Source organism: Microbacterium trichothecenolyticum, assembly GCF_000956465.1.
Classification (GTDB): Bacteria; Actinomycetota; Actinomycetes; order Actinomycetales; family Microbacteriaceae; genus Microbacterium; species Microbacterium trichothecenolyticum.
Genome location: NZ_JYJA01000041.1, coordinates 112,974 through 341,526, shown reverse-complemented (window position 1 = coordinate 341,526; position 228,553 = coordinate 112,974). Strand labels below are relative to the sequence as shown.

Sequence of the window (228,553 nt, the reverse complement as noted above, 5' to 3'; positions counted from 1 at the left end):
TGGTGCATCGACACAGTGCGTCGCGCCTTCGACGACTTCGGGTGCGCGAGCACCGGCCCGCCACCGCCCGACTTCTTCCACGCCTGCACGACGCGCACCGTCGGCGTCGCCGCCCACAGGTTCACGTCCCGCCAGTGCAGCGCCGTCGCCTCGCCCCACCGGAGGCCGGTGCCGGCGAGGAACAGCACGAACGGCTTGTAGTAGTCCCGGATGAAGTGGAGCAGGGTGCGGAACTCGGCGGGGGAGAGGAACACCGCCTCGCGCTTCACGCCCTGGCTGAGCCGCATCTTGAAAGCCGGGTTGTCGTCGCGGAGCTTCTGCGCGACGGCGGCCTTCAGGATAGACGACAGCAGGCCGTGGTAGTTCTTCACGGTCTTGGCCGACACCTTGCCGGTCGAGCTGCGCGTCGACGGCTGCTCTTCCTGCCACGCGAGCCACCGGCCCACGTCCTGCCGGTCGATCGCGTCGATCGGGAGCGCGCCGAGGATGCGCAGGAACGACAGCTCGGCCGCGCGCTCGTAGCCCTTGCGCGTGCCGTCCTCAATGCCGGTGAGGATGCCCGACTTCTTGTCGAGATACGTCGCCGTGAACTCGCGCAGGGTCGGCGTCGCCTCGAGCGATGCGCGCCGGCGTTCGAGCACCATCCGCGCGGCCTCGCCGCCGATCTGGTCGACCAGGTCGCCGAACTCGTATGCGCCGACGGGATCTTCGAATGTCTCCTGCTTCATCGCTCCGCGGACGCGGAACTGCACACGGTAGGAGACGGCTCCTGTCCGCTCCGAAATGCGCTCGGTAACACTCGCCATTGGTCACTCACTTTCCGCCCTATGACTGGGCTGACGGTGCGTGATCTATGCGGTGCAGAACCTTCCGATGTAGGCGAGATGTAGGCAAAGAGCTTTCAGAGCCGGAATCACCCTTGATTTTTCAAGGATATACATGGGGTGAGTAACGGGACTTGAACCCGCGACCCCCTGGACCACAACCAGGTGCTCTACCAACTGAGCTATACCCACCATGTCTCCCGCTCGCGCGGGCAACCAGACGATTCTCTCACACCTCCGGAGCAAACGACGACACGACGGCAGCAGCCGCCGCGCGCGCGCCGTCGCTCGTCGGACCGGGCTCCGGAACGAACACCGCCTGGCGGTAGTAGGCGAGCTCGCGGATCGACTCGAGGATGTCGGCCAAGGCGCGGTGACCGCCGTCCTTCGCGGGTGCGTGGATGTACGCGCGCGGGTACCAGCGGCGCGAAAGCTCCTTGATGCTCGACACGTCGACGTTGCGGTAGTGCAGCCAGCGGTCCACCCGCGGCATGTACTTTGCGAGGAACATGCGGTCGGTGCCGATCGTGTTCCCGGCGAGAGGTGCCTTCCCCTCGAGCGGGACGAATCGCTGGATGTACTCGAGGACCTGGAACTCCGCGTCCGCCAGGCTGACGCCCTGCGGGATCTCGTCGAGCAACCCGGAACTGCGGTGCATATTGGTGACGAACTCGTTCATGTTCGCCAGCGCCGAGTCGTCGGGTCTGATCACGACGGAGAAGCCTGGATCGAGCGTGCGCAGCTCGAAATCGGTGATGACCACAGCGATCTCCACCAGTTCGTCCACGCCCAGGTCGAGCCCGGTCATCTCGCAGTCGATCCACACCAGACGGTCGTTCTCGGATGCACCCACCATGTGCTCCATCCTTGTCGCAAGTCCAGACATCCCACGGGCCTGGACTCGGGTGCCGACTCCCACGCCAGCCCCGTTCGCCCCTCCGGGAGGATTCGAACCCCCGACCTGGCGGGTAGAAACCGCTCGCTCTGTCCCCTGAGCTACGGAGGGATGGGTCTTCCACACTACCGGGTCGCACCACGCCGTCGCGGACGCTGGCGCATCACGTTCTCTCGGCGTAGCGTCAGGACCGGACGCATCGAAAGGAGTTCACCGATGAGCACCACGGAGACGCACCACCCGCTCTGGGTCGCCTACGGAGCATCCGGCGTCGCCGGAAGCATCCGCAAGGACGACGGCGGCTACACGGTCACCATGGCCGGCGCAAGCGAAGCGACGGGCACATACCCGACGATGGAGATCGCGAAGAGCGCACTTCACTCGCACATGACGCCTGGCAGCGACTGGCCCATGTTCCGCGAGCACTGATGCGCACGGCGCACGCGATCGTCTGAGCGCCGTGGGCTGACGCGCGTCACGCCGAGTGCTCGGCGGCGACGCGCGTCGGCTTTCTGCGTGTGTCGAGCAGGGGCAGTGCGACGTGCACCAGCGGCCCGATGAGGACGGCGAAGAGCACCGTGCCGATGCCGATCGTGCCGCCCAGCAGCCATCCAACGATGAGCACCGAGACCTCGACGAGTGCGCGGCACAGCCAGATCGGCCAGCCGAGGCGGGCGTTCATGCCCGTCATGAGGCCGTCCCGGGGTCCAGGGCCGAAGTGTGCGCCGATGTAGAGGCCCGACGCGACCGCGACCACGACGATCCCGCCGAGCAGTGTCGCGAGCTGGGCGGCGAAGCCCGATACCGGCGGAACGACCCCGAGGACGACCTGCATGCTGGTGCCGACCAGGAGGATGTTGGCGATCGTCCCGACGCCCGGCTTCTGCCTGAGCGGAATCCACAACAGCAGCACGAAGAAGCCGACGATGTTGGTGATCCAGCCGATGCCGATCCCCGTGCGGACGGAGAGCCCCTGGGCGAACACCGTCCAGGGGTCGACCCCGAGGCCGGCTTCGACGGTCAGGGCGCAGCCCGCTCCGTAGAGGAAGAGGCCGACGAGCAGCTGGGCGATTCGGCGTGGCATGCGTCCATCCAATCGTAGAATTGGATCGACGCATGCAGTCCAATATGAGTACCCTGGCCTCATGGACTCCCGCATCTCCGCGCGCGCCCTGGCGGCCGCCCTGGGCGGCTGGCGCACTCGCGAGCCCGCGTACGAAGCACTGGCCGACGGCATCCGCCTGCTCTGTCTGGACAACCGCCTCGCCCCTCGCACCGCGCTGCCCGCCGAGCGCGAGTTGGCGGCCGCCCTTCACCTGAGCCGCAGCACAGTCGCGGCGGCCTATCGAAGCCTGCGGGAGACCGCCCACATCGCGAGCCTGCGCGGGTCGGGCAGCGTCACGCTGCCTCTCGGGCGCAGGGAGCCCGGGCGCGCCGACGCCGCTGAGGGGATGATCGATCTCCAGCAGGCCAGCCCGCCCGCATGGCCGGGCCTGGCCGGGATCATGGCCGAGACGGCAGGCGCCGCGTCCGCCCTGGTGTCGCGCGTGGGTTACGACGTCCTCGGGCGCATCGAGCTGCGTGAGGCCATCGCCGACCGCTACACCGCACGCGGGGTGCCGACGCGACCTGACGAGGTGCTCGTCACGACGGGCGCCCAGAGCGCGATACATCTCGTGTCGTCGGTGCTCATCGGCCGGGGCGACCGCGTGCTGGTCGAGACGCCGACCTATCCGCACGCTGCCGACGCTCTCCGCCGGGCCGGCGCCCGGCTCGTGGGCGTGCCCGTGACCACCGAAGCGGGCTGGGACCTCGATCGAGCCGAGCAGGCCTTTGCACGTACCCTCCCCGTGATGGCGTACCTGATGCCCGACTTCCAGAACCCCACGGGCCGGAGCATGAGCGTCGGCGAGCGTGAGGCGATGCTCGCGGCGGGGGAGCGGTCGGGATCGGTGCTCGTCCTCGATGAGACCACCGCGGATCTGGACATCGACCGCGGATCCCTCGCGGCAGGCTTCGCGGCGTCGGAGCCCGGGACGGTCGTGCGCATCGGCTCTCTGGGCAAGACGGTGTGGGGTGGGCTGCGGCTCGGGTGGGTGCGCGCCGACGGCGATCTGATCCGCAGACTCGTCGCGGCGCGGCCCGCACATGACCTCGGCACGCCCGAGTTCGAGCAGGCGATCGCGACCCGGCTGCTCTCGCAGTTCGAGGACGTCGTCGTGCAACGCTCAGAGCTGCTGCGATCGGGGCGGGACGCGCTCGTGCGGGCGCTGAAACAGCGCCTGCCCTCGTGGGACCTGCCCGAAGTGCATGGCGGCGTCTCGCTCTGGATCGAACTGGGCGCCCCGCTCAGTTCCGCGCTGGTCATCGAGGCGCGGGCACGCGGGGTGCTGTTGAGCGCCGGGCCGCGCTTCTCCGTTGAGGGCGGGCACGAGCGACACCTCCGCGTGCCTTTCACTGCGCCGCCCGAGGAGATGGTGCGCGCCGCAGACGTGCTCGCCGACGCCTGGTCGTCGGTGCGCGCCGGTGCGCCGTCGACGCTGGTGGAGCAGGTCGGCGCGGTCATCTGAACACGCGGGCCTGCGCCCCACCCCACCCCACCCCGGCTCGCGGTCTCAGCGGGCGAACACCAGACACTCGACCGCGTCGTCGGCGCTCCAGAAATCGCCCAGATCGCGGAAGGCGTGCGCTGCGGGGCTGTAGCGTCGCGCGCGGAAGCGGATGGCGCCCGCCTGCGCGACCTCTTGGAGATGGCCGATCACGCGCCCGTCCGGTTCCACGACCCGCCAGAGGGACGGCGACGCGGCGATGAGACGCAAGCGGGTCCGCGTCTGGAGCGTCGGCGGGCCCGATGTGCGGGTTTCAACGAGAGCTGGCATGGTGTACCTCCTCTGCGTTCGAACATAGCTACGACCGCCGACATTCCTGGCGGGAGGGCTTCTCCGGCGTTTCCTCCCCAGCGACGCGAACCAAGTCGCTGTCCACAGATCGCCGGCCCGCCTCACTCCGAGCGCTTGCGCGCGGGGAGGCTGAGTGCACTGCCGGCGTCCTCGGGCACGGGGCGCCGGCAGGACCGAGGAGGGTCCTCGGGAGACAGAGAGGATGAGCGATGAGCGACAGAGGCGACACCATCACGATCACCGGCAATGTGGCGACACCTCCGGAGTTGAAACGCACGCCGGCCGGGGTGCCGATCGCCACCTTCCGGGTGGCGAGCGGCCAGCGACGCTACGACCGCGCAGCGGAAGCGTGGACCGACGCCGGGACGAACTGGTACACCGTCTCGGTGTTCCGCTCGCTGGCCGACCACGCGTATCGGTCGTTGCAGAAGGGAGATCGGGTGATCCTCACCGGCCGCCTGCGGCTGCGCGAATGGGACAACGGCACCCGCCGTGGCACGGCGATCGAGATCGACGCCGAGGCGATCGGGCACGACCTGCTCTGGGGGACGACGACGTTCGTGAAGGATGCCAACGGCGCGACGATCGATGCCGCCGGGGCCCGGCCGGCTCCGGTCGGCGACGACGCGTGGGCGACCCCCGGGGTCGACGGCGCGTCCGCAGGTGAAGAGATCGAAGGGGCCGCGAGGCCGATGCTCGCCGCCGTCGCGACGGGCGCTGACTCGTCGACGGGCGGCACGGACGCGCCCTTCTGAGGCGTTCAGCTTGCGCGGGGCCGGCGGCCCCTAAACTCTCCCCGTGGCCCGAGACCTCCCGCCCCGCGCTCGCTTCGACGTCCGTTCACTGCGCGCCATGCGGGTGATCGCCGCACTCGCGCTCGTCGGCGCGCTCACCGCGTGCAGCCCTGGTGAGCCGGAGCCCGAGCCGGAGCCGACCACGACGACGACCGACGGCGCCCCGAGCCCGAGCGCCTCGCCGACGACGCCGCCGGAGCCCACGCTCGTGCCGGAGGGGACGGCTGACGACAACCTCCCGCTGTTCTCGTCGGTCACCGCGGCGGTGTGGGCGACGGACGCCCGGGTGACGGGCCGGGCGTATATCGATGCGCTCACCGCGGCGGGGTTCGACAAGGCCGCGATGCAGGTGACGCAGGACCTTTCGACGGTGGGCAATCCCGCCGAGAGCATCCAGTTCTCTGTGCGGTGGAACGACCAGTGCCTCGTCGGCCAGGTCGGCCCGGCGACGGGAGATCCCGTCACCGTCGTGGTCCCGGTGCTCGCCGAGGGGAACTGCCTCGTCGGGCAGACGCGGCCCATCGACTGGTGAGGCCCGACCGCCACCCGCACCGGCTCGGACGCGGGTCGGCTCACGCCGCTCGTCGCGTCGCCCGGTAGGCTGGGACGCTGACGTCTGAAGTCCAAAGAGAGCAGAAACCCGCATGGCTGAGTACATCTACTCGATGGTCCGCGCCCGTAAGGCCGTCGGCGACAAGCTGATCCTCGACGACGTCACGATGGCGTTCCTCCCCGGCGCGAAGATCGGCATGGTCGGTCCCAACGGCGCGGGAAAGTCGACGATCCTGAAGATCATGGCCGGGCTCGACACGCCGTCGAACGGTGAGGCAAAGCTCAGCCCGGGTTTCACGGTCGGCATCCTGATGCAGGAGCCCGAGCTCGACGAGACCAAGACGGTCCTCGAGAACATCCAGGACGGCATCGCGATCAAGGCGAAGGTCGACCGGTTCAACGAGATCTCCGGCCTCATGGCCGACCCCGACGCCGACTTCGACGCCCTGCTCGCCGAGATGGGCGTGCTCCAGGAGGAGATCGACGCCGCTGACGCCTGGGACCTCGACTCCCAGCTCGAACAGGCGATGGACGCGCTGCGCACCCCGCCGGCCGACGCCGAGATCGGCCCGCTCTCGGGTGGTGAGAAGCGGCGCGTCGCCCTGACCAAGCTCCTGCTGCAGAAGCCCGATCTGCTCCTGCTCGACGAGCCCACGAACCACCTCGACGCAGAGAGCGTGCTCTGGCTCGAGCAGCACCTTCAGAAGTACCCCGGCGCCGTGATCGCGATCACCCACGACCGGTACTTCCTCGACAACGTCGCGGAGTGGATCGCCGAGGTCGACCGCGGGCGTCTGATCGGCTACGAGGGGAACTACTCGACCTACCTGGAGAAGAAGTCGGAGCGCCTCGCCATCCAGGGCAAGAAGGACGCCAAGCTCGCCAAGCGCCTCGCCGAGGAGCTCGAATGGGTGCGCTCGAACCAGAAGGGGCGCCAGGCCAAGTCGAAGGCGCGTCTCGCGCGCTACGAGGAGATGGCGGCCGAGGCCGACCGCACCCGCAAGCTCGACTTCGAGGAGATCACGATTCCGCCCGGACCGCGCCTGGGCAGCGTCGTGATCGAGGCGAAGAAGCTGCAGAAGGGCTTCGACGGCCGCTCGCTCATCGACGGGCTGAGCTTCACGCTCCCGCCGAACGGCATCGTCGGCGTCATCGGCCCGAACGGTGTGGGAAAGACGACGCTTTTCAAGACCATCGTGGGTCTCGAACCCCTCGACGGCGGCGACCTCAAGGTCGGCGAGACGGTCAAGATCAGCTACGTCGACCAGTCGCGTGCCAGCATCGATCCGAACAAGACACTGTGGGAGGTCGTGTCGGACGGGCTCGACATCATCACGGTCGGCAAGACCGAGATCCCGTCGCGCGCCTATGTGTCGAAGTTCGGGTTCAAGGGTCCCGACCAGCAGAAGAAGGCGGGAGTGCTCTCCGGCGGTGAGCGCAACCGCCTCAACCTCGCGCTCACGCTCAAGGAGGGCGGCAACCTGCTGCTCCTCGACGAGCCGACCAACGACCTCGACGTCGAGACGCTGCAGTCGCTTGAGAACGCCCTGCTCGAGTTCCCCGGGTGTGCCGTGGTCATCACGCACGACCGGTGGTTCCTCGACCGCATCGCGACCCACATCCTCGCGTACGAAGGCACCGACGAAGACCCCGACAAGTGGTACTGGTTCGAGGGGAACTTCGAGGCGTACGAGGCCAACAAGGTCGAACGCCTGGGCGTGGAGGCGGCACGTCCGCACCGCACCGCGTACCGCAAGCTCACACGTGACTGAGATGGGCGACGCGGCGGTCGCAGCCATGGCCGGCGACCGCCGCCTGCACATCCCCATCCACCTGCGATGGGGAGACCTCGACGCGTTCAACCACGTCAACAACACGTCGATGCTGAAGCTGCTCGAAGAAGCGCGCGTGCGGGCGTTCTGGCTTCCCGAACCGGGCGAGGACGCACCGCCGACGGCGGTGCTGGATTCGAGCATCTTCAGCGGGATGCTCACGCTCATCGCCCGGCAGGAGATCGAGTACCTCGCACCGGTGCCGTATCAGCGACATCCGCTCGACGTGCAGATGTGGTTCGGCAAGCTGGGCGGGTCGAGCATCGAGGTCTGCTACGAGGTCTACAGCCCGGTCGAGTCCGGTGCCGGCGGGCGAACGCTGTACGCACGCGCCACCACCGTCATCGTGAAGGTGGATGCCGAGACCGGGCGCCCGCTCCGACTCACGAGCGAGGAGCGCGCCGCGTGGGGGCCTTACGTCGGCGAGCCGATCCACTACACCCACCGGCGCTGACCCGGCCGACCGTCGCCGGCTCAGCGGGTGTCGCCGTCGCTCCCGGGAACGCGGATCATGATCTCCTGCGCCACGCTGGCCAGCAGGGTGCCGTCGGCGGCGTAGATCCGTCCTGACGCGAGGCCCCGGCCACCGCGGGCGCTCGGGGATTCCTGGACGTACAGCATCCATTCGTCCACGCGGCCGAACCGATGCCACCACATGGCGTGGTCGAGGCTCGCGACCTTCAGACCCGGCGTCGCCCACGAGACGCCGTGTGCCCGGAGGATCGACTCCTGGATCGTCAGATCGCTGAGGTACGCGAGCGCGGCGCGATGGATCGCAGGGTCATCGGGGATAGGCCGGCGCACGCGCATCCAGACCGCCTGCCGCGGCGCCTTCTCGGTGTCCGCCGCGACGTAGATCGGCACCGGGATGTGCCGCAGATCAACCGGCCGATCGGTGAAGAGCCGCTTCGACATCGGATGCAGGCCGCCCAGGTGCGACTCGATGTCGGGGAGATCCTCCGGCGCGGGCACGCCCTCCGGCATCGGCTCCTGGTGCTCGAGGCCGGGGTCCTCGTCCTGGAAGGACGCGATCATCGAGAAGATCGGGACACCCTCCTGGAACGCCTGCGTGCGCCGCGTCGAGAACGAGCGTCCGTCGTGGATGCGGTCGACCGAGAACGTGATGCCCTTCGCCGAGTCTCCGGGGCGGAGGAAATACCCGTGCATCGAGTGCACGATCCGCTCCTCGGGGATCGTGCGCGACGCGGCGACGATGGACTGCGCGAGCACCTGGCCGCCGTAGACGCGCCCGAGCGGCATCGACTGCGATGCGCCGGTGAAGATGTCCTCCGTGGTGCGCGCGTCGGACGCGCTCAGATCGATGACCGACAGCATCGACGCGACCGGATCCTTGTCCGGCACCGTCTCGGCGTTCGGCTCGGCATCCACGGGTGCTCCTCTCCGGGGCGGCGGCCGCCCGCAGGTCCGCTTGGTAGCTTAGGGGGCGATGTCACCGCGCCTCTTGCTCGCCGATCCCGAGTCCGCCGCCGACGCCCTCACCTTCGCGGGTCGGGCAGCGCGCTTCACGGTCGAAGGCGTGCGCCTGCAGGCTTCCGGTGGCGTCCTGGCGATGACCGCCGCGCCTCTGGCGCCGCGCGGCTTCGGGGATCCGACGCCGACCGTCCTGGCTCTGCGATCGCTGAACGCGGACCCCGAGCTCGTGTGCGACCTCGTGGTCGAGGCATCCGCCCTGTCTGCGACCGTCGACGATCCTCGTGCCCTCTCGCTTCCCGAGACCGCTCTGTCGCCCGCGTGGGCGGGCATCACCCCGCCGCGCAGCGGCTGGGACGCGCAGCCCGGCATCGAGGCATCGACGCTCGCGGCCAAGGCCCAAGGGGGGATCGCCCGCGTCGCCGACACGGTGCCGACGGATGCCGGCGAAGACGTGGTGCGCACCGTCCGCGCCGCCGTGTGGGGCGCGCCCGACGAGGAGCTGGGCGGTCTGCCGCTCGGGGTCGCGTTCGCAGCCCTGAGCCTCGGCTTCATCAGCGGCGGCGAGACCGCTCGGGTGTTCGCGAGCGGACCGTGGACGCGAGTGAGCCTCAGCCGCGGTCACGTGCTCGTTCGCGGACCGGTGGCGACCGGCCTCACGCCGGTGCGCCGCACCGGCTCCTCGGCGAACTGACGCGGGCTCCTCGTCACACGGCCGCTGCGGCGGCGCGCCCGGCGACCCGCCCCGAGAAGAGGCATCCGCCGACGAAGGTGCCCTCGAGGGCGCGATAGCCGTGGATGCCGCCGCCGCCGAATCCGCTCGCCTCGCCTGCGGCGTACAGGCCGGGGACGGGCTCGCCGCCGGCACCGAGCGCGCGGCCCGACAGATCGGTCTCGATGCCGCCGAGGGACTTGCGGGTGAGCACGTGCAGCTTCACCGCGATGAGCGGCCCGGACTTGGGGCCGAGGATGCGGTGGGGGCTTGCAGTGCGGATGAGGCGGTCGCCGCGGAACGCGCGCGCCGAGCGCAGCATCGCGATCTGGGCGTCCTTGGTGAAATCGTTGTCGATCTCGCGGTCGCGAGCCTCGACTTCGAACCGCACGCGGTCGGCGTCGAGCGCATCGCCGCCGGGGAGCGACTGCATGCCCGCGATGAGGTCGTCGAGGTTGTCGCGCACGACGAAGTCGGCGCCGTGATCCATGAACGCCTGCACGGGACCGGCGGCGCCCTTGCCGAGGCGGGATTTCGCGAGGAGCTTGACGTCCTTGCCGGTGAGGTCGGGATTCTGCTCGCTGCCGGAGAGCGTGAACTCCTTCTCGATGATCTTCTGCGACAGCACGAACCATGAGTGGTCGTGCCCGGTGGCGCGGAGGTGCGCGAGGGTTCCCAGCGTGTCGAAGCCGGGGAAGAGCGGCACGGGCAGGCGATTGCCCGTCGCGTCGAGCCATACGGACGAGGGCCCGGGAAGGATGCGGATGCCGTGATCCGGCCAGATCGGATCCCAGTTCTGGATGCCCTCGACGTAGTGCCACATGCGGTCGCCGTTGATGAGGCGCGCGCCCGCGGCCTCCGACACGGGCTGCATCGAGCCGTCGACGTACGCCGGGACGCCGGTGACCATCGTCGCGGGGGGAGTGCCGAGGCGCTCGGGCCACCATTGGCGCACGAGGTCGTGGTTTCCCCCGATGCCTCCGGACGAGACGATCGTCGCGTCCGCCGTGATCTCGAAGGCGTCGACGACCTCGCGCGAACTCGCGACGCCGCGTGCGGCGCCGGACGGAGCCAGCACCGCACCGGCTGCGCCCGTGACGACGCCGCCGGCGACGGTGAGCGACGTGACCCGGTGGCGGGGGAGGATGGTCACGCGTCCGTCGGCCTCGCCGGCTTCGACAGCCGCCTGGAACGGCGCCACGATCCCGGGCCCCGTGCCCCACGTGATGTGGAAGCGCGGCACCGAGTTGCCCGGCCCGGTCGCGGTGTACCCGCCCCGCTCTGCCCAGCCGACGATCGGGAAGAAGCCGACGCCCTTCTCGCGCAGCCACGCGCGCTTCTCCTCGTGCGCGAACTGCAGGTAGGCCTCGGCCCACCTGCGGGGCCAGAGATCCTCCTCGCGGTCGAACCCGGCGTTGCCGAACCAGTCCTGTCGCGCGAGCTCGAGCGAGTCGTGGATGCCCAGCCGGCGCTGTTCGGGCGAGTCGATGAAGAAGAGGCCCCCGAAGGACCACCACGCCTGACCGCCGAGATTCGACCGCGGCTCCTGGTCGACGATCGTCACGCGCTTGCCCGCCGCGACCGCCTCCGCGGTGGCGACGAGACCGGCGAGTCCCCATCCGATGACGAGGATGTCGGTGTGGTGGGAGGGCATGTCGACTCCTTCGTCGGCGAGGGGATGTAGCCGAGTCGCTGACTCAGCGAGCGGGGTCGGCGTCTGCCGGGGGTGCCGCAATGACAGGGAAGGATGCCGCAGCCCGGGGTCCTGCGGCGGGTCCGATGCCCGAGGGCTCGAAGGTATTCACCATGGCATATGCGGCGCGCTGGAGGTAATCCCAGAGGGTGGCCTCGTGGAGGGGCGGGAGCTGGAGTTCGTCCACCGCGACGCGCATGTGCGCGAGCCAGCGGTCGCGCGCGTGGGGATCCACGTGGAACGCCGCGTGACGCATGCGCAGCCGGGGGTGGCCGCGCTCCTGGCTGTACGTGGTCGGACCGCCCCAGTACTGCTCGAGGAACAGCGTGAGCCGCTCCTTCGCCGGGCCGAGGTCCTCCTCGGGATACATGGGGCGCAGGACCTCGTCCTCCGCGACCCCGCGGTAGAACGCGTCGACGAGCCGAGCGAACGTGTCGTGGCCGCCGACCTCGTCGTAGAAGCTCAGCGGGGTGGCCGAGTCCGTCATGCGGTTCCTCCGGTGGTCGTGCCGGATTCATCACCCGCGGGCGGTGTCGACGGCTTCTTGGGGGTTCGCTTCGGCTTCCACACCGGGCGCTCCGGCGTGGAAGCGACCGGCGTGGGCTTGGTCTTGGGCGGGTTGGCGCCGCGCACACGCTGAGCGCCCTCGAGCCCGCTCGGCATGACCGCGGTGAGGGCGGGCAGCGTGATGCCCATCTCGTCGATCGTGTGCTTCAGGCGCATGCGCAGCTCGCGCGCGACGTCGTCCTTCGCATTCGCGCGGGTCTTCATGACGAGGCGGATGACGAGCGCGTCGCCCGAGATCGACTCGAGGCCCCACACCTCGGGCTGCTCGAGGATCCGCGTGCGCCACTTCGGGTCCTTCGCGAGCTCCTTGGCGGTGTCGAGCATCGCCTTCTCGACCTCGCCGATGTCGGAGTCGGTGGCCACCGAGAGATCGAGGATCACCCGCGACCAGCCCTGCGAGAGGTTGCCGATGCGCAGGATCTCACCGTTGCGCACGTACCAGAGGGTGCCGTTGACGTCGCGCACGTGCGTGACGCGGACGCTCACGTACTCGACGATGCCCGTCGCAAGTCCGAGGTCGACCACGTCGCCGATCCCCACCTGATCCTCGGCCACGATGAAGATGCCGTTGAGCACGTCCTTGACGATGTTCTGCGCGCCGAAGCCGAGACCGGCGCCGATGGCGGCGGTGAGCAGTGTGAGCGATCCGAGAGCGGTCGGTGCCAGGACGTTGATGACCAGCAGCAGCGCGATGATCACGACCGTCACATTGACGATGTTGCCGAGGATCGAGCCGAGCGTCCGCGTGCGCTGGACGAGCCGCACCGACGCGAGCGGCGACCGCTCGAGGGCCTGGGTGTCGTCGACGTTCGCCTTGTTCTTGGCGCCGTTGACGATGCGACCGACGACCCGGTGGATCACGAAGTGGAGGATCCAGACGACGAGCACGGCGCCGACGATGATGCCGGCGACGGCGAGCAGGTTCCAGCCGGCCTGGACGAAGAACTCGCCGACGCCCCGCCATAGCTCTGCGTCCGTAAGATCGGGGGCTTCCGCGGGCGGGGTGGATTGGAGGGGTACGCGGCTCATCGTCACGATCCTAACGAGCGGAGGTTGCGCTCAGCCTGGGCGGCGCTCAGGTTGTGGACCGCTCATCGCTGCGCGGCGCGGACGCGTCGACGAGCCGATGCCGGTGAGCGAGGATCACGGCGTGCACACGGTCGCGCGCCCCGATCTTGGCCAGCACGCGGCCGACGTGCGTCTTGACCGTGGACTCGCTCAGGAACAGGTGGCCCGCGATCTCGGTGTTGTTCATCCCGCGCGCGATCGCGGTGAACACCTCCCGTTCACGGTGCGTCAGCTCCGTCGTCGGGTCGCCGACCGGGCTCGTGTGCTCCGTCACGGGCGGCGCCGCATGGAGCCGGTCGATGAGCCGCCGTGTGACCGACGGCGCCAGCACGGCGTCGCCCCGATGCACGGCGCGGATCGCCGCGGTGAGCTCCGAGCGGTGCGCATCCTTGAGGAGGAATCCGCTCGCGCCCGCATCGAGCGCCCCCACCGCGTACTCGTCGAGGTCGAACGTGGTGAGCACGAGAACGCGTGTCGACGGGTGCGCGGCGACGATCGACCGGGTGGCCGCGATGCCGTCGGTGCGCGGCATCCGTATGTCCATCAGCACGACATCGGGTGCATGCGCGGCCACCGCACGCAGCGCCTGGTCTCCGTCGGCCGCCTCACCGACCACCTCGACGTCCGGTTCGGCCTCGAGCACCAGGCGGAAGCCGAGTCGGATGAGCTCCTGGTCGTCGACCAGGATGACGCGGATGGGTGTGGTCATGGTGCGTTATCCTCCAGCGCGCCCTCAGCGCCTGCCGGCGCAGGCAGCGGCAGCGGCAGCGAGGCGCGCACGGCCCACCGCCTTCCGTCGGCAGGTCCGGCCTGCAGCGTGCCGCTCACGTGCGCCGCGCGCTCGCGGAGCCCCGGGAGCCCGAACCCCGGGCCGCCTTGCGATTGCGCGGCCTCGGTGCGCGGGCGAACCCCGTCGTTCACGATGTCGAGATCGACGCCGTCCGCCCGCACGGAGATCCGCGCGTCGATCGTGGTGGCGAGGGGAGCGTGCCGCATCGCGTTGGTGAGGGATTCCTGCACGATGCGCGCCACCGCGAAGCGCAGCTCCGCCGGCACGTCGTCGAGCCGCCCCTCCACGTGAAGCACGACGGGGAACCCGGCGCGCTGCGCGGACTCGACCGCATCCGCGACCGACGCCGCGTCGAGCGGCGCGAGGGGCGCGTCTGGGGATAGTTCGGGGTCTCGCAGCACGCCGAGCATGGCCCGCATCTCGGTCAGGGCGCCGCGGGCCGTGTCGGCGATCTGCTCGGTGGCCGCGCGGGCGCGGGCCGGCTCGCCCGTCGCGGTCGCCCCCTCGGCGAGGGCGACGATGACTGTCAGGTTGTGCGAGACGATGTCGTGCATCTCGCGGGCGATCCGCGTGCGCTCGGCGGCGGCACCCAGACGCGCCTGCTGGTCGCGTTCGACGAGCAGCTGGCGGGATCGGTCGATGAGCGCCTCGAGATACCGCCGGCGGTTGCCGACATTGATCCCGATCAGCGCGCCGATGAGGAGGGCGATCGTTCCCGACACCAGCGAGGTGATGAGGTAGCTCCACGTCGCGGGAGCCGCGAGGCCGGCGGTGACCGTGTAGACCACCATCAGGGCGGTCGCCGTCGCGAAGGCGATCCAGCAGGACCGGACCGACCGGTAGACCGCGACCGCGTAGATGGCGAAGGCGGGGAGGACATGGGATGCCGGGACGAGGCTCGGCGGCAGGATCACCAGCGGCAGCGCCGCCGCGGCGAAGACGAGGACGGGCCGCGAACGGCGGAATACCAAGGCGACGCAGGCGCCGACGACCACGACGATCGCGAACACCGTCTGTGTCATGGTCGGAAGGACCGGGTATTCGGAGCGGAGCGCGGCAGTGGGTGCTGACAGGAGGAACGCGACCACCGCGACGATCACATCGGCGGATCGCGGATGCCGTGCCCAGAAGCGGCGGAAGACGCCTGGGGGCCGTGGCAGCAGGAGGCCGTCGTCGGCGCCGGAAGCGGCGCCGACGACGGCCTGACTGGCGGTTCGCGGCATTCGGACGACTCTACGCGTCGCGGCCGCGCAGCACCGCCCAGCCGCCCGCCAGCGGCACGAGGCCCCATGCGGCCAGCGTGGCGAGCGGGACGGCCAGGTCCTCCGCGCCCGGGGCGGTCACCGCGGATGCGGCGGTCATCGGGAGGTACTCCGCGAGGTCGGCGATCCAGCTCCAGCTCTCACCGAACATGGCGAACAGGCTGAACACGATGGGAAGCACGAACAGCACGCCGACGGTCACGGCGATGGCACCGGCGCCGTTGCGCAGGATGAACCCGAACCCGAGGCCGATGAGGGTGAAGACCACCATCGAGAGCACGCCCAGCGCGAGCGGCACGATCGACTGCGCAGGCTCCGACCAGTCGAGCCCCTCGGCGAGGAACGGGGCGGTGGCCGCGATCGCGACGGCGTAGGTCACCACGGTCGTCAGCGCGATGAGCACGCTCACCACGACGGCCTTCGCCACGACGACCGCGCCGCGGCGCGGCTCGGCGGTGAGGGTCGAGCGGATCATGCCGGTCGAGTATTCGCCGGTGATGACGATCGCACCGAGGATGCCGGCGACGAGCATGGTGAACTGCGTCGGCGAGAGGATCGCGCTGACAGCGGGGAATCCGCCGCCGAACTGGGCGGACGCCGACGCGATCATCATCGAGATGCCGATCGACAGCACGGCCGTGATCCCGAGCGACCACCACGTCGAGCGGAGCGTCGTGATCTTGATCCACTCGCTGCGCAGCAGGTTCGCGAACGTCAGTCGGTGCGGCGAGGCGGCGCGAGCTCCGGCGTCGGCACGCGTGGCGGGGGCGAGGGCGGTCATGCGATCTCCTTGGAGGTGTACTCGACGGCGTCGCCGGTGAGGGCGAGGTAGGCGTCTTCCAGCGATCCGGTGCGGGAGGTGAGTTCGTGGACGGGAATACCGAGCGACGCGGCGAGGTCGCCGATCGACGCGGCGGTGACGCCCGAGATCTCGGCGACCCCGGGGGACGACGCCGTCACGGTGACGTCGGGGCCTGCGAGGGCGGCGACGAGCTCCGACAGGCGCGGCGACCGCACGACGACGTCGTTGGTGGTCCACGCCCGCACGAGCTCCGACAGCTCGGCATCGGCGAGCACCTGCCCGCGGCCGAGCACGATGACGTGGTCGGCGGTCTGCGCCATCTCGCTCATGAGGTGGCTGGAGAGCAGGACGGTGCGCCCCTCGGCGGCGAGGTGCCGCACGAACTGGCGCACCCACCGCACGCCCTCGGGGTCGAGGCCGTTCACCGGTTCGTCGAGGATGAGTGTGCGCGGATCGCCGAGCAGCGCCGCGGCGATGCCGAGCCGCTGGCCCATGCCGAGCGAGAACTTGCCCGCCCGCTTACCGGCGACCGACTGGATGCCGGTGAGCTCGATCACCTCGTCGACGCGCGAACGTCCGATTCCGTGGGTGGCGGCCATCGCGCGCAGATGGTTGCGTGCCGAGCGGCCCGTGTGCACGGCCTTCGCGTCGAGCAGGACGCCTACCTCGGTCAGCGGTGAGCGCAGGTGCGCGTAGTTCTGGCCGGCTACGGTCACCGTGCCGGATGTGGGCCGGTCGAGGCCGACGATCATCCGCATGGTGGTCGACTTGCCGGCGCCGTTCGGGCCGAGGAACCCGGTGACCTTCCCCGGCTGCACGGTGAACGACACGTTCGACACCGCGGTCTTGTCTCCGAAGCGCTTCGTGAGCTGCTCTGCAACGATCATGCCCGCCACGCTATAAGTCCGCTGTGCCCGCGTGCGTCAGCCTCCGGGATGAACAATCGGCGACGGCGTGGTACCACGGTGCCGAAGACACCGGATGCCTCGACCCACGCGGGGTCGAGGCATCCGGTGGATCGCGACGGCGCTACTGGGCGTCGCGGTCCTGCACGGACAGTGCGCGTTCGACGCCGGCGAGGTTCTCGGCGACGAGGCGTCGCAGGGCGGGAGCGGCGTCGCGGTTCGCTTCGAGCCACGCGCGCGTGGCGTCGCGAAGTGCGACGTCGGCGAGCGGTGCGGGGTAGAGACCCACGATGAGGTACTGGGCGATCTGGTAGGTCCGGGAGTTCCAGATCGGCAGCAGCGCGTCGAAGTAGCGTGCGACGAAGTCGGCGAGCAGTCCGCGTCCGGCCGGGTGCACGAAGCCGAGCGCGGCCGAGCGGACGATCGTGTTGGGCTGGTCGTCGCTGTCGACGAGCGAGGACCACGCCGCTGCCTTCGCCTGCGCCGACGGGAGCGCCGCCTTGGCCTGCGCGGCGAACTCGCCGCCCTTGGCGGTGTTGTCGGCGGCGAGGGCGTCGTCGATGTCGGCGGCCGTCACGACCCCGCCGGCGGCGAGGGACACGAGCAGCTGCCAGGAGAGGTCGGTGTCGATGTCGAGGCCGTCGAACGTCGCCTCGCCGTCGCGCAGCTGACGGACCTTGTCCCACTGGCCGGCGGTGGCCGCGGCGGACGCGAACGCGGTCACGAACTGCAGCTGGCTGTCGCCGCCGGCCTCGGCCGAGCCGGCCAGCGCCCACAGCGCGTCGGCGACCTTCGCGCGGGTGATGTCGCGCTTCTCGGGCGAGACGTACGAGTTGGCGGCGAGCTGCAGCTGCGCGAGCGTGGTGCGGACGGTGGTCGACTCGGTCTCGGCGCCGATGTTGCGCAGCACCAGGTCGACGTAGTCGGAAGCGGATGCCTCGGCATCGCGGGTCTGGTCCCACGCGGCACCCCACACCAGCGAGCGGGCGAGCGGGTCGCTGATCTTGCCGAGGTGGTCGATCGCGGTCTCAAGCGACTGGTCGTCGAGGCGGATCTTCGCGTAGGCGAGGTCCTCGTCGTTCAGCAGCACCAGCGCCGGGCGCTTGTGTCCCTTGAGCTCGGGCACCTCGGTGAGGTCGCCGTCCACGTCGAGCTCGACGTGGTGCACACGCACCAGCGCCTCGCCCCGCAGCTCGTAGAAGCCGACGCCGAGGCGATGCGGGCGGATCGTCGGATAGTCCGCGGGAGCGGTCTGCACGATCGCGAAGCGCGTGATGGTGCCGTCGACATCCGTCACGATCTCGGGCGAGAGCGTGTTCACGCCCGCCGTCTCCAGCCACTTCTTCGACCACGTCGACAGTTCACGGCCGCTGGTGACCTCGAGCTCGGCGAGCAGGTCGCCCACCTCGGTGTTGGACCACTCGTGCTTCTTGAAGTACGCGGCGACACCGGCGAAGAACGCCTCGATGCCCACCCACGCGGCCAGCTGCTTGAGCACCGAGCCGCCCTTGGCATACGTGATGCCGTCGAAGTTGACCTGCACGTCCTCGAGGTCGTTGATCTGCGCGACCACCGGGTGCGTCGAGGGGAGCTGGTCCTGCCGGTACGCCCAGGTCTTCTCCATCGCGTTGAACGTGGTCCACGCCTCGGTCCACTCGGTCGCCTCGGCGGTGGCGATCGTCGACGCCCACTCCGCGAACGACTCGTTCAGCCACAGGTCGTTCCACCACTTCATGGTGACCAGGTCACCGAACCACATGTGCGCGAGCTCGTGCAGGATCGTGACGACGCGACGCTCCTTGACCGCATCCGTCACCTTCGAGCGGAACACGTACGTCTCGGTGAACGTGACCGCGCCCGCGTTCTCCATCGCCCCGGCGTTGAACTCGGGCACGAACAGCTGGTCGTACTTCGCGAACGGGTAGGCGTAGTCGAACTTCTCCTCGAAGTACGCGAAGCCCTGACGCGTCTTGTCGAAGATGTAATCCGCGTCCAGGAACTGCCACAGGCTCTTGCGGCCGTACACGCCGAGCGGGATGACCCGGCCCGACGAACTGGTCAGCTCGGAGAACGTCGCCTCGTACGGGCCCGCGATCAGCGCCGTGATGTACGACGAGATGCGGGGAGTCGGCTCGAAGCGCCACGTCGCCGTGCCGTCGCCGTGCTTCTTCGGCTCGGGGGTGGGGGAGTTCGAGACGACCTTCCACGGCTCCGGCGCGGTGACCGTGAACGCGAACGTGGCCTTGAGGTCGGGCTGCTCGAACACCGCGAACACGCGGCGGGAGTCGGGCACCTCGAACTGCGAGTACAGGTAGACCTCGCCGTCGACGGGGTCGACGAAGCGGTGCAGGCCCTCACCCGTGTTCGTGTACAGGCAGTCCGCGTCGATCACGAGCTCGTTCTCGGCGGCGAGGTCGTCGAGCGCGATGCGCGAGTCCGCGAACGCGGTCGCCGGGTCGATGGACCGGCCGTTGAGCGTGATCTCGCGGACCTCGCGGGCGATCAGGTCGATGAACGTCGAAGCACCGGGCGTGGCGGTGAAGCGGACGACAGTGCGCGATCCGAAGACCTCCGCGCCCTTCGTCAGCTCCAGCGCGATCTCGTACGACTGCGTGTCGACGATCGCGCGGCGCTCCTGCGCCTCGATGCGGGTGAGGTTCTCTCCAGGCACTGCTTGGCTCCCATGGGTGAGGATGGCTGAGGATGTCGATAGGCCCGTTGCGCGGACACTCGATCCGGCGGCCGCCACCAGCGCTGCTGGCACCGATGACAACCGTCCCAGCCTATGCCAGCAGCACGGGAAACCACCGATCCCGTGGACGAAAGCACCCGCGGGCGGTGTCAGGATGGAGGGGTGACTTCTCCCGAGCAGCACGTCGTCCCGTTCGCCTCCCCGGCCGCTGCGTCGGGATCCCCGTATGTGGAGCAGCCGGTCGCATACGACGCGATCCTGCTCGCGGGCTTCGGCGGTCCCGAGGGTCAGGACGACGTCATCCCGTTCCTCCGCAACGTCACCCGGGGGCGCGGCATCCCCGACGAGCGCCTCGAAGAGGTCGCGCACCACTACCGCCACTTCGGCGGCGTCAGCCCGATCAACGCGCAGAACCGCGCCCTCAAGGCCGCCCTCGAGGCCGAGCTCTCGCGTCGCGGTCTCGACCTGCCGGTGTACTGGGGCAACCGCAACTGGGCGCCTTACCTGGGCGAGGCGGTGACGGATGCCGCCGCCGCCGGCGACACGCGCCTCCTGGGTCTCGCGACGAGTGCCTACTCGTCGTTCTCGAGCTGCCGTCAGTACCGCGAGGACTTCGCCCGCGTCCTCACCGAGACGGGTCTCGGCGACACGGTGACGATCGACAAGGTGAGGCAGTTCTTCGACCACCCGGGCTTCGTGCAGCCGTTCGTGGACGGCGTGCGCGATGCCGTCGCGGCATTCCTCGCCGACGGCATCGCCCCCGAGGCGGTTCGCGTGCTCTTCTCGACCCACAGCATTCCGACGGCGGATGCCGAGCGCTCCGGCCCGCGCGAGGGCGACGAGCAGCATCGCGACCTGGGCGAGGGCGGCGCGTACGCCGCGCAGCATCTCGCCGTCGCCGAGGTGGTCATGGCGGCGGTCGCCGCCGAGGTGCCCGGCGCCGACCGGGTCGCGTGGGACCTCGTCTACCAGTCCCGCTCCGGCCCGCCCACCCAGCCGTGGCTCGAGCCCGACGTCAACGACGTCATCGCCGAGCTCCCTGCGGGCGGCGTGGAGGCCGTCGCGATCGTGCCGCTCGGCTTCATGAGCGACCATATGGAGGTGCTGTGGGACCTCGACACCGAGGCGATGGATGCCGCGGCCGAGGCGGGCATCCGCGCGGTGCGCACGCCGACGCCCGGCGTCGACCCGGTTTTCGTGTCGGGTCTGGTCGACCTCCTCGAGGAGCGCCTGCACGGCACCCCCGCGGGGGAGCGGCCACATGCGACCGACCTCGGACCCTGGTTCGACGTCTGCCGTCCCGCCTGCTGCGAGAACGTGCGCGCGGGCTTCAAGCCGGCCGCCGCCGGCATCGCCCCCTGAGCCGGCGACCCGCCTGAGCGGACCGCTCGCCGCGGGCGCGGCATCCGTCGTCCTCCGCCGTCCCCCCCTCTCTAGGATTGAGCCCATGCGCATCCACATCGCGACCGATCACGCCGGCCTCGAGTTCTCGACGCAGCTGCAGCATCACCTCGCGGCGGCCGGTCACGAGGTCGTCGACCACGGCCCGATCGAGTACGACCCGCTCGACGACTACCCCGCGTTCTGCATCCGCGCCGCGCAGGCTGTCGTGCGCGACCAGACCGCCGGCATCGATGCACTCGGCGTCGTCTTCGGCGGCTCCGGCAACGGCGAGCAGATCGCCGCCAACAAGGTCGTGGGCGTCCGCGCCGCCCTCGCGTGGAGCATCGCCACGGCTGAGCTCGCCCGCGAGCACAACGACGCGAACGTCATCGCGATCGGCGCACGCCAGCACACGTTCGAGGAGGCCGCGACCTTCATCGACCGCTTCATCGCGACGCCGTTCTCGGGCGAGGAGCGCCACGCCCGCCGCATCGCGCAGCTCGCCGCGTATGAGGAGGACGGCACGCTCGAGCCCGATCCGCGTGCGGTCTCCGGGCAGCCGGACGTCCTGGCCGCCGACGACAGCTCGTTCGACCCCGAAGCCGGCTGAGTCGTGCCCGAGGGGCATTCCGTCCATCGCATCGCCCGACAGTTCGACCGCAACTTCGTGGGCCGCCCCGTGGCGGCGTCGAGCCCCCAGGGGCGCTTCGTCGAGGGCGCGGGGATCCTGAGCGGACGCACCGCGACGTCGGTGCGGGCCGTTGGCAAGCAGATGTTCCTCGAGTTCGACGACGACATCTGGCTGCGCGTGCACCTGGGCATGTACGGCGCGTGGGACTTCGCGGGCGACATCCTGGTCGATCCGACGATCGCCTCAGCCAACGGCCGGATGGGTCAGACGAACCAGCGAGGCACCGACCTCGACGACCCGATCTTCGACGGGGCCGGCGAGAACTCGCTGACCTCGATCGGGGCGCCCCGGCGCACCCGCGTGCACGTGCGCATGTCAGAGCAGACCACGGGGCTCGCCGACGAGGGCGACGAGTGGCCCCCGCCGGTCGTGGGTCAAGTTCGCCTGCGCCTGCTCACCGTCCCCTCGCCCTCTCCACTCGCTGCCGGCGCGTCGATCGGAGCCTCAGGGCGCGTGGGCCCAGTGACCTGCGCCGACCTGCGCGGTCCGACAGCGTGCGAGCTGCAGACGCCCGACGAGGTCGCAGCGACGATCGCCAAGCTCGGGCCCGACCCGCTCGTCGACGACGTCGCGGAGGGCGAGGAGCGCTTCACCTCCGTCGTGCGCCGCAAGCCGACATCGATCGGGCTCCTGCTCATGGACCAGAACGTCGTCAGCGGCATCGGCAACGTGTACCGCGCCGAATTGCTGTTCCGGGCACGGCAGAATCCTCACACGCCGGGGCGGGACGTCCCGGAGGAGGTCGTCCGCGAGCTCTGGCGGGACTGGGTGCGGCTGCTCGCGATCGGCGTCGAGACGGGCCAGATGATGACGATGGACGATCTCGACCCCGAGGCCTACCGCGCCGCGATGGCGAGTCGCGACGACCGTCACTGGGTCTACCATCGCGCTGGACTCCCGTGCCGGGTGTGCGGCACCGCGATCGTGGTCGAGGAGGCCGCCGGTCGGAAGCTCTACTGGTGCCCGAGCTGCCAGGCATGACCGCGCGGCCGGGTGGCGCGGCCCGCGAATAGGCTGGGCGCATGCGTCAGAACCCGAGCTTCGCGATGTCGGATGTCGGCGAGATCCGCCGGCTCATCGAGCAGAACCCGTGGGTGACGATCGTCTCGTCGACCGAGAACGGGCTCGTCGCCTCGCACTACGCCGTGCTGCTCGACGCGGATCGCGACGACCTCACGATCGTGGGCCACGTCGGCAAGCCGGACGATCTCGTCCACGGCCTCGGCGAGCGTGAGCTGCTCGTGGTCGTGCAGGGTCCGCACGGATACATCTCGCCCGGCTGGTACGGCGACGTGCAGAGCGTCCCCACCTGGAACTTCGTGTCGGCGCACCTCAGCGGCGTCCCGGAGCTGCTGACGCCGGAGGAGAACCTCCAGGTGCTCGAGCGCCTCGTCGCTCGGTTCGAGGGCGGCCTGCCGCAGCCGCGCCTGATGTGGGAGCCGCCGAACGATCCCGAGTACGTGCGACGGCTCGAAAGGGGCACCGTGGGCTTCCGTCTCACGCCGACGAAGGTCGTCGCCAAGCGCAAGCTGAGTCAGAACAAGCCCGACGAGACCGTCGAGACGGTGATCACGGAGCTCGAGGCCGGCGAGAGCCCCTACGCCGACCCACGGCTCCCCGCGGAGATGCGCCGCGATCTCGAGACCCGGAAGGCCGCTCGGTGACGGCGGCGCGCGGCGAGACCGTCGACGTCATCGCGAACGCGCGTCTCACCGGCTCCGACCGCACCGATCCGTTCGGCGCCGACCCGGTCGACGTGCACCTGGCCGAGGGCCTCGTCGTCGACATCGCGCCCGCCGGGGCGCTCCCGCGCCGCGGGCACGTGCTCGACGTCGACGGCGGCTGGGTGGTCCCGGGGCTCTGGGACCACCATGTCCACACCGTGCAGTGGGCGCTCTCGGCCCAGCGGATGGCTCTCGGCGAGGCGTCGTCCGCCGCGCAGGCGGCGAGGCTCATGGGCGCCGCCGATCCGCTTCCCGACGGACGCCGCGTCGGCAGCGGCTTCCGCGATGCGTTCTGGGCCGACACCCCCGACCTCGCCGTGCTCGATGCCGCGACGGGCGAGATTCCGACGTACCTCATCAACGCCGACGTGCACAGCGTGTGGCTCAACTCGGCGGCGCTGCGCCGTGAGGGCTTCGAACCCGACGGCTACGGCATCCTCCGTGAGGAGCCGGCGTTCGAGATCTCGCGCCGGCTCAACGCCGTCGACGCGTCCGTGTCCGACCCGCTCGTCGCGCGCATGGCGCAGGATGCCGCTGCCCGCGGTGTCGTGGGAGTCGTCGACCTCGACATGTCGTGGAACGAGGACGCGTGGGTCAGGCGCCTCGCCGCGGGGTTCGACGCGCTGCGGATCTCGTTCGGGATCTACCCCCAGTTCCTCGACCGCGCGATCGCCGACGGACTCCGGACAGGAGACGTCGCCCGGGGCGCAGCATCCGATCTCGTCCATGTCGGCCCGCTCAAGGTGATCACCGACGGATCGCTCGGCACCCGAACGGCGGCGTGCTCGCACGCCTACCCCGATGATCCGCACAACCACGGCCTGCTCACCGTGGATGTCGCGACGCTCGTCGACCTCATGACCCGAGCGACCGCTGCCGGTCTCGCGTCAGCGATCCACGCCATCGGCGACGTCGCGAACTCGCACGCGCTCGACGCCTTCGCCGCGACCGGGGCGTGGGGCACGATCGAGCACGCGCAGCTCGTCGCGCACGCCGACATCCCGCGGTTCGCGCGGCTGGGCGTCGGCGCGAGCGTCCAGCCCGAGCATGCGCTCGACGACCGCGACCTGACCGACGCGGTGTGGGCGGGCCAGACGGCGCAGCCGTATCCGCTGCGGGCTCTCGCCGACTCCGGGGCGAACCTGCTGTTCGGCTCCGACGCGCCCGTCGCGCCGCTCGATCCCTGGGCAGCCATGGCGGCCGCGGTGTTCCGCACCCGCGGGAGCCGCGATCCGTGGCAGCCGGCACAGCGCGTCGACGCGTCGACGGCGCTGGCGGCTTCGACGCGCGGCGGCTCCGCCGAGCCTGCACGCATCGGTCCCGGAGACGTCGCCGACCTCGCGATCTGCGAGCACGACCCCCTCGCTGCCGACGAGCCGAGGCTGCGCGGCATGCGTGTCGCCGCGACGCTGCTGGCGGGACGACTCACCCACTTGGCGTGATCCATCGCAGGTACGGGGGGTCAGCCCCCCTACCTGTTCGGGAGGGCATCGGATGCCCCGGCACCGGGGCCGTCGCGAAGCTGGGAGCATGAGTTCCGAGGGAGACACCGATGACCGCCGCCACCACTGAACCGGCTCCGCTCCAGCCCGTCGCGTCCGGCCCCGCCACCGGGTTCTGGGCATCTTACGGACGATCCTGGGTCCGCACACCGGGCAGCGCGCTGTACCTGCTGGCGGTGTTCGTGCTCGCCATGGTCTCGGTGAGCGTCCTCGCCTCCCTGTTCTGGACTGGCGTCGGGCTGCTGATCCTCGTGATCGGCCTGCCGCTCATCGTGCTGACGCTGCTGATCGCGCGAGGGTTCGGCGTCGCCGACAGGTTCCTGCTGCTGCTGACCGGGCAGCCCGTGATCGCCGAGCCGGAGTGGAATCGCGACACGCCGCAGGCGACCGGCTTCTGGATGACTCTCACCCGCCCGATCCGCAACACGCACTACTGGCTGTACCTCGTGCACGGCATGATCGTGAACCCGATCATCAGCACCATCTCCTTCACCCTCACCGTGGTGTGGCTGAGCGTGGGCCTCGGCGGCCTCACGTACTGGTTCTGGGGACTGTTCCTGCCCCGGAGCTGGAACGGCGACGGCGAATGGGGGCACTACGTCGCCGACTTCATGCCGTGGCTGTTCGGCGGCTGGTCGAGCTGGGCCGTCGAGGTCACGCTCTACCTCATCGCCGGCATCGTCTTCACTTTCACGATGCCGTGGGTGCTCGGCGGCCTCGCGCGCGGTCACCACGCGATCGCGATGGGCATGCTCGGCCGGTGGGAATCGGACGAGCTCGCTGCCGAGGTCCGCGCCGAAGCGGCTGCTCGCGGTGCCGCGGTGCACGCAGAGGACGTCGCTCTGCGCCGCCTCGAGCGCGACATCCACGACGGTCCGCAGCAGCGCCTGGTGCGCCTGCAGATGGATCTCGCCGCCTTGGAGCGCCGCGCGGAGACCGGCGACACGGATGCCGCCGCCGAGCTCGCGCGGGAAGCACGTGGTCACGCGAAGGCGGCGCTGGACGAGCTGCGAGCGCTGTCGAGCGGCGTCGCTCCGCCGCTGCTGCAGGACCGCGGGCTCGCGGCAGCGCTGGACGCGGTCGCGACAGCATCGCCGCTGTGGGTGCAGGTCGAGATCGACCCCGCGGTCGACCGCGCCGTCAGCCAGGAAGTGGCCCGTACCGTCTACTTCATCGTCGCGGAGCTCATGACGAACGCGGTCAAGCACTCCGGCGCCACCGGGGTCACGCTGCGTGCCTCGCTGCGACGCACGGCGGCCGGCGCGCCCACGCACCTCGACGTCTGGGTCGTGGACAACGGCCGCGGTGGGGCCGTCATCACCTCCGGTCACGGGCTCGAGGGCCTGCGCGAGCGCGTCGCGGGTCTTCGCGGCGTGCTGGTCGTCACCAGCCCGGTCGGCGGGCCGACCTCGGTCGGCGCGCACATCCCGCTCACGGCCCTGCCATGACCGATCCCTATCCTGAGGGAATGGCCTCTTCGCCCCACTCCGCACCGCTCCGTGTCGTCCTGTTCGAGGATTCCGTCCTGCTGCGCGAGGGCCTCGTCCGGCTCTTCGACGAGGCGGGATACGTCACCGCCGGTGCCTGGGGCGACGCCGACGATGTGGTGGCCCGCGTGCGCGACGCGCGTGCGGACGTGGCGATCCTCGACGTCCGACTGCCTCCGGGTTTCCGTGACGAGGGCATCCGCGCGGCGCTGGCCGTGCGGGCCGCGCTGCCGGCGGTCGGCATCCTCGTTCTCAGCCAGTATGTCGAGGGGGTCTACGCGAAGGAGCTCCTCGCCGGAGGTGAGGGCGGCGTCGGCTATCTGCTGAAGGACCGTGTCACATCCCTGGACGAGTTCACCGACGCCGTCCGCCGCGTCCGCGAGCGAGGGACGGTGCTCGATCCGCTCGTCGTGCAGGGCCTGCTCTCCGCGCGGCCGGATCCGCTCTCCACGCTGACGCCGCGCGAGCGCGATGTGCTGACGCTCATGGCCGAGGGGCGCAGCAACGCGAGCATCGCGGAGCGGCTGTTCATCGGCGTGGGAGCGGTGGAGAAGAACATCAGCGCGATCTTCGCGAAGCTCGGGCTCGAGGAGTCGGGCACCGAGCACCGCCGGGTCCTCGCGGTCCTCGCCTTCCTGCAGCATCCGTGACATGACGAAGGCCCCCGGGAATCCCGGGGGCCTTCGTCACGAGGTGGCGATCACTCGGCGAGGTGCGCGAAGAGGAACCAGCGGTCCTTCTCGAGCGACTCCTTGATGCCGATCGCGATGTCCTGGCTCGTGAGGTCGAACTCGTCGAGTCCCTCGATCGCGGCCTGCGTGTCGGCGATGACGGTGTCCATGTCGGAGATCACGTTGCGGATGAGCGCGTCCCACTGCGTGAAGCCGGCGGGCACCGCACTCGACGTCTTCTGGGCGACCGTTCCGACGCGGGCGTCGATGGGGAGTCCCAATGCCACGATGCGCTCGGCCGCCTGGTCGGCGCCGGCCTGCGCGTTGGCCACCACGGAGTCCAGCAGCTCGTGGATCGCGATGAAGTTCGCACCGCGCACGTTCCAGTGCGCCTGCTTTCCGTTCACGGCCAGTGCCTGCAGGCCCAAGACGACGGGGGTGAGGAACTGCGCCGTCGCGGCGGCGACGTCGGGGTTCGCCGCGGTTGCGGGGGTGGTCTGGGTGTTCGTCATGTCGCTCGTCTCCATTTTTCGTCCTCCAGTGAGTGCAACGCTACTCACGGGGAGTCATTCCGCAAGCAAGAGAAGGCTGGGCTAAACCGGGGAATCCGCGCCGTCGGTGCGGGCCGACGGCGCGACAGCGGCTAACGTCGATTCGTGCCTTCCGCCGATCACGACCTCGGACCGCAGCATCTGAGCGTTCCCGCCAAGACCGTGACCCGCGAGCCCCGCGACCGCTCGCCCGAACACGCCGAGCCCTCGCGCTTCATCCCGCACGTGCAGGGCCTGCGTGCGATCGCCGTGCTCTGCGTCGTGCTCTACCACTTCTGGCCGGGCCGGCTCACAGGCGGCTACATCGGCGTCGACATCTTCTTCGTGATCTCGGGCTTCCTCATCACCGCGCACCTCATGCGCGAGCTGACCGCGACGGGCACGGTGAAGCTGGGCCAGTTCTGGGCGCGCCGCGCACGACGTCTGCTCCCGGCATCGCTTCTGGTCCTGCTCTTCTGCGCGGTCGTCGTGATGTCGCCGTACCTCATGCCGACGTCGGCGCTGCCGAACGAGGTGCGCGAGATCCTCGCGTCGACGTTCTACGTCGAGAACTGGTACCTGGCGCTCAACTCGGCCGACTACCTCAACCACTCGGGCTCGCCCACCACGGTGCAGCACTACTGGTCGCTCTCGCTCGAAGAGCAGTTCTATGTGATGTGGCCGCTCATCATGCTGCTGGCCGCATGGATCGGCGTGAAGTTCTTCCGCGGTGCGCGACGCCGTGTCATCATCACGGCGCTCGGCATCGTGACCGTCGTCTCCTTCGCGTTCTGCGTCGTCTTCACGATCACGAACCCTGCGCCTGCGTACTTCGTCACGTTCGGCCGCATGTGGCAGTTCGGCGTGGGCGCCCTCATCGCGCTCGTCCCGATGCTGAGGGTCCGGGGCGCGGTCGGCAGTTTCGTCCTCGGCTGGGGCGGCATCCTTCTCCTGCTCTATGTCGCCTTCACGTTCGACGGTCAGACGCCGTTCCCCGGGTACATGGCGGCGTTGCCGACCCTCGGCGCAGCCGCCGTCATCGCAGCCGCGAACACCGAGCGCTGGTGGTACCCCACCCGCATCCTCGCGATCCGTCCGGCTCAGTTCGTCGGAGACATCTCGTATTCGCTGTATCTGTGGCACTGGCCGCTGATCGTCATCGCACCGTCGGTCCCGTTCTGGGGCCTGACGATCTACCACCGCGTCGCGCTGCTGGTGCTGTGCTTCGTGCTCGCGTGGCTCACGAAGCGGTTCGTCGAGGATCCCGCGCGCGGCTGGAAGGTGCTCACCTCGCGCCCCGCCCGAGTGACCCTGTGGTCCTCGCTCGCGGCGATGATCGTCGTCGGCCTGGTGGCCGCCTCCGCATGGTTCGTCAACGCGCCGTTGTACGGCCAGGGCACCCGCGACATCGCCGAGCTGCAGCAGAACCCGCCGGACTGCTTCGGGGCGGCATCGGTCCTCGACTCCTCCTGCGCGGACGCCGACTTCGGCGACACGATCCTGCCCGCTCCCGGTTTCGCGGGCATCGATCGGCCGGAGAACCCGGACTGCTTCGTGCAGCTCACCGACTCGCGACCCGTCTCGTGCACGTTCGGCTCGGATGATCCCGACGCCCCGCGTGTCGCGCTCATCGGCGACAGCCACGCCTACCAGCTGCTCTCGACGTTCCAGCGCATGGCAGACGAGAACGGCTGGCAGCTCGTGACCTGGTTCAAGGGCGCGTGTCCGTGGAACGCGACGCCGCTGTCGACGCCGGGGGCGTTCGGCGCAGCGTGCACCGAATGGCGCGAGCGCGTGCAGAATGCCATCGACGACGCCGATCTCGACGCCGTGTTCACCGCGGCGATCGCGACCACTCCGTACTCGGCGGCCGGCTACGACTCCTCGTACGACGCGGCCGTCGCCGGCTATCGCGACGCGTGGAGCACGGTCACCGAGCGCGGCATCCCCGTCATCACGGTCGTCGACAACCCGGTGTGGGAGACAGACCCGAACAAGTGCCTGCGCACGCACGACATGTCCGAGTGCGACGGCCCCCGATCGGACCTGCTGGTGGAGAACGATCCGCTTCGGGGTGCAGCATCCGGTCTCGACTCCGTCACGCTGCTCGACTTCACCGACGTGTTCTGCGGGGCCGACACATGCGCACCCGTCGTCGGCGGGGCGAACATCTACCGCGACCAGGACCACCTGACGGTCACCTTCGCCGATACGCTCGCCCCGTGGTACACCGAAGCCATCCAGACGGCCCTGGCGAATAGGGTCGCATCATGACGGTCGCACCCGGAGCATCGGTCCTCGTCGCAGCGGGCAGGACGCCCTCGCTCGATCCCACGTCGTTCATCGCCGCCGGTGCACGCGTCGTCGGGGGAGTGACCCTCGGCCCCGGCGCGAGCGTCTGGTACAACGCGGTGCTCCGCGCCGATGGCGACACCATCACGGTCGGCGCGAACAGCAACCTCCAGGACAACGTCTCGGTCCACGTCGACGCCGGAAAGCCCGTCGTGATCGGCGAGAACGTCTCGGTCGGCCACAACGCCGTCGTCCACGGGTGCACGATCGGCGACGGGTCGCTCATCGGCATGGGCGCGGTGGTGCTCAACGGCGCGAAGATCGGATCCGGATGCCTCGTGGCCGGTGGCGCGGTCGTGCTCGAGGGCTCGGAGATCCCCGACGGATCCCTCGTCGCCGGTGTGCCCGCGAAGGTGCGCCGAGAGCTCACCGCGGAGGAACGGGAGGGTCTGCTCCGCAACGCCGAGCACTACCTGGCGCACATCGACGAGCATCGCGACGCGACGCCCCTCGTCTGAGGCGGCGACGCGTCAGCCGCGCGGCTGGGCGGGCGGGTGGTGCTTGCCGCGGTGCACCTCGTAGAGGCGCACATGGCCGGGCCACGCCGGGTCGTTCTCGATCGGCAGGTCGTCCATGAAATGACGGATCACATGGGCCAGCTGCCCAGGATGACTGAAGTTGATCGCGTGGGCGGCCCCCTCGAGCATCACGACGAGCACATGGCTGTCGGTCTGACTGGCGATCTCGTCGACGCGGTGCGCGTGGGGCAGGAGCGGGTCGCGCTGGCCCAGCACGACCAGAGTGGGGATGCGCATCTCGAGCAGCCGCTGCAGTGACGGGTACTGCGTGAGCGAGCGGAACATCTTCATCGTGCTCGGCACGCCGAAGCGCACGTAGTCGGGCACGGCGACACGCGCCATCTTCACCGGCTCACGCGGCGCATCCTGCGAGAGCTGCTTGATCGCCCGACGCAGCGGCTGGTTGAACAGTCCGCCCGCGGGGGAGACCAGCACCGCGCGGTCGATGCGCTCGGGGTAGCGGTGCGCGAACTCGATGATGACCGGGCAGCCCATCGAGTTGCCGACGAGCGTCGCCTTCTCAACCCCGCGGTCGTCGAAGAAGTCGACCGCGGCACGCGCGAGGTCGGGGATGTCGAGCATGTCCCTGCGCTTGCCGCTGCGTCCGAACCCGGGAAGGTCGGGGACATAGGTGTGGAACTCGTCGGCGAGCCGCTCGGCCGTCGGCAGCAGGTATCGGCCGGAAAGCCCGAACCCGTGCACGTGCGCCATGACGCGCTCGTCCTTGGTCGGATTCGGCGACTCCCGGTAGAAGACGTCGACGCCGTCGATGCGGGTCCACTTCTCGGCGAGTTCCGACGCAGGGCGCCGCGGGAGCTTGCGCTCGCCCGGCTCGGGAATCGGCTTACGGCTGCTCATCGCGGCTCCTGGAGGGCATGGAACAGTTCCACACTCAGTCTGCCGCGAGTGGGCGACCCGGGAACAGTAGGGCACGCGGGAGGGATCGCGCGATGTGAATGAAATACGCCCCTCCGCGGCGGCGCTCGGCCGGCCTCGGAAGGGCATTCGGAGGGGATGACGGGAATCGAACCCGCACCATCAGTTTGGAAGACTGAGGCTCTACCATTGAGCTACATCCCCGAGCGCCCGCGGACGGGCACCGACCAATCGTATTACATCGCGGAGGTCATCCCGTTCCGACCCGCGAGGGGGAACCTCCCGGGCGCGTCGGCTAGACTTCTCGGGGCCGAAAGGCGCACGCACGCGTGCGAACCCGCCCGGGGCGTAGCTCAGCTTGGTAGAGCGCCCGCTTTGGGAGCGGGAGGCCGCAGGTTCAAATCCTGTCGCCCCGACATCACGGCCATCGGAATTCCGAACCCAGACCTTCAACCGCCGCGGCCTCGCGCGGTCCGATAGAGGAGAAGTACAGGCATGGTGAACAGCACCGTCGAGAAGCTCAGCCCGACCCGGGTCAAGCTGCACATCACGGTCAGCCCCGACGAGCTCAAGCCGTCGATCAAGCACGCGTACGAGCACATCGCGCAGGACGTGCAGATCCCCGGCTTCCGCAAGGGCAAGGTGCCCGCGCCGATCATCGACCAGCGCATCGGCCGTGTCGCGGTGCTCGAGCACGCCGTCAGCGAGGGGCTCGACACCTTCTACCGCGAGGCCGCCGCGGCCCACGAGCTGCGCGTGCTCGGCCGCCCGTCGGCCGAGGTCACCGAGTGGCCGAACGAGAAGGACTTCTCGGGCGACCTCGAGGTCACCGTCGAGGTCGACGTGCGTCCCGAGTTCGACCTGCCGTCCTTCGAGGGCACGACCGTCGAGGTCGAGGCCGTCGAAGTCGACGAGGCCGCGATCGACGAGGAGCTGGACCGCCTCCGTGGCCGCTTCGGCACGCTCGTCACGGTCGACCGTCCCGCCGCCACGGGCGACTTCGTCGAGCTGGACCTCGTCGCCGCGATCGACGGCAACGAGATCGATCGCGCCGAGGGCGTCTCCTACGAGGTCGGCTCGGGCGAGCTCCTCGAGGGCATCGACGAGGCCATCGACTCGCTCACCGCCGGTGAGGACACCACCTTCCGCTCGAAGCTCGTCGGTGGCGACCACGCGGGCGAGGAGGCTGAGGTCTCGGTGACCGTCAAGGCGGTCAAGGAGCGTGAGCTTCCCGAGGCCGACGACGACTTCGCCCAGATCGCGAGCGAGTTCGACACCATCGCCGAACTGCGTGACAGCCTCAAGGAGCGCGTCGGCCAGCAGGGCGCCTTCACGCAGGGCTCCGCCGCGCGCGACAAGCTGATCGAGACGCTCCTCGAGCAGGTCGAGATCCCCGTCCCGCCGCAGCTCATCGAGGACGAGGTGCACAACCACCTCGAGGGCGAGGGCCGGCTCGAGGACGACGTCCACCGCGCCGAGGTCGCCGAGGCCAGCGAGAAGCAGTTCAAGACGCAGATGCTGCTCGACAAGATCGCCGAGTCCGTCGACGTGCAGGTCTCGCAGGACGAGCTCACGCAGTACCTCGTGCAGTCGGCCGCCCAGTACGGCATGGCTCCGCAGGACTTCGTGAACGCGCTGCAGGAGGGCAACCAGCTTCCCGCCATCATCGGCGAGGTCGCGCGCAACAAGGCTCTCGCCGTCGCACTGGGCAAGGTGAACGTCGTCGACACGAACGGCAAGCCCGTCGACCTCAGCGGCTTCGTCGCCACCGAGGACGAGGAAGAGGTCGTCGAGGAGGCGGAGGAGATCGCGGATGCCGCAGCCGACGCCGAAGCCGTGATCGAGGCGGAAGAGGCCGAGGCGGCCGACAAGCCCGCCAAGAAGGCCCCCGCGCGCAAGCCCGCCGCGAAGAAGGCGGCCGCTGAGGACGACGCGTCCGCCGAGAAGGCTCCCGCCAAGAAGCCGGCCGCCAAGAAGCCGGCCGCGAAGAAGGCCCCGGCCAAGAAGGCGGCCGACGCCGAGTGACACTCGTCTCGGTCGGTTGACCGATTGACGGAAGAGGACGGATGCCGCAGCATCCGTCCTCTTCTGTCATGTGTGCGCTCTGCCCAGGGCGAACACGGGCGGGTCGTTCGCAAGGCGCCGGTAGATTCGATGGCGACCCAAGGAAACAGGAGTACACATGGCCGAACCACTTGTCGCGACCAGCGTCTTCGACCGGCTGTTGAAGGACCGCATCATCTGGCTGGGCTCGGAGGTGCGTGACGACAACGCCAACGAGATCTGCGCGAAGATCCTGCTTCTCGCCGCTGAGGACTCCGAGAAGGACATCTACCTCTACATCAACTCGCCCGGCGGCTCGATCACGGCCGGCATGGCGATCTACGACACGATGCAGTTCGTGCCCAACGACATCGTCACGGTCGGCATCGGCATGGCCGCCTCGATGGGCCAGCTCCTGCTCACGGCGGGCACCAAGGGCAAGCGCTACATCACGCCGAACGCCCGCGTCCTCCTGCACCAGCCGCACGGCGGCTTCGGCGGCACCGCGAGCGACATCCAGACGCAGGCGCAGCTCATCCTCGACATGAAGAAGCGCCTCGCCGAGATCACTGCCAAGCAGACGGGCAAGTCGGTCGAGCAGATCAACGCCGACGGTGACCGCGACCGCTGGTTCGGCGCCGAGGAGGCACTGGAGTACGGGTTCGTCGACCACATCCGCGAATCCGCGAGCGACGTCATCGGCGGCGGCGGCACCGCCGGCTCCTCGAACTGAACGACCCGAAGGCGAAAGAGAGAGAACCCGGAATGCAGACCCCCACCTTCGGCGGAGCGCCGATGGCGCCCCAGGGCCTCCAGATGCCCGGCAGCCGCTACATCCTGCCGCAGTTCGAGGAGCGCACCGCCTACGGCTACAAGCGTCAGGACCCGTACAACAAGCTGTTCGAGGACCGCGTCATCTTCCTGGGCGTCCAGGTCGACGATGCCTCGGCCGATGACGTCATGGCCCAGCTGCTCGTGCTCGAGTCGCAGGACCCCGACCGCGACATCATCATGTACATCAACTCGCCCGGCGGCTCGTTCACGGCGATGACCGCGATCTACGACACGATGCAGTACGTGTCGCCGCAGATCCAGACCGTCGTCCTCGGCCAGGCAGCATCCGCTGCGGCCGTGCTGCTCGCCGCCGGCGCACCCGGCAAGCGCCTGGCGCTGCCGAACGCGCGCATCCTGATCCACCAGCCCGCCGTCGGCGAGGCCGGCCATGGTCAGGCGTCGGACATCGAGATCCAGGCGGCCGAGATCCTGCGCATGCGCACCTGGCTCGAGGAGACGCTCGCGAAGCACTCGAACAAGACGCAGGCCGAGGTCAACAAGGACATCGATCGCGACAAGATCCTCTCCGCGGAGGAAGCGGTCACCTATGGCCTCGTCGACCAGGTGCTCACCACGCGCAAGCGCGGCCAGCAGGCCCTGACGAAGTAGTCGCTCCGCGTCGATCCACGCAGAGCTCACGCCCCGCCGCCCGGATGACCGGGCGGCGGGGCGCTCGCGTGGGCGGCCCTGGGTTCTCTCTCCGCGAACCCGGGTCGTCCACAACGTGCGTCGCAATGCCGCCGCATGTCGGCCTCAGCTATTAGGCTCGGAGAACAGCTGGGGGGCTTGCCCCCGACGTACGAGGAGGAGCGCATGGCACGCATCGGTGAGAGCGCCGACCTGTTCAAGTGCTCCTTCTGCGGCAAGAGCCAGAAGCAGGTCCAGCAGTTGATCGCCGGCCCCGGCGTCTACATCTGCGACGAGTGCGTCGAATTGTGCAACGAGATCATCGAAGAGCGTATGGCCGAGTCGTCGTCCGGTGTCGTCGCCGACTTCGACCTGCCGAAGCCCCGCGAGATCTTCGCGTTCCTCGAGGAGTACGTCGTCGGGCAGACCGACGCCAAGCGTGCCCTCTCGGTCGCCGTTTACAACCACTACAAGCGTGTGCGCGCGCACGGCACGATCCAGTCGGCCGAGCAGCGCGCCGACGAGATCGAGATCGCCAAGAGCAACATCCTGCTCCTCGGCCCCACCGGCTGCGGCAAGACCTATCTCGCGCAGACTCTCGCGAAGCGCCTCAACGTGCCGTTCGCCGTCGCTGATGCCACCGCGCTGACCGAGGCCGGCTACGTCGGCGAAGACGTCGAGAACATCCTCCTCAAGCTGCTGCAGGCCGCTGACTTCGACACGAAGCGCGCCGAGACCGGCATCATCTACATCGACGAGGTCGACAAGATCGCGCGCAAGGCCGAGAACCCCTCGATCACCCGCGACGTCTCGGGAGAGGGCGTGCAGCAGGCGCTGCTCAAGATCCTCGAGGGCACCGTGGCATCGGTTCCGCCACAGGGCGGCCGCAAGCATCCCCACCAGGAGTTCATCCAGATCGACACGACGAACGTGCTGTTCATCGTGGCCGGCGCGTTCGCGGGGCTGGAAGACATCATCTCCTCCCGCGTCGGCAAGCACGGCGTCGGCTTCGGCGCCTCGCTGCACCGCAAGGACGAAGACCTCAATCTCTTCGGCGACGTGCAGCCGGAGGACCTGCACAAGTTCGGCCTGATCCCCGAGTTCATCGGCCGGCTCCCCGTCGTCGCATCGGTTTCGTCGCTCGACCGCGAGGCCCTCATGGAGATCCTCACCGAGCCGAAGAATGCGCTCGTGAAGCAGTACCACCGCATGTTCGAACTCGACGGGGTCACCCTGGAGTTCGATCGCGAGGCCCTCGAAGCGATCGCCGACCTCGCGGTGGCGCGCAAGACCGGCGCGCGCGGACTTCGCGCGATCCTCGAGGACGTTCTCGGACCGATCATGTTCGAGATCCCGTCGACCGACGACGTCGACAAGGTCATCGTGACCCGTGCCGCCGTCGACGAGGGCGCGGCGCCGACTCTCGTGCTGCGGGAGAAGCGCAAGAGCGCCTGACCGGGGTTCCACGACCCCGGGAGTGCCGTACATGGCCGACGTCGTACCGGATCTCGAGGGCTTCTGCGGCGTCATCAGTGCGCGTCGCGGCCACGACGACGTGCTGGGCGAGTGGGCTGTCGGGCTCGCCGACCGGACCGCGGGTGCGCCGAACACACCCACGACGCGGTTCGGACTCGCGAGCGGTACGAAGACCTTCACCGCCCTCACCACGCTCTCGTTGATCGGCGACGGTCTGCTGCGTCAGGACACCCCCGCCCGTGAGATCCTCGAGGACGACCTGCCGCTCATCGCCGACGACGTGACCATCGAGCACCTGCTGAGCCACACGTCCGGCATCGGTGACTATCTCGATGAAGAGGTCGATGCGCTGGCGCCCCTGAGCCTGCCGGTGCAGCGTCTCGATTCCACGCCCGCCTACCTGCCGATGCTCGACGGCTTCCCGACGAAGTTCCGCGCAGGCGAACGGTTCTCCTACTGCAACGGCGGCTACGTCGTGCTCGCGATCATCGCCGAGCGCGTCTCGCGCACCCCTTTCGCGGACCTCGTGCGCACCCGCGTCTTCGACCCCGCCGGGATGACATCGACCGGCTTTCCGCGCTCCGATCTGCTCCCGCCAGGCACCGCCACGGGCTACAAGGACGACGGTCGCACCAACGTGTTCGAACTGCCGGTCGTCGGATCGGGCGATGGGGGAGCGCACTCCACCGTAGGCGATCTCCACCGGTTCTGGCTGGCGCTCCTGGCGGGGCGCATCGTCGATCCCTCGCTCGTGGCGCTCTTCACCGAGCGGGTCACCGCCGACGCCGGCGACGGGCTCGGCTACGGCCGCGGGGTGTGGCTCGATGGCGAGGATCTCGTCATCGTGGGCGGGGATCACGGCGTGGTGGCGGTGAGCCGGCACCACCCGCCGACGGGCACCACCGTCACCGGCCTCGCGAACGTGGAGGTGCCGACCTTCGTCCGTGTGCGCGAGTTGATGGGCGCGATCCGGGCGGCCGGTGTCGGAAGGGCCGACTAGCGTCGGGCCATGCCCACCGTTCGTCCCTTCTCGATCCACGTGCCCGACCCCGCACTCGCCGATCTGCAGGGGCGCCTCGATCGGTTCCGGCCTCTTCCGGAATCACCCCGGCGACCGCCGTCGGGGATGAACGCCGACTATCTCGCCACCCTCGTCCAGGCATGGCGCGACTGGGACTGGCGAGCACGCGAGGCGTGGCTGAACGGGCACGCTCAGTTCCTCGCCGACATCGGCGACGCCACGATCCACTTCGCGCATCTGCGCTCCGCACGCGACGACGCGCCCGCGCTGCTGGTGATGCACGGCTGGCCGCACACGTTCGCGCTCCAGCTCGACTTCGCGGATCTGCTGCCCGACTTCCATGTCGTGGTGCCGAGCTTCCCCGGTTTCGCGTACTCGTCCGCGTACGCCGAGGGCCCGATGACGGAGACCCGGCTCGCCGCGACGATGCACGGCCTCATGACGGAGGCGCTCGGCTACGAGACTTACCTGACTTACGGCGAGGACGTGTCCGCGAACGTCAACGACTTGATCGCGGGATCGTACCCGGAGGCGGTGACCGGTGTCGTCGTCACCCACTCGCACTTCCCGTCGATGGCCGAGCGCTCGCTGCTCACCGCCCCTGACGAGGTCGCCTTCTTCACACGCCTCGGGCAATGGGGCGGAACCAACGGCGCCTACGGGCATGTGCAGGCGACCCGGCCCGACACGCTTGCGGCCGCCCTCAACGATTCACCCGCGGGTCTGCTCGCCTGGCTGACAGAGAAGCTCGTCGAGTGGAGCGACACCCCGGCCGCAGACCCGCGCGCGGTCGAGCGGCGGATCTCACGCGACCGCATCCTCACCGAGGCGATGATCTACTGGACCACCCAGACCATCGGCACGTCGTTCCGCCCCTACTACGAGGGCGCCGACCAGCCTGACGAGATGCCGCCGGTCGTGGTTCCGGCATCCGTCCACATCCAACGCCACGAGGGGGACTACCCCGAATCGCTGGCGCGGCGCTTCTACCGCGACCTGCGCACCTTCGAGCGGCTCGACGAGGGCGGGCACTTCGCGATCGCCGAGGTGCCCGCCGTGATGGCCGAGCGGGTGCGCGCTTTCGCCCGCGAGCTCGACCTGCTGTGAACCTGGGTCAGCCCGCCAGTCCGCGGCGCTCGAGCAGCGGCTGGATCTCGGCATCGCGCCCGCGGAAGTCGCGGTAGGCCTCGAGCGGGTCCTTCGACCCGCCCACCCCGAGCAGCCGGCCGCGGAAGCGATCACCGTTCTCGCGACGGAGGCCGCCGTTCTCGCGGAACCACTCCACCGTGTCGGCGTCGAGCACCTCGCTCCAGATGTACGAGTAGTATCCGGCGCTGTAGCCGCCCGAGAACACGTGGGCGAAGTAGGTCGACGAGTAGCGGGTCGGCACGACCGCGTTGTCGAGCCCGATGTCGGACAGTGCGGCCGCCTCGAAGTCCGCGACGTCGATGTCCGCCGCGGCGCCGTCGACCGACAGCGAGTGCCACGCCTGGTCGAGCCATGCCGCCGCGAGATATTCGCTGGTCGCGAAGCCCTGGTTGAACGCCTCCGACGCGTGCAGCTTCTCCACGACCTCGGCGGGCAGCGGCTCGTCGGTGTCGATGTGGCGCGCATACGAGGCGAGGATCTCGGGCCAGTAGATCCACATCTCGTTGACCTGGCTCGGGAACTCGACGAAGTCGCGGTAGACGTTGGTCCCGGCGAAGTGCGGGTACGTCACGGTTGCGAACAGTCCGTGCAGGGCGTGTCCGAACTCGTGGAACAGCGTGGTCACCTCGTCGAGGCTGAGCAGCGTCGGCCGCCCTTCGGCGGGCTTCGGCACGTTCAGGTTGTTGACCACGATCGGCTGCGTGCCGCGCAGCCGCGACTGCAGCACGATCGAGTTCATCCATGCGCCGCCGCGCTTGGTGTCACGCGTGTAGAGGTCGAGGATGTACAGACCGAGCGGCGATCCGTCGGCGTTGTGGATCTCGAACACGCGGGTGTCGGGGTGATAGCCGCCGAGGTCTGCCCGCTCGGCGAACGTGACGCCGTACAGATCGGTGGCTGCCCGGAACACGCCGTCCTGGAGGACGCGCTCCGCCTCGAACCACGGACGCAGCGCGGCGCGGTCGAGGTCGTACTCGGCCGCGCGCACCTTCTCGGTGTAGAACGCCCAGTCGTGCGCCTCCAGAGCGAAGGGCTCCGGCTCGGCGTCGATGAGGGCCTGCAACTTGGCCTGCTCCCGCCGGGCGTTGCGGGCCGCGGGCGCGGCGAGCCGGCGCAGCAGGTCGTGGACCGCCGCGGGGGAGCCGGCGGTCTCGTCCGACGTGATGTACGCGGCGTGCGAGTCGTAGCCGAGAAGCGCCGCGCGCTCGGCGCGGAGGCGAACGATCTCGAGGAGGGTGGCACGGTTGTCGTGCTCGTTGCCGCGCGAGCCTCGGGAGCGGGATGCCGCGAGCAGGCGCGCCCGCGATCCGCGGTCCGTCAGGCTCGACAGATAGGGGTGCCCCGTGAAGAGGGTCAGTGTCACCACCCACTTGCCCTCGAGTCCGCGGTCCGCCGCGGCCTGCGCCGCTGCCGACAGTTCGCCCTCGGAGAGCCCGTCGAGCTCGGACGCGTCGTCGAAAACGATCGCGAGGTCATTGGTGTCGGCGAGGAGGTTCTTCTCGAACTGCGTGGTGAGGGTCGAAAGCCGCTGGTTCAGCTCTGTGAGGCGCTGCTTCGCAGGGTCGTCCAGTCCCGCCCCTGCGTGCGCCATCTCGGTGTGGTGGCGCACCACGAGATACCGCTGCTCGGGCGTCAGGTCGAGCTCGACGAGCTGTTCGTGGATCGTCCTGATGCGCCAGAAGAGGTCCGAGTCGAGCTGGATCGAGTCCTGGTGCGCCGACATGAGGGGTGCGAGCTGCTCCTCGATCTCCTGGATCTCCGCCGTCGCGTCCGCCGAAGACACGGTGTAGAACGTGCGGGCGACGTCACCGAGAAGGCGGCCGCTCTCCTCCAGTGGCACCAGCGTGTTCTCGAACGTCGGCATCGAGCGCACACGGGTGATCGCCGCCACCTCCCGGGTGTGATCCGCGAACGCCTGCTCGAAAGCCGGAAGGTAGTGCTCGGGACGGATGGCTGCGTATTCGGGCAGACCGTACGGCAGCGTGCTGGGGGACAGGAGCGGGTTCTCGTTCGGCATGGCGTCCAGCCTAGTCACGCGGACCAGCTATGCCGAGACTCTTTTGCAAAGCTCCCCTTGCAAACGATCAGTTGCAAAGAGATGGTTGCAAAGAACTCTTTGCATCGCTAATCTGGGGTCATGGCAGAGAACGAGACACCTGAGACCGCGGATGCCGCCGCCCGCACCGAGGAGCGACACAACCAGGATCGTGTCCTCGACTCGGGGGCGCTCAGGGCCCTGGCGCACCCGTTGCGCGTGAAGATCTACGACATCCTCAGCCAGTACGGCCCGCAGACGGCGAGCTCGCTGGCGGAGCGGCTGGGGGAGTCCAGCGGTTCGACGAGCTACCACCTGCGCGCTCTCGCCAAGCAGGACCTCATCCGCGAGGCCGAAGACCGCGGCACCGGCCGCGAGCGGTGGTGGGAGCGTCCCGTCGGGGGCGTGTCGTTCGCCAACCCGGATGCGATGGCGACGCCCGCCGGTCGTGCGGCGACGCAGGTCGTGATGAACGAGTTCCTGCGCAACCGCAATGACCAACTGCTCGACTTCGTCAACCGCGGGATCGGCGGCGAGGACCAGATGTGGCAGGACGGCACGCTGATCTCGACCGCGACCGCACGCCTCACCCCCGAGCAGAGCAAAGACCTGGCGCTCAAGATCATGGCGCTCATCGACGAGACCGTCGACAACTACCGCAATCAGACAGGCGAGAACGTCCGCCCCGTCACCATCCGGGCCGATCTGTTCCCGCTCCCGCAAATAGGAGGACAGTCATGACCGCCATCACGGCAGACGAACTCGCGGCACGTGGGTTCCGGGCATCCGCCACCCGATTCGACCGCGCGCTGCTGCGCGCAGCATCCGCTCTCGACGCGTACGTCGTCGCACGCGTCGAGAAGCGAGACGACGCCGAGGAGCGTCGCGCACGGACCGCACAGGCCGCCGCGATCGGGGCTCGGCGCGAAGCCGAGGCGCGTGCAGCGATGGGACTGCTGCCGCGATGAGCGACAGCGTCGACACGGCCGAGCGGACCGGATCGCCGGCCGGGCGGGCACGCAGGGTCCCGCTCGGCCGCGATTTCGGAAAGCTGTGGACCGCGGCTGCGTTCAGCAACCTCGCGGACGGCCTCGGGCGCGTGGCGGTCCCGCTCATCGCCACCACCCTCACGCGTGATCCGCTCGCGATCTCGGCGATCTCCGCGCTGGCGTTCCTCCCATGGCTCGTCTTCGGCCTGCCGGCCGGCATGCTCGTCGATCGCTTCGACCGCCGGTGGATCATGGCGATCGCCAACGGGATCCGCGGTCTCGCCGCGGTCGGGCTTGCCCTGCTCACCGTCTCAGGCGCGCTCGACATCTGGTGGCTGTTCGCCGGCGTGCTCGTCTTCGGTCTCGGCGAGACGCTGTTCGACAACGCGACGAACGCGATCGTGCCGGCCGTCGTCAAACGGCCGGCACTGGATCGTGCCAACGGCTGGATGCAGGCCGCGCAGATCACGATCGACAGCTTCATCTCCTCGCCGATCGGCGGCGTGCTGTTCACGATCTCGCTCGCGCTCCCGCTATGGGTGGGAGCTGCGGGCTACCTCATCCCGATCGTGCTCGCGGTGATGCTCCCGCTGTCCGCCGCTCGTCCACTGCACGATGCTCGCGCCACCGCGGTGCTGGCCGAGGCTGCGGTCGCAGCCGGCGACCCGCTGGCGGCCTCCGACGAGGCTGCCCAGACGGATGCTGCCGCCACCGCCCCTCCCAACGTCTCGGCTCGGGACGCCCTCGTGTACCTCTGGAACCACAGGTTCCTCCGTTCGATGGTGATCTTCACCTCGATCGTCGGTTCGGCGTTCGCCTTCGCACAGGCACCGGTGTACCTGTACTTCCTCGACGTGCAGCACGTCCCGGCGGCCGCGATCGGCGTGGTCACCGCCGGGATCGGGCTCGGCGGACTCGCGGGTTCGCTGGTGGCCTCGTCGCTCGTCGCGAAGTTCGGCCGCGGCCCGGTGATGCTCGGCGCGAACATCGTCGCGGCTGTCAGCCTCGCGGCGGTGTGGGCGGCCCCCGAGGCGATCACGGGAACCATCGCGTACGGGCTCATGGCCGCGGCCGTCTCCGTGTGGAACGTGCCGTGGGGCGCGCTGCGTCAGACGATCGTGCCAGGCCGCATCTTCGGTCGCGTGCTCGGAATCACGCGCACCTTCACGTGGGGCATCTTCCCGTTCGCGACGCTTCTCGGCGGCTGGGTGGCTCGCATCGATCTGCGGCTGCCGTTCCTCATCGCCGCGGGCGTCACGCTCGTCGCGACCCTGTTCGCCATCCGGCTGCTCCTCTCGGCGTCGCATCACGACGCACCGGAGGAGTGAGCCCGAGGCTCAGGCGAAGCCGTCGTCCGGATCGTGCCGGACGACGGCTTCGCCGTCGGCGTCCAGCGACACGATCACGCCCGTGTCGAGCTCCGCGATCGGCTTGCCCTCCAGCCACGTGAGCGTCCAGCGCGGACGCGGCTGACCGAGCTGGTCGGCGGGGATCGTCTCATCGACGGAGCGGATGCCGCGCACCAGCGCGTCCGGGACGGCCTTCGGCGGTTCGTCGCCGGAGGTCCAGCGTGTTCCGAGCTGCATGTCACGCCTCCTGAGGAGCGAGTTCGACGCCCTCGATGACGAGCTCTTCCGAGCCGTCGAGCAGTTCCAGCGTCTCGATGCGTCCCACGGCCCGCAGGTCGCCCTCCGCGAGTCGCAGGTTCGCGATCGTGAGGTCGTCGGCGCGAAGCGTGAGCGAAGCCACGGCGGTCTTCTGCGAGGCCTTCGCCTCCGTCTTCGCGCGCCGGATGCCGATCAGCGCCGCGCTGACCGCCGTGAGCACGGCGGGGTCGCCCCACTCCTCTTCGGGCGCCACCGGCCAGTCGGCCGTGTGCACCGAGCCGTCGTTGAACCACGACCAGGCCTCTTCGGTCGCGAACGCCAGCACCGGGGCCAGCAGGCGCAGAAGCGCCGACATCGCGGTCCGCAGCGCGAGCGCGGCGGATGCCTGCCCGGCGTCGGTCTGGTTGTACGCGCGCTCCTTGACGAGCTCGAGGTAGTCGTCGCAGAACGTCCAGAAGAAGGACTCCGTGAGCTCGAGCGCGCGAGCGTGGTCGTAGTTGTCGAGCGCCTTCGTCGCGTCGCGCACCACGCCGTGAAGGGTGGCGAGCATCGACGCGTCGAGCGCATGAGTGACCTCGGCGCCCTCGGGCACGGGGAACGACAGCACGAACTTCGCCGCGTTGAGCACCTTGATCGCGAGGCGACGGCCGATCTTCACCTGCGTCGGGTTCTGAGGGTCGAACGCCGCGTCGGTGCCGAGGCGGCTCGACGCCGCCCAGTACCGCACGGCGTCCGAGCCGTGCTGCGACAGGATGTCGGCGGGCGTCACGACATTGCCCTTCGACTTCGACATCTTCTTGCGGTCGGGGTCGACGATGAAGCCCGAGATCGCGGCATCCGTCCACGGCGCGCGGTCGTCCTCGAGGGCGCTGCGCAGCATCGTCGAGAACAGCCAGGTGCGGATGATGTCCTGACCCTGCGGGCGCATGTCGAACGGGGCCACGAGGCTCCAGAGCTGCGGATCACGATCCCAGCCGCCGGCGAGCTGCGGGGTGAGCGAGGAGGTCGCCCACGTGTCGAAGATGTCGTTCTCGCCCTCGAAGCCGCCGGGGACGCCGCGCTGGTCGGCGGTGTAGCCGGCGGGCACATCGGTCGACGGGTCGATCGGGAGCGACGCGTGGTCGGGGGTGAGCACGCGGTCGTAGTCCCGCTCGCCGTTCTCGTCGAGCGCGTACCAGACGGGGATCGGCACGCCGAAGAAGCGCTGGCGCGACACCAGCCAGTCGCCCGTGAGGCCGTTGGTCCAGTTCTCGTACCGCACCCGCATGAAGTCGGGGTGCCACGACATTTCCTTGCCGAGCGCGATGAGCCTGTCACGCAGCGACTCGTCGCGAGCGCCGTTGCGGATGTACCACTGACGCGTCGAGACGATCTCCATCGGGCGATCGCCCTTCTCGTAGAACTTCACGACGTGGGTGAACGGCTTCGGGTCGCCGATCAGCTCGCCGGACTCCTGCAGCAGCTCGACGATGCGCTTCTTGGCGCTGAACACCGTCTTGCCTGCGAGCTCCGCGTACGCCGCCTGTCCGGCATCCGTCGCGATCGCCTCGGGCGCCTCCGACACGACACGGCCGTCGAGGCCGAGGATGGTGCGGTTCGGCAGATCCAGCTCGCGCCACCAGATGATGTCGGTCACGTCGCCGAAGGTGCAGATCATGGCGATGCCCGAGCCCTTGTCGGGCTGAGCGAGCGGGTGCGCGAGCACAGGCACCTCGACGTCGAACAGGGGCGTGCGCACGGTCGAGCCGAAGAGAGGCTGGTAGCGCTCGTCGTCGGGGTGTGCGACCAGCGCGACGCACGCGGGCAGCAGCTCGGGGCGAGTGGTCTCGATGTGGACGTCTCCGGCGCCGTCGGTGCGGTGGAAAGCGACGCGGTGGAAGGCGGCGGGCTGCTCACGCTCTTCGAGCTCGGCCTGCGCGATGGCGGTGCGGAAGTCGATGTCCCACATGGTGGGGGCGAGATCCTGGTAGGCCTCCCCGCGCTCGAGGTTGCGCAGGAACGCGCGCTGGCTGGTGCGGATCGTGTCGTCGGAGATCGTGCGATACGTCTGGGTCCAGTCGACGCTGAGGCCGAGCTGGCGGAAGAGCGCCTCGAAGTGCTTCTCGTCCTCGACGGTGAGCTTCTCGCACAGCTCGATGAAGTTGCGGCGGCTGACAGGCACCTGGTCGGCGGCGCGACTGGACTTGTTGTCGCCGCCTTCGAACGGCGGCGTGAAGTCCGCGTCGTAGGGCAGCGACGGGTCGCAGCGCACCCCGTAGTAGTTCTGCACACGGCGTTCGGTGGGAAGTCCGTTGTCGTCCCAGCCCATCGGGTAGAACACGGTCTTGCCGCGCATACGCTCGTAGCGCACCTTGAGGTCGGTGTGCGTGAACGAGAACACGTGCCCGATGTGCAGGCTCCCGGACGCCGTCGGCGGGGGAGTGTCGACCGAGTACACGCCGGCGCGGCCGACCTGCGCGGCACGGGCGCGGTCGAACAGGTAAGTGCCCTGCCCGGACCACGCGGCATCCCACTTCTCTTCGAGTCCCTCGAGCGCGGGCTTGTCCGGGATCTGACCCTGTGCGGGGCGGGCGTCGGTCATGGCGTCTCCTCGAGCGATATGTGCGGCACCGTGTGTGCGTGCCTGAGTGTGGGATGTCGCTCGATTCTACCCGGGTGTGGATCCACCGGGAAAAGCGAGCGGATGCCGGGGGTCCCGGCATCCGCTCGCGGTCAGGCGTCTGCGCTCAGGCGCCGGTCGTCACGGTCTCCGGGGCACTCGCGAACTCGGGCTCGACGGTGCGGCGGGAAGCGAACCACGCGGACACGAGGGTGATGACCGACATGATCGCGAGGATCACACCCGGGTGCCACCACGCGAAGCCCGTCGCCACACCGAGCTCGAACGTGAGGTAGGGCACGAAACCGCTGATCGTCGCCGCCAGGGCGTACGCGAACGACAGCGCCGAGTACCGGAATCGATCGGGGAAGAGGTCGTTCATGAGACCCCCGAGCGCCGCCCAGGCCATCGTCGGCAGGATGCCGCCGACCAGCATCGTCGCGATGAGGATCGGGAAGGTCGCGAACTGGAGCAGGAAGTACATCGGGAACGTGATGAGGAGTGTGCCCAGGGCGCCCCACACCACGACGTTGGCCGATCCCACGCGGCTCGCCCACACGCCGAACAGCGGGATGGTGACCAGCTGCAGCAGGCCGCCGATCGTGGTCGCGATGAGGAGGTCCTGGAAGCTGAAGCCCAGCTGCTCCACGCCGTAGTTGACCGTGTACGTGTTCATCAGCGAGTACGACCCGATGCCGAGCAGGGCGGCGCCGATGGCGATGGCCATGGCACCGGGGCGCTTCGCGAACATCGTGAGGAAGGGGACGCGGTCGCGGCGTCCCTCGGCGACGACGCGCTCGAACACCGGCGTCTCGGTGATCGACCACCGCAGGTACAGCGACACCAGCAGCAGCGGGATCGCGAGCAGGAACGGGATGCGCCAGCCCCATTCGGCGATCTGGTCCGCCGGGAGGATCGCGGTCAGCACGATGAACACCGTGGCGGACAGGATCGAGCCCACGGGGGATCCGAGCTGGGGGACCGCGGCGTAGAAGGCGCGCTTGAGCGGACCCGAGTTCTCGGTGGCGATGAGGATCGAGCCGCCCCACTCGCCGCCGAGCGAGAGACCCTGCGCGATGCGGAGGAGGATCAGCAGGATCGCACCGAGCCACCCCGCCTGTGCGTAGGTGGGGAGGACGCCGATCAGGCCGGTCGCGACGCCCATGATGGCGACGGTCCACAAGAGGGTCGCACGGCGCCCGAGCCGGTCGCCCATGTAGCCGAAGATCACCGCGCCGATCGGGCGCACGACGAACGCGAGGGCGATGGTGAGGAACGCCGCACTGGTCGCACCGAACTCGCCCAGCGGGTCGAAGAACAGCGGGCCGACGAAGAACGCCGAGAAGTAGGCGAACAGGTAGAAGTCGAAGGACTCGAGGGAGGTGCCCACCATCGACGCCCATGCGACGCGTCGCGTCGGGGCGGTCTCGAGGGCGAGTGCGGGTTCGGGTGCTGCTGCGGTCACGGGCGTCAATCTTGGCACGAGTCCAGAAACCCCGGCAGCGGTCGTCGCATTCCCTCTTGCACAGCCACGGTAGACTCGTCGGACCAGCGCGGATCCGGCCATCACCGGGGAGCTCTCGGAAGAACAGGACCCCACGCACGTGGCGCCCCCATTAGAACCGAGCGGGTCAGGCCCGTCACAGCCGCAGTGAGAGAGGGCGTCTCGGTCCCTGAGCCTGTCGAAGGGCCCGAGCGCCAATGCAGGGTGGTACCGCGGTACGTCTGGTCAGGGATCCAGACAGTGTCGTCCCCGCAGGAAGCACACGAGCGAGCACCTGCGAGAGAAGATGACCTACCCCCGCCCCTCCGCCTTCGGGCCCGCGGCCGACGCCGCGCCGGCCACTGTCGTTCCGAGCCCCCGCTTCCCCGAGATCGAGCAGGAGACGCTCGCGTTCTGGGAGGCCGACCGCACCTTCCGCGCGTCCATCGACCAGCGCGACGCCGCCGAGGAGTGGGTCTTCTACGACGGCCCGCCCTTCGCCAACGGGCTGCCGCATTACGGCCACCTCCTGACCGGGTACGCGAAGGACGTCTTCCCGCGCTTCCAGACGATGAGAGGCAAGAAGGTCGATCGCGTCTTCGGCTGGGACACCCATGGCCTCCCGGCCGAGCTCGAGGCGATGAAGCAGCTCGGGATCACCGAGAAGAGCGAGATCGAGGCGATGGGAATCGCCACGTTCAACGCGAAGTCGCGGGAGTCGGTCCTGGCGTACACGCGGGAGTGGGAGGACTACGTCACCCGCCAGGCGCGCTGGGTCGACTTCGAGCGCGGATACAAGACGCTCGACCTCACGTACATGGAATCCGTGCTGTGGGCGTTCAAGACGATCTACGACAAGGGCCTCGCCTACGAGGGGCACCGCGTGCTGCCGTACTGCTGGCGCGACGAGACGCCGCTGTCGGCCCACGAGCTGCGCATGGACGACGACGTCTACAAGATGCGCCAGGACCCGTCGGTGACGATCACGTTCCCGCTCACGGGCGTGAAGGCCGAGGCGCTCGGGCTGACCGGCGTGCGCGCTCTCGCGTGGACGACGACCCCGTGGACCCTGCCCACGAACCTCGCCCTCGCCGTGGGCCCCGACATCCGCTACGCCGTCGTTCCCGGCGGTCCCCTCGGCGCGGCGGACGTGCCGGCGGGCGACGACCCCGAGGGCGCGACCGCACACCGATACCTCCTCGCGGAGGATCTGCTCGCGGGCTACGCGAAGGACCTCGGGTACGACTCCGCCGAGGCCGCACGCGACGCCGTCGAGCAGACGGTGCGGGGCGCCGATCTCGAGAACGTCACGTACGACCGCCTTTTCGACTACTACGCGGATGCCTCGATCTGGGGCACGAAGCACGCCTGGCGCATCCTCGTCGACGACTACGTCACCACCGGCGACGGCACCGGCATCGTCCACCAGGCCCCGGCCTTCGGTGAGGATGACCAGCGGATCACCGAGGCCGCCGGCATCCCGCTCATCATGAGCCTCGACGACGGCGGACGATTCCTCCCGCAGGTGACGGATGTCGCCGGCGAGCTGTGGATGGACGCCAACCGTCCGCTCATCCGCCTGCTCCGGCAGGAGGGGCGCCTGCTGCGCGAGGCGAGCTACGAGCACTCGTACCCGCACTGCTGGCGCTGCCGGAACCCCCTGATCTACCGCGCAGTGTCGAGCTGGTTCGTGCGCGTCACCGACATCAAGGACCGCATGCTCGCGGGCAACGAGCAGATCACCTGGGTGCCGGAGAACGTCAAGCACGGCCAGTTCGGCAAGTGGCTCGACGGTGCGCGGGACTGGTCGATCAGCCGCAACCGCTACTGGGGCTCGCCGATCCCGGTGTGGAAGAGCGATGACCCTGAGCACCCGCGCGTCGACGTCTACGGGTCGCTGGAGGAACTCGAACGGGACTTCGGGCGCCTCCCGACGAATGCCGACGGCGAGGTCGACCTGCACCGCCCGTACATCGACGACCTGACGCGCCCGAACCCGGACGACCCGACCGGCAAGAGCACCATGCGCCGCATCGAGGATGTGTTCGACGTCTGGTTCGACTCGGGTTCGATGCCCTACGCGCAGGTGCACTACCCGTTCGAGAACCAGCAGTGGTTCGACGAGCACTCGCCGGCCGACTTCATCGTCGAATACATCGGGCAGACGCGCGGCTGGTTCTACGTGATGCACGTGCTCTCGACGGCCCTGTTCGACCGCCCGGCGTTCACCGGGGTGTCGTGTCACGGCATCGTGCTGGGCAGCGACGGGCTCAAGATGTCGAAGTCGCTGCGCAACTACCCCGACGTCAGCGAGGTGTTCGACCGCGACGGCTCCGACGCGATGCGCTGGTTCCTGATGTCGAGCTCCGTGCTGCGCGGCGGCAACCTCATCGTGACCGAGGAGGGCATCCGGGCAGGCGTGCGCGAGTTCCTGCTGCCGCTGTGGAACGCGTGGTACTTCTTCGCGACCTACGCCAACGCCGCGGGCGGCGCCGGCGGCGAGGGCTACCAGGCGTCGTGGCGCACCGATTCGACGAATGTGCTCGACCGCTACATCCTGGCGCTGACGGGCGACCTGGTGCGCGATGTCGCCGCCGACCTCGAGGTGCTCGATTCGACGCTGGCTGCGGCGAAGGTCCGTGACTTCGCGGAGGCGCTCACCAACTGGTACATCCGCCGCTCGCGGGACCGGTTCTGGGTCGGCGTCTCCGACGATCCGTCGAGCCGCGAAGCGTTCGACACGCTCTACACGGTCCTCGAGACGCTCACACGCGTCGCGGCACCGCTCATCCCGCTCGTCTCCGAGAAGATCTGGCAGGGCCTCACCGGCGGGCGCAGCGTCCATCTGCAGGACTGGCCCGACGCCGGCGCCTTCCCCGCGGCGGACGACATCCGCACCGCCATGGACGCCGTCCGCGAGGCATCCAGCGTGGCCAACGCGCTGCGCAAGAAGGAGGGCCGTCGGGTGCGCCTGCCGCTTCCCACCCTGACGGTGGCGGTTCCGGATGCCGCGTCCCTCGCGCAGTTCGACGGCATTCTGCGCGATGAGCTCAACGTGAAGTCGGTCGAGCTCATCGAGCTCGGTGACGACGTCTCGGAGCGCTACGGCATCAGCAAGCGACTCAGCGTGAACGCGCGCGCCGCGGGTCCACGCCTGGGCAAGCAGGTCCAGCACGTGATCTCGGGTGCGAAGGCGGGCGTGTGGGAGGAGCGCGACGGTGTCGTGGTCGTCGACGGCATCGCCCTCGAGCCGGGGGAGTACGACCTCACCCTCGAGGCGGGTGGCGTCGCCGACGGCACGGCCATCGCGCTTCTGGCGGGCGACGGCTTCGTGCTGCTCGACACGACGACGACGCCCGAGCTCGAGGCGGAGGGCCTGGCCCGCGACGTGATCCGCGCCGTCCAGGACACCCGCAAGGCGGCAGGCTTCGACGTGAGCGATCGCATCCGTCTCGGTCTCGTGTTCGACGACGACGCCGACGGCGAGGCCGTCGCGACGGCGTTCGACGTCGCAGATGTGGCAGGCGAGACGCTCGCGCTCGCGCACACCGTGCGGACGCGCACGGCAGAGCTCGCAGCATCCGGCGATTCCGCGGCACCCATCGAGTTCGAGGCCGTGGTCGACGCAGGAACCTACGCCAACCGCGGCGCGTTCACCGTCTCGGTCGGCCGGACGGAGGCCACGGCATGAGTGATCGCGACCGTAAGCGCGCCGACGCCGTCTACGAGGCGCTCCTGCAGCGCCAGGGGGAGCGGTGGGTGCAGCCGCGCGTGGAGCGCACTCGCCGGGTGCTCGAGCTGCTCGACGACCCGCAGAAGACGTACCGCGTCGTGCACGTCACCGGCACCAACGGAAAGACGTCGACCAGCCGCATGATCGAGACCCTCGTGCGCGCGCACGGCCTGCGCACGGGCCTGTTCACCAGTCCTCACCTCGAGCGGTTCACCGAGCGGATCATGGTCGACGGTGAGCCGATCGACGACGCGGCGGTCGCCGACGCGTGGGACGAGATCCTGCCGTTCGTCGACCTGGTCGATGCCGAGCTCGCCGCGAGCGGCGACGCGGCCCTCACGTTCTTCGAGCTGCTCACGGTCCTCGCCTTCGTCGCCTTCGCCGACGCGCCGATCGACGTCCTCGTGCTCGAGGTGGGCATGGGCGGGTCGTGGGACTCCACCAACACCGCCGACGGCGACGTCGCGGTGTTCGCGCCCATCGATCTCGACCACGCGGACCGGCTCGGCGACACCATCGCCGAGATCGCCGCCGTCAAGGCAGGAATCATCAAGGACGGCGCCGCGGTCGTGTCGGCACGACAGGATGCCGCCGCCGAGGCGGTGCTGCGCGAAGCCGCGGCCGCACACGGCGCCTCGATCGCCTTCGAGGGCTCCGAGTTCGCACTCGCGCGGCAGCGACTCGCCGTCGGCGGGCAGCAGATCAGCGTGCGCGGCCTCGCCGGCACCTACGAGGACGAGTACCTGCCGCTGTACGGCGCCCACCAGGGCTTCAACGCGGCGCTCGCGATCGCGGCCGTCGAGTCGCTCGTCGGCGGCGCGTCGCAGCCGATCGCCGGGGACGTGCTGGCGGAGGGCCTCGGCGGAGTGACCTCGCCCGGACGCCTCCAGCTCGTCGGCGCCGCCCCGACCGTGCTGGTCGACGCGGCACACAATCCGCACGGCGCCCGCGCCCTCGTCACGGCGCTGCGCGAGGCGTTCGACTTCGACGAATGGGGCGTGGTGCTCGGTGTGCTCTCCGACAAGGATGCTGCCGGAATCGTGTCCGAGATCGCACCCGTCGCCGCCCACGTGTTCGCCACCGCCCCCGACTCCGAGCGGGCGGAGGACGCGGATTCCATCGCCGACCTCGCGGAGGCGCACGATCTGCGCGTCTCCGTTCACCGTGACCTCGCCGATGCCGCAGCGGCGGCACGCGCGTGGGCTGCGGCATCCGACCGACGTGCTGTCGTGATCGCCGGATCAGTGGTGCTCGCGGGAGAGGCCCTCGCCCTCGCGGCGGAGGAGGACTGGAAGTCCGGGTGGAGCGAGTGACCGGCGAGAAGCAGCCGAAACCCCGTCGCCCGCGCGGTGCGGCCGAGTCGCTGGCCACGATCGTGCTCGGCTTCGAGTCGATCGTCGTCTTCCTCGGCGGCCTGGTCGTCTACGGTCTGAAGGCGCTTCCCGCGTCGATCGAACCGTGGTGGGGCATCGTCGCCGGCGCCGGACTGGCAGTGCTGATGATCCTCACGACGCGGGTCGTGCGCTACCGCTGGGGCATCGTGCTCGGCTGGGCGCTGCAGGCGGTCGTCCTGCTCGGCGCCTTCCTCGTGCCGGCGCTCGCGATCGTCGCGCTCATTTTCGGCGGCATGTACGGGTATGCGACGATCAAGGGGGCCGCTCTCGACCGGCGCAACGCGCGCCTTGCGGCGGATCCTCCTCCCCACGCCTGATCAGCAACGAAAGGTCCCGCATGCCCATCGAAGAGACCCTCGTCCTCGTCAAGCCCGACGGCGTCGCTCGCGGCCTCACCGGCGCGATCCTCGCCCGCATCGAGGCGAAGGGGTACGCCCTCGTCGACATCCGCCTCGTCGAGCCCGACCGCGAGACGCTGGAGCGCCACTATGCCGAGCACGAGGGCAAGCCGTTCTACGAGCCGCTGCTCGAGTTCATGATGTCGGGGCCGTCGGTCGCGATCCGCCTCGCCGGCAACCGCGTGATCGAGGGCTTCCGCTCGCTCGCGGGCACGACCGACCCCACGACGGCCGCGCCCGGCACGGTCCGCGGCGACTTCGGCCGCGATTGGGGCCTGAAGGTGCAGCAGAACCTGGTGCACGGCTCCGACAGCCCGGAGTCCGCCGCGCGCGAGCTCGAGATCTGGTTCGGCTGATCGCACGTCGGCTGACCCCCGGGCGCGACTCCGGGGTCAGCCGAACAGCGTCTGCCAGATGTTGACGACGGCGTTCATCTCGAGCTGCGCCAGCAGCAGGATGATCGCGTAGCTCACGATCGCCGCCAGCGGCACCCACACCATCAGCCGGTCGGCGACATCGCGGACCCGGTCGGATGCCGCAACGATGCCGGCGCGGAGCATGTGCAGCGTCACCGCGTAGAACGTGGGGATGGTGACCGACCAGGTCACCATGCACCACGGGCACAGCGTGTGCAGGTTGGGCGCGTAGATGCTCTGGCCGATGAGCCAGATCACGAAGCCGAACGCGAACGCGATGCCGGCCCAGAAGCACCACCAGAACCACCGAGCGAACCGGGCCCGCGCGAGGATCGCCATGCCGACGACGATCGGTGCGACCCAGCCGGTGAGCCCGAGGACCGGGTTCGGGAACCCGAACGCGCTGCCCTGCCACGACTCGAGGTTCGCGCTGCACTGCACGAGCACGCTCAGGTCGCAGGACGCGATCGCGTCGGGATTCGCGAGCTTCTCGAACTTCTCCACCGTCAGCGAGAACGCCGCCCACCACCCGATCACACCCGCGATCACGAGCCATATGGCGAGACCGGTCGGACGGGTGTGGGTCTGCTGCTCGGGCATGCCTCGGATTATGACATCGAGTTCTGCGCGGATGCCGCACCCTCGCGCCGTGGCAAATCGCCGATCCGCGGCGTGGGGAAGGCGCGGTTGCCGGGCGAATGGGCATTCTGGCGGGGGAAGTGCGATAATGGGGGCGATGACCCACGGCCGCGCCGTGACGATCATCACCAGAAGACTTCAGGGCGACGAATGCCCTTGGCAGCGCGAGCATCCGCCTAGCGCCGGACGACCGCTGCAGACCGAGTGAGTTCGCGGCACCGCCCCGTCCAGAGGGCATGGGCGGCGCTGCACGAGATTTCGCCGGGCGACGCGCGGTGTCGCCCCGCAAGGAGTACGCCAGTGATGGCTGATGGAACCGATGCAGAATTCACCCCTCAGACCGAACCGGACGCGCCGCTGACGACAGCGGCAGACGCGGACTCGCCGGTAGAGGAGCCTCAGGAGACCGTCGAGGTCTCCGAGCAGGCCGAGGAGAGCCCGGCCGAGGCGACCGGAGCGGTGCCCGAGTCGGCGGCGGAGGCCGAACCCGCGGCAGACGCGGAGACCGCGCCCGAGCCCGTGGCTGACGCCGCGACTCAGGACGAGCCCACGGCTGAGGCACCGGCCGAGATCGATGCTGAAGCCCCGCCGGAGCCCGAGGCACCGGCCCAGGCTGAAGCGCCTGCCGAGCCGGAGCCCGAGGCACCGGCCCAGGCTGAAGCGCCTGCCGAGCCGGAGCCCGAGGCACCGGCCCAGGCTGAAGCGCCAGCCGAGCCCAAGGCGGTGACCGCGGTGACCCTGGGGCTGCTCCCCGAGGTGTTCGTGTCGGCCGTGTCGACGCAGCTCATGTTCTACGCGCCGGAGATCACGCCGCTTCCGGCGCGTCCGGGCCGCCAGCAGCCCGAGCCGGAGCCCGAGACCGGGGCATCGTCGAGCACCTCGCGCCGCCGCAGCCGCCGTCGCGGCGAGGGCCGGGACGAGGCCTCCGCGCCTTCCGAGCCGTCGCAGCCGCGTCAGCGCGCTGTCGAGCTCATCACTGAGCCGCAGCGCATCAAGGGCTCGACGCGTCTCGAAGCCAAGAAGCAGCGCCGCCGCGACGGCCGCGAGGCGGGCCGCCGCCGTGCGGTCGTGACCGAGGCGGAGTTCCTCGCCCGCCGTGAGGCCGTCGACCGCGACATGATCGTGCGCTCGCGCAACGGGCGCATCCAGATCGCCGTGCTGGAGGACAACGTGCTCGTGGAGCACTACGTCGCCCGCAACCAGGACGCGTCGCTCATCGGCAACGTGTACCTGGGCCGCGTCCAGAACGTCCTGCCGAGCATGGAGGCCGCGTTCGTCGACATCGGACGCGGTCGCAACGCGGTGCTGTACTCCGGCGAGGTCGACTGGGACGCCGTCGAGACCGGCAACCAGCCGCGCCGGATCGAGCTCGCGCTCAAGACCGGCGACCGTGTGCTCGTCCAGGTCACGAAGGATCCGGTCGGGCACAAGGGCGCCCGCCTCACGAGTCAGATCTCGCTCCCCGGCCGGTACCTCGTGTACGTGCCGGGCGGCAACATGAACGGCATCTCGCGCAAGCTCCCCGACACCGAGCGGGCGCGCCTCAAGAAGATCCTCAAGGAGGTGCTGCCCGAGTCGTCCGGCGTCATCGTGCGCACCGCGGCCGAAGGCGCCACCGAGGACCAGCTGACGCGCGATGTGCAGCGCCTCACGAACCAGTGGGAGCACATCTCGAAGCAGATCGAGACGATCCAGGCGCCGGCGCTGCTGCACTCGGAGCCCGACCTCCTCGTCAAGATCGTCCGCGACGTCTTCAACGAGGACTTCTCGAAGATGCTCATCCAGGGCGACGATGCGCACCACACGATCTCGAAGTACCTCGAGTCCGTGGCGCCCGACCTTCTGGAGCGCGTGGAGCGCTACGAGGGGGAGCACGACCCGTTCGACGTCTTCCGCGTGACCGAGCAGATCGAGAAGGCCCTCGACCGCAAGGTGTGGCTGCCTTCCGGCGGCTCGCTGGTCATCGACCGCACCGAGGCGATGACCGTGGTCGACGTCAACACGGGCAAGTTCGTCGGCTCGGGCGGAAACCTCGAAGAGACGGTCACCAAGAACAACCTCGAAGCCGCCGAGGAGATCGTCCGCCAGCTGCGCCTGCGTGACATCGGCGGGATCATCGTCGTCGACTTCATCGACATGGTGCTCGAGTCCAACCGCGATCTCGTGCTGCGGCGTCTCGTCGAGTGCCTGAGCCGCGACCGGACGAAGCACCAGGTCGCCGAGGTCACCTCGCTCGGACTCGTGCAGATGACGCGCAAGAAGCTCGGCCTCGGCCTCCTCGAGACGTTCAGCGAGGCGTGCGAGGTCTGCGCGGGGCGCGGCCTGATCGTGCACCACGACCCGGTCGTGAAGCACCGCGTGCCCGCAGCGAGCGGTGCGCCGTCGTCCGGCCGTCGCCCGCGTGGCGGCGCACCGGCTCCCGCGACCAGCGGCGGCTCGAACGGCACCCACGTGATCACCGAGGGCGTGAAGTCGGCGCTCGCACAGATCGCGGCATCCACGATCCATCACAGCGAGGAGGCCCCGCCCGTCGAGGCGGCCCCCGTCGTCGAGCAGGCCCCGGCCGAGCGCCCGAAGAAGCCGCGCAAGAAGCGTCAGGATTCCGGCGCGAAGAAGGAGAACCGCACCGAGAAGGATCTCCTCCTCGACTCGGTGCTCAACGCCCTTCCGGAGCCCAAGGCTCCGGGCCAGGGTCGCGCGCGCCGCCGCGTGACGACCGCGGCCCTCACGGGCACCCCGGTGCCCCACACGCCGTCGGAGGACTGAGCATCTCGCGCCGTCCCGGCCCAGGCCGGGACGGCGCCCCCCCCAGGATCGAAGTGCACGAGTGGATGCCGCACGACGAGCTCTTCCCTGAGGCCTCGCTCGTGGTCGGTCATGGCGGACACGGCACCACTCTCGCCGCGTTGGCCCACGGCATCCCGGTGCGCACGCTCCCTCTCGAGCCGACCTCCGACCAGCCGCGCATCGGGCGCGCGGTGGCCCGCGCGGGTGTCGGAGCGACGATGTCGCGGCGGACGGAACCCGCCGCGATCCGTCGCGCGATCCGGCGGACGCTGGCCGATGATCGCACCGGCGGACGGGCCCAGCGGCTCGGCGTCGCGATCCGTGCCTTCGACGGCCCCCGGCGCGCGGCCGACGTGCTCGAACTGTACGCGGTCGCGCCGCGGTGAGTCAGCGGCGGTCGCGCCCCCGCACGCGAAGTCCGGACGCGATGAGGCGTCGCACCAGCTCGTGCCCGCTCACGTGCTGGGCGCCGGCCGCGACCAGACGCGCGTGCGCCTCTTCGGGCACGTCATAGTGATCGAGGTCGAATCCACGCGCGGGGATGCCGTTCGCCGCAGCGAACGCGTGGAGCTCCGCGAGGTCCGTGTCGGTCACCAGATGCGCCCACAGCCGGCCGTGCGCCGGCCACAGAGGATCGTCGATCAGGATCGCCACGTGCAGATCCTACGCACCGCACGCCGCGACACGGCGGCGGCGTGCTTTCGCGGACTGTTCCGCCATCTGATAAAGTAGACCCTTGGTGCGTCGAGATATCCGCACCAAGTCTTCGTTGACGTCCCCGAGTGCGTGCGCGCGCTCCCAGAAGAAACAGGTGTGAAGTGGTTTACGCAGTTGTGCGCGCCGGCGGCCGGCAGGAGAAGGTCGAGGTCGGCACGATCGTCGTTCTCGACCGTCAGGCCGCGAAGATCGGCGACAAGATCGAGCTCCCCGCGGTGCTCTTCGTCGACGGTGACACCGTCACGACCGACGCCGACAAGCTCGCGAAGGTCACCGTGACCGCCGAGGTGCTCGGTGAGGAGCGCGGCCCGAAGATCGTGATCCAGAAGTTCAAGAACAAGACCGGCTACAAGAAGCGCCAGGGGCACCGTCAGGACCTCACGCGCGTCAAGGTCACCGGCATCAAGTAAGCCACAGGAGACGCAGAGATGGCACACAAAAAGGGCGCAAGCTCCACCCGCAACGGTCGTGACTCCAACGCTCAGCGCCTCGGCGTGAAGCGTTTCGGCGGCCAGGCCGTCAACGCCGGCGAGATCCTCGTCCGCCAGCGTGGCACGCACTTCCACCCCGGCGCCAACGTCGGCCGCGGTGGCGACGACACGCTGTTCGCGCTTGCTGCGGGCTCGGTCGAGTTCGGCCAGAAGGGCGGCCGCAAGGTCGTCAACATCGTGGCGGTCGCTGAGTAATCCAGCGAGTCGCACGGTTTACCGGAAGGGGCGGGCTTCGGCTCGCCCTTTCCCTTTATCCCTTCCCGGACACCGGGGAGCACCAGACCTCAGGGGGGACCGCATGGTCACGTTCGTCGATCGGGTGACGCTGCACCTGCGCGCCGGCAAGGGCGGCAACGGCTGCGTGTCGGTCAAGCGCGAGAAGTTCAAGCCGCTCGCCGGCCCCGACGGCGGCAACGGCGGCCACGGCGGTGACGTCGTGCTCGTCGCCGACCCGCAGGTCACGACGCTGCTGTCGTACCACCACTCGCCGCACCGCTCCAGCGGCAACGGCGGCTTCGGCATGGGCGACCACCGATCGGGTGCCGCGGGCGAGCCGCTCGAGCTGGCCGTCCCTGTCGGCACCGTCGTGAAGGACCCCTCGGGCGAGGTGATCGTCGACATGATCGAGCCGGGCATGCGCTTCGTCGCCGCCCCCGGCGGTCTCGGCGGTCTGGGCAACGCCGCCCTCGCCAACCCCAAGCGAAAGGCGCCGGGCTTCGCGCTGCTCGGCACGCCCGGCTGGGAGGGCGATGTCCTCCTCGAGCTCAAGACCGTCGCCGACGTCGCGCTCGTCGGCTTCCCGTCCGCGGGCAAGTCGAGCCTCATCGCCGCGATCTCAGCCGCACGGCCCAAGATCGCCGAGTACCCGTTCACCACGCTTCACCCCAACCTCGGGGTCGTTCAGGCGGGGGAGCAGCGCTTCACCGTCGCCGACGTGCCCGGTCTCATCGAGGGCGCGAGCGAGGGCAAGGGACTCGGTCTCGAGTTCCTCCGCCATGTCGAGCGCTGCACGGCGCTCGTCCACGTCCTCGACTGCGCGACGCTCGAGCCTGGCCGCGACCCGCTCAGCGACCTCGATGTCATTCTCGCCGAGCTCGCCGCCTACCCCGTTCCCGACGGGCAGCTGCCGCTGCTCGAGCGCCCGCAGCTGGTGGCGCTCAACAAGGTCGACGTCCCCGAGGCGAAGGACCTCGCGGACCTGGTCCGCCCCGACCTGGAGGCGCGCGGCTTCCGCGTGTTCGAGATCTCGACCGTGAGCCACGAAGGACTGCGTCAGCTCACCTTCGCGCTGGGCGACATCGTCGCGAAGCACCGCGCCGAGCAGGCGGCGGCTCCCGCGCCCGAGCGCATCGTCATCCGGCCGAAGGGTTCGCAGAAGGACTTCTCGGTCCGCGTCGAAGGCGGCACCTACGGCAACATCTACCGCATCCTCGGCGACAAGCCGCTCAAGTGGGTGCAGCAGACCGACTTCCAGAACGAGGAGGCGGTCGGCTACCTCGGCGACCGCCTCGAGAAGCTCGGTGTCGAGGACGAGCTGTTCCGCGCAGGCGCAACCCCGGGTGCGACCGTGGTGATCGGCGAGGGCGACGGCATCGTGTTCGACTGGGAGCCCTCGATCTCGTCGAACGCCGAGCTCATGACGGCACCGCGCGGCACCGACCCGCGACTGCTGCGCGACAACCGCCGCACGACGTCGGAGCGCCGCGAGCGGTACCACGACATGATGGACGCGAAGGCGGAGGCGCGCGCGGAGCTCGAGGCCGAGCGGATCGCCCAGCGCTACCGCGACCAGGAGGACGAGGAGTGAGCGCGCGGGAGCGCAGCGACCTCCCGCTCGCCCGCCGCGTCGTCGTCAAAGTCGGGTCCTCCTCCATCAGCGGCGACAACGCCCACAAGATCAAGCCGATCGTCGACGCCCTGGCGGCCGCCCACGGCCGCGGCACGGAGGTCGTGCTCGTCTCGTCCGGCGCCATCGCGACAGGGATGCCCTACCTGCTCCTCGATGAGCGTCCGAGCGACCTCGCCACCCAGCAGGCGGCGGCCGCGGTGGGCCAGAACGTGCTCATCTACCGCTACCAGGAGTCGCTGCGGCCGTTCCGCATCGTCGCCGGGCAGGTGCTCCTCACCGCGGGCGACCTCGAGAACGCGACGCACCGCTCCAACGCGCGCCGCGCCATGGAGCGGCTCCTGGGCCTGCGCATCCTCCCGATCGTCAACGAGAACGACACCGTCGCGACACACGAGATCCGCTTCGGCGACAACGACCGACTGGCCGCGCTGGTCGCGCAGCTGATCGGCGCTGACGCGCTGGTGCTCCTGAGCGACATCGAGTGCCTGTACACGCGTCCGCCGGACGAGCCAGGCGCTCGGCCGATCCCGCACGTCTCGTACGGCGACGACCTGCACGGCTTCGAGTTCGGCTCCGTCGTCGTCAACAGCGTCGGCACCGGGGGAGCGGCGACCAAGGTGTCCGCCGCGCGTCTGGCTGCGGCATCCGGGATCGGCGTCCTCGTCACGAGCGCGGACCTCGTCGGCGAAGCGCTGTCGGGCGACGAGATCGGCACGTGGTTCCAGCCGAATCCCGAGCCCACCGCGCCCGCCGCGACCGGTCCGGTGCGGACGGCGCTCGATAGACTGGGCGGATGACCACCACCGCCACGACGGCACGCGAACGGATGCTGCTCGCCAAGGATGCCGCGCGCAGCATCGGCCTCCTCGGTGACGAAGCGAAGCGCGATGCGCTCCTCGCGATCGCCGACGCGATCGAGGCTTCGGCGCCGGATATCGTGGCGGCCAACCAGGACGACCTCCGCCGAGGGACGGAGAGCGGACTGTCGACGGCTCTGCAGGACCGTCTGCGTCTCGACGAGCCGCGCGTCGCCTCTCTCGCTGCGGCGGTGCGCGAGATCGCCGCGCTGCCCGACCCGGTCGGTCGGATCCTCGACGAGCGCGCCCTGGCGAACGGCGTCTCGCTCACCAAGGTCGCGGTGCCGTTCGGGGTGGTGGGCTCGATCTACGAGGCCCGGCCCAACGTCACGGTCGACATCGCGGCCCTCGCCCTGCGCTCCGGCAACGCGGTCGTGCTCCGAGGCGGCACCGCGGCGGAGCACACGAACGCCGCGCTCGTGCGCGCGATGCGCGGCGCACTGGCAGACCGCGGGATCGACCCCGAGGCCATCCAGACGGTGGACGAGTTCGGCCGTGAGGGAGCCCGTGAGCTGATGCACGCCCGCGGCATCGTCGATGTGCTCGTGCCGCGCGGCAGTGCGCAGCTGATCGAGACGGTCGTGACCGAGTCCTCGGTCCCGGTCATCGAGACCGGCGCAGGAGTCGTGCACATCGTCCTCGACGAGACGGCGCCCCTCGACTGGGCGCGCGACATCGTGGTGAACGCCAAGACCCAGCGGCCGAGCGTGTGCAACTCTGTCGAGACCGTCCTCGTGCATCGGAGCGCCGCGGACCGCCTCGTCGGCCCCGTCGTCGAGGCCCTGCAGCAGAGCGGCGTCACCGTCCACGGCGACGAGACCGTCGAGCGTCTGGCTTCGGGCGTCACACCCGCGACCGACGAGGACTGGGCGACCGAATACCTCAGCCTCGATCTGGCGATGCGCGTCGTGGACGACCTCGACGACGCGCTCGCGCACATCCGCCGCTACTCGACCCACCACACGGAGTCGATCGTGACGCAGGATGCCGCCAACGAGGCGCGCTTCCTCGCCGAGGTCGACTCGGCGGTGGTGATGGCCAACACCTCGACCCGGTTCACCGACGGCGGCGAGTTCGGCTTCGGTGCCGAGGTCGGCATCTCGACTCAGAAGCTGCACGCGCGCGGACCGATGGGCCTCGCCGAACTCACGAGCTCGAAGTGGCTCGCGCGGGGTGCCGGGCAGGTCCGCGCATAACGGAATAGACTTGTCCAGTCCCGCGCCCCAGAGGCGAACCCGAACGGAGCCCGAATGACACTCGCCACGATCCTCGCCTTTGCCGCTGAAGAGTCGGAGCACCACGGCAACGTCGCCCTCGAGACCGTCGGGTACGGCATCACCGCGATCGTTGTCTTCGCCGCGCTGGCGATCGTGACGCTGTCGTACCGCAACGTGGCGAACCGCCACGCGCACAAGGCCGAGGCGTACGCCAAGGCCCACGCGAACGACGTGCAGCGAGCGGGGCACGGCCACTGAGGCTGCTGTATGTCCTTGGCGACAGCCCCGAGGATCGGGGTCATGGGCGGCACGTTCGACCCCATCCATCATGGGCACCTGGTCGCCGCCAGTGAGGTGGCGCAGTGGTTCGACCTCGACGAGGTCGTCTTCGTGCCGACGGGCGAGCCCTGGCAGAAGGCCGACGTCTCGCCGAGCGAGCATCGCTATCTCATGACCGTCATCGCCACGGCATCCAATCCCCGATTCACGGTCAGCCGCGTCGACATCGACCGTGACGGCCCCACCTACACCATAGACACGCTCCGCGATCTGAAGGCCCAGCGCCCGGACGCGGAGCTGTTCTTCATCACCGGGGCCGATGCCATAGCGCAAATTCTCAGTTGGAGGGACCATGATGAGTTGTGGGACCTCGCCCACTTCGTCGCGGTGTCCAGGCCTGGACACGTACTGAACACGGATGGCCTGCCCAGCGACGACGTCAGCCAGCTCGAGATCCCCGCCCTCGCGATCTCATCGACGGACTGCCGTGATCGAGTTCAGCGAGGGCACCCGGTGTGGTACCTCGTACCCGACGGGGTCGTCCAATACATTGCGAAGCACCATCTCTACCGGAGCAAGGAATGAGTACACCCGAGCACCCGGCGACGCCAGCCCTCACACGTAAGCAGATCCGCGAACTGCGCAACACGGGGTCCACCCCCGTGATCACGCCGACCCCGAGCGACGACGAGGCCATCGAGACCCCGGCCGCGCCCGTCGTGGCGCCCCCTGTCGACGCCGCGCTGTCGACCCCGCCTCCCACACCCGTCGCCGCCGCACCGTTCCCGCGCCCATCTGAGCCTGCCGCCGTGGCGCCCGCGCCCGTTCCCGACTCCGCCGTGGACCTCGGCGTGTCTCCGCTCACCCGCCGCCAGGCGCGTCAGCAGGAGCGCATCCGCACCGCGTCGGTGCCCGTGATCACGCCGGAGGTGGTCGCCGCCCACGCCGCCGCCACCGGCGGCACCGCCCCGACGTTCGCGTTCCCCGTCGCCCCGCCACCCGTGGCGCCGTTCGACGAGCCCACGCCGTCGCTCTTCGCCCCCGCCCCTGACGAGTCCCCGGTATCGACCGACAGCGGCGTGCATGCACTGTTCGGCATCCCGCGCGAGGCGGAGCCCGCTCCGGTGCCGGCCCCCGCGCCGAGCTGGCAGCAGGCCGCGCCCGTCGCCCCGGTCCCGGTTCCCGCCTTCGCGGAGCAGACCCCGGAGCCCGAGATCGAGGACCGCTCACTCGACAGCGTGTTCGGCGCCTCCGCCGACGACGAGGCCGAAGCGACGCCTGCACCGCCGAAGGCCGTCAGCCCGCTCCTCGGTGCCAGCCTTCTCGACGCCGGACCCGACGCCGGCCAGCCCGCCGCCGTCGAGTTCCCGCCGTCGTTCGACCAGCTGCTCACGCGCACGACCGGCGCCATCGCGATCCCCAACGCGCTGATCGTGTCGCAGGCGCCCGAGATCGCGCCGCTCGTGGCGCCCGTCACCGCGACCGGCGAGGTGATCGTCACCGGCACGTTCAACCTGCCGGAGGGCCTCGGGTCCACCGGCCACGCCAAGGGCACCGCCGACGGCAAGGAGATCGACGCCACGCTGGTCGACGGCGAGCTCCCGTCGCACTCCTCGCCGACGCCGATCGCCGCAAGCTCCGCGGTGAGCACGGTGAAGGCGCCCGGCGACGTCATCAAGCCCCCGGTGCCCGAGAAGGGCGGCAAGCTCATGATGTCGCTCGCGATCACCGCGGGCGTGCTGGCCCTCGCCCTCGTCGGCGTTCTGATCCTCGCCTTCGTGACGGGAGTGTTCTGATGGTGGCGAGCGCGCAGTCGCACGACATGCTCCAGATCGCGGCGGCCGCGGCGGACGCGAAGGGCGGCGAGGATCTCGTCGCTCTCGACGTGTCCGAGCCCCTACCGCTCGTCGACATCTTCCTGCTCGTCACCGGGCGCAGCGAGCGCAACGTGGCGGCGATCGCCGACGAGATCGAGGACAAGCTGCTCGAAGCCGGCCACAAGCGGCTGCGTCGTGAGGGCCGTGAGGAGTCGAGGTGGATCCTCATCGACTTCGGCGACCTGGTGGTGCACGTGTTCCACGAGCAGGAGCGCGTCTACTACGGCCTCGAGCGGCTGTGGAAGGACTGCCCCGTGGTACCCATCACCCTTCCCGCTCGGGCGACCGCCGAAGAGTGATGCTGGTACGGAGCACCCTTCGGAGTGTTGTAAGCTAGACGAGTTGCCCCGCGAGAGCGGGGACAGCGTCCGGGCCTGTGGCGCAGCTGGTAGCGCACCTGCATGGCATGCAGGGGGTCAGGGGTTCGAGTCCCCTCAGGTCCACCGAGAAGGCCGCCCGATCAGGGCGGCCTTTCGCTTTGACCGGGCGTCGCGGCACGCGGCGTCACCCGTGTATGCGCGGGTCCTGGGTCGGATCGGCGTAGGGCGTCGGGCAACCGCGATCGATCGCTTCGGGGCGCAGCTCGAAATGCCAGGATTCGTTCCCGTACGTCTGGCAGAGCCCGTAGCCGGCGCCATGCGCTGTCAGCCAGTCCACGGCGTCGTACGAACCGACATCGACCGCGTCGCCCGCCACATGGGCCGAGGTTGCGGACGACGCCACCCAGCGCGCAGCCTCCTCCGCCGAACCGTACTGAGACACGGCCTCCTGCAGCAGCCGATCCTGGTACTCCGCCGAACGCCAGCCGCTGTTGACACGGACTGCGACGTCGTCGTCGGCTGCATCGCGCGACGCGCGCTGCAGCGCCGCTCGCAGATCGTGCGACAGACCCGCGACGCCCGGGTACCCCACGTCGAACGCCGTCGCGCCGGAGGGGAGGAGCCCGTCGTCCAGGGTGACCGCGCCGTCGGGGGCAGGCGGGTCTGCCTGCGATGCGCCATCGACGGCGCCGCCGGTCGGCACAGTGGCCGACGCCGATCGATACACCGCGACACCGACGATCGCGAGGGCGGCGATGAGCAGGGACACGAGCACACGGCCGAGCACACGGGGGGTTCTCGCCGGGGCCGTCGTTGTGGGGATCATGCTCCCAGCCAACGCGCGCGCGTGTTGCGAGGGCGTATGGGTTTTCGGATACGCGGACGATATGCACCGGCTCGTACCATCGAGGGCATGCGCGTGCTGGTGGTCGAGGACGAGCCCTTGATGGCGGAGGCGATCCGCGACGGGCTGCGCCTCGAAGCGATCGCGGCCGACATCGCGGGCGATGGCGACACTGCGCTCGAGCTGCTGAGCATCAACGGCTACGACATCGCCGTACTCGATCGCGACATTCCCGGCCCGTCGGGCGACGACGTGGCGGCGCACATCGTGCGATCCGGCAGCGGCATCCCGATCCTGATGCTCACGGCGGCGGATCGGATCGACGACAAGGCGACCGGATTCGAGCTGGGCGCCGACGACTACCTCACCAAGCCTTTCGACCTGCAGGAGCTCGTGCTGCGGTTGCGGGCGCTGGATCGTCGCCGCGGTCACAGCCGGCCGCCGGTGCGGGAGCTGGCGGGGCTCCGGCTGGATCCGTTCCGCCGCGAGGTCTACCGCGACGACCGGTACATCGCCGTGACACGGAAGCAGTTCGCCGTGCTGGAGGTGCTGATGAGCGCCGAAGGCGGCGTCGTGAGCGCCGAGGAGCTGCTCGAGCGTGCGTGGGACGAGAACGCCGACCCCTTCACGAATGCGGTGCGCATCACCGTCTCGGCCTTGCGCAAGCGGCTGGGTGAGCCCTGGGTCATCGCCACCGTGCCCGGAGTGGGCTACCGCATCGACCCTGACGAGGGCGAGCGGCATGAGTAGGGCTCCCGGCATGAGCGTGCGGCTCAAGCTCACCCTCAGCTACGCCGGATTCCTGATGGTGGCCGGGGCGCTGCTGCTCGCAGTGGTGTGGGTCTTCCTCCTGAGATACGTTCCGAACGGGCAGATCACCGGACCCGGGCCTTTCGTCCCGAATCGCGATGACCTCATCCGCGCCTTCACGCCGGCGGCGTCGTGGGCGCTCGTCTTCCTCCTCGTGTTCGGACTGCTCGGCGGCTGGATCCTCGCCGGCCGGATGCTGGGTCCGCTGGCGCGGATCACGGAGGCGACGCGCCTCGCCGCGGGCGGTTCGCTGTCGCATCGGATCGCGCTCCCCGGTCGCCAGGACGAGTTCCGCGAGCTGGCCGACAGCTTCGATGCGATGCTGTCGCGCCTCGAGGCGCACGTCGCCGAACAGCGGCGGTTCGCCGCGAACGCCTCGCATGAGCTGCGCACGCCGCTCGCGATCACCCGGACCCTGCTCGACGTCGCCCGCACCGACCCCGATCCGGACGTCGACGCGCTCATCGCGCGACTCCGCGCGGTGAACACGCGCGCGATCGATCTCACCGAGGCGCTGCTGGTGCTCAGCCGGGCCGAGCAGGGCTCATTCGCCCGTGGACCGGTCGATCTGTCACTCGTCGCCGAGGAGGCCGTGGAGACGCTGCTGCCGCTCGCCGAGGCCCGTGGCGTGACCGTCCGCGCGAGCTGCGTCGCCGCCTGGACCACCGGCTCTGACGCGCTGCTGCTGCAGCTGGTGTCGAATCTGCTGCACAACGCCATCGTCCACAACCTCCCCGAGCACGGCACGGTGGACGTCCTCACTTCCGAGCGCGGCGACGCGGTGGAGATCGTCGTCGAGAACACCGGCGAGATGCTCAGTCCGGCGCGCGCCGCCGTCTTGGTCGAACCGTTCCAGCGCGGGAGCGAGCGCGTGCGCACCGGCGACCACGCCGGAGTCGGGCTGGGGCTCGCGATCGTCCGGAGCATCGCGGAGGCCCACGGCGGGACGCTCGCGCTCACGCCACGACCGGAAGGAGGCTTGCGCGTCACGGTGCAGCTCCGTGCGCAGCATCCGTAGTCCGCCCATTGCGCGGGTGCCGCACGTCGACAAGGGTGGAACGCATGAGCGCTGTGACCCCGTTCCTCTGGTTCGACGATGCCGCCGAGGAGGCCGTCACGTTCTACACCGCACTGATCCCGGACTCCGAACTCGTCACGATCGACCGTTACCCGGACGAGGTGCCGGGCATGGGCGGCAAGGTCATGCACGTGCACTTCCGGCTCGGCGGCCGCGACTACCTCGGCATGGACGCCGGCCCGCAGTTCCCCTTCACCGAGGCCGTCTCGCTGTACGTCGCGTGCCGCGACCAGACCGAGGTCGACCGCTATTGGGACGCCCTGACCGCAGAGGGCGGCCAGGAGCAGCCCTGCGGCTGGCTCAAGGACCGCTGGGGTCTGTCGTGGCAGATCATCCCCGACCGGCTGGTCGAACTGATCCGCCACCCCGACCCCGACATCGCCCACCGCGCGGTGCAGGCGATGCTCCGCATGCGCCGCATCGATCTCGCGGCCCTCGAGGCGGCAGTGGCGGACGGATGAGGCGCGACGCCCGGTGGGCGGCGGTCGGATGCCTCCTGCTGGCGCTGACCGCGTCAGCCGGGTGCACCGCCCCGCAGCCGACGCCGGCGCCCTCGTCGCAGGCGCCGACGATCGGCCCGAGCACGGCTCCGGCAGCCCAGACATGGTGGCGCGCCGGTTCGGTCACCGGAACCCTTGCGTCGGATCTGGTGGCGCCCTGGTCGGTCGTGCCCCTCGACGGCGGGGGCGCGCTGATCTCCGAACGCGGGGACGGCACGGTGCTCGAACTCACCACGGACGGGAAGGTTCGCACGATCGGCGTCATCCCCGGTGTGGTGTCGGGCGGCGAATCCGGCCTCCACGGCCTTGCGCTGCTCCAGACCGACGACTCCCGGATGCTCTACGCCTACTTCGGCGCGGCAGACGACAACCGGGTGGCACGGATGCCGCTGCTCGGCGAACCGGGATCCTTCGGGCTGGGCGAGCCGGAGGTCATCCTCGACGGCATCGCGCGGGCGAGCACCCACGACGGCGGACGCCTCGCGTTCGGGCCCGACGGCTGCCTCTATGTCACGACTGGGGATGCGCAGCGGCGCGACGCCGCCCAGGACCGCGACGACCTCGGCGGCAAGATCCTCCGCGTCACCGCCGAGGGCGACCCCGCTCCCGGGAATCCGTGGAATACGCGCGTCTGGTCCATGGGACATCGCAACGTCCAGGGGATCGCGTGGACGGCGGACGGCACGATGTGGGCCAGCGAGTTCGGTCAGAACACATGGGACGAGCTCAATCGCATCGAACCGGGGGCGAACTACGGCTGGCCGATCGTCGAGGGCATCTCCGGCCGGGAGGGCTTCACCGATCCCGTGGCGCAATGGCCGACGAGCGATGCCAGTCCCAGCGGGATCGCCGCCCGCGGCGACACGGTCTTCATGGCGGGACTCCGCGGCGAGCGGCTCTGGCAGATCGACACCGCCTCCGGCGTGATGCGCGGCGAACCCGTCGCCGCGTTCGTGGGCGAGTACGGGCGGCTGCGCGACGTGGTCGCGCCGACCGACGGGTCGCTGTGGCTCTTGACCAACAACACCGATGGGCGGGGCGCGCCGCGACCGGGCGACGATCTGCTCCTGCGGGTGGAGCTCGTCGAGGCGCCGTGACCCGTGCGTCCGCGCGCACCCCGGCACGCTACGGTGAGAGCGTGACCTCGCAGCCCCGCTGTCCGCACTGTCGCCACTTCGTCTATCTGGACACCCTGCAGTGTCCGAACTGCGAAGCCGAGATCGGCTACCACATCCCCACGCGCGAGTTCTTCGGGCTCCGTCACGGCCAGGCCGTCATCGACGGCGAGACCTGGTACACCTGCTCGAACCGCGAATGGGCGTGCAACTGGCTGGTGTGGGAGAACGCGCCCGCCGGCCGCTGCTTCTCCTGCCGGCTCACCCGCCGCCGCCCCGCGGCGGACGACACCGTCGCGCTCGAGAAGCTCGCCAAGACCGAGGAGGCGAAGCGCCGGCTCCTCCTGCAGCTCGCCGATCTCGGCCTGCCCATCGTCGGCTGGGACGTCGAGAAGGGCGGGCTCGGCTTCGACCTGATCTCCAGCCTCTCCGACGGCAAGCCGGTCACCATCGGGCACGCCAACGGCATCATCACGATCGACCTCGCCGAGAGCCTCGACGACCGGCGCGAGGCTCTTCGCGTGCGGCTCGGCGAGCCGTACCGCACGATCCTCGGCCATCTGCGGCACGAGGTCGGTCATTACTACCAGAGGGTCCTCCTCACCGACGACGAACTCTGGGCCCGGTGCCGCGAGCTCTTCGGCGACGAGCGCACGAGCTACCGCGACGCCTTGAAGCGCCACTACTCCTTCGGGGCCCCGTCCGACTGGCACGAGGCGTTCATCTCCGAGTACGCGACGATGCACCCCTGGGAGGACTTCGCCGAGACGTTCGCGCATTACCTCCACATCACCGGCACGCTGCAGACCGCCGCGGTCATCGGCATCCATCTCGATGCGTCCGTGACGAACCTCCGCGACACCGACGTCGTGCCGCTCGACTCGTACGAGAACGAGCCGATCCAGAGGCTGCTCACCGATTGGGAGTGGCTGTCGCAGGCGTTCAACCGCATCAACCGATCGATGGGCTTCGGCGACCTGTATCCGTTCACGATCGTGACGCCGGTGAGGCACAAGCTCGCCTTCGTCCACGACATCGTGACGCGCGCGCCGCTCAGCCCGGGGGAGCAGTACACGCTCGCTATGGCGGGTGCCGGGGCGGGGGAGACGGAGACGTCATGACCTCGTTCGCGCGGGGGCAGCGGGTGATCGGTGCGGCGACGCACTACGTCGAGAACCAGCCGCCCTGGCGTGTGGACGTCGACGAATACGCGCTCAACGCGCCACTCGGCGCGGCGATGCGCGGATTCGGGGCGGAGTGGGCCGAGGACGACCTCCGCGCGGCCGGCGTGCTCGTCGGGTCGGGACCGTTCCAGCGCGACGCGCATCTCGCGAACGTGCACACCCCGCTCGCCCACGCCCACGACCGGTGGGGCTTCCGCCTCGACGAGGTCGAGTACGACCCGTCGTACCACCGCGTGATCGCCGAGGCGGTCGCCCGCGGCGCACACACCTCGGCATGGGCCGATCCGCGGCCCGGGGCGCACGTCGCCCGCGCGGCGATGTTCATGCTGTTCGCGCAGGTCGAGCCGGGTCACGCGTGCCCGGTGTCGATGACGCACGCCGCGGTCGCCTCGATCGAGGGGTCGCCGTGGGTCGCCGACGAGTGGCTCCCGCGTCTGTACTCGCGCGAGTACGACCCGCGGCTCATCGTCGACGGCGGCAAGGCGAGCGCCCTCATCGGGATGGCGATGACCGAGAAGCAGGGCGGCTCCGACGTCCGCGCCGGCACCACCGTGGGTGAGTCGATGGGCGGACACGCCTACCAGCTCACGGGGCACAAGTGGTTCTGCTCCGCCCCGATGTCGGACGGCTTCCTGGTGCTCGCCCACACGCGCAGCGGGGGCGTCGACGAAGGCCTGACGTGCGTCTTCGTGCCCCGCATCCTGCCGCACGGGATGCGCAACGTGTTCCGCATCCAGCGACTCAAAGACAAGCTCGGCAACCGCTCAAACGCGTCGGCGGAGGTCGAGTTCGACGGCACCATCGGGTTCTTGATCGGCGAGCCCGGCCGTGGTGTCCGGGCGATCATCGAGATGGTCCAGCGCACGCGTCTCGACTGCGTCCTGGGCACCGCGGCGGGCATGCGGCAGTCGGTCGCCGAGGCGGTCTGGCACGCGCGCGGACGCGAGGCCTTCGCCGCGCTCCTGGTCGATCAGCCCGCCATGACCGCCGTGCTCGCGGACCTCGCACTCGAGTACGAAGCCGCGATGCTCGCCGGCCTGCGCCTCGCGCAGCTCTTCGAGGCCGAGGCATCCGATCGCGATGTCGCGCTCCGCCGTCTCGCGACTCCGGTGTCGAAGTATTGGGTGTGCAAGCGCGGCCCCCACCATGCCTACGAAGCGCTCGAGTGCCTCGGCGGCAATGGCTACACCGAGACCTTCCCGCTCGCCCGCCGGTACCGTGAGCAGCCCGTCATGGCGATCTGGGAGGGATCGGGCAACGTCATCGCCCTCGACGTGCTGCGAGCGCTCACGCGCGACCGTGAGTCGGGTGAGGCCTTCGCCGACGAGCTCGCGACCACGGCGGGCTCCTCGGCGATCCTCGATCGGCACGTGGAGCGCACCCTCGCCCTGCTGCAGCGTCTTGCGGCCGAACCGGATGAGGCACCGTCACAGGCCCGCCGACTCAGTGAGGACCTCGCGCTCGCCTTCCAGGCGTCGCTCATGCTGCGCCACGCTCCGGGACAGGACGCCGACACGTTCATCGCCGCCCGGCTCGGCGAGGAGCGCGGCGCGCAGTACGGTGTGCTCCCTTCGGGGACGGATGCCGCGGCCATCGTCGCGCGCCACTGATCGCCGTCCGCGCTTAGGCTGACTGGGTGACTGCGGCGCGACGTTCCCTCCTGCTTGCCGCGGTCGTCGCAGCGGCGGCGATCGTGTGCGCGTCCTGCGCCGCGGCCCCCACCGCGAAGCCGTCGCCGACATCGTCGCCGTCGCCGACGATGACCCCGACGCCCGAGGCGGCAGGTCTCTCGCCGGCCCAGCAGGCAGTCTCATCGATGTCGCTGCGGGAGCGCGCGGCGAGCGTTGTGATGGGGCACATTCCGACGACGGATGCCGCGGCCCTGCGCTCGTACATGGAATCCACGGACGCCGGGGGCTTCCTGCTCATGGGCGCGAACATCCCCGCGGACGAGGCGGCACTCAAGGAGATCACCGCATCGCTCACCGTCGATCCGGCGCAGCCGCCGCTCATCGCCATCGACCAGGAGGGCGGCGACGTGTCGCGGCTGCCGTGGGACGATCTTCCGTCGCCACTCGAGCTGCAGCAGGCCGATCCCGCCACAGTGGAGGCCGCGTACGCGGGGCGCTCGGCACTCGTGCGCCAGGCGGGGATCCCCGTCAACTTCGGTATCGTCGCGGACGTCACGGCCGATCCGGACTCGTTCATCCATCGCCGCGTCCTCGGCACCACACCCGACGCGGCCGCCGCCCACGTCGCCGCAGCGGTCGACGGCGAGAAAGGGAAGGTGTTCTCCACACTGAAGCACTTCCCCGGCCACGGCGCGGCACCCGGCGACTCCCACTCGTCGATCCCGTCGACCCCGATCCCGCTCGATCAGTGGCGCGCCACCGATGCCCTCCCGTTCCAGGCGGGCGTCGATGCCGGCGCCGAGCTTCTCATGTTCGGCCATCTCGCGTACACCGCCGTCGATCCGGCGCCCGCGAGCCTGTCGCCCGAATGGCACCGGATCGCGCGCGACGAACTGGGCTTCGAGGGCGTGATCATCACCGACGACCTGGGCATGCTGGAAAGCTCCGGCCTGCCCGAGTACGCCGACCCCGTGGCGAATGCCGTCAACGCCCTCGCGGCCGGCAACGACATGCTGCTGACGGTGGCCTCGTCGACACCCGAGACCGCGCCGCAGATCATCGACGGCATCGTCGCCGCGGTGGAGGCGGGCGCGGTGCCCGCCGAGCGCCTGGAGGAGGCGGCGACCCGCGTGATGGAGCTGCGCCTCGCCGTCGCGGAGGCGGCAGGCGGCGAGCTCCCGTGCACGACGTGCGCGGATCCGGCCGGCTGAGTCAGGCGCCCGCGATCTCGACGAGGCGGGCCCGGATGACCTGGCCGCGCTCGGCGAAGCCGCGCTGCGCGCGGACATAGGCCGCCTTGCCCTCCGCAGTCTCGATCGGGACGGGGGCGTAACCCCAGTCCGCGAGATCGTACGGTGACGCCCGCATGTCCAGCACCCGGATGTCGCGGGCGAGCTCGAACGCATCGAGCATCACCTCGCCCGGCACGAGCGGCCCGAGCTTGACGGCCCACTTGTACAGGTCCATGCCGGCATGAAGGCAGCCGGGCTGCTCGAGGGCGGGCTGGCTCTCGCGGGTGAGTGCGTCGCGGTTGCGCGGCACCGCCTCGAGCGTGAAGAACCGGTAGGCATCGAAGTGGGTGCAGCGCAGATCGTGGGCTTCGACGACGGCGTCCGTCTCGTCCTGTCCCAGTCGGAGCGGAACGGGATGCCGGTGCTCGCGCTGCCGGTACACCATGGCCCACTCGTGCAGGCCGAAGCACCCGAAGCCGGGGGCGCGGCCGGCGGTGGCCCTGAGGATCCGACCGACGTTCGCCACGAGCGCGCCCCGCTCGGCGCGGAAACCCGAACCGTCGACGGCGAGAGCACCGGTAACGCTGCCGGGTCGGTACCAGCGCCATTCGGCGCGGGCGTCGGCGGCGGCATCCGCCAACTCCACGTCCTCACCGGGATGCCAGCGGTGCAGGACAGCGGGCTTGTAGGAGTAGTACGTGAAGAGGAAGTCCTCGACAGGGTGCTTCTCACGGCGCGCGGCCCGGTCGCGATGCGCGGACGTGAGCGCTCGGGCGCGCTCCTCATGTGCCGCCTCGCGCTCGCGCCAGACCCCGCCGGCAAGCACCGGGGTCTCCGAGGGCGCGATCGTCACCGTTCGAGGATACGCGGGTGCGCCCCGGCGGGACCCGGGCGCGGATCAGGCCTCGACGGGCTCGATGAGTTCCGGGGAGTTGTTGCGGACGTTGCCGACGTCCTTCGACACCTCGTGGTCGTCGAGGGTGTCGGCGAGGGCCGGAGCCGCGTCGATCGCCGCGTCGAGCACATCGCGCACGTTGTCGGTCGTCGGGTCGAGCCAGGCGTCGGCGTGGTCGGGGTCGAGAAACAGCGGCATGCGGTCGTGGATCGAGCCCAGGTGCCCGATCGAGTCGCGGGTGAGGATCGTGAAGCTCAGCAGCCAGCGCTCGGGGTCGTCGTCGCCCTTGGTCTTGTCGCGCCACCACTCGTACAGCCCGGCGAGGAACAGCGGCTCGCCGTCGGCGGGATGGATGTAGTGGGGGATCTTCGTGCCGTCGACGTTCTTCCACTCGTAGTAGCCCGACACGGGCACCACCGCGCGGCGCTTCTCGAGAGCGCTGCGGAACATGGGCTTGTCTTCGAGTTCCTCCGCCCGGGCGTTGAACGCCCGCGCACCGACCTTGGTGTCTTTCGCCCACGAAGGGATCAGTCCCCAGCGGGCGGCCTCGAGCCGGCGCGTCGGCGGCTCGGTCTTCGCCGAGTCGAGCACGATCGCGGCAGTGGCGGTCGGCGCCACGTTGAAGGACGGCGCCGGGAGATCGTCGCCCTCGACGTCGACGCGCAGCACCCCGACGAGGTCGGAGCCAGCACTGGCCACTACGAAGCGTCCGCACATGCGGCCAGCCTACGCGGGGCCGCCGACGTCGGTGCCGGCGGGACCGTCAGGCCTCGAGCGCTCCGGCGGCGCCGAGGACCCCGACATCCTCCAGCCGCTCGAGCAGGCCGGCGCCGTCGCTGTCGCTCACCCACGGCACCTCGGCGGCGGCGTGGTCGTTGACGGCTGTGCGGCCGCCCGCGAGGACCGCCTCCGCAGGGGAGAGGCGGCGGATGGCGACGGCCACGACCCGCGAAGGGTGCTCGTCGGTGAAGGTCGTGTAGATCGCGTCGTCGTGCTGGCCGTCGTCGCCGATGAGGAGCCACCGCACATGCGGGAACTCCTCGGCGAGGCGTCGCAGGTTGGAGAGCTTGTGCGCACTGCCGCTGCGGAACCAGCGGTCGTGGGTGGGGCCCCAGTCGGTCAGCAGCAGCGCACCCGGCGGGAAGACGTGGCGACTGAGGAAGCGCATGAGCGTCGGCGCGATGTTCCACGCGCCGGTGGAGAGATAGATGAGCGGGGCGCCGGGGTTCTCCCGCACGACACGCTCCATGAGCACCGCCATGCCGGGCACCGGCTGGCGCGCGTGCTCGTTGACCACGAACGAGTTCCACGCAGCGAGCAGCGGACGGGGGATGGCCGTGACCATGACGGTGTCGTCGACGTCCGACACGATGCCGAACTTCACATCCGGCGCGACGATGTACGCCCGTGTATCGACGGGCGTCCCGCCTTCCACCGAGAGCGTGAAGGTCTGCCAGCCGGGCTCGAGGTCAGTCGGGAGCTTCGTGTCGATCACACCGCCCCGGTCGGCGACCACGTCGTGATCGACGCCACCGATCGTCACCGTGACCTGCGCGTATCCGATGGGGACGGCCGCGAAGCTGCGCCAGCCGCGCACTCCGGCGTACTCGCCGGTGGTCGTCTGCTTCGCCGGCGGGACGATCATCACCCGGCCGAGGACGCGCACCCAACCGGGACCCCCGTAGCCGGGGAAAGGCGTGACGGTGGGCGTCTGGCCCCGACGGCGCGCGCGCCGCTCGCGCCACGCGTGGAACCGGTACTCCAGGCGTGCCAGCCACAGGACCTTGGCGCGCGCGTTCTGGGCGTCGGTGTGGGGCACCCCTTCAGTCTTTCACGTCCGCCACGGGCGACTCGTCCGGGCCGTCCTGCTCGAGGTGCTTGCGCTCGGCCCGCTCGATGACCTTCTTGCTCACGAAGACGAGCACCAGGAACAGCACGATGACGCCCACGAAGATGTACCCCGCGTAGTGCAGCCGGTCCGCGAGCTCGCGGTACGTGCCTGCGGCGACGGCGGCGACGGAGATGTAGAGCGTCGACCAGATCACGCACGCCGGGATGGTCCACGCGAGGAACCGCCGGTAGGGGTAGCCGCTCATCCCGACGGTGAGCGGCACGAGCGAGTGCAGCACCGGCAGGAAGCGCGAGATGAAGATCGCAGGCCCGCCGCGACGCCGCAGGTATCTCTCCGAGCGCGCCCAGTTCTCCTCGCCGATCCGGCGCCCGAGCTTCGAGTGCTGGATGCGCGGGCCGAGGTAGCGTCCGAGCCAGAAGCCGATGCTCTCGCCGATCACGGCGCCGATGACCACCGCGATCCCGAGGATCACGCCCTCCAGCACGGACGAGACGGCGGTTGCGGCGACGATCACCACAGTGTCGCCGGGCACGACGAGCCCGATCAGCACGCTGGTCTCGAGCATGATCGCGAACCCGGCGAGGAGCGTCCTGACGATGGGGTCGACGCTCTGCACGGCGTCGAGCAGCCACGTCAGGAACTCGTTCACGCCATGAGCCTAGAGCTCCGCGCACCCCTCTAACCTGGGAACATGACGGAGCCCCTCGCCGCCGCGGACGTCGCGCACTGGGCAGACCCGGCATCCGTCTTCGGCGCCGTCTTCGCGCACGTGCCCCACTCGTTCTGGCTGGATGCCGGACCCGATGCGCGCGAGGGGTGGAGCTGGATGGGCGCAGGGGCTCCGGACGACCCGGCGCACGTGAAGGCGACGACCTGCACGGCCGTCACCTCGCACGACGGCGAGAGCCCGTTGCGCGGAGGGTGGGTCGGCTGGACCGCCTACGACGACGCAGCGGCGCGCGCAGGCGCGCCCGCGTCTCGCCCGGCTGACGACGTCCCGCAGGAGCTGTGGCTGCGGGTGCAGCGCCTGGTCGCGTTCGACCACGCGCGTCGGAGCGTCCGCGTGTACGCCTCCGCGCCGGACGTCGATGAGCTCACCACCGCGGTCGCCGCGGCGACCCTTCCGCCCGGCCGGCCTTCGTCCATCCCACACCGGGCTGTCGCGCGTGCGCGCCACCGCCCCGACGAATACGCCGCTCTCATCGAACGCTGCCGCGACGCGATCCGCGAGGGCGACGCCTACCAGCTGTGCCTGACGACGCGCTTCGAGGTCGAGGCATCCGTCGATCCTGTCGAGGTCTACGCCCGGCTCCGCGCGGCGACACCCGCGCACCACGGCGGCTTCATCCGCTCCGGCGACACCGCGCTGCTCAGCGCGAGCCCGGAGCAGTTCCTTCACGTCGAGGGGGCGCCCGACGGCAGTGCGGTCGTTTGCACGCGGCCGATCAAGGGCACCCGCCCGCGCGGTGCGGACGCCGGCGAGGACGCTGCGCTGGCAGCCGAGTTGCGCACGAGCGAGAAGGAGCGCGCCGAGAACGTCATGATCGTCGACCTCATGCGCAACGACCTCTCGCGCGTGTGCGTGGCCGGCTCCGTAGGCGTCGACGCGCTTCTCGAGGTCGAGTCGTACCCCGCGGTGCACCAGCTCGTGAGCACCGTATCGGGCACGCTCGCGACCGGCACGACCCTCGACGACCTGCTGGCGGCGACATTCCCGGCGGGCTCGATGACGGGGGCGCCGAAGCTGTCCGCGATGAGCATCCTGCACGGCCTCGAAGGCGCTCCGCGCGGAGTCTTCTCGGGGTGCTTCGGCTGGGTCGGCGACGATGGCGCACTCGATCTCGCCATGGTGATCCGCTCGATCGTCGTCACGCCCCACAGCGCGTACGTCGGCGCCGGCGGCGGAATCACGTGGCGATCGGATGCTGCGGCCGAGGTCGCCGAGGTCGGGATCAAGGCACGCGGGCCCCTTGCCGCGCTGGGTGCCGCATTGCCGCCGGGCTGGTGAACCGCCCGTTCCGCTAACCTGGAAGACGCGCTTCGCGCGCTGCGCGCGCTTTCCGGCTTCCATGATTGGCACTTTCCACGTGAGTCAGACCGAAACCCCCGACACCTCTGCGCCCACAGAGGGCTATGACGCCTACTCGATCCAGCAGAAGTGGCAGGCGCGCTGGGCCGAGGCCGACCCGTTCCGCGCCGGCGGCGCCGACGACACGCGCCCCCGCAAGCACGTGCTCGGCATGTTCCCCTACCCCTCCGGCGACCTCCACATGGGTCACGCCGAGAGCTACGCCTACGTCGACATCGTGGCGCGGTTCTGGCGTCACCGCGGCTACAACGTGCTGAACCCGATCGGGTGGGATTCGTTCGGCCTGCCCGCCGAGAACGCGGCGATCCAGCGCGGGGCCGACCCGCGCGAGTGGACCTACGCGAACATCGAGCAGCACAAGAAGAGCTTCCGCGAGTACGGCTCGTCCTACGACTGGAGCCGCATCCTCCACACGAGCGACCCCGAGTACTACCACTGGAACCAGTGGCTGTTCCAGCGCCTCTACGAGCGCGGCCTGGCCTACCGCAAGGAGAGCCCGGTCAACTGGTGCCCGAACGACCAGACCGTGCTCGCCAACGAGCAGGTCGTCGACGGCCACTGCGAGCGCTGCGGCGCCGAGGTGATCAAGAAGAAGCTCACGCAGTGGTACTTCAAGATCACCGAGTACGCCGACCGCCTGCTCGACGACCTCAACCAGCTCGAGGGCTTCTGGCCGCAGAAGGTCATCCGCATGCAGCGGAACTGGATCGGCCGCTCGGTGGGTGCCGACATCGACTTCGAGATCGAGGGCCGCGCCGAGAAGGTCACCGTCTTCTCGACCCGACCCGACACGCTGCACGGCGCGACCTTCATGGTCGTGGCCCCCGACAGCGACCTGGCCGCCGAGCTTGCCGCCGGCTCGTCGGCCGACGTGCGCATGCGCTTCCAGGACTACCTCGAGAGCGTGCAGCGCGAGACCGAGATCGAGCGCCAGAGCACCGATCGTCCGAAGACCGGCGTCTTCCTCGACCGCTTCGCCGTCAACCCCGTCAACGGGGAGCGCCTGCCCATCTGGGCCGCGGACTACGTGCTGGCCGACTACGGCCACGGCGCCGTCATGGCCGTGCCCGCACACGACCAGCGCGACCTCGACTTCGCGCGGGCGTTCGACCTGCCCGTCAAGGTCGTCGTCGACACCACGGCGCCGATCACGGGCGCGATCCCGGTCATCGAGCTCGACGAGGAGGGTGTGCCGATCGATCCGGGCCCCCTCGACACGCTGGCCGACCTCGACCCCGGGACGACCGGCATCGCTCTGACCGGCGAGGGACGCCTCATCAACTCGGGCTCGCTCGACGGCCTCTCCAAGCGCAACGCCATCGCGCGCATCATCGAGCAGCTCGAAGCCGCCGGCACCGGCCGCGCCGCGAAGTCGTATCGCCTCCGCGACTGGCTCATCTCGCGTCAGCGGTTCTGGGGCACGCCGATCCCGATGATCCACACCGAGGACGGCCGCATCGTGCCCGTCCCCGAGGACCAGCTGCCGCTGCGCCTGCCTGACGCGCACGGACTCGACCTCGCACCCAAGGGAACGTCGCCCCTGGGGGGCGCAACGCAGTGGATGCAGGCGACCGACCCCGAGACGGGCGAGCCGGCGCTGCGCGACCCCGACACGATGGACACGTTCGTGGACAGCTCGTGGTACTTCCTCCGCTTCCTGGCGCCGAACGACCCCGATGAGGCGTTCCCGTCCCGCGAGGCCGACCGCTGGGCTCCCGTCGACTCGTACATCGGCGGCGTCGAGCACGCGATCCTGCACCTGCTCTACGCGCGGTTCATCACCAAGGTCCTCTTCGACATGGGGCTCATCGACTTCACCGAGCCCTTCTCGAGCCTCATCAACCAGGGCATGGTGCTCCTGGACGGCTCGAAGATGTCGAAGTCGAAGGGCAACCTGGTCGAGTTCGCCTCGAGCATGATCGACCCCGGCGCCGACGCGGTGCGCACCGCGATCGCGTTCGCCGGCCCGGTCGAGGACGACATCAACTGGGAGGACGTGTCGACCACGGGTGCCCAGAAGTTCCTCGCGCGCGCCTGGCGCGTCGCGACGGACGTCACGAGCGAGCCCGACGTGGTGTGGGCCGAGGGCGACGCATCACTTCGCCGTGTCACCCACCGCCTGCTCGCGGACGCTCCCGGGCTGGTCGAGCAGACCAAGTTCAATGTCGTCGTCGCCCGCCTCATGGAGCTGGTCAACGCGACGCGCAAGGTCATCGACACCGGCGCCGGACCCGCCGACCCGGCCGTTCGCGAGGCCGCCGAGGCCACCGCGATGGTCCTCGACCTGTTCGCTCCGCACCTCGCGGAGGAGATGTGGGAGATCCTCGGGTACGACGGGTTCGTCGGCCTGGTGCCGTGGCGCACCGCCGACCCGACCCTCCTCGTCGAGGAGAGCGTCACCGCGGTCGTGCAGGTGGACGGCAAGGTGCGCGGCACCCTCCAGGTGCCTGCGCGCATCGATGCCGCCGAGCTCGAGCGACTCGCGCGCGCCGACGAGAAGGTCGTCCGCTCGCTCGCGGGCCGCGAGATCACGCGTGTGGTCGTCCGCCCACCGAAGGTCGTGAGCTTCAGCACGCACTGAGCTTCCTCCACAGGAAGAGCGGGTCCCGGGGTATGCACATCCCCGGGACCCGCTCCGTCTCGGGCCCCTTCCGCCTCATAGCGTGGGTCCGTGACAGCCGGCGACCGCTCCGAGAGCGCGTCGGCCGAGCACCTCGCCGCGCGTCGACGTCTCGCGCGAGGCGCCGTCATCGTGCTCGTGATCGCCGCATTGGCTATCACCGTCGGGATCGGCATCGTTCGCGCAGCGATGTCACCGGTCGATGAGGTCGTCATCGACCAGACGCCCGCGGCATCGGCGACGCCCGCGTCCAGGCTCTACGTGCACGTCTCGGGTGCGGTGCGCACGCCTGGCCTCTATGTGCTCCCGGCCGGCTCCCGTGTCGTCGACGCGATCGCGGCAGCCGGCGGGTTCGCCGACGACGCGGACCGCGACGAGGTCAACCTGGCGCGCACGCTCGACGACGGCGAACAGCTGCCGGTGCCGCACGAAGGGGAGGAAGCGCCGACAGCGGAAGCACCTGGACCCCCAGCATCCGCCGACACGCGCGTCGACCTCAACTCGGCGGACGCGACCCTGCTCGAGACGCTCCCGCGCATCGGTCCCGCGCTGGCCGAGCGCATCATCGCGTGGCGCGACGACAACGGCGGGTTCACGAGCATCGAGGATCTCCTCGCCGTCCCCGGAATCGGCGACAAGATGCTCGAGTCGCTGCGCGACCTGGTGACGGTGTGATGTGCGTGGCCGACTCGGACTGCGGCTGGTGCCGGTCGCGGGCGCGTGCTGGGCTGTCTCGGCCGTCGCGATCCTCGCTCCTTCGGCAGCGCCCTGGATCGCTCTGTCCCTCTGGGCCGTCGTCCTCGGCCTGACGACGGCTGTGGTGAGCCTCAGCGCACACGACGACGTTCCGTCTCGGCGCAGCCGCCTGCGCGCGCGATGGCGGATGCCTCGCGCCGCTGTGCACCGCGTGCTCGTGATCGTCGTGCTCGCGGGGGCGGCTTCCGCGGCCGCGGCGTCCCACGTCGCCCTCGCACAGCCGGCCCGGACGGCCGTCGAGGATCTCGCTCTCACCGGCGGCCGGGCCGTCGACGTCCGCGCGGACGTCGTCGGCAAGATCGAGCGACGCGCCGACGGCTCGCTCGCCTTCGATGCGTGGGCGTCGCGCGTGACGATCGGCGACGAGAGCCACGGCGCGGATGTCGAGATCGCGGTGCGCGTCTCACCGGACGACGTCGACAGCCCGTGGCAGCTCGACGTCGGTTCCACCATCGACGCCCACGGCACCGCGGGGCCCGGGCGACCGGGAGAGCGGGCGGTGCTCGAGGTGCTGGCGTCGCGCGGGGTCGAGGTGGTGAAGCCGCCGGGCGGGGCCGCAGCGGTCGCCGGTGGATTGCGCCGGGGGCTCGTCGCGGCGGTGCACGGTCTGCCTGGCGCGGGCGCGGGGCTCGTCCCGGGGCTGGCTGTGGGAGACACGTCGATCGTGTCGCCGTCCCTGGACGCGGCGATGAAGGAGTCCTCACTGTCGCACCTCACCGCCGTCTCGGGTGCGAACTGCGCGCTCGTCGTCGGCATCGCGTTCGCCCTCGCCGCCGCACTCGGTGCCTCGAGGAGGCTCCGCGTCGCCTGCGGAGTGGCGGTGCTCGCCGGCTTCGTGCTCCTGGTCACGCCGGAGCCGAGCGTCCTGCGCGCGGAGGCCATGGCCGCGATCGCAATGCTCGCGGTGCTGCTCGGCCGCTCCGGCGCGGGTATGGCGCTGCTGTCGGTGGCCGTCGCCCTGCTCCTCGTGCTGGATCCCTGGCTCGCCTCCTCACTGGGATTCGCGCTCTCGGTCGTCGCGACAGGGTCGCTGCTGCTGTGGGCGCGCCCGCTCGCCACCGGTCTCGCCAGAGCGGTCCCGCGGCCGCTGGCACTCGCCCTGGCGGTGCCGCTCGCCGCGCAGCTCGCGTGCGGCCCGCTCCTGATCCTCATCGAGCCGACCGTGCCCGTCTACGGCGTGCTCGCGAACCTCCTCGCCGGCCCCGCGGCACCGGCGGCGACCGTGCTCGGGCTGGCGGCATGTCTCAGCGCACCGCTTCCGTGGCTGCAGTCGGGTCTCGCTGTGCTCGCCTGGCTGCCGGCATCGTGGATCGCCGCGACGGCTTCGACCGCTTCGGCGCTCCCGGGCGACGCGCTGCCCTGGCTGGAGGGCATCCCCGGCGCGGTGGCCCTCGCCGGGGTCGGCCTTTCGATCGGGCTCGCCATCGCACTCGACCGCGGCGGCTCGCGGGCTCGACGGGTTGCGCGCGTGACCGCGATCGTGGTCGTCGCCGTGCTGACCGGTGGCGGGATCGGCGCGAGCGCCCTGACCACGATCGCCGGCCGATGGACGCTGCCCGGCGACTGGGCGGTGCTCGCGTGCGACGTCGGCCAAGGCGATGCCGTACTGCTCCGGTCGGAGGGCGCCGTCGCGCTGGTCGTCACCGGGCCCGACCCCGAACCGCTCGCCGCCTGCCTCTCGCGGGCGGGCCTCGATCGCATCGACCTGCTCGTCCTCACGCACTACGACCTCGACCACATCGGCGGGCTCGACGCCGTGCGCGGTCGTGTCGGCTCGGTGCTCCACGGACCCGGCGACGCCACGGGGCAGGCGGCGATCGCCTCGCTGACGGCGCGGGGCGCCCGGGCGACCGAGGCCTCCGCCGGCCTCAGCGGGTCACTGGGAGGCGCGCGATGGCGGGTTCTCTGGCCGAAGACCGGCAGTCGGGCCTTCCCGCCGGGCAACGACGCCAGCGTCGTGCTCGACGTCCGCGGCGGCGGCATCCCGCCGACCTTCCTGCTCGGCGACCTCTCCGCCTCTCCGCAGCGGCTGCTGACCGCATCGGGGGCGCTGGACCCGCCCTACGTGATCGTCAAGACCGCTCATCACGGCAGCGCCGACCAGGACGCGGGGCTCTACGCCTCGGCACAGCCGTCGATCGCGCTCGTCACCGTGGGCGCCGACAACGATTACGGGCATCCGCGCGACGCGGCCCTGGCGATGCTCGTCGACGTCGATGCGAAGATCCTTCGCACCGACCGCGACGGGGCGATCGCGCTGTGGATCTCCGAGACCGGTTCGGTGTCTATCTGGCGCGACCGCGGCGGATGAGGGGACGCGGCCGCCGTCGGTGGGCGTCGGTAGGCTGGGGGAATGGCTTCCCCCGCACGCCGAGCACCCGCGAAGGCCGCGCGCAGCGCCATTCCCCAGCTGTCCTGGCGGGCTCCGCAGCCGGCGCCGATCGTGCTCGTCTCGGGGCCGGAGGAGGTCTGCGCCGAACGGGCGATCGCGGGCGTGCGCGACTATCTCCGTGCCGAGGACCCCACGCTCGAGGTGTCCGACATCCGCGCCGACGACTACGCCGCTGGAACGCTCCTCGGCGTCACGTCGCCGTCGCTGTTCGGCGAGCCCCGACTGGTCCGGGTGAGCGGCGTCGAGAAGTGCTCCGACACGTTCCTCGCCGAGGCCGTCGCCTATCTCGCCGCCCCGCAGGACGGCGCGACGGTCGTGCTCAGGCACACCGGTGCGAGCGTGCGCGGCAAGAAGCTGCTCGACGCGATCCGTGCGGGGGAGGGCTCGGGCGTCGAGATCGCGTGCCCGGCCGTCAAGCGCGACTCGGACCGCTTCGACTTCGCCGCGGGCGAGTTCCAGGCAGCGAAGAAGCGCATCGCGCCGACCGCGCTGCGCGCGCTCGTCTCCGCGTTCGCCGACGACCTCACCGAGCTCGCGGCGGCGTGCCAGCAGCTCATCGCGGACGTCCCCGGCGACATCACCGAGCAGGTCGTCGAGCGCTACTACGGCGGCCGCGTCGAGACGTCGGCCTTCACGGTCGCCGACACGGCGATCGCGGGGCGCTACGGCGAGGCGCTCATCGCGCTCCGGCACGCCCTGGCCTCGGGGGCCGACCCGGTGCCGCTCGTCGCGGCCGTCGCCATGAAGCTGCGCACGATGGCGCGGGTCGCGGGCAACCGCGAGCCGGCGAAGGCCCTCGCCTCGCGACTGGGCATGAAGGACTGGCAGATCGATCGCGCACGTCGCGACCTGGTCGGCTGGAACGAAGAGAGCCTCGGCCGCGCGATCCAGGCGACGGCACGGGCGGATGCCGAGGTCAAGGGCGGTTCGCGCGACGCGGTGTTCGCGCTCGAGCGCATGATCACGGTGATCGCCACGCGCGCGCCGTACGGTGCCTGACACGACGCCCGCGAGCGCAAGCGAAAGGCCCGCCCCTTTCGGGACGGGCCTTCACGCGACTCGGAGTCGCGGAGCTTGTCAGAAGCTCAGAGAGCGGCGACCTGCTTGGCGATGGCCGACTTGCGGTTCGCCGCCTGGTTCTTGTGGATGACGCCCTTGCTGACGGCCTTGTCGAGCTTCTTGGTAGCCGTGCCCAGCGCCTTCTCGGCCGCGGCCTTGTCGCCGGCCGCGATCGCCTCGCGGGTACGACGGACGTGCGTCTTCAGCTCGCTCTTGACGGCCTTGTTGCGCTCGCGCGCCTTCTCGTTGGTCTTGTTGCGCTTGATCTGCGACTTGATGTTCGCCACGTGTCGACGTTCTTTCGTTCGAAGGTGAATCGGATTGATGTGCCGGTCAGCGAGAGAGGGGCGCTTCGCGGCGGTCGTGAGGGCGAACCCACACGCAAGCCAAACAAGGATTCTATCAGGTGAACCGAGGAGCCATTGACACTCACAGGCGTGCGCGGCGAAGCCCTTCCATGATGCATGATCTACGCGTGGGAGCGTGCTCACCCGAACGCGCTCAGTGACGAAGGAGTCCGCCGTGCCGCAGCATCCGTCCGTCGATCTCTCGCCGTTCCCGCCGGGCTTCCGGTGGTCGGCGGCGACCGCCGCCTTCCAAGTCGAGGGCTCGCGCGCCGCTGACGGACGCGGACGGTCGATCTGGGACGAGTTCGTCGCGACGCCCGGCGCGGTGCGGGACGGGGCGACGGCGGACCCGGGTCCTGACAGCTACCGGCGTCACCGCGAGGATGTGGAGCTGCTGGCCGCGCTCGGCGTCGACCGCTATCGCTTCTCGATCTCGTGGGTGCGGGTGCAGCCCGAGCCCGGCGGCCCGGTCCGGCAGGCCGGGCTCGACTACTACCGACGCCTCGCCGACGACCTGCTCGCGGCGGGGGTGACGCCCTTCGCGACGCTGTACCACTGGGATCTCCCGAGCGTCCTGGAAGAGCGCGGCGGATGGCTCACTCGCGACACGGCGCTGCGCTTCGGCGAGTACGCCGAGATCGTCGCGCAGTCGCTGGGCGACCGCATCCGTCACTGGTACACGCTCAACGAGCCGGTCTCGACGTCGCTGCAGGGCTACGCCGTCGGCACGCTCGCGCCGGGAAGGCAGCTGCTGTTCGGCGCACTGCCGACGGTGCACCACCAGCTGCTCGCGCACGGCCTCGCCGTGCGAACGCTGCGCGCATCCGGGGCCGAGGAGGTCGGGATCGTCAACAACCACACCCTCGTGCTTCCGGCGTCGCAGGCGGATGCCGACCTCACGGCCGCCGCCGTGTACGACGTGCTCCACAACCGCGTCTTCGCGGACCCCGTGCTGACCGGCGCCTACCCCGACCTCGAGGCGTTCGGGATCCCGCCGATGCCCGTCGAGGAGGGCGATCTCGAGCTGATCTCGGCGCCGGGCGACTTCTACGGGATCAACTTCTACAACCCGACGACGGTCGCCGCCGGTCCCGACGACAGCCCTGTCCCGTTCGCGATCGTGCCCACGCCCGGCGCGCCCGTCACCGGTTTCGGATCCGAGTGGCCGATCGTGCCCGCGGCCCTCACCGGCCTCCTGCTCGACTTCCGCGAACGCTACGGCGACCGTCTGCCGCCGCTCGTGATCGGCGAGAACGGGGCGTCCTTCCCGGAGCCCGACCACGTCGACGGCCCCGTCCGCGACTCCGACCGCATCTCGTACCTGGCGGGCCACATCGACGCCGTCGGCGCGGCCGCCGCCGACGGCGTCGACGTGCGGGAGTACACGGTGTGGTCGCTCCTGGACAACTTCGAGTGGGCGGACGGCTGGACCCAGCGGTTCGGTCTCGTCCACGTCGACTTCGACACCTCGGCACGCACCCCGAAGGCGTCGTTCGACTGGTACCGCGCCCTCATCGCGGAGGCGCGCGCATGAGCGCCCGGCAGGGCGCCAAGGTCGGCGTGGGATGGTTCACGCTCTTCACGCTCGCGTGGCTCGCGCTGTGGACCGTGCAGCTCACGCCGCTGCAGCTGCTCATCCCGCTGCAGCTCAACACGCCCGACGACCCCGACGGGTGGGTGTCGGGCGTGGTGTCGTCCGGCCTCGTGCTGGCGATGGGCGGCATCGCCGGCGTGATCGCCGCGCCTGTCGCCGGCGGCCTGTCCGACCGCACGCGCGGCAGGATGGGGCGCCGGCGCCCCTGGGCACTCGGCGGAGTGTGGCTCGGGACCGCGTCGCTCGCCGCCATCGCGTTCGCGTCCGGACCGTGGGGTGTGGGACTCGCCTGGGTGGGCGTCTCTGTCGGCGTCGCGGTCGCCTCCGCGGCCTTCACCGCGCTCATCGCCGACCAGCTGACGACGCAGCGGGGCGCAGCATCCGCCGCCGTCTCCTCGTCGCAGGCGCTCGGCATCGTCGTGGGCGTGGGCGTGATCGTGCTGCTCGAGCTCGGCGTCGTGGTCGGGTACCTCGTGCTCGCCGGCTTCCTGGCGGTGGTCGGCACGGCGTCGGCGCTCCTGCTGCCCGACCCGCCGGCGCGCTCCGACGTCGCCGTCGCCCGCCAGGTGCGCACGCTCGGCGAACGGCTGGCAGCGCTGCGCGATCGCGACTTCGCGTGGCTGCTCGCCGGGCGGCTCACCGTGAACATCGGCAACGCGCTCGGGACCGGCCTGCTGCTGTTCTTCCTGCTGTACGGTCTGCAGCGCGACCCAGCGACGGCCGAGGACGAGCTGCTGCTCCTGATCCTCGTCTACACCCTGTTCGTGGTGGGCTCCTCGATCGCGTCGGGGTGGATGTCGGACCGCACCGGGCGACGGATCCCGTTCGTCGTGTGGTCGGCAGTCGTCCAGGGGCTCGCGTCGATCATCCTGGTGGTGGCCCCGTCGCTCTCGACCGCGATGATCGCGGCCGCGCTCCTCGGCGTCGGGTACGGCGCGTACATGTCGGTGGGGCTCGCCCTCGGCACGGACCTGCTCCCGTATCCCGAGGACCACGCCCGCGACCTCGGCTTCGTGAACGTCTCGGCGAGCCTCGGTCAGCTCATCGGCCCACTCCTCGGCGCCGGTCTCGTCGCCCTCGTGGGCGGCTTCTGGCTGCTGTTCCTCGTGGGAGGCATCCTGTCGATCGCGGGCGGACTGATGACGTATGCGATCCGCAGCCGGGAGCGCGCCGCGTCAGCCTTGTGAGGCCTCGAGAGTCGTGAGCGCCACCTCGAGCACCGCGTCGAACACGCGCGGCCGCATCACCGTCACGTGATGGGTCGTCCGCGGTACGACGATGAGCTCGGCGTGCTGGGCGACCCTCATGAACAGCTTCTCGTTCACGCGGAGCTGGTCCCACTGCCCGTTGACGAACCACAGCGGCACGTCGATGCGATGCAGGGCCGCGAGCAGGTCGAGCACCGAGAGGCTGCGCAGCGCGACGTCTTGGGCATCCAGCGCGTACCCGCCGGCCCCGAAATCGGCGCGGGTCTCTTCGGGGAGGATGCGGTCGAGCATGCGATCGGTGAGCCACATGCCACGATCGGGCAGGGCGTCGAAGCCGCGGGCGAGCACGCGGTACGTGGCGAGCGCGACGCCGCGAGGGATCGCGGTGCAGGATGCCGCGATGAATCCCGCGACCGGTGGCGGCTTCTCGGCGCCCACGTACTCGATGCACAGCAGGCCGCCCATCGAGTGCCCCGACAGCAGCACCGGGCCGCGCTCCGCCGCTGCGCGCACCGCGGAGTCGATCGTCTCGAACACCGTCTCGAGCGTGAAATCCTCGGCCATCCGCGAGCCGTGGCCGGGAAGGTCCACGGCCGTGACGGGATTGCCTCGGGCCGTCAGGTACTCCTCCTGGGCGCGCCACATGGTCGCAGACGTCCGGATGCCGTGCACGAGCACGACCTGGACGACCATGACGCCAGGGTAGCCGCGCGCGCCCGCTTAGCATGGCGGCATGCCCGAGATCGCCCCGCACGTCGCGCGCATGCCGGGTTCCGGTGTGCGTCACATCCTCGAGCGCGCCCTGCGCCGCCCCGGCACGATCATCCTCGCGGTGGGCGAGCCGGGAGAGGTCGCCGGGGAGCGGATCAGGGATGCCGCCTCCCAGGCGTGGCGCGAGGGTGCGATCCGCTACACCCCGAACGGCGGGATCCCGGCGCTCCGGGAAGCGATCCGGGACAAGCTCGCTCGCGAGAACGCCCTCGACGTCGACCTCGAGCAGATCTGGGTGACGGTCGGCGCGACCCAGGCGCTGCATCTGGCGATGGCGCTCACCCTGTCGCAGGGCGACGAAGTGCTCGTGCCCGACCCCGGCTACACGACTTTCACGATGAACGCCCATCTCCTGCAGGCGACGCCGGTGCCGTATCCGCTGCGCCCCGGGCGCGCGTTCCAGCCCGATCTCGCCGAGCTCGAGTCGCTGGTCACGCCGCGGACGCGAGGAATCATCGTGAACACCCCCTCCAACCCGCTCGGGTCGACGTTCGACCGCCCGACGCTGGAGGCGCTGATCGCTCTGGCGCGCCGCCACGACCTGTGGCTCATCAGCGACGAGGTGTATGAGCGCTTCACGTGGGGCGAGCGCCACGTGAGCCCCGCGACCCTCGATGACGACGGCCGCGTGCTGTCGGTGTTCTCGATGTCGAAGACCTACGCGATGACCGGAGCGCGGGTCGGGTGGCTGGTCACACCTCCGGGATGGCGGCAGACCATGCTGCGCGTGCAGGAGTCCGTGGTCAGCTGCGTCGATGAGCCGTCGCAGCGGGCGGCCGCCGAGGCGCTCACCGGCGACCAGGCGGCGGTCGGGCGCAGTGCGGCGCACTACCGCGACAACCTCGCCGCCGCGACGGCGCTCCTCGACGCACGGGGTCTGCGCTACCTCGACCCCACAGGGGCGTTCTATCTCTGGATCGACGTCGCGCATGTCTCCGGCGGCGATGTCGTCGCGTGGTGCGAGCGGTTCCTCGACGAGGAGGGGGTCGCCGTCGCTCCGGGAAGCGCGTTCGGCGCCTCGGGCGAGGGCTGGATCCGCGTGTGCGTGGCCAGCGACCGCGACGAGCTGCTCGAAGGGCTGAGTCGCATCCCCGCTCCGGCCCGACCCTGACACCGGCCCCGGGGTTCGTCGAGGGGCGCGCACCCGTACAATCGTCTGGACATGTCACCGCGCGCCCTGAAGCCCCTCGAGCCCTCTGCCACGCCGCCCGAGCTGATCCGCAACTTCTGCATCATCGCCCACATCGACCACGGCAAGTCGACGTTGGCCGACCGCATGCTGCAGATCACCGGTGTCGTCTCCGACCGCGACATGCGCGCGCAGTACCTCGACCGCATGGACATCGAGCGCGAGCGCGGCATCACGATCAAGTCGCAGGCCGTGCGCATGCCGTGGGCCGCCGCCGATCAGACCTTCGCGCTCAACATGATCGACACCCCCGGCCACGTGGACTTCACCTATGAGGTCTCGCGTTCGCTGGCCGCCTGCGAGGGTGCGATCCTCCTGGTCGACGCCGCGCAGGGCATCGAGGCGCAGACCCTCGCGAACCTGTATCTCGCGCTCGAGAACGACCTGCACATCATCCCCGTGCTCAACAAGATCGACCTGCCGGCCGCCGACCCCGAGAAGTACGCCGCAGAGCTGGCCGGCCTCATCGGCGGTTCGCCCGACGACGTGCTGCGAGTGAGCGGCAAGACCGGGATGGGCGTCGAGACGCTGCTCGACCGCATCGTCGAGCAGATCCCCGCTCCGAAGGGGAACGCGGATGCCCCGGCCCGCGCCATGATCTTCGACTCGGTGTACGACTCCTACCGCGGCGTCGTGACGTACGTCCGCATGGTCGACGGCAAGCTGGAGCCGCGCGAGCGCATCCAGATGATGTCGACGAAGGCGACGCACGACCTCCTCGAGATCGGCGTGTCGAGCCCGGAGCCCGTCCCCACGAAGGGGCTCGGCGTCGGTGAGGTCGGCTATCTGATCACCGGCGTGAAGGACGTACGCCAATCCAAGGTCGGCGACACCGTCACCAACCAGCGCAAGCCCGCGACCGAGGCGCTCGCCGGCTATACCGACCCGAAGCCGATGGTCTTCTCGGGGATCTATCCCATCGACCAGAGCGACTACGCCGACCTGCGTGAGGCGCTCGACAAGCTCAAGCTGTCGGACGCATCCCTGCAGTACGAGCCCGAGACATCGGTGGCGCTCGGCTTCGGCTTCCGCTGCGGCTTCCTGGGGCTTCTGCACCTCGAGATCATCACCGAGCGCCTTTCGCGCGAGTTCGACCTCGACCTCATCACGACCGCGCCCTCGGTGACGTACGAGGTCACCACCGACACCGGCGACACCGTCGTCGTCACCAACCCGAGCGAGTACCCGGACGGGCGCGTCGCGGAGGTGTCCGAGCCGGTCGTGAAGGTCGGCATCCTGCTGCCCAAGGACTACGTCGGCACCGTCATGGAGCTGTGCCAGTCCCGCCGTGGGTCCCTCCTGGGCATGGACTACCTCAGCGAGGACCGCGTCGAGCTGCGCTACCACATGCCCCTCGGCGAGATCGTGTTCGACTTCTTCGATCAGCTCAAGTCCAAGACGCAGGGCTACGCGAGTCTCGACTACGAGCCCGCCGGCTCTCAGACCGCCGACCTCGTCAAGGTCGACATCCTGCTGCAGGGCGACAAGGTCGACGCGTTCAGCTCGATCGTGCACCGCGAGAAGGCGTACGCCTACGGCACGATGATGACCGAGCGGCTGCGCAAGCTCATCCCGCGCCAGCAGTTCGAGGTGCCCATCCAGGCAGCCATCGGCGCCCGCATCATCGCCCGCGAGAACATCCGCGCGATGCGAAAGGACGTCCTCGCCAAGTGCTACGGCGGTGACATCTCCCGCAAGCGCAAGCTCCTCGAGAAGCAGAAGGAGGGAAAGAAGCGCATGAAGATGGTCGGTCGCGTCGAGGTCCCCCAGGAGGCGTTCATCGCCGCGCTCTCAGGCGACGTCGAGGGTCCTGCCAAGAAGTGATGCGACTCGCGAAGTAGGCTGGAATCCATGCGTCGAGGAACCTTCCGTGACGACACCGTCGACTATGCCGCTGTCGGGGCGACCCAAGCGCCGGACCTGATGCAGTATCCGCCGGAGCGCAGCATCCCGGCGGAGCAGTCCTGGCGGATCGGCAGCGGGGAAGCCCGCTTCCGCGCCGCGAGCGAAGCGCTCATGTCATGGACCGCGCAGCGCGGTGCCGGGCTCGAGGTCAGCGACGTGCGCCCCGCGTCCGGGCCCATGTACTCGGGGGTGAGCTTCGACGCGGAGGGCAACCCCGTCAAGCCCAGCCGATCCGAGGCCGAGCAGCGCTTCGACGTCGACGGCACCCCGTTCGTCGGCGCGGGCACGACGATCCGCGTCGACGGCCGCGTCAAGGGGCTCCGTGCCGACGCGGAGCTTCGCGTCATCTTCGCCGTCGAAGAGCCTCGGCGGGTCGGCTTCGCGCTCGGGACCGTCAGCGACTCCGTGGTGAGCGGCGAGGAGTCGTTCATGCTCGACTGGTACGACAACGACGAGGTGTGGTTCACCGTCCGCGCGTTCGACGCGCCCCGTGCCGTGCTGTACCGGATGCTCCCGGGGCTCACGAAGCGCCGTCGTCGCGAGCTGTTCACGCGGTACCTGCGCGCGATCTCGCCGCTGTACACGACCCCCGCGTGAGGCGCTGATGGGCTCCGCTCTTCCGCTCGGCGAGCCCGTTCCCTCGGACGGCTCGCTGCCGCCCGGCACGCGCATCGATCCGGCCGCCGACTTCAGCGTGTATCTGCACGTCCCCTTCTGCCGTGTCCGCTGCGGCTACTGCGACTTCAACACGTACACGTCGTCCGAGCTGCGCGGCGCCCGACAGGACGAGTACGCCGACACGCTCCTTCGTGAGATCGCGCTGTCGGCGCCCGTTCTCGAGCGCGCCGGAGGCAACCGCCCCGCGTCGACGGTGTTCTTCGGCGGCGGCACGCCGACTCTCCTCCCGCCCGGCGACCTCGCACGCATGCTGGCCGGCGTGCGCGACACGTTCGGCATCGCCGACGGCGCCGAGATCACGGTCGAGGCCAACCCCGACACGGTGACGCCTGCGGTGGCGGCCGAGCTCGCGGCATCCGGTGTCACGCGCCTGTCCATCGGCATGCAGTCCGCCGTCCCGCACGTCCTGGCCGCCCTCGATCGCACGCACGATCCCGACAACGTCCGCACCGCGGTGGCTGCGGCGCGCGAGACGGGGCTCGACGTCAGCGTCGACCTCATCTACGGCGCTCCGGGCGAATCGCTCGACGACTGGCGCACCTCGCTCGAGGCGGCTGTGTCCCTCGAGTCAGACCACATCTCCGCGTACGCGCTCATCATCGAGGACGGGACCAAGCTCGCCCGCCAGATCCGCCGTGGCGAGGTCGTCGCACCCGACGACGACCTGCAAGCCGACATGTACGAGCTCGCCGACGATCTGCTCGGGGAAGCAGGGTTCGAATGGTACGAGGTGTCGAACTGGGCGCGCGGCGACGCGCACCGCTCCCGCCACAACCTCGCCTACTGGGTCGGCGCCGACTGGTGGGGCTTCGGCCCCGGCGCGCACAGCCACGTCGCGGGCGTGCGGTTCTGGAACGTCAAGCACCCTGCCGCCTACGCGCAACGGCTGGCCGCGGGGCAGTCGCCGGCCGCCGGACGGGAGATCCCGGATGCCTCGGCCAGGAACCTCGAGAGCGTGCTGCTGCGCACCCGCATCCGCGAGGGGCTCCCCGTCGAGGAGCTCCTCGGCGAAGGCCGTCACGCGGTAGCCGCGCTGATCGCGGACGGACTCATCGAGGGTCCTGCCGCCCTGCGCGGGAGGGTCGTGCTCACGCGGCGTGGGCGTCTGCTCGCCGATGCGGTGGTGCGGGCGCTCACCGATTAGCCCGGAGCGATCGTGCGTGGGACGGCTTCGCAATCTGTCTCGGCGTCGCTCGACGATCCTGACAGGGCCATCGGATAGAATTGGCACTCCAGTCATGCGAGTGCCAGCTGCGGCGTGAGGAGGCGGGATGGTCAGCGAACGGGGTCTGCAGGTGCTGCGGGCGATCGTCCAGGACTACGTCGACACGCGCGAGCCGGTCGGCAGCAAGGCGATCGTCGAACGGCACGCCTTCGGAGTGTCGGCCGCGACGATCCGCAACGACATGGCGCTGCTCGAGGACGAAGAGCTCATCGTCGCACCGCACACCTCGTCGGGCCGCGTACCGACTGACAAGGGCTACCGCGTCTTCGTAGACCATCTCGCGGAGCTCCGGCCGCTGTCGCCGGCCCAGCGGGCGGCCATCGCCTCGTTCCTCGACGGCTCCGGCGACCTCGACGACGTCCTCGTGCGCACCGTGCGCGCCCTCACGCAGCTGACCGGCCAGGTCGCGATCGTGCAGTACCCCTCGTTCGCGCGCGCGACGGTCACCCACGTCGAGCTGGTCCAGCTCGGCGGCGGACGGATGCTGGTGATCGTCGTCACCGACACGGGACGCGTGTCGCAGCGCCTGACCTTCGTCGGCGAGGAATTCGACGACGTCGACCTCGCGCACATCCGTGCGGGGCTCGGCACCCTGCTGGTCGGCCGGCCCGTCCGCGAAGGACTGCAGCGCATCGCCGAGCGCCTCGAAGGACGGGATGCGCAGGCTCCGGCGCACGAGCGCGCGACCGACGAGATCGTCCGCGCCGTCGCCGAGGAGCTCGAGGAGTTCCGCCAGGACAAGCTCGTGATGGCCGGCAGCGCCAACCTGGCACGCCGAGAATCCGACTTCCGCGGCAGCATCTATCCGCTCCTCGAGGCGATCGAGGAGCAGGTGACGCTGCTGCGGCTGATGGGGGAGATGGTCGCCGACGAGCAGGGACTCGCGGCGAGCATCGGCCGCGAGAACGAGGCGTTCGGCCTGGCCGAGGCATCCGTCGTCGCCAGCGACTACGACGCGACGGGCTCTCTCGCCCGCGTCGGCGTGCTCGGCCCGACGCGCATGGATTACCCCACGAACCTCGCGACGGTCCGCGCCGTCGCGCGCTATCTCACGCGCATGCTCGAGCAGGACGACAGCTCCCGCTGACGCACGCGCGCACACACGATCCCGCGGCGCGGCCGCGGCAGGAAGGCGAAAGTGGCTGACCACTACGAGGTCCTCGGCGTCTCACGCGACGCCTCCACCGACGAGATCAAGAAGGCGTACCGGCGGCTGGCCCGTCAGCTGCACCCGGATGTGAACCCGGGCGAGGAGGCATCCGAGCGCTTCAAGCTCGTGACGCACGCGTACGACGTCCTCAGCGACCCCGAGCAGCGCGCCCGCTACGACATGGGCGGCGGTGACTCGCCGTTCGGCGGCGCCGGCGGCTTCGGCGGGTTCAACGACATCTTCGAGACGTTCTTCGGCGCGGCGGGCGGCTCGCGCGGGGGCCGGCCCCGATCGCGCCGCGAGCGCGGCCAGGACGCCCTCGTCCGTGTCACGCTCGAGCTCGGCGATGTCGTGTTCGGCACGCACCGCGACATCGAGGTCGACACGGCCGTGGTGTGCGAGACCTGTCAGGGCTCCTGCTGCCAGCCCGGGACGAGCCCCGTCACGTGCGACATCTGCCACGGCACCGGCAATGTGCAGCGCCAGGTGCGCAGCCTCCTCGGCAACGTCGTCACGACGCAGCCGTGCAACGTGTGCCAGGGCTACGGCACCACCATCCCGTACCCGTGCGCCACCTGCCAGGGCCAGGGCCGCGTGCGCGCCCGCCGCACCGTGTCGCTCGACATCCCGGCCGGCGTCGAGACCGGGCTCCGCCTGCAGCTGCCGGGGTCGGGCGAGGTCGGCCCGGCGGGCGGCCCCAACGGCGACCTGTACATCGAGGTCACGGTGCAGCCGCACGAGGTGTTCAGCCGTGACGGCGACGACCTGCTGGCGACGCTCGAAGTGTCGATGCCCGACGCGATCCTCGGCACGACGACGACCATCCAGTCGCTCGACGGCCCGGTCGACCTCGAGGTGCGGGCAGGCGTGCAGGCGGGAGACATCCTGACGATCAAGGGCCGCGGCATCACGCCGCTGCGCGGCTCGCAGCGCGGCGACCTCAAGGTCGGCGTGCACGTGGTCACGCCCACGCGCCTCGACCACAAGGAGCGCGCCCTCATCGAGGACTTCGCGAAGCGCACCAAGGCGCCGGCCCCCAAGCTCGCCGAGTTCCACCAGGGCCTGTTCGCGAAGCTCCGCGATCGCTTCCGGAACAGCTGACCGGTGGCGCTGCACTTCCTCCTCGACCAGCCCGTCGGCGCCGCTCCCGGCGACGCCGTGACGCTCACCGGTGCGGAGGCCCACCACGCCTCGACGGTGCGCCGGGTGCGCATCGGCGAGGAGGTCACGGTCGGCGACGGGCGCGGAGCGTGGCTGACCGGCACGGTCGAGTCGGTCGCGCCCCGCGAGGTGATCGTGCGCATCGACGGACGGACGGATGCCGCAGCCCCGAGCCCGCGGATCGTGCTCGTGCAGGCGCTGGCCAAGGGGGATCGGGACGAGCTCGCCGTGCAGGCGGCGACCGAGCTCGGCGTCGACGAGATCGTGCCGTGGCAGGCCGCACGCAGCGTCTCGCGATGGGACGCGGCGAAGGCCGTGAAGGGCCGCGCCCGCTGGGCCACCATCGTGCGGGAGGCCGCGAAGCAGGCCCACCGCGTGTGGGTGCCGGCGGTGGCGGAGCTGACCACGACCGCGGCGCTCGCGCGCCGGGCGCCGGAATCCGTCGTGCTGGTCCTCGAGCCGACGGCCACAGAGCGGCTCAGCGCGCTCGCGGTGGAGCCCGATGAGGAGCGCGACATCGTGCTCGTCGTCGGACCCGAAGGCGGCATCGCCCCCGAAGAGCTCGACGCCCTCGCGTCCGCGGGCGCGCGACTCGTGCGCCTCGGCGACACGGTGCTGCGCACGTCGACCGCGGGTCCCGCGGCGCTGGCCGTCGTCAGCACCGCACTCGGGCGGTGGTGACGGTTCGACAGGATCACCCGACCGGTCCCGGATCCTGCCGAGGGGGCCCGTCGGTAGACTTGCGACATGAGTGGACATTCGATCTTCACGCGCATCCTGGACGGCGATATCCCGTCCGAGATCATCGCAGAGACCGAGAACGCATTCGCCATCCGTGACATCGCCCCGAAGGCGCCTGTGCACCTGCTGGTGATCCCCAAGACCGAGGAGTACCGCAACGTCGTCGAGCTCGCCGCGGGCGACCCTGACCTCATGGCCGAGCTCGTGGGACTCGCGAACACGGTCGCCGCCGAGCATTCGGACGGCGATTTCCGCCTGGTCTTCAACACCGGCCCGAACGCGGGCCAGACCATCTTCCACGTGCACGCCCATGTGCTCGCGGGGGGCCTCGAAGAGAAGAGCATCGGTGCCTGATCAACCCGGTCATGAGACGGTGAGCGACCACGTCGAGGTCGACGGCGTCGCGATGGTGCAGCTCCTCGGTCCGCAGGACCGACTGCTGCGGGTCGTCGAGAAGGAGCACCCGGGTGTCGATGTGCACGTGCGCGGCAACGAGATCACGCTCACGGGCGAGGCGCCGGCCGTCGCCGCGGCGCGGACGCTCGTCGACGAGCTGCTCGCGATGACGAAGGCGGGCCAGTCGCTCGGCGAGGACGACGTCGCGTCGTCGAACCGCATCCTCCGCAGCGAAGCCGGGCTCCGCCCGTCGGAGGTGCTCGGCGAGGCCATCCTGTCGTCGCGCGGCAAGGTCATCCGCCCGAAGACCCTCGGCCAGAAGGCTTACGTCGACGCGATCGAGGAGAACACGATCGTGTTCGGCATCGGCCCGGCCGGTACCGGCAAGACGTATCTCGCTATGGCGAAGGCCGTCCAGGCGCTGCAGCGCAAGGAGGTCAGCCGCATCATCCTGACCCGGCCGGCCGTCGAGGCGGGGGAGCGGCTCGGCTTCCTCCCGGGCACGCTCACCGACAAGATCGACCCGTACCTGCGGCCGCTCTATGACGCGCTCAACGAGATGATGGACCCCGAGCTCGTGCCCAAGCTCATGGCGACCGGCACGATCGAGGTCGCGCCGCTGGCGTACATGCGCGGCCGCACGCTCAACGACTCGTTCGTCGTGCTCGACGAGGCCCAGAACACGACGCCTGAGCAGATGAAGATGTTCCTCACGCGCCTCGGCTTCGGCACGCGCATGGTGGTCACCGGCGACATCACGCAGATCGACCTCCCGCAGGGCGCGTCGGGTCTGCGGCTGGTGACGCGCGTGCTCGGCGACATCGACGACATCCACTTCTCGTACCTGACGAGCGACGACGTCGTGCGCCACACGCTGGTGGGCCGCATCGTCGACGCCTACAGCGAGTACGACGAGCGCCGGCTCGCCGCACGTCGCGAGCGCGACGAGGCCTCCGAGTTCGCCAACCGCGCCGAGCGGCGTGCCGCCACCGCCCGCACCGGCGGACCCCGTGACCACCTTCCGAAGCGAGGACGCCCATGACCATCGAGATCGGCAACGAATCGGGGATCGCCGTCGATGAGACGGTCCTGCTGCGGCTCATGGAGCACAACCTCGCCGAACTGCACGTCAGCCCCGAGGCCGACGTCGCGATCCTCCTCGTCGACGAGGGCGCGATGGAGGCGCTGCACGTCCAGTGGATGGACGAGCCTGGACCGACCGACGTCCTGAGCTTCCCGATGGACGAGCTGCGTCCCGGCACCGAGGACGCCCCGACGCCTGCGGGCCTCCTCGGCGACATCGTGCTGTGCCCGCAGGTCGCCGAGACCCAGGCGGTCGCCGCGAAGCACTCCACGCTCGACGAGCTCATCCTCCTGACCACGCACGGCCTGCTGCACCTCCTCGGCTTCGACCACGCCGAGCCGGAGGAGGAGCGGGAGATGTTCGGACTGCAGCGCGAGCTCATCACCTCGTTCCAGGCATCCGAACGCCGACGACCTCGCGCATGACCGCCGCCCTCCTTCTCGTCGCCGCAGCGCTCCTGCTCGCGTTCGGCGCCCTCATGGTTGCGATCGACGCGGCGCTCAGCGTCACCTCCCGCGCCGACCTCGCCGAGCTCGGAGCAGGCGGGCGCAACGCGGCGTCGCTGCGGAAGATCGCGGACGATCCCGACGCGCACGCCAACGCCGTGATCTTCATCCGCGTGCTGGCCGAGACGACGGCCGCCGTGCTCGTCACCGTCGCCTTCGTCGACCTGTTCGACAACATCTGGTGGGCGATGCTGGCGGCGGCCCTGCTCATGACCGGCGTCTCGTACGTCGTCGTCGGCGCCAGCCCGCGATCGGTGGGCCGGCTGCACGCCCGCGGGCTGCTCCGCGGGGCGGCTCCGGTGGTTCGTGGCGTACGCATCATCCTGGGCCCGCTCGCGCATGGGCTCGTCGCGCTCGGCACGCGCATCACTCCGGGCGCGTCGCGAGGCTCGTCGTTCGCGTCGGAGGAGCAGCTGCTCAGCATCATCGACGAGGCGGCCGAGAACGAACTCATCGAACAGGACGACCGCGAGCTGATCCACTCGGTGTTCGACTTCACCGACACGTTCGTGCGGGCCGTGATGGTGCCGCGCACCGACATGGTGACGGTGGATGCCTCGACCTCGACGCGCGAAGCCATGACGCTGTTCCTCGAGAAGGGCGTCTCGCGGATGCCGATCGTGGACGACGACGCGGACGACGTCATCGGCGTGCTGTACCTCAAGGACCTGGTGCAGTTCGGCTTCCGCGACGAGACCGGGTGGCGGGATGCCCCGATCAGCCGGATCGCGCGTCCGGCGGTGTTCGTACCCGAGTCGATGAAGGCCGAGACGCTGCTGCAGCAGATGAAGCGCGACGCCGTGCACGTGTGTCTCGTCGTCGACGAGTACGGCGGCGTGTCGGGACTCGTGACGCTCGAAGACCTCATCGAGGAGCTCGTCGGCGACATCGCGGACGAGTACGACCCGCGCGCCGAGGAAGTCACCGAACTGGAGCCCGGTCACTACCGCGTGAGCGCCCGTCTGGGTCTCGACGAGGTCGGCGACCTGTTCGGTCTCGAGCTCGAGGACGAGGACGTCGACTCCATCGGCGGGCTGTTGGGCAAGGCTCTGGGCCGCGTGCCGCAGCCCGGCGCCACGGCCGAATACGCCGGCCTCGTGCTCACCGGGGGCTCGTCCCGCGGGCGCGGGCGCGGGATCTCGACGGTCTTCGTCGAGCGCGGCGATCCCGCGCTCGGCGTCGGCCGCTCACCGCGCACGGGCGAGATCCGCATCGTGAGCCCCCGCACCGGCGAGATCCGGCTGCCTCGGAAGGAAGAGACGTCATGACCGACAAAGACCCCGCACCGGCACCCGAGGCCGACTCGACCGCTGCCTCCGGCGAGGGGCGATCCGGCTTCGTCACGTTCGTCGGTCGACCCAACGTCGGCAAGTCGACGCTGACGAACGCCCTGGTCGGCGAGAAGGTCGCGATCACCAGCGACAAGCCGCAGACCACCCGCCGGGCGATCCGCGGGATCCTGAACCGCCCCGGCGGTCAGCTCGTCATCGTCGACACCCCGGGCCTCCACAAGCCCCGCACGCTGCTCGGGCAGCGCCTGAACGACCTCGTCGAGCAGGTGCTCGGCGACGTCGACGTCATCGGCTTCTGCGTGCCCGCGACCGAGAAGGTCGGACCGGGCGATCGCCGCATCGCGGAGTCGCTCAGCGGCTACGGCCGCGCGAAGAAGGTCGCGATCGTGACGAAGACGGATGCCGCGACCCGCGACGAGATCACCGAGCGGCTCATCGAGGTGGACCAGCTCCGCGAGGACTGGGCCGCCGTGATCCCGCTCTCCGCCTTCACTCGCGACCAGCTCGAGGTCCTGAGCGACGAGCTGCTCGCCCTCATGCCGGAAGGCCCCGCCCTGTACCCGGAGGGCGTCGTCACCGACGAGTCGACCGAGGACCGGATCGCCGAGATCATCCGCGAGGCCGCCCTCGACGGCGTGCGCGACGAACTGCCGCACTCGATCGCCGTCGTCGTGCAGGAGGTGGAGGCCCGCGAGGACTCCGACCTGACCGACGTCTACGCCGACATCGTCGTCGAGCGCGACAGCCAGAAGGGCATCATCATCGGCCACAAGGGCTCCCGGCTGCGCGATGTCGGCGCCCGCGCCCGCGCGCAGATCGAACCGCTCCTGGGCACCAAGGTGTTCTTGAAGCTGCACGTGCGCATCGCGAAGGAGTGGCAGCGAGACCCGAAGCAGCTCGGACGCCTCGGCTTCTGACCCGAGCCCCGCTCACCCGCCGGTCTCGGTGATCGCCGAGCGGATGACGACCGTGTCGGCACCGTACTCGGCGTCGGCGGCCTCCTGCCAGCTCCCGTCGTCCCACACGACGTCGACCCAGAGCCATCCGTCCTGCGGGTAAGAGGTCAGATAGGCGTCGCCGAGCTTGGCGGGGAGCTCGTCCTGGATGGCCGCGAGAGTCGCCTCGTCGCCCGTGCCGGGTGTCCCGCCCGTCGGGTCCTCCGGCCGGATCGGGTCGTACAGGGCGAGGAGGATCGGCGGCTGCGTCGAAGTGAAGGACTCGCCGTCGTACGTGCCGCGCACCGCATACGCGCCCCACGTGACGTCACCCGACGACTCCGCGCCGTCGACGCCTTGCCACGTCCAGCCCTCCAGCGGGATCCCGGTGCACTGCGGGGGATACGACTCCGCGACCGCGCCCAGGCACAGCTGTGCGGCGCCGCCGGTGTCGATCACGGTGCCGGTGGCGGAGACCTCGCCTTCGGGCGGGATCGGGGTGACGGCCCCGAGCGACGCGGGTGCGGGCGTCCCGCCGGGACCCGCGCTCGCGCACGCGGCGATGGCGACCATGACGACGGCGGCGGTGGCGGCGATGCCGAGGGGGCGATGGAGACCTCTCATGTCTCGATGGTGTCGCGTCGACGCCGATCGTCTCAGAAACGGATGCCGCGGCATCCGTCCGTCATCCGTTCGCTCTCTGCTCGCAACGGGGTGTAGCCTGAATCCATGCGCTTCGGCCGGCTTCTCCTTCTTAGCCGCCGCGACGAGACCTCGTTCTAGGGCCTTCCTCGTCGCGGAGCTTTTCGTTGGCCCGCATCATCAGGCATCGAGCCGCCCCGATCGGGCAGCAGCTCGGAACAGACGAGAGAAGCGACGACATCATGGAGAACACCCAGAAGCCCTCGGGCCTGCCGACCCACAAGTATCGGCCGTTCCACGAGCAGATCACCGTGAATCTGCCCGACCGCACCTGGCCCGACCAGCGCATCACGACCGCACCCCGCTGGTGCGCCGTCGATCTTCGCGACGGCAACCAGGCGCTCATCGACCCGATGAGCCCCGAGCGCAAGCGGATCATGTTCGACCTGCTGGTGAGGATGGGCTACAAGGAGATCGAGGTCGGCTTCCCCTCGGCGAGCCAGACCGATTTCGACTTCGTGCGTCAGCTCATCGAAGAGGACCTCATCCCGGATGACGTCACGATCCAGGTGCTGACGCAGGCGCGCGAGCACCTCATCGAGCGCACATACGAGTCCATCGCGGGTGCCAAGCAGGCCATCGTGCACCTCTACAACTCGACGAGCGTGCTGCAGCGTGAGGTGGTGTTCCGCACCGACGAGCAGGGCATCATCGACATCGCCCTCGAGGGCGCGCGCCTCTGCCGCCAGTTCGAGCAGCGCATCCCCGAGACCAAGGTCTTCTACGAGTATTCGCCCGAGAGCTACACCGGCACCGAGCTCGAATTCGCGCTGAACGTGTGCAACCAGGTCATCGAGATCTTCGAGCCGACGCCTGAGCGCAAGGTCATCATCAACCTGCCCGCGACCGTCGAGATGGCGACGCCGAACGTCTACGCCGACTCGATCGAGTGGATGAGCCGCCGCCTCGCGCACCGCGAGAACGTGATCCTCTCACTGCACCCGCACAACGACCGCGGCACCGCGATCGCTGCGGCCGAGCTCGGCTACATGGCCGGCGCCGACCGCATCGAGGGCTGTCTGTTCGGCAACGGCGAGCGGACGGGCAACGTCGACCTGGTGGCGCTCGGCATCAACCTGTTCACGCAGGGCATCGATCCGCAGATCGACTTCAGCGACATCGACCAGGTCAAGCGGACGGTCGAGTACTGCAACCAGCTGCCGGTGCACGAGCGCAGCCCGTGGGCCGGCGACCTGGTGTTCACCGCGTTCAGCGGCTCGCACCAGGACGCGATCAAGAAGGGCTTCGAGGCGATGGACGCCCGCGCTGCGGCATCCGGCGTCACCGTCGACGAGATCGAGTGGGCGGTGCCGTATCTGCCCATCGACCCGAAGGACCTCGGTCGCTCGTACGAGGCGGTCATCCGCGTCAACTCGCAGTCGGGCAAGGGCGGCGTCGCGTACCTGCTGAAGACCGACCACTCGCTGGACCTGCCGCGCAAGCTGCAGATCGACTTCTCGGGTGTGGTGCAGGCCAAGACCGATGCCGAGGGCGGCGAGGTCACGAGCGACCAGATCTGGAAGATCTTCACCGACGAGTACCTGCCGTCGGAGGTCGCCGACGAGCGCTGGGGACGCTTCGAGCTGCTGGCGACCAGCACCCGCAGCGACCTGTCAGGCGACGTCGCTCTCGACATCACGCTGCGTGACGGCGACGACCGGTTCGAGGCATCCGGTCGCGGCAACGGCCCGGTCGCAGCCTTCCTCGAGATCATCCGCGCACAGGGATTCGACGTGACGCTCTACGACTACGTCGAGCACGCCCTCAGCGCCGGCGGCGACGCCCAGGCGGCCGCCTACATCGAACTCCAGGTCGATGGCGAGCGCCTCTGGGGCGTCGGCATCGACTCGGACATCTCGACCGCATCGCTCAAGGCGATCGTGTCGGGCGTGAACCGCGCCATCCGTACGCGGCAGCGCACCGGGGCCCTCGCGGGCGTCTGAGCGCGAACCGTCGACGGGTGTGCGCGGGTGATCCCCGCGCGCGCCCGTCGGTGTTCGCCGCCGCTGGTCGTCGAGCGGCTGACGAGTCGAGGCGCAGGGACGAACCGCGGATGCCTCAGTGCTTCACGATCGGGATCGTCGAGGTCTCCACGGCCACCTTGCGACGGTAGAGCGCCCGCTGCTCGGGCAGCGAGATGTCGAAGATCACCGCGAGCAGACGGATCACCGTCGTCACGACGATGCCGATCACCGCGGCGATGACCACGTTCACGCCGAGCTCCTCCGCCGTCGCGAGGACGAGGCATCCGACTCCCGCGGCGACTGCGTAGAGCGAGCCCACATGCATGATCGCGACCGGCAGGCCCATGATCACGTCGCGGAGGATGCCGCCGCCTACCGCCGCGCATACCCCGACGAAGACGGCCGGCACGAGCGGAAGCCCGAGGACGAGGGCCTTGCTGGTGCCGAATGCGCCGAACAGGCCGATGACCAGGGCATCGAGGCCGACGATGACGGCGTTGAGCCGCTGGAAGAGGCCGGCGAGCAGCATCCCGAACAGGGCCGCGCCACCGGCGGTGAGCAGGTACCAGTTGCTCTGCAGCGTGGTCGGCGTGACGTTGAGCAGCAGGTCGCGGATGAGCCCGCCGCCCATGCCCATGACGATGCCGATGATCGCGACGCCGAGCATGTCGAGCCGGCGTTCGCCGCGGAAGCCGGAGGCGAACAGCGCGCCTTGGATTCCGCCGAGGCCCACGGCGATGAGGTCGGCCCAGAGGGGGATCACGAAGACCGGCTCGTACACCCCTCCATTGTCGACGGCGATCAGGGGATGTGGGTGCGCACCGCCGACAGGAATCCGTCGAGATCGTCCGTCCACAGTCGCATCGCCTCGATGCGGTCGCGGGCGCCCGCGGGAACGCGGGGCCGGCGGAACACGAACCGGTAGATGCTCTGGTAGACGCCGAGTTCCATGATCCACGCGCGCCGGGTGAAGGTGCCCAGCTTCGCCCGCCACGCGGGTCGAGTGGGGCTGCCCGGCGACCGCTCCGGTCGGGGTGGGCTGTCGCGGGGAGTGTCGACGGCGCTCACGACGGGTCATCCTCGGCGGTGCGGGCCTCGTGCTCCGCGATGAGCCGGCTCAGCCGGTCGAGGACGTGGTTCAGTCCGCGCAGCGTCGCCTGCGCCGTCGCGTCGTCGAGGCCGTCGATGAGCTGTGCGCCGAGTCGGGTGTGCTCGGCATCCATGGCCCGCATGGCCACCTCACCGCGGTCTGTCAGCGTCACGAGCACCGCCCGGCGGTCGTGGGGGTGCGGCTCGCGGCGTGCGAAGCCGGTGGCCTCGAGTCCATCGACGAGGGTCGTGACATTGCGCGGCGTGACGCCGAGCCCCGTTGCCAGCTCCGCCTGGGTGCGCGGACCCTCGTGGAAGACGAGCCAGAGGACGTGGGTGCGTGCGCAGCGTCGTGCCGCCCGATCCGCCAGGTGCGCAGGGATAATTGACCCGTGCCCACCTACCGCGATGAAGTCGTGGTCCTGCGCACCCACAAGCTGGGTGAGGCCGACAGGATCGTGACGATGCTGAGCCGCCGTCACGGCAAGCTGCGCGCCGTCGCGAAGGGCGTGCGGCGCACATCGTCGCGGTTCGGCGCACGCCTCGAGCCCTTCATGGTCGCCGATGTGCAGCTGTACCAGGGGCGCTCGCTCGACATCGTCCAGCAGGCCGAATCGCTCGGCTCGTACGGCGCCGAGATCGTCGCCCACTACGACCGGTACACCTCCGCGCACGCCATGGTCGAAGCGGCCGATCGCCTCAACGAGGCCGAGGCCACGCCTCAGCAGTACCTGCTCCTCGTCGGAGGCCTTCGCGCCCTCTCGCGCGGCGAGCATGCCTCGCGGAGCGTCCTGGATTCGTACCTGCTCCGTGCGATGGCGCTGTCGGGCTGGGCGCCCGGCCTCGGCGAATGCGCGCTCTGCGGTCGCCGCGGCCCCCACGACACGTTCGTCGCCCAGCAGGGCGGCATCGTCTGCCGCGACTGCGCTCCTACCGGGGCGGCCCGCGTCGACGCCGCCACGGTGTCGCTCCTGCAGTCGCTGATGGCAGGGGAGTGGGACGTGGTGGATGCCGCGTCGCCGGGGTCGACCGCCGCCGCCTCGGGACTCATCGCCGCCTACGCGCAGTGGCACCTCGAGCGCGGCATCCGTTCGCTCTCCCATGTCTCGGCAGCCCCGCAGGAAGGCACCAGGTGACCCCGAAGCCCTACACGCACCGCGACGCGGTGCCATACCGCCCGCTCGACTGGACCGGCGTCTACCCGCCGGAGTACCCCCGCGGCGCCGTGCCCAACCACGTGGCCATCGTGATGGACGGCAACGGCCGCTGGGCCAATCGCCGGGGTCTCACGCGCATCGAGGGGCACAAGGCGGGCGAGGCCGCACTGCTGGACGTCGTGGCGGGCGCCATCCAGGCAGGCGTGAAGCACCTGTCGGTCTACGCGTTCTCGACCGAGAACTGGTCGCGCTCCCCTGAAGAGGTGCGCTTCCTCATGGGCTACAACCGCGACGTGCTCCACCGTCGGCGCGATCAGCTCAACGAGTGGGGCGTGCGCATCCAGTGGGCCGGCCGAAAGCCGCGCCTGTGGGGGAGCGTCATCAAAGAGCTGCAGTTCGCGGAGCAGCTGACCGCCGGCAACGACCTGCTGACGCTCACGATGTGCGTGAATTACGGCGGCCGCATCGAGCTCGTCGACGCGATGCGCTCGATCGCCGACGACGTCGCGGCGGGCCGGCTCAAGCCGTCGGCGGTGTCGGAGAAGCTGATCCAGCGGCGCCTCTACCGCCCGGACATGCCGGACGTCGACCTGTTCCTGCGCTCGAGCGGCGAGCAGCGTACGTCCAACTTCCTGCTGTGGGAATCGGCCTACGCGGAGTTCGTGTTCCTCGACACGCTCTGGCCCGACTTCACGCGAGAGGACCTCTGGCACGGCATCGACACCTACCTCGGCCGCGATCGCCGTTTCGGCGGCGCCGTGGACGCCCCCGACGCCTCCACGTCCTGATCTCACGCCTGCGTCCGAAGGGGTATCCAGCGAGCCCTCGCGCGCTCATCATTGACGTGAGCCGCGCATGCGGCCGGTCAGGAGGCGCGTCATGGCGCTGTCAGGGCCTCGGGTGGGCCTCGCCGCGATCCTGAGCCTCGTCGCGGCCTTCGCCCTGGTGGGCTGCGGGACGCCGGTGACCGCTGAGGACGCAGGACGAACGACGACGGCAAGCCCCTCCCCGTCCACGGACGCCACGAAAGAGGCCACCGCCGAAGGGGAGACCGACACCGGCGGCGACGACCAAGGGCAGGCCGATTCCGACGGCGGGGAGGATCCCACCCAGGACCGCGTTCGCACCGGCCCCGTCGCCCAGTACGGCGGACCCGCCTACGGCGATCAGGGGACCGCCGAGGTCCTCGAGCCGGGGCTCTGGTGCAAGACGATCGCGGTGTTCTGGGGCGGCGACCCCGTACCGGAGGGCGTCAGCTTCACGTTCGAGAACGCCGTGACCGATCGGCCCGGTCTGCAGGTCGACGGCGGGGTCTGCGGGACGCGTGGCGCGGACCGCTCCTGCCTCGGCATGCTCGTCGCAGCGAACGAGTCCGGCATCTTCTGCAGTCTCGTCCTCCGCCCCGGCGCCGACTTCCAGGACGGCACCGCCATCACCTTCCTCGGCACGCTCGAGTGCCCGACCGCCGAGATCTGCGACGAGGTCGCGGCGCGCGAAGTCGAACCCGGGCCGCCGATCATCGTCAACAACCCCGAGCCGTCCGCCGAGCAGGACCAGGACCAGGAGCAGGAGCAGCAGCCTCAACCCTCCGACACGCCGACCACAGAGGTGGACGGATGATGGCAGCTCACACGCCCGCTGCCGCATCGTCCGAACCCGCTGCCGCACCGTCCGAACCCGCTGCCGCGACAGCTGCGGATGCCGCGGGTCACGGCACGTCCGCACTCGCTGGACCCCCCGCACCCGGCGCCTCCTCCGTGCCGACGGCCGAAGAGCGACTCCCCGTCGACCCCGGGCTCGGCTTCGAGAAGTGGATGGGCTTCCTCTCCTCCTTCGTGGCTCCGCTCACCCTGGTGACCGCGCTGCTGTTCTACTTCGGCTACGTGTCGACGCGCGAGTTCTTCCGGTACTTCGGCGTTGACGTCGACATCATCGGGCTGAGCTCGCAGGAGTTCGTGATGCGCAGCCCCGGCGCGCTGTTCATCCCGGTCATGGTCCTCACCCTGCTCGCCGCCGCCGCGATCCTCGGCCACCGCGTCCTGCGCAGACGGCTGCTGGCGCAGAAGCGGCCCGCGCAACGGCGCGTGATCGGCCTCCTCGCCTGGACCGGGATCGGCTTCATCCTCGCGGGCCTCGTCCTGGCCTTCCTCGTGCCGTTCCTGCCGGGGTGGACGTACGGTCAGCTCCTCACCCCGCTCTTCCTCGCGATCGGCGCGGGACTCGCGGCCTACGCCTCGGCCACCGTGCGCGCCCTCGACCGGTCGAGCGGCGGGCGCGGCGTCGTCGTGCTCCTCGTCCTCGTGATGATCGCCGGCACGTTCTGGTCGACCGCGACCATCGCGCAATGGTGGGGCCTCGGGCAGGCCCGCTCCCTCGCCGCCGACCTCACGACGCTCCCCGCCGTCGTGCTCGACACCCCAGAGCGGCTCTACCCGGGCAACGACGCCATCACGTTCCAGCAGCTCGAGGACGAGGCATCCGTCGAAGATCCCGCGGCCGCGCCGCAGACATTCGCATACCGCTACTTCGGGCTCCGACTGCTCGCGCAGGGCGGCGGACGCCTCTACCTCGTGCCCGACGCCTGGTCGCCTGATGCCTCGACCCTGGTGGTGCCGTACGACGACGTGCGGGTGCGGTTCCGGTTCGTGCCCGACGCCGATCCGCCCGTTCCCTGAGCATCCGCACCGGCCGCCGCATTCGGCGGAATAGATGCGCCGACGCGCAGGGTTGTCGTCAGCATGACGGACGCCATCAAGATCGACGTATGGAGCGACATCGCCTGCCCCTGGTGCTACATAGGCAAGCGCAATCTCGAGAACGGACTGGCCGAGGCATCCGCCGACGAAGACGCCCCCGCCGTGGAGGTGACGTACCACTCGTTCGAGCTTTCGCCCGATACGCCCGTCGACTTCGAGGGCGATGAGCTCGACTTCCTCGCCAAGCACAAGGGCATGCCGCGCGCCCAGGTGCAGCAGATGCTCGAGCGCGTCACCGGCGTCGCCGCCGACGCGGGCCTGGAATACCGGTTCGATCTCCTCAAGCACACCAACACCGTGAAGGCCCACGAGCTCCTGCACTTCGCGAAGGAGCAGGGCCGCCAGCACGAGCTCGCCGAGCGCCTCATGGCCGCGTACTTCACCGAAGGGCGCCACCTCGGGCGAAATGACGAGCTGGTCGACCTCGCCACCGATGCCGGACTCGACGCCGACGCCGCCCGGGAAGCGCTGGACAGCGGCCGCTACCTCGACGCGGTGCGTGCCGACCAGGCGCGGGCCGCGGCCTACGGCATCAACGGGGTGCCCTTCTTCGTGATCGACGGCAAGTACGGCGTGTCGGGCGCGCAGCCGGCTGAGGCCTTCGCGCAGATCGTGCGGCAGGTGTGGTCCGAGCATCGCGAGCCCGCCGACGTCGACGCCTGAAACCCGTGAACGAGAACGGGCCCGCTGCGATTCGTCGCGGCGGGCCCGTCCGATGCCTGCGGGTTCAGCGAGGCAGGTTCGCCTCGATGACCTCGACGATCGCCGGGTCGTCGGGCTTGACGTTCGGACGGAAGCGGTGGACGCCGCCCTCCGGCGTCAGGACGAACTTCTCGAAGTTCCAGACGATCGGGCCCTTCTTGCCCTCCGCATCGCGTGACTTCTTCAGCGCCTTGTAGACCGCAGCGGCACCGGGTCCGTTCACCTTGACCTTGTCGAAAACGGGGAAGGTCACGCCCCACGTGACCGAGCAGTACTCGAGGATCTCGTCCATCGACCCCGGCTCCTGCCCCATGAACTGGTTGCAGGGGAAGCCCAGCACCGTGAAGCCGCGGTCGGCGTACGCCCGCTGGAGCTGCTCGAGCTGCTCGTACTGCGGGGTCAGGCCGCACTTCGACGCGACGTTGACGACCAGAAGCACCTGGTCGCCGTACTCGGAGAGGGTCGCAGTTCCGCCGTCGGCGGTGGTGAAGGGGATCTCGCGCAGGTCGGTGATCGTGGCCTCGGTCATCCCCCCAGGCTAAACCCTGTGCACAGGGACGCGGCCGTTCAGCCAAGAGACGGATTCCTGTAAGAGAATGGAACGCGTGACCACTGCCCTCGCCCCTGCGCCGACGCTGCGCATCGGGCCCATCGAACTCGACGCCCCCGTGGTGCTCGCGCCGATGGCGGGCATCACCAACACCGCATTCCGACGCCTCTGCCGTGAATACGGAGCCGGCCTCTACGTCAGCGAGATGATCACGACGCGAGCCCTTGTCGAGCGGAACGCGACGACGATGCGCCTGATCACGCATCATGAGTCCGAGACACCCCGGTCGATCCAGCTGTACGGCGTCGATCCCGCGACGACGGAGGCGGCCGTGCGCCTCCTCGTCGAAGAGGATCGCGCCGATCACATCGATCTGAACTTCGGATGCCCCGTCCCGAAGGTCACCCGCAAGGGCGGGGGAGCGGCTCTTCCGTGGAAGCTCGGCCTGTTCCGCGACATCGTGACGCGCGCCGCCCGCGCCGCCGGCGACATCCCCCTCACGGTGAAGATGCGCAAGGGCATCGACGCCGACCACCTCACCTACCTCGACGCCGGACGCATCGCCGAGGACGCCGGCGTGGCCGCCGTCGCGCTGCACGCCCGCACCGCGTCCGAGTTCTACTCCGGCCAGGCGGACTGGTCCGCGATCGCCCGGCTCAAAGAGGCTGTCACGGGCGTCCCCGTGCTCGGCAACGGCGACATCTGGTCGGCCGACGACGCCGCACGCATGATGGATGAGACCGGCTGCGACGGCGTCGTCGTCGGTCGCGGCTGCCTCGGGCGTCCGTGGCTGTTCGGCGATCTCGCCCGCGCGCTCGGCGGCCCCGGCGCCGCACCCGCCGAGCCGGTCGACGCGACCCTCGGTTTCGTCTCCCGCGCGTTCCGCCGTCACGCCGAACTGCTCGTCGAGTTCTTCGAGGACGAGGACCGTGGCTGCCGCGACATCCGCAAGCACGTCGCGTGGTACTTCAAGGGCTACCCGGTGGGTGGGGAACTCCGCGCAAGCCTCGCCACCGCATCGAGCCTCGCCGAGATCGACGACCTGCTCGCCACCCTCGATGCCGACGCCCCGTACCCGGGCTCGGCCGCCGAAGGTCAGCGCGGGCGCGCCGGAACCCCGAAGCGCCCCGCTCTGCCCGACCGCTGGCTGGAGTCGCGGGAGCTCAGCGCCGAGGCGACCACCGCCATCGCCGAAGCGGAACTCGACCACAGTGGCGGGTGACCTGGCCGGCGCATCCGAGCGCCCCGTGGGATACGACGATGCCGACGCCGCCCGCTTCCACGCCGAGCGCCACCGCTCCCAGCGCGACGACTTCGCTCGCGACCGCGCGCGTGTGCTGCACTCGGCCGCGCTGCGCCGTCTGGCCGCGAAGACGCAGGTGCTGAGCCCTGCGAGCCCCGCAGACTTCGCGCGGAATCGCCTCACCCACTCGCTCGAGGTCGCCCAGGTCGGTCGCGAGCTGGCGACGGCCCTCGACCTCGCCGCCGACGTCGTCGACACCGCCTGCCTCAGCCACGATCTCGGGCACCCGCCCTTCGGCCACAACGGCGAGCGGGCCATGAACGAGTGGGCCGAGGACTTCGGCGGCTTCGAGGGCAACGCGCAGACCCTGCGCATCCTCACACGGCTCGAGCCCAAGGTGGTCGACGCCGACGGGCGCAGCTTCGGTCTCAACCTCACGCGGGCGAGCCTCGACGCCGCCTGCAAGTACCCGTGGACCGCCGATCACCCCCTGCCCGATCCCGGCGGCCGGCTCAAGTTCGGCGTCTACCCCGAAGACGAAGACGTGTTCCGCTGGGTGCGCGACGGCGCACCGGGCAGGCTGCGCTGCATCGAGGCCGAGGTCATGGACCTCTCCGACGACATCGCCTACTCGGTGCACGACTTCGAGGACGCGGTCGTCAACGGCTACCTCGATCCGGCGCGCCTGGTCGATCCGCGCGAGCACGACTGGCTCCTCACCGCGATCCAATCCTGGGTCGGGTTCGACTTCGCCCGCGACGAGCTCGAGGACGCGCTGTTCCGGCTCACCCGCATGCCCGAGTGGATCGATTCCTTCGACGGCACCCGTGCATCGCTCGCGCGGCTCAAGAACCTCACGTCCGACCTCATCGGCCGCTTCGCGCGCGCTGCGACGACGGCAACACGCGAGTCCTACGCGACGTCCGTTCTCACCCGGTATCGCGGGCACCTCATCGTGCCCCGCATCGTCGAGGCCGAGATGGCGGTGCTCAAGGGCATCATCGGCGCAGCGGTCGTGTCGATCGAGGGGCGCAAGGATCTCTACAAGGAGCAGCGCCGCGTCCTCAAGCGCCTCGCGACCGCCCTGTGGGACCGCCCCGAGGCGCTCGACGCGCTCCACGCCGAGGACTTCGCCGCGGCCGAGACGGATGCCGCGCGCCGCCGCGTGGTCGTCGACCAGGTCGCCAGCCTCACCGATCAGCTCGCGATCGCGTGGCACGGGTCGCTCGTGGGGCCTGTGGACGCAGCATCCGTCGGCGTGTGGGCGCCGGGTGCACGGCCCATGGACACGGCGTCCCGCGCCTTCCGCGCGTCCGAGGCGCGCTGATGGCGGGGCGCATCCGCCAGGCGGACGTCGACGAGGTCAAGGCGCGCACGAACATCGCCGACATCATCGGAGAGAGGGTCGCCCTCAAGTCCGCCGGCGTGGGTTCGATGAAGGGGCTCTGCCCGTTCCACGACGAGCGCAGTCCGAGCTTCAATGTGCGCCCCCAGGCCGGCTTCTACCACTGCTTCGGCTGCGGCGAGTCCGGGGACGTGTACTCGTTTCTGCGTGCGATGGACCACGTGACGTTCACCGAGGCCGTCGAGCGCCTGGCGGGCCGCATCGGCTACGCCCTGCACTACGAGGACGGCGGCGCCGCCCCCGAACACACCGGTCGCGCGCGCCTCTACGCGGCGAACGCGGCGGCCGCGGAGTTCTTCCGGGCGCAGCTCATGACGCCCGAGGCCGACATCGCCCGACGCTTCCTCGGCCAGCGCGGCTTCGACGCCGGCGCCGCTGCCCACTTCGGCGTCGGATTCGCCCCGAAGGGCTGGGAGGGCATGACCAAGGCCCTGCGCACCCGGGGCTTCACCGACGAGGAGCTCTCGTCCGCCGGTCTCGTGTCGCAGGGACAGCGCGGCGTGTACGACCGCTTCCGCGGGCGCGTGGTGTGGCCCATCCGCGATGTGACGGGGCAGGTGATCGGGTTCGGGGCGCGGAAGCTCTTCGACGACGACAACGGACCGAAATACCTGAACACGCCTGAGACGACGATCTACAAGAAGGCGCAGGTGCTCTACGGGCTCGACCTCGCCAAGCGCGAGGTGTCCCGCCAGCACCAGGTCGTGGTGGTCGAGGGCTACACCGACGTGATGGCGTGCCACCTCGCAGGCATCACGACCGCGATCGCGACGTGCGGCACGGCGTTCGGCGCGGACCACATCACGGTGCTCCGGCGCGTGATGGGCGACGACTCCACGGCAGGCGAGGTCGTGTTCACCTTCGACCCGGATGCGGCGGGGCAGAAGGCGGCGCTGCGGGCCTTCGCCGACGCCAAGCGGTTCAACGCGCAGACCTACGTCGCCACAGGTCCGGAAGGACTCGATCCGTGCGACCTGCGACTCGCGCGCGGCGACGGCGCCGTGAGGGCGCTCCTCGAGACGAAGGTGCCGATGGTCGAGTTCGTGCTCGACCAGCGCATCTCGGGCTACGACCTGCGAAGCGTCGAAGGACGTGTCGGCGCGCTGCGCACCGCCGCACCGGTCGTCGCGGAACTGCGCGATCCGCTGCTGCAGCCGGAGTACGTGCGCGTGCTGGCCAGACGGCTCGGCATGGACACCGAGGACGTCCGCCGCGAAGTCGAGCGTGCGGGCCGCAGCAGCGGGGGCGGCCGGCGCGACGCCGCGCCCGGCGCGGCCGAGCCGGCGGAACCGCCGGTCGACGACGGCGCCCTGCGCGTCACACTCGCAACCCTGCCACGCACACCGGAGGTCGGGCTGGAGCGGGGTGCCGTGATGGGCGTGCTGCAGTTCGGCCATCGCATGGACCCGTCGCTCGTCGCGCGCGCTCTCGACCTGCCGTTCCGCCACCCGGCCCTCGATGCCGTTCGCATCGCCGTGCGCGACGCCGCCGGCATGCAGCGTCCCGGCTGGGCCGTGGATGCCGTCGCCACCGTCCGCGAGCCCTATCGGTCACTCGCGGCCGAGCTGCTCGCGGCCGACTTCCCGGCGCTGAGCGACGACGAGGCGGTCTCCTCGGCGAGCGACCTCGCTCGCCGCCTGGTGATGCGCGGCTTCGACCGCGAGAAGGCGGAGCTGCTCGGAGCGATCCAGCGCGTGCCCGCGGACTCGGAAGAGGGCCGAACCATCCGCCTGCGCCTGCGCGAGCTCGACGCACAACGCCAGGCCCTCGCTGACGAGGGCTCCTGATCCCGTCCCGTCGGCTGGCGTCGGCGGCGTCCACCCGGCAGGATGAGGACATGACTCATCGACGGGACGCGGACGTCGCGATCGACTGTTCCGATCTGTCGATCGCCCGTTCCAGCCGTGGCGGTCCGCCCAAGCGCGTCGTCGACGGCGTGTCGTTCAGACTGCCGCACGGCGGAATCCTCGCGCTGATGGGCCCGACCGGCTCCGGCAAGTCCTCGCTCGCCGCGGTGCTGGCCGGTGCCGATGAGCCCGGCCTCGCGGTCGTGGGCGGCCGTGGCACCGTCGAAGGCGTCGCGGTGAGGCGTCGCGGCCGCGCGCACCGCTATCTCACGTACTACGCGGGCTATGTGCCGCAGGCCGCGGGCGCACACCTTCCTGCCCGTCTCACCGTCGCCGAGGTGATCGGCGAGCCGATCACCAGCCGCGATCGACACGTCAGCGCGCGCGCACTCGCGGTGCGCGTGGCGTCACTTCTGGACGAGCTCATGCTCCCCCTCGGCGCGGCGCCCAAGTACCCCTACGAACTGAGCGCCGGAATGCGCCAGCGCGTGGCGCTCGCCCGGGCTCTCGTGCTTCAGCCGCGCGTGCTGATCGCCGACGAGCCCTTCGCCAACATGGACGTCGAGGTCCGCAAGGCCGCACGCGAGGCGGTGCTCCGGCGTCGACGCGAACTCGACATGGCCGCCCTCGTCGTGACCAACGAGCCGGAGGTCGTGAGCGAGCTCGACGCGGACGTCCTCGTGCTCCGCGCGGGCCACGCCGTCGCCTTCGGGCACGGCACGCAGGACCTGCTGTGGACGCCCGACGGGCGAGCCGATCGCCGCGTCGTCAACTATTGAACGGGCTCACGTGGTCATGAGCACGGCTTGAGCTTTGCTAGTATGGACTGGTTGCCCGCACGAGAGTGCGGAACATTCCTCCATAGCTCAATTGGCAGAGCAATCGGCTGTTAACCGATAGGTTCTTGGTTCGAGTCCAAGTGGGGGAGCGAAAGCCTCGGGGCTCCACCCCCGAGGCTTTCTTCGTCTCCGGGGATCACGTCAGGAGTGCACATGGCGGCTCGCGCGAAGCCTTCGCCCCGTCTGGCCGTGGAGGGCGGTGTCCCTGCGCCGGCGCCGGTCTATCGCTGCGTCCCCCTTCTGATCGCACTCGCCGTGTTCGGCGCGACCGTGCTGTGGGTCGGGCTCGTGGTGCTGTTCGGCGGCGATCCCTGGATGTTCCCGGTCTCCGCACCGGCGCCCTGGCTCTTCCTCGCGCTCGTGCCGTCGGTCATCGCGATCCTGCTCGCCGTCCGGGGGATCGCGCTGTGGTCGCTGCTGTCCGCCGTGGCGAGCCTCTGGCTCGTTCCCACGGGCGTGGCCACGATCGCCGTGGTCCTGGTCGCCCTCTGGACCGTGCGAGGCATCCGCCGGCAGTGGGCGGCCCACGATCTCGATTCCGTGATCGCGACCGCCGCGGCGCACGACCTTCCGGTGCTCGTCGTGCAGCATGTCGCGGGCAAGCCCGGTGCGCGCAGGAGAACAGACACCACGCAGATCCAGGTGCGCGACGTCGACACCGGTGAGCTCTCCACCGCTCGCGTGTGGGGCCCGATGCGCATCGGCACGACCCTGGTGCGGCACGGTATGAACGTCATCGCCCAGGCGCCTCCCGGAGCAGATGCGGAGTTGCGCCGGTGGGTCGAGCGCCAGAACCGCCGGACCGAAGACTGACGCCGCGACGCTCTCAGGCGTCGATCTGGTCGACGCCGGGCGTCCACGAGCTTCCGGGACGGCCCCACCCCCGCTTGCGCGCGAGTTTCTGCACGGTCTTCCAGTCGCCGTCGTCGAGGCGGTCGACGTACAGGATGCCGTCGAGATGATCGAACTCGTGCTGCATGATGCGCGCCCGCCAGCCGTCGACCTGGATGCGGACCGGGTCGCCCACGAGGTCCGTGCCGGTCACCAGCACTTCGTCCGACCGACGCAGCGGGAATCGCTCGCCAGGGAACGAGAGGCATCCCTCGGACTCCTCGTCAGGGTCGGGCGCACCCGGCTCGAGCGGCCTCATCCAGAGTTCGGGGTTGATGATCACACCGCGCCAGGGCGCGCCGTCCTCGTCGGCGTAGTTGTATGTGTAGATGCGCAGCGGCACGCCGACCTGCGGTGCCGCGAGGCCCACGCCGGGAGCGGCATCCATCGTCTCGAACATGTCGGCGACCAGGGTGCGGATCTCGTCCGTGATCTCTTCGACGACGGAGGCGGGGGAGTGCAGGACGGGATCGCCCATGATGCGAATCGGGAGAACAGCCACGCCTTGAGCCTATCGACCGACGCCTGCGGCTAGTGTCGATGTGTGGTGTGGACTGCGGTTGAGCTCGAGGACGTAGGCGATCAGCTCGTCGGCGCGTTCCAGAATCCCGGAATCCTCATCGGCATCCCGCTGGCCCTGCTCGGCGCGATCTTCATGTCGTTCGGCGCGCAGTATCAGCACCGCGGCGTGACGAAGGTCGAGCGCCTCTACGGGTCCCATGGCAGCGGCGGGCTGGGAGCGAACCACCTGCTGAAACTCCTCGCGCGACCGTCCTGGGTGATCGGCACCGTGATGCTGGGGCTCGCGATCGTCTGCCAGCTGTCCGCCCTCGCCTATGCACCCCTCATCGTGGTGCAGCCACTCGGTGCGATCGCACTCGTGATCACCACGCTGCTCAACGCACAGATCAGCGGGCACAAGCCCACGAAGCGCTCGCTCATCGCGATCGGCGCCTGCGTCGGCGGCATCTTCATCTTCGTCACCATCGCGGCGCTGTTCGCGACCGAGAAGCCGGTGTCGAACGGTCAGCTCATCACGATCCTCGTACTGCTGGGCGTCGTCACCATCGTGTTCGCGGGCCTGTGGATCTGGCTGCGCAAGCGAATGGGCGCCCTCTTCTACATCATCGCAGCGGGCGTCATCTACGGCTTCGTCGCGACCCTCGCGAAGGTCGTCATCGTGCGCGTCCAGTCGCAGGACTTCGACTGGCTCACGTTCACGTGCCTCGCCGCCCTCATCGCGGGCGCCATCGTCGGCGCCTACTTCGTGCAGAACGCATACGCTTCGGGCCCGCCGGACCTCGTCGTCGCCGGCCTCACCGTCATCGACCCGATCGTCGCGATCTTCATCGGCTTGACGGTGCTGCAAGAGGCGGCCGGCGCACCGCTCTGGGTCTACATCTCGTTCGCGCTGGTCGGCGCGGTCGCGGTGTGGGGGGTTTTCCAGCTCGCCCGCCACCATCCGCAGGTGCTGAGCGAGAGTCAGGAGCTCCCGATCCAACGGGGGAGCGCCGGAGGAGCGACGGATGCCGCGCACCCGCGCACCGGATCCATCAAGGTGACCGAGGCCGTCGCCAAGGTGTGGCCCGAGCCTCCGGTGAAGGATCGCGCGGACGAGACCGAGGGCAAGGCGGGCAGGTAGGCTCGTCAGCGCGCGCCTGACGCACACGGGGCGGTGGCCAAGCTGGTCAAGGCAGCGGGCTCATAACCCGACGATCGTGGGTTCAAGTCCCACCCGCCCTACGGATCGAGGTCCGTCGCAACCCACCGGGTTGCGACGGACCTCGCGTCTTTCCGGATCGCGGATCACGGTCGAGGAGAAATTCGTTCATACCCCTAACTTTCGGAGGGGGACCCAGTGACGCGCGGCTCGGTTTGGCTGTAGCGTCAGCGACATCAACTGTCCCTGGCTCCTGATGGAGGCGAACAATGAAGTTCCTGCAGAGGCTCGGCCGATCGATCATGCTTCCGGTGGCCGTGCTGCCGGTGGCCGCGATCCTGGTCGGCATCAGCAACTGGATCAAAGGCACGATCGGCGGCGGAGTCGTCGTCGACTTCCTGTACACCGCCGGAATCTCGCTGCTGTCGAATCTGGCGCTGCTGTTCGCCGTCGGCATCTCGATCGGCATGGCGAAGAAGAGCGACGGCACGTCCGCGCTCGCGGGCGTGGTGTCCTGGCTGGTCGTGACCACGCTGCTGAAGCCGGAGTCCGTGATGCTGTTCATGGGCGTGAATGACGTCAACGAGGTGCCCGCCGCGTTCGCCAACGTCGAGAACGTCTTCGTCGGCATCCTCTGCGGCCTGATCGGCGCATTCTGCTACGACAGGTTCAAAGACACCAAGCTGCCCGACGCACTGTCGTTCTTCTCCGGCAAACGCTCGGTGGCCATCGTCACGGCGGGCTTCTCGCTGGTCCTGGCGGCCATCCTGTTCTTCGTCTGGCCGTTCGTCTACGGCGGGTTGGTCACCTTCGGCGAATGGATCTCGTTCCTCGGACCGCTCGGCGCAGGCATCTACGGGTTCCTCAACCGGCTCCTCATCCCGATCGGCCTGCATCACGCACTGAACTCCGTGTTCTGGTTCGACGTCGCCGGGATCAACGACCTGAACAACTTCCTCGCCGGAACAGGCACGTACGGCGTCACCGGTCAGTACATGACGGGCTTCTTCCCGATCATGATGTTCGGCCTGCCAGGTGCCGCCCTCGCGATGTACCTCACGGCCAAGAGCACACGCAAGAAGATCACATACGGCATCCTGCTGTCCGCTGCGATCGCCTCGTTCTTCGTCGGCGTCACGGAACCGCTCGAGTTCTCCTTCATGTTCCTGGCTCCGGTGCTGTACCTGGTGCACGCGGTCTTCACCGGCATCTCGATGGCGATCAGTGCGATCCTGCCGGTCCGCATGGGCTTCGGGTTCTCCGCCGGATTCGTCGACCTCGTCCTCAACTGGACGAACCCGATGGCGCAGAACCCGTGGCTGATCCCGGTCATGGGCGTCTTCTGGTTCTTCATCTACTTCGGGGTGTTCTACTTCTTCATCAAGCGGTTCAACCTCAAGACGCCGGGCCGCGAGGACGACAACATCCTCGAGGAGGGCACGGAGTTCGACACGCATGACGTCGACCAGAAGTACCTCGTCACCGGAAGCCGCTTCATCGACGCGTTGGGCGGCAAGGAGAACATCCTCGACCTGGACAATTGCGCCACGCGCCTGCGATTGGAGATCGACGACGTCAGTCAGGTCGACGACGCGGCGCTCAAGCGAGCGGGAGCGGCCGGGACGATGAAGCCCGGCGGAAAGTCCGTCCAGGTGATCTACGGCACCAACGTGCAGTTCGTGAAAGACGCCATGGAGCAGATCATCTCGGGCCAGGCCGAGGCGCCGGCAGGAGCCGCACCGGAGCAGACCCCGGCCACCGGAGGCACCGCGGTGCTGACGGACGCGCCGACGACCACCGCCGTCAAGCTCCGCCAGCCGCTCGAGGGCAAGATCGTGCCGCTGACGGCGGTGCCCGACCCCACGTTCGCGCAGGGGATCATGGGCCCGGGCGTAGCGATCGAGCCGACCGGCGACACCGTGGTCGCGCCCGCTGACGGCACCATCGGCGCCACGTTCGACAGCAGCCACGCGGTGGCGCTCGTCCTCGGCGACGGCACCGAGCTGCTCATCCACGTCGGCATCGACACGGTCGGCATGAAGGGCGACGGCTTCGAGACCCTCGTCGAGAAGGGGCAGAAGGTCACGGCGGGCACGCCGCTCCTGCGCTTCGATCTCGCGAAGATCCACGCAGCCGGGCACCCATCGATCACGCCGGTGATCGTGCTCAACAACGAGAACGCCGCCGTCACCTTCGAGTGACCTCGGCGTCCCGGCGACGATGAACGGGACGGATGCCTCTCACTGAGACATCCGTCCCGTTCTCACATCGCGTTGCCGATGTAGGAGTACTTGACGAAGACCTCGGGGGCCAGTCCTGCCTCTTCGAGCACGCCCTGCACGGCACTGAGCATGTAGCTGGAGTCCCAGCCCATATAGAGCGAATGCTCGTCGTCGAGGCGGTCCCACTGGCCGTTCCAGGACTGCGCGGTGTAGACCGGGCCACCCCGGCGCGCGCTGTACGCGACGACCGCCTCGCGGGAGTCCGCCCAGAGCCGCTTGAAGACGCGGTTGAAGAGGTACTTGACGTCGGGCACTTCCCAGTGCTCGCCGCAGTACTCGACATACGACCACTCCCGGTGCCACCCCGGAGGCCATCCGCGACGGCGCACGGCGTCGAGGATCGGGGTCAGGCCGTCGTCGTCGATCGCGGGACCGCCCGGACGCTTCCAGACCTCGACGAATCGGCCGGTGAGCTGCGCCGAGCGGTCCGCGATCGCCGCCGTGCCCCAGGAGGGGAGCTCGGCGAGCTCGGCGGTCGCGGCGACGGAACTGCGCGCGTACAGCGCCCGCTTCTCGGGGAACGACCGATCGAAGGCGCGGAGCGCGAGATCCTCCTCGAGGATGGTGAGATTGCCGATCGTGTTGGCGAGGGCGCGATGGCTGTTCTGCTCGTCGTCGGTGTACGACGCCCACTCGCGCACGCCGTCGCCCGACCACCCGTCGCCAGGAGCGAGCGGGAAGATGTGCTCGACGTCGAGTCCGCCCGCGCCGTCCACTCCGGCGATGCGGCCGAGGACGTAAGCCGCGTGGGGGAGCTCCGAGTACTTCAGGGCCACCGCGATCCGCTCGTCGGACGGCGTGATGCGAGAGATCGCCGACACCAGCGCGCCGGCGCCCTCTTCGCGCGCGCGGCAGAGGCGCGCGACCAGGCGATCGACCCCGGTGCCGACCACCGCTCGGCGCACGAGCAGCGACTGCACCATCTCGAGCGTGTCGATCAGCTCGTCGCGCCCGATCGACCCCAGCTCGAAGTCGCGGTACGCCCGCATCACGAGCGGATACATACCCGTGCCGAAGGTGCCGAGGTAGGCGAGGTGACGCGTGATCTCGGCATCCGGCGCCTCCTTCGGCCGGAGCAGGATGCGATACACGCGGGAGAGCTCGCGCCACTCGTCGGCGTGGTGCAGGAGGCCGTCGAAGTCGAGCCGCGGGAACTCGTGACGGAACGCGTCGTACACGCCGCGGCCGCCGACGACGGTGACCTCTCGGCCGGTCCGCATGACGAGGTACTGCCTCCAGAACTCCGCGATCGAGTCGCCGGTGTTCTGCTCGATCGCCTGCCAGTAGTCGGCCTCGATCTCACGCTGCTCCGAGTGGTTGAGCCCCATCAGCACGTAGTTGTGGATGAGCTCGTGGTCGCGCAGCGGCTCACCGGTCGAGTTGAGGCTCTCGAAGATCTGCTGCGCGTTGGCGCCGGCGCCCAGCGTGATCGCCACATGCTCGAGCTTCTGGAGCCCTCGCCAGATGTGGGGCGCCTCTTCGAGGCTGATCTGACTGCGGAAGAACGCGTAGTTGTCATCGAATCGCGAATCGCGGTGCTCGCCCGCTGCCAGGGGAAGGTCGAGCACGACGCGCTCGAACACGGAGGCCCACGCGCGATGCGGGCGCAGCTTCGTGCGTGTCGCGTCGTGCGAGTGCACGAGCACCCGCTGCAGCTGATCGGCGAGGTCGGGATCCGCCTCGCGCACAGTGTGATGCAGGGCGGCGACGAGCAGCATGAGCGTCGTCGTCCGCTGCTGCCCGTCGATCAGCACGAGTTCTGCGTCGGATCCCTCGCCGCTCGCCGAAGAGAGGATCGAGCCGATGAAGTGCATCTGCCGATCGTCGAGATCCGCCACGGCACGGATGTCGGAGAGGAGCTGCTCGCACCCGCCGATGTCCCACCGGTACTGCCGCTGATACACCGGGACGACGATCGTCCAGTCCGCGGCGGAGAGCCAGCCGATGGTGTTGACAGCAGTGGCATCGACGTTCGTGGCAGTGACCATGGCGTGTCCAGTCTAGGCCGGGCTCCCCGCCTCGGAGCGGGCGCGCGACGGCCCCCGGTTATTCACGGCGCGGGCTTCGGGGTCGTCCAGACCCCCGAGGTAGGCTTACCTAAGTTGAGCCTGTTAAAACGTGCTGGCTCACTGACCGAAAGGCATGATTCGTCATGGGTTACATCAAGTCCGCCGCTCTCGACGAGACCGGCTTCGTGGTGCTCGACTCCTACGGTGAGGAGATCGACCCGCAGGAGTGGCTGTCGATCGAGTACGTCGACTGGAAGTCGTCGGGCGACACCCGCTTCGCGCCGCTCGCGTCCGCCAAGGGCGAGATCGAGTGCAACGGGTTCTGGAACCACACGCCGCCGCGCACCGACAAGGACGGCGTCTGGATCCCCGAACAGACCGAGAAGGCGCCGACCCTGACGCGTCGCGCACAGGAGCCGGGCTCGAACGTCGGCCGCTGCCGCATCATCGAGCTGCAGCCCAACACCTACGCCGACGCGCTGTACAACCTCCACCAGGACGACAACAACCGCCTCAACCCCGACGGCACCGGCTGGGTCGTGCGCGGGTTCTTCAACCTCACCGACGACAAGAACAGCTACTTCGTGCTGCGTGAGAACCGCACCGACCCGAGCATCGAGTACCGCGTCGCGCTTCCCGCCGGCGCCCAGCTCATCGTCGACACGCAGCGCCTGTGGCACGCCGTGCACCACGACGGCACCGAGCCGCGCTACTGCCTCATCACGTCGTGGGAGTCGGGCCCCGAGCTCGACGCATACATGGAGAAGTACCACGCTGTGCCGACCGCACCGCAGTTCGAGGTCGCGCAGGAGGTGCTCGACGCCGGTCAGGCCGAGCAGGCCCGCCGTGACGCCGCGCGCGCCGCGTACTACGCCGCCAAGGGCAAGGCCGAGGTCCAGGCCATGAGCGAGGCCTGAGCACCGCCCGCCTGATCGGAGAGGGCCCGGGAATCACAGTCTTGTGATTTCCGGGCCCTCTCCGCGATAATGGCGGCAGCACAACCGAACAGCACGTCATGACACCGTCACAGGTCGTAGGGGAAGACGCACCTGACGAACGGAGAGATCATGGCGACACAAAAAGCGCGTGGGGTGATCTTCATCCACTCCGCGCCACGGGCGTTGTGCCCCCACCTCGAGTGGGCGGTCGGGCGAGCCCTCGGCCGCGCCGTCAGCTTCGATTGGGCGGATCAGCCGGTGCTGTCGGGCAGCCGGCGCTCCGAGTTCTACTGGGAAGGCGCCGCCGGGACCGGCTCGGCCCTGGCCACCGCCATCCGCGGTTGGGAGCACCTGCGCTTCGAGGTCACCGAGGATCCCACTCCCCGCAGCGACGGCGGCCGTTGGCTGCACACGCCGGGCCTCGGCATCCATTACGCCCAGACCGACACCGCGGGAAACGTCGTCATCGGCGAGGACCGCATCCGCTACGCGATGGAGATCGCCGGAGGCGACGCGTTCGAGCTGCAGCGCGAACTCGATGTCGCGCTCGGCGCGGCGTGGGACGAGGAGCTCGAGCCGTTCCGGCACGCGAGCGACGATGCGCCCGTCGTCTGGCTGCACAAGGTCGGCTGACGCCACAACCCCACAGACGCAGGCGGCGCGAGGCGCCACTACCGAGGCTCGGAGGCCGTGAATCCCGGGTCGCGGGACCGCGAACCGCCGCCTGACACGACAGACGCCCCCGGCACCGCCGGGGGCGTCTTCGCGTCGCGGGTCGTCAGACCGAGCGGAAGGCGACGACGGCGTTATGGCCGCCGAAGCCGAACGAGTTGCTGATCGCGAGCTGGTCGCCGGCGCCGAGGGCGATCGGCGCGCCCGAGATGCGCAGCGGGATGTCGGGGTCCTGCGTGCTGACGTTGATGGTCGGCGGCGCCTGGCGCTCGCGCAGCGCGAGGAGGGTGAAGATCGCCTCGAGCGCGCCAGTGCCGCCCAGCAGGTGCCCGGTCGCACCCTTCGTCGCAGAGACCGGGATCTCGTGGACGCGGTCGCCGAAGACGCTCAGCAGAGCCTTGTACTCGGCGATGTCGCCCGTCGGCGTCGACGTCGCGTGCGCGTTGATGTGCGTGACCTCGTCGGGAGTGGCGCCCGCCTGCTCGAGCGCGAGGCGAACCGCGCGCGAGGCGCCCAGGCCCTCGGGCTCCGGAGCCGTGATGTGGTACGAGTCGGCCGTCACGCCACCGCCGACGACCTCGCCGTAGATCTTCGCACCGCGGGCCTTGGCGTGCTCCTCGGTCTCGAGGACCAGCGCTGCCGCTCCCTCGCCCATGACGAACCCGTCCCTGTCGACGCTGTACGGGCGCGACGCGGTCTCGGGGGAGTCGTTGCGCTTGGACAGCGCCTGCATCGCGGCGAAGGCGGCGATCGTGAGCGGGTGGATGACGGCCTCGGCGCCACCCGCGATGATGACGTCGGCGCGACCCGCACGAAGGCTCTCGAACGCGTTGACGAGCGACTCGGTGCTCGATGCGCACGCCGAGGCCACGGTGCGCGCGTAGGCGCGGGCGTTCAAGTGCATCGAGACGGCCGCGGCGGGCGCGTTCGGCATGAGCATCGGGACGCTCATCGGCATGACACGGCGGGGACCCTTGGTCTTGAGCGTGTCCCACCCCGCGAGCGTGGTCTGCAGACCCCCGATGCCGGTCGCGAAGTCCACGGCGAACCGCTCGGGCTCGACCTCCGGCTTGCCCGCGTCCTCCCACGCCTCGAACGCCGCGACGAGCGCGAACTGCGCCGAAGGGTCGAGACGGTTGGCGACAGGGCGCTCCAGCACGGAGTCGGGCCGGACGAGCGCCTGTGCGGCGAAGGTGACGGGGAGCTGGTATTCCTCGACCCATTCCTGCTCGATCGTGTGCGTGCCGGATGCTCCGTTCAGCAGCGCCGACCAGCTCTCGGGGGCGGTGCCGCCGACGGGGGTCGACGCACCGATGCCGGTGACGACGATACGGGGTGTGCTCATGGAGATCAGAGTCCTCGTGATGCTGGCCGGTGGGGGCCGCGGCCCCCACCGGGATGGTCCTACGCCTGGTTCGACGTGATGAAGGTGACGGCGTCGCCGACGGTCTTGAGGTTCTTGACCTCGTCGTCCGGAATGGTGACGCCGAACTTCTCCTCCGCGTTGACGACGATCGTCATCATCGAGATCGAGTCGATGTCGAGGTCGTCGGTGAACGACTTCTCGAGCGCGACCTCGTCGGCCGAGATGCCGGTCTCGTCGGTGATGAGCTCCGCGAGTCCGGCGAGGACCTCGTCGTTGGTGAATGCCATGGGATTCTCCTGTTTGTTAGGGGTAGGCGTGCCCGAGCGGGCCGGGAATCAGTCTAGGGTCGCGGTTCGCCGCGTCAGGGAAGGACGACCACCTGCGCGCCGAAAACCAGCCCGGCGCCGAAGCCGATCTGGAGCGCGAGGCCGCCGCTGAGTTCCGGGTGCTCCTCGAGCAGTCGGTGCGTGGCCAGCGGGATGGAGGCCGCCGAGGTGTTGCCGGTGGTCTCGATGTCGCGGCCGACCAGCACCGTGTCGGGAAGGCCCAGCTGCTTGGCGAACTCGTCGATGATGCGCATGTTGGCCTGATGGGGCACGAAGGCGGCGAGATCGGATGCCTCGACCCCGGCGGCCTCGAGCGCCTGGCGTGCGACCTTCACCATCTCCCAGACCGCCCAGCGGAAGACCGTGGGGCCTTCCTGGCGGAGGGTCGGCCATGGCGCGACGCCGTCGCGGAACTCGGTGAGCGTGTGATTCATGCCCACCGCGTCGGCCTTCGAGCCGTCGGAGCCCCACACCGTGGGTCCGATGCCGGGCGTGTCGCTGGGCCCGACGACCGCTGCGCCCGCGCCGTCGCCGAGCAGGAACGAGATGCTGCGGTCGGCCGGGTCGACGATGTCGCTGAGCTTCTCCGTGCCGATGACGAGGGCGTAGTGCGCCGCGCCGGCGCGGATGAGGGCGTCTGCCTGGGCGACGCCGTAAGCGAAGCCTGCGCATGCGGCGTTCACGTCATATGCAGCCGCGGGGTTGGCACCCACGCGGTCCGCCACGATCGCCGAGACGGAGGGGCTCTGCTTCGGGTTGCTGATGGTCGCGACGATGACGGCGTCGACCTGCGACGCGTCGACGCCGGACCGCTCGATCGCCTCGCGGGCGGCATCCGTCGCAAGGTCGATCGCGTCCGTCTCGGCCACCGCACGAGTGCGCGTGACGATGCCGGTGCGCTGGCGGATCCACTCGTCGCTCGAGTCGATCGGGCCGATGAGGTCGTCGTTCGGCACGGCGATCTCGCCTCGGGCGGCGCCGTACGAGTAGATGCGCGTGTGGGCGGCACCGGTGGGCTGGATGAGGCTGCGGGTCATGCGGGGGTACTCCGGTCAGGCGTCGGCGGCCACCAGTGCGGCGGCGGCCTCCAGGTCAGCGGGCGTCTTGACGGCGACGGCGGGAACTCCGCGGAGGGCGCGCTTCGCGAGCCCGACGAGCGTGCCCGCGGGGGACAGCTCCACGATGCCCGATACCCCGGCGTCTGCGAAAGACGCCATGCACAGGTCCCAGCGCACCGGCGAGGCGACCTGGTCGACGAGGAGGTCGACGAACGCACGGCCAGACGCCACAGCGGAGCCGTCGCGGTTGGTCCACAGCGTGATCCCCGGATCGGACACGTCGTGGTCGGCCGCGGCCTCACGCAGAGCCTCGACCGCCGGCGCCATGTAGTCGGTGTGGAAGGCGCCCGCGACCTGCAGCGGGATCACGCGGGTCCCGGCGACCGGCTCGGCCGCGAGGGCCTGCAGGGCGTCGAGCGCGCCGGCCACGACGAGCTGGCCGCCGCCGTTGTAGTTCGCGGGGGAGAGGCCGAGCTCTTCGAGACGGGCGAGGACGGATGCCTCGTCCCCGCCGATCACGGCGCTCATGCCGGTCTCGGCGGTCGCCGCGGCCTCCGCCATCGCGCGGCCCCGGATCCCGACGAGGGTGAGTGCGGACTGCTCGCTGAGGACGCCCGCCGCCGCAGCGGCGGCGACCTCGCCGACGGAGTGCCCGGCGACGCCGCCGATGCGCTCACGGTCGGGCAGCGCGTTCCACGACAGCAGGCTGGCCGCGACGATGAGCGGCTGCGCCACCTGGGTGTCGCGGATCTGGTCGGCGTCCCACTCGGTGCCGGCGGCGACGAGGTCGACCCCCGACCACTCGGAGTACTGCGCGAGGCGATCCGCCGCGCCGTCCGATTCGAGCCAGGGAGTCAGGAAGCCGGGGGACTGGGAGCCCTGCCCGGGGAAGACCGCGATTCTCACCGTTCCATCCTGTCAAGGATCAGAAAGGTCGTTCTGGCGACACCGTCACAAGAATCGCGCGCTGCTTTGTGTGTGATCCACACTGACAGGGCGATCAGGCCGGGTTGCGCCGGGCCGGCGGGCGGCGGCGCGAGGCATCCGTCCCGATCGACCCGAGGATCAGCGCCGTCTGCAGGATCAGCGCCTCGCGGGGACCGGTGGCGTCCCACCCGATGACCTCGGACACCCGCTTGAGGCGGTAACGCACCGTGTTGGGGTGTACGAACAGCTCGCGTGCGGTGGCCTCGAGCGAACGGCCGTTGTCGAGGTAGGCCCATAGCGTCGACACGAGGTCGGCACTGTGGGACTGGAGCGGGCGGTAGATGCGCTCGACGAGCGTGAGCTTGGCCAGCGGATCCCCGGCGAGCGCGCGCTCGGGGAGGAGGTCGTCAGCTTCGACGGGGCGGGGCGCATGGCGCCACGCGCGCGCGACGGCGAATCCGGCGAGGGCGGCACGCGCGCTCTGGCTCGCGTCGACGAGCGCCGGCACGGTCGGGCCGAGCACGAGGTATCCGGCGCCGAAGCCGGGCTCGAGGCGGCGCGCGATCTCGGCGAAGGGAAGGTCGGACACGGCATCGTCCGCGCCGGTCGACGCTTCGGAGCGCCCGACGACCAGTACGAGGCGCGAGCCCTGCACGCCGATCAGGACGTCGACACCGAGCTTGCGCGCCGTACGACGGAGCTGATCGACGTCGAACTGCGGGGGAGTCGTGCCGACGAGCACCGCGACCTCGCCGTGGCCGTGCCAGCCCAGGGCGGCGATGCGGCTCGGCAGCTCCTCATCGGCCTCGCCGGTGAGGATCGAGTCGACGACGAGCGCCTCGAGGCGCGCATCCCAGAGGCCGCGGGCCTCGGCGGCGCGCGCGTACACGTCGGCCGCCGCGAACGCCACCTCGCGAGAGTAGAGCAGGATCGCCTCGCGCAGGTGCTCCCCCTTGCCCGCGACCCGCTCCTCGGTCACCTCGACGGTGACGCGGATGAGCTGGAGCGTCTGCTGCAGGCTGACGCTCCGCAGCAGCTCACGGGGTGCCGCCGCGAAGATGTCGGACGCGATCCACGGCGTCGAGGCGGGGTCCTCGTACCACTGGATGAACGACGTGATGCCGGCCTGGGCCACCAGCCCGACGGCGGACCGTCGGGCCGGTGGCATCTCGGCATACCAGGGCAGCGTCTCCTCGAGGCGCTTGATGGTGACGGTCGCGAGGTCGCCGGAGATGCGTCGCAGCCAGGCGAGCGTCTCGACCTTGTCCATCACCTCGGTGGACTTGCCCATCTGCGGGTCAGCTCTCGCCGCCCGCGTTCCCGCTCGTGCCGGCGGTCACGTCGTGCAGGCGGTACTTCTGGATGGCCTGCGCGGCGAGGCTGCGGTCGACGGCACCCTCTTCGGCCAGAGCCTGGAGCGTACGGACCGCGACCGAAGGGCCGTCGATCTTGAAGAAGCGACGGGCCGCGGCGCGCGTGTCGGAGAAGCCGAAGCCGTCGGCACCGAGCGTCGCGAAGCGGTTCGGGACCCACGGACGGATCTGGTCCTGGACCGCGTGCATGAAGTCGCTGACCGCGACCACGGGGCCGGCGGCGTCCTTCAGCTTCTCGGTCAGGTAGGCGGTGTGCGGCTCCTCCTCCGGGTGGAGGAAGTTGTGCTCGTCGGCGGCGAGTCCGTCGCGTCGCAGCTCGCTCCACGAGGTGACCGACCAGACGTCGGCCTGCACGCCCCAGTCGTCGCGCAGCAGCTGCTGCGCCTCGAGCGCCCACGGCACTCCCACGCCCGAGGCGAGGAGCTGAGCCTTCGGGCCCTCGCCCTCGGCGGTCGAGACGCGGTGGATGCCGCGCACGATGCCGTCGACGTCCACACCCTCGGGCTCGGCCGGCTGCACCAGCGGCTCGTTGTACACCGTGAGGTAGTACATGACGTTGGGGTCGGGGTGGTTGCCGCCGTACATGCGCTCGATGCCCGAGCGGACGATGTGCGCGATCTCGTACCCATAGGCCGGGTCGTACGACACGGTCGCCGGGTTGGTCGAGGCGAGCAGCAGCGAGTGGCCGTCGGCGTGCTGGAGGCCCTCACCGGTCAGCGTCGTGCGTCCGGCGGTGGCACCGATGATGAAGCCGCGCGCCATCTGATCGCCCGCCGCCCACTGCGCGTCGCCGGTGCGCTGGAACCCGAACATCGAATAGAAGACGTACACCGGGATGAGCGGCTCGCCGTGCGTGGCGTACGAGGTGCCCGCCGCGGTGAACGCGGCGACCGCGCCCGCCTCGTTGATGCCGACGTGGACGATCTGGCCCTGCGGGCTCTCCTTGTAGGCCAGGAGCAGCTCACGGTCGACCGACGTGTAGTTCTGGCCGTGCGGGTTGTAGATCTTCGCCGAGGGGAAGAACGCGTCCATGCCGAAGGTGCGGGCCTCGTCGGGGATGATCGGCACGATGCGGTGGCCGAAGTCCTTCGCGCGGAGGAGGTCCTTGAGCAGACGCACGAACGCCATCGTCGTGGCGATCTCCTGCGTGCCCGAGCCCTTCTTCGGCAGCGCGTACGCGTCGTCGCCCGGCAGCTGCAGCCCGACGTGGTGCGAGCGGCGCTCCGGGAGGAAGCCGCCCAGCGCGCGACGACGCTCCAGCATGTACTGGATCGTCTCGTCGTTCGAGCCGGGGTTGTAGTACGGCGGCAGGTACGGGTTCTCCTCGAGCTGCGCGTCCGAGACCGGGATCCGCATCGAGTCGCGGAAGTACTTGAGGTCCTGCAGGGTCATCTTCTTCATCTGGTGGGTCGCGTTGCGGCCCTCGAAGTGATGCCCGAGGCCGTAGCCCTTGATCGTCTTGGCGAGGATCACGGTGGGCTGGCCCTTGTGCTCGGTGGCGGCCTTGTACGCGCCGTAGACCTTGCGGTAGTCGAGGCCGCCGCGGCGGAGCTTGCCCCAGATGTCGTCGTCCGACCAGTCCTTCACGAGAGCCGCCGTGCGCTCGTCGCGCCCGAAGAAGTGCTCGCGGATGAACGCGCCGTCCTCCGCGCGGTACGTCTGGAAATCGCCGTCCGGCGTGGTGTTCATGAGGTGCACGAGGGCGCCGTCGGTGTCCTTGGCGAGAAGCTCGTCCCACCCGCTGCCCCAGACCACCTTGATGACGTTCCAGCCCGCCCCGCGGAAGAAGCTCTCGAGCTCCTGGATGATCTTGCCGTTGCCGCGCACCGGGCCGTCGAGGCGCTGGAGGTTGCAGTTGACGACGAACGTGAGGTTGTCCAGACCCTCGTTCGCCGCGACCTGCAGCTGACCGCGGCTCTCGACCTCGTCCATCTCGCCGTCGCCGAGGAATGCCCAGACGTGCGAGTTCGACAGGTCCTTGATGCCGCGGTTGGTGAGGTACTTGTTCGACATCGCCTGGTAGATGGCGTTGATCGGTCCGAGACCCATCGACACCGTCGGGAACTGCCAGTACTCCGGCATGAGGCGCGGGTGCGGGTAGGACGGAAGCGCGTGGGGTGCCTTCGACTTCTCCTGGCGGAAGCCGTCGAGCTGCTCGGAGCTCAGGCGGCCCTCGAGGAAGGAGCGGGCGTAGATGCCGGGGGAGGCGTGACCCTGGATGAAGATCTGGTCGCCGCCGGTCGGGTCGTCGAGACCACGGAAGAAGTGGTTGAAGCCGACCTCGTACAGCGACGCGGACGACGCGTACGTCGAGATGTGGCCGCCCACGCCGATGCCGGGACGCTGGGCGCGGTGCACCGTGACCGCGGCGTTCCAGCGGATCCACCGGCGGTACCGGCGCTCGAGCTCCTCGTCGCCCGGGAACTCGGGCTCGTTCTCGGGGGCGATCGTGTTGATGTAGTCCGTCGTGGGAACCTGCGGAACGTTGAGCTGCAGCTCGTGGGAGGTCTGCAGCAGGCTCAGCATGATCTCGCGGCCACGTCCGTGGCCCTTCGCCTGCACGAGCTGCTGGAGGGACTCCTGCCACTCGGAGGTCTCATCGGGATCGCTGTCGAGGGGTTCCTGCGAGTACGGATCCTGATCGTTGACAGTCACAGAAGACCTTTCGTCGTCTGGCAGATCGTGCCAGGTAATCGCTACCGGAGCGGCGCGGGCGTTGTCTGCCCTGCACAAACGCACCAACTGCCAGCCTAGCGAGTTCGAGACCGTCCGGACGCACCTCGTAGACTGGCCGCGAGGGCCTTTAGCTCAGCTGGTAGAGCGCCACGTTTACACCGTGGATGTCGTCGGTTCGATCCCGGCAGGGCCCACCGAAGTTCTTCAGGGCCGATCCGCTCGCGGATCGGCGTCTCCGCCCCGATCGCCGTCGTCGTGATGGTGCGAGACGACGTGCGGCAGCGCGAACTCCTCGTAGCCGGGCTGGCCGATCCTGGAGTGCCGGTGGGAGTACGCGAAGTAGATGACGAAGCCGATGACGAGCCACACCAGGAATCGCAGCCACGTCTCCACGGTGAGGTTGAGCATCAGATAGACGCAGATCGCGGCGGACAGCCCCGGCAGCCACGGGTTCAGCGGCACGCGGAAGCTGCGGTGAAGGTCCGGGCGCTTGCGCCGCAGCACGATGACGCCGATCGACACGAGCACGAACGCCGAGAGTGTGCCAATGTTGACCATCTCTTCGAGCAGCCCGATCGGGGTGAAGCCTGCGACGACGGCGACGATGATCGTGACGAGGATCGAGATGACCCACGGAGTGCGGAACCGCGGGTGCACCTTCGCGAGCCGAACAGGCAGGAGCGCGTCGCGCGACATCGCGAAGATGATGCGCGTCGCCCCGATCAGCAGCGTGAGCACGACCGTGGTGAGACCGGCCACGGCTCCTGCCGAGATCAGCGTCGCCATCCAGGTCGCGCCGTGGAATGCGAACGCGTTGGCGAGGGCGGCCGCCGGGTCGAGGTCCTGATAGGGCACCATCCCCGTCACCACGAGCGCGACGGCGCAGTACAGCAGCGTGCAGATCACCAGCGACGCGATGATGCCGATCGGCAGGTCGCGCTGCGGGTTCCGCGTCTCCTCGGCCGTGGTCGCGACGACGTCGAACCCGATGTAGGCGAAGAACACGAGCGCGGCGCCGGCGAAGATACCTCCGACGCCGAACGCCGTCGGCTCGATGCCGGAGAAGAACTGCAGCAGCGGCTGGCTCAATCCCGTCGCGGTGTCCCTCGGTGCGGGCGCCGGGACGAAAGGCGACCAGTTCGCCGGGTTCACGAACAGGAGGCCGGCGACGATCACGAACAGCACGATGAAGAGCTTCACGGCGACGAGCACCATGTTCACGCGCAACGATTCCTTGATGCCGAACGTCATCAGGCCGCCGAGCACGAGGACGAGCAGGATCGCCATCAGATCGACGGTGCCGCCGTATCCGATCTCGGCCGGGATCGGCATCCCGAGCTGCTCGAAGAGCGTGCCGAGATACGCGCTCCATCCCTGCGCGACAACGCTCGCGCCCAGGAACATCTCGAGGATGAGGTCCCACCCGATGATCCAGGCGAACAGCTCGCCGAGGGAGGAGTAGGAGAACGTGTAGGCGGAGCCCGACACGGGCACGGTCGACGCGAACTCGGCGTAGCAGAGCGCCGCGAGCGTGCAGGCGATCGCGGCCACCACGAAGCTGATCACTATCGCCGGGCCCGCGACCTCGTGCGCGGCACGGCCGGTGAGGGTGAAGATGCCGGCGCCGATCACGACGCCGATGCCGAAGACGGTGAGGTCGAGGGCCGTCAGGGACTTCTTCAGTCGGAATTCCGGTTCGTCGGTGTCGGCGATCGACTGCTCGACGGACTTTGTGCGGAGAACGCCCATGGTGCGCGCCTTTCGTCTTCGGAAGGGCCGGTCGTCGAATGCTAGTCGCCACCGCTCGCGCCGTCGATGCCTGACGGTAGGTTGGTGACGTGAACGCCAGCCCCGCAGACCAGCGCCGCCTCGTCGAGGTCGCCCAGCTCGACGCCCGCATCCGCCAGGCCGACAACGCCCGCAAGAATCCGCCCCAGGCCGGTCGCGTTCAGGAGCTGCTGGGCCGTCGTCAAGAGCTCTCGCAGGAGCTCGGCACGCGCCTCGGCGCCCGTGACGATCTGCGCACCGAGCTGTCGCGCATCGAGTCCGACGTCGCCGTCGTCGACGCTCGCGCAGCCCGCGACTCGGACCGTCTCGCCGCCTCGACGAACTCGAAGGAGGCCCAGGGGCTCGAGAGCGAACTGACCGCCCTCGCCCGGCGCAAGAGCGACCTCGAAGACGCGGAGCTCGCCGTCATGGAGCGGCTCGAGATCGCCGACGCCGCCGTCGCCGAGCAGGAGGCCCTCATCGCGGCGACCAACGCCGAGGGCGCCGAGCTGAGCGCCGAGGGCAAGCGGGCTGTCGCCGAGGCGACCGCGGCCTTCGATGCCGCCACGCGTGACCGCGCGGCCGTCGCCGGCAGCGTCCCGGCCGACCTGCTCGCCCTGTACGACCGCCTCGCCGTCCGCAGCGCCGGTGCCGCGTTCCTGCGCCGTCGCACGTGCGAGGGATGCCACATGGTGCTCGCGGGCACCGACCTGCACGTGCTGCGCCAGGCGGGCGAGGACGATGTCGTGATGTGCCCCGAGTGCGGCTGCATCCTCGTGCGCGACGACGAATCCGGACTGTGACGGCGGCAGGCACTCTCTGCGGTGGGCGTGTCTGAGGCCCCGGGCTGGATCGTCCTCGGGCGGACCGGACGCGGTGCCGCCGTCATCCTGCTCGACGCGAACGCCGAGGAGTTCGGGCGTGACGAAGTCGAAAGAGGCCCGCTGACGTCGTGGATCTCGGATGCCGAGGTCCGCTGGGCGCCCCGGTGGGTCTGGCACGACACCCCGCAGTGGTATGCCGCGCTGCTCGCCGACGGCGTCCGCGTGGCCCGGTGCCATGACCTCCGCCTGTGCCACGCGATCCTGCGCGAGTCGGCACTGGTCTCCGAGACGGCAGCGGTGAGACGGTCGCGGGAATGGGATGCCGCCCCGCACGTCGACGCCGAAGCGGCCGCGCCGACCCTCTTCGAGCTGGACGCTGTCGGACGCCCCTCCGGTCCGCCCCCGGACGCCGACGCGGCGCTGGCCGAGTTCGCGCGGCAGCGGGACGCGATCGCCGACTGCGCCGCGCCCGGCCGCCTGCGGCTGCTGACGGCGGCCGAGTCGGCGGGCGCGCTCGTGGCCGCCGAGATGCGCGCCGCGGGACTCCCGTGGGACGCTGAGGCGCACGACCGCATCCTCGTAGAGACGCTGGGGGAGCGCCGCCCCGGCGGCGCGCAGCCCGCCAAGCTCGCCGCCTCGGCGGAGCGGGTCCGCGCGGCACTCGGCGACCCCACGGCGAGCCTCGACTCGCAGCCGAAGCTGCTGCGGTCGCTGCACCGCGCCGGCGTGCTCGTCGATTCCACGAGCCGATGGGAGCTCGCCGAGCAGCGGCATCCCGTCATCGAACCTCTCCTCGAGTACAAGAAGCTGTCGCGGCTGCTGTCGGCGAACGGATGGACGTGGCTGGCCGAGTGGGTCGCCGACGGCCGGTTCCGCCCCGTCTTCGTGCCGGGCGGCGTCGTCACCGGGCGCTGGGCGTCATCGGGCGGGGGAGCGCTGCAACTGCCGCGCCAGCTGCGCGAGGCCGTGCGCGCCGACCCTGGCTGGCGGCTCGTCGTCGCCGACGTCGCGCAGCTCGAGCCGCGCGTGCTCGCGGCGATGTCGGGCGACACCGCGCTCGCGGCTGCCGCACGCGGACGGGACCTCTACGCCGGGATCGTCGACAGCGGCGCGGTGGCGACCCGGCAGGAGGCGAAGATCGCGATCCTCGGCGCGATGTACGGCGCCACGACGGGGGAGTCCGGCAGGCTGGTCCCGCGCCTGCGTCGCGCGTACCCGCGGGCGATGGCGCTCGTCGACGATGCCGCGCGCACCGGCGAGGACGGCGGCATCGTCTCGACGTGGCTCGGCCGCACGTCGCCCGCCCCGTCGCCGGAGTGGTCGGCCGCGCAGTCGCGCGCGACCGAGGCCGAGGCATCCGGAGCCGACGAGACCCGCGCCCGGCGCTGGGCCCGCGATCGGGGCCGCTTCACCCGGAACTTCGTCGTGCAGGGTACCGCCGCCGAGTGGGCGCTCGCGTGGCTCGCCGACCTCCGCGGGCGTCTGGCCGCCCTCCCGGCCGTGCCTGCTGAGCGCGCCGCGCCGCGCTCAGGCCCTGCGTTCGCGCGACGGCCGCATCTCGCCTTCTTCCTCCACGACGAGGTGATCGTGCACACCCCCGAGGAGCACGCGGATGCCGCCGCTCAGGCGGTGACGGATGCCGCGGCCACGGCTGCGCACCTGCTCTTCGGTGGCTTCCCGCTCGACTTCCGGCTGGACGTGCGCATCGCCGAGACCGCGCTCAAGGACTGACGCCCGCGCCGCAGCCTTCGCCGACGCGGACCTGCGGCGGGTTCATCAGCGGTGTGTGCACGATCGCCTGCGCGTCGGCGTCGCCGCGAGGAATCAGAAAGTGGAACTCGAGCACGTTGACTTCGTCGGGCGACAGATTGACTCTGGCGGTACTCGCGGCGCGGCCCTCAGAGATCGCCGTCGCAGCGGGGTAGGGCTCATCCTTCACGACCACCCCGCCGACGAACGACCCCTCGGGCGCGACGACCGTGACGTTCGTGCCGATGTCACCGGCTCCGACGCCGAACAGTCCGCCGCCCGTGACGCTCACGGGGAGCGACCCGACGTCGACCGGCGCGTGGCTGCCCATGGTCACCGTCACGGCCACTTCAGCCAGATCGTCCGAACGACAATCGACGGTGCTGCTCTCGATGGCGACGTCGAGGTAGCTCGCCATCTTTCCGCCCGTCGCGTCGTTGAAGTAGACGGCGAAGGCGCCCGCGCCAGCGGCGTGCTGCCGGGCCGTTGCTCCGCCGATGGGGGAGCCGGCGAACACCGCTTGCTCATCGGCATGTGCGCTCCACACTGAGATCCGACCTTCTGCGGCGGGCTCCTCGACGGCGCTCAAGAGGGCCAGCGCGTCCAGCGTGCCGTCCGAGATGCGTCCGAAGACCGCTTCGACGGCCGCCGAGAAGAGCTCTGTCTGATCGTCCGATGACATCGAGAGGTAGGGCTGCACGAGGAGCGCATCGAGCACGTTGCCGGCGTCGAGCACCTGCCCGGACGGCAGAGCGACCGGCCCGGTCACCGACAGCAGCGCCTGCAGGACATACGGGTCCACAGCGATGACCATGTCAGGTGTGTGCCCGGTCAGACTCGCCCACCATGCCGAGGCCAACTGGCCGGAGACGGCGAAGTCCGGCGTCATCGAAGCGTTCTGGACGTATCGGCCGACGCCGTCGCCGTACAAAGCGGTTGTCGGCTGCGCAACTGCGACGATCGGCGTCTCCCTTCGCGGGAACTCGGACGAGTCCGCCTGGTCGACGAGCGTCAGCCGTCCGTCCTCCGCCCGCAGCTCGACGAAACTGCCCGAGATGCCGCCGCCTGTGCGCAACTCGGCCGGGTTCTGCACAAGGAGGAGGATCGAGCGAGGTCCGTCACCCCCGAGAGCCGTGGGAAGGACTCGCGCCGCCCCGGCAGCGGTCTCGGCGACCGGAGCGAGCGCATCGACAGCGTCTCGAACCTGCGTTACGCCTTTGGCCACCGGGGAGACGAGCGAATCGACGTCCAGCGCGTGGAGTGCTTTCGCCGAGGAGGCGAGAGCCCGAGCCGACTCGGCGAGCTGCGCTTCTCCTGCCGCCAGCGCGGCCGTGTCGACGAGCGTCCCCGGGGCCCGCCTCGCGAGTGTCTCGGCGGCCGTGAGGACACCCGGGGCCGCGCCCGAGATGTCGCCGAGTTCCTCCGCCACCACCCTGACCGCGACGAGGTTGGACCCGATGCCGGGGATGGCCTCCGCCACTCTCCACGCCGGATCGCTCGTCGCCCCGGCAGCGCGATCCGCTCCGGCCGACAGATCATCCGTCACCGAGGCAAGACGACCCAGATCGCCGCTCTCGATCGCTTCTCGCGCCTGCTGGGCGACCGGGATGAGACCGTCCAGTTCGACCTTGACCGACCAGATGCGGAACCCGACCCAGCCGGCGAAGACGAGCACCAGCAACCCGAGCGATACGACACCGATCAGGATCCAGCGGCGAGTCTTCCGCGGCGCCCCCATCGCCGTGGACATCGTCACCTCAGCGTCGCGCGGAGCGCCGTCGAACGACCAGGAGGAAGCCGAGGCCGACCGCGAGCGCCGCACCGCCGGCGATCGCAATGGGACCGACGGCTGCCGTCATGCCGGTCGCCGGGAGCGACGCGGTCGAGGGATTGTGGGGGTTCGCCGAACATTGCGGCGTCGCCGGCGGATACGACAGCGGCACCACGAGCGACGGGTTGACCTCGATGGTGGCGGTGATGTCTCCGCGCGTCCAGCGGAAGTTCCCTGGCACCTCGACCCACTGTCCGTTCTCGAACGCCCATCCAGGCCATCCTGTGGCTTCGCCGGCCGCGTTCACCGACGCGCCCGGCCAGAGGACACGACCCGACAGGCTCCCGTTGACGAGAGTGCCGAGCACGATGGTCGACGTGTTGGTGCCGTCGGTGATGACGAGCCTGGCTTCGTTGCTCGTCGCCTGGGCGTCGGGATCGATCAGGGTCACGTTGTACGCGATCCACGGTGCGTCCTTCTCGCAGATGCCGACCGCAGTCGAGCCCGCGAGAGTGGGTGTCGCCGGATTGGTCGGCGTATAGTCGTCGGGCTCCGCGTAGGCAGCCGCGGGCGCACCGAGTGCGACGACGGCCGCGACAGCAAGCGCGAGAAAGAATGGTCGCTTCACAGTTGCCTCCCCAGCAGGCATGATCGACCCAACTCCCCAGAAGGATCGTGAAGCTGACTCTACTCCATCGAGCGGTCGCGTGACAGCACCTCCGCGTGTGGGTTTGTTCGGCTTGGCCTAAGATCAGGCAAGCGAATGGGTCGGCTGGACGGTCGCGTCGCGGGCGGTTCGCCGCCACGCGCCGAGGAACGTCCGGGCTCCACAGGGCAGGGCGGTGGGTAACACCCACCCGGAGCGATCCGCGAGACAGTGCCACAGAGAGCAGACCGCCCGGCTTCGGCCGGGTAAGGGTGAAAGGGTGGTGCAAGAGACCACCGGGGTCGTGGTGACACGGCCCGCACGGTAAACCTCGCCCGGAGCAAGGCCAGACAGGGGATGACGACGCGGCCCGCCGAGTCCCCGGGTAGGCCGCTGGAGCGGCACGGCAACGTGTCGCCGAGAGAGATGACCGTCCACGGGGCTCACGCCCCCGGACAGAACCCGGCGTACAGGCCGGCCCATTCGCCCTCTCCGCCACTGTGCGTCGTCGCGGGCCGGCGACGACGCGGTGTCAGCCGCGCGCGAGCGCCGCGGCGCCGATGATCCCCGCGTTGTTGCGGTGCACCGCGGGCACGATCGGCGTCGTGAGGTCGAGCAGGTGGAGGAACTTGTCGGCGTGCTTCGACACGCCGCCGCCCACGACGAACAGGTCCGGGCTGAAGAGGAACTCGATGTGGCTGTAGTACCACTGCAGCCGCTTCGCCCACTGCTCCCACGAGAGGTGGTGGCGCTCCATGGCTGAGTATGCGGCGTAGGCCTCGGCATCCTTCCCGTGCCGGGCACGCTGCACGTGACCGAGCTCGGAGTTCGGCACCAGCACGCCGTCGTACAGCAGCGCCGAACCGATGCCCGTGCCGAGCGTCGTGAGGATCGTGAGCCCGGGCTGATCCTTCGCGGCGCCGTAGCGCACCTCGGCGACCCCGGCGACATCCGCGTCGTTCGCGAAGTGGATGTCGCGGCCCAGGCCGTCCTCGAAGAACTTCTCGGCCTCGAAATCGATCCACTGCTCGGACACGTTGGCGGCCGACAGCGTGCGCCCGTTCTTGACGATCGCGGGGAACGCCACTCCGAGCGCAACCGACTGGTCGTCGGCGACGCCCAGGGTCGACAGCACCTCCCGCACCGCAGCGAGGACGTCCGGCGGGTGCGCCCCAGCCGGCGTCGCGACCTTCACGCGGTCGCTGACGAGTTCGCCCTTGTCGAGATCGACGATCCCCGCCTTGATTCCGGTACCGCCGATGTCCACGCCGACGGCGCGTGCCGCGTCAGATGCCATGTCGACAGCCTATCGACGCCGACGCCGTCGCCCACGAGGCGGGCGTCAGTAGGATCGTGCTCAAGGCGACCAGCCCGCGGAGCGAGGAGTGTGCATGATGACGAGCGGCAGCGACAAGTACTGGTACAACCTCAAGACAGGTGAGGTCGAGAAGGGCTTCGAATCGCCCGCACCCGACCGCGCCGGCCCCTTCGACACTCCAGAGGAGGCCGCCAGCGCCCCCGAGGTCATCAAGGAGCGCTCACGCGCCTGGGCGGCGGAGGAGGCGCGCGAGGACTCCTGGAGCTCCGACACCGTGTCCGGCGAGGGCGGCGAGGACCAGTAGTCTGGCTTTCACCGCGGTCGTAGAGACACCTCGGGCGATCCGGCACCGGAGAGGACGCGATGGACAAGCAGCGTGACTTCGTTCTGAGGACCATCGAAGAACGAGGCGTGAAGTTCGTACGGCTGTGGTTCACAGACGTGATCGGCACGCTGAAGTCCGTCGCCATCGCCCCCGCGGAGGTCGAGGGCGCGTTCAGCGAGGGCCTCGGATTCGACGGCTCGGCGATCGAGGGCCTGACACGCTCCTACGAGTCGGACCTCCTGGCCCACCCCGACCCGACCACGTTCCAGACCCTGCCCTGGCGCGGCGAGATCGACCCGACCGCGCGCATGTTCTGCGACATCACCACGCCCGACGGGCAGCCGGCCGTCGCCGATCCGCGCCACGTCCTCAAGCGGACGCTCGCGAAGGCCGCCGACGCGGGGTTCACGTTCTACACGCACCCCGAGATCGAGTTCTACCTGCTGAAGTCATCGTCGTTCGGCACCGAGGGTCCCGAGCCGGTCGATTCCGCCGGCTACTTCGACAACGTCCCGGGCGGCACCGCCCACGACTTCCGCCGCCGTTCGGTCCGCATGCTCGAAGACCTCGGCATCTCGGTGGAGTTCAGCCACCACGAGGGCGGCCCCGGTCAGAACGAGATCGACCTCCGCTATGCGGACGCCCTCACCACGGCCGACAACATCATGACGTTCCGCACCGTCATCAAAGAGGTCGCCATCGAACAGGGCGTCTACGCGACGTTCATGCCGAAGCCGATGACGGGCAAGCCCGGCAGCGGCATGCACACGCACATGTCGCTGTTCGAGGGCGACGTCAACGCGTTCTACGAAGAGGGCGCGCAGTACCAGCTGTCGAAGGTCGGCCGTCAGTTCATCGCCGGCCTGCTGCGCCACGCGAACGAGATCTCGGCCGTGACGAACCAGTTCGTCAACTCGTACAAGCGCCTATGGGGCGGCGACGAGGCGCCGAGCTTCATCTGCTGGGGCCACAACAACCGTTCGGCGCTCGTGCGCGTACCGCTGTACAAGCCCAGCAAGGGCCAGTCGTCGCGCGTCGAGTACCGCGCCCTCGACTCGGCCGCGAACCCGTACCTGTCGTTCGCGCTCATGCTGGCAGCCGGTTTGAAGGGCATCGAGAACGAGTACGAGCTCCCGCCCGAGGCGGAGGACAACGTCTGGTCGCTGACGGATGCTGAGCGCCGGGCTCTCGGTTACGCCCCGCTGCCCGCGAGCCTCGACCACGCGCTGGAGTACATGGAGGAATCCGAGCTGGTCGCCGAGACGCTCGGCGAGCAGGTCTTCAACTACGTGCTGCTCAACAAGCGCCGCGAGTGGCAGGAGTACCGCTCGCAGGTGACCCCGTTCGAGCTCAAGAGCAACCTCGAGATGCTCTGAGACCGGCTCACGCATGTCTGCGAGCGACCGGCCGGCTTCTCTGACCCCGCTCGCGCGCCTGGGCTTCAGCCGTCTCGCCGAGGCGGAGGCGCTGCTCGCCGAACTCTCCGAGCTCATCGGCGCACCGCGGGACGCGCTGCTCGAGGGAGCCGTCGACGCCGCGGATCCCGACGAGGCGCTGCAGGCCCTGGTGCGGCTCGCGCGTCGGGACGCCGCGCCCGTCCACCGGGCTCGCGAACGGCCCGCGGCATGGCGCGCGCTGTGGGCGCTGCTGGGCGCATCGACCGGCTTCGGAGAGTTCTTCTTCCGACACCCCGCCGAGATCGACCAGCTCGCCGATGCGGGGGAGCGGCTGCCCACCCCCGACGAGCTGCGCGCGGAGCTGCTCGAGTCGATCGGTGCGGTGGACGGGTTCGCCGCAGACGGCGACGAGAGCGCCTGGGTGGCACTGCGGGTGCGATACCGCCGCATGCTCGCCCGGATCGCCGCGTACGATCTCCTGAGCCCGGCACCGGTCGACCAGGTGGCAGCGGTGTCGGCACGACTCGCGGATGCCGCGGGCGCGGCGCTCGAGGCATCCCTCGCGGTCGCCCGCACCCGTGTATCAGGAGGCGCCGTCGGCGCCGGGCTGTTCCCGCGCGACCAGGTGGCGCGCACGAAGCTCGCGATCATCGGCATGGGCAAGACCGGCGCGCGCGAGCTCAACTACGTCAGCGATGTGGACGTCATCTTCGTGGGAGGCGGCGGCGACGATGCGATCGAAGAGTTCGGTGAGAGTCGCATCGTCGACATCGCCACGCGGCTCGCGGTCCAGACGATGCGCGGGATCTCCGGCGTCGAGATCGAGCCCGGGCTGTGGGAGGTCGACGCCAACCTGCGTCCCGAGGGCAAGCAGGGCGCGCTGGTGCGAACGCTCGACTCCCACCTGGCGTACTACGACCGCTGGGCGAAGAGCTGGGAGTTCCAGGCGCTGCTGAAGGCGCGGCCCATCGCGGGCGACGAGGACCTCGCGCAGGCCTACATCGAAGCGGTGCAGCCGAAGGTGTGGACGAGCGCCGCCCGCGAGAACTTCGTCGACAGCGTGCAGCGCATGCGCGAGCGCGTCACCGAGCACATCCCGCCCGCAGACGTGCCGTATCAACTCAAGCTCGGCCCGGGCGGCATCCGCGACATCGAGTTCACCGTCCAGCTCCTGCAGCTGGTGCACGGTCTCTCGGACGACCGCATCCGGCAGCGGGGCACGCTCGCGGCGCTGGATGCGCTGGTCGCCGAGGGGTACATCGGCCGGGCAGAGGCATCCGCCTTCTCGCGCGACTATCGCGTCCTTCGCCTCCTCGAGCACCGCGTGCAGCTGCGCCAGCTGCGTCGCACGCATCTCATGCCGTCGCGTCCGGAGGACCTGCGCGTCCTCGCACGCGCGACCGGCCTCGCCGAGACCGGCGAGGGGATCTGGGGGCTGTGGGAGTCGGTCAAGCGCGAGGTGCGCGACATCCACGTCCGGCTCTTCTACCGGCCGCTGCTGTCGGCGGTCGCCGCCCTTCCGGCCGATGAGCGCGTGCTGTCGACGGCGCAGGCGCACGACCGTCTCGCGGCCATCGGCTTCGCCGACCCTGCGGGCGCGCTGCGGCACATCGCCGCCCTCACAGCCGGTCTGAGCCGCAAGGCGACGATCCAGCGCCACCTCATGCCCGTCATGATCCGCTGGTTCGCCGACGGCGTCGATCCCGACTACGGCCTCCTGGCGTTCCGCCGGCTGAGCGAGCGGCTCGGCGACACGCACTGGTTCCTGCGCATGCTGCGGGACTCCTCAGGGGCTGCCGAGAGCCTCTCCCGCGTGCTGTCGGGTTCCCGCTACGTGGGCGAGCTCATCGAGTGGATCCCCGAATCCGCCGCGTGGCTCGACGATCCCGATCTTCTGCGTCCGCGCTCCGGCGTCGCGCTGCAGCAGGAGGCGCGGGCTATCCAGACCCGCCACAGGACGGTCATCGACGCGATGCGTGCGGTGAGGGCGCTCAGGCGCCGCGAGCAGCTGCGCATCGCGATGGGCGCGATCCTCGGAAGCGTCACGATCGAGGAAGTCGCGGACGCCCTCACGACGATCACCGACGTCACCATCCAGGCGACGTTGCGGGCGGTGCGCCGCGAGGTCGTTCCGGCGGAGGACGAGGCGCTCGATTTCTCCGTCATCGCGATGGGACGCTTCGGCGGTGCGGAGCTCGGCTTCGGCTCGGATGCCGACGTGATGTACGTCTACCGTCCGAACGGCGTGGACCCGCAGCGCGCGCACGAGCTCGCCCTGAAGCTCGTCGCCGCCCTTCGCACGCACTCCGAGGACCAACGGGTGCCGCTCGAGCTGGACGCCGATCTTCGCCCGGAGGGCCGCAACGGCCCGCTGGCGCGCTCTCTCGACGCGTACGAGGAGTATTACCGGCGGTGGGCGCTCTCGTGGGAGGCTCAGGCGCTGCTGCGGGCGCGAGGGGTGGCCGGCAGCGTCAAGCTCATCGGCGACTTCATGAAGCTCGCCGACCAGGTGCGCTACCCCGAGCGTGTCGACCTCGCGGCCACCCGCGAGATCAAGCGCATCAAGGCGCGGGTCGAGAGCGAGCGCCTGCCGCAGGGCGTCGACCCCTCGCGGCACCTCAAGCTCGGCCCGGGCTCGCTCAGCGACGTCGAGTGGCTCGTGCAGCTCCTGCAGCTGCAGCACGCCCACGCGGTGCCCGAGATGCGCACGACGTCGACCCTCGGTGCGCTCCGCGCCGCCGAGAGCGCCGGGCTCATCCCCGCCAGCGCCGCAGACCGCCTGGCGGAGGCCTGGCGCCTCGCGAGCCGCCTCCGCTCGGCGAACACGCTTCTTTCGGGTCAGACGAGCGACGTGCTCCCCGTGGACCGCAAGAAGCTCGACGGGATCGGACGACTGCTCGAGTACCCGCCCAGATCCGCCACAGAGGTCGAGGAGGACTACCTGGGCACGACCCGCCGGGCACGTCGCGTCTTCGAGAAGCTCTTCTACGGCTGATCCCGATGCTGCTCCCCGCGGCGGCTCACACGCCGGGGCAGTGCGGGATGCCGTCGATGCGGTCGCCGTCCAACGGGTTCCCGGTGACGGCCGCCACCACGCGGACCGCGCGATCCCAGTAGCGGGCGTAGTGATCCGGGTCGGCGTTGACCTGGGTGCGGTGCGCGACGAGTGTCGGCTCCACCGCCGCCCGGTCGGGCACGCGCTCGGCCATGGCCCGATAGAACACGGTCGCGGCCGTGTACGGGTCCAGGCGCGCTTCGCGCGTGCCCCAGGAGTCCTGCTGCTGGAACAGGCCGATCGAAGTGGTGCGGGAGCCGTCGGGGTTGGTCACCCCGCTCGTCTCCCAGTCGCCGTAGTCGATGTTGCGCAACGACGACTCGCCCATCGCGGTCATGACGGCGATGGTCTGGTCCCGTGCGTCGAATCCGAGGTCCCTGCCTGCGGCCAGGATCGTGCAGGCGTTCGTGAGCTGCTCGAACCGGTACCCGGCGACCGCGGGCTCGACGATCGTCGGCGGCGCGGGCGCGCGGTCGTCAGGGACGAGTGCGAGGTCGTCCGCCCACGACGTCCGGAAGCTCCCCGCGAGGATCGCCGCCCCCACCAGGAAGGCGGCGAACAGGATCACCGGTACAGCGATCGCCAGGGCGACGCCCGCGCGCCGGCCGCGCCGGCGGGCGTGTCGCTGCGGCCTGCGCCTGCGCGCCGACGCCTTCGTCCGGCGCGCGCGACGTCGTCGTGTCGTCGCGGTGGTGCGGGCGGGCATCGTCGTCACCTTCTGTCGGTCCGAGCGCGGAGCGCTCGTTCAGCCTAGGCCGCACCCAGGGTGCCGGCGTCCTTCTCCCAGCGAACACAGAAGCGGGCCCCGGTCTCCCGGGGCCCGCTTCTGGTGCTGGAACGTCAGACGCCGAAGTACAGCTCGTACTCGAACGGGTGCGGACGCGCGTTGAGCGGCTGGATCTCGTTCTCGATCTTGTACTCGATCCACGTCTCGATCAGCTCAGGCGTGAAGACGCCGCCCTTGAGCAGGAACTCGTGGTCGGCGCGGAGCGCCTCGAGCGAGTCGAGCAGCGAGTTGGGCACCTGCGGGATGTTCTTCGCCTCCTCGGGGGGAAGCTCGTACAGGTCCTTGTCGACGGGCTCGTGCGGCTCGATGCGGTTCTGGATGCCGTCGAGGCCGGCCATGAGCTGCGCGGCGAACGCGAGATACGGGTTGCCCGAGGCGTCGGGTGCACGGAACTCGATGCGCTTGGCCTTGGGGTTCGAGCCGGTGATCGGGATGCGGATGGCCGCCGAACGGTTGCCGGCCGAGTACACCAGGTTCACCGGCGCCTCGTAGCCCTTGACGAGGCGCTTGTACGAGTTGAGCGTCGGGTTGGTGAACGCGAGCAGCGCCGGCGCGTGCGCCAGGATGCCGCCGATGTACCAGCGCGCGAGGTCGGAGAGCTGCGCATAGCCCTTCTCGTCGTAGAAGAGGGGCTTGCCCTCGAGCCACAGCGACTGGTGCGTGTGCATGCCCGAGCCGTTGTCGCCGAAGAGGGGCTTCGGCATGAAGGTCGCGACCTTGCCCCACTCGTTCGCCACGTTCTTGACGATGTACTTGAACTTCAGGATGTCGTCGGCCGCGTGCACCATGGTGTCGAAGCGGTAGTTGATCTCCTGCTGGCCGCCCGTGCCCACCTCGTGGTGCGCGCGCTCGAGGAGCAGGCCCGACTCGATGAGGCGGAGGCTGATGTCGTCGCGAAGGTCGGCCGTCTTGTCGACGGGGGAGACCGGGAAGTAGCCGCCCTTGAAGGGGGTCTTGTTCGCGAGGTTCCCGCCCTCTTCGGCGCGGCCGGTGTTCCAGGCGCCCTCTTCGGAGTCGACAGAGTAGAAGCTCGAGTTCTGCTTCACCTCGTAGCGGACGTCGTCGAAGATGTAGAACTCGGCCTCGGGCGCGAAGAACGCGGTGTCGGCGATGCCGGTCGAGGCGAGGTACTTCTCGGCCTTCTTGGCGACCTGGCGCGGGTCCTTCGAGTAGATCTCGCCGTTGCGCGGGTTGTAGATGTCGAAGACCATGATGAGGGTCTTCGCCTCGCGGAACGGGTCGAGGTAGGCCGTCGACACGTCCGGGATCAGCTGCATGTCCGATTCGTGGATGTTCGCGAAGCCCCGGATGGAGGAGCCGTCGAACAGCTGGCCGACCGTGAAGAATTCTTCGTCGACGGTGGAGGCCGGGATGTTGAAGTGCTGCTGCACGCCAGGAAGATCCGTGAAACGGATGTCGAGGAACTTGACGTCCTCGTCCTTGATGAACTTCAGCACCTCGGATGAATCTTTGAACATGAAGACTCCAGAGGTAGGGCATTCGGATCCGCCCGTACGGGCCGGGCACTCTGGCACGGTACCCGCAGGGCATTGCCCTCCAGTATCACTTGTGTTTCAGGGATGTTACGGCGACCTGGGTACGCTGGGGAAGTGACGCAGAGCACCCAGGACTACCCCGGCGAACGCCTCGGACTGCCCCGCGAGGGCACCGGATCCATCGGCCGTCTGGGCCGCCGCGTCGGCGCGCTCTTCCTCGATTACGGCGCCGCCTACCTGATCTCGGGTTTCTTCGGATGGGACCCGCTCGCGATCCTCGCGATCTTCGCCGCCATCCAGATCGTGTTCCTGCCGACGCTCCAGGGGAGCCCCGGCCATCGCATCTTCGGCCTGCGCCTTGTGCGTCTCGACGGCGGATGGGTGGGCCTGTGGCGCCCCGTCATCCGTACCGCGCTCCTGATCCTCGCGATCCCCGCCGTCATCTGGGACGCCGATCAGCGGGGCCTCCACGACAAGGCCGCGGGCACTGTGCTCATCCGCTCGTGACACGCGTGAACCCGGTCCGGCGTCTCCGCCGGACCGGGTTCATTCGCGAGCGGTTCAGCGCGGACGAGGTGCGCGCACCTTCGTGGGGTCGATGCCCTTCGGGATCGGCAGCGATGTCAGCGACTGCGAGACCGATTCGATGCGCTTGATGACCGCGGCCATCGTGGCCCGGTCGATCTTCGTGGGCAGGGACTTGATGGTCGGCGCGAGCTTCGAGATCGGCGTCTCTCCCTCACCGTGACCGATGTACAGCACCGTCACGGGAACGCCTGAGGCGACGCGCTGGACCTTCGAGCGCTCGTCGTTCACCAGGCGGGTGAGCCGGCCGCGGGCGCCCTCGCCCACGATCACGACGCCGCCGCGGCCGACGGCGCGGTAGACGGCTTCCTGCGTCTTGGGGTTGATGCCGACCGGCATCTCACTGGCCTGCCACTTGCGGCCGAGCGACGTCGACATGACGTGGCCCGTGGCCCCGGGCATGCCGTCGATCTTCTTGTACATCGCGCGCGTCGACAGCCGGGTCATCGTCATCATGGACGCGAGGACGCCGAGCATGAGCCCGGTGACGCCCCACAGGATGACGCTCCAGACGGCGACCGGCGGGATGAGGAACCCGATGCCCACGCCCACGGCGATGCCGAGGAGGAGGATGCCGACCAGCAGGAACGGCAGCCAGCGGAACTCCTTCTGGGTGAAGGTGTAGAGGGTGCGGATCTGAGAGAAGAAACCCGGGCCCTTGTCGGGGGCGGAACTGCGCGCGGCCATAGCTTCCAGCCTACCTTTTCGCGGGCTCCTGCTCGGCTCCTCCACAGTCGGGCACCGGGCCCGCTCATCCACAGACTGCCGCCGGTCCAGGCCGTCGCCTCGCGCAGCCTCGCACACTGGCGCCATGACGACCGCCGACGGCTCGCTCGGGAGCCCCTACCGCGCCATCCGGGCGGTCCGGGCGCCTGAGGACGGACCATGGCCGGGCACCCTCGTCCGCACTGCCGGCGGCGACTCGTGCGTGCTGGTCGACGCGGACGTCCTCGGCCCGCACTGGCGGGGATGGGATGCCGCACCCGACGGCCACGTGCTGGCTCCGGGCGACGTCGTGCGACGCGTCGACGGCCACGACGTGGTGCTGCCGGTGTGCTCCGAGCGCCTCGAGGAATTCGTCCGGCGGAGGTCCGCACGAATGCCCCTCAGCCTGGGCGAGGCCGTGACCCTCGGCGTGAGCGTGCTGCGCGGCTGCGCTCAGGTGGCGAGCACACCCGATGCCGACGGCGACTGGTGGCTCGACGACGCCGGCAGGCCGGTGCTGGCGACGGATGCCTCGGCCCGGCGCGCACTCGAGGCATCCGCCGCCGTCCTCGAGCAGGTGAGCGTCGATCCGCCCGCGCAGCGCACCTGGCAGACAGCGCTGCGAGCCGTCACCGCGGAGCGCATCTCGGTCCATGAGCTCGAGGCCGCCGAGGCGGCGCTGTTCGCCCTCGCCGAGGCGCAGCCGCTCAGCACCGTCAGCCTCAGCCCTCGCCGCGCGACCGAGGGGATGGAGCGCTCGCACGAGCGGACACGCAAGGAGGCGGACCTGCCGCACGAACCCGCGCCGCGGTCGATGTGGCGGACGCTCATCGCCGGCATGGACGACGAGCTCTCCGACACCGTGTCGCGGGCCACGACGGCGGTGTGGCGCCGGCTGCGAGGCACGGGCGACCCGCCGCGAGCCGGTGCGCGACGCGCGCCGTGGCTGGTCGGAGGCGCCGTGGCGGTCGCGGTGCTGGCCGGCGGCGCGCTCTGGCCTCCTGCCAGCGGCGTCGCGACCGATGCGCGACCGGGCGCTTCGCCCACGGCGACGCGCGGGCCCGCGGCATCCGTTCCGGCGGATGCCGACCCGGCCGCGGCACCCGGAAGCGGCTCGCCGGCCGGCGAGCCCGCCGACCTCGCTCTCCTGACCGGCGAACTGCTGGACGCACGGATCGCGTGCGCCGGCGAGGCCGACTGTCTCGCCGCGGTGGTGGTCGACACGGCGCCATCGGCCGGCGGGACGATCGATCGCCCCGCTGCCGAGCGAACGATCACGCTCCTCGACGACTTCGGCGACCTCGCGGTGCTTCGCGTCGATGCGAACGACGGGTCCACCCCGTCGCAGATGGTCGTGATCCTGCGCAGAGACGAGGAATGGCTGCTGCGCGACGTCTCCGACGTCGCGCAGCAGCCCTAGAAGCGAGTGTCGCTCCCGCTCAGATGCCGAGCTGGCCCTCGAACGCGGCGGCCTCCAGGCGCGTCTTCACGGCTCCGAGGAAACGAGCGGCGTCCGCACCGTCGACGACGCGGTGGTCGTACGACAGCGCCAGGTAGACATACGAGCGCACCGAGATCGCATCCTTGCCGTCGACCGTCACCACGCCGGGGCGCTTGACGACCACGCCGGTGCCGAGGATCGCGGTCTGGGGCAGGAAGACGACGGGGGTGTCGAACAGCGCGCCGCGCGAACCGGTGTTGGTCAGCGTGAACGTGCCGCCCGCGAGCTCGTCGGGCTTCAGCTTGTTGTCGCGGGTGCGGGCGGCGAGGTCTGCGATCTCGTGCGCGATCTGGGCGAGGTTCTTGCTCGCCGCGTCACGCAGCACGGGGGTGAGCAGACCGCGCTCGGTGTCGACGGCGATCGACAGGTTCTCCGTCGCCGGGTAGACGATCTGGTCGCCGTCCACCGTCGAGTTGACGACGGGGTACGCCTGGAGCGCCTCGGCGGCCGCCAGCGCGAAGAACGGCAGGAACGACAGCTTGTCGCCGGTCTTGGCCAGGAAGTCGTTCTTCACCTTGTCGCGGAACGTCGAAAGCTTCGTGACGTCGACCTCGACCACCGTCGTGAGCTGCGCCGTCGACTGCATCGACTCCACGGCCCGCGAGGCCAGCACCTTGCGCAGGCGCGACATCGGCTGCGTGGTGCCGCGCAGCGGCGAGACCTCGAGCGGCGCGGGCGCTGCCGCCGCGGCGGGAGCGGCAGGAGCCGACGCTGCCTCGGCGGCCTTGAGCACATCCTCCTTGCGGATGCGGCCGCCGACTCCGGTGCCCTTCACCGAACCGAGGTCGACACCCTGCTGCTGAGCCAGGCGCCGCACGAGCGGCGTGACGTACGTGATCCCGTCGTCCTCGGCGACCAGCGCCGGAGCAGGAGCTGCCGAGGCGGCGGGCGCTGCCGCCGGAGCCGGTGCGGCGGCGGGGGCAGCGGCCGGAGCCGGAGCCGGAGCCGGAGCGGGCGCTGCGGCCGGAGCCGCAGGAGCCGGTGCTTCAGCGGCAGGTGCAGGTGCGGCCGCCGGCGCCTCCGCGGGCGCGGCAGCCGGTGCGGCCGCGGCCGCGCCGGCCTCGCCGATGCGGGCGAGCGGGGACCCGACGGTCACCGTCTCGTCCTCGGGGACGAGGATCTCGGTGAGCACGCCCGCGAACGGCGACGGGATCTCGGTGTCGACCTTGTCGGTCGAGATCTCGAGGAGCGGCTCGTCCACGGCGACCTCGTCGCCGATCTGCTTGAGCCAGCGGGTGACCGTTCCCTCGGTGACGCTCTCGCCGAGTTCGGGGAGGACGACGTCCTTGCCGCCGCCTGCGGGGGCGGCGGGCTGCTCGGCGGCGGGCGCCGGAGCGGCCTCGGCCGGGGCGGGAGCTTCGGCGGCCGGAGCCTCGGCCGGGGTCTCCGGCGCGGCCTCGGCGGCAGCGGCCTCGGGCGCCGGGGCGGCCGCGGGGGTACCGGAGCCGTCACCGATCTTCGCCAGCACGGCGCCGACCTCGACGGTCTCGTCCTCCTGCACGAGGATCTCCTCGATGACGCCGCTGATCGGCGAGGGGATCTCGGTGTCCACCTTGTCCGTGGAGATCTCGAGCAGGCCCTCGTCCGCCTGGACCGTGTCGCCGACGTTCTTGAGCCAGCGGGTGACCGTTCCCTCGGTCACGCTCTCGCCGAGAGCGGGGAGGACCACGGATGTGCTCATGAGGATGTCTCCTTCTGAAGAAATATCGGATCTAGCTTAGTGATGGGGTGCGGCCCGAAGGGTCACAGCGCGTGCAGGGGCTTGCCTGCGAGAGCGAGGAATGCCTCGCCGAGCGCTTCGGACTGGGTCGGGTGCGCGTGGATGAAGGGCGCGATGTCTTCGGGGTGGGCCTCCCAGCCCACGACGAGCTGGCCCTCGCTGATGAGCTCGCCGACGCGATCGCCGATCAGGTGGACGCCGAGGACCGGCCCCTCCTTCGCGCGGACGACCTTGACGATGCCGCTCGTTCCGAGGATCTCGCTCTTGCCGTTTCCGGCGAGGTTGTACTCGTACGCGACGATGCCGTCCGCGCCGTGCGCGTCGGCCGCCTGCGCCTCGGTGAGGCCGACCGATGCGACCTCGGGGTGGCTGTACGTGACCTTCGGGATATGGGCATCGGGGATGACGACGGGCGAGAGCCCGGCGATCTCCTCGGCGACGAAGATGCCCTGCTGGAAGCCGCGGTGAGCGAGCTGAGGACCCGGGACGATGTCGCCGACGGCCCAGACGTGGTCGACGCCGGTGCGCAGCCGCTCGTCGGCGATGACGAAGCCGCGGTCGATCGTCACGCCCGCCTCCTCGTAGCCGAGGCCCGCTGTCGCCGGCCCGCGCCCGACGGCGACGAGCAGGTAGTCGGCGGTGAACGTCTTGCCGTCCTCGAGCGTGACGGTCACGGCGTCGGGCGTCTGCGTCGCGCCCTGGAACCGCACGCCGAGCGAGTACTGGATGCCGCGGCGCCGGAACGCGCGCTCGAGGCCTTTGCTGAGCGCCAGATCCTCGTTGGGCACGAGGTGATCGAGCGCCTCGACGATGGTGACGTCGGCGCCGAAGGAGCGCCAGACGCTCGCGAACTCGACGCCGATGACGCCGCCGCCGAGGATCACGACGCTGCCGGGGACCTCATCCAGCTCGAGGGCGTGCTCGCTGGTGAGGATGCGGCCGCCGATCTCGAGGCCGGGAAGCGTCCGGCTGTACGAACCGGTGGCGAGCACGACGTCGGTGCCGCGATACAGGTCGTCGCCGACCCGGACGGCCGGACCCGCCTCGAGGCGTCCCTCCCCGTTCACGACGGTGATGCCCCGCGCCTTGACGAGACCCTCGAGCCCCTTGTACTTCTTCGCGACGATGCCCTCTCGGTAGGCGCGCACACCCGCGGGGTCGACGCCCTCGAAGGTCGCGCGGATGCCGATGGCCGAGGCATCCCGCGCCGACTCGGCCACCTCGGCCGCATGCAGCAGGGCCTTCGTCGGGATGCAGCCGCGGTGCAGGCACGTCCCACCCACCTTGTCCTTCTCGACGAGGGCTACGGTCTTGCCGAGTTCCGCGGCGCGGATCGCGGCTGCGTAGCCGCCGCTTCCACCGCCGAGAATGACGAGATCGAAGGAGTGGTCGGTCATCGTGCCTCCTCATCGAGGTCTGCCAGGACGAAGCGGATCAGGCTGCGCACGGTGGCGGCAGTCGGTCCCTTGTCGGTGAAGCCGTACGGCGCGCCCTTGTGGGTCCCGCTGCCGGCGATGTCGAGATGCACCCAGGGGATTCGGGGCGCATCCGTCTCGTCGGCGGTGCGGCCGACGAAATGACGCAGGAACAGTCCTGCGAAGAGCGAGCCGCCCGCAGGGTCGCCGATCTTGGCGTTCTGCAGGTCGGCGATGGGGGAGTCGAGCTCCTCGACCATGTGGGCGGGAAGGGGCAGCTGCCACGCGGGCTCGCCCGTCTCGGCGGCCGCGGCGAGGTACGCGGCGACGGCGGCGTCGTCGCCCATCACCCCCGTGTGGCGCGTGCCCAGGGCTATGAGGATCGCGCCGGTGAGCGTGGCGACGTCGACGATCACGTCGGGGTTCTCGCGACTGGCCGCGACCAGTCCGTCGGCGAGCACGAGGCGGCCCTCGGCGTCGGTGTTGAGGACCTCGACGGTCGTGCCGTCGAGCAGGCGCAGCACGTCGCCGGGGCGTGTGGCGCGGCCCGACGGCATGTTGTCGGCGACGCAGAGCCACGCCGTCACCTTGACGGGAGCGCCGACGGATGCCACGGCCCGCAGCACGCCCAGGACAGTGGCGGCGCCCGCCATGTCGTACTTCATGCCGACCATCGAGGCGGCGGGCTTGAGCGACAGGCCTCCGGTGTCGAACGTGATGCCCTTGCCCACCAGCGCGACGTGCTTGTCGGCGCCCTCGGGGGCATACTCCAGGCGGACGAGGCGCGGCGGACGGTCGGAACCCTGCCCCACGCCGAGGATGCCGCCGAAGCCCTGCTCGCGCAGCGCCTCCTCGTCGAGCACCTCGACGGTGACCGGCAGGTCTGCGACGGACTCGGTAGCGCGCTGGGCGACATCGGCGGGTCCGAGCCATTCGGCCGGGGTGTTGACGAGGTCCTTGACGAGGGCGACGGATGCCGCGGTCTCGACGACCAGCTTCAGCGCCGCGTCGTCCGGCTCGGCGGTGCCGTGGACGACCACGCGCTGCGCGCGCGGCTTCGGCGCCTCGCTCTTGTAACCCTCGAAGCGGTAGCCGCCGAGCGCGGCGCCCTCCGCGGCGGCGGTCCACAGCGAAGGATCGGCGAACGGCGCGGCCACGGCGACGGTGGCGAAGCCCGTGATGGCGCGGATCGCCGCGCCCACCGCATCGCGCAGGGCCGCGGCATCCGCAGTCGAACCGGTCCCCACGACGGCCAGCGGAACCGTCGTCGCTTCCGGCGCGTACGCGCGCACCCAGGCGCCTGCGGCGCCGGTGAAGCCCACCCCCGACAGCGCCTCGCGCAGGCCCGGCCAGTCGGAGAGATCCGGGGATCCCTCGGCGTCGAGCGGGGGGAGCGCAAGGAGAAGAAGGTCGGCGTCGGACTCTCGGACAGGTGAAGTGCGGTATTCGAGGTCGGGGAACGACATGGTCTCCATCCTAGGGACGACGACTGTTCGCTCTGAGCGCGACCATCGCGACCCGACCTCGGCGGACGGCTCGTAGCATGGGTGCATGCCTTTTCCCGGCCCGCTGTTCGAGCGTGCGGCTTCTGCGCCGCCCGTCCCGCGCGGGCTGCCGCTGGTGATCACCCTGACCGGGTTCACCGATGCCGGCAGCGCCGTGAGCCGCGCGATCGACTACTTCCGCGACGAGCTCTCGCCTTCGCCGCTCGCCGTGTTCTCCAACGACACGCTGCTGGACTACCGCGCGCGCCGCCCGATCGTGTCCTTCGAGAAGGACCACCTCACCGACTACCGCCCTGCGCGCCTGGAGCTCTCGTTCGCCCACGACGCCCTCGGGCAGCCGTTCCTGCTGCTCGCCGGCTACGAGCCCGACTTCGCGTGGGATGCCTTCACCGAGGCGGTCATCGAATTCACCGAGGTGTACGGCGTGTCCACGGTGACGTGGGTCCACGCGATCCCGATGCCCGTGCCGCACACGCGGCCGATCGGCACGACGGTGAGTGGGACTCGGTCGGAACTCACCGAGGCGCACTCGGTGTGGCAGCCCCACACCCAGGTGCCGGCGACGGCGGGCCACCTGCTGGAGTACCGGCTCGCTGCCGCAGGCGTGCGCGTCGCGGGTTTCGTGCTGCTGATCCCGCACTATCTCGGCGACACCGAGTACCCGGCGGCGGCTCTCGCCGCACTCGACAGCCTCACCGTCGCGACGGGACTCGTGTTCGCGGGCGACGAGCTGCGCGAGGAGAACCGCGAGTACCTCGAGAAGGTCACCGAACAGATCGAGGGCAGCGACGAGCTCGCGCGCATGGTGCAGGGCCTGGAAGAGCGCTACGACGCCTACATGGCGGGATCCACCCTGGCGACCCCGATGATCCACACGGGCGATCTGCCCAGCGCCGACGAGCTGGCGGCCGAACTCGAGCGGTTCCTTGCGACGCGCCCGGGGGAGGACGACAAGCGCGGCTCGTGATCGCGCACACGCAGCGCGTCGGCGGAATTCGACGCCGCACCGGTGTGTTGACACCAGGGATGGAGGTGCGCCGGTCTCGGCAGGGCGATGCTGGCGGCGCACGGCAAGTATGAGATACTAGACGCTCTGACCCGTTGTCAACCGTCTTCGTGGGCATCCCTTTGGAAGATGTGGACTTGACAAGGGTCTTACTAGTGTCCGAAACCGACCGGAGAGGCGCAGAGCGCCTCGACCGGTGAAAGGCGAAACGTGACTCCAGGCACGAACACCAAGGCTCGCTCGGCCGCGAAGGACACCGAGACGGACGAGACGAAGACGGCGGCCGCCAAGAAGGCTCCGGCCGCCAAGGGCACCGCCAAGACCAAGGCCGCACCGAAGACTGCGTCCAAGCGCGCGAAGAAGTCGGACGACGACTTCGAGGACGACGTCGAGGAGCTCGACGACGACGTCGAACTCGAGGAAGACGGCGACGAGACCGAAGGCGACGCGTCGGAGGCCGGCGAGCCGGCCAAGGGCGCGAAGGCGTCGGGCGACGACGCCAACGCGACCGACGACGAGGAGGAAGAGGAGGAGAGCACCAAGCCGGCGTTCACCGAACCTCTCCCCACGGGCGCGATCGTCATCTCGTCGAGCGACGAGGACGACGTCCCGGTCTACTCGACCCAGATCACGGGCGCCACGGCCGACCCGGTCAAGGACTACCTCAAGCAGATCGGCAAGGTGCCGCTGCTGAACGCGGCCGAAGAGGTCGAGCTCGCGATGCGCATCGAGGCGGGTCTGTTCGCCGAGGAGAAGCTGTCGCACATGTCGGCGGCCGAGAAGACCTCGCAGCTCGGACTGGACCTGCAGTGGGTCGCCCGCGACGGCCAGCGCGCGAAGAGCCACCTGCTCGGCGCGAACCTGCGCCTCGTGGTGTCGCTCGCCAAGCGCTACACCGGCCGCGGCATGCAGTTCCTGGATCTCATCCAGGAGGGCAACCTCGGTCTCATCCGCGCGGTCGAGAAGTTCGACTACACCAAGGGCTTCAAGTTCTCGACGTACGCGACGTGGTGGATCCGTCAGGCCATCACGCGCGCCATGGCCGACCAGGCCCGGACCATCCGCATCCCGGTGCACATGGTCGAGGTCATCAACAAGCTCGCGCGCGTCCAGCGTCAGATGCTGCAGGACCTCGGTCGCGAACCCACGCCCGAGGAGCTCAGCCGCGAGCTCGACATGACCCCCGAGAAGGTCATCGAAGTGCAGAAGTACGGCCGTGAGCCGATCTCGCTGCACACGCCTCTCGGCGAGGACGGCGACAGCGAGTTCGGTGATCTCATCGAGGACACCGAGGCCGTGGTCCCCGCCGACGCGGTGGGCTTCACGATGCTGCAGCGTCAGCTCGAGTCGCTCCTCGACTCGCTCTCGGAGCGCGAGGCCGGCGTGATCCGCATGCGCTTCGGCCTCGGCGACGGGCAGCCGAAGACGCTCGACCAGATCGGCGACACGTTCGGGGTCACGCGCGAGCGCATTCGCCAGATCGAGTCGAAGACGATGGCGAAGCTGCGGCACCCGTCGCGTTCGCAGTCGCTGCGGGACTACCTCGAGTGAGTGAGGCGAACGCCGGCAAGGCGCTCACCGTCCAGGTCGAAGGCTCGTCGTTCGCTCGCATCCCGATCCGCACGCGGGTCGTGATGCCGGGCGACGACCTCGACGAGTTCGTCCGCGAGTACGCGGCGGAGGCCGTGCGCGAAGGCGACGTGCTGTTCGTGACGGAGAAGATCGTCGCGATCACGCAGGGTCGCTCGTACCTCGTCGAGGAGATCAAGCCGCGCAAGCTGGCGCTCTTCCTCTCGAAGTACGTCACGCGCACGCCGTACGGCATCGGCCTGGGCATGCCAGAGACGATGGAGATGGCCCTCCGCGAGTGCGGCACGATCCGCATCCTGTTCGCGGCCGCTGTCTCGGCCGTGACCAAGCTGTTCGGCCGCAAGGGCGACTTCTACCGCATCGCCGGCGACAAGGCTCGCGCGATCGACGGGCCGACGTCGGGAACGATCCCGCCTTACAACAAGGCGGTCGTGCTCGGACCCGAGCGCCCGCGCGAGGTCGCGACACACCTCAAGGCGCTGCTCGGAGGCGTGCCCGAGGTGGCGGTGGTCGACATCAACGACCTCGGCGGCAACATCCTCGGCTCCACCCTCGACAAGGGCGAAGAGAAGCGCCTCGTCTCGATCCTCAAGGACAACCCGCTGGGTCAGGGCCACCAGTCGACCCCGCTCGGCATCGTCCGCACGATCTGAGGGATTCAGCGGAAGGCGCGGCATCCTTTCGGATGCCGCGCCTTCCGCGTAACCGGGGCGTGCGGGTCAGAACCCGATCGCCGCGCGATACCGCGGCTTGTGACCGGTGCGGATGCCGGTGACGCTGGGCTTGTTCTCGTACACGCCGGCGCCCCAGTTGCCCTCGACCAGCACCGGACCGTCGGGCGTGACGACGATGTCCCAGCCGACGTACTGGATCTGCGGCACGACCCGGGCGACCTGGTCGACGAACTCCTTGACCTGGTCGATCATCGGCAGCTGGAAGTCGGCGATGACGAAACCGCTGTCGGGGTGCTTCTCGTGCACGTGGCTGTGAGAGTCGTAGCCCGCTCCGACGGCATGACCGTTCTCGTCGAGCATCGTGTAGAAGCCGCCGAAGGTCATCTGATCGCTCACGGCGCCGCGTCCGAACTTCTGCGCCATCGCCAGGATGTGGGTCTTCTCGCCGTCGAAGAACGCGGTGACGCGGGTCGTGTTCACGGTTCCGGGGCACACGGCCGCGAGGTCGGCGTGCTGGCGGATGACCTCCTCGATGAGCAGCTCGCCCCGGGAGAGCAGATCGCGGTGGAACTCGTCCCAGTCCGAGACGTCGGCCGCGTGGTAGCGGTGCACGCCCGTGCCCGCCTGGCCCACCGGCTCCTTGGTGACGATCGTGCCGTGCTTCTCGGCGAAGGCGCGCACCGCATCGGCGTTGCCCTCCTCGACCACCATCCAGTCGCGACGGAGGAACTCGCTGAACGTGCGGTCGAACTCGACCTTGTCCTGGAACAGTCCCCGATAGTCGGGGTGGTCGTACTTCTGCGAGATCTCGTTCGACACGGGGTGCGTCATGTACGTCGCCCGCTCGGCGCGGTTGAGGATCGCGAAGTCGTAGTCGACGTAGTCCTGGAAGCCGACCTGCCTGAACCCGGCCGACCACAGCATGTCGACGACGACCGCGGGGGTCCATTTGCGATGCGCGTGCGCGGTCTCTCTCGCGCGCTCGAGCACGGATCCGACATCGATGCGACGGACACGCCAGGCGAGGTAGCGAAGACGGTTCGAGAGGGCGAGGCCCTGAGAAGACATGCGTGCTCCGGGTTCGGTTCGGGGACCCCGATAGTCTAGAGGCGTGAGTTCCGCGATCCCTGGGCACGACCACGCCGCACCGGGATCGCACCCTCGCAGCGCCCCGGTCGCGCGGATCTCGCGGGCCGTGCTGACCGCGAACGCGCGCGCCGCGTGGGAGTGCGGCATCCGTTCCTACGACGCGTCGATCCTCGAAGCGGACGCCTGGGGCCACGGCGTGGAGCTCGTGCGCGACGTCATCGAGAAGGTTGGCCTCGAGGCGCAGACGCACCATGTCAGCGGGAACACGGTCGACTCGGCGCCGGTCGCGTCGCGGAGCGACATGCTCTCGGCGGCAGCACTCTTCGGGCTTCCCGGTGCCGAGCCCTCCGCCGCGCCCGCACTGCGGCTGACGGGGACCGTGCTCTCGGTGAAGGACCTCCGCGAGGGCGAGGGCGTGTCGTACGGCTACGCGTACCGCGCGTCCGCAGACACGCGCGTCGCCCTCGTCACAGGCGGCTACGCGCAGGGAATCGTGCGCGCCCTCGGCGGAGCGGTGGACGTCGCGATCGCGGGGGAGAGGCATCCCGTCGTCGGACGGGTCGCGATGGACGTGTGCGTGGTGGACATCACGGATGCCGCGGTCCGGCGCGGCGACGAGGTCCTCTTCCTCGGCGACCCTGCGCAGAACGAGCCGTCGCTCGTCGAATGGGTGCGCGCGGCGGGGCTCACCGCCGGCGAGCTGGTCACCATGGTCGGACTGCGCTCCGGCCGCGAGGAGACCGCATGAGCGCGCGACTTCACGTCGACCTCGACGCCCTGGTCGCGAACATCGCGCACGTGCGCGCGACGGTGTCTCCCGCTGAGCTGATGCTCGTGGTCAAGGACGACGCCTACGGCCACGGTCTGGGGCCTGTCGTGCGGGCCGCGGTGGCCGCGGGCGTGAACTGGTTCGGCGCCTTCGACGTGCGGACGGGCTGCGCGGTGCGAGAGGCCGTCGACGACGACGCTCGCATCTTCGCGTGGATCGCCGCTTCGCGCGGGGACCTCGACGCCGCCGTGGCGGCGCGCATCGACCTCGGCATCGGTGACGCCGATCTGCTGGAGGAGCTCGCGGAGGCCGCCCGCGATGCCCATGCCTCGATGCGTGTGCACCTCAAGATCGACACCGGACTGCACCGCAACGGCGTGCGGCCGGAGCAGTGGCCGGGTTTCGTGGCGCGCGCGGCAGCCCTTCAGACGGAGGGCGTCATCGAGGTCGCGGGGGTCTGGAGCCACATCGCCGAGGCGTCGGACGCCGAGGACGATGAAGCCCGGAGCGTCTACGAGTGGGCGCTGCGGCAGGCCACGGCTGCCGGCCTGCGCCCCGCCATGCGGCACCTGGCCGCCAGCGCCGCGTCCTTCGCGCGCCCCGAATTCCGCTACGACATGGTCCGCGTCGGGGCGTTCTGCTACGGCATCCGCTCCGCCGGGGGACCCTCTGCCGACCACCTGGGCCTCCGTCCGATCGGCCGGCTCGATGCGGACGTCGTCGAGGTCGCCGAGGAATTCGCCCGAATCGGTCTCGGTGCGCTGGACGGCCTGCCGTCATCGCTCGAGCGGCGCGCGATGGTCGGCACCCCGGCGGGCAGCCGCTCACTCGTGGCGATCGGCGCCACGGAGTCCCTTGTCGCCGCCTGGCCGGGCGCGGTCGTCGGTGACGTCGTCACGGTCTACGGACCGGGCGTCGCGGGGGAGAGCACGGCGACGGATCTCGCGGAGATCATCGGCACGATCGGTGAAGAGGTCGCCCTGCGCGTGTCACCCCTCGTGCCACGCAGATACACCCGCCGCTGAGGCGGCGGGTGCGAGTCTGCCGGACGGGCGCCTACTCGGCCAGGCGAGCGGTCTCGTCGTGCCAGGAGGTCGCGATCGCGCGGAGCTTCTCTTCGTACTTGCGACCGTGGTGTGCGCAGAACAGGAGCTCACTGCCGTTGACCTCGGCTGCGATGTAGGCCTGTGCGCCACACGAATCGCAGCGATCCGTCGCCGTGAGGCGGTATTCGAGGACGGCGCCGGTCTCGGTCGGTGTCGATAGCGTGTTCATCTCGGTGCCTCCTCGTACTGGTAGAACTCTCTTGCGGTCATGAAATACAACCACGCCGATGTTTCGAGAATGCCGCGAATAGACGACATTTCGCTGAGCGCGTACGACTGCCGACCCTGAAGCGTGTCTGCGCGGGGCTGTCGGGCGCCCCGATTACGATGGGAGATTGTGACAGCCGAGTACTCCGCCCATCATCTTCAGGTGCTCGAAGGGCTCGAAGCGGTCCGCAAGCGCCCCGGCATGTACATCGGCTCGACCGACTCGCGCGGCCTCATGCACTGCCTGTGGGAGATCATCGACAACTCCGTCGATGAGGCGCTCGCCGGCCACGGCTCGCGCATAGACATCGTGCTCCACGCCGACGGCAGCGTCGAGGTGCGCGACCGCGCCCGCGGCATCCCGGTCGACATCGAGCCGCGCACGGGGCTGACCGGCGTGGAGGTCGTCTTCACCAAGCTCCACGCCGGTGGCAAGTTCGGGGGCGGCTCGTACGCCGCATCGGGCGGGTTGCACGGCGTCGGGGCATCGGTCGTCAACGCCCTCTCGGAGCGCCTCGACGTCGAGGTCGACCGCGGCGGCAAGACGTGGGCGATGTCGTTCCACCGGGGCGAGCCCGGCATCTTCTCGAACGGCAGCCCCGACTCGGCCTTCACCCCGTTCGAGGACCGCAGCGAGCTGCGCGTCGCGGGCCGCGCCGCGAAGGGCGTGACCGGCACGCGCATCCGCTATTGGGCGGATCGCCAGATCTTCACCAAGGATGCCGCATTCAACCTCCAGGAGCTCGAGCAGCGCGCGCGCCAAACCGCGTTCCTCGTCCCGGGCCTCGAGATCGTCATCCGCGACGAGCGACCCGGCACCGAGGCCGGCGAGCCCGTCGAGACGAGTTATCGGTTCGACGGGGGAATCTCCGAGTTCGCCGACTTCCTCGCACCCGACTCCGGCGTCACCGACACGTGGCGCCTCACCGGAGACGGCAAGTTCACCGAGACCGTCCCGGTGCTGCAGCCGTCGGGCGCCATGGTGCCCACCGAGGTCGAGCGCGAGTGCCATGTCGACATCGCGGTCAGGTGGGGCACCGGCTACGAGACGGTGTCGCGCTCGTTCGTCAACATCATCGCCACGCCCAAGGGCGGCACGCACCAGCAGGGGTTCGAGCAGGGTCTCATGAAAGTGCTGCGCGACCAGGTGGCGCAGAACGCGCGCCGTCTCAAGGTCGGAGGCGACAAGCTCGAGAAGGACGACATCCTCGCCGGGCTCACCGCCGTGCTCACCGTGCGCGTTCCGGAGCCGCAGTTCGAGGGTCAGACCAAAGAGGTCCTCGGCACGCCGGCGGTCCGCCAGATCGTGACGAACGTCGTCACCCGCGAACTCACCGCGCGCTTCACGTCGCCGAAGCGCGACGACAAGGCGCAGACCTCGCTGCTGCTCGACAAGGTCGTCTCCGAGATGAAGGCGCGCATCTCCGCCCGCACCCACAAAGAGACGCAACGCCGCAAGAACGCCCTCGAGTCTTCGTCTCTGCCGGCGAAGCTCGCCGACTGCCGGTCGAACGATGTCGCCGAGTCCGAGCTGTTCATCGTCGAGGGCGACTCGGCCCTCGGCACCGCCAAGCTCGCGCGCAACAGCGAGTTCCAGGCGCTGCTGCCGATCCGCGGCAAGATCCTCAACGTCCAGAAGGCGTCGATCAGCGACATGCTGTCCAACGCCGAGTGCGCTGCGATCATCCAGGTGATCGGCGCCGGCTCGGGCCGCTCGTTCGATCTCGACACCGCCCGCTACGGCAAGATCATCCTGATGAGCGACGCCGACGTCGACGGCGCGCACATCCGCACGCTGCTGCTGACCCTGTTCTTCCGCTATATGCGACCGCTCATCGACGAAGGCCGGGTCTACGCCGCCGTGCCGCCGCTGCACCGCGTGGTCGTGATGAACCCCGGATCCAAGCCCAACGAGACGATCTACACGTACTCCGAGGCCGAGCTGCACGGACTCCTGACGAAGCTCACCAAGGCCGGCAAGCGCTGGCAGGAGCCCGTCCAGCGCTATAAGGGCCTGGGCGAGATGGACGCCGACCAGCTCGCGACCACGACCATGGATCGCAGCGGCCGGACGCTCCGGCGCGTGCGGATGCAGGACGCCGAGGCTGCGGCATCCGTCTTCGAACTGCTCATGGGCAACGATGTGGCGCCGCGCAAGGAGTTCATCATCGATTCGAGCGACCGGCTGGTGCGCGAGCGCATCGACGCGTGATCCGATCGCCGTTCCCCGCGACGACCAGAGGCGCACCGGCTGAGCCGTTGCGCCTCTCGTGCATCGGGCTCAGCGGATGCCGGTGCCCACGGCGCCGATGACGCCGTCGAGTGCGGTGCCCGACGCGTCGCGCTTCGCACCGGACTCCGGCAGGGCGCGGGTCGCACCATCCGATCCGATCGCGCGGGGATCGGTGCCGACCCAGGCGGTCGTCAGCGCGTCCTCGCCTTTCAGGAACCGGTGGGCGCGCACGCCGCCGGTCGCGCGGCCCTTGGCCGGGAACTCGCTGAACAGCGACACCTTGGCGCTGCCGGCGTCGGTACCCGCGAGCGCAGTGGTGGAGCCGGCGATCGTGACCACGACGGCGTCGAACTCCGAGGGCCCGACGACATCGAACGAGATCACCTCAGCACCGTCGGTGAGACGGATGCCGGCCATGCCTCCGGCCGAGCGGCCCTGCGGGCGCACCGACGACGCGTCGAAGCGGAGCAGCTGGGCGTCGCTCGCCACGAACACCAGCTCGGCGCCGTCGGATGCGGGGGCGGCGCCGACGACGCGGTCGCCGTCCCTGAGGGCGATGAGCTCGATATCGTGCTTGTTCGCGATCTCGCTCGCGGCGACCCGCTTCACGACGCCCTGTGCCGTGCCGATCGCGATCGGCGGCCCTTCGACGAGCGGCACGAGCGCGACGATGTGCTCGCCGCCGCTCAGACCCAGGTACTGGTCGCCGCGCGTCCCGGCCGCGAGCTGCACCGAGTTGCCGGGCACCGACGGCAGGTCGACGGGGGAGAATCGCACCAGGCGGCCGAGGTTCGTCACGGCACCGATGTCGCCGCGCGTGGTCGTGTCCACCGACGAGCGGATGGCATCGTGCTTCGAGCGCCGTGCGGGCGCGACGATGCCGCCGCCCGGTGCGTCGGCCGTGATCTCGGCGCGCACCATGCGACCCGTGGCGGAGAGGAAGACGCGGCACGGCGCGTCCGCGATCTGCAGGTCGGCGACCGCCGCCGCGGCGCGCGAGCGCGGCTGCACGGGACCGCCGTTGAGCAGGAGCGTGCGCCGGGGCGTGCCGAACGCCTCGGCGGCAGCATCCAATTCGTGCGCCACCTGCGCGCGCAGCAGCACGTCGCTGCCGAGCAGCTCCTCGAGCTGGGCAATCTCCTTCTTGAGGTTGTCGCGCTCGGTCTCGAGCTCGATGCGCGAGAACTTCGTGAGGCGACGCAGCCGCAGCTCGAGGATGTACTCGGACTGCGCCTCGGACAGATCGAAGACGCTCATGAGGCGCGTGCGCGCCTGCTCGCCGTCGTCGGACGTGCGGATGACCTGGATGACCTCGTCGATGTCGAGGATCGCGATGAGGAGGCCCTCGACGAGGTGCAGGCGTTCCTTGCGCCGCTCGAGGCGGTACCTGCTGCGGCGCGTGACGACGCTGATGCGGTGGTCGAGGTAGACGCGGAGCAGCTCGCGCAGGCCGAGGGTCTGCGGCTGCCCCTCGACGAGGGCGACGTTGTTGATGCTGAACGAGTCCTCGAGCGGCGTCAGCCTATAGAGGTGGTCGAGCACGGCCTGCGGGTCGAAGCCGGTCTTGATGCCGATCACCAGACGCAGGCCGTGGTGACGGTCGGTGAGGTCGTTGACGTCGGCGATGCCCTGCAGCTTCTTCGCGTTGACGGCGTCCTTGATCTTCTCGATGACGCGCTCGGGACCGACGAGGTAGGGCAGCTCCGTGACGATGAGGCCGGTGCGGCGCGGACCGAGCGACTCGATCGAGACCTTCGCCCGGGTGCGGAAGGTGCCGCGGCCGTTCGTGTAGGCGTCCTTGATGCCGTCCAGGCCGACGATGATGCCGCCCCCGGGAAGGTCGGGTCCGGGCACGAACTCCATCAGGTCTTCGACCGTCGCCTCGGGGTTCTCGAGCAGATGGGTCGCCGCACCGACGACCTCGATGAGGTTGTGCGGCGCCATGTTGGTCGCCATGCCGACCGCGATGCCGGTGGTGCCGTTCACGAGCAGATTGGGGAAGGCGGCAGGCAGCACCTCGGGCTGCTGGAACTGACCGTCGTAGTTCGGGATGAAGTCCACGACGTCTTCGTCGAGGTGCTCGGTGAGCGCGAGCGCCGGAGGGGCGAGCCGGGCCTCCGTGTACCGGGGCGCAGCAGGGCCGTCGTCGAGCGAGCCGAAGTTGCCGTGGCCGTCGACGAGAGGCACGCGCAGGGAGAACGGCTGGGCGAGACGGACGAGCGCGTCGTAGATGGGGGCGTCGCCATGCGGGTGCAGCTTTCCCATCACCTCGCCGACGACGCGGGCGCTCTTGACGTGGCCACGGTCGGGCCGTAGCCCCATGTCGGCCATCTGGAACAGGATGCGTCGCTGCACCGGCTTGAGCCCGTCGCGCGCGTCGGGCAGCGCACGCGAATAGATGACCGAGTACGCGTACTCGAGGAACGACGTCTGCATCTCGGAGGAGACGTCGACGTCCTCGATGCGTCCGTGGTCGGCGGGGGAGGAATCGGTGCGGGAAGCGGGCATGTGTCGATGAAGCCTCGGGTGACGGCGGGGAGCGAGGGGGCGCGGCCGCGTGTGCGAGACTGGCCCCGATGACCCTCAGCCTACCCGTGGACCCGCCGCGCGCCCGGAGCCTCACCCGTGTCGTGACCGAGATGTCGGCGGCCCTCGACGGCCGCTCGGAGTGGTTCGCCCCCGCACGGAGCGCGATCGTGTGGGTGCTCGACGGGCTCGGCGTCCACAACCTCTCGGCCCGCGCCGGACACGCCCGCTTCCTCAGCGAGGCGCGCATGAAGAAGGATGTCGCGCGCACGGTCTTCCCCTCGACCACCGCCGCTGCGCTGACGAGTCTGCTCACCGGGGCACTGCCGGGGGAGCACGGCATCGTCGGGTACCGCGCGCGAGTGCCTGGCACCGACGACGTGGTCAATCTGCTCCGCGGCTGGGACACCGACGGCCTGCCTCCCGAGTTCCAGCGCGCCGCGCCGCTGTCCGCCACGCTAGGACGGCCGTTCTTCGCGGTCTCGCGCAACGAGTACGCCGGCACTGGTTTCACGGCGGCGACCCTCGGTGACGCCGCGTTCCACGGCGCCGACGACCTCGACGAGCGCGTGAGCCTCGCCGCCGACCTCGCGGCGCAGCATCCGGGGTCCCTCATCTATCTCTATGCCCCCGATCTCGACGCGGTCGGTCACAAGCGCGGCTGGGAGTCCGACGAATGGGTCGCGGTGCTGGAGCGGGTGGATGCCGCCGCCCGGACCCTCTCGAAATCGCTCGACCGCGGCACCGGGGTGGTCGTGACGTCCGACCACGGCATGATCGACGTGCCGCGGCACCGCCACCTCCTTCTCGAGGAGGGCGACGAGCTGCTCGACGGCGTCCGCCTCATCGGCGGCGAACCTCGCATGCTCCACCTCTACACGCAGCCGGGGGCGGAGGAGGCCGTGCTCGCGCGATGGCTCGAGGCCGAGGCATCCCGTTCGTGGGTGTTCTCGCGCGCCGAACTCGAGGCGTCAGGTCTGGTGGGCCGGATCGACGCGGAGGTGGAGGCCCGCATCGGCGACGTGATCGTCGCGGCGCGCGCAGGCATCGCGTACTACGACGACCGTCTCGCCGACAAAGCGCCGCAGAAGATGATCGGGCAGCACGGGTCGCTCACCGACGAAGAGCGGATCGTTCCGCTCATCCGCCTGGGCGCGTTCGCCGGGGCCTGAGCGGCTTCAGTCGTCGGAGCGGGCGCCGAAGACGATCTCGTCCCACGAGGGCATCGACGTGCGGCCCTTGCGACGACCGGCCTCGGCGACGGCGGCCGGTGTCGGTGCCTGGTAGTCGGACGCCGTCGGCTCCGCTTCGGATGCCGACTCGTCGTAGCCCGGCTCGAGCGCATCGAACAGCGCGACCGGTGCGGGCGAGCGAGGCGCAGCGGCGATCTCTTCGGCCCCCGGAAGCGGCTCGCGCTGACCGCGGCGACGACGCAGCGCCTCGAGCAGGTCGGCGGTCTCGGCCGAGGTCACGACGGCGGGCTCGGTGGCGCGTTTGATGGCGGCCTCCTGCACGGCAGGAGCGGCCGGAGACGGGATCTCGGGCGACTCGATGTCGGCGTCAGGGAGGCGGCGTGGGCCGAACGCTCCGCTGTCGAAGCGGGAGTCGTCCTTCGGCGGCACGGCGTCCAGGGCGCGGAGCCGGGGGATGAGCCCCTCGGGGAGCGAGCCCTGACGGGACAGCTGGATGGCGTCCGCGTTCAGCGGCGACAGCGTGCTGCGGCGCGGATCGAAGCCCCAGCGGGCGTCGTGGCCGATGTCGTTCGAGGTGAACTCGAGCTTGACGGTCCAGCCGGTCGGCTCCTTCCAGCTCGTCCAGCGTTCGCCGATCGCGCCGGCCTCGGCGAGCTTGGCGCGCACCGCGGAACCGAACGTCGTCTGCCCGTCACCTTCGAAATCGCCGCCGAGCAGCACCGGGACGGCCAGTGCCTGACCCACGATGTGCTCGCGCTCGGCGAGCACGGGACCCTCGAAGCGCACGATGTCCTCGACGCGGGCGCCGAGGAGCTCTGCGACCTCACGTGCGGACAGCCCCGACCGGATGTGCGCCTGGATCTCGCGGGGGCTGGGGCGGGGGGTCTGCGCGTCGGACTCGCGCTCGCGGCGCGCCTTGCGCAGCTCACCGCGCAGGACGTCGTCGACGTCGAGCGTGAATCTCTCGCCGGACTCCGTCGCCAGGATGAGCTTGTCGTCCTCGGTTCCGATGACTTTGAGCTGTTCCATGCGGACGCTCCCTGCTTCTCGTGCCGGCTCTTGGCTGCGCTTTCCCGGCGGACTCACGGCTTCAGAGCCCGCCTGTGCGCCCATCGTGTCATAGCGCACCGCGACGACCGGGAATATCCCGCGCGTGCCGCGAGTTTCACGCGAACGCACGGTCAGGATGGCGCCGGATCGCATTTGCGAAAAGGGGAATGGTCGTGCAAACTATCGCCGCCCGCAAGGGCGAGCGCAACCGCGAATACCCGGAAGTTGAGATCTTCACGCATGGCCACCGATTACGACGCCCCCCGCAAGACCGAGGACGACAGCGAGTCGATCGAAGCGCTCAAGGAGCGCGTTCCCGACAAGCTCTCGGGCTCGGTCGACGTGGAGGACGCCGACAACCCGTCGGGCTTCGAGCTGCCCGGTGCCGACCTGTCGGACCTCGAGCTCGACGTCGTCGTTCTACCCGCCCAGGAGGACGAGTTCACCTGTTCGAACTGCTTCCTCGTGAAGCACCGCTCGCAGCTCGATCACGAGACCGCAGACGGCCCTATCTGTACTGAGTGCGCCGCGTGATCTGAGCCCGCCGTACTGCGGCGGCCAGCCGGTCCGGCGTCCGCGAGGAGATGACCCACGCGGTCGTCGGATCATCGGCATCAGTCACTGGGAGCACGACGACTCCGTCGATCCCGCCCCGGATGAGATGCCACGACCTGGGGTCCAGACCAGCACCGCGCGCGTGGCGCGCGTCCTCCCCGACGTGTACCGCGCCGTCGCCGAGGAACTCGACACCGATGTGCGCGCGCCCGGCCCGCAGCTCGCCGTCGCGGACCTCGACGACGGGTGCAGCCAGGATCAGCAGCGCGATCAGCAGGATGCCGATGCCGGCGCCCACGATGAGAGCGATCGTCGTGTCGATGGGTGTGACGACGAGCGCCGCCATCGGCGCCGCCATCCCCGCAGCGACCAGGATCCACAGCGACGGGCCGAGCCGCTCGCGATAACCGTCGGCAGGGCCGGTTCGGGCACCGGCATGAGGCGTTGAGTTCTGCATTACCCTCGTTGGGTGACTGAAACGGTGGACGTCCCCATTATCGCCCCCGACGTCCCGGTGTACGCGCACCCTGGGGACGCCGGAGCCGACCTCGTCGCCGCCGAGGCGGTTCGCCTCGAGCCCGGTGAGCGCGCTCTGGTCGGCACCGGCGTGCGGATCGCGCTGCCGGAGGGGTATGTCGCGTTCGTGGTCCCGCGCAGCGGCCTGGCCGCCAAGCACGGGATCACGGTCGTCAACGCGCCCGGCACGATCGACGCCGGCTACCGCGGCGAGATCAAGGTGATCCTGCTGAACACCGATCGGGCGCAGGCGCACGACATCGCCGTCGGCGACCGCATCGCGCAGATCATCGTGATGCCGGTGCCGCGCGCCGTATTCATCCCCGTGGAAACCCTGCCCGACAGCGTGCGCGGCGAGGGCGGCTTCGGCTCCACGGGCTACCAGAAGGACGGAGTCCTCGCATGACCGACCCCTCATCCGTCGAAGGCCCGCGCAAGGTCGCACCCGACGACCGCGCCTCGACCGGCCCGTTCGACGAGTCCGAGGCCAACCCGGTCCGCCCCTACATCGATCTCGGGGGGATCAAGATCCTCCCTCGTGAGGGCCTCAACCTCCGCCTCGAAGTCGAGGAGCAGACCAAGCGCATCGTGGCCGTCGGCCTGGACTACGCCGGTTCGACCCTTCAGGTGCAGCCGTTCGCCGCGCCCCGCTCGGCCGGCCTCTGGGAGGAGACGCGCGAGCAGATCCGCCAGCAGATCCGCCAGCAGGGCGGCCGCGTCGAGGAGCGCGAGGGACCGCTGGGTCCCGAGCTCCTCGCCGAGGTGCCCGTGATCGCCGGCGCCGACGGCACGGCGGGCAAGCGCCTCGCGCGCTTCGTCGGCGTCGACGGCCCGCGCTGGTTCCTGCGCGGCGTGATCGGGGGTGCAGCGACGGCCGACGTCGAGGCCGCGGCCGCCGTCGAGGACCTGTTCCGTTCGATCGTCGTCGTCCGCGGCGGCTCGCCGATGCCGCCCCGCGACCTCATCCCGCTGAAGATGCCGGCGACGCCGGGCTCCGCGTGAGCGACACCTCGCGCCCCGACGACGCGTCGGAATCCACCGCGGACGGTGCAGCCGACCGCCCCCCGGGACACACGGTCCCCACGACCCCTTCACACTCCGCTGACGCGTCTCGCGGAGCCTTGGACGACGCGGGCCCCGCTGCCCCCACTGCGTCCGAGGTGCTCGGCGCCGCCCTGGGCGGGGCCGCGCGCCGGGCCGGTCTCGACCCGGCCGAGGGCAAGACCACCGGGCACGTCGTGTGGGCCGCGATGGGCGGCTGGCGCGGCATCCTCGAGTCCGTCCTTCCGGGCGTCGTGTTCCTCGTCGCCTGGACGGCCACGTACGACGCCGCCGCGAAGTCGGGAAACCTCCTCCTGAGCCTCGCGCTGTCGGTCGGCCTCGCCGCGGTCTTCACAATCGTGCGCCTGATCCAGCGGCAGTCTGCGAGCGCCGCGATCGGGGGCCTGATCGCGGCAGCCGCGGCGGCGGGCCTGTCCCTGTGGACCGGCAGGGGAGAGGACAGCTTCATCCCCGGCTTCCTCACCAACACGCTGTACGGCACGGCGTTCCTGGTGTCGGCGCTCATCGGGTGGCCGCTCATCGGCCTGGCCGTCGGCTTCCTCATGGGGGAGGGCACCGCGTGGCGCGCCGACAAGCGCAAGCGGCGCGTCTTCTTCTGGCTGTCGATCGCGTGGGCTTCACTGTTCGCGCTCCGCCTGATCGTGCAACTCCCGCTGTACTTCGCGGGCGACGTCGCTGCGCTCGGCACGATCAAGCTGATCATGGGCCTGCCGCTGTTCGCGCCATTGGTCGCGGTCACATGGCTCGCCGTGCGCGCGCTCTATCCACGCGCCTCCAAGTGATACATTTATCTCGACATCAAGATAAATTTCCCCCGAACCGTTAGGTCGACCTCACTAGCCGAGGGCTCCGGAGCGGGGGAAGATGGGGATGCCGGACTCCGGCACGATCCCGCCGCCGACGAAGGAGACAGACGTGTCCACGGTTGACAGCTTCGGTGCGAAGAGCACCCTGACGGTCGGCAGCACCGACTACGAGATCTTCCGCATCGACACCGTCCCCGGTTACGAGAAGCTCCCGTTCAGCCTGAAGGTGCTGCTCGAGAACCTGCTCCGCACCGAGGACGGCGCGAACGTCACCAAGGAGCAGATCGAGGCGCTCGGGTCGTGGGATGCCGCGGCCGAGCCGAACACCGAGATCCAGTTCACGCCGGCTCGCGTCGTGATGCAGGACTTCACCGGCGTTCCCTGCATCGTGGACCTCGCCACCATGCGCGAGGCGGTGGCCGCCCTGGGTGGCGACGCCACCAAGATCAACCCGCTCTCTCCCGCCGAGATGGTCATCGACCACTCCGTCATCGCGGACCTCTTCGGCACCGAGAACGCCCTCGAGCGCAACGTCGAGATCGAGTACGAGCGCAACGGCGAGCGGTACCAGTTCCTCCGCTGGGGCCAGACCGCGTTCAACGACTTCAAGGTCGTCCCCCCGGGCACGGGCATCGTCCACCAGGTCAACATCGAGCACCTCGCGAAGGTCATCTACGACCGCTCCGTCGGCGGCGTCCTCCGTGCATACCCCGACACGTGCGTCGGCACGGACTCGCACACCACGATGGTCAACGGCCTCGGCGTGCTGGGCTGGGGCGTCGGCGGCATCGAGGCAGAGGCGGCCATGCTCGGCCAGCCCGTCTCGATGCTCATCCCCAAGGTCGTGGGCTTCAAGCTCTCGGGCGCGATCCCGACGGGCGTCACGGCGACCGACGTCGTGCTGACCATCACCGACATGCTCCGCAAGCACGGCGTGGTCGGCAAGTTCGTCGAGTTCTACGGCGAGGGCGTCGCATCGGTCCCGCTCGCGAACCGCGCGACCATCGGCAACATGAGCCCGGAGTTCGGCTCGACCGCCGCGATGTTCCCCATCGACAGCGTGACCGTCGACTACCTGCGCCTCACGGGCCGCGACGAGCAGCAGCTCGCGCTGGTCGAGGCCTACGCCAAGGAGCAGACGCTCTGGCACGACGCCTCTCGCGAGCCGGTCTTCAGCGAGTACATGGAGCTCGACCTCTCGACGGTGGTCCCGTCGATCGCCGGCCCCAAGCGCCCGCAGGACCGCATCATCCTCTCGCAGGCGAAGCAGCAGTTCGAGAGCGACCTCACCAACTACGCCGAGGTCGATCACGATCTGGTCGATCTCGAGGGCTCGGAGTCGTTCCCGGCGTCCGACCCGCCCGGAAACTCGCCCGAGGACGAGTACAGCCTCCACGAGCACCACCACCACAGCCACGCGCCGGCGACGGCGTCGAAGCCGACCCCGGTGACGCTCGAGGGCGGCGAGAAGTTCGTGCTCGACCACGGCGCCGTGACGATCGCCGCGATCACGTCGTGCACCAACACCTCGAATCCGTCGGTGATGCTCGCCGCCGGCCTCCTCGCCCGCAACGCGGTCAGGAAGGGCCTCAAGGCCAAGCCGTGGGTGAAGACCACCCTCGCGCCCGGCTCGAAGGTCGTCACCGACTACTACGAGAAGGCCGGTCTCACCAAGGACCTCGAAGACCTGGGCTTCTTCACCGTCGGGTACGGCTGCACCACCTGCATCGGCAACTCCGGGCCCCTCATCGAGGAGGTCTCCGCGGCGATCAACGAGAACGATCTCGCCGTCACCGCCGTGCTGTCGGGCAACCGCAACTTCGAGGGTCGCATCAACCCCGACGTGAAGATGAACTACCTCGCGAGCCCGCCGCTCGTGATCGCGTACTCGCTCGCCGGTTCGATGAACTTCGACTTCGAGGTCGACGCCCTCGGCACCGACCAGGACGGCAACGACGTGTTCCTGCGCGACATCTGGCCGGACTCGGCCGAGGTGCAGGCCACGATCGACTCGTCGATCAACAAGGACATGTTCACCCACCAGTACGCGAGCGTCTTCGAGGGCGACGAGCGGTGGCGGACCCTCCCGACGCCGACCGGCGACGTGTTCGAGTGGGACGAGGCCTCGACCTACGTGCGCAAGCCCCCGTACTTCGACGGAATGACGATGGAGCTGACCCCGGTCAGCGACATCTCGGGCGCGCGTGTCATGGCGACGCTGCTGGACTCGGTCACGACCGACCACATCAGCCCTGCCGGCAACATCAAGGCCGACAGCCCGGCCGGTCAGTACCTGGCCGCCCACGGTGTGGACCGCAAGGACTTCAACTCGTACGGCTCGCGCCGTGGCAACCACGAGGTGATGATCCGCGGCACATTCGCGAACATCCGTCTGAAGAACCAGCTCGTCCGCGAGGTCAACGACGGCGCCGAGGTCGAGGGCGGATTCACGCGCGACTTCACGCAGGCCGGCGGACCCCAGTCCTTCATCTACGACGCCAGCCAGAACTACCAGGCCGCGGGCACGCCGCTGGTCATCTTCGGCGGCAAGGAGTACGGCTCAGGCTCGTCGCGCGACTGGGCGGCCAAGGGCACGAGCCTGCTGGGCGTGAAGGCGGTCATCACCGAGAGCTTCGAGCGGATCCACCGCTCGAACCTCATCGGAATGGGCGTCGTGCCGCTGCAGTTCCCGGCCGGCGAGAGCTGGAAGTCGCTGGGTCTGGACGGCACCGAGATCGTCTCGATCTCGGGTCTCGAGCAGCTCAACGAGGGCGTCACGCCGAAGACCGTCAAGGTCACCGCGGAGCCCAGCGAGTTCTCGCCGGAGGGCAAGCAGACGGTCGAGTTCGACGCGGTCGTCCGCATCGACACGCCCGGTGAGGCCGACTACTACCGCAACGGCGGCATCCTGCAGTATGTGCTGCGCTCGCTGGTCTGACAGCTGATTCACGGGGGACCGGATGCTCCCCACGCCCCTCCACGTGTCGCTTCGCGCCACGCGGAGCCTCGGGCGTGTGGCCCAGCATCCGGTCCCCCCTTCATGCCGCGGGTAGACTTGCAGAGCCCTCACGGGGCCGGAAAGGAGCCGGGATGTCGCTGCTGTCGTCCATCACCGGACCCCGCGACCTCGACGCGCTGAGCCTCGATCAGCTCGAGCAGCTCGCGGACGAGATCCGCGGCTTCCTCGTCGAGAACGTCGCACGCACAGGCGGTCACCTGGGCCCCAACCTCGGTGTCGTCGAGCTCACGATCGCACTGCACCGCGTGTTCGACTCGCCGAACGATCCGATGATCTTCGACACGGGCCATCAGTCCTACGTGCACAAGCTGCTCACCGGGCGCCAGGACTTCACGAAGCTCCGCGCGCGCGAAGGCCTCGCCGGGTACCCGCAGCGCTCCGAGAGCCCGCACGATGTGGTCGAGTCGTCCCACGCCTCCAGCTCGCTGAGCTGGGCCGACGGCGTCTCGCGCGCACTGACGCGCACCGGCCGCAAGGACCGGCACGTGGTCGCCGTCGTCGGCGACGGCGCGCTCACCGGCGGCATGACGTGGGAGGCGCTCAACAACATCTCCGACGACAACGACCGCAACCTCGTCATCGTCGTCAACGACAACGGGCGCTCGTACGCCCCGACCATCGGCGGCATGGCGCGCTACCTCAACCGCGTCCGCACCGCCGAGTCGTACCGCAATCTCCACCGCGGCTCCGACACGCTGTTCCGCAAGCTGGGCCCCGCGGCGCGCGCCGTCTACCGGGGCGTGCGCGGCGGCACGCACGGCTTCCTGTCGCGGTTCACGAACAACGCCGCGCTCTATTCGAACCTCGACATCAAGTACCTCGGTCCGGTCGACGGCCACGATCTGCCGACTCTCATGGAGACGCTCGAGCTCGCGAAGGAGTACGGCGCCCCCGTGATCGTCCACGCGATCACCGAGAAGGGCCGCGGCTACGCGCCCGCCCTCGAGGACGAAGCCGACCAGTTCCACGCCGTCGGCAAGATCGACCCGATCACGGGCGAGGCGCTCGGCGCGGCCGGCGGCACCGCCTGGACCGACGTCTTCGCCGATGAGCTGGTGCACCTGGGCGACGAGCGCGACGACGTGATCGCGATGACGGCCGCCATGCTGCGGCCCACAGGGCTCCTGCCGTTCGCGCAGCGCTTCCCCGACCGGGTGTACGACGTCGGCATCGCCGAGCAGCATGCCGTCGCCTCCGCGGCCGGTCTGGCGTTCGGCGGCCTGCATCCGGTCGTCGCGATCTACGCGACGTTCATGAACCGCGCCTTCGACCAGGTGCTGATGGATGTCGCCCTCCACCGCGCGGGCGTCACGTTCGTGCTCGATCGCGCCGGTGTGACCGGCCCCGACGGCCCGAGCCACCACGGCATCTGGGACCTGGCGATGCTGCAGATCGTCCCGCACATCCGCATCGCCGTGCCACGGGACGGCGCCCGCCTCCGCGAAGAGCTGCACGAGGCGGTCGCGGTCGATGACGCGCCCACCGTGATCCGTTTCCCGAAGGGCGGCGTGAGCCCTGAGCTCCCGGCGCTGGAACGGCTCGAGGACGGCGTGGACGTGCTGGTGCGCTCCGACGCCCAGGACGTGCTGCTGGTCGGCATCGGCCCGATGGCGCACACCGCGGTCGACGTCGCCGAGCGCCTGCGCGCACAGGGCATCGGCGCCACGGTCGTCGACCCGCGATGGGTCGTGCCGGTGCAGCCGTCGATCGTCTCGCTCGCCGCATCCCATCGCCTCGTCATCACGATCGAGGACGGCATCCGCGTCGGCGGCATCGGCACGCGGGTGCGCCAGGTGCTCCGCGAGGCGGGCGTCGACACCGCGGTCGACGAATTGGGCGTGCCCGACGAGTTCATCGATCACGCGAGCCGCGAGCAGATCCTCGAGGACGCCGGTCTCACGCCTGCGAAGATCGCGCAGGATGTCGTCGCCCAGGTGCTCGGCACCCGCATCCCCGTCGCCCGTGGCGCGGACACCCGCGAGATCCCCGTGATCCCGACCCTGTCTCGCGAGGAGCGACGCTAGGAGAACGCCTGCCGCGCGAGCTTCGCATCCCGCGGTCATCCGCATACGGCGAAAGGGCGCACCCTCCGAGGAGGATGCGCCCTTTCGGTGTTGGCGGCGTCAGCCGGCGATGCCCTTGATCACCGGGTGGTGGAAGGTGTCGCCGAAGGCGCGCTGGGAGGCGCCCTCGCGGTCGAGGTAGGGCGACGCGCCGCCGTCGATGAACGGCCAGCCCGCGCCGAGGATGAGGCAGAGGTCGATGTCCTCGACCTCGGGGACCACGCCCTCGTCGAGCATGAGCTTGATCTCCTGCGCGAGGCCGTCCTGCACGCGACGGAGGATGACGTCGGCCGACGCCGGCGACGAGCCCACCGCGGGCTTGAGCGTCTTCTCGGCGGCCTTGGTCCAGCCGGTCACGCGGCCGCCCTTGTCCTTCTCGACGACCTCGGGCAGCTCCGCGAGCGCGTGGAAGTTCTCGTTCGCGTAGAAGCGGTCGGGGAAGGCGTGCACCATCGTGTCCTGCACGTGCGCGGCCACCTTCCAGCCGACGAGGTCGATGAGCTGGAACGGCCCCATCGGCAGCCCGAGAGGCGCGAACGCCTTCTCGACGTCGGCGACCGGCGTGCCTTCGTAGACGGCGCGCGCCGCCTCGCCCATGACCTTGGCCAGCAGCCGGTTCACGACGAACCCGGGCGCGTCGGCGGTGAGCACCGCGTTCTTGCCGAGGTTCTTCGCGACGACGAACGCGGTCGACAGTGCGGCATCCGAGGTCTGGGGGGTCTTCACGATCTCGATCAGCGGCATGACCGCCACCGGGTTGAAGAAGTGGAAGCCCACCAGCCGCTCCGGGTGAGCCAGGTTCGCACCGATCTCCTCGACGGACAGCGACGAGGTGTTGGTCGCGAGGATCGCGTCCTCGGCGATGATCTGCTCGATCTCGCCGAACACCTGCTGCTTGACACCGACCTCTTCGAACACGGCCTCGATCACGAAATCGCAGTCGGCGTAGAGACTCTTGTCGGTCGTGCCCGTCACCAGCGCGCGCAGCTTGTTGGCGGAGTCGCCGTCGAGGCGGCCCTTCGCCTCGAGCTTGCCGATCTCGTCGTGGATGTATGCCACGCCCTTGTCGACGCGTGCCTGGTCGAGGTCGGTGATGAGCACCGGAACCTGCAGCTTGCGCACGAACAGCAGCGCGAACTGGCTCGCCATGAGACCGGCGCCGATGATGCCGACCTTCGTGACCTTCTTCGCGAGCTCCTTGTCGGGAGCGCCGACAGGACGCTTGGCGCGCTTCTGCACCAGATCGAAGGCATACATGGATGCGGCGAACTGGTCTCCCGTGACGAGCTCGGCGAGAGCCTCGTCCTCGCGTGCGAAGCCCTCGGCCTTCGAACCGTTCCGCGCCTTGTCCAGGAGGTCCAGCGCCACGTACGGCGACTTCGGCACCGTGCCGATCTTCGACTCGAGCATGCCGCGGGCCACCTTGACGGCGATCGGCCACTTGGTGAGGCGCTCGATCTTGCCCGGCTCGTTCTTGCGGTCGACCTTGATCTTCCCGCCGAGGACGCCGTCGGCCCACGCCAGCGAGTCCTCGAGGTAGTTCGCGGCCGGGAAGATCGCGTCGACGATGCCGTAGTCGAATGCCTGCTGCGGCTTCAGCATGCGGTTCTGCTTCAGCGGGTTCGAGATCACGACCTCGAGCGCGTTCTCGATGCCGATGAGGTTGGGCAGCAGGTAGGCACCGCCCCAGCCGGGGATGATGCCGAGGAACACCTCGGGAAGCGCGATCGCCGCGGCCGAGGCATCCACCGTCCGGTACGTGCTGTTGAGCGCGATCTCGAGACCGCCGCCGAGCGCGAGCCCGTTGACGAAGGCGAACGTGGGCACACCCAGCTCGGAGAGCTGACCGAACACCTTGTGGCCGAGCTGCGCCACCATGCGGGCGTTGTCCTTCGAACCGACCTTGCTGATGTCGCTGAGGTCGGCGCCCGCCGCGAGGATGTACTGCTTGCCGGTGATGCCGACCGCCTGGATCTCGCCGGCCGCCGCCCGCGCCTTGAGGGCGTCGAGCGTCTCGCCGAGCTGGAACATCGTCGCGGGGCCCAGCGTGTTCGGGCGGGTGTGGTCGCGACCGTTGTCGAGCGTGACCAGCGCCAGCACTTTGCCGGAGCGCAGTCGGATGTCGCGCACCCGCGAGTGCGTGATCACCTCGCCTTCGGTGACGGCGAGGATGGGGGAGAAGTCGATGTCGTCGTAGTTCGTCATTGCTCGATCACTTCCGCTTCTTGCCGTCGAAGTGGGGGTTCTCCCAGATGACCGAGCCGCCCTGGCCGAGGCCCACGCACATCGCGGTGAGGCCGTAGCGGACGTCGGGACGCTCGGCGAACTGGGCCGCGAGCTGGATCATCAGACGCACGCCGGAGGCGGCGAGCGGGTGGCCGAGCGCGATGGCGCCGCCCCACTGGTTGACGCGGGGGTCGTCGTCGGCGATGCCGAAGTGGTCCAGCAGCGAGATGACCTGGATCGCGAAGGCCTCGTTCAGCTCGAACAGACCGATGTCGTCGATCGTGAGTCCGGCCCTCTTGAGGGCCTTCTCGGTCGACGGGATCGGGCCGATGCCCATGATCTCGGGCTGCACGCCGGCGAACGCGAACGAGACGAGCTTCATCTTCGGCTTCAGGCCAAGCTCCTTCACCGCTCCGCCGCCGGCGAGCAGCGACATCGTCGCGCCGTCGGTGAGGGGCGATGACGTGCCGGCCGTCACGCGGCCGTGCGGGCGGAACGGCGTCTTCAGCGCCGCCAGGTCTTCCATCGTGGTCTGCGGGCGCCGGCCCTCGTCCTCGGTGGCCAGGCCCCACGAACCGTCGGCGTCCTTGGTCGCGATCGACACCAGATCGGGCTGGATCTTGCCGTTGTCGTACGCGGCCTGCGCCTTGTGCTGGCTGAGCATGCCGTAGCGGTCCGAGCGCTCCTTCGTGAGGTGCGGGAACCGGTCGAAGATGCGCTCGGCGGTGACGCCCATGTTGAGCGCGCCGGGGTCGACCATCTTCTCGGCGACGAAGCGCGGGTTGGGGTCGGCGTTGCCGCCGATGGGATGGTGCCCCATGTGCTCGACGCCGCCGGCGAGGGCGACGTCGTACATCCCGACGCCGATGGAGCCCGCCATCGTCGTGACGCTCGTCATGGCGCCCGCACACATACGGTCGATCGCGAAGCCCGGGACGGTCTGTGGGAGCCCGGCGAGGATCGCGACACTGCGGCCGAGGGTCAGCCCCTGGTCACCGGTCTGACTGGTCGCGGCGATGGCGACATCGTCGATGCGGTCCTTGGGGACGCCCGGATTGCGCTCCATGAGCCCGATCGTCGCCTTGACGGCGAGGTCGTCCGCGCGGGTGTTCCAGTACATGCCTTTCTCGCCGGCACGCCCGAACGGGGTCCGCATGCCATCGACGAAGAAGACGTCCGAAATCTCGGCCACTCTGCCTCCAAAAGTAGGGATGTCGCCAGCCTAGGAGGGCGCGTGGAGCGGTCGGAATCGGGTGGGGGAAACCTACGAAGCCGTTTCCGACGCCTCCGCGACCGCTTGCACGGAATCCACAAAGGCATCGGCGATCACCTGTGAGGTCTGCGCAATCTGCCAGGGTCGTGCGCCCAACGCGGCCAGTGCTTCGCCGATGGATGCCGCGGTCAGCGGCTGCGGGGGAGCCCAGGCGACGCGCCGCAGGAGCTCGGGCGTGAGGAGGTTCTCGGTCGGCATGTGGAGCTCCTCCGCCCGCCGCTCCACGACGGGGCGAGCCGCCTTGAGACGGGCATCGGCCTCGGGGTTGCGATCCACCCACGCCCGCGGCGGCGGCAGCGTGTCGCCTCCGGCGGCGCGTTCCAGCGGCAGCTGCGTGACGGCGCGTCCGTTCTCGATCGCCGCCCACCAGCGGTCCAGCTGCGACCGGCTCGCTCGGCCGGTGAAGTCCTTGACGGCGGCCAGGGCGCTCTTCGACTTGGGATCGGCGAGCACGGCGGCCACCAGTGCACGATCGGGAACGAGGCGGCCGGGCGCGACATCCTCCTCCCTCGCGTACTCCTCACGGGCGGTCCACAGTTCACGGGCCACGGCCAGCGCCTTGCGGCCGCGCACCGTGTGCAGACCTGAGAGGCGGCGCCACGGCTCCTCGCGCGGCGGCTTGGGCTCGCGCTCGAGCACGGCACGGAACTCCTCCGCGGCGAACTCGGTCTTGCCCTGCTCCACGAGCTCTGCGGCGAGCTTGTCGCGCACATCGACGAGGTGTTCGACGTCGAGCGCCGCATACTCGAGCCAGGACTGGGGCAGCGGCCGCGTCGACCAGTCCGACGCGGAGTGGGCCTTCGCGAGTGTGATGCCCAGTGTGTCCTCCACGACCGCGCCGAGGCCCACCCGCTCATGACCGAGGAGGCGGGCGGCGAGCTCGGTGTCGAAGATGGAAGCCGGTTCGAGGCCGATCTCGCGCAGCGACGGCAGGTCCTGGCTCGCGGCGTGCAGCACCCATTCCTCGCCGCCGATGGCGTCCTGGAGGGCACGGAAGTCGCCGATCGGCGGGGGATCGAAGAGGAACACGCCCGCACCGCGCCGGTACACCTGCACCAGGTACGCCCGCTGCGAGTAGCGGAAACCCGACGCGCGCTCGACGTCGACGGCGACGGGACCCTCCCCGTCGACCAGTCGTCGCGCGACCTCTCCGACGCGCGAGACCTCGTCGATCACGTCGTAATCAGCCACGTGGCGACCTGTGCGAACCGAGCATCGCGATCCCTTCCGAGCCGGGCGGAAGCCCGGCCAGCATGCATACCAACTCCGCCCATGCTTCCACGTGCGGAACGATCGCGCCTTCCGGAGACCACGATGCGCGCAGTTCTATCTGCGCGCCGTCACCCTCCGCGGCCAGTGCGCCGAACCCCTTGGAGAGGGTCTTGGTCGCTGTGCCGGATGCCGAATGGAAGCCCGCACCTCGTGACTCGAGCGCGTCGGTCAGCCACGTCCACGCGACGTCTGCGAGCAGCGGATCGACGCCGATCTCAGGCTCGAGGGGAGCCTGCGCGAAGCACACGATCCGCCACGGCCCGTTCCACGGCGCGGGCTCCTCCGGGTCGTGCATGAGAACCAGCCGGCCGGTGCCGTATGGCGAGTCCGTGGCGTCGGGTTCGGGGCGGACGTCACCCGCGATGGCGAACGCGTTCGGAGCGAGACCCTGCGGCGCGGCGATCTCGCGGACGGTGAGGTCGTCGCGGAAGGAGATCGCCCGCACCGCCTCGGCGGCCTGCTCGAAAGAGCCCGGTGCCGCCGGAGGACGCTGCTCAGTCACCCGGACAGACTAGAGTGATGCCTCGATGGTCGCCTCCAGGCGCGCCGCATGGGACGGCGCACGCAGTTACCCGGGAGGGCCGAAGGCTCTCCCTCCTCGCCGCGGGCGCAGGACGCCCGCCCTCGTCGCCGGTGTGAAGGCCGCGCTCACGGTGCTGAGCGTGGCCCTGGCCGCTGTGCTGGGCGCGCTCGCGGCGGGCTCCGTCGTGATGGCGCGGAAGGTCGTGACCCCGGCGCGCCGACAGGCCGACACGCGGATCCTGGCGCTGGACACCGCCGCGCAGACGATCACACTGTCGCGCACGGCCGACACCGAGCTCCCCGGGCGCTATGGCCTCTTCACGAGCGGCACGTCCGACTACATCAAGCTCGGATCGGTGCTCTCGGAGGACGCCTCGAGCGTCAAGCGAAAACTGCTGACGCACGTCTCCGCCGACGCGCGCCTCGCCCCCGAGGCGGCGTTCAGCGGCTGGTACTACGACCACCCCGAGCAGCTGCACCTGCCGTTCACCCCCGAGCTCATCGGCTCCACGGTCGGGCCGTGCCCGGCATGGCTGTTCCCGGCAGGCGAGGGCGACACGTGGGTCATCCAGGTGCACGGGCGCGGCACGACGCGCGCCGAGTGCCTGCGGGCGGTGCCGGTGTTCCACGGCCTCGGCATCACATCGCTGGTCGTGTCGTACCGCAACGACGGCGAGGCGCCTCGCAGCCGCAACGGCACGTATGCGCTGGGTGCCACGGAGTGGCGCGACGTCGACGCGGCTGTCGGGTTCGCACGGCGTCGCGGCGCGCGCCGGATCATCGTCATGGGGTGGTCGATGGGCGGCGCGATCGCGCTGCAGCTCGCCCTCAACTCGGCGCACGGCGACTCCATCGCGGGCCTCATCCTCGAGTCTCCGGTCGTCGACTGGCGGGTCGTGCTCGACTACCAGGCCAAGGCGGAGCGCGTCCCCGGGGCGGTCAGCCGCCTCGCGATCGAGGCGCTGCAGGCCGAGTGGGCGTCGCCGCTGACCCGCACCGGCGCGGCCATCCGTCTCGATCAGCTCGACGTGGTCGCGCGGGCGGCGGAGCTCAGGCATCCGATCCTCATCCTCCACAGCGACGACGACGGATTCGTGCCGTCGGACGCGTCGCACGACCTGGTCGCCGCCCGTCCGGATCTGGTCGAGATGCAGGTGTTCGAGGTGGCGCGGCACACGAAGCTCTGGAACTACGACCAGGAGCGCTGGAGCGCATCCATCGGCACCTGGCTCACCGCCCACGGGATCGTCGCGGACTGACGAGCGGTCGGGGTCAGGCGCCCGACTTGGCGCGCACCTGACGCTGGGCGCGCAGGAGCATCCCCGTCATGCCGGACAGGCGCAGCGGCGACACCACACGGGTCAGTCCCAGCGTCTGGGGGAAGTCGCCGGGCACCGCGAGCACCTCGGCGGCCGTGAGGCCGGTGATGCCCTGCGCCAGGATGCTCGCGAAGCCGCGGGTCGTCGGCGCTTCCGGGGGAGCGGTCGCGTGCATCGCGACGGCCCCGTCGGCATCGACGTCGACGACGATGAAGACGGGGGACTGGCACTCGACCACGCGCTCGTACAGCTCGGGGTGCCCCTCGTACTCCACGGGCACCGGCGGGAGCTCGTACGAGTACTCGAGCAGCAGCTGCAGCCGGTCGGGCTCGGGCAGCTCGAGGAACTCGTCCCGGATCTCGGCGAGTCGGTCGGGCAGGGCGATTTCGGTCATCGCCACCATTTTCCCATGGGGTGGATGCTGCGGCTCAGCGTGCGGGCGCTTCGCCCGGCTCCGCACCGGCCACGATCGGCACGCGCACGGCGCTTCCCCACTCGGTCCACGAGCCGTCGTAGTTGCGTACGTCCTCGAAGCCGAGGAGGTGCTTCAGCACGAACCACGTGTGGCTCGACCGTTCGCCGATGCGGCAGTACGCGACGATCGCGTCGCCGTCCTCGAGCCCGACCTCACCGCGGTAGATCGCATCCAGCTCGGCGCGGGGCTTGAAGCCGCCGTCCTCGCCGACCGCGCGCGCCCACGGCACGCTCTGCGCCGACGGGATGTGCCCGCCGCGCAGCGCACCTTCCTCGGGGTACGCCGGCGCCGACGTGCGGGAGCCGTCGTACTCCTCGGGGGAGCGGACGTCGATGAGCGGGCCGTTGCCGAGGTGCGCGAGCACGTCGTCCTTGTAGGCGCGCAGCACGGAGTCGTCGCGCTCGACGACCGGGTAGTCGGTCGGTGCCGGGGTCGAGGCATCCGTCGTGATCGGCCGCCCCTCGGCGATCCACTTGTCGCGTCCGCCGTCCAGGAGACGCACGTCATGGTGCCCGAACAGCGAGAAGACCCACAGCGCGTAGGCGGCCCACCAGTTGTTCTTGTCTCCGTAGATGACGACGGTGTCGTCGCGCGAGATGCCCTTGCGGCTGAGGAGTTCGGCGAAGCCCTCGCCGTCGACGTAGTCGCGCACGACGGGGTCGTTGAGCTCGGTGTGCCAGTCCACCTTGACGGCGCCGGGGATGTGACCGGTCTCGTACAGCAGCACGTCCTCATCCGACTCGACCACGACGAGGCCCGGCTCGCCGAGGTGCGCCTGGAGCCACTCGCCCGTCACGAGCCGCGCGGGCTCGGAGTACTCGGCGAACTTCTCGGACGATGTGTCGGTCTCGACGGTCATGGCATCTCCTGGATCGGGGGGGCGAGGGCGAGGGCGCGGGCACCCGTCATCCGGCGTCAAGCGAGGGACAGGCGCGCACGGCTGACGGTTAGGGTTGAACCGTCGCCTCCGACCCTAGATTCCCGGGCGGGGCAGCACAGCCCCTCTGTAAGACTCCGACACAGGATCCGTATGACCGTCTCCGCCACCCGCACCGGCGTCGTCCACCTCGCGGAGCGTGCTCCGCAGCTCGCCGGCGCCGAGATGGTCGCCGCGCTGGTCCCGCCGCCCCAGTTCGCCGACGCGACGTTCGACACGTACCGCGCCGACCCCGCCTATCCGTCGCAGCAGGGCGCGAAGGATCTGCTCCAGGCCTTCTCGGGTGCCGCCGCGCCGGTCAAAGGCGGGCTGTTCCGGCGCGCGAAGCGCCCGGAGCTGAAGCCGGGCGTCTACCTCGACGGCGGCTTCGGCGTCGGCAAGACCCACCTGCTCGCGTCCGTCTACCACGCGATGCCTGCGCGCCGGAAGTACTTCGGCTCGTTCATCGAGTACACCGCGCTCGTCGGCGCGCTCGGCTACCAGAACACCGTCGAGCTCTTCCGTGGCTCCGACCTGCTCTGCATAGACGAGTTCGAGCTCGACGATCCGGGCGACACGATGGTCATGACACGCCTGCTCGCCGAGCTCGTGGCCTCGGGGACGCGGCTGGCCGCGACATCCAACACCCCTCCCAATGCCCTCGGCGAGGGGCGCTTCGCCGCGCAGGACTTCCTCCGCGAGATCCACGCGATGGCGTCGAGCTTCCAGACGATCCGCATCGACGGCACCGACTTCCGCCACCGCGCGGTCGACGGGCACGCCGTCGTGCTCGATGCGCCGCAGTACGAGGCGGCGATCGCGGATGCCGCGGCGACCGGCCTCGGGTCGGACGACACGTTCGACGCGCTTGTCGCCCACCTCGCGCACGTGCACCCGTCCCGTTACATCCGCCTCATCGAGGACCTGTCGCTCGTGGGGCTGCGCGATGTGGCGGCGTTCACCGATCAGTCGGCGGCACTGCGGTTCGTCGCTTTCATCGACCGCGTCTATGACGCCCAGCTGCCCATCCGCGCGACGGGCACGTCGCTCGACCTCGTCTTCCCCGAGGAGATGCTGGCCGGCGGGTACCGCAAGAAGTACCTCCGCGCCGTCTCGCGCCTGGTGGCGTCGACGCTGGCCTGAACGGCCGGTTCGACGAAGACGCACGGCCGCCGTTCGGCGCGCCGAAACACGATGTTTACGTGCGCACGCCTCGCGTAACGAAGGGGAAACACGGGTCATCCCGCTCCGGAAACGGAGCATCGACACACTGAGGGAACCCGACGCTACACCTGCGTCCCTGCAGAGAGGTTCTCTTCGAGATGGATCAAGGCAACACCGCATTCATCCTGATAGCGGCAGCACTCGTCCTGTTGATGACGCCAGGACTCGCTTTCTTCTACGGCGGCCTGGTCAAAGCCAAGAGCGTCATCAGCATGATGATGCTGAGCTTCGGCGCCATGGGCCTGATCGGCGTCCTCTGGGTCGTCTACGGCTACGCGATCGCCTTCCCCGGCTCTGACGGCCTCGTCGCGCCGTGGTCGATCGACTGGTCGGCCATCGGACTCGAGAGCCTGCTCGAGGTTCCCGAGGGCGCCGCCTACCCGCCGCTCGCGTTCGTCGCCTTCCAGGCCACGTTCGCCATCATCACCGTCGCGCTCGTCTCGGGCGCCATCGCCGACCGCGCGAAGTTCGGCTCGTGGATGATCTTCGCCGCCATCTGGGCGACGATCGTCTACTTCCCCGTCGCCAGCTGGGTGTTCAACTTCGGTCTCGCCGACGACGGCAGCTTCGCTTACGGCGGCTGGATCACGTACGGCATGCAGGAGTGGTTCGGCGTCGGCGCGATCGACTTCGCCGGTGGTACCGCGGTGCACATCAACGCCGGTGCCGCAGCCCTCGCGCTCGCGCTCGTGCTCGGCAAGCGCGTCGGCTTCCAGAAGGGCGTCCACGTCCCGCACAACCCGCCGTTCGTGCTCCTCGGCGCGGGTCTGCTGTGGTTCGGCTGGTTCGGCTTCAACGCCGGATCCGAGCTCGCCGCCGACGGCACCGCCGCGGTCGCGTTCGTGAACACCATCGCGGCTCCCGCGGCGGCCCTGCTCGCATGGCTCGTCGTCGAGAAGATCAAGGACGGCAAGCCCACCTCCGTCGGCGCCGCCTCCGGCGCCGTGGCGGGCCTCGTCGCGATCACCCCCGCATGCGCGTCGCTCACCCCGATCTGGGCCATCGTGCTCGGCCTCATCGCCGGTGCCGTCTGCGCCCTCGCGATCGAGCTCAAGTACAAGTGGGGCTTCGACGACTCCCTCGACGTCGTGGGCATCCACCTCGTCGGCGGCCTCCTCGGAACGCTCTACCTCGGCTTCTTCGCGAACGAGACCGGCCTCATCTACAGCGGCAACGGCACGCAGCTGATGGTGCAGGCGATCGCCGCCGTCGCCGTGCTGGTGTACTCGTTCGTGCTCGCCTACGTCATCGGCTTCGCGATCGAGAAGACGGTCGGCTTCCGCGTCAAGAACGAGGACGAGGTCGCCGGCATCGACACCGTCGTCCACGGCGAGGAGGGCTACGTGCTCGAGGGCGCCCGCGCCTGACGGATCAAGTCACCTCTCGCAGGGGGCGTCGCGGTTCCCCCCCACCGCGGCGCCCCTTCGCCGCGCTCGCACGTTGGCTAGGGTGACGATGTGACACAGCGAACCGGGCTGCGAGGCATCCTGAGCGGCATCTTCCGGCCCCACCGGGGGGCCGGGCCGTCGACGAGCGCGCCAGGGCCCGAGGAGGGCCGCAGCGGGCCGACGGCGACCGTGGAGGTCGCGCCTCCCGGCAGGGGAGCGCTGCGGATCACCTACGCTCCCGATCACGACGGCGACCCGGATGCGGGCGAGATCATCTGGACGTGGGTGCCGTACGCCGAGAACGACGGCCGCGGGAAGGACCGGCCGCTGCTCGTGGTCGCACGTCAGAGCGCCGACCGCGTGTACGCGGTCAGGCTCACCAGCAAGCCGCATGACGACGACCGGGACTTCCTCGCGCTGGGCACGGGGGAATGGGACGCTCAGGGCCGGCCGTCGTGGATCGACATCGAGCAGCTCTACAGCGTGCATCACGACGGCATGCGGCGCGAGGCATCCGCTCTCGATCTGAACCGGTTCGTGCGCGTGGCCGACGCCCTCCACCGCCGCTACGGCTGGGACGTCGGAACCTGACGCAAGAAGACCCGATCACTACGTGACCGGGTCTTCTGTGGTGGTGGGCGATACCAGACTCGAACTGATGACCTCTTCCGTGTGAAGGAAGCGCGCTACCAACTGCGCCAATCGCCCGTTCCCCGAGGGGGACGAGTAACAACCTTACCGGATGCCGGAGCCTGCCTCGAACCACATCGGCGAGACACGCGCGGGGTGCACTCGGTTTTGCAGGACGCTCAGGATCGGTTAGAGTCTTTCAAGTGCCCGGGTGAACAGCCCGGAAACGAAATGCGGATGTAGCGCAGTTGGTAGCGCATCACCTTGCCAAGGTGAGGGTCGCGAGTTCGAGTCTCGTCATCCGCTCGAGTGCAGGGATCTCTCTCGGAGATCACGGCACGTGGGGTCAAACCACACGCGGTGGCGTGGCCGAGCGGCTAGGCACCGGCCTGCAAAGCCGTTTACACGGGTTCGAATCCCGTCGCCACCTCCACTCGAACTGAATAGCCCTTCACGGGCGCGATTGGCGCAGCGGTAGCGCGCTTCCCTGACACGGAAGAGGTCACTGGTTCGATCCCAGTATCGCGCACCACCTGAAACCCCCGCTTCGGCGGGGGTTTTCGTTTGCGCCGTTCAGTGGAGGTGCTCCGACGGGTACACGTCCCTGATCCGCTCCCGGAAGAACCTGCCGGCGCTGTCGGCGTCGCGGAGCGCCCGGTGCACCGACGGCGGCACCGCGAAGTAGCGGTACACGTCGCCCGACGTGAATTCGAGCTCGAGCACGGCGGTGTCGGCGTCATAACCCGCCGACGCTATCGCCGCGGAATCCAGACGGTGTCGTCGCACGGCTTCAGGCTACGCGCAGGGGCCGCGCTACCGTGGTCGGCGTGACCGACGACCTCGCTGCGCGCATCCGCGCCGATCTGCGGGCGGTGGCCGACCCCGATCGCGCGCCGGGGCAGCAGGCGTACATGAAGTCGCCCATGCCCTTCCTCGGCGTGCGCGTCCCGGACGCGCGGCTCGTCGCGAAGCGGGCGGCGAAGGGGACGGATGCTGCGACCCTGCGCGCGACGTCACTCGAGCTGTGGGACACCGCCGGCCACCGCGAAGAGCGGTACGCCGCCCTCGCGCTGCTCGCGCTGCCCCCGCTGCGTGGCGACCTGGCGCTCGTGCCGCTCGTCGAGCACATGGTGCGGACGGGACGGTGGTGGGACTTCACGGATGAGCTCGCGCACCGTCTCGCCGAGCTGCACGACGCCCGCCCCGCCGCGACCGCCGTCCTGGTGCGTGCCTGGGCGCACGATGACGACCTGTGGATCCGGCGCATCGCGATCCTGTCGCAGCTGGGCCGAGGCATCCGTCTCGATCCGGACCTGCTGGCCGACACGATCGAGCCGAACCTCGCCGACCCGGAGTTCTTCCTCCGCAAGGCGATCGGGTGGGCGCTGCGCGAGTACGGGCGCGTCGCGCCCGAATGGGTCCGGCGGTACGTCGACGAGCACGCGCTGAGCCCGCTGTCACGCCGCGAGGCGCTCAAACACCTCTGACGTCGGTGCTCACGCGTTCCGTCCGCCCTTCCCCCGGATGGGCACGACCTGCCCGGCGCGGTGTGAAGCCGCGAGCCCCGAACCGAGCGCGAAGCTCGCCGGGTTGCAGCTCGCGTCGCCGCACCAAACGTGCCACATGCGCACTGATGCCCGGCCCGCGAGAACCACTGGCTAGACTCGTCGCGTGGAACTCGTCTGGTCGACCGCCGCAACGGCACACACGACCGACAAGCGAACGCTCGGCGCCTGAGCGGGCAGGGCGCGTCGTGCGCCCGAAGCTGAGTAGCCTTGAATCCGAGCCATTCCCAGGAGAGTTTCCGTGACTGACGCTGTGCCCTATCCCGCCGACGGCTTCGCCCTGTTCCCAGACCGCTCCGTGGTCGCACTTCGCGTGAACGGCGAGCTGAAAGACCTCGCGACGGTGGTGGAGGAGACGGATGCCGTCGAGCCCGTCACCATCGACAGCCCCGACGGCCTCGCGATCCTGCGCCACTCCACCGCTCACGTCCTCGCCCAGGCCGTCCAGCGCATCAACCCGCAGGCCGACCTCGGCATCGGCCCGCCCATCACCGACGGCTTCTACTACGACTTCGGCGTGGAGCACCCGTTCACCCCGGAAGACCTCAAAGCCATCGACAAGGAGATGGCACGCATCATCCGCGAGGGTCAGCGCTTCGTCCGCCGTGTCGTCAGCGAGGAGGAGGCGCGGGTCGAGCTCGTGGACGAGCCGTTCAAGCTCGAGCTGATCGGCCTCAAGGGCGGGGGAGCCGACAAGACCGAGGGCGCCTCCGTCGAGGTCGGCGCCGGAGAGCTCACGATCTACGACAACGTCGACCGCGACGGCCAGACGGTCTGGAAGGACCTGTGCCGCGGGCCGCACCTGCCGAACACCCGCATGATCGGCAACGGCTGGGCGCTGCAGCGCATCGCCGGCGCGTACTGGCGCGGCAGCGAGAAGAACCCCCAGCTCCAGCGCATCTACGGCACCGCGTGGCCGACCAAGGATGAGCTGCGCGCCTACCAGAGCCGCCTCGAGGAGGCCGCCAAGCGCGACCACCGCAAGCTCGGCAAGGACCTCGACCTCTTCTCGTTCCCTGACGAGATCGGCTCCGGCCTGTCGGTGTGGCACCCTCGCGGCGGGGTCGTCCGCGGGGAGATGGAACAGCACGCGCGCCGTCGCCACATCGCAGGCGGCTACACGTACGTGTACACCCCGCACATCTCGAAGGAGGACCTGTTCCTCACCTCGAACCACCTCGTCACGTACAAGGAGGGCATGTTCCCGCCCATCGTGATGGACGAGGAGCGCGACGAGCACGGCGAGATCACCAAGCACGGCCAGGACTACTACCTGAAGCCGATGAACTGCCCGATGCACATCCTGATCTACAAGGAGCGCGCGCGCAGCTACCGCGACCTGCCGATGCGTCTCGCCGAGAACGGCACGGTGTACCGCAACGAGCTGTCGGGCGCGCTGCACGGCCTCACCCGCGTGCGCGGCTTCACGCAGGACGACTCGCACCTGTTCGTCACCCCCGAGCAGCTGGAGGAGGAGGCGACCCGAGTCCTCGAGTTCGTCATCTCGATGCTGCGCGACTTCGGCCTCGACGACTTCGAGCTCGAGCTGTCGATGCGCGACGACGAGAAGGACAAGTGGATCGGCTCGGAGGAGTTCTGGGACTACTCGACCAATGCGCTGCGCAACGTCGCGGTCGCGAGCGGTCTCAAGCTCACCGAGGTGCCCGGCGAGGCCGCGTTCTACGGCCCCAAGATCGACCTCAAGACGCGCGACGCGATCGGCCGCACGTGGCAGCTGTCGACCGTGCAGGTCGACCCGAACCTGCCCGAGCGGTTCGAACTCGAGTACACGGACCGCGACGGCCAGAAGAAGCGGCCCATCATGATCCACCGTGCGCTCTTCGGCTCGATCGAGCGGTTCTTCGCGATCCTGCTCGAGCACTACGCCGGCGCCTTCCCGGTGTGGCTGTCGCCCGTCCAGGTCGTCGGCATCCCCGTCGCAGAGGACTTCGCGGACTACCTCGGCGAGGTCATCGACCAGCTGAAGGCGGAGGGCGTCCGCGCGGAGCTCGATCACTCCGACGACCGCATGCAGAAGAAGATCCGCACGCACACCACGCAGAAGGTGCCGCTCCAGCTCATCGCGGGTGCGCAGGACCAGGCCGGCGGCACCGTGTCGTTCCGCTTCCGCGACGGCTCGCAGGAGAACGGCGTGCCGATCGCCGACGCCGTCCGCCGGGTCCGCGAGGCGATCGCCTCCCACGCGCTGGTCAACACGGCGGAGGACTTCGCGTGACTCCTGTCGACGAGCCCGGGATCGGCGGCGCTCCGGATGCGGATGCCGCCGACTCGGCGCTCGTCGACGCCGCGACGCTTCCCGGGGTCCCCGACGAGTTCCAGCGGCTCTGGACGCCGCACCGCATGGCGTACATCCAGGCCGGACCTGAGGTGCTGCGCAAGGAGTGCCCGTTCTGCGAGGCGCCGCGCAAGTCCGACGAGGACGGGCTCATCGTCTTCCGCGGGCGCACGTCGTACGCCCTGCTGAACCTGTTCCCGTACAACTCGGGCCACCTGCTGGTCTGCCCTTATCGTCACATCGCCACGTACGACCAGGCGACCGATGAGGAGGTCGCCGAGATCGGCGAGCTCACCCAGCAGGGCATGCGGGTGCTTCGTCAGGTGTCGCGCTGCGACGGCTTCAACATCGGCATGAACCAGGGCCACGTGGCCGGCGCCGGAGTCGACGAGCACCTGCACCAGCACATCGTGCCGCGCTGGGGATCCGACGCGAACTTCTTCCCGATCATCGCGAAGACGAAGGCGCTGCCGCAGCTCCTCGGCGACGTCCGCCGCGTGGTCTTCGACGCCTGGAACGCCTGACGGAGGGGACGGATGCCGTGGACCGCGGCATCCGTCTCCTGCGGCCGTCAGCGGACCTGGGTGACCTCGAACTGCAGGCGCGGGTTCGCGTATGCCTCCTGCGACTCGACGAGCTGCAGCTCGCGCTCGCCGGACGCGTGCGTGCGCTCCAGCAGGTCGTAGACGCTCGACGTCGTGCGCGCGAGGGCGTCGGCCGCGTCGCCGGTGCGGCGGTAGTGCGCCGTGAAGAGCGCCGCAGTGACGTCGCCCGAGCCGTTGGCCTTCATCGGGATGTGCGGGGTCTGCACGATCCAGGCGCCGTCGTCGGTGACCGCGAGCATCTCGATCGTCCCCTCGGGCCGGTCCGGGCGCTCGACGCTCGTGACGAGGACCGTGCTCGGGCCTGTCGCGCGCGCGAGGTCGGCGGAGGCGAGCGTGGTCTCGAGGTCGGCCGGGTCGGTCTCGGTCAGGAAGCCGAGCTCGAACTGGTTCGGCGTGATGATGTCTGCGGCGGGCACGACGCGGTCGCGCAGCAGCACGGGGATCGCCGGGGCGACGAAGCAGCCCGACTTGGCGTTGCCCATCACCGGGTCGCACGCGTAGATCGCCTCGGGGTTGGCCTGCTTGACGCGGGCGACGGTGTCGAGGATGACGTCGGCGATGCCCTCGCCGCCCTGGTAGCCCGAGAGGATCACGTCGACCTGCGGGAACACGCCGCGCTCCTCGATGCCGGCGATGACGTCGCGCACGTCGTCGGGGCCGATGAGGGGGCCTCGCCACGCGCCGTAGCCGGTGTGGTTCGAGAAGTTCACCGTGTACACCGGCATGACCTCGACGCCGATGCGCTGCAGCGGGAAGACGGCGGCCGAGTTGCCGACATGACCGTAGGCGACGGCTGACTGGATCGAGAGGATCTTCACCGCTCGATCATGCCACTTCGCGTGCGACGAGCCGGCCACCGGCGGCGCGCACGGCGGCGGCGACGTCGACGGCGAGCCGTTCGGCATCGGCGTCGTCGAGATCGTGGACGGTGAGACGGAGCCGGTGCGACGGGCCGTCCTCGCCGATCACGAACTCGTCGCCCGGACGCGCCAGCCAGCCTCGGCGCATCAGCTGCTCCGACACGGCTCGGGCGGGCACCGGCAGCGGGATCCATAGGTTCAGCCCATCGCCGGCGTCGGCCGGGAGCCCCTCGGCGGTGAGGCGCTCGACGAACGCGGCGTTGCGCGCCGCGTAGCACGCGCCGGCGTGACGGATCGCGGCCATGGTGTCGGCATCCGTCACGAGAGCATGGGTGAGGCGCTGCAGCAGGTGACTCACCCACGTCGTGCCGGGGGTGAGGCGCATCGCGAGCCGCTCGGCCGTCTCGGGATCGGATGCCGTGACGGCCAGGCACATGTCGGGTCCGAGGAACTTCGACACCGACCGCACCAGCGCCCAGCGCCGATGGCCGTCGGCGATCAGCGACTGGAACGGCTGCTGCGACAGGAGGGAGAAGTGGTCGTCCTCGATGACGAGGACATAGGGGTGGTCGCGGAGCACGGCGCGGAGCTCTTCCGCGCGGCGGGCAGACAGGCTCGCGCCCGTCGGGTTCTGGGCACGCGGGGTGTGGACCACGGCTCGAACGCCCTGCTCGAGCGCCGCGCGCAGGCCGGCGACAGTCATGCCCTCGTCGTCGACCGGCACCGGCACCGGGCGATAGCCGCCGATGCGCACCGTGTGGATGCTGGTGAGGAAGCACGGGTCCTCGAGTGCCACGGCGTCGTCGCGCGTGAGCGCCTGGGCGAGCAGTCGCTCGACGGCGTCGGCCGCCCCGCTGGTGATGGTGAGACGCAGCTCGGCCGATGCGGGCAGGTCGCCCCGCATCCACTCGCTCGCCCACTGCTCCAGACCCGGATCGATGACCGGCTCGCCGTAGAGGACGGGGCGACCCGCCATCCTCGCGAGGGCGCGCGACAGGTCGGGGATGAGTTCGGGATCGGGGTTGCCGGTGCCGACGTCGCGCAGGACGCTGCCGGCGGCGAAGCCCTCCTGGGCGACGGGGGAGAGGTCGGCGACATGCGTTCCGCCGCGCCCACGGGTGACGATGACGCCCGCCTGGGCGAGCTGCCGGTAGGCCGCGACGACCGTGTTGCGGTTGACGCCGAGCTCGTCGGCCAGAGTCCGGACGGGCGGGAGGACGTCGCCCGGGTGCAGGTCGCCCTGTTCGATGCGCGCACGCAGGCTCTCCGCGATCTCGGATGCCGATCGGCCGCTGATGTCGAGGTTCATGTCCCGCCCTGTGCTGGTCGCCGCCCCGCCGATTGCAGGACGCAGCTCATGCTATCTTTTGGCCTAGGCCAATACCCGCATTGTCCTCACCCGTTGCGCGTCCCGCGCTCCGATCGAAGGGAAACCTCGTGACCACTGCCGACACGGGAACCGACCGCGTCAAGCGCGGCCTCGCCGAGATGCTCAAGGGCGGCGTCATCATGGACGTCGTCACCCCAGACCAGGCGAAGATCGCCGAGGACGCCGGGGCCGTGGCGGTCATGGCCCTCGAGCGCGTGCCCGCCGACATCCGTGCGCAGGGCGGCGTCTCGCGCATGAGCGACCCCGACATGATCGACGGCATCATCGAGGCCGTCTCGATCCCGGTGATGGCCAAGGCCCGCATCGGTCACTTCGTCGAGGCGCAGGTGCTGCAGGAGCTCGGCGTCGACTACATCGACGAGTCCGAGGTGCTCTCGCCCGCCGACTACGTGAACCACATCGACAAGTGGAACTTCACCGTGCCGTTCGTCTGCGGCGCCACCAACCTGGGCGAGGCGCTCCGCCGCATCAACGAGGGCGCCGCGATGATCCGCTCCAAGGGCGAGGCGGGCACCGGCGACGTGTCGGAGGCCACCAAGCACATCCGCAAGATCACGAGCGAGATCAACGTGCTGCGCTCGATGACCAAGGACGAGCTGTACGTCGCAGCGAAGGAGCTGCAGGCCCCGTACGACCTCGTCGCCGAGATCGCGGAGACCGGCAAGCTCCCGGTCGTGCTCTTCGTCGCCGGGGGTGTCGCCACTCCCGCCGACGCCGCGATGATGATGCAGATGGGCGCCGACGGCGTGTTCGTCGGCTCGGGCATCTTCAAGTCGGGCAACCCTGCCGAGCGCGCCGCGGCCATCGTGAAGGCCACCACGTTCTACGACGACCCCAAGGTGATCGCGGACGTGTCGCGCGGGCTCGGCGAGGCCATGGTCGGCATCAACGTCGCCGACCTTCCCGCGCCGCACCGGCTCGCCGAGCGCGGCTGGTGACGACGCCCCGCGTCGGCGTCCTCGCACTGCAAGGCGACGTCCGTGAGCACGTGCGCGTGCTCACGGACCTCGGCGCCCAGGTGAGGAAGGTCCGCCGCCCCGAGGAGCTCGCCGGAGTGGACGGGCTCGTGCTCCCGGGCGGCGAGTCGAGTGTCATCGACAAGCTCTCCCGCGCGTTCGGCATGCGCGAGCCCGTGCGCGAGGCGATCGCCGCGGGGATGCCGGTGTACGGGACGTGCGCCGGCCTCATCCTCCTCGCCGACCGCATCACCGACGGCATCGAGGGCCAGCAGACGTTCGGCGGTCTCGACGTCACGGTGCGCCGCAATGCTTTCGGCAGCCAGGTCGACTCCTTCGAGGTGGACCTCGACATTCCGGCTCTGGGTGAGCCGCCCGCCCACGCCGTGTTCATCCGCGCGCCGCTCGTCGAGCAGGCGGGCGAGCGTGTGGAGCGCCTCGCCGCCCTCGACGACGGGCGCGTCGTCGCGGTGCGGCAGGGCTCGCTCCTCGGAACCTCGTTCCACCCCGAGGTGATGGGGGAGCACCGCTTCCACGCGCTCTTCCTCGACATGGTCCGCGAGCGGGCCTGATCACGGGGCGCACGCGACGCGTCGGAGTAGATTCGCAATCATGACGATCAACGACTGGTGGCGCGAGCACCCCGAGGAGCGCTACTGGATGATCGCCCCCTCCCGCGGCCTCGTCGGCGATGCCCTTTCGGCGCCGAAGGCCGCGGATGATCGCCGGTTCGAGTGGTCGCACGAGCTCGTCGGCTTCACTGAGCCCGGCGACACCCTGTTCGTCTGGGACCGTACGCTGCCGGTGCCCGGCATCGCCGCATGGGGTCGCGTGCTCGGCCCGTTGGGGGAGGAGACCCGCGATCGCCACGGCGACGACCTGCCGCACTGGCGCATGCCCATCAGCGACACCCTGCGTCTCGCCTCGCCGATCACCCTGCCGAGCCTCCGCCGCGTCGGCAACGAGATCGTCACGGTGCGCAACCGGGTGGAGGGGCTCACCGAAGGCCCCGTCTACTTCCCCTTCATCGGCTCGGCCGGGACGCTCGCCCCCGCCCCGGCGTACCTCACGAAGGTCCCGCGCGACCTCGTCGCGCTCCTGTCGTCGCGGTTCGGCTTCGAGTTCGCCCTTTAGAGCGGGGATAAACTAGTCCGTCGGGCGAGGCGTTCACACGCCCGCACCCGACGAGCGTGAATTCAGGAGGACCATGTCCGGGCATTCCAAGTGGGCCACGACCAAGCACAAGAAGGCGGTCATCGACAGTCGCCGTGCCAAGTCGTGGGCGAAGCTCATCAAGAACATCGAGGTTGCGGCCAAGCTCGGCGGACCCGACCTTCAGGGCAACCCGACCCTGTTCGACGCCGTGCTCAAGGCGAAGAAGACGTCGGTCCCGAAGGACAACATCGACCGCGCGATCAAGCGCGGCGCCGGCATCGGCGGCGAGTCCGTCGAGTACTCGTCGATCATGTACGAGGGGTACGGCCCCAACGGCGTCGCCCTCATGATCGAGTGTCTGACCGACAACAAGAACCGCGCCGCGGCCGAGGTGCGCACCGCACTCACCCGCAACGGCGGCACGCTGGCCGACCCCGGCAGCGTCGCGTACAACTTCACCCGCAAGGGGGTCATCGTCGTGGGCGGCGAGGGCACCAGCGAGGACGACGTCATGCTCGCCGTGCTCGAGGCCGGTGCCGAAGAGGTCGAGCCGCACGCGCAGGGCTTCGAGGTCATCACCGAGGCCACCGACCTCGTGACCGTGCGCTCCGCCCTGCAGGACGCCGGCATCGAGTACGAGTCGGCCGACGTCGAGTTCGTGCCGAACCTCAAGGTCGAGGTCGACGCCGACACCGCGCGCAAGGTCTTCCGCCTGATCGACGCCCTCGAGGACAGCGACGACGTCCAGAACGTCTACAGCAACTTCGACCTCACCGCCGAGGTGCAGGCCGAGCTCGAGAACGACGAGGACTGATTCCTCGCAGAACGAGCGGATGCTGCGGCCGGGCGCGCCTGGCCGCAGCATCCGTCTTCCTCGCCTAGCGTGGGGGAGTGGCATCCTCCCGCGGTCGACTGCGCGTGCTCGGAATCGATCCGGGCCTGACGCGCTGCGGTGTCGGCGTCGTCGATGTCGCCCCCGACCGTTCCGCCGTCCTCGTCCACGTCGGCGTCGTGCGGTCCGATCCCGACGCTCCGATCGAGGAGCGGCTCGCGATCATCGCGCGGGGCCTGCGGGCCGTCGTGGACGCGCACGAGCCGGATGTCGTCGCGGTGGAGCGGGTGTTCGCCCAGCACAACCGCGCGACGGTGATGGGGACCGCCCAGGCCAGCGGCATCGCGCTGCTCGTCGCAGGAGAGCGGGGCCTCGCCGCGGCCACGCACACCCCGTCCGAGGTGAAGGCCGCCATCACGGGTTACGGCAACGCCGACAAACGCCAGGTCCAGACCATGGTGGCGCGCGTCCTGCGGCTGGAGGAGCTGCCCAAGCCCGCCGACGCCGCGGATGCCCTCGCGCTCGCCCTCTGCCACGCCTGGCGCGGCGCGCCGGCGCAGGCGGCGGCATCCGGTCCGCTCACCCCCGCACAGCGCGCCTGGGCGGACGCGGAGCGCCTCGCCCGACGGTGATCCTGCGCGTCGCCGTGCGTGTCGCTCGAACAAACGTCCGAACCGCCCCGTAGGCTCGACGCATGATCTCCTCACTCCGCGGCACCGCCGTGCACGTCGATGCGGATGCGGTCGTCGTCGAGGTCGGAGGAGTCGGCCTCCACGTCGCCGTGACCCCGCAAGTCGCGCGCACCACGCACCTGGGTGACACCGTCACACTCCACACCTCGCTCATCGTCCGCGAAGACGCGCTGTCGCTGTTCGGCTTCGAGTCCCGCGAAGAGCTCGTCGTCTTCGGCCAGCTGCTCGGCGTCACGGGCGTGGGCCCGAAGTCGGCACTAGGCGTGCTGGCGACGCTCACGGTCCCGCAGATCGCCGACGCGGTGTCCGCCGACGACGATGCCCCGTTCCGCCGCGTCTCGGGCATCGGCCCGAAGACGGCGAAGCTCATCGTGCTGCAGCTGGCCGGCAAGATCGCGGTGACCCGCCCCGCGGGGTCCGCAGGGACGGATGCCGCGGGCTCCGCCGCCATCCCGGCGCAGGTCGTGCAGGCCCTCATCGGTCTGGGCTGGTCCGAGCGCGTGGCCATCGAAGCCGTCGAGAACGTCGCCGCCGACGCGCCCGAGTCGGATCGATCGTCGGTGCCGGCACTGCTGCGCCGCACGCTCACGACGCTGGGTCCCGCCCGGAAGGAGACGGTGAGTGGCTGACGTGCGCGAAGCCGAAGAGCCGGTCGACGAGTCCGAGCTCGCGATCGAGGGCGCGCTGCGCCCGATGTCGCTGGCCGAGTTCGTCGGCCAGCAGAAGGTGCGCGGCCAGATGCAGCTGCTGCTCGATGCGGCCCGCATCCAGCAGCGACCTGCCGATCACATCCTGCTCTCCGGGCCCCCCGGGCTCGGCAAGACCACGCTCGCGATGATCGTCGCGTACGAGAGCGGGCGCCCGCTGCGGCTGTCCAGCGGCCCCGCGATCCAGCACGCCGGCGACCTCGCTGCACTGCTGTCCAGCCTCACGCCCGGCGAGGTTCTCTTCATCGACGAGGTGCACCGCATGGCGCGCTCCGCCGAAGAGATGCTGTACCTCGCGATGGAGGACTTCCGCATCGACATCATGGTGGGCAAGGGTGCGGGCGCCACGAGCATTCCGCTCGACCTGTCGCCGTTCACCCTCGTCGGCGCGACGACGCGGTCGGGCCTGCTGCCCAACCCGCTGCGCGACCGCTTCGGGTTCACCGCGCACCTCGAGTACTACGAGCCCGAAGAGCTCGAGCGGGTCATCGAGCGCTCCGCGGTCATGCTCGGGGTCTCCGTGCCCCCCGCCGCCCGCGCCGAGATCGCACGACGCTCACGCGGCACGCCCCGCATCGCGAACCGCCTCCTGCGGCGCGTGCGCGACTACCTCGTCGTCCACGGGCGCACGGGCGCCGACATCGCGGCCGTCGATGCGGCGCTCGACCTCTACGATGTCGACCGGATCGGACTCGACCGGCTCGACCGCGCCGTGCTCGATGCCCTGGTGCGCCGGTTCCGCGGGGGCCCGGTGGGCCTCAGCACGCTCGCCGTAGCGGTCGGCGAGGAGCCCGACACCATCGAGTCGGTTGTCGAGCCCTACCTCGTGCGCATCGGCTTCATGGGGCGCACCCCGCGCGGACGCATCGCGATGCCCGAGGCCTACGCACACCTGGGTGTGCCGGCGGCCGACTCGGTGCTCGGATTCGATGACCTATAATCGCTGGAGGTTTACACCCAACTCCTCCCTGCAAGGCAGCGCCGCCCTGGCGCCTGCCTGACCCGAAAGGTGCTTCCAGCTCCATGGACTTCGCTTCCTTCCTGAGCAACTACGGCCTCATCATCCTGCTGGTCGTGCTCCTCGTCTTCATGTTCTGGAGCTCCCGTCGCCGCATGCAGAAGCAGAAGGCCGAGCAGGAGGAGAAGGCCCGTCAGACGGTCCCCGGCTCCGAGGTCCTGCTGCAGGGCGGCCTCTACGGCACGATCGTCTCGTACGACGCCGACAACCTCGACCAGCCGGCGATCGTCGAACTCGCCCCCGGTGTCGAGATCAAGGTGCACAGCCAGGCGATCCTCCGGGTCGTCAACCCGGGCGAGCACGCGGTCACCGAGGACGAGTACCTCGCCGCCGAGGAGAGCCACGCCGAGTACGCCGAGGGCGTCGCCAACGGCGACATCACCTCGATCAGCGACGACCAGAGCTCGGCGGCGGGCAAGGAGAAGACCGACCCCGACGCCGAGACCGGCACCAAGTCGCAGGGCTGACGCCCCTCCGTTCGCCCGTTCGGGCTCTCAAGAAAGCAAAGACGTGGCGACATCCACCCCCGTCCGGCATGCATGGCGCGCACTGACCGGACTCCTCGCGATCACGGCGCTCCTGTTCGGCATCAACGCGCTCGGCGTGTACGTGTTCGGACAGAGCTCCTGGACGCCCGCGCTCGCGCTCGACCTCCAGGGCGGCACGCAGATCGTCCTCGAGGCGCAGACCGAGGACGGCGCTGCTCCGTCCGAAGAGCAGATGCAGCAGGCGGTCACGATCATCCGCCAGCGCGTCGACGCCTCGGGTGTCGGCGAGGCCGATGTCACCACCCAGGGTGGCAACCAGATCGTCGTGCAGATCCCCGGGCAGGCCGACGAGGAGACCCGCAACCGCATCGAGGCATCGGCGCAGCTGCAGCTGCGCGCGGTGCTGTACACGGGCGCGCCGGCGAACACGTTCGTGGGTGATGACGGGAAGGAGACGCCCTACCCGACGCCCGACCCGTCGCTGCAGGCGACGCCGACCACCTCGCCGACGAACGGCAGCGACCTGGCATGGATCACGCCCGCCCTCCAGGCGGAGTTCCAGGCATACGACTGCGCCGATCCCGCGAACGATCCCGCGAATGCGCCGGCCGACGAGCCGCTCATCACCTGTGACGCCGACGGCACGGTCAAGTACATCCTCGGCCCGGTCGAGCTCGACGGCTCGTCGATCGACGACGCCACCTTCGGCCTGCAGCAGAACAACGGCCTGTGGGCGGTCAACCTCTCGTTCGACGCCGAGGGCACCCAGACCTTCGGCGAGATCAGCCAGCGCCTCTACGGCGCAAAGGCTCCGCTGAACCAGTTCGCGTTCGTGCTCGACGGCTATGTCCTGTCGGCTCCGTCGATGAACGGCGTGATCCTCGACGGCAAGCCGAGCATCACGGGCAGCTTCACGCAGGAGACCGCGAAGGTGCTGGCCGACCAGCTGAAGTACGGCGCCCTGCCGCTCAGCTTCACGGTCGAGAGCTCGAACTCGATCTCCGCGACGCTCGGCTCGCAGCAGCTGCAGATCGGCCTCATCGCGGGTCTGATCGGTCTGCTGCTCGTGGCGATCTACTCGCTCATCGTCTATCGCGCGCTGGGCTTCATCATCATCGCCTCGCTCGCGGTGATGGCGGTGCTCACCTACGTCACGCTGTGCATCCTCGCGTGGCGGATGGGCTTCCGCCTCTCGCTCGCCGGTGTCGCGGGTCTGATCGTGACGATCGGCTTCACAGCGGACTCGTTCATCGTCTACTTCGAACGCATCCGCGACGAGCTGCGCGACGGCAAGTCGATCACGGGTGCCGTCGAGGACGGCTGGGGCCGCGCGAAGCGCACGATCTACATCTCGAAGTCGATCAACATCCTCGCCGCCGTGGTGCTGTACATCCTCGCGGACTCCACGGTGAAGGGCTTCGCCTTCACCCTCGGTCTCACGACCGCGATCGACGTCCTGATCTTCATCCTGTTCACCCACCCGGTGCTGCAGCTGCTGGCCCGCACCCGTTTCTTCGGGTCGGGGCATCCGCTGTCCGGACTCGACCCGACCGCGCTCGGCGCCGTCTATCGCGGCCGCGCGCAGTTCCGCGAGCCGGTGCTGGCCACCGGCGCCGCCGGCCGTCGCAACGCCAAGTCCCGCGGTGAAGCCGCACGTCGCCAGACCATCGCCGAGCGCAAACAGGCCGAGCTGGCCGCCGCCGACAGCGCGAAACCCGGCTCGAACGTCAAGGAGGGAGACGACTGATGCGCTCCATGAGCCAGTTCGGCAACGACCTCTACACCGGCAAGACGTCGTTCCCCTTCGTCGGCCGCCGCCGCCTGTGGTTCCTCATCGCGGCGATCCTGGTCCTCGGCTCGGCCCTGGTGCCGCTGCTGCGCCCCATCCAGTTCTCGATCGAGTTCACGGGCGGATCGCAGTTCACGGTGAGCGGCGTCGCGGCACCCATCGACCAGTCGCTCGCCACCGACGCCGTCCACTCGGTCGTCCCGGACGCGACCACGAAGGTCGTCACGATCGGCGACGACGCGGTGCGCGTGCAGACCGACCAGGTGACGGATGCCCAGAGCCGCGAGATCTCTGCGGCCCTCGCCGAGACGTACAACGTGCCCGAGAGCGAAGTCAGCTACGCCTTCATCGGCCCCAGCTGGGGAGCCGACGTCACGCGCCAGTCGCTGTGGGGTCTCGCGATCTTCCTCGCACTGACAGCGATCATCCTGGCGCTGTACTTCCGGACGTGGAAGATGTCGCTCTCCGCGATCATCGGCCTCGTGGACGTCCTCATCATCACGATCGGCGTCTACGCGCTGTTCGGCTTCGAGATCTCGCCCGCCGCCGTGATCGGATTCCTGACGATCCTCTCCTACGCGCTGTACGACACCACCGTCGTCTTCGACAAGATCAGGGAGAACACGAGCGAGGACGGCGAGGTGTCCGGGCGCACGTTCGGCGAGTCGGTCAACCTCGCGGTGAATCAGACTCTCGTGCGCTCGATCAACACGACCGTCGTGGCGATCCTCCCGACCGGCGCCATCCTGTTCATCGGCGTCATCTGGGCAGGCGCGCAGACGCTCACCGACCTGTCGCTGTCGATCTTCGTGGGAACGATCGTGGCCGCCTATTCGACGATCTTCGTCGCGGCGCCGCTGTACTCGCTCCTGCGCGAGAACGAGCCGGCCATCAAGGCCCGCGACGCGCGTGTCGTGGCGGCCCGCGAGCTGGCGGGCACCCCGGCCTGAGGGTCCGCCGCGCGGGCGTAGGATTGTGAGGTCCGGCGGAGGGGAGGGGATCGAGTGACCGAGACCGTCCCCCCCGCCCAATCCTCCTCGCTGCGGCGACTCGTCCCCCGGATCTTCTCGAGGTCAGCCCGCCGCGACGACGTCGAGCAGCTCCTGCGGACGGTGCGCACGCACCACCCCAAGGGCGACCTGTCGATCGTCGAGCGCGCCTACTCGGTGGCCGAGACCGCACACACGGGTCAGCTCCGCCAGAGCGGCGAGCCGTACATCACGCACCCGCTCGCAGTGGCACAGATCCTGGCGGATCTGGGTCTCGGGCCGCGTGCGATCGCGGCGGCGCTCCTGCACGACACCGTCGAGGACACCGAGTACTCGCTGGAGATGCTCACGAGCGAGTTCGGCGACGAAGTCGCCATGCTCGTGGACGGCGTGACGAAGCTCGACAAGGTCAAGTACGGCGAGAGCGCGCAGGCCGAGACGGTCCGCAAGATGATCGTCGCGATGTCCCGCGACATCCGGGTACTGCTGATCAAGCTCGCAGACCGACTGCACAACGCACGCACATGGGGTTTCGTCCCGCCCGAGAAGTCGCGCAAGAAGGCCACCGAGACGCTCGAGATCTACGCGCCGCTCGCGCACCGGCTCGGCATCCAGGCGATCAAGTCCGAACTCGAGGACCTGTCGTTCGCGGTTCTGCACCCGAAGCTGTACGCCGAGATCGAAAGCCTCGTGAAACAGCGCACGCCCCAGCGCGAGCAGTACGTGCAGAACGTCATCGACGCCGTCGACAGCGACCTGCGGGAGCTCCGCATCCGCGGCCGTGTCATGGGCCGCCCCAAGCAGCTGTACTCCGTCTACCAGAAGATGGTCGTCCGCGGCCGCGAGTTCGATGACATCTACGACCTCATCGGCATCCGCGTGCTGGTCGGGAGCGTCCGCGACTGCTACGCCGTCCTCGGCGCGATCCACGCAAGATGGACCCCGCTGCCCGGGCGCTTCAAGGATTACATCGCGACCCCGAAATTCAACCTCTACCAGTCGCTGCATACGACCGTGATCGGCCCCGGCGGCCGCACCGTCGAGATCCAGATCCGCACGCACGAGATGCACCAGCAGGCGGAGTACGGCGTGGCCGCGCACTGGAAGTACAAAGAGCAGATGAACGGCGGCAAGCCGGACTCCAAGTCGGTCGACACCGATATGGCCTGGCTGGCCCACATCTCCGACTGGCAGGCCGAGACCGCGGATCCCGGTGAGTTCCTCGATTCGCTCCGCTTCGAGATCGGCGCCAAAGAGGTCTACGTCTTCACGCCGAAGGGGCGCGTCATCGGCCTGCCCTCCGGCGCGACGCCCGTCGACTTCGCGTACGCGGTGCACACCGAGGTCGGCCACCGCACGATGGGGGCGAAGGTCAACGGCCGCCTCGTGCCGCTCGAATCCGAGCTCAAGAGCGGCGACGTCGTCGAGGTGTTCACGTCGAAGAACCCCGACGCCGGCCCCAGCCAGGACTGGCTCGGATTCGTGCGCAGCACTCGCGCCCGCAACAAGATCCGCGGCTGGTTCACGAAGGAACGCCGCGAGGAGGCGATCGAGCAGGGCAAGGAGTCGATCGCCCGCGCGATGCGGCGGCAGAACCTGCCTCTGCAGCGGCTGATGAGCCAGGACTCGTTCACCGAGGTCGCCCATCAGCTGCGCTACGAGGACGTCTCCGCGCTGTACGCCGCGGTCGGCGAAGGACACGTCTCGACGCAGTCGGTCCTCGAGAAGGTCACGGCGCTCGTCGCGGCGAACGACACCACCACCGGTCCGATCGACCTGCCCGTCGTCGGCAGAGCCCGCGCTCCCCGCAACGGCGATTCCGGCATCCTGGTGCGCGGCGCACCCGACATCCTCGTCAAGCTCGCGAAGTGCTGCACCCCGGTGCCGGGTGATCAGATCGTCGGGTTCGTCACGCGCGGCAGCGGCGTCTCGGTGCACCGCGCCGACTGCACCAATGTCAAGTCGCTCATGGAGGATCCGGAGCGCCTCATCGAGGTCGAGTGGGCCCCCACGACGAAGAGCGTCTTCCTGGTGCAGATCCAGGTCGAGGCGCTCGACCGCTCGGGGCTTCTGAGCGACGTCACGCGCGTGCTCAGCGAACACCACGTCAACATCCTGTCCGCGACGGTCTCGACGTCCAACGACCGGCTGGCTCTGAGCCGCTTCGTCTTCGAGATGGGCGACATCGTCCACCTCGACCGTGTGCTCAACGCCGTGCGCCGGATCGACGCGGTCTACGACGTGTACCGCGTCACGTCGTCCTGACCTTCGGCGACGATCGCCCGGAGGCACGCGAGCGCCGCGCGCTTGTGGGGGAGCGCGCCCGCCTCCAGGCGTGCGATCGCCCGGTATGCGGCATCCGTATCGATCTCCGCGAGAAGTCGGGCGGCTTCGGTGTGCTCGTCGTCGCCCACGCGCGCGAGGTCGGCGAGAGTGCGCTCCGGCGTCGTGACGAGCACGCCGCCGATCAGTTGGAGGTCCTCTCCGGGGACCTGCAGATCGCGGTAGACCACTCGGCGGTCCGGGCGCACGTGCAGGCGGCGCGGCACCGCACGCTGGAGGGTGTGGCGCGACGGCGGCAGCGGCAGGCCGCCGTGCACCCAGGCCGCCGACAGGTGGGTGGCCGCGAGCGTGTCGCCCAGGGTCTCGGCGAGCGAGCCCGCACGCAGCGCCGCCGTCTCGACGGCGTCGGCGGGGATGTACGCGTCGCCGAGCGCGACGAGGTCGCCGTCGAGGCACGCAGCCGTCAGCTCGGCGCGCGAGAGCCGCTCGTCGGCGAAGTAGAGGAAGGGCGATCGCACGGAGGCAGTCTGCCGCACCGCGGATGATCCACGGATGCCGCGGCCGGCCGATTGTGGAGAACCCGGCCGCCGCTCACGCGACGACCGGGTTCGATTCGGCTCAGGCGGGGCTGATCAGCCGCCGAGCGCCTTGAGCCACGTGCGACGGGCCTCGAGCGCGTCGGTCGCGTTGGCGATCGCCTTCTTGTCGCCCGACTTCTTGGCGGCCTCGAGCTCGTCCTCGAGCTTCTGGATCGCGTCGGTGAGCTGGCGCGTCATGTCGTTGGCGCGGGCCTTCTGCTCCGGGTCGTTGCGCTTCCAGTCGGCGTCCTCGCGGGTGCGGAGCGCGTTCTCGACGCGACGCAGCTCATCATCGAGCGAACGCTCGGTGTCGCGCGGGAAGATGCGGCCGATCTCGTCCCACCGTCGCTGGATCCCGGTGAGGATCGAGCGGGCCTTCGCGATGTCGCGTTCGTCGCCGACCGCCTTCGCCTCGTCGAGCAGGGCACGCTTGAGGTCGATCTTCTCGCGGGAGGCTTCGGCGTCCGCCGCCTCGCGCTCGATGCGAGCGCCGTACAGCGCGTCGCCCGCGGCCTTGAAACGGGCCCACAGGGCGTCGTCGACCTTCTTGCCGGCGCGACCCGCGGTCTTCCACTGGTCGAGGAGCTCACGGTAGGCGGGGATCCCGTCCTCGCCCTTGGGCGCGAGGGACTCCGCCTTCTCGACGAGGCGCGTCTTTCGGTCGCGGACGCCCTTGTGCGCCTCATCCAGCTCGGCGTAGAACGCACGGCGGTGCTTGTCGACCGTGGCGCGCGCATCCCGGAAACGCTTCCAGAGCTGCTGCGCCGTCGACTTCGGCAGACGCGGGCCGTTCTGCTGCTGCGACTGCCACTGGTCGAAGAGGGAGTTGAGCTCGCCCGTGGCCTGCTTCCACTGCACAGTGCGCGGGTCGCGGGCGGCAAGGGCCTCGGCCTTCTCGACCAGCTCGGTGCGCGCCTTGACGGCGTCGTCGACGGCTTCGCGTGCCGCGACGGCCTCCGTCGCGGACTCGGCCGCGAGCGTCTCGGTCAGGGCGGCGACGCGGGCGACGAGGCTCGCGAGATCGCCGACTGCGGCGGCCCCGTCGAGCTTGCCGTTGATCGTGCGCGCGGTCGAGCGCAGGTCGGAGGCGGAGGCGCCGCCGCGGCGGTGGCGCACCTCCAGGAGCGTCACCTCGCTCGCGAGGTCTGTGTACTTGCGCTCGAAGTAGGCCAGCGCCTCTTCGGCCGACCCGTCGGGGTACTGCCCGACGACCCGCCAGCCGTCGGCCTCGCGGACCGAGACGGTGCCGTCCTCGTCGACGCGGCCCCACGGCTCGTCGGCGGAGGGCGCGGCCTCGACGGCGACGTCCGCGACCTCGACGGCGACGACCTCGCCGTCCTCGACGACCTCAGCCACCTCGATCACCTCGACCGCGACGACCTCGCCGTCTTCGACGACCTCCACCACGTCGACCTCGACGATCTCGACGTCCGCAGAAGCGGACTCTTCCGCCGGGGTGTCGTCCGACGGCTGCTCGGTCTCGGCGGCGTCGCCGTCCGGAGCGTCGCCGTCCGGAGCGTCGCCGGCCGGAGCTTCGTCGACGGAATCGGATTCCTGGGTGACCGCGGCATCCGCGTCAGCCGTGACATCCGTCGCGGTGGCGGCATCGTCATCGACGGCCGGGGTCTGGTCTTCGTCGGCCCCGGTGGTCTCGGGGGCGTCGGTCTCGGGCTGGAAGTCTGCTGCGGCAGTCACGGGTTGCACCTCATCGCGGCTCGCGCCGTCTGTAGGGAGTAGGACGGCTCACAGCCTAGTACGGCGGATGCCCGGCCTGAGGTGCGGTTGCGGCGCGCGACCCGAGATGTCAGGGCGTGGGCGTCGGCGTCGCGGTCGGTTCCGGCGTCGCCGTCACCGACGGGGTCGGTTCCGGCGTCGTCGCGGTCGGCGTCGGCGTCGACGAGGGCGATGGTTCGGGGGCGCCGGGTCCGGCGACGAAGTACAGCGTCTGGGCGCCGATCAGGCCGAGCACGAGCACGCCGCCGACGATGCCCGCGATCAGGTTGTCGCGCGTGCGACGGCGCGCCTGATCGTCGTGGAACCGACGTCGCGCCTCGTACAGCCGCGTGCGCTCCCGCGCAGCCCGTGCGTCACGGTCCTTGCCACCGGTCGCCACGTGACCTCCTCGTTCCGTTCGTGTGGCGCGCATGCGCCTCGTGCCAGGCAGCGCCCGGGCGGCTTGATCCTACGGGCCCGCACCGCGGCGGCCAAACCTGGCAGATCCCGTGTCGTGAGCGCGGGATAGCCTGGTGAGGTGACCGTCCCCACCTCTTCTCCGCGCGCCGCCGGCGGGTCACGCGGAGCCTCCGTGGGCGTGGGCTCACCGACTGCGCTCTTCCAGGGACTGACGCCTCTCGCGGTGCGTATGCGCCCGACCTCGCTGGAAGAGGTCGCGGGCCAGGCGCATCTCCTGCGGGGGGGGTCCCCGCTGGTGACCCTCGCGAACCCGGATGCCGCGGCCCGCGCGGCGACGTCGGTCATCCTGTGGGGCCCGCCAGGCACGGGGAAGACGACGCTGGCACAGGCGATCGCCCGTTCCTCGGGACGCCGGTTCGTCGAGCTCTCGGCGGTGACGGCCGGCGTGCGCGACGTGCGCGAGGTGATGCAGGAGGCATTGACCCAGCGCGATCTGTACGGCCAGTCCACGATCCTCTTCCTCGACGAGATCCACCGCTTCACCAAGGCGCAGCAGGACGCCCTTCTGCCCGGCGTCGAGAACGGCTGGGTGGTGCTCATCGCGGCGACGACCGAGAACCCGTCGTTCTCAGTGATCTCGCCTCTCCTGTCACGGTCACTGCTGCTGACGCTCAAGCCGCTCACCGACGAGGACCTCGGCATGCTCCTCGACCGCGCGGTGGCCGATGCCCGCGGGCTGTCCGGCGCGGTCGTGCTCGGCGACGAAGCGCGCGCCGCGCTCGTGCGGCTCGCCTCCGGCGACGCACGGCGGGCTCTCACAGCACTCGAGGCCGCAGCTTCCCTCGCCGTCCCCGATGAGGACGACCAGGACGAGGCCGCCGCACCCGAGATCTCGGCCGACAACGTCGCGCAGGCGGTGGATCGCGCGCTCCTGCGCTACGACCGCCAGGGCGACGAGCACTACGACGTCATCAGCGCATTCATCAAGTCGATCCGCGGATCGGACGTGGACGCCGCGATCCACTACCTCGCCCGCATGATCGAGGCGGGGGAGGATCCGCGGTTCATCGCCCGGCGCCTCATCATCTCGGCGGCGGAGGACATCGGGCTCGCCGACCCCCAGGCGCTGCCGATCGCCGTGGCCGCCGCCGACGCGGTGCAGTTCATCGGCATGCCCGAGGGCCGCATCCCGCTCGCCGAAGCGACGGCGTATCTCGCGACCACTGCGAAGTCGAACGCCGCCTACCTCGCGATCGACGCGGCGATCGCCGACGTGCGCTCGGGCGGCTTCGGCCGTGTGCCGATCCACTTGCGCGACGCCCACTACCCGGGCGCGAAGCGCCTCGGCCATGGCAAGGGCTACGTGTATCCGCACGACGCCGAGATCGGCATCGCGGCGCAGCAGTACCTGCCCGACGAACTGCGCGGTCGGCGCTACTACGAGCCGAAGGCGCTCGGCGCCGAGCGCGATGTCCAGGCTCGTCTCGAGAAGATCCGTCGCATCCTCGACGGCGGCTGACCGCCGCCTCGTTGACCTGCGATATCCCTCAGAGGTAGATTGATATCCCTCAGAGGGATATTCGTCCCCCGTGCCGGGAGGTGTCGCGTGCAGTTCGTCATCCTCGGCCTGCTCCTGAGCGGGCCTCTGTCGCTCTACGACCTCCAGAAACGGTTCGCCGCCGGCATCTCGCTCTTCTACAGCGCCAGCTCCGGCAGCATCCAGCGCGCTCTGCAGCACCTCGTGGACGACGGCGCCGTGGTGGTCGCCGAGGCTGACGGCAGCCGGCGCGGCCGCAAGGTCCACCGGATCACCGACGAGGGGCGCGAGCGGTGGCGCGCGTGGATGCGGGCGCCGATCTCCGGAGGAACGGATGCCGAGACCGTCGTCCTCGCGAGGGTCTACCTGCTCGGCCTGCTCGAGGCCCCGGAGGATCGGGCGGACGTCCTCCGCGGCATCCGTGAGCACGTCGACGGGTCCCGCGAGGCACTGGAAGCCCTGGCGACCGAGGTGGACGCGAAGGCTGCCGGACTCGATGACGCGTCGCGCAGGATCTTCGCGTTCCAGCGCGCGACGCTCGAGTACGGACTGCGCTCGCATGCCGTGATGCGCGAGTGGATCGACGACGTGGGGGAGCAGGCATGAACGGACGACTCCCGTGATCCCGGAGACGGTCGCCGTGGCCGTCGCGTGCCTCCTGCTGAGCAGCCTCGCCGCCCTGCAGATCTGCGTCGCGGCGGGGGCACCGTGGGGACGGTTCGTGTGGGGCGGAGCGCATCGCGTGCTGCCGCGGCGGCTGCGCATCGCCAGCGCGGCATCCGTCCTCCTCTACGGCGGAATCGCCGCGGTGCTGCTCAGTCGCGCCGGCATCCTGCCGGGCGGCCACAGCATCGCCGTGCGCACCCTGACCTGGGTGCTCTTCGCCTACTTCGCCGTCGGCATCGTCATGAACGCCCTCTCCCGCAGTCGCGCCGAGCGCCTCACGATGACGCCTGTGTGCGCGGTGCTCGCCGCGTCGACGCTGGTCGTCGCCCTCTCATGAAGGCCCGACGGCGCGTCTGGTAGACTTGAGCGGCTCGAAACGCAGTTTTCGGGCATCCCCTCTCTTCCTGACCTACCTTCCGGCATGCCCCGGCGTGCAGTCCGGACAGGGCGAAGACGGGGCGATACGTCCGCGGGCCGTGAAAGACACGGCCGCGTCATCGAAAGGAACACTTCGTGGCAACGAAGTCCCAGGACCGCCGCAAGGTCCGTCTCTCCCGCGCCCTCGGCGTCGCGCTGACCCCCAAGGCAGCCAAGTACCTCGAGAAGCGCCCTTACGCGCCGGGCGAGCACGGCCGCACCAAGCGCAAGCAGGACAGCGACTACGCCGTCCGTCTCCGCGAGAAGCAGCGTCTGCGCGAGCAGTACGGCATCCGCGAGAAGCAGCTGCGCATCCAGTTCAACGAGGCCCGCCGCACCCAGGGCCTGACGGGTGAGAACCTCGTCGAGCAGCTCGAGATGCGTCTCGACGCCCTCGTGCTGCGCGCCGGCTTCGCCCGCACCACCGCGCAGGCTCGCCAGCTCGTCGTGCACCGCCACATCCTCGTGGACGGCCAGCTCGTCGACCGCCCGTCCTTCCGCGTGAAGCCGGGTCAGCTCATCCACGTCAAGGCCAAGAGCGAGGGCATCGAGCCCTTCCAGGTCGCAGCGCTCGGCGGTCACGCCGAGGTCCTGCCGCCCGTTCCGGGCTACCTCGAGGTCGAGCTCGACAAGCTCCAGGCCCGTCTCGTGCGTCGCCCCAAGCGCGCCGAGGTCCCCGTGGTCTGCGACGTCCAGCTCGTCGTCGAGTACTACGCAGCTCGATAATTCTGCGAACACGCGAAGGGCGTCGGGGAGACCCGACGCCCTTCATCGTTTCCGCATACGATGGGGGGATGCCGCGCCCCGGCGGCTCGCGAGGAAGTGGTGACATGAAGAGCCTCCTGTGGTTCCTGCTCGGCATCGCCGGCGGTTTCGTTCTCGCCCACCTGGTCAACAAGGACCCGCGCGGCCACGAGATCCTCGCCGACGTCGACGCCCGCATCACGGAGTTCACCGACCGCATGGGCGACGCGTACCGCGAACAGGAGGCCCGCTTCGCCGGCCTCGTCGACGACGTGAGGGATGCCGCCGCCGACGCCGCGTCGAGCGCGCGGGCCGCCGCATCCGACGCCGTCGGGAATGTCGCCGACGCCGTCGACGACGCCGCCCGCAAGATCGCCGACTGAGTCGCACCGGCGCCGCCTCGGCGCCGCCCCGCATGAACCTCGTCAGACTCCCCGAACACGCACGCATTCGCACGCACACGCAAGGACCCGCATGAAGACCGCCGAGATCGCACAGCGCTTCCTCGATTACTTCGAGAAGAACGGCCACACCATCGTCCCCTCGGCATCGCTGGTGACGGACGACCCGGCGCTGCTGTTCACGGTGGCCGGAATGGTGCCCTTCATCCCGTATCTCTCGGGTGACGTGCCCGCGCCGTACCCGCGCGCGGCCGACAACCAGAAGTGCATCCGCACCAACGACATCGAAGAGGTCGGCAAGACGCCGCGCCACGGCACGTTCTTCCAGATGCTCGGCAACTGGTCGTTCGGCGACTACTTCAAGGAGGGCGCGATCCGCTACGCGTGGGATCTGCTGACCTCGCCCGAGGCCGACGGCGGGCTCGGCTTCGACCAGAAGGACCTGTGGGTCACCGTCTACGAAGAGGACGACGAGGCGCACGACCTCTGGCTGAAGCTCACGGACCTGCCGGAGGAGCGCATCCAGCGGCTCGGCAAGGACACGAACTACTGGAGCACCGGTCTTCCGGGCCCTGCCGGGCCCTGCTCGGAGATCTTCTTCGACCGCGGCCCGGAGTACGGCATCGACGGCGGCCCCGCGACCGACGACGACCGCTACGTCGAGATCTGGAACCTCGTGTTCATGCAGTACGAGATCACGAACGTTCGCTCGAAGTACGACTTCGACATCGTCGGCGAGCTGCCGAACAAGAACATCGACACCGGCATGGGCCTGGAGCGCATCGCGTTCATCAAGCAGGGTGTCGACAACATGTACGAGACCGACCAGGTGCGTCCGGTGCTCGACAAGGCGGTCGAGCTCGCGGGCCGCACATACGGCGCGAACCACGACGACGACGTGCGCTTCCGTGTGGTCGCCGACCACGTCCGCTCGTCGCTCATGCTCATGTCGGACGGCGTCACGCCGTCCAACGACGGCCGCGGCTACATCCTGCGCCGTCTCATGCGCCGCGTGATCCGCTCGATGCGCCTGCTGGGCGTCGACGGGCCGACGTTCGAGGTGCTGTTCTCGGCATCGCGCGACGCCATGAAGGACGCCTACCCGGTCGTCGAGACCGACTGGGCGCGCATCTCCCAGTACGCCCTCGCCGAGGAGGCGACGTTCCTGCGCACGCTGGCGGCGGGGGAGTCGATCCTCGACGAGTCGCTCTCCGATACGAAGGCTGCGGGGGGCACGACCCTCACCGGCGCCGAGGCGTTCCTGCTGCACGACACATATGGCTTCCCGATCGACCTGACGCTCGAGATCGCCGAGGAGGCGGGTCTCAGCGTCGACCGCGCCGCGTTCGACGGCCTGATGCAGGAGCAGCGCGCACGAGCCAAAGCCGACGCTCGGGCGCGCAAGCGTCAGCTCGCCGACACCAGCGTCTACCGCGACCTGCGGGCGCAGGGTGAGACCGTCTTCACCGGCTACACCGACCTCGAGGCCGAGTCGCAGGTGCTCGGCATCCTCGTCGACGGCGTCTCGGTCGACCGCGCGAGTGCCGGCCAGATCGCCGAGGTGATCCTCGCCGAGACCGCGCTGTACGCGGAGTCGGGCGGCCAGGTCGCCGACAAGGGCGTCATCGTCGGCCCGGGCTACGAGCTCGAGGTGCTCGACGTGCAGAAGCCGGTGCCGGGACTCATCAGCCACACGGTCGAGGTGTCGACGGGAGAGGTCGGCGTCGGTCAGGCGGCGACGACGGTGGTGGATGCTGCGAACCGCCGCGCCGCCCGTCAGGCGCACTCCGCGACGCACCTGGTGCACGCCGCGCTCCGCGACACGCTCGGCAAGACGGCGACGCAGGCCGGATCGCTCAACCGCGCCGGCTACATGCGCTTCGACTTCTCGTGGGGCCAGTCGCTGTCGGACGAGACGAAGACAGAGATCGAGGAGATCGCCAACAACGCGGTGCGCGACAACCTCGAGGTGACCACGCGCGTCCTCCCGCTGGACGAGGCGCGCTCGCTCGGCGCGATGGCGCTGTTCGGCGAGAAGTACGGCGACACGGTGCGCATGGTCGACATCGGCGGCCCGTGGTCGCGCGAGCTCTGCGCCGGCACGCACGTGTCGACGAGTGCCGAGATCGGGCTCATCAACCTCGTCGGCGAGTCGTCGGTGGGCGCGTCGAACCGCCGTGTCGAGGCGCTCGTCGGTCTCGACGCCTTCCGCTCACTCGCGGCCGAGCGCGCCCTCGTGTCGCAGCTCACGACCTCGCTCAAGGCACCGCGCGAGCAGCTGCCCGCTCGCATCGCCGAGCTGCAGGCGAGCCTCAAGGCCGCCGAGAAGAAGATCGCGGCATTCGAAGCCAAGGCCCTCGGCGACCGGCTCCCGGCCCTCGCGGCCGCCGCGACGCGGGTCGGGGACACCGTCGTGGTTGCGGAGTCGCTCGGCAACGCCGCATCCGCCGACGACGTCCGCTCGCTGGCGCTGCAGGTGCGCGAGCGTCTCGGCTCCGAGGCCGCGGTCGTCGCGCTCGGCGCGGTCGTGAACGACCGTCCGGTCGTGATCGTCGCCACCAACGACGCGGCCCGCGCATCGGGCGCCAAGGCGGGCGTCCTCGCGAAGGGCGCCGCCGGCGTGCTCGGCGGCGGCGGCGGCGGACGCGACGACGTCGCCCAGGGCGGTGGAACGGATGCTGCGGCCCTGCCTGCGGCACTGGTCTCGGTGAAGGACGCCCTCGGCGCGTGAGCGGCTTCCGGCGCGGCACGCGGCTCGGCATCGATGTGGGCAAGGCCCGGGTCGGGGTAGCGAAGTGCGACCCCGACGGCCTGCTCGCGACTCCGGTCGAGACGGTGCCGCGCGACGACGCATCGGTGACCCGCATCGTGGCGCTCTCCGACGAGTTCTCGGCGGTCGAGCTCTACGTCGGCCTGCCTCTGAACATGCGCGGCGAGGACACGGCCTCGACCCAGGACGCCCGGGACTTCGCCGCCGCGCTGGCGGTGGCATCCGGGCTCCCCGTGCGCCTCGTCGACGAACGGCTTTCCACCGTCTCGGCACACGCGGCACTGCGCAGTTCGGGCAGAACCCAGCGTTCGTCGCGTAACATCGTGGACCAGGTCGCCGCGGTCGTCCTGCTCCAGCAAGCGCTCGACGTCGAGAAGAGCACCGGACGACCTCCCGGAACCCCCGTCCCCCAGGAGCCCGCCTGATGCCCGACTCATCGCCCGCCGGCGAAGCCGTTCCCCCGTCGCGCCGCGCCGCCCGCGAGGCCGCCGCGCGCCGGGCGACGACGGGGCAGACGCCGACGATGCCGGCCGCACCTGCGCCCTCGGCGCCGGAGGCTGCTCCCGCCGCCCACGCGGCCACGTGGGAATCGCTCATCACCGGCTCCACGCCTGTCGTCGGGACCGCTCCCACGCCGCCGTCGACCCCCGCCGTCCCGGTGGACGAGCCCGTGCCGGGCAGCGGCTTCCAGCCGGTGCCGCTGCGCACCCCTCGTCCCACGACGCAGCCGATCGACGTCGAGGCGACCGTCGATGACGACCCCTGGCTCTTCGCCACGGCCGGCGGGAGCCCTGCGATGCCCTACAGCCGTGGGGGCGCCGCGCCTGCTGCTGCTCCCGCGGCCGGGGTGGCTTCCCCGTCGGCCGCTCGCGCCACCCCGCCCGCTCGCGATGAGACCGACGCGCCGTCCGCACCCTCCGGCTCCCTCGAGGACCTCTTCAGCGGATCGGCGTCGACCCACGACATCGGGCACGCCCCGCCGCCGGACAGGAAGCGCCGGCGCATCGGCGGGTGGATCGCCCTCGGCGTCGTGCTGCTGATCCTCGGCGGCATCGCCGCCGGCGGCCTGTACGTGTGGAACACCTACGAGGACAAGATCCGCGAGGTCATGGGCTGGGAAGAGCCCAAGGAATACGAGGCCGGACTGGCCAACGGCGAGACGTTCGTCACGATCGCCCAGGGCGACACCGGGTCGCCGATCTCGCAGTCGCTGTACGACGCGGGCGTGACCAAGACGCCCGACGCCTTCTACGACTACCTCATCAAGAGCGGGCAGAATCCCACTTTTCAGCCGGGGGTCTACAAGCTCCAGAAGCAGATGACGAGCGAAGCAGCCCTCGCCGCGATCATGGATCCCGCCAACAAGCAGGAGTTCACCGCCCAGATCCCGGAGGGCTACGCCCTCGAGCAGACACTCGCACGGATCTCGGAGGGCACCGGCATCCCGCTCGAAGAGCTCACCGCGGCGGCTGCCGACTCGTCGGTGTACGGCGTGCCCGCAGACCCGGACGTCGTCGCGGCAGGCGGGCAGCCGCTGGAAGGCTGGCTCTTCCCGGCGACCTACACCTTCGACCCGACTGTCACCGCGCAGTCGGCAATCCAGACGCTCGTCAACCGTACGATCCAGTCGCTCGACGCCGCCGGTGTGCCTGTCGAGCGGCGCCAGGAGATCCTCACGACCGCCTCAGTCGTTCAGCGTGAGGCCAGCTCCGGGGCTGATATGCAGAAGGTGGCGCGCGTCATCCTCAACCGGCTGGACGCGAACAACCAGGAGACATTCGGCAAGCTCCAGATGGACTCCACGGCGCAGTACGGCTACGGAGAGATGCACGACGGAACGGTCAGTTCGTCTGAGGAGGCCCTCAACGATCCCAACCCGTGGAACACCTACGTCCACACGGGATTGCCCGTCGGCCCGATCGCCAACCCGGGAGACGTTGCGATCGACGCGGCGATGCACCCGGCCGACGGCCCCTGGCTCTACTTCGTGACGGTGAACCTTCTCACCGGCGAGACGCAGTTCAGCTCGACCTACAGCGAGCATCTGAAGTACGTCGAGCAGTGGCAGCAGTGGTGCCGCGACAACCCGGACCAGGGGTGCTGAGCCCCCAGGCGTCGCGTCTGGAGGTCTGGGGCGACCCGATCGCGCACAGCCGCTCGCCGCAGCTGCACGCCGCAGCGTACGACGTTCTCGGCCTCGACTGGACCTACGGACGCCGAAGAGTCGACGAGACATCCTTCGCCGGCGACCTCGCCGGGCTCGACGACGCGTGGCGGGGCCTCTCGCTCACGATGCCGCTCAAGGGTGTCGCGTTCGCGGCCGCGGCGGTGCTCGACCGACGCGCCGAACTGACCGGCGCGGTCAACACGCTGCTGCTCGACGCCGACGGTGCCCGCGGCTTCAACACCGACGTCGGGGGCATCGTCCGCACCCTCGCCGACGACGGCATCACGACGGTGGCGCGGGCGCGCATCGTGGGCGCCGGCGCGACCGCGACCTCCGCCCTGGTCGCTCTCGGAGAGGTCGGCGCGCGCGAGGTGGATGTGATCGCACGCCGCCCGGAAGCGGTCGCGCCGCTCGCCGACCTCGGCCGCCGCATCGGAATCGCCGTGACGACCACGCCGTTCGCAGCATCCGATCACGCCGCCGTGCCGCTCACGATCGCGACGCTGCCGGGCGACGCAACGCTTCCGGATGCCGCGGCCGACGCCCTCGCCCGCTCGGGCGGCCACCTGCTCGATGTCGTGTACGGGCACTGGCCGACGGCGCTGTCGGCCGCGTGGGATCGCGCGGGCGGCACCGCCCGATCAGGACTCGGGATGCTGCTGCATCAGGCTCTGCTGCAGATCCGGATCTTCCGGGACGGCGACCCCGGCACGCCCCTCGACCGCGAGGCGGAGGCGCTGCAGGCGATGCGCCAGGCGCTCGGGGAGCCCACCGCGGCGTAACGGCCTCCCGGGGCGTGGGAGACTGGACCAATGCTCCGCGTGCTCACGGCCGGCGAATCGCACGGCCCCGAACTCGTCGCCGTCATGGAGGGCCTGCCTGCGGGCGTCCCCATCTCCCGCGCCGCGATCCAGGCGGATCTCGCGCGCCGCAAGCTCGGCTACGGCCGTGGCTCGCGCATGAAGTTCGAGGAGGACGAGCTCACGATCTCCTCCGGCGTCGTGCACGGCACGACCCTCGGCAGTCCCATCGCCGTGCGCATCGGCAACACCGAATGGCCGAAGTGGGTCGAGGTCATGAGCGCCGAGCCCGTGGAGCTCACCGAGAAGTCGCGCGGACGAGGGGCGGCGCTCACGCGTCCCCGCCCGGGCCACGCCGACCTCGTCGGCATGCAGAAGTACGGCTTCGACGAGGCCCGCCCGATCCTCGAGCGCGCGAGCGCCCGCGAGACCGCCGCCCGGGTCGCCCTCGGCGCCCTCGCACGCGCGTTCCTGGCCGAGCTCGGCATCCGTCTCGTCAGCCACACCCTCTCGATCGGTCCGGTGCAGGTCCCCGAAGGCTCGGCGCTGCCGACTCCCGACGACGTCGACACGCTCGACGCAGACCCGCTGCGCTGCTTCGACGCCGCGACGAGCGCGGCCATGGTCGCCGAGGTCGACGACGCCCGCAAGGACGGCGACACACTGGGCGGCATCGTCGAGGTGCTCGCCTACGGCCTGCCTCCGGGGCTCGGCTCGCACGTGCACTGGGACCGCCGCCTCGACGCGAAGCTCGCTCAGGCGCTCATGAGCATCCAGGCCATCAAGGGCGTCGAGGTCGGCGACGGCTTCGAGACCACTCGCCGCCGCGGCTCCGCCGCGCACGACGAACTGTTCGTCGCCGGCGACGGCATCACCCGCTCGAGCGACAAGGCAGGCGGCACCGAGGGCGGCATGTCGACCGGCACCGTGCTGCGCGTGCGCGCAGGCATGAAGCCGATCGCCACGGTCCCGAAGGCGCTGCGCACGGTCGACGTCGCCACCGGCGACGCCGCCTCGGCCCACCACCAGCGCTCGGACGTGTGTGCCGTGCCCGCCGCGGGCGTCGTCGCCGAGGCGATGGTCGCGGTCGTGCTGGCGGACGTCGTGCTCGAGAAGTTCGGGGGCGACAGCGTCGCCGAGACGCGCCGCAACATCGAGGGCTACCTCGCGGCGATCCCCGACGCGCTGCGCAGCGCGGCAGCGAGCGACGCCGGCCTCGCCGACCATGACCTCGCACTCTGACACCGTCGTGCTCATCGGTCCCATGGGGGCCGGCAAGACGAGCATCGGCAAGAAGGTCGCGCGGGCGCTGAGCCTTCCGTTCTTCGACACCGACGCCGCGGTCGTCCGCGACCACGGACCGATCGACCAGCTGTTCGTCGAGCGCGGTGAGGCGCAGTTCCGCGCCGCCGAGCGCGCCGCCGTGGTCGAGGGGCTCGCGACGGGCGGGGTGGTCTCGCTGGGCGGCGGAGCCGTGCTGGACCCCGAGACGCGCGCCGACCTCGCCCGGCACCGCGTCGTCCTGCTCACGGTCTCTCCCCGCGTCGTGGCGGGCCGAGTCCGCGACTCGAACCGCCCGCTGCTGCAGGGCGGCGACGATGCGATCGAGCGCTGGACGGCGATATTCGAAGAGCGTCGCCCCGTCTACGAGGAACTCGCCGACATCATCCTCGACACCTCCACCGGTCCGCTGCAGGACGTCGTCGACGCCCTGGTCGCGTGGGTGCGCGGCACCACCGACCCGTCGGCCCCCACCGGCGACCAGCACAAGGAGCAGACCGCATGACGGATGCCACGACCATCACCGTGAGCGGAGACGCGAGCTACGACATCACCGTGGGACACGGCATCCTGTCATCCGTCGGCGAGGCGCTGCCACCCGCCGCGCGCAAGGTGCTCGTGATCCACCCGCCGACCCTCGCCGCCGAGGCGGAGCGCCTGCGCGCACAGCTCATGGCTGACCGCGAGGTTCTCCTCGCGGAGATCCCCGACGCCGAGGCGGGCAAGCGCATCGAAGTGGCCGCATTCTGCTGGCAGGTCATGGGCAAGGCGGACTTCACCCGCACCGACGCCGTCGTCGGCTTCGGCGGGGGAGCGGTGACCGACCTGGCCGGGTTCGTTGCGGCGACGTGGCTGCGCGGCGTCGAGGTCGTGCAGGTGCCGACCACGGTGCTGGGGATGGTCGACGCCGCCGTCGGCGGCAAGACGGGTGTCAACACCGCCGAGGGCAAGAACCTCGTCGGTGCGTTCTGGGCGCCGCGCGCCGTGATCTGCGACCTCGACCTGCTCGGCACGCTGTCACGCAACGAGCGGGTCGCGGGGTATGCCGAGGTCGTCAAAGCCGGCTTCATCTGGGCGCCCGAGATCCTCGATCTCATCGAGGCGGACCCCGAGAACGCCGTGGACCCGCAGAGCGCGGCGTTCCGCCGCACCATCGAGCTCGCCATCGGGATGAAGGCGCGCGTCGTGGGGGAGGACCTCCGCGAGGCGGGCCTTCGCGAGATCCTCAACTACGGGCACACCCTCGGCCACGCCATCGAGCACGCCGAGCGGTACCGCTGGCGCCACGGCGCCGCGATCTCGGTGGGCATGGTCTTCGCCGCCGAGCTGTCGCGCCTCGCGGGCCGGCTTCCGGATGCCGCCGCCCAGCGCCACCGCGACATCCTCGAGTCCCTCGGCCTGCCGACGGGCTATCGCCCCGGCGCGTGGCCGCAGCTGCTGTCGACCATGCAGCGCGACAAGAAGAGCCGCGGCGGGATGCTGCGCTTCATCGTGCTCGACGACATCGCCAAGCCCACCGTGCTGCAGGCGCCCGACGAGTCGCTGCTCTTCGCCGCGTACCAGGAGGTCGCGGGGTGAGCAGCGTGGCCGTGCGTCGCGTCCGCTCCGACGAGTGGCAGGCGGTGCGCGAGCTGCGGCTCGAGTCGACCAGCGATCCCGACGCGGACATCGCCTTCCTCGAGACGCCGGAACAGGTCGCCGCCCGCTCGGAGCAGTTCTGGCGCGAGCGCGCCGAGCTCGCCGCCCTGAGCGAGACCGCCGCGCAGTTCGTGGCGGTGATCGACGACGTGTGGGTGGGCAGCCTTTCCGTGCTCATCCGCGCGACGGGGCAGACCGATCACCTGGGCCGCTTCGTCGACGACCGTCGGGCGGATGTCGTCGGGGTCTACGTCAACCCGGCTCATCGCGGTACGGGAGCGATCGACCTCCTGCTCGCCGCCGCCGCGGAGTGGGTGAGCTCCCTCGGGCTCACCCGGCTCAGCCTCGACGTGCACCGGGACAATCCCCGCGCCCAGGGCGCGTATCGTCGGGCGGGGTTCGTCCCCACGGGCGAGACGTTCACGAGCGTCATCGGTCCGGAGATCGTGATGGCGCGCCCGCTGCCATGACCTCGAAGGCCCCGCCCCGCATCGCGGGACGGGGCCTGTGACGGCTGCGGTGCTCAGACGGCAGGCACGAGTTCCTCGCGCTGCTCGGAGCGGAGACCGAGTTCAGCCGTGGGGATGCTCTTCGACTCGCGTGCCGTGAGGGCGCTGACGGTCGCGATGAGGGAGATCACCGCGGTGAAGACGCTGATGACGAGCCAGCCGCCCTCCTGAACGCCGCCCAGCGCCGTGACGATCGACGGGGCGAAGCCCGCCATGAGGAACCCGAGCTGCGTGCCGATCGCCATGCCCGAGAACCGCACGCGCGTGCTGAACATCTCGCCGTAGAACGAGGGCCACACGGCGTTTGCGGCGGCGTACCCGAACGAGAAGGTGAGCACCGCGAGCAGGAACGTCACGAACTCGTTCCCCGCCCCCATCGACAGCATGTAGAAGGGCATGAAGACCGCGGACGAGAGCGCGCCGTAGATGAACACCGGCTTGCGACCGATGCGGTCGGCCAGTGCGCCGAACAGGGGCTGGGTCCCGATCGCGACGAGGTTGGCGACGACGACGAGCCAGAGCGTGATGGCGGCGTTGAGCCCGACCTCCACGCCGTACGCGATGGCGAGGTTGCCGAACACCGTCGAGACGGCGGCGATGAACGCGCAGCAGATGACGCGGAGCACGTCGCGCCAGTGGTCGCGCAGGAGCGGGATGAGCGGCATCCGTGCGATCCGTCCCTCCGCCTTCGCCTGCTCGAACTCGGGCGTCTCGTGCAGCGTCCGCCGGATGAAGAAGGCGACGAGCACCACGACCGCGCTCAGCCAGAACGGCACGCGCCAGCCCCACGTGTACTTGATCTCGTCGGGGAGCGCGACGACCGGGATGAAGATCAGCGCGGCGAGGATCTGGCCGCCCTGGGTGCCGGTGAGGGTCCACGACGTGAAGAACGACCGGCGGTCGTCGGGCGCGTGCTCCAGCGTGAGCGACGACGCGCCCGCCTGCTCGCCGGCCGCGGACAGGCCCTGCATGAGCCGGCACAGCACCAGCAGCGCGGGGGCGGCCCAGCCGATCTGCTCGTAGCCCGGTAGACAGCCGATCGTGAAGGTCGAGATGCCCATGAGCAGCAGGGTGAACATGAGCACTTTCTGCCGGCCGATGCGGTCGCCGAAGTGGCCGAGGATGACGGCGCCGACGGGACGCGCGATGTAGGCGAAGCCGAATGTCGCGAACGACATGACGAGCGCGGCCTGGTTGTCGGAGGGGAAGAAGACGGTGGGGAAGATGAGCGCTGCGGCGGAGCCGAACAGGAAGAAGTCGTAGTACTCCACGGCGCTGCCCATGAAGCTGGCGACAGCCGCCTTCACGGGGGTCTTCCGCGTCGTTGCGGTGGTGGTCATCGGTCGTCCTTCTCTGGTGAGTGTCACGCCGGCACGGGGTGCGGCGCAACGAGGTCGTGGAAGTGGCGGATCATGCGATCGGAGTCGGGCTGGTGGCCCGTGATGAGGCGGAACGCGTCGACGGCCTGGTGGACCGCCATCCTTCCGCCGTCGAGCGTGGCGCAGCCGGCGTCGCGGGCCGCGCGCAGGAGCGCGGTGTCGAGCGGCCGGTAGACGATGTCGGCGACCCACAGCTCGGGCCGCAGCAGGTCGGGGGAGAACGGCATTCCCGGGTGCTCCTTCATGCCGGTCGGCGTGCAGTGCACCAGCCCCGACGCCGACGCGAGGAGGTTCGGGAGAGCGTCCGTCGTGGCGTGGGCCACCTCGACGACATGACGACGCGCCAGGTCGGTCGCGAGCTCCTCGGCCCGTTCGGCGTCGATGTCGACGACGGTGAGCCGGCGGGTCCCGACGCGGAGCAGGGCATCCGCGACGGCGGAGCCCGCACCGCCCGCCCCGAGCAGCGTCACGTCGACGACCGCCGCGCGCGGAAGGCCGGTGCGGAACGCCGTCTCGAACCCGGTCGTGTCGGTGTTGTGACCGACGAGCCCCTGGTCGGTGAAGAGCACGGTGTTGACCGAGCCGAGCGCCTGGGCGAGCGGGTCGATGCGGTCGAGGTACTCGAGCACGAGGCGCTTGCAGGGATGGGTGACATTGAGGGCGTCGAAACCGAGGCGACGCGCCCACGCGAGGATGTCGGGCAGCTGGTCGGGGGCGAGGCCCAGTGTCGTGAGGTCGATGGTGCGGTACACGTAGTCGAGGCCGAGGGCGCGAGCCTCGGCCATGTGCATCGCCGGCGTGAGGGAGGGGGTCACGCCCGTTCCGACCAGCCCCACGAGATACGGCGGTGTCTGGCTCATGGCACTCCTTCGTCGGACCGGCACGTCTATGTACTAACTGGTACGTTCAGAGAAAACCACGACGGATCGTCGATGTCAAGAGCGAATGGAGTCACGAGTTCGGCGGGGAACGTGAGGCGCCGCTGCGCCGAGTGGTGCGACGGCGGGTGCGCCGGACTATCGCGGGGCGTTCGTGAGCCAGCCGACGACGACGTCGCCGATGAGCGAGCGCAGGTGGCTCCGGCGCTCCGGGTCGGTGAACGACACGTCGAAGAGGTAGCCGAAGGTGTACTGGTTGGCGATCTGGAACACGCAGTAGGCGCTGATGACGAGATGGACGTCGATCGCGTCGACATCCTCCCGGAAGACACCTGCCGCGCGGCCGAGTTCGAGGATCTCGTCGAGGAGCGTCTTCGCCGGCTGGGCGAGTGTGCGAAGCGACTCGATCCGCCGGATGAACTCGCCGCGATGGATGTTCTCGATGGCCACCAGCCGGATGAAGGCGTCGTGCGTCACATGGTGGTCGAACGTGAGCTCGGCGAGCTGGCGGATCGCGGCGACGGGATCCGTGTGGTCCACGTCGATCGCCTGCTCGGCCTTGCGGATGCCCTGGTAGGCGTTCTCGAGCACCGCCAGATAGAGCTGCTCCTTGCCGCCGAAGTAGTAGTAGATCATCCGCTTCGTCGTGCGCGTGCGCTCGGCGATGTCGTCTACGCGGGCTCCGGAGTACCCCTCCTCGGCGAACACCTCGGTCGCGACCGCGAGGAGCTCTGCTCGCGTCCGCTCGGCATCACGCGTAACGGGGGGCACGACCGCCAGGATAGTGGGCGCCGCACGCGGCGCCCGCGAGGGAGGGGGTGCGTCACAATGTACCGACTGGTACATTGTGACGCCATGAGGACCTCCATCGCGACGGTGTGCATGAGCGGGACGCTCGTCGAGAAGCTGCACGCCGCGGCCGCAGCGGGCTTCGGCGGCGTCGAGATCTTCGAGCCCGACCTCATCTCGGCGCCGGAGAGCCCCGAGGAGGTCCGCGCTCTCGCGGAGCGCCTCGGGCTGACGCTGGACCTGTACCAGCCGATGCGCGACGTCGAAGGAGTCGACGAACCGGCGTTCCAGGACGTGCTGCGGCGCGCGCGGGCGAAGTTCTCCCTCATGCGGCGGATGGGGATCGAGGTGGTGCTGTGCTGCAGCAACGTGTCGACCGCGACGGTCGACGACGACGCTGTGTCGGCATCCCAGCTTCGCCGGCTCGGCGATCTCGCGCAGGAGTACGGCGTCCGCATCGCCTTCGAAGCGCTGGCCTGGGGCAGATACGTCGACGACTACCGCCGTGCGTGGCGGATCGTGCAGCTCGCGGACCACCCGGCGGTCGGCATCTGCCTGGACTCGTTCCACATCCTGTCGCGCGGCCACGACCCGCAGGCGATTGAAGACATCCCGGGCGAGCGCATCTTCTTCCTTCAGCTCGCCGATGCGCCCGCGCTCTCCATGGACGTCTTGTCGTGGAGCCGTCACCATCGCCTCTTCCCGGGCGAGGGGAGCTTCGATCTGACGCGCTTCCTCACCCACGTCCTGCGCGCCGGCTACGACGGCCCGGTGTCCCTCGAGGTCTTCAACGACACGTTCCGGCAGGTCGACGTGCGAGGGACCGCTGTGCACGCGCGCCGGTCGCTGCGCTGGCTCGAGGACGCCGTCGCGCGGGAGCTCGGGAGCGCCGCGCCCGCCGATTTCGCGACGCTCGCCGACGGCGGAACGCCCGTGGGCTTCGATTTCGTCGAGATCAAGGCCGAGGACACCTCGAGCATCGAGGAGCTGCTGGAAACGGTCGGGTTCACCCCGCGCGGCAAGCACCGGACGAAGCCCGTCACGCTGTGGACGTCAGGCGACGCGCGCGTCGTCCTCAACGAGCAGCATGCCCGCGACCTCGACCCGCACATCGCGGCAGTCGGGTTCGACGTCCCGGATGCCGCCGCTCTCACCGCGCGGGCCGCCGAACTGGGCACGCCGTTCGCCTACCGGCGCACGTATGCGGGGGAGCAGCTGCTCGACGGCGGCACGGCGCCGGACGGCACCGAGATCTTCTGGTCGTCGCGCGGCACCGAGAGCGAACCGACGTGGGCCGCAGAGTTCGAACACGGCGAACCCCTGCGCGACAGCCCCATCATCGCCGTCGACCACGTGAGCCTCGGTCAGCCCTGGCAGGTCGTCGACGAGGCGATCCTGTTCTTCTCCTCGGTGCTCGAACTCCCCACGGCGAGCTCGACGGAGGTGGCGAGCCCGCAGGGCCTCGTGCAGAGCCGCGTCATCCAGTCCCCGGACGGCTCCATCCGCATCCCGCTCAACGTGTCGCCGCCGATCCTGTCGGGCCGCCCGGCCGCCATGCCGCAGCACGTCGCCTTCGCCTGCGACGACATCGTGGCGCTCGCGCGCGCGGCGAGGGCCAGGGGGCTGCGGCCGCTGCCGATCCCACGCAACTACTACGAGGATCTCGCGGCGCGGTTCGACCTCGACGACGGCTTCCTCGCGATGCTCCGCGAGCTCGACCTCGTCTTCGATCGCGACGCGCAGGGCGAGTACCTGCACTTCTACACTGCGACGGTCGGCGACCTGTTCTGCGAGTTCGTCGAGCGCCGCGGCCGCTACGACGGATACGGCGCCGGCAACGCGCCCGTCCGGCTCTCCGCACAGGGGGCCGGCTCCGCGCGCGCTGATATCGTGCGAGCATGACCGCCCCTCGTCGCCTCCTGCTCGTCAACGGCCCCAACCTGAACCTGCTGGGCACCAGGGAGCCCCAGATCTACGGCACCGAGACGCTGGCCGACGTCGTGCGTCTGGCGACGGATGCCGCGGCCCGGCGCGGCTTCGAGGTGCGGGCGGTGCAGAGCAACCACGAGGGGGTTCTCCTCGACGCGATCCACGACGCGCGACAGGACTGCGCCGGCATCGTCATCAACCCGGGCGGCCTGACCCATACCTCCGTCGTGCTGCGCGACGCCCTCTCGGGCGTCGCCCTGCCGGTGGCCGAGGTGCACATCTCGGACGTGATGGCGCGCGAGGAGTTCCGCCACCACTCGTACGTCGCCGACGTCGCCGTGGTCCACGTGATCGGAGAGGGCGTGCCCGGCTACGCGACGGCGGTCGCACGCCTCATCGACATCGTCACCGGGCAGGCCGAGGGCTGACGAATCGGCCGAGGACCAGGCATCCCGTAGAATCGAACGTCGGCATTTCCGACCCCTGAGCACGTTCACGGGGCAGCGATCGCCTCCACGCACTTCAACGAAACGGATTCGTACCCTCATGGCTTCCACCGCAGACATCAAGAACGGCGTCGTCCTCTCGATCGACGGACAGCTCTGGAACGTCATCGAGTTCCAGCACGTCAAGCCGGGCAAGGGCGGTGCCTTCGTCCGGACGAAGCTCAAGAACGTCGTCTCGGGCAAGGTCGTCGACCGCACCTACAACGCGGGCGCGAAGATCGACATCGAGAACGTCGACCGCCGCGACTTCACCTACCTCTACAACGACGGCGACAACTTCGTGTTCATGGACGTGGAGGACTACGACCAGATCAACGTCGGCGCGGCGACGGTCGGCGACGCGGCCCACTTCCTGCTCGAGAACCAGCAGGTGCAGATCGCCCTCAACAACGGCAACCCGCTGTACGTCGAGCTCCCGGCATCCGTCGTCCTGGAGATCACGTATACCGAGCCTGGTCTGCAGGGCGACCGCTCGTCGGCCGGCACCAAGGCCGCCACCGTCGAGACCGGCTACGAGATCCAGGTTCCGCTGTTCGTCGAGACCGGCACCAAGGTCAAGGTCGACACCCGCACGGGCGACTACCTCGGCCGCGTCAACTGACGTCGGCGGTCGCTGACAGATGAGTGCCCGTACGAAGGCGCGCAAGCGCGCGCTCGACATCCTGTTCCAGGCGGACGTGCGCGGCGACGAGCCCGCGACGGTGCTCGCAGCCGAGGCGAAGCGTGCGGCGGGCGAGCCGGCCCGTCAGGCTTCGTGGCTCTACGCGCGCGAGATCGTCGACGGCGTGATCGACAACCAGGACGCCATCGACGAGCAGATCACGACGTTCGCGAAGGACTGGACGCTCGCCCGCATGCCCGCGGTCGACCGTGCCGTGCTGCGCATCGGCGCCTGGGAGATCCTCTACAACGACGAGGTTCCCACCGCCGTCGCGATCGACGAGGCGGTCGAGCTGGTGAAGGAGTTCTCCTCCGACGAGTCGGGCCCCTTCGTGCACGGCGTCCTCGCCCGCATCGCACGCGCGAGCTGACGACGAGCGCACACCCGTCCGGGTGTCGGCGGGAGCGGGCAGGATGGATGCCGTGACCCCGCCGCCTGTCGGCCCCCCTCCGTTCGTCGATCCCGGACACGTCCGCCGGTTCGTCGACAGCGGCACGTACGAGCGCGGCGTCGGCTACTTCGCCGACGGCGCCGTCGAGCGCGTCGAGTGGGATCCGCTCACGTCGGTCATCGAAGCGGTGGTGGCCGGCAGCGGCGGCCGGACGTACCGCTGCCGGGTGCGGCTCGACCCGCACCGGGTCGACCACCCCATCGCGGCGACGTCCTGCACGTGCCCGGTGCAGTTCGACTGCAAGCACACCGTCGCTGCGCTTCTCGCGAGCAACCGGCTCGCGGCCGCCGCGCCCGCGGCCGCGGCCGCCGGAGGCGGGTCGTGGCGCGACGTCCTCACACCCGCCGCACCGGCGGAGCGCGCCCGCACCGCGCTCGCCCTGGGGGTCGAGCTCCGGCAGCGCATCCGGCGCGGAGCGTCCACCTGGGCGCCGGCACGTGTCGAGTCGGCGACGCCGAGGAGCCTGCACCAGCATGGCGCCGACGTGCTGGTGGGCCTGCGCCCGCTCGAGCGCTCGGCCCGTTCCGACTCGTGGATCAAGGGCGGCGTCTCGTGGGACGCTCTGCGCCGGCCCACCACCGCCTACGACCCCGCGCAGGCGCGCTGGTTCGCGGAGCTGCACAGCATCGGCCGCGACGTCCGCTCGTTCGGAGCGTTCTCCGACGTCTCGGAGTGGCTCACCCTCGACGACATCGAGTCGAGCCTGCTCTGGCCGCACCTGTCTGCCGCGGCGGATCGCGGCATCCCGCTCGTTCCCACCAAGCGGACCGCGGCGGTCGCCCTCGCCACGGCGGCGACGGTGGCCGTGCAGGCCCAGCGCACCGGCCGGGGGCTCGAGATCGTGCCCTCGGTGACGATCGACGGCGAGCGCACGGATGCCTCCGCCCTGCGCCCGGTCGGGCGTACCGGGGTGTACCGGTTCGCTGTCGAGCGCGAGCGCATCGCCCTCGTCCTCGCCGCCGTGGAGCTGCCCGACCCGGTACCCGCGCTCCTCACGGCGCGCCAGGCCGTCGTCGTACCGGGGCCGGAGGCCGAGGAGTTCGTCCGCGACCATCTGCCGCGGATCGCGCGCCGCGTCGATATCGAGGCACCCGGCCTCGACATCGCGCCGCCGCCGCGGCCGCAGCTCGCCGCGCGCGTGCATTTCGAGCCGAACCACCGGCTCGTCTACACGCTCTCGTGGCGCTACGGCGACGGCGACCTCCTCGGACTCGACTCGACGGGAGAGGATCGTGACGCCGCTGCCGAGACGGCGATCCGCAGCCGCATCGAGTCGCTGTGGGAGAGCCACCCGCCCGTCGACTTCGCCTCGGCCGACACCCTGACGGGCCTCGACGCGGCGGAGTTCGCGTCGCGCCTGTTGCCGCTGCTCGAAGCCGACCCCGACGTCACCGTCGAGATCTCGGGGGAGCGGCCGCAGTACCGGGAGCTCGCCGGCGATCCACGGATCGACATCACGACCGTGGAGACGAACGATCCGGACTGGTTCGACCTCGGTGTCGTGGTGACGATCGACGGCCGCCGCATCCCGTTCGGCACGCTGTTCACGGCGCTGTCGCGCGGGCGCAAGAAGATCCTGCTCAGCGACGGCGCGTACTTCTCCCTGTCGCATCCGTCGCTGCAGCGCCTGCGCGACCTGATCGACGAAGCCGGAGAGCTCGAGGAGTGGGAGACGGGGCCTCGCATCAGCCGCTACCAGACCGCTCTCTGGGCGGACTTCGAAGACCTCGCCGACGAGGCGCAGCCTGCGGTGTCGTGGCGGGAGACCGTCGAAGCACTGCGCGACGCCGACGGCGTGCCCGCAAGCCCTCTGCCGTCGGCGCTCCACGCCGAGCTGCGACCCTACCAGCGCGTGGGGTACGACTGGCTCGCCTTCCTCTGGGAGCACCGCCTCGGCGGCATCCTCGCCGACGACATGGGCCTCGGCAAGACGCTCCAGCTGCTCGCGCTCATCTCCCGCGCCCGGGAGGATGGCGAGACGCGGCCGTTCCTCGTCGTGGCGCCGACGTCGGTGCTCTCGACGTGGCAGAGCGAAGCGGCCCGCTTCACGCCCGATCTGCGGGTCGCCGTCGTCGACGCGACGCGCGCGAAGCGCGGAACGACGGTGATGGATGCCGCGACCTCGGCCGACATCATCATCACCTCGTATACCCTGCTCCGGCTCGACGAGCGCGAGTTCGCCGCGGTTCCATGGGCGGGCCTCATCCTCGACGAGGCGCAGTTCGTGAAGAACAGCCGGACCAAGGCCTATCGCGCCGCGCGAGATCTGTCGGCCGACGTCGTCTTCGCCGTCACGGGCACACCCCTCGAGAACAGCCTCACCGAGCTCTGGGCGCTGCTCTCGCTGACGGCACCGGGGCTGTTCGCCTCGAGCCGGCGGTTCCGCGAGGAGTACGTCGGGCCCATCGAGAAGGGCAAGGTTCCCGAGAATCAGGAGGGCGGAGCGTATCGCGCCGGC

208 protein-coding genes, 12 tRNA genes and 1 other RNA gene (2 of these 221 only partly in view) are annotated in these 228,553 nt (G+C 70.0%); 146 read left to right on the top strand and 75 right to left on the bottom strand.

What is annotated here, in order from left to right; translation table 11 throughout:
• The 4 genes from RS82_RS20860 to RS82_RS20300 form a co-directional block, all read right to left on the bottom strand.
• Positions 1 to 728 carry the 5' portion of a tyrosine-type recombinase/integrase gene (locus RS82_RS20860; protein WP_169748729.1) on the bottom strand. It extends 637 nt beyond the left edge of the window, so only the first 728 of its 1,365 coding nucleotides appear in the window; it begins with the start codon at positions 726 to 728; the stop codon falls past the left edge of the window.
• A gap of 212 nt (positions 729 to 940) precedes the next feature.
• Positions 941 to 1,016: transfer RNA gene (locus tag RS82_RS20310), tRNA-His, on the bottom strand.
• Between the two features lie 37 nt (positions 1,017 to 1,053).
• Positions 1,054 to 1,680 carry an oligoribonuclease gene (orn, locus tag RS82_RS20305; RefSeq protein ID WP_045302815.1) on the bottom strand — a complete coding sequence of 209 codons (627 nt, stop codon included), beginning with the start codon at positions 1,678 to 1,680 and terminating at the stop codon, positions 1,054 to 1,056.
• A gap of 77 nt (positions 1,681 to 1,757) precedes the next feature.
• Positions 1,758 to 1,830, bottom strand: a tRNA-Arg gene (locus RS82_RS20300).
• Positions 1,831 to 1,935: 105 nt separating this feature from the next.
• On the opposite strand from RS82_RS20300, the gene RS82_RS20295 reads away from it, so the two are divergent.
• Positions 1,936 to 2,148: a hypothetical protein gene (locus tag RS82_RS20295; protein WP_045302813.1), complete on the top strand. Its 213-nt coding sequence runs from the start codon at positions 1,936 to 1,938 to the stop codon at positions 2,146 to 2,148.
• A gap of 46 nt (positions 2,149 to 2,194) precedes the next feature.
• Here RS82_RS20295 and yczE read toward each other — a convergent pair whose 3' ends face one another.
• Positions 2,195 to 2,803 (bottom strand): membrane protein YczE, encoded by a 609-nt coding sequence (gene yczE / locus RS82_RS20290; RefSeq protein WP_045302811.1) that lies wholly within the window; start codon positions 2,801 to 2,803, stop codon positions 2,195 to 2,197.
• Between the two features lie 61 nt (positions 2,804 to 2,864).
• On the opposite strand from yczE, the gene yczR reads away from it, so the two are divergent.
• The gene (gene yczR / locus RS82_RS20285; protein ID WP_045302809.1) at positions 2,865 to 4,289 is read left to right on the top strand and encodes a MocR-like transcription factor YczR; all 1,425 of its coding nucleotides are present in this window, start codon (positions 2,865 to 2,867) and stop codon (positions 4,287 to 4,289) included.
• Between the two features lie 45 nt (positions 4,290 to 4,334).
• Here the strand turns inward: yczR and RS82_RS20280 are convergent, their stop codons facing one another.
• Positions 4,335 to 4,598, bottom strand: a complete 264-nt coding sequence (locus RS82_RS20280) for a hypothetical protein (protein WP_045302807.1) — start codon at positions 4,596 to 4,598, stop codon at positions 4,335 to 4,337.
• Positions 4,599 to 4,828: 230 nt separating this feature from the next.
• Here RS82_RS20280 and RS82_RS20275 point away from each other — a divergent pair, with 230 nt between their 5' ends.
• From RS82_RS20275 to RS82_RS20260, 4 genes are all read left to right on the top strand, one after another.
• The gene (locus RS82_RS20275; RefSeq protein WP_084695785.1) at positions 4,829 to 5,374 is read left to right on the top strand and encodes a single-stranded DNA-binding protein; all 546 of its coding nucleotides are present in this window, start codon (positions 4,829 to 4,831) and stop codon (positions 5,372 to 5,374) included.
• Between the two features lie 43 nt (positions 5,375 to 5,417).
• Positions 5,418 to 5,945 (top strand): DUF6993 domain-containing protein, encoded by a 528-nt coding sequence (locus RS82_RS21710; RefSeq protein WP_245619672.1) that lies wholly within the window; start codon positions 5,418 to 5,420, stop codon positions 5,943 to 5,945.
• A 112-nt stretch (positions 5,946 to 6,057) separates the two neighbouring features.
• A complete protein-coding gene (gene ettA / locus RS82_RS20265; protein ID WP_045302803.1) occupies positions 6,058 to 7,737 on the top strand; it encodes an energy-dependent translational throttle protein EttA in 1,680 nt (559 codons plus the stop codon).
• 1 nt (position 7,738) lies between these two features.
• Positions 7,739 to 8,251 carry an acyl-CoA thioesterase gene (locus RS82_RS20260; RefSeq protein ID WP_245619676.1) on the top strand — a complete coding sequence of 171 codons (513 nt, stop codon included), beginning with the start codon at positions 7,739 to 7,741 and terminating at the stop codon, positions 8,249 to 8,251.
• A gap of 20 nt (positions 8,252 to 8,271) precedes the next feature.
• Here RS82_RS20260 and RS82_RS20255 read toward each other — a convergent pair whose 3' ends face one another.
• Positions 8,272 to 9,132, bottom strand: coding sequence for an acyl-CoA thioesterase (locus tag RS82_RS20255; RefSeq protein WP_045302945.1), 861 nt, complete (start codon positions 9,130 to 9,132; stop codon positions 8,272 to 8,274).
• Between the two features lie 112 nt (positions 9,133 to 9,244).
• On the opposite strand from RS82_RS20255, the gene RS82_RS20250 reads away from it, so the two are divergent.
• Positions 9,245 to 9,922 carry a DUF8185 domain-containing protein gene (locus tag RS82_RS20250; protein ID WP_045302801.1) on the top strand — a complete coding sequence of 226 codons (678 nt, stop codon included), beginning with the start codon at positions 9,245 to 9,247 and terminating at the stop codon, positions 9,920 to 9,922.
• A gap of 13 nt (positions 9,923 to 9,935) precedes the next feature.
• On the opposite strand, the gene RS82_RS20245 is transcribed toward RS82_RS20250, so the two are convergent.
• The 8 genes from RS82_RS20245 to pepN all read right to left on the bottom strand — a co-directional run bounded on the left by RS82_RS20245 (position 9,936) and on the right by pepN (position 19,698).
• Positions 9,936 to 11,594, bottom strand: coding sequence for an FAD-binding dehydrogenase (locus RS82_RS20245; RefSeq protein WP_045302800.1), 1,659 nt, complete (start codon positions 11,592 to 11,594; stop codon positions 9,936 to 9,938).
• Between the two features lie 43 nt (positions 11,595 to 11,637).
• Positions 11,638 to 12,120, bottom strand: coding sequence for a globin (locus RS82_RS20240; protein WP_045302799.1), 483 nt, complete (start codon positions 12,118 to 12,120; stop codon positions 11,638 to 11,640).
• Positions 12,117 to 13,229 (bottom strand): mechanosensitive ion channel family protein, encoded by a 1,113-nt coding sequence (locus tag RS82_RS20235; protein WP_045302798.1) that lies wholly within the window; start codon positions 13,227 to 13,229, stop codon positions 12,117 to 12,119. Before RS82_RS20235 ends, RS82_RS20240 begins: the two co-directional genes overlap by 4 nt.
• 46 nt (positions 13,230 to 13,275) lie before the next feature.
• Positions 13,276 to 13,977 carry a response regulator transcription factor gene (locus RS82_RS20230; RefSeq protein ID WP_045302797.1) on the bottom strand — a complete coding sequence of 234 codons (702 nt, stop codon included), beginning with the start codon at positions 13,975 to 13,977 and terminating at the stop codon, positions 13,276 to 13,278.
• A complete protein-coding gene (locus tag RS82_RS20225; protein WP_052676948.1) occupies positions 13,974 to 15,281 on the bottom strand; it encodes a sensor histidine kinase in 1,308 nt (435 codons plus the stop codon). Before RS82_RS20225 ends, RS82_RS20230 begins: the two co-directional genes overlap by 4 nt.
• A 10-nt stretch (positions 15,282 to 15,291) precedes the next feature.
• Positions 15,292 to 16,101: an ABC transporter permease gene (locus tag RS82_RS20220; RefSeq protein WP_045302796.1), complete on the bottom strand. Its 810-nt coding sequence runs from the start codon at positions 16,099 to 16,101 to the stop codon at positions 15,292 to 15,294.
• On the bottom strand, positions 16,098 to 17,009 hold the full coding sequence (locus RS82_RS20215) for an ABC transporter ATP-binding protein (protein WP_045302941.1): 912 nt from the start codon (positions 17,007 to 17,009) through the stop codon (positions 16,098 to 16,100). Before RS82_RS20215 ends, RS82_RS20220 begins: the two co-directional genes overlap by 4 nt.
• Positions 17,010 to 17,151: 142 nt before the next feature.
• Positions 17,152 to 19,698, bottom strand: a complete 2,547-nt coding sequence (pepN, locus tag RS82_RS20210) for an aminopeptidase N (RefSeq protein ID WP_045302795.1) — start codon at positions 19,696 to 19,698, stop codon at positions 17,152 to 17,154.
• 183 nt (positions 19,699 to 19,881) lie between these two features.
• Between pepN and RS82_RS20205 the strand changes: the two genes are divergently transcribed.
• From RS82_RS20205 to RS82_RS20175, 7 genes are all read left to right on the top strand, one after another.
• Complete coding sequence (locus RS82_RS20205; RefSeq protein ID WP_045302793.1) at positions 19,882 to 21,081, top strand: ferrochelatase; 1,200 nt, start codon at positions 19,882 to 19,884, stop codon at positions 21,079 to 21,081.
• A gap of 85 nt (positions 21,082 to 21,166) precedes the next feature.
• Complete coding sequence (locus RS82_RS20200) at positions 21,167 to 21,712, top strand: ribose-5-phosphate isomerase (protein WP_045302791.1); 546 nt, start codon at positions 21,167 to 21,169, stop codon at positions 21,710 to 21,712.
• 3 nt (positions 21,713 to 21,715) lie between these two features.
• Complete coding sequence (locus tag RS82_RS20195; protein WP_045302789.1) at positions 21,716 to 22,774, top strand: Fpg/Nei family DNA glycosylase; 1,059 nt, start codon at positions 21,716 to 21,718, stop codon at positions 22,772 to 22,774.
• 41 nt (positions 22,775 to 22,815) lie between these two features.
• A complete protein-coding gene (locus RS82_RS20190; RefSeq protein ID WP_045302787.1) occupies positions 22,816 to 23,457 on the top strand; it encodes an FMN-binding negative transcriptional regulator in 642 nt (213 codons plus the stop codon).
• Entirely contained in the window at positions 23,454 to 24,959 is a 1,506-nt protein-coding gene (locus RS82_RS20185) for an amidohydrolase (RefSeq protein WP_045302785.1), read from the top strand. The genes RS82_RS20190 and RS82_RS20185 overlap by 4 nt, the downstream gene beginning before the upstream one ends.
• A gap of 110 nt (positions 24,960 to 25,069) precedes the next feature.
• A complete protein-coding gene (locus tag RS82_RS20180) occupies positions 25,070 to 26,467 on the top strand; it encodes a sensor histidine kinase (RefSeq protein WP_045302783.1) in 1,398 nt (465 codons plus the stop codon).
• Between the two features lie 20 nt (positions 26,468 to 26,487).
• Complete coding sequence (locus RS82_RS20175) at positions 26,488 to 27,156, top strand: response regulator transcription factor (protein ID WP_045302781.1); 669 nt, start codon at positions 26,488 to 26,490, stop codon at positions 27,154 to 27,156.
• Between the two features lie 50 nt (positions 27,157 to 27,206).
• Here RS82_RS20175 and RS82_RS20170 read toward each other — a convergent pair whose 3' ends face one another.
• On the bottom strand, positions 27,207 to 27,689 hold the full coding sequence (locus RS82_RS20170) for a Dps family protein (protein WP_045302939.1): 483 nt from the start codon (positions 27,687 to 27,689) through the stop codon (positions 27,207 to 27,209).
• Between the two features lie 144 nt (positions 27,690 to 27,833).
• On the opposite strand from RS82_RS20170, the gene RS82_RS20165 reads away from it, so the two are divergent.
• Together RS82_RS20165 and RS82_RS20160 are read left to right on the top strand one after the other, a co-directional pair.
• Positions 27,834 to 29,981, top strand: a complete 2,148-nt coding sequence (locus RS82_RS20165; RefSeq protein ID WP_045302779.1) for an acyltransferase family protein — start codon at positions 27,834 to 27,836, stop codon at positions 29,979 to 29,981.
• Complete coding sequence (locus RS82_RS20160) at positions 29,978 to 30,517, top strand: gamma carbonic anhydrase family protein (protein WP_045302777.1); 540 nt, start codon at positions 29,978 to 29,980, stop codon at positions 30,515 to 30,517. Before RS82_RS20165 ends, RS82_RS20160 begins: the two co-directional genes overlap by 4 nt.
• Before the next feature lie 12 nt (positions 30,518 to 30,529).
• Here the strand turns inward: RS82_RS20160 and RS82_RS20155 are convergent, their stop codons facing one another.
• The gene (locus tag RS82_RS20155; RefSeq protein ID WP_045302776.1) at positions 30,530 to 31,435 is read right to left on the bottom strand and encodes an alpha/beta fold hydrolase; all 906 of its coding nucleotides are present in this window, start codon (positions 31,433 to 31,435) and stop codon (positions 30,530 to 30,532) included.
• Between the two features lie 151 nt (positions 31,436 to 31,586).
• Positions 31,587 to 31,657 (bottom strand) — tRNA-Gly (locus RS82_RS20150).
• A gap of 138 nt (positions 31,658 to 31,795) precedes the next feature.
• Here RS82_RS20150 and RS82_RS20145 point away from each other — a divergent pair.
• From RS82_RS20145 to RS82_RS20115, 7 genes are all read left to right on the top strand, one after another.
• Positions 31,796 to 31,869: transfer RNA gene (locus RS82_RS20145), tRNA-Pro, on the top strand.
• 79 nt (positions 31,870 to 31,948) lie between these two features.
• The gene (gene tig / locus RS82_RS20140) at positions 31,949 to 33,478 is read left to right on the top strand and encodes a trigger factor (RefSeq protein WP_045302775.1); all 1,530 of its coding nucleotides are present in this window, start codon (positions 31,949 to 31,951) and stop codon (positions 33,476 to 33,478) included.
• A 157-nt stretch (positions 33,479 to 33,635) separates the two neighbouring features.
• Positions 33,636 to 34,229 (top strand): ATP-dependent Clp protease proteolytic subunit, encoded by a 594-nt coding sequence (locus RS82_RS20135; protein WP_045302773.1) that lies wholly within the window; start codon positions 33,636 to 33,638, stop codon positions 34,227 to 34,229.
• Positions 34,230 to 34,261: 32 nt separating this feature from the next.
• Positions 34,262 to 34,939 carry an ATP-dependent Clp protease proteolytic subunit gene (locus tag RS82_RS20130; protein ID WP_045302771.1) on the top strand — a complete coding sequence of 226 codons (678 nt, stop codon included), beginning with the start codon at positions 34,262 to 34,264 and terminating at the stop codon, positions 34,937 to 34,939.
• Positions 34,940 to 35,143: 204 nt separating this feature from the next.
• Positions 35,144 to 36,412, top strand: coding sequence for an ATP-dependent Clp protease ATP-binding subunit ClpX (gene clpX / locus RS82_RS20125; RefSeq protein ID WP_045302769.1), 1,269 nt, complete (start codon positions 35,144 to 35,146; stop codon positions 36,410 to 36,412).
• A 31-nt stretch (positions 36,413 to 36,443) separates the two neighbouring features.
• The gene (locus tag RS82_RS20120; protein ID WP_045302767.1) at positions 36,444 to 37,433 is read left to right on the top strand and encodes a serine hydrolase domain-containing protein; all 990 of its coding nucleotides are present in this window, start codon (positions 36,444 to 36,446) and stop codon (positions 37,431 to 37,433) included.
• 9 nt (positions 37,434 to 37,442) lie between these two features.
• Positions 37,443 to 38,561, top strand: coding sequence for an epoxide hydrolase family protein (locus tag RS82_RS20115; RefSeq protein WP_045302765.1), 1,119 nt, complete (start codon positions 37,443 to 37,445; stop codon positions 38,559 to 38,561).
• A gap of 7 nt (positions 38,562 to 38,568) precedes the next feature.
• Here the strand turns inward: RS82_RS20115 and RS82_RS20110 are convergent, their stop codons facing one another.
• Positions 38,569 to 40,620: a M3 family metallopeptidase gene (locus tag RS82_RS20110; RefSeq protein ID WP_052676947.1), complete on the bottom strand. Its 2,052-nt coding sequence runs from the start codon at positions 40,618 to 40,620 to the stop codon at positions 38,569 to 38,571.
• A gap of 120 nt (positions 40,621 to 40,740) precedes the next feature.
• Here RS82_RS20110 and RS82_RS20105 point away from each other — a divergent pair, with 120 nt between their 5' ends.
• Genes RS82_RS20105 through RS82_RS20095 form a run of 3 tightly spaced genes read left to right on the top strand, consistent with a single transcriptional unit; the run spans position 40,741 to position 42,955 of the window.
• Positions 40,741 to 41,379 (top strand): ArsR/SmtB family transcription factor, encoded by a 639-nt coding sequence (locus tag RS82_RS20105; protein ID WP_082496912.1) that lies wholly within the window; start codon positions 40,741 to 40,743, stop codon positions 41,377 to 41,379.
• On the top strand, positions 41,376 to 41,606 hold the full coding sequence (locus tag RS82_RS20100) for a hypothetical protein (protein ID WP_045302761.1): 231 nt from the start codon (positions 41,376 to 41,378) through the stop codon (positions 41,604 to 41,606). The genes RS82_RS20105 and RS82_RS20100 overlap by 4 nt, the downstream gene beginning before the upstream one ends.
• Positions 41,603 to 42,955, top strand: coding sequence for an MFS transporter (locus RS82_RS20095; RefSeq protein WP_045302759.1), 1,353 nt, complete (start codon positions 41,603 to 41,605; stop codon positions 42,953 to 42,955). The genes RS82_RS20100 and RS82_RS20095 overlap by 4 nt, the downstream gene beginning before the upstream one ends.
• Positions 42,956 to 42,964: 9 nt before the next feature.
• Here RS82_RS20095 and RS82_RS20090 read toward each other — a convergent pair whose 3' ends face one another.
• From RS82_RS20090 to RS82_RS20080, 3 genes are all read right to left on the bottom strand, one after another.
• Complete coding sequence (locus tag RS82_RS20090; protein ID WP_045302758.1) at positions 42,965 to 43,213, bottom strand: hypothetical protein; 249 nt, start codon at positions 43,211 to 43,213, stop codon at positions 42,965 to 42,967.
• Position 43,214: 1 nt separating this feature from the next.
• Entirely contained in the window at positions 43,215 to 45,815 is a 2,601-nt protein-coding gene (gene valS, locus RS82_RS20085) for a valine--tRNA ligase (protein WP_045302757.1), read from the bottom strand.
• 145 nt (positions 45,816 to 45,960) lie between these two features.
• Entirely contained in the window at positions 45,961 to 47,298 is a 1,338-nt protein-coding gene (locus RS82_RS20080; RefSeq protein ID WP_045302755.1) for an MFS transporter, read from the bottom strand.
• Positions 47,299 to 47,623: 325 nt separating this feature from the next.
• On the opposite strand from RS82_RS20080, the gene ileS reads away from it, so the two are divergent.
• From ileS to ndk, 4 genes are read left to right on the top strand one after another with little or no spacing between them, the layout of a single operon-like run.
• Positions 47,624 to 51,007 carry an isoleucine--tRNA ligase gene (ileS, locus tag RS82_RS20075; protein ID WP_045302753.1) on the top strand — a complete coding sequence of 1,128 codons (3,384 nt, stop codon included), beginning with the start codon at positions 47,624 to 47,626 and terminating at the stop codon, positions 51,005 to 51,007.
• Entirely contained in the window at positions 51,004 to 52,362 is a 1,359-nt protein-coding gene (locus RS82_RS20070) for a bifunctional folylpolyglutamate synthase/dihydrofolate synthase (protein WP_045302751.1), read from the top strand. The genes ileS and RS82_RS20070 overlap by 4 nt, the downstream gene beginning before the upstream one ends.
• Complete coding sequence (locus RS82_RS20065; protein ID WP_045302749.1) at positions 52,350 to 52,760, top strand: DUF4233 domain-containing protein; 411 nt, start codon at positions 52,350 to 52,352, stop codon at positions 52,758 to 52,760. Before RS82_RS20070 ends, RS82_RS20065 begins: the two co-directional genes overlap by 13 nt.
• A gap of 20 nt (positions 52,761 to 52,780) precedes the next feature.
• A complete protein-coding gene (gene ndk / locus RS82_RS20060) occupies positions 52,781 to 53,197 on the top strand; it encodes a nucleoside-diphosphate kinase (protein ID WP_045302747.1) in 417 nt (138 codons plus the stop codon).
• A gap of 36 nt (positions 53,198 to 53,233) precedes the next feature.
• Here ndk and RS82_RS20055 read toward each other — a convergent pair whose 3' ends face one another.
• Positions 53,234 to 53,857, bottom strand: coding sequence for a vitamin K epoxide reductase family protein (locus tag RS82_RS20055; RefSeq protein ID WP_045302745.1), 624 nt, complete (start codon positions 53,855 to 53,857; stop codon positions 53,234 to 53,236).
• Positions 53,858 to 54,199: 342 nt separating this feature from the next.
• Between RS82_RS20055 and RS82_RS20050 the strand changes: the two genes are divergently transcribed.
• Positions 54,200 to 56,662, top strand: a complete 2,463-nt coding sequence (locus tag RS82_RS20050; RefSeq protein ID WP_045302743.1) for an Rne/Rng family ribonuclease — start codon at positions 54,200 to 54,202, stop codon at positions 56,660 to 56,662.
• Positions 56,659 to 57,069 (top strand): glycosyltransferase, encoded by a 411-nt coding sequence (locus RS82_RS20045; RefSeq protein ID WP_342666947.1) that lies wholly within the window; start codon positions 56,659 to 56,661, stop codon positions 57,067 to 57,069. The genes RS82_RS20050 and RS82_RS20045 overlap by 4 nt, the downstream gene beginning before the upstream one ends.
• A 1-nt stretch (position 57,070) precedes the next feature.
• Here RS82_RS20045 and RS82_RS20040 read toward each other — a convergent pair whose 3' ends face one another.
• Positions 57,071 to 57,337: a DUF4031 domain-containing protein gene (locus tag RS82_RS20040; RefSeq protein WP_045302741.1), complete on the bottom strand. Its 267-nt coding sequence runs from the start codon at positions 57,335 to 57,337 to the stop codon at positions 57,071 to 57,073.
• Between the two features lie 164 nt (positions 57,338 to 57,501).
• Here RS82_RS20040 and rplU point away from each other — a divergent pair, with 164 nt between their 5' ends.
• The 10 genes from rplU (at position 57,502) to RS82_RS19990 (ending at position 64,413) form a co-directional block, all read left to right on the top strand.
• Positions 57,502 to 57,810: a 50S ribosomal protein L21 gene (rplU, locus tag RS82_RS20035; protein WP_026059456.1), complete on the top strand. Its 309-nt coding sequence runs from the start codon at positions 57,502 to 57,504 to the stop codon at positions 57,808 to 57,810.
• 18 nt (positions 57,811 to 57,828) lie between these two features.
• Entirely contained in the window at positions 57,829 to 58,086 is a 258-nt protein-coding gene (gene rpmA / locus RS82_RS20030) for a 50S ribosomal protein L27 (RefSeq protein ID WP_045302739.1), read from the top strand.
• Between the two features lie 103 nt (positions 58,087 to 58,189).
• Positions 58,190 to 59,698, top strand: coding sequence for a GTPase ObgE (obgE, locus tag RS82_RS20025; RefSeq protein ID WP_045302738.1), 1,509 nt, complete (start codon positions 58,190 to 58,192; stop codon positions 59,696 to 59,698).
• Positions 59,695 to 60,537, top strand: coding sequence for a glutamate 5-kinase (gene proB, locus RS82_RS20020; protein ID WP_045302737.1), 843 nt, complete (start codon positions 59,695 to 59,697; stop codon positions 60,535 to 60,537). The genes obgE and proB overlap by 4 nt, the downstream gene beginning before the upstream one ends.
• On the top strand, positions 60,534 to 61,793 hold the full coding sequence (locus tag RS82_RS20015; RefSeq protein ID WP_045302735.1) for a glutamate-5-semialdehyde dehydrogenase: 1,260 nt from the start codon (positions 60,534 to 60,536) through the stop codon (positions 61,791 to 61,793). The genes proB and RS82_RS20015 overlap by 4 nt, the downstream gene beginning before the upstream one ends.
• A gap of 54 nt (positions 61,794 to 61,847) precedes the next feature.
• Entirely contained in the window at positions 61,848 to 62,072 is a 225-nt protein-coding gene (locus RS82_RS20010) for a hypothetical protein (protein ID WP_045302734.1), read from the top strand.
• Between the two features lie 9 nt (positions 62,073 to 62,081).
• Entirely contained in the window at positions 62,082 to 62,678 is a 597-nt protein-coding gene (nadD, locus tag RS82_RS20005) for a nicotinate-nucleotide adenylyltransferase (RefSeq protein ID WP_045302733.1), read from the top strand.
• Positions 62,675 to 63,889: a hypothetical protein gene (locus RS82_RS20000; protein WP_045302732.1), complete on the top strand. Its 1,215-nt coding sequence runs from the start codon at positions 62,675 to 62,677 to the stop codon at positions 63,887 to 63,889. Before nadD ends, RS82_RS20000 begins: the two co-directional genes overlap by 4 nt.
• Positions 63,889 to 64,269 (top strand): ribosome silencing factor, encoded by a 381-nt coding sequence (gene rsfS, locus RS82_RS19995; RefSeq protein WP_045302730.1) that lies wholly within the window; start codon positions 63,889 to 63,891, stop codon positions 64,267 to 64,269. Before RS82_RS20000 ends, rsfS begins: the two co-directional genes overlap by 1 nt.
• 71 nt (positions 64,270 to 64,340) lie before the next feature.
• Positions 64,341 to 64,413, top strand: a tRNA-Ala gene (locus tag RS82_RS19990).
• 61 nt (positions 64,414 to 64,474) lie between these two features.
• Here the strand turns inward: RS82_RS19990 and RS82_RS19985 are convergent.
• Complete coding sequence (locus tag RS82_RS19985; protein ID WP_045302729.1) at positions 64,475 to 65,116, bottom strand: M15 family metallopeptidase; 642 nt, start codon at positions 65,114 to 65,116, stop codon at positions 64,475 to 64,477.
• 87 nt (positions 65,117 to 65,203) lie between these two features.
• Here RS82_RS19985 and RS82_RS19980 point away from each other — a divergent pair, with 87 nt between their 5' ends.
• From RS82_RS19980 to RS82_RS19950, 7 genes are read left to right on the top strand one after another with little or no spacing between them, the layout of a single operon-like run.
• A complete protein-coding gene (locus tag RS82_RS19980; RefSeq protein ID WP_045302728.1) occupies positions 65,204 to 65,884 on the top strand; it encodes a response regulator transcription factor in 681 nt (226 codons plus the stop codon).
• Positions 65,877 to 66,962: a sensor histidine kinase gene (locus RS82_RS19975; RefSeq protein WP_045302727.1), complete on the top strand. Its 1,086-nt coding sequence runs from the start codon at positions 65,877 to 65,879 to the stop codon at positions 66,960 to 66,962. Before RS82_RS19980 ends, RS82_RS19975 begins: the two co-directional genes overlap by 8 nt.
• A 44-nt stretch (positions 66,963 to 67,006) precedes the next feature.
• Entirely contained in the window at positions 67,007 to 67,483 is a 477-nt protein-coding gene (locus RS82_RS19970; RefSeq protein WP_045302726.1) for a VOC family protein, read from the top strand.
• Positions 67,480 to 68,619, top strand: a complete 1,140-nt coding sequence (locus RS82_RS19965) for a PQQ-dependent sugar dehydrogenase (RefSeq protein ID WP_045302725.1) — start codon at positions 67,480 to 67,482, stop codon at positions 68,617 to 68,619. The genes RS82_RS19970 and RS82_RS19965 overlap by 4 nt, the downstream gene beginning before the upstream one ends.
• A 41-nt stretch (positions 68,620 to 68,660) precedes the next feature.
• The gene (locus RS82_RS19960; protein ID WP_084695792.1) at positions 68,661 to 69,758 is read left to right on the top strand and encodes a zinc-binding metallopeptidase family protein; all 1,098 of its coding nucleotides are present in this window, start codon (positions 68,661 to 68,663) and stop codon (positions 69,756 to 69,758) included.
• Positions 69,755 to 71,431, top strand: a complete 1,677-nt coding sequence (locus tag RS82_RS19955) for an acyl-CoA dehydrogenase family protein (protein ID WP_045302724.1) — start codon at positions 69,755 to 69,757, stop codon at positions 71,429 to 71,431. Before RS82_RS19960 ends, RS82_RS19955 begins: the two co-directional genes overlap by 4 nt.
• 26 nt (positions 71,432 to 71,457) lie before the next feature.
• The gene (locus RS82_RS19950) at positions 71,458 to 72,663 is read left to right on the top strand and encodes a glycoside hydrolase family 3 N-terminal domain-containing protein (protein ID WP_045302722.1); all 1,206 of its coding nucleotides are present in this window, start codon (positions 71,458 to 71,460) and stop codon (positions 72,661 to 72,663) included.
• A 1-nt stretch (position 72,664) separates the two neighbouring features.
• Here RS82_RS19950 and RS82_RS19945 read toward each other — a convergent pair whose 3' ends face one another.
• The 4 genes from RS82_RS19945 to RS82_RS19930 are packed head-to-tail and all read right to left on the bottom strand — an operon-like array spanning position 72,665 to position 76,080.
• Positions 72,665 to 73,537: a hypothetical protein gene (locus RS82_RS19945; RefSeq protein WP_045302720.1), complete on the bottom strand. Its 873-nt coding sequence runs from the start codon at positions 73,535 to 73,537 to the stop codon at positions 72,665 to 72,667.
• 45 nt (positions 73,538 to 73,582) lie between these two features.
• Positions 73,583 to 74,296, bottom strand: coding sequence for an SOS response-associated peptidase (locus RS82_RS19940; protein WP_045302718.1), 714 nt, complete (start codon positions 74,294 to 74,296; stop codon positions 73,583 to 73,585).
• A gap of 46 nt (positions 74,297 to 74,342) precedes the next feature.
• Positions 74,343 to 75,398, bottom strand: a complete 1,056-nt coding sequence (locus RS82_RS19935; RefSeq protein ID WP_045302716.1) for an App1 family protein phosphatidate phosphatase — start codon at positions 75,396 to 75,398, stop codon at positions 74,343 to 74,345.
• Positions 75,399 to 75,402: 4 nt separating this feature from the next.
• On the bottom strand, positions 75,403 to 76,080 hold the full coding sequence (locus RS82_RS19930) for a DedA family protein (protein ID WP_045302714.1): 678 nt from the start codon (positions 76,078 to 76,080) through the stop codon (positions 75,403 to 75,405).
• 42 nt (positions 76,081 to 76,122) lie between these two features.
• Between RS82_RS19930 and RS82_RS19925 the strand changes: the two genes are divergently transcribed.
• The 5 genes from RS82_RS19925 (at position 76,123) to holA (ending at position 84,287) form a co-directional block, all read left to right on the top strand.
• Positions 76,123 to 77,439, top strand: coding sequence for an anthranilate synthase component I family protein (locus RS82_RS19925; RefSeq protein ID WP_045302712.1), 1,317 nt, complete (start codon positions 76,123 to 76,125; stop codon positions 77,437 to 77,439).
• A gap of 61 nt (positions 77,440 to 77,500) precedes the next feature.
• Positions 77,501 to 80,101: a leucine--tRNA ligase gene (leuS, locus tag RS82_RS19920; protein WP_157005696.1), complete on the top strand. Its 2,601-nt coding sequence runs from the start codon at positions 77,501 to 77,503 to the stop codon at positions 80,099 to 80,101.
• A gap of 90 nt (positions 80,102 to 80,191) precedes the next feature.
• Positions 80,192 to 80,815 (top strand): ComEA family DNA-binding protein, encoded by a 624-nt coding sequence (locus RS82_RS19915; protein WP_045302709.1) that lies wholly within the window; start codon positions 80,192 to 80,194, stop codon positions 80,813 to 80,815.
• Position 80,816: 1 nt separating this feature from the next.
• A complete protein-coding gene (locus RS82_RS19910) occupies positions 80,817 to 83,207 on the top strand; it encodes a ComEC/Rec2 family competence protein (RefSeq protein ID WP_045302708.1) in 2,391 nt (796 codons plus the stop codon).
• Between the two features lie 42 nt (positions 83,208 to 83,249).
• Complete coding sequence (gene holA / locus RS82_RS19905) at positions 83,250 to 84,287, top strand: DNA polymerase III subunit delta (RefSeq protein ID WP_045302707.1); 1,038 nt, start codon at positions 83,250 to 83,252, stop codon at positions 84,285 to 84,287.
• Between the two features lie 86 nt (positions 84,288 to 84,373).
• Here holA and rpsT read toward each other — a convergent pair whose 3' ends face one another.
• A complete protein-coding gene (rpsT, locus tag RS82_RS19900; protein ID WP_045302706.1) occupies positions 84,374 to 84,634 on the bottom strand; it encodes a 30S ribosomal protein S20 in 261 nt (86 codons plus the stop codon).
• Positions 84,635 to 84,869: 235 nt separating this feature from the next.
• Here rpsT and RS82_RS19895 point away from each other — a divergent pair, with 235 nt between their 5' ends.
• Together RS82_RS19895 and RS82_RS19890 are read left to right on the top strand one after the other, a co-directional pair.
• Complete coding sequence (locus RS82_RS19895) at positions 84,870 to 86,228, top strand: GH1 family beta-glucosidase (protein ID WP_045302704.1); 1,359 nt, start codon at positions 84,870 to 84,872, stop codon at positions 86,226 to 86,228.
• On the top strand, positions 86,225 to 87,475 hold the full coding sequence (locus tag RS82_RS19890) for an MFS transporter (RefSeq protein ID WP_045302702.1): 1,251 nt from the start codon (positions 86,225 to 86,227) through the stop codon (positions 87,473 to 87,475). Before RS82_RS19895 ends, RS82_RS19890 begins: the two co-directional genes overlap by 4 nt.
• Here the strand turns inward: RS82_RS19890 and RS82_RS19885 are convergent.
• A complete protein-coding gene (locus tag RS82_RS19885) occupies positions 87,464 to 88,189 on the bottom strand; it encodes an alpha/beta fold hydrolase (RefSeq protein WP_045302700.1) in 726 nt (241 codons plus the stop codon). The two genes, RS82_RS19890 and RS82_RS19885, sit on opposite strands and share 12 nt — an antisense overlap.
• A 40-nt stretch (positions 88,190 to 88,229) precedes the next feature.
• Here RS82_RS19885 and RS82_RS19880 point away from each other — a divergent pair, with 40 nt between their 5' ends.
• The 12 genes from RS82_RS19880 to era all read left to right on the top strand — a co-directional run bounded on the left by RS82_RS19880 (position 88,230) and on the right by era (position 100,511).
• A complete protein-coding gene (locus tag RS82_RS19880) occupies positions 88,230 to 89,378 on the top strand; it encodes a pyridoxal phosphate-dependent aminotransferase (protein ID WP_045302698.1) in 1,149 nt (382 codons plus the stop codon).
• A gap of 51 nt (positions 89,379 to 89,429) precedes the next feature.
• Positions 89,430 to 91,280: a translation elongation factor 4 gene (lepA, locus tag RS82_RS19875; protein WP_045302696.1), complete on the top strand. Its 1,851-nt coding sequence runs from the start codon at positions 89,430 to 89,432 to the stop codon at positions 91,278 to 91,280.
• 27 nt (positions 91,281 to 91,307) lie between these two features.
• The gene (locus RS82_RS19870) at positions 91,308 to 91,958 is read left to right on the top strand and encodes a DUF1990 domain-containing protein (RefSeq protein WP_045302694.1); all 651 of its coding nucleotides are present in this window, start codon (positions 91,308 to 91,310) and stop codon (positions 91,956 to 91,958) included.
• A gap of 7 nt (positions 91,959 to 91,965) precedes the next feature.
• Positions 91,966 to 93,183 (top strand): radical SAM family heme chaperone HemW, encoded by a 1,218-nt coding sequence (gene hemW, locus RS82_RS19865; protein ID WP_045302692.1) that lies wholly within the window; start codon positions 91,966 to 91,968, stop codon positions 93,181 to 93,183.
• Positions 93,184 to 93,310: 127 nt separating this feature from the next.
• Positions 93,311 to 94,351, top strand: coding sequence for a heat-inducible transcriptional repressor HrcA (hrcA, locus tag RS82_RS19860; RefSeq protein WP_045302690.1), 1,041 nt, complete (start codon positions 93,311 to 93,313; stop codon positions 94,349 to 94,351).
• A 51-nt stretch (positions 94,352 to 94,402) separates the two neighbouring features.
• Positions 94,403 to 95,515: a molecular chaperone DnaJ gene (gene dnaJ, locus RS82_RS19855; protein ID WP_045302688.1), complete on the top strand. Its 1,113-nt coding sequence runs from the start codon at positions 94,403 to 94,405 to the stop codon at positions 95,513 to 95,515.
• Positions 95,516 to 95,518: 3 nt separating this feature from the next.
• A complete protein-coding gene (locus RS82_RS19850; RefSeq protein WP_045302686.1) occupies positions 95,519 to 96,256 on the top strand; it encodes a 16S rRNA (uracil(1498)-N(3))-methyltransferase in 738 nt (245 codons plus the stop codon).
• A gap of 66 nt (positions 96,257 to 96,322) precedes the next feature.
• Entirely contained in the window at positions 96,323 to 96,670 is a 348-nt protein-coding gene (locus RS82_RS19845; RefSeq protein WP_045302684.1) for an HIT domain-containing protein, read from the top strand.
• Positions 96,671 to 96,722: 52 nt separating this feature from the next.
• Entirely contained in the window at positions 96,723 to 97,754 is a 1,032-nt protein-coding gene (locus RS82_RS19840; RefSeq protein ID WP_084695790.1) for a PhoH family protein, read from the top strand.
• Positions 97,751 to 98,221, top strand: coding sequence for an rRNA maturation RNase YbeY (gene ybeY / locus RS82_RS19835; protein WP_045302676.1), 471 nt, complete (start codon positions 97,751 to 97,753; stop codon positions 98,219 to 98,221). Before RS82_RS19840 ends, ybeY begins: the two co-directional genes overlap by 4 nt.
• Complete coding sequence (locus RS82_RS19830) at positions 98,218 to 99,570, top strand: hemolysin family protein (RefSeq protein ID WP_045302674.1); 1,353 nt, start codon at positions 98,218 to 98,220, stop codon at positions 99,568 to 99,570. The genes ybeY and RS82_RS19830 overlap by 4 nt, the downstream gene beginning before the upstream one ends.
• Complete coding sequence (era, locus tag RS82_RS19825; protein WP_045302673.1) at positions 99,567 to 100,511, top strand: GTPase Era; 945 nt, start codon at positions 99,567 to 99,569, stop codon at positions 100,509 to 100,511. Before RS82_RS19830 ends, era begins: the two co-directional genes overlap by 4 nt.
• 12 nt (positions 100,512 to 100,523) lie before the next feature.
• On the opposite strand, the gene RS82_RS19820 is transcribed toward era, so the two are convergent.
• Positions 100,524 to 101,153, bottom strand: coding sequence for a hypothetical protein (locus RS82_RS19820; RefSeq protein WP_045302671.1), 630 nt, complete (start codon positions 101,151 to 101,153; stop codon positions 100,524 to 100,526).
• A gap of 260 nt (positions 101,154 to 101,413) precedes the next feature.
• Here RS82_RS19820 and leuA point away from each other — a divergent pair, with 260 nt between their 5' ends.
• Complete coding sequence (gene leuA / locus RS82_RS19815) at positions 101,414 to 103,174, top strand: 2-isopropylmalate synthase (RefSeq protein WP_045302931.1); 1,761 nt, start codon at positions 101,414 to 101,416, stop codon at positions 103,172 to 103,174.
• Positions 103,175 to 103,289: 115 nt separating this feature from the next.
• On the opposite strand, the gene RS82_RS19810 is transcribed toward leuA, so the two are convergent.
• The 3 genes from RS82_RS19810 to RS82_RS21200 are packed head-to-tail and all read right to left on the bottom strand — an operon-like array spanning position 103,290 to position 104,718.
• Complete coding sequence (locus RS82_RS19810; RefSeq protein ID WP_045302669.1) at positions 103,290 to 103,976, bottom strand: trimeric intracellular cation channel family protein; 687 nt, start codon at positions 103,974 to 103,976, stop codon at positions 103,290 to 103,292.
• A 20-nt stretch (positions 103,977 to 103,996) separates the two neighbouring features.
• On the bottom strand, positions 103,997 to 104,263 hold the full coding sequence (locus tag RS82_RS21425; RefSeq protein WP_157005694.1) for a hypothetical protein: 267 nt from the start codon (positions 104,261 to 104,263) through the stop codon (positions 103,997 to 103,999).
• Positions 104,260 to 104,718, bottom strand: a complete 459-nt coding sequence (locus tag RS82_RS21200) for a MarR family winged helix-turn-helix transcriptional regulator (protein WP_084695789.1) — start codon at positions 104,716 to 104,718, stop codon at positions 104,260 to 104,262. The genes RS82_RS21425 and RS82_RS21200 overlap by 4 nt, the downstream gene beginning before the upstream one ends.
• Here RS82_RS21200 and recO point away from each other — a divergent pair.
• The 5 genes from recO (at position 104,677) to RS82_RS19780 (ending at position 108,860) form a co-directional block, all read left to right on the top strand.
• Positions 104,677 to 105,420 (top strand): DNA repair protein RecO, encoded by a 744-nt coding sequence (gene recO, locus RS82_RS19800; RefSeq protein ID WP_045302667.1) that lies wholly within the window; start codon positions 104,677 to 104,679, stop codon positions 105,418 to 105,420. The two genes, RS82_RS21200 and recO, sit on opposite strands and share 42 nt — an antisense overlap.
• A complete protein-coding gene (locus RS82_RS19795; RefSeq protein WP_045302665.1) occupies positions 105,417 to 106,229 on the top strand; it encodes an isoprenyl transferase in 813 nt (270 codons plus the stop codon). Before recO ends, RS82_RS19795 begins: the two co-directional genes overlap by 4 nt.
• A gap of 91 nt (positions 106,230 to 106,320) precedes the next feature.
• Positions 106,321 to 107,061 carry a hypothetical protein gene (locus tag RS82_RS19790; protein WP_157005692.1) on the top strand — a complete coding sequence of 247 codons (741 nt, stop codon included), beginning with the start codon at positions 106,321 to 106,323 and terminating at the stop codon, positions 107,059 to 107,061.
• Positions 107,061 to 108,116 carry a hypothetical protein gene (locus RS82_RS19785; protein WP_052676943.1) on the top strand — a complete coding sequence of 352 codons (1,056 nt, stop codon included), beginning with the start codon at positions 107,061 to 107,063 and terminating at the stop codon, positions 108,114 to 108,116. Before RS82_RS19790 ends, RS82_RS19785 begins: the two co-directional genes overlap by 1 nt.
• Positions 108,117 to 108,179: 63 nt before the next feature.
• Positions 108,180 to 108,860 (top strand): DsbA family oxidoreductase, encoded by a 681-nt coding sequence (locus RS82_RS19780; protein ID WP_045302661.1) that lies wholly within the window; start codon positions 108,180 to 108,182, stop codon positions 108,858 to 108,860.
• 64 nt (positions 108,861 to 108,924) lie between these two features.
• Here RS82_RS19780 and RS82_RS19775 read toward each other — a convergent pair whose 3' ends face one another.
• A complete protein-coding gene (locus tag RS82_RS19775) occupies positions 108,925 to 109,428 on the bottom strand; it encodes a glutathione peroxidase (RefSeq protein WP_045302659.1) in 504 nt (167 codons plus the stop codon).
• Between the two features lie 67 nt (positions 109,429 to 109,495).
• On the opposite strand from RS82_RS19775, the gene dusB reads away from it, so the two are divergent.
• From dusB to RS82_RS19745, 6 genes are all read left to right on the top strand, one after another.
• On the top strand, positions 109,496 to 110,671 hold the full coding sequence (gene dusB / locus RS82_RS19770) for a tRNA dihydrouridine synthase DusB (RefSeq protein WP_396653191.1): 1,176 nt from the start codon (positions 109,496 to 109,498) through the stop codon (positions 110,669 to 110,671).
• Positions 110,661 to 112,019, top strand: coding sequence for a deoxyguanosinetriphosphate triphosphohydrolase (locus RS82_RS19765; RefSeq protein ID WP_045302657.1), 1,359 nt, complete (start codon positions 110,661 to 110,663; stop codon positions 112,017 to 112,019). The genes dusB and RS82_RS19765 overlap by 11 nt, the downstream gene beginning before the upstream one ends.
• Positions 112,019 to 113,884, top strand: coding sequence for a DNA primase (dnaG, locus tag RS82_RS19760; protein WP_045302922.1), 1,866 nt, complete (start codon positions 112,019 to 112,021; stop codon positions 113,882 to 113,884). The genes RS82_RS19765 and dnaG overlap by 1 nt, the downstream gene beginning before the upstream one ends.
• 50 nt (positions 113,885 to 113,934) lie before the next feature.
• On the top strand, positions 113,935 to 114,723 hold the full coding sequence (locus RS82_RS19755; protein ID WP_045302653.1) for an ATP-binding cassette domain-containing protein: 789 nt from the start codon (positions 113,935 to 113,937) through the stop codon (positions 114,721 to 114,723).
• Between the two features lie 76 nt (positions 114,724 to 114,799).
• A tRNA-Asn gene (locus RS82_RS19750) sits at positions 114,800 to 114,872 on the top strand.
• Between the two features lie 64 nt (positions 114,873 to 114,936).
• Positions 114,937 to 115,596 carry a hypothetical protein gene (locus tag RS82_RS19745; RefSeq protein WP_045302651.1) on the top strand — a complete coding sequence of 220 codons (660 nt, stop codon included), beginning with the start codon at positions 114,937 to 114,939 and terminating at the stop codon, positions 115,594 to 115,596.
• 13 nt (positions 115,597 to 115,609) lie between these two features.
• Here the strand turns inward: RS82_RS19745 and def are convergent, their stop codons facing one another.
• Complete coding sequence (def, locus tag RS82_RS19740; protein WP_084695781.1) at positions 115,610 to 116,176, bottom strand: peptide deformylase; 567 nt, start codon at positions 116,174 to 116,176, stop codon at positions 115,610 to 115,612.
• Between the two features lie 42 nt (positions 116,177 to 116,218).
• Between def and RS82_RS19735 the strand changes: the two genes are divergently transcribed.
• The 3 genes from RS82_RS19735 (at position 116,219) to nagE (ending at position 119,535) form a co-directional block, all read left to right on the top strand.
• Positions 116,219 to 117,316, top strand: a complete 1,098-nt coding sequence (locus tag RS82_RS19735) for a DMT family transporter (RefSeq protein ID WP_045302647.1) — start codon at positions 116,219 to 116,221, stop codon at positions 117,314 to 117,316.
• A gap of 27 nt (positions 117,317 to 117,343) precedes the next feature.
• Positions 117,344 to 117,417 (top strand) — tRNA-Ile (locus RS82_RS19730).
• A gap of 186 nt (positions 117,418 to 117,603) precedes the next feature.
• On the top strand, positions 117,604 to 119,535 hold the full coding sequence (gene nagE / locus RS82_RS19725; protein ID WP_045302646.1) for an N-acetylglucosamine-specific PTS transporter subunit IIBC: 1,932 nt from the start codon (positions 117,604 to 117,606) through the stop codon (positions 119,533 to 119,535).
• A gap of 62 nt (positions 119,536 to 119,597) precedes the next feature.
• On the opposite strand, the gene RS82_RS19720 is transcribed toward nagE, so the two are convergent.
• Positions 119,598 to 121,604 carry a DUF262 domain-containing protein gene (locus RS82_RS19720; protein ID WP_045302645.1) on the bottom strand — a complete coding sequence of 669 codons (2,007 nt, stop codon included), beginning with the start codon at positions 121,602 to 121,604 and terminating at the stop codon, positions 119,598 to 119,600.
• Positions 121,605 to 121,768: 164 nt separating this feature from the next.
• Here RS82_RS19720 and RS82_RS19715 point away from each other — a divergent pair, with 164 nt between their 5' ends.
• Both RS82_RS19715 and RS82_RS19710 read left to right on the top strand, forming a co-directional pair.
• The gene (locus RS82_RS19715; protein ID WP_045302644.1) at positions 121,769 to 122,542 is read left to right on the top strand and encodes a hypothetical protein; all 774 of its coding nucleotides are present in this window, start codon (positions 121,769 to 121,771) and stop codon (positions 122,540 to 122,542) included.
• Between the two features lie 150 nt (positions 122,543 to 122,692).
• A complete protein-coding gene (locus tag RS82_RS19710) occupies positions 122,693 to 123,196 on the top strand; it encodes a DUF3145 domain-containing protein (protein ID WP_045302643.1) in 504 nt (167 codons plus the stop codon).
• Positions 123,197 to 123,341: 145 nt separating this feature from the next.
• Here the strand turns inward: RS82_RS19710 and RS82_RS19705 are convergent, their stop codons facing one another.
• The 6 genes from RS82_RS19705 to aceE form a co-directional block, all read right to left on the bottom strand.
• The gene (locus tag RS82_RS19705) at positions 123,342 to 124,580 is read right to left on the bottom strand and encodes a beta-ketoacyl-[acyl-carrier-protein] synthase family protein (protein WP_045302642.1); all 1,239 of its coding nucleotides are present in this window, start codon (positions 124,578 to 124,580) and stop codon (positions 123,342 to 123,344) included.
• Between the two features lie 59 nt (positions 124,581 to 124,639).
• Positions 124,640 to 124,888, bottom strand: a complete 249-nt coding sequence (locus tag RS82_RS19700; protein WP_013586517.1) for an acyl carrier protein — start codon at positions 124,886 to 124,888, stop codon at positions 124,640 to 124,642.
• A gap of 74 nt (positions 124,889 to 124,962) precedes the next feature.
• The gene (locus RS82_RS19695; protein ID WP_045302641.1) at positions 124,963 to 125,964 is read right to left on the bottom strand and encodes a beta-ketoacyl-ACP synthase III; all 1,002 of its coding nucleotides are present in this window, start codon (positions 125,962 to 125,964) and stop codon (positions 124,963 to 124,965) included.
• A 15-nt stretch (positions 125,965 to 125,979) separates the two neighbouring features.
• Positions 125,980 to 126,891 carry an ACP S-malonyltransferase gene (locus RS82_RS19690; protein ID WP_045302640.1) on the bottom strand — a complete coding sequence of 304 codons (912 nt, stop codon included), beginning with the start codon at positions 126,889 to 126,891 and terminating at the stop codon, positions 125,980 to 125,982.
• A gap of 94 nt (positions 126,892 to 126,985) precedes the next feature.
• Positions 126,986 to 128,203: a PucR family transcriptional regulator gene (locus RS82_RS19685; protein ID WP_045302639.1), complete on the bottom strand. Its 1,218-nt coding sequence runs from the start codon at positions 128,201 to 128,203 to the stop codon at positions 126,986 to 126,988.
• Between the two features lie 7 nt (positions 128,204 to 128,210).
• A complete protein-coding gene (aceE, locus tag RS82_RS19680) occupies positions 128,211 to 130,940 on the bottom strand; it encodes a pyruvate dehydrogenase (acetyl-transferring), homodimeric type (RefSeq protein ID WP_045302638.1) in 2,730 nt (909 codons plus the stop codon).
• A gap of 142 nt (positions 130,941 to 131,082) precedes the next feature.
• Between aceE and RS82_RS19675 the strand changes: the two genes are divergently transcribed.
• Positions 131,083 to 131,155: transfer RNA gene (locus RS82_RS19675), tRNA-Val, on the top strand.
• 10 nt (positions 131,156 to 131,165) lie between these two features.
• Here the strand turns inward: RS82_RS19675 and RS82_RS19670 are convergent.
• The gene (locus RS82_RS19670) at positions 131,166 to 132,710 is read right to left on the bottom strand and encodes an amino acid permease (protein WP_045302637.1); all 1,545 of its coding nucleotides are present in this window, start codon (positions 132,708 to 132,710) and stop codon (positions 131,166 to 131,168) included.
• An 89-nt stretch (positions 132,711 to 132,799) separates the two neighbouring features.
• Between RS82_RS19670 and RS82_RS19665 the strand changes: the two genes are divergently transcribed.
• Together RS82_RS19665 and RS82_RS19660 are read left to right on the top strand one after the other, a co-directional pair.
• Positions 132,800 to 133,531 (top strand): zinc ribbon domain-containing protein, encoded by a 732-nt coding sequence (locus RS82_RS19665; RefSeq protein WP_045302635.1) that lies wholly within the window; start codon positions 132,800 to 132,802, stop codon positions 133,529 to 133,531.
• A gap of 21 nt (positions 133,532 to 133,552) precedes the next feature.
• Complete coding sequence (locus tag RS82_RS19660; RefSeq protein ID WP_157005688.1) at positions 133,553 to 135,283, top strand: bifunctional 3'-5' exonuclease/DNA polymerase; 1,731 nt, start codon at positions 133,553 to 133,555, stop codon at positions 135,281 to 135,283.
• Here the strand turns inward: RS82_RS19660 and RS82_RS19655 are convergent.
• Both RS82_RS19655 and RS82_RS19650 read right to left on the bottom strand, forming a co-directional pair.
• Positions 135,273 to 137,051 (bottom strand): DUF4012 domain-containing protein, encoded by a 1,779-nt coding sequence (locus RS82_RS19655; RefSeq protein ID WP_045302920.1) that lies wholly within the window; start codon positions 137,049 to 137,051, stop codon positions 135,273 to 135,275. The genes RS82_RS19660 and RS82_RS19655 overlap by 11 nt on opposite strands.
• A gap of 7 nt (positions 137,052 to 137,058) precedes the next feature.
• Positions 137,059 to 137,700: an LPXTG cell wall anchor domain-containing protein gene (locus RS82_RS19650; RefSeq protein WP_245619670.1), complete on the bottom strand. Its 642-nt coding sequence runs from the start codon at positions 137,698 to 137,700 to the stop codon at positions 137,059 to 137,061.
• Between the two features lie 136 nt (positions 137,701 to 137,836).
• Here RS82_RS19650 and rnpB point away from each other — a divergent pair.
• Positions 137,837 to 138,204, top strand: an RNA gene (gene rnpB / locus RS82_RS20880) — RNase P RNA component class A.
• 46 nt (positions 138,205 to 138,250) lie between these two features.
• Here the strand turns inward: rnpB and ppgK are convergent.
• The gene (gene ppgK / locus RS82_RS19645; RefSeq protein ID WP_045302631.1) at positions 138,251 to 139,015 is read right to left on the bottom strand and encodes a polyphosphate--glucose phosphotransferase; all 765 of its coding nucleotides are present in this window, start codon (positions 139,013 to 139,015) and stop codon (positions 138,251 to 138,253) included.
• A gap of 94 nt (positions 139,016 to 139,109) precedes the next feature.
• On the opposite strand from ppgK, the gene RS82_RS19640 reads away from it, so the two are divergent.
• Genes RS82_RS19640 through RS82_RS19630 form a run of 3 tightly spaced genes read left to right on the top strand, consistent with a single transcriptional unit; the run spans position 139,110 to position 143,753 of the window.
• Positions 139,110 to 139,340: an SPOR domain-containing protein gene (locus tag RS82_RS19640; protein WP_245619669.1), complete on the top strand. Its 231-nt coding sequence runs from the start codon at positions 139,110 to 139,112 to the stop codon at positions 139,338 to 139,340.
• 59 nt (positions 139,341 to 139,399) lie between these two features.
• The gene (gene glnA, locus RS82_RS19635; protein WP_045302628.1) at positions 139,400 to 140,737 is read left to right on the top strand and encodes a type I glutamate--ammonia ligase; all 1,338 of its coding nucleotides are present in this window, start codon (positions 139,400 to 139,402) and stop codon (positions 140,735 to 140,737) included.
• Between the two features lie 13 nt (positions 140,738 to 140,750).
• Positions 140,751 to 143,753, top strand: coding sequence for a bifunctional [glutamine synthetase] adenylyltransferase/[glutamine synthetase]-adenylyl-L-tyrosine phosphorylase (locus RS82_RS19630; protein ID WP_045302626.1), 3,003 nt, complete (start codon positions 140,751 to 140,753; stop codon positions 143,751 to 143,753).
• 25 nt (positions 143,754 to 143,778) lie between these two features.
• Here RS82_RS19630 and RS82_RS19625 read toward each other — a convergent pair whose 3' ends face one another.
• Both RS82_RS19625 and glnA (RS82_RS19620) read right to left on the bottom strand, forming a co-directional pair.
• Positions 143,779 to 144,519 (bottom strand): hypothetical protein, encoded by a 741-nt coding sequence (locus tag RS82_RS19625; RefSeq protein ID WP_045302916.1) that lies wholly within the window; start codon positions 144,517 to 144,519, stop codon positions 143,779 to 143,781.
• A gap of 134 nt (positions 144,520 to 144,653) precedes the next feature.
• Complete coding sequence (glnA, locus tag RS82_RS19620; protein WP_045302621.1) at positions 144,654 to 146,078, bottom strand: type I glutamate--ammonia ligase; 1,425 nt, start codon at positions 146,076 to 146,078, stop codon at positions 144,654 to 144,656.
• Positions 146,079 to 146,210: 132 nt separating this feature from the next.
• On the opposite strand from glnA (RS82_RS19620), the gene RS82_RS19615 reads away from it, so the two are divergent.
• On the top strand, positions 146,211 to 146,603 hold the full coding sequence (locus RS82_RS19615; protein WP_245619668.1) for an RDD family protein: 393 nt from the start codon (positions 146,211 to 146,213) through the stop codon (positions 146,601 to 146,603).
• 54 nt (positions 146,604 to 146,657) lie between these two features.
• Here RS82_RS19615 and RS82_RS19610 read toward each other — a convergent pair whose 3' ends face one another.
• Complete coding sequence (locus tag RS82_RS19610; protein ID WP_045302618.1) at positions 146,658 to 147,368, bottom strand: DUF4191 family protein; 711 nt, start codon at positions 147,366 to 147,368, stop codon at positions 146,658 to 146,660.
• 124 nt (positions 147,369 to 147,492) lie between these two features.
• Between RS82_RS19610 and RS82_RS19605 the strand changes: the two genes are divergently transcribed.
• Entirely contained in the window at positions 147,493 to 148,806 is a 1,314-nt protein-coding gene (locus RS82_RS19605) for a hypothetical protein (protein ID WP_045302616.1), read from the top strand.
• A 19-nt stretch (positions 148,807 to 148,825) separates the two neighbouring features.
• Here the strand turns inward: RS82_RS19605 and sucB are convergent, their stop codons facing one another.
• The 3 genes from sucB to RS82_RS19590 form a co-directional block, all read right to left on the bottom strand.
• A complete protein-coding gene (sucB, locus tag RS82_RS19600; RefSeq protein WP_045302613.1) occupies positions 148,826 to 150,568 on the bottom strand; it encodes a 2-oxoglutarate dehydrogenase, E2 component, dihydrolipoamide succinyltransferase in 1,743 nt (580 codons plus the stop codon).
• Positions 150,569 to 150,630: 62 nt separating this feature from the next.
• Positions 150,631 to 152,004 (bottom strand): dihydrolipoyl dehydrogenase, encoded by a 1,374-nt coding sequence (gene lpdA, locus RS82_RS19595; RefSeq protein ID WP_045302611.1) that lies wholly within the window; start codon positions 152,002 to 152,004, stop codon positions 150,631 to 150,633.
• Positions 152,001 to 153,488 carry a leucyl aminopeptidase gene (locus RS82_RS19590; protein WP_045302609.1) on the bottom strand — a complete coding sequence of 496 codons (1,488 nt, stop codon included), beginning with the start codon at positions 153,486 to 153,488 and terminating at the stop codon, positions 152,001 to 152,003. Before RS82_RS19590 ends, lpdA begins: the two co-directional genes overlap by 4 nt.
• A gap of 85 nt (positions 153,489 to 153,573) precedes the next feature.
• On the opposite strand from RS82_RS19590, the gene RS82_RS19585 reads away from it, so the two are divergent.
• From RS82_RS19585 to RS82_RS19575, 3 genes are all read left to right on the top strand, one after another.
• On the top strand, positions 153,574 to 154,494 hold the full coding sequence (locus RS82_RS19585; RefSeq protein WP_045302608.1) for a proteasome assembly chaperone family protein: 921 nt from the start codon (positions 153,574 to 153,576) through the stop codon (positions 154,492 to 154,494).
• A gap of 249 nt (positions 154,495 to 154,743) precedes the next feature.
• Positions 154,744 to 156,084 carry an RNA polymerase sigma factor gene (locus RS82_RS19580; protein WP_045302607.1) on the top strand — a complete coding sequence of 447 codons (1,341 nt, stop codon included), beginning with the start codon at positions 154,744 to 154,746 and terminating at the stop codon, positions 156,082 to 156,084.
• Positions 156,081 to 156,776 carry a coenzyme F420-0:L-glutamate ligase gene (locus tag RS82_RS19575; protein ID WP_045302605.1) on the top strand — a complete coding sequence of 232 codons (696 nt, stop codon included), beginning with the start codon at positions 156,081 to 156,083 and terminating at the stop codon, positions 156,774 to 156,776. The genes RS82_RS19580 and RS82_RS19575 overlap by 4 nt, the downstream gene beginning before the upstream one ends.
• Positions 156,777 to 156,842: 66 nt before the next feature.
• On the opposite strand, the gene RS82_RS19570 is transcribed toward RS82_RS19575, so the two are convergent.
• Positions 156,843 to 157,865 carry a sugar-transfer associated ATP-grasp domain-containing protein gene (locus tag RS82_RS19570; protein ID WP_045302603.1) on the bottom strand — a complete coding sequence of 341 codons (1,023 nt, stop codon included), beginning with the start codon at positions 157,863 to 157,865 and terminating at the stop codon, positions 156,843 to 156,845.
• Between the two features lie 43 nt (positions 157,866 to 157,908).
• Here RS82_RS19570 and RS82_RS19565 point away from each other — a divergent pair, with 43 nt between their 5' ends.
• Both RS82_RS19565 and RS82_RS19560 read left to right on the top strand, forming a co-directional pair.
• The gene (locus RS82_RS19565; RefSeq protein WP_045302601.1) at positions 157,909 to 158,634 is read left to right on the top strand and encodes an alanine racemase C-terminal domain-containing protein; all 726 of its coding nucleotides are present in this window, start codon (positions 157,909 to 157,911) and stop codon (positions 158,632 to 158,634) included.
• Positions 158,631 to 159,680, top strand: coding sequence for an alanine racemase (locus RS82_RS19560; RefSeq protein WP_045302600.1), 1,050 nt, complete (start codon positions 158,631 to 158,633; stop codon positions 159,678 to 159,680). Before RS82_RS19565 ends, RS82_RS19560 begins: the two co-directional genes overlap by 4 nt.
• A gap of 31 nt (positions 159,681 to 159,711) precedes the next feature.
• Here RS82_RS19560 and RS82_RS19555 read toward each other — a convergent pair whose 3' ends face one another.
• Positions 159,712 to 159,930 (bottom strand): DUF7455 domain-containing protein, encoded by a 219-nt coding sequence (locus RS82_RS19555; protein ID WP_045302598.1) that lies wholly within the window; start codon positions 159,928 to 159,930, stop codon positions 159,712 to 159,714.
• 168 nt (positions 159,931 to 160,098) lie between these two features.
• On the opposite strand from RS82_RS19555, the gene RS82_RS19550 reads away from it, so the two are divergent.
• Positions 160,099 to 162,180, top strand: coding sequence for a DNA gyrase/topoisomerase IV subunit B (locus tag RS82_RS19550; protein ID WP_045302596.1), 2,082 nt, complete (start codon positions 160,099 to 160,101; stop codon positions 162,178 to 162,180).
• A gap of 69 nt (positions 162,181 to 162,249) precedes the next feature.
• Here the strand turns inward: RS82_RS19550 and RS82_RS19545 are convergent, their stop codons facing one another.
• The gene (locus RS82_RS19545) at positions 162,250 to 164,709 is read right to left on the bottom strand and encodes a DNA gyrase/topoisomerase IV subunit A (protein WP_045302594.1); all 2,460 of its coding nucleotides are present in this window, start codon (positions 164,707 to 164,709) and stop codon (positions 162,250 to 162,252) included.
• Between the two features lie 68 nt (positions 164,710 to 164,777).
• Here RS82_RS19545 and RS82_RS19540 point away from each other — a divergent pair, with 68 nt between their 5' ends.
• Complete coding sequence (locus RS82_RS19540; protein WP_211255977.1) at positions 164,778 to 165,899, top strand: alkaline phosphatase family protein; 1,122 nt, start codon at positions 164,778 to 164,780, stop codon at positions 165,897 to 165,899.
• 6 nt (positions 165,900 to 165,905) lie between these two features.
• On the opposite strand, the gene sepH is transcribed toward RS82_RS19540, so the two are convergent.
• Positions 165,906 to 166,949: a septation protein SepH gene (gene sepH, locus RS82_RS19535; RefSeq protein ID WP_045302588.1), complete on the bottom strand. Its 1,044-nt coding sequence runs from the start codon at positions 166,947 to 166,949 to the stop codon at positions 165,906 to 165,908.
• Positions 166,950 to 167,210: 261 nt separating this feature from the next.
• Here sepH and RS82_RS19530 point away from each other — a divergent pair, with 261 nt between their 5' ends.
• Positions 167,211 to 167,504, top strand: coding sequence for a DUF4193 domain-containing protein (locus RS82_RS19530; RefSeq protein ID WP_045302586.1), 294 nt, complete (start codon positions 167,211 to 167,213; stop codon positions 167,502 to 167,504).
• On the opposite strand, the gene RS82_RS19525 is transcribed toward RS82_RS19530, so the two are convergent.
• The gene (locus tag RS82_RS19525) at positions 167,479 to 167,982 is read right to left on the bottom strand and encodes a DUF3093 domain-containing protein (protein WP_045302584.1); all 504 of its coding nucleotides are present in this window, start codon (positions 167,980 to 167,982) and stop codon (positions 167,479 to 167,481) included. The genes RS82_RS19530 and RS82_RS19525 overlap by 26 nt on opposite strands.
• 12 nt (positions 167,983 to 167,994) lie before the next feature.
• On the opposite strand from RS82_RS19525, the gene dut reads away from it, so the two are divergent.
• From dut to dxs, 5 genes are all read left to right on the top strand, one after another.
• Complete coding sequence (gene dut / locus RS82_RS19520; protein WP_211255976.1) at positions 167,995 to 168,447, top strand: dUTP diphosphatase; 453 nt, start codon at positions 167,995 to 167,997, stop codon at positions 168,445 to 168,447.
• On the top strand, positions 168,444 to 169,043 hold the full coding sequence (locus RS82_RS19515) for a DUF3710 domain-containing protein (protein WP_045302582.1): 600 nt from the start codon (positions 168,444 to 168,446) through the stop codon (positions 169,041 to 169,043). The genes dut and RS82_RS19515 overlap by 4 nt, the downstream gene beginning before the upstream one ends.
• A gap of 119 nt (positions 169,044 to 169,162) precedes the next feature.
• Positions 169,163 to 169,885: a DUF3159 domain-containing protein gene (locus RS82_RS19510; RefSeq protein WP_045302580.1), complete on the top strand. Its 723-nt coding sequence runs from the start codon at positions 169,163 to 169,165 to the stop codon at positions 169,883 to 169,885.
• A gap of 133 nt (positions 169,886 to 170,018) precedes the next feature.
• Positions 170,019 to 172,847 carry an aconitate hydratase AcnA gene (acnA, locus tag RS82_RS19505; protein ID WP_045302914.1) on the top strand — a complete coding sequence of 943 codons (2,829 nt, stop codon included), beginning with the start codon at positions 170,019 to 170,021 and terminating at the stop codon, positions 172,845 to 172,847.
• 152 nt (positions 172,848 to 172,999) lie between these two features.
• Positions 173,000 to 174,952 carry a 1-deoxy-D-xylulose-5-phosphate synthase gene (dxs, locus tag RS82_RS19500; protein ID WP_045302577.1) on the top strand — a complete coding sequence of 651 codons (1,953 nt, stop codon included), beginning with the start codon at positions 173,000 to 173,002 and terminating at the stop codon, positions 174,950 to 174,952.
• 99 nt (positions 174,953 to 175,051) lie between these two features.
• On the opposite strand, the gene RS82_RS19495 is transcribed toward dxs, so the two are convergent.
• The 4 genes from RS82_RS19495 to RS82_RS19480 all read right to left on the bottom strand — a co-directional run bounded on the left by RS82_RS19495 (position 175,052) and on the right by RS82_RS19480 (position 180,264).
• Positions 175,052 to 177,196, bottom strand: coding sequence for a 3-hydroxyacyl-CoA dehydrogenase NAD-binding domain-containing protein (locus RS82_RS19495; protein WP_045302575.1), 2,145 nt, complete (start codon positions 177,194 to 177,196; stop codon positions 175,052 to 175,054).
• Positions 177,197 to 177,203: 7 nt separating this feature from the next.
• Positions 177,204 to 178,409 carry a thiolase family protein gene (locus RS82_RS19490; RefSeq protein WP_045302574.1) on the bottom strand — a complete coding sequence of 402 codons (1,206 nt, stop codon included), beginning with the start codon at positions 178,407 to 178,409 and terminating at the stop codon, positions 177,204 to 177,206.
• Positions 178,410 to 178,481: 72 nt separating this feature from the next.
• The gene (locus tag RS82_RS19485; protein WP_045302573.1) at positions 178,482 to 179,681 is read right to left on the bottom strand and encodes a ribonuclease D; all 1,200 of its coding nucleotides are present in this window, start codon (positions 179,679 to 179,681) and stop codon (positions 178,482 to 178,484) included.
• Entirely contained in the window at positions 179,674 to 180,264 is a 591-nt protein-coding gene (locus RS82_RS19480) for a DUF3000 domain-containing protein (protein WP_045302571.1), read from the bottom strand. Before RS82_RS19480 ends, RS82_RS19485 begins: the two co-directional genes overlap by 8 nt.
• 25 nt (positions 180,265 to 180,289) lie before the next feature.
• Between RS82_RS19480 and RS82_RS19475 the strand changes: the two genes are divergently transcribed.
• Positions 180,290 to 181,543 (top strand): alpha/beta hydrolase family protein, encoded by a 1,254-nt coding sequence (locus tag RS82_RS19475; protein ID WP_045302568.1) that lies wholly within the window; start codon positions 180,290 to 180,292, stop codon positions 181,541 to 181,543.
• Positions 181,544 to 181,556: 13 nt separating this feature from the next.
• Here the strand turns inward: RS82_RS19475 and RS82_RS19470 are convergent, their stop codons facing one another.
• A complete protein-coding gene (locus tag RS82_RS19470; protein WP_045302912.1) occupies positions 181,557 to 181,997 on the bottom strand; it encodes a SufE family protein in 441 nt (146 codons plus the stop codon).
• A gap of 34 nt (positions 181,998 to 182,031) precedes the next feature.
• Positions 182,032 to 182,937 (bottom strand): sulfurtransferase, encoded by a 906-nt coding sequence (locus RS82_RS19465; protein ID WP_045302566.1) that lies wholly within the window; start codon positions 182,935 to 182,937, stop codon positions 182,032 to 182,034.
• A 171-nt stretch (positions 182,938 to 183,108) separates the two neighbouring features.
• Between RS82_RS19465 and zapE the strand changes: the two genes are divergently transcribed.
• The 3 genes from zapE (at position 183,109) to RS82_RS19450 (ending at position 186,197) form a co-directional block, all read left to right on the top strand.
• On the top strand, positions 183,109 to 184,137 hold the full coding sequence (gene zapE, locus RS82_RS19460) for a cell division protein ZapE (RefSeq protein ID WP_045302564.1): 1,029 nt from the start codon (positions 183,109 to 183,111) through the stop codon (positions 184,135 to 184,137).
• Between the two features lie 179 nt (positions 184,138 to 184,316).
• Entirely contained in the window at positions 184,317 to 185,585 is a 1,269-nt protein-coding gene (locus RS82_RS19455; RefSeq protein ID WP_045302562.1) for an ammonium transporter, read from the top strand.
• Positions 185,586 to 185,675: 90 nt separating this feature from the next.
• Entirely contained in the window at positions 185,676 to 186,197 is a 522-nt protein-coding gene (locus RS82_RS19450) for a type II toxin-antitoxin system PemK/MazF family toxin (protein WP_045302561.1), read from the top strand.
• 41 nt (positions 186,198 to 186,238) lie between these two features.
• On the opposite strand, the gene RS82_RS19445 is transcribed toward RS82_RS19450, so the two are convergent.
• Positions 186,239 to 186,314 (bottom strand) — tRNA-Val (locus tag RS82_RS19445).
• Between the two features lie 155 nt (positions 186,315 to 186,469).
• Here RS82_RS19445 and RS82_RS19440 point away from each other — a divergent pair.
• The 3 genes from RS82_RS19440 (at position 186,470) to RS82_RS19430 (ending at position 186,768) form a co-directional block, all read left to right on the top strand.
• Positions 186,470 to 186,542: transfer RNA gene (locus RS82_RS19440), tRNA-Gly, on the top strand.
• A 53-nt stretch (positions 186,543 to 186,595) separates the two neighbouring features.
• Positions 186,596 to 186,669 (top strand) — tRNA-Cys (locus RS82_RS19435).
• A 24-nt stretch (positions 186,670 to 186,693) separates the two neighbouring features.
• Positions 186,694 to 186,768 (top strand) — tRNA-Val (locus RS82_RS19430).
• A 41-nt stretch (positions 186,769 to 186,809) separates the two neighbouring features.
• On the opposite strand, the gene RS82_RS19425 is transcribed toward RS82_RS19430, so the two are convergent.
• Entirely contained in the window at positions 186,810 to 187,022 is a 213-nt protein-coding gene (locus RS82_RS19425; protein ID WP_045302560.1) for a KTSC domain-containing protein, read from the bottom strand.
• A gap of 41 nt (positions 187,023 to 187,063) precedes the next feature.
• Between RS82_RS19425 and RS82_RS19420 the strand changes: the two genes are divergently transcribed.
• The 3 genes from RS82_RS19420 (at position 187,064) to RS82_RS19410 (ending at position 190,621) form a co-directional block, all read left to right on the top strand.
• Entirely contained in the window at positions 187,064 to 187,723 is a 660-nt protein-coding gene (locus RS82_RS19420; RefSeq protein ID WP_045302910.1) for a DNA alkylation repair protein, read from the top strand.
• 319 nt (positions 187,724 to 188,042) lie between these two features.
• A complete protein-coding gene (gene thrS / locus RS82_RS19415; protein WP_245619666.1) occupies positions 188,043 to 190,037 on the top strand; it encodes a threonine--tRNA ligase in 1,995 nt (664 codons plus the stop codon).
• A gap of 20 nt (positions 190,038 to 190,057) precedes the next feature.
• Entirely contained in the window at positions 190,058 to 190,621 is a 564-nt protein-coding gene (locus tag RS82_RS19410) for an HIT family protein (RefSeq protein ID WP_045302908.1), read from the top strand.
• 47 nt (positions 190,622 to 190,668) lie between these two features.
• Here the strand turns inward: RS82_RS19410 and pdxY are convergent, their stop codons facing one another.
• Together pdxY and RS82_RS19400 are read right to left on the bottom strand one after the other, a co-directional pair.
• Positions 190,669 to 191,520, bottom strand: a complete 852-nt coding sequence (pdxY, locus tag RS82_RS19405; protein ID WP_045302906.1) for a pyridoxal kinase PdxY — start codon at positions 191,518 to 191,520, stop codon at positions 190,669 to 190,671.
• 7 nt (positions 191,521 to 191,527) lie between these two features.
• On the bottom strand, positions 191,528 to 192,871 hold the full coding sequence (locus tag RS82_RS19400; RefSeq protein ID WP_045302553.1) for an aminotransferase class I/II-fold pyridoxal phosphate-dependent enzyme: 1,344 nt from the start codon (positions 192,869 to 192,871) through the stop codon (positions 191,528 to 191,530).
• 128 nt (positions 192,872 to 192,999) lie between these two features.
• On the opposite strand from RS82_RS19400, the gene pdxS reads away from it, so the two are divergent.
• The 11 genes from pdxS (at position 193,000) to RS82_RS19345 (ending at position 203,843) form a co-directional block, all read left to right on the top strand.
• The gene (gene pdxS, locus RS82_RS19395; RefSeq protein WP_045302551.1) at positions 193,000 to 193,890 is read left to right on the top strand and encodes a pyridoxal 5'-phosphate synthase lyase subunit PdxS; all 891 of its coding nucleotides are present in this window, start codon (positions 193,000 to 193,002) and stop codon (positions 193,888 to 193,890) included.
• Entirely contained in the window at positions 193,884 to 194,480 is a 597-nt protein-coding gene (gene pdxT, locus RS82_RS19390; protein WP_211255983.1) for a pyridoxal 5'-phosphate synthase glutaminase subunit PdxT, read from the top strand. Before pdxS ends, pdxT begins: the two co-directional genes overlap by 7 nt.
• 40 nt (positions 194,481 to 194,520) lie before the next feature.
• Positions 194,521 to 195,042 carry a hypothetical protein gene (locus tag RS82_RS19385; protein ID WP_045302547.1) on the top strand — a complete coding sequence of 174 codons (522 nt, stop codon included), beginning with the start codon at positions 194,521 to 194,523 and terminating at the stop codon, positions 195,040 to 195,042.
• Positions 195,043 to 195,115: 73 nt separating this feature from the next.
• Positions 195,116 to 195,877, top strand: coding sequence for a YebC/PmpR family DNA-binding transcriptional regulator (locus RS82_RS19380; protein WP_045302545.1), 762 nt, complete (start codon positions 195,116 to 195,118; stop codon positions 195,875 to 195,877).
• A 77-nt stretch (positions 195,878 to 195,954) separates the two neighbouring features.
• The gene (gene ruvC, locus RS82_RS19375; protein WP_245619665.1) at positions 195,955 to 196,527 is read left to right on the top strand and encodes a crossover junction endodeoxyribonuclease RuvC; all 573 of its coding nucleotides are present in this window, start codon (positions 195,955 to 195,957) and stop codon (positions 196,525 to 196,527) included.
• Positions 196,528 to 196,589: 62 nt separating this feature from the next.
• The gene (ruvA, locus tag RS82_RS19370; protein ID WP_045302542.1) at positions 196,590 to 197,216 is read left to right on the top strand and encodes a Holliday junction branch migration protein RuvA; all 627 of its coding nucleotides are present in this window, start codon (positions 196,590 to 196,592) and stop codon (positions 197,214 to 197,216) included.
• Positions 197,209 to 198,234 carry a Holliday junction branch migration DNA helicase RuvB gene (gene ruvB / locus RS82_RS19365; protein WP_045302540.1) on the top strand — a complete coding sequence of 342 codons (1,026 nt, stop codon included), beginning with the start codon at positions 197,209 to 197,211 and terminating at the stop codon, positions 198,232 to 198,234. Before ruvA ends, ruvB begins: the two co-directional genes overlap by 8 nt.
• An 83-nt stretch (positions 198,235 to 198,317) precedes the next feature.
• On the top strand, positions 198,318 to 198,779 hold the full coding sequence (locus tag RS82_RS19360) for a preprotein translocase subunit YajC (protein ID WP_045302538.1): 462 nt from the start codon (positions 198,318 to 198,320) through the stop codon (positions 198,777 to 198,779).
• Between the two features lie 43 nt (positions 198,780 to 198,822).
• On the top strand, positions 198,823 to 200,547 hold the full coding sequence (gene secD / locus RS82_RS19355; protein ID WP_045302535.1) for a protein translocase subunit SecD: 1,725 nt from the start codon (positions 198,823 to 198,825) through the stop codon (positions 200,545 to 200,547).
• Entirely contained in the window at positions 200,547 to 201,539 is a 993-nt protein-coding gene (gene secF / locus RS82_RS19350; RefSeq protein ID WP_045302533.1) for a protein translocase subunit SecF, read from the top strand. Before secD ends, secF begins: the two co-directional genes overlap by 1 nt.
• Before the next feature lie 54 nt (positions 201,540 to 201,593).
• Positions 201,594 to 203,843 (top strand): RelA/SpoT family protein, encoded by a 2,250-nt coding sequence (locus tag RS82_RS19345; RefSeq protein WP_045302531.1) that lies wholly within the window; start codon positions 201,594 to 201,596, stop codon positions 203,841 to 203,843.
• On the opposite strand, the gene RS82_RS19340 is transcribed toward RS82_RS19345, so the two are convergent.
• The 3 genes from RS82_RS19340 to RS82_RS19330 all read right to left on the bottom strand — a co-directional run bounded on the left by RS82_RS19340 (position 203,813) and on the right by RS82_RS19330 (position 206,552).
• Positions 203,813 to 204,379, bottom strand: coding sequence for a hypothetical protein (locus RS82_RS19340; RefSeq protein ID WP_045302902.1), 567 nt, complete (start codon positions 204,377 to 204,379; stop codon positions 203,813 to 203,815). The genes RS82_RS19345 and RS82_RS19340 overlap by 31 nt on opposite strands.
• A 114-nt stretch (positions 204,380 to 204,493) precedes the next feature.
• Positions 204,494 to 206,134: a DUF349 domain-containing protein gene (locus RS82_RS19335; RefSeq protein WP_211255973.1), complete on the bottom strand. Its 1,641-nt coding sequence runs from the start codon at positions 206,132 to 206,134 to the stop codon at positions 204,494 to 204,496.
• Positions 206,135 to 206,243: 109 nt separating this feature from the next.
• Positions 206,244 to 206,552, bottom strand: coding sequence for a dioxygenase (locus RS82_RS19330; RefSeq protein WP_157005686.1), 309 nt, complete (start codon positions 206,550 to 206,552; stop codon positions 206,244 to 206,246).
• A 249-nt stretch (positions 206,553 to 206,801) separates the two neighbouring features.
• Between RS82_RS19330 and RS82_RS19325 the strand changes: the two genes are divergently transcribed.
• The 13 genes from RS82_RS19325 (at position 206,802) to RS82_RS19265 (ending at position 219,463) form a co-directional block, all read left to right on the top strand.
• The gene (locus RS82_RS19325) at positions 206,802 to 208,091 is read left to right on the top strand and encodes a replication-associated recombination protein A (protein ID WP_045302898.1); all 1,290 of its coding nucleotides are present in this window, start codon (positions 206,802 to 206,804) and stop codon (positions 208,089 to 208,091) included.
• An 87-nt stretch (positions 208,092 to 208,178) separates the two neighbouring features.
• A complete protein-coding gene (locus tag RS82_RS19320; RefSeq protein WP_045302526.1) occupies positions 208,179 to 208,715 on the top strand; it encodes a PadR family transcriptional regulator in 537 nt (178 codons plus the stop codon).
• A gap of 13 nt (positions 208,716 to 208,728) precedes the next feature.
• Positions 208,729 to 209,112 (top strand): hypothetical protein, encoded by a 384-nt coding sequence (locus tag RS82_RS19315; RefSeq protein ID WP_342666945.1) that lies wholly within the window; start codon positions 208,729 to 208,731, stop codon positions 209,110 to 209,112.
• Positions 209,113 to 209,288: 176 nt separating this feature from the next.
• The gene (gene rpsD, locus RS82_RS19310; protein ID WP_018170803.1) at positions 209,289 to 209,918 is read left to right on the top strand and encodes a 30S ribosomal protein S4; all 630 of its coding nucleotides are present in this window, start codon (positions 209,289 to 209,291) and stop codon (positions 209,916 to 209,918) included.
• Positions 209,919 to 210,022: 104 nt separating this feature from the next.
• Positions 210,023 to 210,319, top strand: a complete 297-nt coding sequence (locus tag RS82_RS19305) for a hypothetical protein (RefSeq protein WP_045302525.1) — start codon at positions 210,023 to 210,025, stop codon at positions 210,317 to 210,319.
• Between the two features lie 91 nt (positions 210,320 to 210,410).
• Positions 210,411 to 213,068, top strand: a complete 2,658-nt coding sequence (gene alaS / locus RS82_RS19300) for an alanine--tRNA ligase (protein ID WP_045302524.1) — start codon at positions 210,411 to 210,413, stop codon at positions 213,066 to 213,068.
• Positions 213,065 to 213,532: a Holliday junction resolvase RuvX gene (ruvX, locus tag RS82_RS19295; RefSeq protein ID WP_045302523.1), complete on the top strand. Its 468-nt coding sequence runs from the start codon at positions 213,065 to 213,067 to the stop codon at positions 213,530 to 213,532. The genes alaS and ruvX overlap by 4 nt, the downstream gene beginning before the upstream one ends.
• Positions 213,532 to 215,211: an endolytic transglycosylase MltG gene (gene mltG, locus RS82_RS19290; RefSeq protein WP_052676941.1), complete on the top strand. Its 1,680-nt coding sequence runs from the start codon at positions 213,532 to 213,534 to the stop codon at positions 215,209 to 215,211. Before ruvX ends, mltG begins: the two co-directional genes overlap by 1 nt.
• A complete protein-coding gene (locus RS82_RS19285) occupies positions 215,205 to 216,056 on the top strand; it encodes a shikimate dehydrogenase (protein ID WP_045302522.1) in 852 nt (283 codons plus the stop codon). Before mltG ends, RS82_RS19285 begins: the two co-directional genes overlap by 7 nt.
• A 30-nt stretch (positions 216,057 to 216,086) precedes the next feature.
• On the top strand, positions 216,087 to 217,316 hold the full coding sequence (gene aroC, locus RS82_RS19280) for a chorismate synthase (RefSeq protein ID WP_045302520.1): 1,230 nt from the start codon (positions 216,087 to 216,089) through the stop codon (positions 217,314 to 217,316).
• On the top strand, positions 217,300 to 217,860 hold the full coding sequence (locus RS82_RS19275) for a shikimate kinase (protein ID WP_045302518.1): 561 nt from the start codon (positions 217,300 to 217,302) through the stop codon (positions 217,858 to 217,860). The genes aroC and RS82_RS19275 overlap by 17 nt, the downstream gene beginning before the upstream one ends.
• Positions 217,857 to 218,933 carry a 3-dehydroquinate synthase gene (aroB, locus tag RS82_RS19270; RefSeq protein WP_045302515.1) on the top strand — a complete coding sequence of 359 codons (1,077 nt, stop codon included), beginning with the start codon at positions 217,857 to 217,859 and terminating at the stop codon, positions 218,931 to 218,933. The genes RS82_RS19275 and aroB overlap by 4 nt, the downstream gene beginning before the upstream one ends.
• Positions 218,930 to 219,463: a GNAT family N-acetyltransferase gene (locus tag RS82_RS19265; protein WP_045302514.1), complete on the top strand. Its 534-nt coding sequence runs from the start codon at positions 218,930 to 218,932 to the stop codon at positions 219,461 to 219,463. Before aroB ends, RS82_RS19265 begins: the two co-directional genes overlap by 4 nt.
• A 53-nt stretch (positions 219,464 to 219,516) precedes the next feature.
• On the opposite strand, the gene RS82_RS19260 is transcribed toward RS82_RS19265, so the two are convergent.
• The 3 genes from RS82_RS19260 to RS82_RS19250 all read right to left on the bottom strand — a co-directional run bounded on the left by RS82_RS19260 (position 219,517) and on the right by RS82_RS19250 (position 222,530).
• Complete coding sequence (locus tag RS82_RS19260; RefSeq protein WP_045302512.1) at positions 219,517 to 220,842, bottom strand: MFS transporter; 1,326 nt, start codon at positions 220,840 to 220,842, stop codon at positions 219,517 to 219,519.
• A 23-nt stretch (positions 220,843 to 220,865) separates the two neighbouring features.
• Positions 220,866 to 221,741, bottom strand: a complete 876-nt coding sequence (locus RS82_RS19255; RefSeq protein WP_045302509.1) for a shikimate dehydrogenase — start codon at positions 221,739 to 221,741, stop codon at positions 220,866 to 220,868.
• Positions 221,742 to 221,897: 156 nt separating this feature from the next.
• A complete protein-coding gene (locus RS82_RS19250) occupies positions 221,898 to 222,530 on the bottom strand; it encodes a TetR/AcrR family transcriptional regulator (protein WP_245619664.1) in 633 nt (210 codons plus the stop codon).
• An 84-nt stretch (positions 222,531 to 222,614) separates the two neighbouring features.
• Between RS82_RS19250 and RS82_RS19245 the strand changes: the two genes are divergently transcribed.
• The 5 genes from RS82_RS19245 to RS82_RS19225 form a co-directional block, all read left to right on the top strand.
• The gene (locus RS82_RS19245; protein WP_045302507.1) at positions 222,615 to 224,450 is read left to right on the top strand and encodes a sugar phosphate isomerase/epimerase and 4-hydroxyphenylpyruvate domain-containing protein; all 1,836 of its coding nucleotides are present in this window, start codon (positions 222,615 to 222,617) and stop codon (positions 224,448 to 224,450) included.
• Entirely contained in the window at positions 224,447 to 224,905 is a 459-nt protein-coding gene (aroQ, locus tag RS82_RS19240; RefSeq protein WP_045302505.1) for a type II 3-dehydroquinate dehydratase, read from the top strand. Before RS82_RS19245 ends, aroQ begins: the two co-directional genes overlap by 4 nt.
• 118 nt (positions 224,906 to 225,023) lie before the next feature.
• Positions 225,024 to 225,584, top strand: a complete 561-nt coding sequence (gene efp, locus RS82_RS19235) for an elongation factor P (protein ID WP_045302503.1) — start codon at positions 225,024 to 225,026, stop codon at positions 225,582 to 225,584.
• Positions 225,585 to 225,603: 19 nt separating this feature from the next.
• Complete coding sequence (gene nusB / locus RS82_RS19230; RefSeq protein ID WP_045302501.1) at positions 225,604 to 226,014, top strand: transcription antitermination factor NusB; 411 nt, start codon at positions 225,604 to 225,606, stop codon at positions 226,012 to 226,014.
• A 52-nt stretch (positions 226,015 to 226,066) separates the two neighbouring features.
• Positions 226,067 to 228,553, top strand: partial view of a DEAD/DEAH box helicase gene (locus tag RS82_RS19225; RefSeq protein ID WP_245619663.1) — the 5' portion only. Its footprint extends 792 nt past the window's final position; only the first 2,487 of its 3,279 coding nucleotides appear in the window; its start codon is at positions 226,067 to 226,069; the stop codon falls past the right edge of the window.

Excerpts from the sequence above, each read along its gene's own strand:
- orn (WP_045302815.1), bottom strand. The coding sequence starts at position 1,680 with ATGGTGGGTGCATCCGAGAACGACCGTCTGGTGTGGATCGACTGCGAG.
- RS82_RS20295 (WP_045302813.1), top strand. The coding sequence starts at position 1,936 with ATGAGCACCACGGAGACGCACCACCCGCTCTGGGTCGCCTACGGAGCA.
- yczE (WP_045302811.1), bottom strand. The coding sequence starts at position 2,803 with ATGCCACGCCGAATCGCCCAGCTGCTCGTCGGCCTCTTCCTCTACGGA.
- yczR (WP_045302809.1), top strand. The coding sequence starts at position 2,865 with ATGGACTCCCGCATCTCCGCGCGCGCCCTGGCGGCCGCCCTGGGCGGC.
- RS82_RS20280 (WP_045302807.1), bottom strand. The coding sequence starts at position 4,598 with ATGCCAGCTCTCGTTGAAACCCGCACATCGGGCCCGCCGACGCTCCAG.
- RS82_RS20275 (WP_084695785.1), top strand. The coding sequence starts at position 4,829 with ATGAGCGACAGAGGCGACACCATCACGATCACCGGCAATGTGGCGACA.
- ettA (WP_045302803.1), top strand. The coding sequence starts at position 6,058 with ATGGCTGAGTACATCTACTCGATGGTCCGCGCCCGTAAGGCCGTCGGC.
- RS82_RS20260 (WP_245619676.1), top strand. The coding sequence starts at position 7,739 with ATGGGCGACGCGGCGGTCGCAGCCATGGCCGGCGACCGCCGCCTGCAC.
- RS82_RS20255 (WP_045302945.1), bottom strand. The coding sequence starts at position 9,132 with ATGCTGTCGGTCATCGATCTGAGCGCGTCCGACGCGCGCACCACGGAG.
- RS82_RS20250 (WP_045302801.1), top strand. The coding sequence starts at position 9,245 with ATGTCACCGCGCCTCTTGCTCGCCGATCCCGAGTCCGCCGCCGACGCC.
- RS82_RS20245 (WP_045302800.1), bottom strand. The coding sequence starts at position 11,594 with ATGCCCTCCCACCACACCGACATCCTCGTCATCGGATGGGGACTCGCC.
- RS82_RS20240 (WP_045302799.1), bottom strand. The coding sequence starts at position 12,120 with ATGACGGACTCGGCCACCCCGCTGAGCTTCTACGACGAGGTCGGCGGC.
- RS82_RS20235 (WP_045302798.1), bottom strand. The coding sequence starts at position 13,229 with ATGAGCCGCGTACCCCTCCAATCCACCCCGCCCGCGGAAGCCCCCGAT.
- RS82_RS20230 (WP_045302797.1), bottom strand. The coding sequence starts at position 13,977 with ATGACCACACCCATCCGCGTCATCCTGGTCGACGACCAGGAGCTCATC.
- RS82_RS20225 (WP_052676948.1), bottom strand. The coding sequence starts at position 15,281 with ATGCCGCGAACCGCCAGTCAGGCCGTCGTCGGCGCCGCTTCCGGCGCC.
- RS82_RS20220 (WP_045302796.1), bottom strand. The coding sequence starts at position 16,101 with ATGACCGCCCTCGCCCCCGCCACGCGTGCCGACGCCGGAGCTCGCGCC.
- RS82_RS20215 (WP_045302941.1), bottom strand. The coding sequence starts at position 17,009 with ATGATCGTTGCAGAGCAGCTCACGAAGCGCTTCGGAGACAAGACCGCG.
- RS82_RS20200 (WP_045302791.1), top strand. The coding sequence starts at position 21,167 with ATGCGCATCCACATCGCGACCGATCACGCCGGCCTCGAGTTCTCGACG.
- RS82_RS20190 (WP_045302787.1), top strand. The coding sequence starts at position 22,816 with ATGCGTCAGAACCCGAGCTTCGCGATGTCGGATGTCGGCGAGATCCGC.
- RS82_RS20180 (WP_045302783.1), top strand. The coding sequence starts at position 25,070 with ATGACCGCCGCCACCACTGAACCGGCTCCGCTCCAGCCCGTCGCGTCC.
- RS82_RS20175 (WP_045302781.1), top strand. The coding sequence starts at position 26,488 with ATGGCCTCTTCGCCCCACTCCGCACCGCTCCGTGTCGTCCTGTTCGAG.
- RS82_RS20170 (WP_045302939.1), bottom strand. The coding sequence starts at position 27,689 with ATGACGAACACCCAGACCACCCCCGCAACCGCGGCGAACCCCGACGTC.
- RS82_RS20160 (WP_045302777.1), top strand. The coding sequence starts at position 29,978 with ATGACGGTCGCACCCGGAGCATCGGTCCTCGTCGCAGCGGGCAGGACG.
- RS82_RS20155 (WP_045302776.1), bottom strand. The coding sequence starts at position 31,435 with ATGAGCAGCCGTAAGCCGATTCCCGAGCCGGGCGAGCGCAAGCTCCCG.
- tig (WP_045302775.1), top strand. The coding sequence starts at position 31,949 with ATGGTGAACAGCACCGTCGAGAAGCTCAGCCCGACCCGGGTCAAGCTG.
- RS82_RS20135 (WP_045302773.1), top strand. The coding sequence starts at position 33,636 with ATGGCCGAACCACTTGTCGCGACCAGCGTCTTCGACCGGCTGTTGAAG.
- RS82_RS20130 (WP_045302771.1), top strand. The coding sequence starts at position 34,262 with ATGCAGACCCCCACCTTCGGCGGAGCGCCGATGGCGCCCCAGGGCCTC.
- clpX (WP_045302769.1), top strand. The coding sequence starts at position 35,144 with ATGGCACGCATCGGTGAGAGCGCCGACCTGTTCAAGTGCTCCTTCTGC.
- RS82_RS20120 (WP_045302767.1), top strand. The coding sequence starts at position 36,444 with ATGGCCGACGTCGTACCGGATCTCGAGGGCTTCTGCGGCGTCATCAGT.
- RS82_RS20115 (WP_045302765.1), top strand. The coding sequence starts at position 37,443 with ATGCCCACCGTTCGTCCCTTCTCGATCCACGTGCCCGACCCCGCACTC.
- RS82_RS20110 (WP_052676947.1), bottom strand. The coding sequence starts at position 40,620 with ATGCCGAACGAGAACCCGCTCCTGTCCCCCAGCACGCTGCCGTACGGT.
- RS82_RS20105 (WP_082496912.1), top strand. The coding sequence starts at position 40,741 with ATGGCAGAGAACGAGACACCTGAGACCGCGGATGCCGCCGCCCGCACC.
- RS82_RS20100 (WP_045302761.1), top strand. The coding sequence starts at position 41,376 with ATGACCGCCATCACGGCAGACGAACTCGCGGCACGTGGGTTCCGGGCA.
- RS82_RS20095 (WP_045302759.1), top strand. The coding sequence starts at position 41,603 with ATGAGCGACAGCGTCGACACGGCCGAGCGGACCGGATCGCCGGCCGGG.
- RS82_RS20090 (WP_045302758.1), bottom strand. The coding sequence starts at position 43,213 with ATGCAGCTCGGAACACGCTGGACCTCCGGCGACGAACCGCCGAAGGCC.
- valS (WP_045302757.1), bottom strand. The coding sequence starts at position 45,815 with ATGACCGACGCCCGCCCCGCACAGGGTCAGATCCCGGACAAGCCCGCG.
- ileS (WP_045302753.1), top strand. The coding sequence starts at position 47,624 with ATGACCTACCCCCGCCCCTCCGCCTTCGGGCCCGCGGCCGACGCCGCG.
- RS82_RS20070 (WP_045302751.1), top strand. The coding sequence starts at position 51,004 with ATGAGTGATCGCGACCGTAAGCGCGCCGACGCCGTCTACGAGGCGCTC.
- ndk (WP_045302747.1), top strand. The coding sequence starts at position 52,781 with ATGCCCATCGAAGAGACCCTCGTCCTCGTCAAGCCCGACGGCGTCGCT.
- RS82_RS20055 (WP_045302745.1), bottom strand. The coding sequence starts at position 53,857 with ATGCCCGAGCAGCAGACCCACACCCGTCCGACCGGTCTCGCCATATGG.
- RS82_RS20050 (WP_045302743.1), top strand. The coding sequence starts at position 54,200 with ATGGCTGATGGAACCGATGCAGAATTCACCCCTCAGACCGAACCGGAC.
- rpmA (WP_045302739.1), top strand. The coding sequence starts at position 57,829 with ATGGCACACAAAAAGGGCGCAAGCTCCACCCGCAACGGTCGTGACTCC.
- obgE (WP_045302738.1), top strand. The coding sequence starts at position 58,190 with ATGGTCACGTTCGTCGATCGGGTGACGCTGCACCTGCGCGCCGGCAAG.
- RS82_RS20015 (WP_045302735.1), top strand. The coding sequence starts at position 60,534 with ATGACCACCACCGCCACGACGGCACGCGAACGGATGCTGCTCGCCAAG.
- RS82_RS20010 (WP_045302734.1), top strand. The coding sequence starts at position 61,848 with ATGACACTCGCCACGATCCTCGCCTTTGCCGCTGAAGAGTCGGAGCAC.
- nadD (WP_045302733.1), top strand. The coding sequence starts at position 62,082 with ATGTCCTTGGCGACAGCCCCGAGGATCGGGGTCATGGGCGGCACGTTC.
- RS82_RS20000 (WP_045302732.1), top strand. The coding sequence starts at position 62,675 with ATGAGTACACCCGAGCACCCGGCGACGCCAGCCCTCACACGTAAGCAG.
- rsfS (WP_045302730.1), top strand. The coding sequence starts at position 63,889 with ATGGTGGCGAGCGCGCAGTCGCACGACATGCTCCAGATCGCGGCGGCC.
- RS82_RS19985 (WP_045302729.1), bottom strand. The coding sequence starts at position 65,116 with ATGATCCCCACAACGACGGCCCCGGCGAGAACCCCCCGTGTGCTCGGC.
- RS82_RS19980 (WP_045302728.1), top strand. The coding sequence starts at position 65,204 with ATGCGCGTGCTGGTGGTCGAGGACGAGCCCTTGATGGCGGAGGCGATC.
- RS82_RS19975 (WP_045302727.1), top strand. The coding sequence starts at position 65,877 with ATGAGTAGGGCTCCCGGCATGAGCGTGCGGCTCAAGCTCACCCTCAGC.
- RS82_RS19970 (WP_045302726.1), top strand. The coding sequence starts at position 67,007 with ATGAGCGCTGTGACCCCGTTCCTCTGGTTCGACGATGCCGCCGAGGAG.
- RS82_RS19965 (WP_045302725.1), top strand. The coding sequence starts at position 67,480 with ATGAGGCGCGACGCCCGGTGGGCGGCGGTCGGATGCCTCCTGCTGGCG.
- RS82_RS19955 (WP_045302724.1), top strand. The coding sequence starts at position 69,755 with ATGACCTCGTTCGCGCGGGGGCAGCGGGTGATCGGTGCGGCGACGCAC.
- RS82_RS19940 (WP_045302718.1), bottom strand. The coding sequence starts at position 74,296 with ATGTGCGGACGCTTCGTAGTGGCCAGTGCTGGCTCCGACCTCGTCGGG.
- RS82_RS19925 (WP_045302712.1), top strand. The coding sequence starts at position 76,123 with ATGACGGAGCCCCTCGCCGCCGCGGACGTCGCGCACTGGGCAGACCCG.
- leuS (WP_157005696.1), top strand. The coding sequence starts at position 77,501 with ATGATTGGCACTTTCCACGTGAGTCAGACCGAAACCCCCGACACCTCT.
- holA (WP_045302707.1), top strand. The coding sequence starts at position 83,250 with ATGGCTTCCCCCGCACGCCGAGCACCCGCGAAGGCCGCGCGCAGCGCC.
- RS82_RS19890 (WP_045302702.1), top strand. The coding sequence starts at position 86,225 with ATGAGCGCCCGGCAGGGCGCCAAGGTCGGCGTGGGATGGTTCACGCTC.
- RS82_RS19885 (WP_045302700.1), bottom strand. The coding sequence starts at position 88,189 with ATGGTCGTCCAGGTCGTGCTCGTGCACGGCATCCGGACGTCTGCGACC.
- RS82_RS19880 (WP_045302698.1), top strand. The coding sequence starts at position 88,230 with ATGCCCGAGATCGCCCCGCACGTCGCGCGCATGCCGGGTTCCGGTGTG.
- lepA (WP_045302696.1), top strand. The coding sequence starts at position 89,430 with ATGTCACCGCGCGCCCTGAAGCCCCTCGAGCCCTCTGCCACGCCGCCC.
- RS82_RS19870 (WP_045302694.1), top strand. The coding sequence starts at position 91,308 with ATGCGTCGAGGAACCTTCCGTGACGACACCGTCGACTATGCCGCTGTC.
- hemW (WP_045302692.1), top strand. The coding sequence starts at position 91,966 with ATGGGCTCCGCTCTTCCGCTCGGCGAGCCCGTTCCCTCGGACGGCTCG.
- hrcA (WP_045302690.1), top strand. The coding sequence starts at position 93,311 with ATGGTCAGCGAACGGGGTCTGCAGGTGCTGCGGGCGATCGTCCAGGAC.
- RS82_RS19845 (WP_045302684.1), top strand. The coding sequence starts at position 96,323 with ATGAGTGGACATTCGATCTTCACGCGCATCCTGGACGGCGATATCCCG.
- RS82_RS19840 (WP_084695790.1), top strand. The coding sequence starts at position 96,723 with ATGGTGCAGCTCCTCGGTCCGCAGGACCGACTGCTGCGGGTCGTCGAG.
- ybeY (WP_045302676.1), top strand. The coding sequence starts at position 97,751 with ATGACCATCGAGATCGGCAACGAATCGGGGATCGCCGTCGATGAGACG.
- RS82_RS19830 (WP_045302674.1), top strand. The coding sequence starts at position 98,218 with ATGACCGCCGCCCTCCTTCTCGTCGCCGCAGCGCTCCTGCTCGCGTTC.
- era (WP_045302673.1), top strand. The coding sequence starts at position 99,567 with ATGACCGACAAAGACCCCGCACCGGCACCCGAGGCCGACTCGACCGCT.
- RS82_RS19820 (WP_045302671.1), bottom strand. The coding sequence starts at position 101,153 with ATGAGAGGTCTCCATCGCCCCCTCGGCATCGCCGCCACCGCCGCCGTC.
- leuA (WP_045302931.1), top strand. The coding sequence starts at position 101,414 with ATGGAGAACACCCAGAAGCCCTCGGGCCTGCCGACCCACAAGTATCGG.
- RS82_RS19790 (WP_157005692.1), top strand. The coding sequence starts at position 106,321 with ATGGCGCTGTCAGGGCCTCGGGTGGGCCTCGCCGCGATCCTGAGCCTC.
- RS82_RS19785 (WP_052676943.1), top strand. The coding sequence starts at position 107,061 with ATGGCAGCTCACACGCCCGCTGCCGCATCGTCCGAACCCGCTGCCGCA.
- RS82_RS19780 (WP_045302661.1), top strand. The coding sequence starts at position 108,180 with ATGACGGACGCCATCAAGATCGACGTATGGAGCGACATCGCCTGCCCC.
- RS82_RS19775 (WP_045302659.1), bottom strand. The coding sequence starts at position 109,428 with ATGACCGAGGCCACGATCACCGACCTGCGCGAGATCCCCTTCACCACC.
- dusB (WP_396653191.1), top strand. The coding sequence starts at position 109,496 with ATGGAACGCGTGACCACTGCCCTCGCCCCTGCGCCGACGCTGCGCATC.
- dnaG (WP_045302922.1), top strand. The coding sequence starts at position 112,019 with ATGGCGGGGCGCATCCGCCAGGCGGACGTCGACGAGGTCAAGGCGCGC.
- RS82_RS19755 (WP_045302653.1), top strand. The coding sequence starts at position 113,935 with ATGACTCATCGACGGGACGCGGACGTCGCGATCGACTGTTCCGATCTG.
- RS82_RS19745 (WP_045302651.1), top strand. The coding sequence starts at position 114,937 with ATGGCGGCTCGCGCGAAGCCTTCGCCCCGTCTGGCCGTGGAGGGCGGT.
- nagE (WP_045302646.1), top strand. The coding sequence starts at position 117,604 with ATGAAGTTCCTGCAGAGGCTCGGCCGATCGATCATGCTTCCGGTGGCC.
- RS82_RS19720 (WP_045302645.1), bottom strand. The coding sequence starts at position 121,604 with ATGGTCACTGCCACGAACGTCGATGCCACTGCTGTCAACACCATCGGC.
- RS82_RS19715 (WP_045302644.1), top strand. The coding sequence starts at position 121,769 with ATGGGTTACATCAAGTCCGCCGCTCTCGACGAGACCGGCTTCGTGGTG.
- RS82_RS19710 (WP_045302643.1), top strand. The coding sequence starts at position 122,693 with ATGGCGACACAAAAAGCGCGTGGGGTGATCTTCATCCACTCCGCGCCA.
- RS82_RS19705 (WP_045302642.1), bottom strand. The coding sequence starts at position 124,580 with ATGAGCACACCCCGTATCGTCGTCACCGGCATCGGTGCGTCGACCCCC.
- RS82_RS19700 (WP_013586517.1), bottom strand. The coding sequence starts at position 124,888 with ATGGCATTCACCAACGACGAGGTCCTCGCCGGACTCGCGGAGCTCATC.
- RS82_RS19695 (WP_045302641.1), bottom strand. The coding sequence starts at position 125,964 with ATGACCCGCAGCCTCATCCAGCCCACCGGTGCCGCCCACACGCGCATC.
- RS82_RS19685 (WP_045302639.1), bottom strand. The coding sequence starts at position 128,203 with ATGGGCAAGTCCACCGAGGTGATGGACAAGGTCGAGACGCTCGCCTGG.
- RS82_RS19670 (WP_045302637.1), bottom strand. The coding sequence starts at position 132,710 with ATGGGCGTTCTCCGCACAAAGTCCGTCGAGCAGTCGATCGCCGACACC.
- RS82_RS19655 (WP_045302920.1), bottom strand. The coding sequence starts at position 137,051 with ATGTCCACGGCGATGGGGGCGCCGCGGAAGACTCGCCGCTGGATCCTG.
- ppgK (WP_045302631.1), bottom strand. The coding sequence starts at position 139,015 with ATGGCATCTGACGCGGCACGCGCCGTCGGCGTGGACATCGGCGGTACC.
- RS82_RS19640 (WP_245619669.1), top strand. The coding sequence starts at position 139,110 with ATGATGACGAGCGGCAGCGACAAGTACTGGTACAACCTCAAGACAGGT.
- glnA (WP_045302628.1), top strand. The coding sequence starts at position 139,400 with ATGGACAAGCAGCGTGACTTCGTTCTGAGGACCATCGAAGAACGAGGC.
- RS82_RS19630 (WP_045302626.1), top strand. The coding sequence starts at position 140,751 with ATGTCTGCGAGCGACCGGCCGGCTTCTCTGACCCCGCTCGCGCGCCTG.
- RS82_RS19625 (WP_045302916.1), bottom strand. The coding sequence starts at position 144,519 with ATGCCCGCCCGCACCACCGCGACGACACGACGACGTCGCGCGCGCCGG.
- glnA (WP_045302621.1), bottom strand. The coding sequence starts at position 146,078 with ATGTTCAAAGATTCATCCGAGGTGCTGAAGTTCATCAAGGACGAGGAC.
- RS82_RS19610 (WP_045302618.1), bottom strand. The coding sequence starts at position 147,368 with ATGGCCGCGCGCAGTTCCGCCCCCGACAAGGGCCCGGGTTTCTTCTCT.
- RS82_RS19605 (WP_045302616.1), top strand. The coding sequence starts at position 147,493 with ATGACGACCGCCGACGGCTCGCTCGGGAGCCCCTACCGCGCCATCCGG.
- sucB (WP_045302613.1), bottom strand. The coding sequence starts at position 150,568 with ATGAGCACATCCGTGGTCCTCCCCGCTCTCGGCGAGAGCGTGACCGAG.
- lpdA (WP_045302611.1), bottom strand. The coding sequence starts at position 152,004 with ATGACCGACCACTCCTTCGATCTCGTCATTCTCGGCGGTGGAAGCGGC.
- RS82_RS19590 (WP_045302609.1), bottom strand. The coding sequence starts at position 153,488 with ATGTCGTTCCCCGACCTCGAATACCGCACTTCACCTGTCCGAGAGTCC.
- RS82_RS19585 (WP_045302608.1), top strand. The coding sequence starts at position 153,574 with ATGCCTTTTCCCGGCCCGCTGTTCGAGCGTGCGGCTTCTGCGCCGCCC.
- RS82_RS19570 (WP_045302603.1), bottom strand. The coding sequence starts at position 157,865 with ATGTCTTCTCAGGGCCTCGCCCTCTCGAACCGTCTTCGCTACCTCGCC.
- RS82_RS19560 (WP_045302600.1), top strand. The coding sequence starts at position 158,631 with ATGAGCGCGCGACTTCACGTCGACCTCGACGCCCTGGTCGCGAACATC.
- RS82_RS19555 (WP_045302598.1), bottom strand. The coding sequence starts at position 159,930 with ATGAACACGCTATCGACACCGACCGAGACCGGCGCCGTCCTCGAATAC.
- RS82_RS19545 (WP_045302594.1), bottom strand. The coding sequence starts at position 164,709 with ATGCCCGCTTCCCGCACCGATTCCTCCCCCGCCGACCACGGACGCATC.
- RS82_RS19540 (WP_211255977.1), top strand. The coding sequence starts at position 164,778 with ATGACCCTCAGCCTACCCGTGGACCCGCCGCGCGCCCGGAGCCTCACC.
- sepH (WP_045302588.1), bottom strand. The coding sequence starts at position 166,949 with ATGGAACAGCTCAAAGTCATCGGAACCGAGGACGACAAGCTCATCCTG.
- RS82_RS19530 (WP_045302586.1), top strand. The coding sequence starts at position 167,211 with ATGGCCACCGATTACGACGCCCCCCGCAAGACCGAGGACGACAGCGAG.
- RS82_RS19525 (WP_045302584.1), bottom strand. The coding sequence starts at position 167,982 with ATGCAGAACTCAACGCCTCATGCCGGTGCCCGAACCGGCCCTGCCGAC.
- RS82_RS19515 (WP_045302582.1), top strand. The coding sequence starts at position 168,444 with ATGACCGACCCCTCATCCGTCGAAGGCCCGCGCAAGGTCGCACCCGAC.
- dxs (WP_045302577.1), top strand. The coding sequence starts at position 173,000 with ATGTCGCTGCTGTCGTCCATCACCGGACCCCGCGACCTCGACGCGCTG.
- RS82_RS19495 (WP_045302575.1), bottom strand. The coding sequence starts at position 177,196 with ATGACGAACTACGACGACATCGACTTCTCCCCCATCCTCGCCGTCACC.
- RS82_RS19475 (WP_045302568.1), top strand. The coding sequence starts at position 180,290 with ATGGTCGCCTCCAGGCGCGCCGCATGGGACGGCGCACGCAGTTACCCG.
- RS82_RS19470 (WP_045302912.1), bottom strand. The coding sequence starts at position 181,997 with ATGACCGAAATCGCCCTGCCCGACCGACTCGCCGAGATCCGGGACGAG.
- RS82_RS19465 (WP_045302566.1), bottom strand. The coding sequence starts at position 182,937 with ATGACCGTCGAGACCGACACATCGTCCGAGAAGTTCGCCGAGTACTCC.
- zapE (WP_045302564.1), top strand. The coding sequence starts at position 183,109 with ATGACCGTCTCCGCCACCCGCACCGGCGTCGTCCACCTCGCGGAGCGT.
- RS82_RS19455 (WP_045302562.1), top strand. The coding sequence starts at position 184,317 with ATGGATCAAGGCAACACCGCATTCATCCTGATAGCGGCAGCACTCGTC.
- RS82_RS19400 (WP_045302553.1), bottom strand. The coding sequence starts at position 192,871 with ATGAACCTCGACATCAGCGGCCGATCGGCATCCGAGATCGCGGAGAGC.
- RS82_RS19385 (WP_045302547.1), top strand. The coding sequence starts at position 194,521 with ATGACGATCAACGACTGGTGGCGCGAGCACCCCGAGGAGCGCTACTGG.
- RS82_RS19380 (WP_045302545.1), top strand. The coding sequence starts at position 195,116 with ATGTCCGGGCATTCCAAGTGGGCCACGACCAAGCACAAGAAGGCGGTC.
- ruvA (WP_045302542.1), top strand. The coding sequence starts at position 196,590 with ATGATCTCCTCACTCCGCGGCACCGCCGTGCACGTCGATGCGGATGCG.
- RS82_RS19360 (WP_045302538.1), top strand. The coding sequence starts at position 198,318 with ATGGACTTCGCTTCCTTCCTGAGCAACTACGGCCTCATCATCCTGCTG.
- secF (WP_045302533.1), top strand. The coding sequence starts at position 200,547 with ATGCGCTCCATGAGCCAGTTCGGCAACGACCTCTACACCGGCAAGACG.
- RS82_RS19325 (WP_045302898.1), top strand. The coding sequence starts at position 206,802 with ATGCGCCCGACCTCGCTGGAAGAGGTCGCGGGCCAGGCGCATCTCCTG.
- RS82_RS19305 (WP_045302525.1), top strand. The coding sequence starts at position 210,023 with ATGAAGAGCCTCCTGTGGTTCCTGCTCGGCATCGCCGGCGGTTTCGTT.
- alaS (WP_045302524.1), top strand. The coding sequence starts at position 210,411 with ATGAAGACCGCCGAGATCGCACAGCGCTTCCTCGATTACTTCGAGAAG.
- mltG (WP_052676941.1), top strand. The coding sequence starts at position 213,532 with ATGCCCGACTCATCGCCCGCCGGCGAAGCCGTTCCCCCGTCGCGCCGC.
- aroC (WP_045302520.1), top strand. The coding sequence starts at position 216,087 with ATGCTCCGCGTGCTCACGGCCGGCGAATCGCACGGCCCCGAACTCGTC.
- RS82_RS19275 (WP_045302518.1), top strand. The coding sequence starts at position 217,300 with ATGACCTCGCACTCTGACACCGTCGTGCTCATCGGTCCCATGGGGGCC.
- aroB (WP_045302515.1), top strand. The coding sequence starts at position 217,857 with ATGACGGATGCCACGACCATCACCGTGAGCGGAGACGCGAGCTACGAC.
- RS82_RS19260 (WP_045302512.1), bottom strand. The coding sequence starts at position 220,842 with ATGACCACCACCGCAACGACGCGGAAGACCCCCGTGAAGGCGGCTGTC.
- RS82_RS19255 (WP_045302509.1), bottom strand. The coding sequence starts at position 221,741 with ATGAGCCAGACACCGCCGTATCTCGTGGGGCTGGTCGGAACGGGCGTG.
- RS82_RS19245 (WP_045302507.1), top strand. The coding sequence starts at position 222,615 with ATGAGGACCTCCATCGCGACGGTGTGCATGAGCGGGACGCTCGTCGAG.
- aroQ (WP_045302505.1), top strand. The coding sequence starts at position 224,447 with ATGACCGCCCCTCGTCGCCTCCTGCTCGTCAACGGCCCCAACCTGAAC.
- efp (WP_045302503.1), top strand. The coding sequence starts at position 225,024 with ATGGCTTCCACCGCAGACATCAAGAACGGCGTCGTCCTCTCGATCGAC.
- nusB (WP_045302501.1), top strand. The coding sequence starts at position 225,604 with ATGAGTGCCCGTACGAAGGCGCGCAAGCGCGCGCTCGACATCCTGTTC.